At 63.3% G+C, this 183777-nt stretch carries 156 protein-coding genes, 2 pseudogenes and 1 riboswitch; of the genes and pseudogenes, 62 read left to right on the top strand and 96 right to left on the bottom strand.

Annotated features, from left to right (window positions below):
• The first annotated feature begins 1771 nt into the window (after positions 1-1771).
• From AB0323_RS09025 to AB0323_RS09015, 3 genes are all read left to right on the top strand, one after another.
• Positions 1772-2347 (top strand): hypothetical protein, encoded by a 576-nt coding sequence (locus AB0323_RS09025; protein WP_366177015.1) that lies wholly within the window; start codon positions 1772-1774, stop codon positions 2345-2347.
• Positions 2348-3169: 822 nt separating this feature from the next.
• On the top strand, positions 3170-4363 hold the full coding sequence (locus tag AB0323_RS09020; protein WP_366177022.1) for an FAD-dependent oxidoreductase: 1194 nt from the start codon (positions 3170-3172) through the stop codon (positions 4361-4363).
• A 443-nt stretch (positions 4364-4806) separates the two neighbouring features.
• A complete protein-coding gene (locus tag AB0323_RS09015; RefSeq protein ID WP_366177014.1) occupies positions 4807-5640 on the top strand; it encodes a sulfurtransferase in 834 nt (277 codons plus the stop codon).
• A gap of 150 nt (positions 5641-5790) precedes the next feature.
• Here AB0323_RS09015 and AB0323_RS09010 read toward each other — a convergent pair whose 3' ends face one another.
• Positions 5791-6054, bottom strand: a complete 264-nt coding sequence (locus AB0323_RS09010) for a hypothetical protein (protein WP_366177013.1) — start codon at positions 6052-6054, stop codon at positions 5791-5793.
• A gap of 17 nt (positions 6055-6071) precedes the next feature.
• On the opposite strand from AB0323_RS09010, the gene AB0323_RS09005 reads away from it, so the two are divergent.
• Positions 6072-6362 carry an antibiotic biosynthesis monooxygenase gene (locus AB0323_RS09005; RefSeq protein WP_366177012.1) on the top strand — a complete coding sequence of 97 codons (291 nt, stop codon included), beginning with the start codon at positions 6072-6074 and terminating at the stop codon, positions 6360-6362.
• Positions 6363-6419: 57 nt separating this feature from the next.
• Positions 6420-6887: a MepB family protein gene (locus AB0323_RS09000; RefSeq protein WP_366177011.1), complete on the top strand. Its 468-nt coding sequence runs from the start codon at positions 6420-6422 to the stop codon at positions 6885-6887.
• 5 nt (positions 6888-6892) lie between these two features.
• Here the strand turns inward: AB0323_RS09000 and AB0323_RS08995 are convergent, their stop codons facing one another.
• Both AB0323_RS08995 and AB0323_RS08990 read right to left on the bottom strand, forming a co-directional pair.
• A complete protein-coding gene (locus AB0323_RS08995) occupies positions 6893-7165 on the bottom strand; it encodes a DNA gyrase subunit A (protein WP_366177010.1) in 273 nt (90 codons plus the stop codon).
• A 91-nt stretch (positions 7166-7256) separates the two neighbouring features.
• The gene (locus AB0323_RS08990; RefSeq protein ID WP_366177009.1) at positions 7257-8009 is read right to left on the bottom strand and encodes a GAF and ANTAR domain-containing protein; all 753 of its coding nucleotides are present in this window, start codon (positions 8007-8009) and stop codon (positions 7257-7259) included.
• A gap of 122 nt (positions 8010-8131) precedes the next feature.
• Between AB0323_RS08990 and AB0323_RS08985 the strand changes: the two genes are divergently transcribed.
• Positions 8132-8497: a TfoX/Sxy family protein gene (locus tag AB0323_RS08985; protein ID WP_364538488.1), complete on the top strand. Its 366-nt coding sequence runs from the start codon at positions 8132-8134 to the stop codon at positions 8495-8497.
• A 53-nt stretch (positions 8498-8550) separates the two neighbouring features.
• Here the strand turns inward: AB0323_RS08985 and AB0323_RS08980 are convergent, their stop codons facing one another.
• Positions 8551-9537: an NAD(P)-dependent oxidoreductase gene (locus AB0323_RS08980; RefSeq protein WP_366177008.1), complete on the bottom strand. Its 987-nt coding sequence runs from the start codon at positions 9535-9537 to the stop codon at positions 8551-8553.
• On the bottom strand, positions 9534-10487 hold the full coding sequence (locus AB0323_RS08975; protein ID WP_366177007.1) for a helix-turn-helix transcriptional regulator: 954 nt from the start codon (positions 10485-10487) through the stop codon (positions 9534-9536). Before AB0323_RS08975 ends, AB0323_RS08980 begins: the two co-directional genes overlap by 4 nt.
• 193 nt (positions 10488-10680) lie before the next feature.
• On the opposite strand from AB0323_RS08975, the gene AB0323_RS08970 reads away from it, so the two are divergent.
• The gene (locus AB0323_RS08970) at positions 10681-11958 is read left to right on the top strand and encodes an MFS transporter (RefSeq protein WP_366177006.1); all 1278 of its coding nucleotides are present in this window, start codon (positions 10681-10683) and stop codon (positions 11956-11958) included.
• Between the two features lie 12 nt (positions 11959-11970).
• Here AB0323_RS08970 and AB0323_RS08965 read toward each other — a convergent pair whose 3' ends face one another.
• Complete coding sequence (locus AB0323_RS08965; RefSeq protein WP_366177005.1) at positions 11971-12159, bottom strand: hypothetical protein; 189 nt, start codon at positions 12157-12159, stop codon at positions 11971-11973.
• Positions 12160-13050: 891 nt separating this feature from the next.
• Between AB0323_RS08965 and AB0323_RS08960 the strand changes: the two genes are divergently transcribed.
• From AB0323_RS08960 to AB0323_RS08950, 3 genes are all read left to right on the top strand, one after another.
• On the top strand, positions 13051-13227 hold the full coding sequence (locus tag AB0323_RS08960) for a hypothetical protein (RefSeq protein ID WP_366177004.1): 177 nt from the start codon (positions 13051-13053) through the stop codon (positions 13225-13227).
• 275 nt (positions 13228-13502) lie between these two features.
• Positions 13503-13952: a hypothetical protein gene (locus AB0323_RS08955; RefSeq protein WP_366177003.1), complete on the top strand. Its 450-nt coding sequence runs from the start codon at positions 13503-13505 to the stop codon at positions 13950-13952.
• Between the two features lie 33 nt (positions 13953-13985).
• Positions 13986-14216, top strand: a complete 231-nt coding sequence (locus AB0323_RS08950; RefSeq protein ID WP_366177002.1) for a hypothetical protein — start codon at positions 13986-13988, stop codon at positions 14214-14216.
• A 315-nt stretch (positions 14217-14531) separates the two neighbouring features.
• Here the strand turns inward: AB0323_RS08950 and AB0323_RS08945 are convergent, their stop codons facing one another.
• Positions 14532-14747 carry a hypothetical protein gene (locus AB0323_RS08945; RefSeq protein WP_366177001.1) on the bottom strand — a complete coding sequence of 72 codons (216 nt, stop codon included), beginning with the start codon at positions 14745-14747 and terminating at the stop codon, positions 14532-14534.
• A gap of 145 nt (positions 14748-14892) precedes the next feature.
• Here AB0323_RS08945 and AB0323_RS08940 point away from each other — a divergent pair, with 145 nt between their 5' ends.
• A complete protein-coding gene (locus AB0323_RS08940; RefSeq protein WP_366177000.1) occupies positions 14893-15288 on the top strand; it encodes a hypothetical protein in 396 nt (131 codons plus the stop codon).
• A gap of 796 nt (positions 15289-16084) precedes the next feature.
• On the opposite strand, the gene AB0323_RS08935 is transcribed toward AB0323_RS08940, so the two are convergent.
• Complete coding sequence (locus tag AB0323_RS08935; protein ID WP_366176999.1) at positions 16085-16513, bottom strand: hypothetical protein; 429 nt, start codon at positions 16511-16513, stop codon at positions 16085-16087.
• An 850-nt stretch (positions 16514-17363) separates the two neighbouring features.
• Complete coding sequence (locus tag AB0323_RS08930; RefSeq protein ID WP_366176998.1) at positions 17364-17954, bottom strand: Ltp family lipoprotein; 591 nt, start codon at positions 17952-17954, stop codon at positions 17364-17366.
• A gap of 554 nt (positions 17955-18508) precedes the next feature.
• Between AB0323_RS08930 and AB0323_RS08925 the strand changes: the two genes are divergently transcribed.
• Both AB0323_RS08925 and AB0323_RS08920 read left to right on the top strand, forming a co-directional pair.
• On the top strand, positions 18509-22114 hold the full coding sequence (locus tag AB0323_RS08925) for a galactose oxidase-like domain-containing protein (RefSeq protein WP_366176997.1): 3606 nt from the start codon (positions 18509-18511) through the stop codon (positions 22112-22114).
• A gap of 263 nt (positions 22115-22377) precedes the next feature.
• A complete protein-coding gene (locus tag AB0323_RS08920) occupies positions 22378-23160 on the top strand; it encodes a GntR family transcriptional regulator (protein ID WP_366176996.1) in 783 nt (260 codons plus the stop codon).
• 36 nt (positions 23161-23196) lie between these two features.
• Here the strand turns inward: AB0323_RS08920 and AB0323_RS08915 are convergent, their stop codons facing one another.
• Positions 23197-24198, bottom strand: coding sequence for a nucleoside hydrolase (locus AB0323_RS08915; RefSeq protein WP_366176995.1), 1002 nt, complete (start codon positions 24196-24198; stop codon positions 23197-23199).
• A 27-nt stretch (positions 24199-24225) separates the two neighbouring features.
• Complete coding sequence (locus tag AB0323_RS08910; RefSeq protein WP_366176994.1) at positions 24226-25656, bottom strand: MFS transporter; 1431 nt, start codon at positions 25654-25656, stop codon at positions 24226-24228.
• A 128-nt stretch (positions 25657-25784) separates the two neighbouring features.
• Between AB0323_RS08910 and AB0323_RS08905 the strand changes: the two genes are divergently transcribed.
• The 3 genes from AB0323_RS08905 to AB0323_RS08895 all read left to right on the top strand — a co-directional run bounded on the left by AB0323_RS08905 (position 25785) and on the right by AB0323_RS08895 (position 28456).
• Positions 25785-26657, top strand: a complete 873-nt coding sequence (locus tag AB0323_RS08905; RefSeq protein WP_366176993.1) for a ribokinase — start codon at positions 25785-25787, stop codon at positions 26655-26657.
• Between the two features lie 747 nt (positions 26658-27404).
• Positions 27405-27920 (top strand): hypothetical protein, encoded by a 516-nt coding sequence (locus AB0323_RS08900; RefSeq protein WP_366176992.1) that lies wholly within the window; start codon positions 27405-27407, stop codon positions 27918-27920.
• A gap of 5 nt (positions 27921-27925) precedes the next feature.
• The gene (locus AB0323_RS08895; protein ID WP_366177021.1) at positions 27926-28456 is read left to right on the top strand and encodes a hypothetical protein; all 531 of its coding nucleotides are present in this window, start codon (positions 27926-27928) and stop codon (positions 28454-28456) included.
• Here the strand turns inward: AB0323_RS08895 and AB0323_RS08890 are convergent.
• The 3 genes from AB0323_RS08890 to AB0323_RS08880 form a co-directional block, all read right to left on the bottom strand.
• A complete protein-coding gene (locus tag AB0323_RS08890; RefSeq protein ID WP_366176991.1) occupies positions 28425-29003 on the bottom strand; it encodes a sce7726 family protein in 579 nt (192 codons plus the stop codon). The genes AB0323_RS08895 and AB0323_RS08890 overlap by 32 nt on opposite strands.
• A gap of 445 nt (positions 29004-29448) precedes the next feature.
• Entirely contained in the window at positions 29449-32568 is a 3120-nt protein-coding gene (locus tag AB0323_RS08885; RefSeq protein ID WP_366177020.1) for a DUF3427 domain-containing protein, read from the bottom strand.
• Between the two features lie 197 nt (positions 32569-32765).
• Positions 32766-33449, bottom strand: coding sequence for a hypothetical protein (locus AB0323_RS08880; protein WP_366176990.1), 684 nt, complete (start codon positions 33447-33449; stop codon positions 32766-32768).
• Positions 33450-34495: 1046 nt separating this feature from the next.
• Here AB0323_RS08880 and AB0323_RS08875 point away from each other — a divergent pair.
• The 4 genes from AB0323_RS08875 (at position 34496) to AB0323_RS08860 (ending at position 37734) form a co-directional block, all read left to right on the top strand.
• Positions 34496-34747: a hypothetical protein gene (locus AB0323_RS08875; RefSeq protein ID WP_366176989.1), complete on the top strand. Its 252-nt coding sequence runs from the start codon at positions 34496-34498 to the stop codon at positions 34745-34747.
• Between the two features lie 13 nt (positions 34748-34760).
• The gene (locus AB0323_RS08870; RefSeq protein WP_366176988.1) at positions 34761-35222 is read left to right on the top strand and encodes a hypothetical protein; all 462 of its coding nucleotides are present in this window, start codon (positions 34761-34763) and stop codon (positions 35220-35222) included.
• 404 nt (positions 35223-35626) lie between these two features.
• Positions 35627-35935 carry a hypothetical protein gene (locus AB0323_RS08865; protein WP_366176987.1) on the top strand — a complete coding sequence of 103 codons (309 nt, stop codon included), beginning with the start codon at positions 35627-35629 and terminating at the stop codon, positions 35933-35935.
• Positions 35936-36498: 563 nt separating this feature from the next.
• Positions 36499-37734: an MFS transporter gene (locus tag AB0323_RS08860; protein ID WP_366176986.1), complete on the top strand. Its 1236-nt coding sequence runs from the start codon at positions 36499-36501 to the stop codon at positions 37732-37734.
• A 53-nt stretch (positions 37735-37787) separates the two neighbouring features.
• Here AB0323_RS08860 and AB0323_RS08855 read toward each other — a convergent pair whose 3' ends face one another.
• Complete coding sequence (locus AB0323_RS08855) at positions 37788-38723, bottom strand: 2-hydroxyacid dehydrogenase (protein ID WP_366176985.1); 936 nt, start codon at positions 38721-38723, stop codon at positions 37788-37790.
• Between the two features lie 260 nt (positions 38724-38983).
• On the opposite strand from AB0323_RS08855, the gene AB0323_RS08850 reads away from it, so the two are divergent.
• The 3 genes from AB0323_RS08850 (at position 38984) to AB0323_RS08840 (ending at position 43685) form a co-directional block, all read left to right on the top strand.
• Positions 38984-39958 (top strand): aldo/keto reductase, encoded by a 975-nt coding sequence (locus tag AB0323_RS08850; protein ID WP_366176984.1) that lies wholly within the window; start codon positions 38984-38986, stop codon positions 39956-39958.
• A 722-nt stretch (positions 39959-40680) separates the two neighbouring features.
• Positions 40681-41577 carry a DUF1837 domain-containing protein gene (locus AB0323_RS08845; protein ID WP_366176983.1) on the top strand — a complete coding sequence of 299 codons (897 nt, stop codon included), beginning with the start codon at positions 40681-40683 and terminating at the stop codon, positions 41575-41577.
• Positions 41553-43685 (top strand): DEAD/DEAH box helicase, encoded by a 2133-nt coding sequence (locus AB0323_RS08840; protein WP_366176982.1) that lies wholly within the window; start codon positions 41553-41555, stop codon positions 43683-43685. The genes AB0323_RS08845 and AB0323_RS08840 overlap by 25 nt, the downstream gene beginning before the upstream one ends.
• Positions 43686-45159: 1474 nt before the next feature.
• Here AB0323_RS08840 and AB0323_RS08835 read toward each other — a convergent pair.
• The 3 genes from AB0323_RS08835 to AB0323_RS08825 all read right to left on the bottom strand — a co-directional run bounded on the left by AB0323_RS08835 (position 45160) and on the right by AB0323_RS08825 (position 48065).
• The gene (locus tag AB0323_RS08835; protein WP_364538534.1) at positions 45160-46266 is read right to left on the bottom strand and encodes an ABC transporter substrate-binding protein; all 1107 of its coding nucleotides are present in this window, start codon (positions 46264-46266) and stop codon (positions 45160-45162) included.
• Positions 46267-46332: 66 nt separating this feature from the next.
• Positions 46333-47181, bottom strand: coding sequence for an ABC transporter permease (locus AB0323_RS08830; RefSeq protein WP_366176981.1), 849 nt, complete (start codon positions 47179-47181; stop codon positions 46333-46335).
• A 26-nt stretch (positions 47182-47207) separates the two neighbouring features.
• On the bottom strand, positions 47208-48065 hold the full coding sequence (locus tag AB0323_RS08825; RefSeq protein WP_366176980.1) for an ABC transporter ATP-binding protein: 858 nt from the start codon (positions 48063-48065) through the stop codon (positions 47208-47210).
• A gap of 261 nt (positions 48066-48326) precedes the next feature.
• Here AB0323_RS08825 and AB0323_RS08820 point away from each other — a divergent pair, with 261 nt between their 5' ends.
• Positions 48327-48995, top strand: a complete 669-nt coding sequence (locus AB0323_RS08820; RefSeq protein ID WP_366176979.1) for a response regulator — start codon at positions 48327-48329, stop codon at positions 48993-48995.
• Positions 48996-49022: 27 nt separating this feature from the next.
• Here AB0323_RS08820 and AB0323_RS08815 read toward each other — a convergent pair whose 3' ends face one another.
• The 3 genes from AB0323_RS08815 to AB0323_RS08805 form a co-directional block, all read right to left on the bottom strand.
• Complete coding sequence (locus AB0323_RS08815) at positions 49023-49583, bottom strand: YceI family protein (RefSeq protein WP_364538542.1); 561 nt, start codon at positions 49581-49583, stop codon at positions 49023-49025.
• 93 nt (positions 49584-49676) lie between these two features.
• On the bottom strand, positions 49677-50582 hold the full coding sequence (locus tag AB0323_RS08810; RefSeq protein ID WP_366176978.1) for an EamA family transporter: 906 nt from the start codon (positions 50580-50582) through the stop codon (positions 49677-49679).
• Positions 50575-51168, bottom strand: a complete 594-nt coding sequence (locus tag AB0323_RS08805) for an XRE family transcriptional regulator (RefSeq protein WP_366176977.1) — start codon at positions 51166-51168, stop codon at positions 50575-50577. Before AB0323_RS08805 ends, AB0323_RS08810 begins: the two co-directional genes overlap by 8 nt.
• A 129-nt stretch (positions 51169-51297) precedes the next feature.
• Here AB0323_RS08805 and AB0323_RS08800 point away from each other — a divergent pair, with 129 nt between their 5' ends.
• Entirely contained in the window at positions 51298-52704 is a 1407-nt protein-coding gene (locus AB0323_RS08800; protein WP_366176976.1) for a DUF2254 domain-containing protein, read from the top strand.
• A 12-nt stretch (positions 52705-52716) separates the two neighbouring features.
• On the opposite strand, the gene AB0323_RS08795 is transcribed toward AB0323_RS08800, so the two are convergent.
• The 7 genes from AB0323_RS08795 to AB0323_RS08765 form a co-directional block, all read right to left on the bottom strand.
• Complete coding sequence (locus AB0323_RS08795) at positions 52717-54114, bottom strand: hypothetical protein (protein WP_366176975.1); 1398 nt, start codon at positions 54112-54114, stop codon at positions 52717-52719.
• 103 nt (positions 54115-54217) lie between these two features.
• Positions 54218-54634 (bottom strand): ester cyclase, encoded by a 417-nt coding sequence (locus AB0323_RS08790; RefSeq protein WP_366176974.1) that lies wholly within the window; start codon positions 54632-54634, stop codon positions 54218-54220.
• 44 nt (positions 54635-54678) lie between these two features.
• Positions 54679-55428, bottom strand: coding sequence for a DUF2182 domain-containing protein (locus AB0323_RS08785; protein WP_366176973.1), 750 nt, complete (start codon positions 55426-55428; stop codon positions 54679-54681).
• A 77-nt stretch (positions 55429-55505) separates the two neighbouring features.
• Positions 55506-56111: a DUF1326 domain-containing protein gene (locus AB0323_RS08780; protein ID WP_366177019.1), complete on the bottom strand. Its 606-nt coding sequence runs from the start codon at positions 56109-56111 to the stop codon at positions 55506-55508.
• Between the two features lie 236 nt (positions 56112-56347).
• On the bottom strand, positions 56348-56671 hold the full coding sequence (locus tag AB0323_RS08775) for a hypothetical protein (protein WP_366176972.1): 324 nt from the start codon (positions 56669-56671) through the stop codon (positions 56348-56350).
• Positions 56672-56894: 223 nt separating this feature from the next.
• Positions 56895-58097, bottom strand: a complete 1203-nt coding sequence (locus AB0323_RS08770) for a glycosyltransferase 87 family protein (RefSeq protein WP_366176971.1) — start codon at positions 58095-58097, stop codon at positions 56895-56897.
• A gap of 38 nt (positions 58098-58135) precedes the next feature.
• Positions 58136-58507, bottom strand: coding sequence for a hypothetical protein (locus AB0323_RS08765; RefSeq protein ID WP_366176970.1), 372 nt, complete (start codon positions 58505-58507; stop codon positions 58136-58138).
• A 12-nt stretch (positions 58508-58519) separates the two neighbouring features.
• Between AB0323_RS08765 and AB0323_RS08760 the strand changes: the two genes are divergently transcribed.
• Entirely contained in the window at positions 58520-58663 is a 144-nt protein-coding gene (locus AB0323_RS08760) for a hypothetical protein (RefSeq protein WP_366176969.1), read from the top strand.
• Positions 58664-59265: 602 nt separating this feature from the next.
• Here AB0323_RS08760 and AB0323_RS08755 read toward each other — a convergent pair.
• From AB0323_RS08755 to AB0323_RS08735, 5 genes are all read right to left on the bottom strand, one after another.
• Complete coding sequence (locus AB0323_RS08755) at positions 59266-61827, bottom strand: LuxR C-terminal-related transcriptional regulator (protein ID WP_366176968.1); 2562 nt, start codon at positions 61825-61827, stop codon at positions 59266-59268.
• Between the two features lie 252 nt (positions 61828-62079).
• Positions 62080-63447, bottom strand: a complete 1368-nt coding sequence (locus AB0323_RS08750) for an MFS transporter (RefSeq protein ID WP_366176967.1) — start codon at positions 63445-63447, stop codon at positions 62080-62082.
• Positions 63448-63493: 46 nt separating this feature from the next.
• Positions 63494-63841, bottom strand: coding sequence for a hypothetical protein (locus AB0323_RS08745; RefSeq protein WP_366176966.1), 348 nt, complete (start codon positions 63839-63841; stop codon positions 63494-63496).
• Positions 63842-64044: 203 nt separating this feature from the next.
• The gene (locus AB0323_RS08740) at positions 64045-64971 is read right to left on the bottom strand and encodes a hypothetical protein (RefSeq protein ID WP_366176965.1); all 927 of its coding nucleotides are present in this window, start codon (positions 64969-64971) and stop codon (positions 64045-64047) included.
• Between the two features lie 435 nt (positions 64972-65406).
• Positions 65407-65955 (bottom strand): TetR/AcrR family transcriptional regulator, encoded by a 549-nt coding sequence (locus AB0323_RS08735; RefSeq protein ID WP_364538583.1) that lies wholly within the window; start codon positions 65953-65955, stop codon positions 65407-65409.
• 115 nt (positions 65956-66070) lie between these two features.
• Here AB0323_RS08735 and AB0323_RS08730 point away from each other — a divergent pair, with 115 nt between their 5' ends.
• On the top strand, positions 66071-67492 hold the full coding sequence (locus AB0323_RS08730; RefSeq protein WP_366176964.1) for an MFS transporter: 1422 nt from the start codon (positions 66071-66073) through the stop codon (positions 67490-67492).
• 9 nt (positions 67493-67501) lie between these two features.
• On the opposite strand, the pseudogene AB0323_RS08725 reads toward AB0323_RS08730, so the two are convergent.
• Together AB0323_RS08725 and AB0323_RS08720 are read right to left on the bottom strand one after the other, a co-directional pair.
• Positions 67502-68006: pseudogene (locus AB0323_RS08725) on the bottom strand (DUF664 domain-containing protein).
• Between the two features lie 9 nt (positions 68007-68015).
• Entirely contained in the window at positions 68016-68354 is a 339-nt protein-coding gene (locus AB0323_RS08720) for a hypothetical protein (protein WP_366176963.1), read from the bottom strand.
• Between the two features lie 133 nt (positions 68355-68487).
• On the opposite strand from AB0323_RS08720, the gene AB0323_RS08715 reads away from it, so the two are divergent.
• The 3 genes from AB0323_RS08715 to AB0323_RS08705 all read left to right on the top strand — a co-directional run bounded on the left by AB0323_RS08715 (position 68488) and on the right by AB0323_RS08705 (position 71497).
• Positions 68488-68808, top strand: coding sequence for a hypothetical protein (locus AB0323_RS08715; protein WP_366176962.1), 321 nt, complete (start codon positions 68488-68490; stop codon positions 68806-68808).
• A 93-nt stretch (positions 68809-68901) separates the two neighbouring features.
• On the top strand, positions 68902-70716 hold the full coding sequence (locus AB0323_RS08710) for a DUF222 domain-containing protein (RefSeq protein ID WP_366176961.1): 1815 nt from the start codon (positions 68902-68904) through the stop codon (positions 70714-70716).
• Between the two features lie 25 nt (positions 70717-70741).
• Positions 70742-71497, top strand: a complete 756-nt coding sequence (locus AB0323_RS08705; protein ID WP_366176960.1) for a metalloregulator ArsR/SmtB family transcription factor — start codon at positions 70742-70744, stop codon at positions 71495-71497.
• A 28-nt stretch (positions 71498-71525) separates the two neighbouring features.
• Here the strand turns inward: AB0323_RS08705 and AB0323_RS08700 are convergent, their stop codons facing one another.
• The 3 genes from AB0323_RS08700 to AB0323_RS08690 form a co-directional block, all read right to left on the bottom strand.
• The gene (locus AB0323_RS08700) at positions 71526-71879 is read right to left on the bottom strand and encodes a GNAT family N-acetyltransferase (protein ID WP_366176959.1); all 354 of its coding nucleotides are present in this window, start codon (positions 71877-71879) and stop codon (positions 71526-71528) included.
• Positions 71880-71994: 115 nt separating this feature from the next.
• Positions 71995-72801: a glycosidase gene (locus tag AB0323_RS08695; protein WP_366176958.1), complete on the bottom strand. Its 807-nt coding sequence runs from the start codon at positions 72799-72801 to the stop codon at positions 71995-71997.
• Between the two features lie 181 nt (positions 72802-72982).
• Positions 72983-74008, bottom strand: a complete 1026-nt coding sequence (locus tag AB0323_RS08690) for an adenosine deaminase (protein ID WP_366176957.1) — start codon at positions 74006-74008, stop codon at positions 72983-72985.
• A 141-nt stretch (positions 74009-74149) separates the two neighbouring features.
• Between AB0323_RS08690 and AB0323_RS08685 the strand changes: the two genes are divergently transcribed.
• Positions 74150-75055 carry an MSMEG_6728 family protein gene (locus AB0323_RS08685; RefSeq protein ID WP_364542899.1) on the top strand — a complete coding sequence of 302 codons (906 nt, stop codon included), beginning with the start codon at positions 74150-74152 and terminating at the stop codon, positions 75053-75055.
• Positions 75056-75061: 6 nt separating this feature from the next.
• Positions 75062-75460, top strand: a complete 399-nt coding sequence (locus tag AB0323_RS08680; protein ID WP_366176956.1) for a DUF1622 domain-containing protein — start codon at positions 75062-75064, stop codon at positions 75458-75460.
• An 85-nt stretch (positions 75461-75545) separates the two neighbouring features.
• On the opposite strand, the gene AB0323_RS08675 is transcribed toward AB0323_RS08680, so the two are convergent.
• Together AB0323_RS08675 and AB0323_RS08670 are read right to left on the bottom strand one after the other, a co-directional pair.
• On the bottom strand, positions 75546-75728 hold the full coding sequence (locus AB0323_RS08675; RefSeq protein WP_366176955.1) for a hypothetical protein: 183 nt from the start codon (positions 75726-75728) through the stop codon (positions 75546-75548).
• Positions 75729-75887: 159 nt separating this feature from the next.
• Entirely contained in the window at positions 75888-78317 is a 2430-nt protein-coding gene (locus tag AB0323_RS08670) for a Tex family protein (protein ID WP_366176954.1), read from the bottom strand.
• Between the two features lie 98 nt (positions 78318-78415).
• Between AB0323_RS08670 and AB0323_RS08665 the strand changes: the two genes are divergently transcribed.
• Positions 78416-78712 carry a hypothetical protein gene (locus tag AB0323_RS08665; protein WP_364539705.1) on the top strand — a complete coding sequence of 99 codons (297 nt, stop codon included), beginning with the start codon at positions 78416-78418 and terminating at the stop codon, positions 78710-78712.
• Positions 78713-78792: 80 nt separating this feature from the next.
• Here AB0323_RS08665 and AB0323_RS08660 read toward each other — a convergent pair whose 3' ends face one another.
• Positions 78793-79230, bottom strand: a complete 438-nt coding sequence (locus tag AB0323_RS08660) for a CBS domain-containing protein (RefSeq protein ID WP_364539708.1) — start codon at positions 79228-79230, stop codon at positions 78793-78795.
• A gap of 132 nt (positions 79231-79362) precedes the next feature.
• Entirely contained in the window at positions 79363-79821 is a 459-nt protein-coding gene (locus AB0323_RS08655; protein WP_366176953.1) for a nucleoside deaminase, read from the bottom strand.
• A 148-nt stretch (positions 79822-79969) separates the two neighbouring features.
• Between AB0323_RS08655 and AB0323_RS08650 the strand changes: the two genes are divergently transcribed.
• Entirely contained in the window at positions 79970-83632 is a 3663-nt protein-coding gene (locus AB0323_RS08650) for a TM0106 family RecB-like putative nuclease (protein ID WP_366176952.1), read from the top strand.
• A gap of 38 nt (positions 83633-83670) precedes the next feature.
• Here the strand turns inward: AB0323_RS08650 and AB0323_RS08645 are convergent, their stop codons facing one another.
• The 11 genes from AB0323_RS08645 to AB0323_RS08595 all read right to left on the bottom strand — a co-directional run bounded on the left by AB0323_RS08645 (position 83671) and on the right by AB0323_RS08595 (position 96439).
• Positions 83671-84468: a triose-phosphate isomerase family protein gene (locus AB0323_RS08645; RefSeq protein WP_366176951.1), complete on the bottom strand. Its 798-nt coding sequence runs from the start codon at positions 84466-84468 to the stop codon at positions 83671-83673.
• Positions 84419-85768 carry an MFS transporter gene (locus AB0323_RS08640; RefSeq protein ID WP_366176950.1) on the bottom strand — a complete coding sequence of 450 codons (1350 nt, stop codon included), beginning with the start codon at positions 85766-85768 and terminating at the stop codon, positions 84419-84421. The genes AB0323_RS08645 and AB0323_RS08640 overlap by 50 nt, the downstream gene beginning before the upstream one ends.
• Positions 85769-85887: 119 nt before the next feature.
• Entirely contained in the window at positions 85888-86655 is a 768-nt protein-coding gene (locus tag AB0323_RS08635) for an SDR family oxidoreductase (protein ID WP_366176949.1), read from the bottom strand.
• A gap of 25 nt (positions 86656-86680) precedes the next feature.
• The gene (locus tag AB0323_RS08630; RefSeq protein ID WP_366176948.1) at positions 86681-87667 is read right to left on the bottom strand and encodes a 3-hydroxyacyl-CoA dehydrogenase family protein; all 987 of its coding nucleotides are present in this window, start codon (positions 87665-87667) and stop codon (positions 86681-86683) included.
• Between the two features lies 1 nt (position 87668).
• The gene (locus tag AB0323_RS08625) at positions 87669-88151 is read right to left on the bottom strand and encodes a ribose-5-phosphate isomerase (protein ID WP_366176947.1); all 483 of its coding nucleotides are present in this window, start codon (positions 88149-88151) and stop codon (positions 87669-87671) included.
• A complete protein-coding gene (gene dhaL / locus AB0323_RS08620; RefSeq protein WP_366176946.1) occupies positions 88148-89902 on the bottom strand; it encodes a dihydroxyacetone kinase subunit DhaL in 1755 nt (584 codons plus the stop codon). The genes AB0323_RS08625 and dhaL overlap by 4 nt, the downstream gene beginning before the upstream one ends.
• 4 nt (positions 89903-89906) lie before the next feature.
• Complete coding sequence (locus AB0323_RS08615) at positions 89907-90944, bottom strand: sugar phosphate isomerase/epimerase family protein (RefSeq protein WP_366176945.1); 1038 nt, start codon at positions 90942-90944, stop codon at positions 89907-89909.
• A 418-nt stretch (positions 90945-91362) separates the two neighbouring features.
• Complete coding sequence (locus AB0323_RS08610) at positions 91363-92061, bottom strand: GntR family transcriptional regulator (protein WP_366176944.1); 699 nt, start codon at positions 92059-92061, stop codon at positions 91363-91365.
• A 279-nt stretch (positions 92062-92340) separates the two neighbouring features.
• Complete coding sequence (locus tag AB0323_RS08605; protein ID WP_366176943.1) at positions 92341-93411, bottom strand: alkene reductase; 1071 nt, start codon at positions 93409-93411, stop codon at positions 92341-92343.
• Between the two features lie 168 nt (positions 93412-93579).
• Positions 93580-94635 (bottom strand): 2,3-butanediol dehydrogenase, encoded by a 1056-nt coding sequence (locus AB0323_RS08600; protein ID WP_366176942.1) that lies wholly within the window; start codon positions 94633-94635, stop codon positions 93580-93582.
• A gap of 13 nt (positions 94636-94648) precedes the next feature.
• On the bottom strand, positions 94649-96439 hold the full coding sequence (locus AB0323_RS08595; protein WP_366176941.1) for an NAD(P)/FAD-dependent oxidoreductase: 1791 nt from the start codon (positions 96437-96439) through the stop codon (positions 94649-94651).
• A gap of 187 nt (positions 96440-96626) precedes the next feature.
• Between AB0323_RS08595 and AB0323_RS08590 the strand changes: the two genes are divergently transcribed.
• On the top strand, positions 96627-97943 hold the full coding sequence (locus AB0323_RS08590) for a transcriptional regulator (RefSeq protein ID WP_366176940.1): 1317 nt from the start codon (positions 96627-96629) through the stop codon (positions 97941-97943).
• A 23-nt stretch (positions 97944-97966) separates the two neighbouring features.
• Here the strand turns inward: AB0323_RS08590 and AB0323_RS08585 are convergent, their stop codons facing one another.
• From AB0323_RS08585 to AB0323_RS08575, 3 genes are all read right to left on the bottom strand, one after another.
• Positions 97967-98902, bottom strand: a complete 936-nt coding sequence (locus AB0323_RS08585) for a hypothetical protein (protein WP_366176939.1) — start codon at positions 98900-98902, stop codon at positions 97967-97969.
• 6 nt (positions 98903-98908) lie between these two features.
• A complete protein-coding gene (locus AB0323_RS08580; protein WP_366176938.1) occupies positions 98909-99544 on the bottom strand; it encodes a DUF6318 family protein in 636 nt (211 codons plus the stop codon).
• 232 nt (positions 99545-99776) lie between these two features.
• Positions 99777-101528 carry a hypothetical protein gene (locus AB0323_RS08575; RefSeq protein ID WP_366176937.1) on the bottom strand — a complete coding sequence of 584 codons (1752 nt, stop codon included), beginning with the start codon at positions 101526-101528 and terminating at the stop codon, positions 99777-99779.
• Between the two features lie 217 nt (positions 101529-101745).
• Here AB0323_RS08575 and bioB point away from each other — a divergent pair, with 217 nt between their 5' ends.
• Positions 101746-102774 carry a biotin synthase BioB gene (bioB, locus tag AB0323_RS08570; protein WP_366176936.1) on the top strand — a complete coding sequence of 343 codons (1029 nt, stop codon included), beginning with the start codon at positions 101746-101748 and terminating at the stop codon, positions 102772-102774.
• Positions 102775-103066: 292 nt separating this feature from the next.
• Entirely contained in the window at positions 103067-103261 is a 195-nt protein-coding gene (locus tag AB0323_RS08565; protein WP_366176935.1) for a hypothetical protein, read from the top strand.
• A gap of 52 nt (positions 103262-103313) precedes the next feature.
• Here the strand turns inward: AB0323_RS08565 and AB0323_RS08560 are convergent, their stop codons facing one another.
• Positions 103314-104054, bottom strand: a complete 741-nt coding sequence (locus tag AB0323_RS08560) for a response regulator transcription factor (RefSeq protein ID WP_366176934.1) — start codon at positions 104052-104054, stop codon at positions 103314-103316.
• A 141-nt stretch (positions 104055-104195) separates the two neighbouring features.
• Between AB0323_RS08560 and AB0323_RS08555 the strand changes: the two genes are divergently transcribed.
• Positions 104196-105821: a PAS domain-containing sensor histidine kinase gene (locus AB0323_RS08555; RefSeq protein ID WP_366176933.1), complete on the top strand. Its 1626-nt coding sequence runs from the start codon at positions 104196-104198 to the stop codon at positions 105819-105821.
• Positions 105822-106016: 195 nt separating this feature from the next.
• Positions 106017-106484: a very short patch repair endonuclease gene (locus tag AB0323_RS08550; protein ID WP_366176932.1), complete on the top strand. Its 468-nt coding sequence runs from the start codon at positions 106017-106019 to the stop codon at positions 106482-106484.
• On the opposite strand, the gene AB0323_RS08545 is transcribed toward AB0323_RS08550, so the two are convergent.
• From AB0323_RS08545 to AB0323_RS08485, 13 genes are all read right to left on the bottom strand, one after another.
• Complete coding sequence (locus AB0323_RS08545; RefSeq protein WP_366176931.1) at positions 106426-106662, bottom strand: PLDc N-terminal domain-containing protein; 237 nt, start codon at positions 106660-106662, stop codon at positions 106426-106428. The genes AB0323_RS08550 and AB0323_RS08545 overlap by 59 nt on opposite strands.
• A gap of 72 nt (positions 106663-106734) precedes the next feature.
• Positions 106735-107925 carry a restriction endonuclease gene (locus tag AB0323_RS08540; RefSeq protein WP_366177018.1) on the bottom strand — a complete coding sequence of 397 codons (1191 nt, stop codon included), beginning with the start codon at positions 107923-107925 and terminating at the stop codon, positions 106735-106737.
• 91 nt (positions 107926-108016) lie between these two features.
• Entirely contained in the window at positions 108017-110251 is a 2235-nt protein-coding gene (locus AB0323_RS08535) for an AAA family ATPase (RefSeq protein WP_366176930.1), read from the bottom strand.
• A gap of 142 nt (positions 110252-110393) precedes the next feature.
• Positions 110394-112325 carry a DUF5107 domain-containing protein gene (locus tag AB0323_RS08530; RefSeq protein WP_366176929.1) on the bottom strand — a complete coding sequence of 644 codons (1932 nt, stop codon included), beginning with the start codon at positions 112323-112325 and terminating at the stop codon, positions 110394-110396.
• A 151-nt stretch (positions 112326-112476) separates the two neighbouring features.
• A complete protein-coding gene (locus AB0323_RS08525) occupies positions 112477-113217 on the bottom strand; it encodes a copper homeostasis protein CutC (protein ID WP_366176928.1) in 741 nt (246 codons plus the stop codon).
• 51 nt (positions 113218-113268) lie between these two features.
• Entirely contained in the window at positions 113269-113685 is a 417-nt protein-coding gene (locus AB0323_RS08520) for a thioesterase family protein (RefSeq protein WP_366176927.1), read from the bottom strand.
• Positions 113686-113711: 26 nt separating this feature from the next.
• On the bottom strand, positions 113712-115727 hold the full coding sequence (locus AB0323_RS08515) for an ABC transporter ATP-binding protein (protein WP_366176926.1): 2016 nt from the start codon (positions 115725-115727) through the stop codon (positions 113712-113714).
• Positions 115724-117457, bottom strand: coding sequence for an ABC transporter ATP-binding protein (locus AB0323_RS08510; RefSeq protein ID WP_366176925.1), 1734 nt, complete (start codon positions 117455-117457; stop codon positions 115724-115726). Before AB0323_RS08510 ends, AB0323_RS08515 begins: the two co-directional genes overlap by 4 nt.
• Positions 117458-117636: 179 nt before the next feature.
• The gene (locus AB0323_RS08505; RefSeq protein ID WP_366176924.1) at positions 117637-119676 is read right to left on the bottom strand and encodes an MFS transporter; all 2040 of its coding nucleotides are present in this window, start codon (positions 119674-119676) and stop codon (positions 117637-117639) included.
• A gap of 11 nt (positions 119677-119687) precedes the next feature.
• Complete coding sequence (locus AB0323_RS08500; protein WP_366176923.1) at positions 119688-120170, bottom strand: MarR family transcriptional regulator; 483 nt, start codon at positions 120168-120170, stop codon at positions 119688-119690.
• 179 nt (positions 120171-120349) lie between these two features.
• Positions 120350-122080, bottom strand: a complete 1731-nt coding sequence (locus tag AB0323_RS08495) for a thiamine pyrophosphate-binding protein (protein WP_366176922.1) — start codon at positions 122078-122080, stop codon at positions 120350-120352.
• Positions 122077-123150, bottom strand: a complete 1074-nt coding sequence (gene speB, locus AB0323_RS08490; RefSeq protein WP_366176921.1) for an agmatinase — start codon at positions 123148-123150, stop codon at positions 122077-122079. The genes AB0323_RS08495 and speB overlap by 4 nt, the downstream gene beginning before the upstream one ends.
• A 183-nt stretch (positions 123151-123333) precedes the next feature.
• Positions 123334-125994 carry an exo-alpha-sialidase gene (locus tag AB0323_RS08485; protein WP_366176920.1) on the bottom strand — a complete coding sequence of 887 codons (2661 nt, stop codon included), beginning with the start codon at positions 125992-125994 and terminating at the stop codon, positions 123334-123336.
• Between the two features lie 281 nt (positions 125995-126275).
• On the opposite strand from AB0323_RS08485, the gene AB0323_RS08480 reads away from it, so the two are divergent.
• Entirely contained in the window at positions 126276-128264 is a 1989-nt protein-coding gene (locus AB0323_RS08480; protein WP_366176919.1) for an amino acid transporter, read from the top strand.
• An 85-nt stretch (positions 128265-128349) separates the two neighbouring features.
• On the opposite strand, the gene AB0323_RS08475 is transcribed toward AB0323_RS08480, so the two are convergent.
• The 3 genes from AB0323_RS08475 to AB0323_RS08465 form a co-directional block, all read right to left on the bottom strand.
• Positions 128350-128691, bottom strand: coding sequence for a P-II family nitrogen regulator (locus AB0323_RS08475; protein WP_364539807.1), 342 nt, complete (start codon positions 128689-128691; stop codon positions 128350-128352).
• Entirely contained in the window at positions 128688-130103 is a 1416-nt protein-coding gene (locus AB0323_RS08470) for an ammonium transporter (RefSeq protein WP_366176918.1), read from the bottom strand. The genes AB0323_RS08475 and AB0323_RS08470 overlap by 4 nt, the downstream gene beginning before the upstream one ends.
• Before the next feature lie 299 nt (positions 130104-130402).
• Positions 130403-130978, bottom strand: coding sequence for a cupin domain-containing protein (locus AB0323_RS08465; RefSeq protein ID WP_059388136.1), 576 nt, complete (start codon positions 130976-130978; stop codon positions 130403-130405).
• A 302-nt stretch (positions 130979-131280) separates the two neighbouring features.
• On the opposite strand from AB0323_RS08465, the gene AB0323_RS08460 reads away from it, so the two are divergent.
• Both AB0323_RS08460 and AB0323_RS08455 read left to right on the top strand, forming a co-directional pair.
• Entirely contained in the window at positions 131281-132813 is a 1533-nt protein-coding gene (locus tag AB0323_RS08460) for a sodium:solute symporter (RefSeq protein WP_366176917.1), read from the top strand.
• 83 nt (positions 132814-132896) lie between these two features.
• Positions 132897-133016, top strand: a riboswitch (SAM riboswitch).
• Positions 133017-133030: 14 nt separating this feature from the next.
• Positions 133031-133351 carry a hypothetical protein gene (locus AB0323_RS08455; RefSeq protein WP_366176916.1) on the top strand — a complete coding sequence of 107 codons (321 nt, stop codon included), beginning with the start codon at positions 133031-133033 and terminating at the stop codon, positions 133349-133351.
• Positions 133352-133388: 37 nt separating this feature from the next.
• Here AB0323_RS08455 and AB0323_RS08450 read toward each other — a convergent pair whose 3' ends face one another.
• The gene (locus AB0323_RS08450; RefSeq protein WP_366176915.1) at positions 133389-133577 is read right to left on the bottom strand and encodes a hypothetical protein; all 189 of its coding nucleotides are present in this window, start codon (positions 133575-133577) and stop codon (positions 133389-133391) included.
• Positions 133578-133844: 267 nt separating this feature from the next.
• Here AB0323_RS08450 and AB0323_RS08445 point away from each other — a divergent pair, with 267 nt between their 5' ends.
• Together AB0323_RS08445 and AB0323_RS08440 are read left to right on the top strand one after the other, a co-directional pair.
• Complete coding sequence (locus tag AB0323_RS08445) at positions 133845-135008, top strand: VIT1/CCC1 transporter family protein (protein ID WP_366176914.1); 1164 nt, start codon at positions 133845-133847, stop codon at positions 135006-135008.
• A 123-nt stretch (positions 135009-135131) separates the two neighbouring features.
• Positions 135132-135974 (top strand): matrixin family metalloprotease, encoded by an 843-nt coding sequence (locus AB0323_RS08440; protein WP_366177017.1) that lies wholly within the window; start codon positions 135132-135134, stop codon positions 135972-135974.
• Positions 135975-136179: 205 nt separating this feature from the next.
• Here the strand turns inward: AB0323_RS08440 and AB0323_RS08435 are convergent, their stop codons facing one another.
• Positions 136180-137241, bottom strand: a complete 1062-nt coding sequence (locus AB0323_RS08435) for a polysaccharide deacetylase (RefSeq protein ID WP_366176913.1) — start codon at positions 137239-137241, stop codon at positions 136180-136182.
• A gap of 11 nt (positions 137242-137252) precedes the next feature.
• On the bottom strand, positions 137253-138779 hold the full coding sequence (locus tag AB0323_RS08430; RefSeq protein WP_366176912.1) for a cytosine permease: 1527 nt from the start codon (positions 138777-138779) through the stop codon (positions 137253-137255).
• A gap of 108 nt (positions 138780-138887) precedes the next feature.
• On the opposite strand from AB0323_RS08430, the gene AB0323_RS08425 reads away from it, so the two are divergent.
• The gene (locus AB0323_RS08425; protein ID WP_366176911.1) at positions 138888-140369 is read left to right on the top strand and encodes a PucR family transcriptional regulator ligand-binding domain-containing protein; all 1482 of its coding nucleotides are present in this window, start codon (positions 138888-138890) and stop codon (positions 140367-140369) included.
• Between the two features lie 11 nt (positions 140370-140380).
• On the opposite strand, the gene AB0323_RS08420 is transcribed toward AB0323_RS08425, so the two are convergent.
• From AB0323_RS08420 to glyA, 8 genes are all read right to left on the bottom strand, one after another.
• Positions 140381-141874, bottom strand: a complete 1494-nt coding sequence (locus tag AB0323_RS08420; protein WP_366176910.1) for an S-layer homology domain-containing protein — start codon at positions 141872-141874, stop codon at positions 140381-140383.
• A gap of 118 nt (positions 141875-141992) precedes the next feature.
• Positions 141993-142892: a formyltetrahydrofolate deformylase gene (gene purU, locus AB0323_RS08415; RefSeq protein WP_366176909.1), complete on the bottom strand. Its 900-nt coding sequence runs from the start codon at positions 142890-142892 to the stop codon at positions 141993-141995.
• A gap of 2 nt (positions 142893-142894) precedes the next feature.
• Positions 142895-144286, bottom strand: coding sequence for an L-serine ammonia-lyase (locus tag AB0323_RS08410; RefSeq protein WP_366176908.1), 1392 nt, complete (start codon positions 144284-144286; stop codon positions 142895-142897).
• Positions 144286-144921, bottom strand: a complete 636-nt coding sequence (locus AB0323_RS08405; RefSeq protein WP_366176907.1) for a sarcosine oxidase subunit gamma family protein — start codon at positions 144919-144921, stop codon at positions 144286-144288. The genes AB0323_RS08410 and AB0323_RS08405 overlap by 1 nt, the downstream gene beginning before the upstream one ends.
• Positions 144914-147886: an FAD-dependent oxidoreductase gene (locus AB0323_RS08400; RefSeq protein ID WP_366176906.1), complete on the bottom strand. Its 2973-nt coding sequence runs from the start codon at positions 147884-147886 to the stop codon at positions 144914-144916. The genes AB0323_RS08405 and AB0323_RS08400 overlap by 8 nt, the downstream gene beginning before the upstream one ends.
• Positions 147883-148212: a sarcosine oxidase subunit delta gene (locus AB0323_RS08395; protein WP_366176905.1), complete on the bottom strand. Its 330-nt coding sequence runs from the start codon at positions 148210-148212 to the stop codon at positions 147883-147885. Before AB0323_RS08395 ends, AB0323_RS08400 begins: the two co-directional genes overlap by 4 nt.
• A gap of 24 nt (positions 148213-148236) precedes the next feature.
• Complete coding sequence (locus AB0323_RS08390) at positions 148237-149457, bottom strand: sarcosine oxidase subunit beta family protein (RefSeq protein WP_366176904.1); 1221 nt, start codon at positions 149455-149457, stop codon at positions 148237-148239.
• A complete protein-coding gene (gene glyA / locus AB0323_RS08385; protein ID WP_366177016.1) occupies positions 149454-150809 on the bottom strand; it encodes a serine hydroxymethyltransferase in 1356 nt (451 codons plus the stop codon). Before glyA ends, AB0323_RS08390 begins: the two co-directional genes overlap by 4 nt.
• Positions 150810-150963: 154 nt before the next feature.
• Here glyA and AB0323_RS08380 point away from each other — a divergent pair, with 154 nt between their 5' ends.
• Positions 150964-151635 (top strand): GntR family transcriptional regulator, encoded by a 672-nt coding sequence (locus AB0323_RS08380; protein WP_366176903.1) that lies wholly within the window; start codon positions 150964-150966, stop codon positions 151633-151635.
• Between the two features lie 1069 nt (positions 151636-152704).
• Here AB0323_RS08380 and AB0323_RS08375 read toward each other — a convergent pair.
• Positions 152705-153442 carry a VOC family protein gene (locus AB0323_RS08375; RefSeq protein ID WP_366176902.1) on the bottom strand — a complete coding sequence of 246 codons (738 nt, stop codon included), beginning with the start codon at positions 153440-153442 and terminating at the stop codon, positions 152705-152707.
• Between the two features lie 103 nt (positions 153443-153545).
• Here AB0323_RS08375 and AB0323_RS08370 point away from each other — a divergent pair, with 103 nt between their 5' ends.
• Entirely contained in the window at positions 153546-154370 is an 825-nt protein-coding gene (locus tag AB0323_RS08370) for an IclR family transcriptional regulator (protein ID WP_366176901.1), read from the top strand.
• Between the two features lie 30 nt (positions 154371-154400).
• Here the strand turns inward: AB0323_RS08370 and AB0323_RS08365 are convergent, their stop codons facing one another.
• From AB0323_RS08365 to AB0323_RS08350, 4 genes are read right to left on the bottom strand one after another with little or no spacing between them, the layout of a single operon-like run.
• Positions 154401-155009: an MBL fold metallo-hydrolase gene (locus tag AB0323_RS08365; RefSeq protein ID WP_366176900.1), complete on the bottom strand. Its 609-nt coding sequence runs from the start codon at positions 155007-155009 to the stop codon at positions 154401-154403.
• Positions 155006-156094 carry an S-(hydroxymethyl)mycothiol dehydrogenase gene (locus AB0323_RS08360; protein ID WP_366176899.1) on the bottom strand — a complete coding sequence of 363 codons (1089 nt, stop codon included), beginning with the start codon at positions 156092-156094 and terminating at the stop codon, positions 155006-155008. Before AB0323_RS08360 ends, AB0323_RS08365 begins: the two co-directional genes overlap by 4 nt.
• A 60-nt stretch (positions 156095-156154) precedes the next feature.
• Entirely contained in the window at positions 156155-157291 is a 1137-nt protein-coding gene (locus AB0323_RS08355) for an aromatic ring-hydroxylating dioxygenase subunit alpha (protein ID WP_366176898.1), read from the bottom strand.
• A gap of 45 nt (positions 157292-157336) precedes the next feature.
• Positions 157337-158575: an FAD-dependent oxidoreductase gene (locus AB0323_RS08350; protein ID WP_366176897.1), complete on the bottom strand. Its 1239-nt coding sequence runs from the start codon at positions 158573-158575 to the stop codon at positions 157337-157339.
• Positions 158576-158765: 190 nt separating this feature from the next.
• Between AB0323_RS08350 and AB0323_RS08345 the strand changes: the two genes are divergently transcribed.
• The 10 genes from AB0323_RS08345 to AB0323_RS08300 all read left to right on the top strand — a co-directional run bounded on the left by AB0323_RS08345 (position 158766) and on the right by AB0323_RS08300 (position 173009).
• Entirely contained in the window at positions 158766-159116 is a 351-nt protein-coding gene (locus AB0323_RS08345) for a bifunctional 3-phenylpropionate/cinnamic acid dioxygenase ferredoxin subunit (protein ID WP_184738179.1), read from the top strand.
• 50 nt (positions 159117-159166) lie between these two features.
• Positions 159167-161674, top strand: a complete 2508-nt coding sequence (locus AB0323_RS08340; RefSeq protein WP_366176896.1) for an FAD-dependent oxidoreductase — start codon at positions 159167-159169, stop codon at positions 161672-161674.
• Between the two features lie 54 nt (positions 161675-161728).
• On the top strand, positions 161729-163462 hold the full coding sequence (gene betA / locus AB0323_RS08335; protein ID WP_366176895.1) for a choline dehydrogenase: 1734 nt from the start codon (positions 161729-161731) through the stop codon (positions 163460-163462).
• A gap of 8 nt (positions 163463-163470) precedes the next feature.
• On the top strand, positions 163471-164991 hold the full coding sequence (locus AB0323_RS08330; RefSeq protein WP_366176894.1) for an aldehyde dehydrogenase family protein: 1521 nt from the start codon (positions 163471-163473) through the stop codon (positions 164989-164991).
• A complete protein-coding gene (locus AB0323_RS08325) occupies positions 164988-166022 on the top strand; it encodes a glycine betaine/L-proline ABC transporter ATP-binding protein (RefSeq protein ID WP_366176893.1) in 1035 nt (344 codons plus the stop codon). Before AB0323_RS08330 ends, AB0323_RS08325 begins: the two co-directional genes overlap by 4 nt.
• Positions 166022-168055: an ABC transporter permease subunit gene (locus AB0323_RS08320; RefSeq protein ID WP_366176892.1), complete on the top strand. Its 2034-nt coding sequence runs from the start codon at positions 166022-166024 to the stop codon at positions 168053-168055. Before AB0323_RS08325 ends, AB0323_RS08320 begins: the two co-directional genes overlap by 1 nt.
• A 44-nt stretch (positions 168056-168099) precedes the next feature.
• Positions 168100-169074, top strand: coding sequence for an ABC transporter substrate-binding protein (locus AB0323_RS08315; RefSeq protein ID WP_364539890.1), 975 nt, complete (start codon positions 168100-168102; stop codon positions 169072-169074).
• A gap of 303 nt (positions 169075-169377) precedes the next feature.
• Positions 169378-170784, top strand: coding sequence for an MFS transporter (locus AB0323_RS08310; protein WP_366176891.1), 1407 nt, complete (start codon positions 169378-169380; stop codon positions 170782-170784).
• Positions 170785-170815: 31 nt separating this feature from the next.
• Positions 170816-172072 (top strand): aminopeptidase P family protein, encoded by a 1257-nt coding sequence (locus AB0323_RS08305; protein ID WP_366176890.1) that lies wholly within the window; start codon positions 170816-170818, stop codon positions 172070-172072.
• Between the two features lie 121 nt (positions 172073-172193).
• Positions 172194-173009 carry an IclR family transcriptional regulator gene (locus tag AB0323_RS08300; protein WP_364539898.1) on the top strand — a complete coding sequence of 272 codons (816 nt, stop codon included), beginning with the start codon at positions 172194-172196 and terminating at the stop codon, positions 173007-173009.
• 219 nt (positions 173010-173228) lie between these two features.
• Here the strand turns inward: AB0323_RS08300 and AB0323_RS08295 are convergent, their stop codons facing one another.
• On the bottom strand, positions 173229-174362 hold the full coding sequence (locus AB0323_RS08295; protein WP_366176889.1) for a Rossmann fold nucleotide-binding protein: 1134 nt from the start codon (positions 174360-174362) through the stop codon (positions 173229-173231).
• A gap of 63 nt (positions 174363-174425) precedes the next feature.
• Between AB0323_RS08295 and AB0323_RS08290 the strand changes: the two genes are divergently transcribed.
• From AB0323_RS08290 to iolB, 5 genes are all read left to right on the top strand, one after another.
• Positions 174426-175205 carry a type 1 glutamine amidotransferase gene (locus AB0323_RS08290; protein WP_366176888.1) on the top strand — a complete coding sequence of 260 codons (780 nt, stop codon included), beginning with the start codon at positions 174426-174428 and terminating at the stop codon, positions 175203-175205.
• Positions 175206-175329: 124 nt separating this feature from the next.
• Entirely contained in the window at positions 175330-175728 is a 399-nt protein-coding gene (locus AB0323_RS08285; RefSeq protein WP_366176887.1) for a cupredoxin domain-containing protein, read from the top strand.
• A 24-nt stretch (positions 175729-175752) separates the two neighbouring features.
• Positions 175753-176205 (top strand): hypothetical protein, encoded by a 453-nt coding sequence (locus tag AB0323_RS08280; protein ID WP_366176886.1) that lies wholly within the window; start codon positions 175753-175755, stop codon positions 176203-176205.
• Between the two features lie 256 nt (positions 176206-176461).
• Entirely contained in the window at positions 176462-177202 is a 741-nt protein-coding gene (locus AB0323_RS08275; protein ID WP_366176885.1) for a GntR family transcriptional regulator, read from the top strand.
• Between the two features lie 17 nt (positions 177203-177219).
• Positions 177220-178113, top strand: coding sequence for a 5-deoxy-glucuronate isomerase (gene iolB / locus AB0323_RS08270; protein ID WP_366176884.1), 894 nt, complete (start codon positions 177220-177222; stop codon positions 178111-178113).
• Between the two features lie 157 nt (positions 178114-178270).
• Here iolB and AB0323_RS08265 read toward each other — a convergent pair whose 3' ends face one another.
• The 6 genes and pseudogenes from AB0323_RS08265 to AB0323_RS08240 all read right to left on the bottom strand — a co-directional run.
• Positions 178271-179302, bottom strand: coding sequence for a Gfo/Idh/MocA family oxidoreductase (locus tag AB0323_RS08265; RefSeq protein WP_366176883.1), 1032 nt, complete (start codon positions 179300-179302; stop codon positions 178271-178273).
• Positions 179299-180117: a TIM barrel protein gene (locus tag AB0323_RS08260; RefSeq protein WP_366176882.1), complete on the bottom strand. Its 819-nt coding sequence runs from the start codon at positions 180115-180117 to the stop codon at positions 179299-179301. Before AB0323_RS08260 ends, AB0323_RS08265 begins: the two co-directional genes overlap by 4 nt.
• Positions 180117-181238, bottom strand: a complete 1122-nt coding sequence (locus tag AB0323_RS08255; protein ID WP_366176881.1) for a Gfo/Idh/MocA family oxidoreductase — start codon at positions 181236-181238, stop codon at positions 180117-180119. Before AB0323_RS08255 ends, AB0323_RS08260 begins: the two co-directional genes overlap by 1 nt.
• A 35-nt stretch (positions 181239-181273) precedes the next feature.
• Complete coding sequence (locus AB0323_RS08250; RefSeq protein WP_366176880.1) at positions 181274-182347, bottom strand: Gfo/Idh/MocA family oxidoreductase; 1074 nt, start codon at positions 182345-182347, stop codon at positions 181274-181276.
• Entirely contained in the window at positions 182347-183342 is a 996-nt protein-coding gene (locus AB0323_RS08245) for a Gfo/Idh/MocA family oxidoreductase (RefSeq protein ID WP_366176879.1), read from the bottom strand. The genes AB0323_RS08250 and AB0323_RS08245 overlap by 1 nt, the downstream gene beginning before the upstream one ends.
• 111 nt (positions 183343-183453) lie before the next feature.
• Positions 183454-183777: pseudogene (locus tag AB0323_RS08240) on the bottom strand (hypothetical protein); the annotation flags it as partial.

The raw sequence follows: 183777 nt of genomic DNA, 5'->3' as shown, positions 1-183777 counted from the left end.
CGGAACTCCGCCCCATAAGCTGTGGGCATGGTCAACATCCTTCCACGAGCACAAGCTCGCTAGGTCAAGGAGTCAACAAAACCGGGGGCAGTCCCGTCCTTACCGTTAGGGACACAGCCGAGCAGCTGCGGGGTATGGAGCTGCCGGGCATACTGTTCTGTGCGCTGCTCTTGTTTGCAGGCGTGTTTTTGATCGTTCTCCACACGATGCTCGGGTAGACCGTCGAGGCGTCCGGTGAAGGATCCTTGGGTTCTTGCGGTGAATGTGCGCCCTACTCGGATGGAGGCTCGACGGGCCTACTTTTCGGCGAAACCTGCGAACGCTCCTGCCAAGATTCTGACCGCTGCCTACGCAGGGATCTCGTCAGAACGGTGATCATGCAGACCAGTGTGAGGCTCGCTACACCGAGTAAAATCCAGTCCCACGGTTCGGATCCTTGAAAGATCAATTTGTTCAGCCACTGTGCGATAAGACCGATGCCCATAAACGACAGCGCCCAGCGAGATTCCTTCTTATTCACTATGCCCCCTCGCGCGTGTTGTCTGCCTACGAAGTACAGTCACTCACAGGTGACCTGCAACTGGAAGATGTTCGGTACTTCTTGCGGGTGATTCTCTCCGCTCAGTAGCTTGCCAACGTTCGCTGAGGGATCCTTTGCGGGCAATAGAATGTCCGGTGAGCCGCCGGCTTACGGACAAGCGCCTCTAACCAATTCTTGGAACAGTTCGACCAGTCACAAGAACCCGGGATACGCACACCCGTCAAAAGACCTCGAGGGTGAACAGCCGAAAGAAGTGCGGCGAATTTATTCATGGGTCTCACTTCCGGCGGTCCCCTGCTGTAGGCTGCGGGCATGTCCGACTTAGAGGGGCAAAAGCGTCTCCAACCAAGAATGACGCGCAGCAGCTGGCGTCTTTCAATCTGGTCGTCGGGACTCGCCATCCTCAGCTTCACACCCCTGATGTTTAGCAAGATCAATGCCAGGACCGGTTGGGATGTAGCAGTACTAGCTATCCTTGCTTTGGTCGTTCTGGCCAATGCGGTCAGGATCCTATATCTACTCCGAGTCCGGCGCCGTTACACCTCATTCTGGGAAGAGGAAGAAGCTAGAAGAGCCGAGTGGGACCGCCGGGGAAGGGCACTGTAACTCGGCTCGGCGAGGTAGCCTTTTGAACTGCCCGAGTGCGAGAGCGTTCGTTCAAGGGTCCCTCACCGTGCACATAGCGGAAGCCCAGGGGCGGCGCTCCCTTCGGCCACGGATGGAACCGTTGATCAACTGTCACGAATCCGATCTGTCCCCGGGCAAAAGTACGTCAACTGCTGCCTTCCTTTAGATCAGCGAGCCCCACGTAGACTCAGCTTGAATGACATCGGCTTGGGGGACAAATGGTTTTCGGCAAGAAGCGAAAGTGCGGGATGTGCGAGGAGACTCTGGCGGCGCATGAAGGGGATGTCCGGTTCCGTCTCCCGGGCCCTGTACTTAACAGTCCTGAGCAGCATCGCGCTGAAGGCAGCTGGCTGAGCGACCCGGACCCGACTACGGCCACGCGTTAAGGGATCCTTTAGCGTGTATTGACTTGGTTGGTTTACGTTCACGCGGTGCTGATCCGTCGCGCGCAAACCTGAACGGGCAGACCCCCGCGGGACTGGCCACATTGATCGGCGGCTACGACGTGGCAAAGTACTTTGAGGATCTTTAGTGGGCGTCCCCCCGAGTAAGCATGGCCATAGTCGGGAAGTTTATGTTTGCACCCTACGGCGCCGGGGAACATTGCCCGACGGCGTCCGGCTGCACGCAGACCCACTGCCCGGGGCGGAGCCGCCGCGCTGGAAAAAGAGCCGGATTCGCCGTCGTCTGGTGGCGCTGGTGGTGTTATCGGGTGTCTTATTCGCGGGAGTAGTCGTCACGGCCGCGGTCGCCTTTTCCTGGGCCATGATTCCTATCTGGGGCAGTCATGTTCAGGTACCGGCCGCCGTCACCAGCCAGCATGGGTATTACAAGAGAGACATTTATGCCGTCGATGGCTACCACTGCATCATCGGCCTCCAGTATGTCCTCGACGACAGACCACGAACTGCTTCCTCCGATACGCACACGACGTGTGAACGTTCCCCGTCGTCGAGGTCGACGGTCACGATCAGCGTCTATCAAGCGAACACGATCGCCCCGATCATCAACGGCTATTACACCTTCCAGAGCTCTCTGCCAGGGAAGGTCGGTCTCCTCGGTCTCGGCGGCGTTTTCGGCTTTGGTTACCTTTTCGGCCTCGCCGCGGTGTCCTGTTGGCGCGCACGTCAGGTAGCGGTCAGCGGATACGCATGGCGGCGATTGACGGCGACCGTATAGAAAGTCGAGAGAGACAGATCCTGGACCACCGTGACTCTCGAAGCAGAGGAAACGGCCGCTGCCACACGCGTTTTCGATTCGATACAGCTTTAGTGCCCCCGGGCTCGAATCCCTCGATCCCCACGGCACGGTCAACCTGACAACGCTGAGTAACGGCGGCAGTACCGTTCTCCTTGGGACCCCGGGTTCCAGTAACGTCAAGATCGGCTACCTTTCCGTCCCCAACCCATTCGAGCTGCGGGTGCTTGGACTCTAGCGTTCCCAGTCAGGAATCGACATTGGGTAGCGTCATCATGCTGGGCCGCCGGTAGTAGGTTCGCGGGCCAAAGCGAGTTGGTCGGAGACCGCGTATCCGTGGTGCGGTGCGGCCGCTGCGCTCAACCAGACGGCACCTGTACTGGCTTGAACCGCACCGGACCACCGCATTCGGGGCCATCAGGATGCTCACCGGTCGGCTCTGTTTCTAGCGGCAGCACGCGCGCAACACGGACACCCGAAGAGTCCACCGCGTCCACAAAGACAGAGGTTACCCTGACCGGCGGCAGCAGGTAAGGCGCAGACTGCGGTACCAGCCATCTGCCCTCAGGGTTCCCGGTTACCGGGGCCGGAGTGCAGCCATCCCCGAAGCATGCCGAAACCGACGTTGGCTCGTGTGCAAACACCAACTCCACATCGCCTGTGTAGGCATGCCCGACCGAGGGGCAAATGGTGCTGACACCCCCACGGATAAACACAGCCAGGGCCAGGACAACGCCCAGCACCCCAAGCACGATCAGAAGTAGCCCCCGGAGCTTCATTCCGCGAGCCTAACCCGGAAGCCGGATCCAGACAGGCCAGCGACGCGGACTTACCTCTGACGTTGAGTGCTTGAATGAGGGGATGGTGGATCGAAGCGTACTGGTCTCCGGGGGCGGCATTGCTGGCTTGACCGCCGCGTACTGGCTGGCGAAGGCCGGGTGGTCGGTCACGATTGTGGAACGAGCGGCCGACACACGATCTAGTGGTAACCCTATCGACGTGCGCGGAGGAGCAGCCGCTATTGCACGGCAAATGGGCATCTGGTCGCGCCTGGAGGAGGCTGCCACCGGTGTCGAACGCCTGATCTTCGTCGATGCCGACGGGCGGCCGCAGGCCACTATCGGCACCCGCCAACGCACCGACCGCGACGGGGAGGTCGAGGTCGCACGCACTGACCTCGTCGGCCTGTTGCTTGAGAAGGCCCAAGAGACAAGCAGCATCATCCGGGACGACTCGATCACCGCCTTGCACCAGGACGGCGGCGGAATCGACGTCGAGTTTCAGCGGACCCCTTCCCGTCGCTTCGAGCTAGTTGTCGGGGCCGACGGACTCCACTCCACCGTTCGGCGCTTGGTATTCGGCCCCGAAGAACGTTTTTCCCGCCCATTCGGCATGTTCGTGGGCACCGTGCGCGCCCCTGCACCTATCCAGGATCTGCGCACCGTGCTGATGTACAACGAACCGGGAACCTCGTTGACCATCCACCCGGCGGGTGGGAAACCCGGGTTCGCATTCATCTTCCGGGGGCAGCACGACTTCGACTACCGCGACGCGGACGAAGGCAGACGCCTCGTCGAGTCCACCTACGCCGACGGCGGATGGCTCACCCCGCTCGCGCTCGAGGAATGGGGCGCGTCCGACGAAAGGTACTTCGACGCCGTCACCCGTCTGGACGTACCGCAGTGGGCTTTAGGCCGCGTGGTGCTACTCGGTGACGCGGCGAGTTGCATCTCGCTGTTCGGTGAAGGATCCAGCAGCGCGATCGTTGGAGCCAAGACCCTCGCCGACGCGATTGCCGCCCACCCGGATGACCACACTGCCGCTTTCGCCGGGTATGAACACAGGCACCGCAAACACATCCGCCCACTACAACGGGGCGCCGGCATCGCATCGCGTCTCCTCGTACCCAAGACCCGATCGGGCATCACAATCCGCAATGCCGTATTGAACGCGCTCCCTTTTCGCAACAAGGGACAAACCCCAGATTCGCGGCGATAAGTGGCGGACTTTTCGCAGCGCTAGATGTCACCCGGTGACCGTTAGCCGATCGGCTAACGAACACTTCGTCGTGCCGTCGGGCGCCCCTGTTCCTACGTATTCCGGCTGCGTAGAGTATCGCCAGAGGTTTGGGGGTCTCATGGACAGGAAACAAGAAATCCGCTTACAAGCCGCAATGATCGGCTCAGCTCCTGGCCTCGCGCTGTTACTCGCGGGGTGCGATGGAGCACCAATAGACGGCACCGCAGAAGAGCCGCCTAGAACGACCACACCAGCAACCCGCGCTACCGTAGCCTTCCATCCCGGCGACAGCATTGCGGTCGGATGCGATGCGGCCAGGTCCACGAGCCCGACCCCCAGTGGCGCGTCGCATCCTTTGCAGGATGTCCGTATAGTGGGACATTTTTGCTCAAACTATGGACACTTCATCTAGCCTGCACTGTATGGACGACAGCCGGATAACCGAAGAAGATCTTCCACCCTTTGTTGATGCCACGTGGCTGAAGGCGCACCGAAATAATGTTGTCACCGCTGATGTTCGCTGGTACCTCGACGGTGCGTCGGGCCGTGCATCGTACGACGGCGGGCATCTTCCAGATGCGGTGTTCGTGGACCTGGACGCATGTTTGTCGGGCAGTTCTGGACCACGCGGTCTGAACCCGCTTCCCGCCCCTGAAGTGTTCGCACATGGAATGTCATCCCTGGGAATCGGCGACGACACGACCGTCGTCGCCTACGACGACGCGGGGGGAGTCATCGCCGCGCGGCTCGTGTGGATGCTGCGTGCGCTCGGGCACAGGGCGGCATTGCTCGACGGCGGGCTCGCCGCATGGACGGGACCGCTGGAGACGACGCCCGTGAAGCCGACGCCAGCGACCTTCACGCCGTCTCCGTGGCCCGAGGCCCGTCTCGCCCAGCTTGAGGACATTATGGCAGGGGCTGCCGGGATCATCGTCGACGCCCGCAGTGCCGAACGCTTCGACGGAAGCCTCCAGCTGCCCACGGATCCCCAAGCCGGACACATCCCTGGCGCGGTGAACGTCCCCTGCCGTGGGAACCTCGCCCCCGATGGACGCCTGCGCCCGATCGCAGAGGTCCGACGAGCGTTTGCGAAGGTTGGGATCGAAGACGCTACTGCCGTCATCTCCTACTGTGGCTCAGGCGTCACAGCCTGCCACAACCTTCTCGCTCTCGAGCATGCAGGACTCGGTCAGGGCCGTCTCTACCCAGGCGGGTGGTCAGAGTACGGAGCCGAGCGCCGAGCCGAGCTCGGCTGACAACCGACCTACGATGCCCACTCGAGTCGAGGACCACGACCTCCACGACCTCCATCCTGAAGAGTGAAGACCGTCTCAGACTGGCCCGGTAGAGGATCCGCGCGCGAGACGCCTCGACACAACCGCCTAACCCATCTTGACCATGGTGAGTCACGCCGGCGAGAAAGCCTCGGGCATTTCGACGAGCCGCACCCGAAATGCTGATTCCAAGGCAGCGTTCGATGGGAGAAGGCTCTTGTGTCTTTCGTGGACTGACCATTCGAGCTGCTCTGCCCGCTCGTCGTCGTCTAGCGCGCCGGCATCGATTTCGGTTCGCACGTCTGCGATGATCTTGGCCGCCGATTCAAGGCCCAGCCAGACAAACGCGGACTGAGCCGCCTGAAGCAACTCTGTTGTTCGGCGTTCCAGGAGCACCGTGAGAAGCTGAGGGAATGATTCTGGAGCACGCAATCCTCCCCGTCCGTCCCGGCAGCGAGTCCGATTTCGAAGAGGCATTCCGGATGGCGCGACCTCTGATCAGCCGGCAGCAGGGCTTCCGGAGTCTTTCGATTTCACGCTCGATCGAGTCCCCAAACCTGTATCTTCTACTCGTCGAGTGGGATTCGCTTGAAGCCCATTCCGACGGTTTCCGTGGGTCCGCCGACTACGAGCGGTGGAAGGAGCTGCTGCACCATTTCTACGACCCATTCCCGGTGGTTGAGCACTTCACAACGGTGCGGTAGCCAGTCCGTCGCCCCGCATGTGGATACAGTTTGCCCGCATGTGGATACAGTTTGAGAGTGAATTTCCACGCGTTCCTGCGTTTCTTCGATCTCGCGCCTGCTTTTGCCGACGATCAGCACGTCATCGAGGTTGAAGAAGAACAGAACAGCGACTACGAATCCGGGGTCGCCCGCATCGGGAATGAGCAATGGCGAATCCGCACCGCCAGGATCACACCGACGAAACCCGGCGCCTTCGTTGCGGTCTGGAAGCGCGGCGAAGGCGGATCGACCCGGCCCTTCACGGCAGACGAGTCGATGTCTGGACTGCTCGTCTTCGTAGAGGCGCAGGAACGGTTCGGGGTCTTCCAATTCACCAAAACGCACCTGGCCTCGCTCGGATACGTCAGCTCCGACCTTCACCCCGGCAAGCGCGGTTTCCGCGTCTACCCCGCATGGTGCACCGACCTGAATCCTCAAGCGTCACGCACTCAGCGAGCGCAGGAGGCTGCGTTCGTCGAGCTTCCTCCAAGTAGCGCGTCGTAACCAATTCAGCGCCCATCGGGCAACCTTGATCTAAGTTCTTCCGCATAGGAAGCGATGGCCTGACGCTGGTCGCGGGTGAGTCTTCTGACCTGCAGGTCGAGGACTGCACGGCTGCCCAGCTCTCCGAGGCCCAACAGCTGACCCACCCGACGGATTGCTTCGTCCACGTCCTGTGAATCCTCAACCACCCGGAAGACCTCGCCCCGCCGATCCATCGCCTGCTCGAGAGCCTCGAGGATCACCAATTGTTCCCTTGTCTGCCGCTCATCCTCGTCCATGCCGCGATTCTTGCACGAATGGTGTGTCAACTGATCGGCATCGCTGGCCCCCACCTCGTGACTCGCCGCGCCCACGCGCATGCGCCCGGTCCTACTCGTCGAAGTGGGTTTCGATGCTGCTGCCGGAGAGCTGTTCGATCAGTTCGGCGGCTACGTCCCGTAGTTTGCGGTTGCGGTTGCTGGAGACCCTGGTCAGGATTTCCATCGCTTCTGCCTGCGAGCATCTGTTTTGCGCCATGATGACACCGCAGGCCACGTCAATGGCGGTCCTGCTTTGCATGGCTGACTCCAGGTCCTTCGCCCGATTGTGGGCGGAATCGATGCGCACAGACAGGTGGAGTATGTCACGTGCGGCAGCGGCAAAGCCCACGGCCTGATTGAAGACATCCTGGGTGAACACGCCTGGCTTGGAGGCGAAAAAGTTCAGTGCGGCACTGGCCTCGTCACTGATTTCCATGGGAATCCCCAAGGAGCTATGAACGCCCATCTCGGCGAATTTTTTGGTGAGGTCCGGCCAACGCGCATCGGTCGAACCGTCGTCGATAATCACCGGGGACATCTCCCGAAGTGCCTTGATGCAGGGGCCGTCACCGATAGCCTGCTCAAGCCGGTCAAGCTCCACGGCGCGTTCACTGCTGCCGGCTGCAGTAAGGGGCCGGCGCCTGACTTTGACGGTGACTGCGCATTCGATCTCGTCGCCGGAAGCTTCAGAAATCGAGGCCGCAGCCAGCTTGGAGAGCCCGGTAAGGAATTCCGATCCGTTCTCTGCACGCACCAGGACAGATTGAAGGTCCAAAATGCCTTGAACCTGGTCTGCAGGTTCGTTTTCCAGTGAACTCGACATTGGCCCATCCTACTGCCCTCGTTTGACAAGGTGAACGGTGCCCGGACGCTGGCAGCCAGCATCCCGCCGTCGTATGCTTCAGGCAGTCCAAGGCTTTCGATCCCCTACCCCGGAGCAGGCACATGCAGATACCCAAACCGTCCGACGCCGACAAAGACCGCTTCCGCGCGGTGGTGCCGGAGAACCCCGATGTGGTCGTCAAGCCGATGTTCGGCAACCTGGGTGCCTTCGTGAACGGGAACATGTTCGCCGGGCTGTTCGGCCCGATGATCGGCGTCAGGCTTTCCGACGCCGACAAAGCGGCGCTGGAGGCCGAGCACCAAACGCTTCCGTTCGGCCCGGAAGGCCGCGCGATGGGAGGCTACGTCGGCCTGCCCGAATCCTGGAGCGGAGACGACGAGCAAACGGCGGAATGGGTCGAGAAGGCCTTCGAATACGTCGCAACTCTTCCTCCGAAAGCCGCGAAGCCGCGTTCGTCGAAGAAGTAATGCTCACGTCCGGCGACCGTCAGGCGCATCCGGCACCGGCTACGAAAAAATGATCAACTCGCCAGGACGCTCAGCGGAGTCGCGACGCGGAGCTGCCCGCGTTCGATCAACCAGGTGATGGATTCCAGCACAGCTTCTTCGGGCTCGTACCGGGGAGCGTAGCCCAGCAGCGACTTGGCCTTCTCGATCGTGAAGCAATGGCTGCGGTAGAGGTGGCCCCAGCTCGACTCGGCGTACTCCGGTGTGGTCGATTCGCGGAAGTGCTCCCACGTGACCGTCTCCACCGTCGCGGACTGGCCGAACCAGCCAGCGGCGATGTCGGCGTATCCGCGGACGGTCAGCGCAGTCGGGGCGACGATATTGAAGTCCTCACCGGCTGCCGCGTCGCGGTTCTGGATCGCTTTCTCGAACGCTTGGGCGACGTCGTCCGCGTGCACGTGGTGCATCAGTTCGGAGCCGCTTCCGGGGACTTGCAGCGGCTGGCCGGCAGAGAGGGTGTGCCAGACGTCGGGGTCGAGGTTCCCGAGCGGACCGATCGGGTGCCAACCGGGCCCGACGATATGGCCAGGGTGCACGGACGTGGTGACCAGCCCGCCGTCGTCGGTCTCCTCTTTCAGCATCCGCGCGATCCGTTCCTTCTGGATGCCGTACTCGCCGAACGGGGCTGCCGCCGATCCGGAACCCTCGGCGATCGGCAGCTTGAGGCTCTGGCCGTACCGCCACACCGAGCCGCAGTGCAGCAGGTGCCCTGTCTCCCCGCGGAGCCGGTTGACGAGCAAGCTCGCCGATTCGAACGTGAAACAGACCAGATCGACGACGACGTCGGCCTGCAGTGCCGCGACCTTGTCACCGAACGTGCCGTCCCGGTCTTCTTGCTGCCGGTCGGCGATGACCTGGCGCACCTGCTGCCACTCGGGCGCCTCGCCATAGCTTTTGTGGGTGCCACGGCTGATGTTGATGACTTCATGACCGGCGCGCACCAGCCGGGGGACGAGGAAGGATCCGATGTGACCGCTGCCGCCGATGACGATGACCTTCATTGCTCTCCCGTGCTTCGTGATGATTTAGCTGTGAGTGTTTGGTTCGGGCTGAGTGTTTGGTTCTGGGCGGGATGAGCCGACGACGGCGGCGCGAGCCTTTGCGCGGCGAGCTGGTCGTTGGTGGCGGCCCAGCTGGCGAGGAGTGCGAACTTCTCCGCGGATTCGCTACCCTCCTCGACGCTATAGATTCCGATCCATAGCCCCTTCTCCCCCGGCATCTCAAATACGTCGTACGTAACGTCAACAACCCCCACCACCGGATGCTTGAACAGCTTCCGGCCGGTGCGGTGCTCGTGCACGTCTCGCTCAGCCCAGTTCGAACGGAACTCCGGGCTGCGGGTTGAGAGCTCCCCGATCAGGGCGGTCAGCTCGGCGTTTAGCGGATCGCGTCCTGCTTCCATGCGGAGCATTGCTGCTGTCATCTGCCTGGCCAGCGGCCAGTCCACGTAATAGTCCTTCGCCCGGGGATCCAGGAAGATAAAACTCGCGAGGTTGGGACTGTCGGATTCGAACTGCGGCGAGTACAGTGCCCGTCCCATGAGGTTCGAGGCGACGAGGTCATGTTGACGGTTCCACACCACGGCCGGAACGCTCATGCTGTCCAAAACCCGTTGCACCGATTCGCGCACTACCGGCTTCTTCTGCTTAGTCCGGGCGGCGCTTGGCGCCGAGGCGGTCCGGGCGAGTCCGTAAAGGTATTCCCGTTCGAGCTCGTTGAGTTGCAGGGCATTCGCGAGGGCGTTCAGTACATGCTCTGACACCCCGCGGAGGTTCCCCCGCTCAAGGCGGGTGTAGTAGTCGAGGCTAACCCCTGCAAGCATGGCCACTTCTGAGCGTCGGAGGCCGGGTACGCGGCGTTGCCCGCCGAAGGTCTGCAGATCGGTCTGGGACGGCGTGATGTTGGCGCGCCGGGACATCAGAAACGCCCGCACTTCATCTTTCGAACTCATACCTTCCACGGTAGGGGTTGGACCGGCAACAGTGGGAGGCCCTGCCAGGGCCCCTTTTGAGCCTGGGTGAGGGGTACCAAGGGGGCCTCTCAGTGTGCGGTTGGATACCAATACCGTGAATTCGACCCCTCCCCCACCCCCGGCACGCCTCAGGCGCTGCCTCCGGTGTTCCCCAGAAAGTGGTGCCTCAAGCATGTCATCAACGGATCTCAAAGCGGCCGGGTTGCAAAGCGCCGTGCGTTCACGCGGCGGACTTCCTCCGGTGGTGTTCGTTCTCACCGCCGGAACATTCCTGATGCAGACAACCGAGTTCTTCATCGCCGGTCTGCTGCCCGAACTCGCCAGCGACCTCCGGGTCAGTGTTCCGCACGCGGGCCTCCTCATCACCATCTTCGCCGTCGGGATGATCATCGGATCCCCGGCGATGATCATGTTGACCCTGCGCCTCCAGCGTCGGCTCACCCTGATGCTCTCGCTCCTGCTGTTCGCGGTCGGTCATGTCCTGGTCGCCGTCAGTCCGAGCTTCGAAGTCATCTTCGCGGCCCGTTTTGTCACAGCCTGTGCCACTGGCGCCTTCTGGTCCGTCGCCGTCGTGGTGGCGACCCGCGCGGCAGGCCCCGCGGCCGGATCGCGCGCGCTCGGCGTCGTCATGGGTGGAGGAAGCCTGGCGACAGTGGTTGGCGTCCCGCTCGGGGCGTTCGCGGGGCAGATCGCCGGCTGGCGGGCTCCTTTCTGGGCCTTGGCGATCCTCGCGGCCGCCGCCGCGGTGTTTATCGTCCGCTTCGTCCCGCATGAAGAGCCCGCCGGGGCGACGCCGTCCCTGCGTTCGGAGTTCGCGGCGCTCCGGTCCGGTCGATTGTGGCCGGCGTTGGCCTCCTGCGCCTTGATCATGGGAGGCGTCCTGGCAACGTACAGCTATATCGCGCCCTTGTTGACGGACCGTGCCGGCGTCCCGGCCGCGATGCTGCCGTGGGTGCTCTGCTGCTTCGGCGTCGGCGCGCTCCTCGGCAATTACACGGGAGGCAGGCTCGGAGACCGCCGGCCGTACGCCACGACGATTACAGCTGCCGTCGCGGCCACGGTTTTCCTGCTCGCATTGTGCGTGTTTTCGGAGCAGGCCCTGCCGGTCGTTATCCTGATCACCTTGGCAGGCTTTGCGGGGTTCGTGGTGAATCCCGTGGCGTTCGCGCTTGCAGTCAAGTTCGCGGGGAAGGCCCCGACGCTTGCGTCCGCGCTGACCACAGCCTCGTTCAACTTCGGCATTGCCGCCGGCTCATGGGCGGCAGGCATGGCCCTCAGCTCCCCGGCAGCGGAGACCGGACCACCGGCAGTCGGAGCGGCGATCGCAGCCCTGACTATCGTCTCGCTCGGGGTGCTGGCGGCCGGCCAGCGCCGAGCATCGCGAACGAGCGCGGATCCTGAGGAGGAGCCATCCGGGGAATCCCGGGAGTGCGTTGGCTCGTCGCTGTAAACTTGGAACCGTTCAGAATGTGGATGTGTGGACCTCGATGAGGCCGCTCGCTGCAATTTCCCGGAGTTTGTAGATCCCACGGACGACGGCGTCCTTGTCGTGGAAGGGGCCGGACACCGCGAGCTCCGTGCCGAACTCGTCAACCAGCCTGACCCTGCAGCTGCCTACGTTGTCAGTGAACACTTCAAAGTGTCCGGCCATCAGAGCGAACCTCCCCGATGGTGTGCGGAAAGACGTTGGGGCAGTCCGCGAACTCCGGGACCCGGGCTATGGCTGAGTGGTTGATGTTTTTCCGGTTCGCGGCGCCGCTCCAGTTCGGCCGTTACGAGAGCCAGCAGCGCCTGGGCGCATTCGGACAAGTGGTGGGTTGCGGCGGGATTGCCTAGTTCATCGCAGTGCAGAAGCACTTGGCGGATACGTTCCAATTCGCGGGAAGGCACACGCGGCCATCTCCGAAACAGTTGTTGGACTGCACTTTGCCTGGAGAGGGAACCACCCGGACCATGAAGGTGGGTGTGTGTGGGTCGGATCGGTGCCATGGCTGACTCCTCGGACGACATCGGGAAAGCCAGCTGCTTGACTAAATCCAGCATATATAAAGTGAGATGCATCACGTCAATGAATTCCGCTAGATGACGGATGCGGACTCCCCTGGAAGGAACCCGGACCCGGCTTCACGGGCACTGCGGGAGCCTGAGGAGAAGGCGGCGGGTTCGGTCTTCGGGGTTGAGGTGTACGACGGCGAGCGGCACCTGGGCGGTTGCGTTCACTTCCCGTGTGGTTCCGTCCCGACCACAACGGCCGGGTGCGTGGCACGTAGATACACGCAGCCCCAAACACGTAGACGCCGCCTCTCCTCCACTGAATTTCGCGAATTTCACACGGAGATTCGCCCAAAACGCACGGAGATTCGACCGAATCCACACTGAGACGGACTTTCGCGGGTTTATCTTTCTCTCAGGATGGGGCCGTCAGCAACTCAACAACTGAGCACTCTTTCCTAACCAAGACGTCGACCTGACCTTTGGGGGATCATGAACTGGCACCAACTCATCGGCCCGTCGCTTGCCATGGGATGTGGATGACTGCGTCATGAAACTTCTGACCATCTCCGCGGCCGTCATGCTCTTGATCGTTGCGACCATCGCATTCTTTAGCAATCAGATCATCATGGGCATCCTGTCCCTGGCTGGCGCCGGGGCAAATCTCGCGACGTGGCTTGTCTTCAAGAAGCAAGCAAAGCAGGCCGGTCGTGTTGAACCCAACTGATCCGGTCAACCCAGCCGTCGGCGACGCCTGGGCTACGCCTGTTTTGGGCATCGCCTATTTGGTGTTGGTAGTCGTCGCGCTTGCATCGCTTAAGGCATCAAAATGGTTTCCCGCTCCAGCCAAAGTAGCGATTGCCGTCGCGATCATTGTGTCGCCGTTTGCTGGCTCAATTGCTTGGATTATCTACGCCCAAGCGCGGCAGCGGGGGTCCGAAAGGCCGTCCAGAAGATCGTAGAGACGCAGGTCGAAAGTGCGCCTCGAGAGTGGGAGAAGACGTGCTGATATCAGAGGCCCGGCTGGCAGGTAGTTCCAGAGGCTTGATCTGGGGAATTGTCGGCGCCTCAGTCATTACCCTGGTCGCGTCATCTCTGGTCTCGGGAACCCCGGTGCCCGGCCTCCTCTTGGCAGCCGGTATCCTCCCGTTGACCTGGACGATTGTTCGAATGACCGTCTCCATCGCCATGGCTGACAAGAAAATCGTCCTGCGCTGCGGGCCGTTCTATTCAAGCGAAATTTCAATCTCGGACGTTTTAGCCATTGCCACGGCCCCGGAGACATCCCTCGCTGACGGATACGGCTTCCGGATGTTGGGCAACGGCACCCGAGGTTTGCTCGTTGGAGGGCCCGCGGTCGCTTTGGAAACGAACAACCGCCGATGGATCATCTCAACCACCCATCCCGAGGAGGTCACGTCAGCAATTCGAGGTCAAATGAAAACAAGGTGAAAACTGCACCATCCAAAGAACAGGAACCGCGAAATGATCACCGCAGAACAAGCCCGCCATGTGATGCTTCACGGCTGGAGCGGCTTGCTAACCCTCGCAATAGCATTCTTGGGCGTGGCCATGATTTTCATTAGCAACCTTCGCGAGTCGCTTGGGCCGCTGTGGACCGGATACCCGGCGATAGTGTTTGGTTACATCTTTCTTGGTGTCCCTGCGATTCACCGTCACCGCTCAAGAAAAGCCGGTCAGGGCCGCTCTCATTAGCGCTATCGACTGGCAAAGAGGCAAGACCGCCGTCGCCCTGAGCGCCACCACGAACCGACACGGGTTGTGGCGGACGACGGTGCCGCGACATCCACCTCCCTATGCTCGGTCGCCAGGCATCCGGTTTCACGGGCACTGGAAGAGGCTGACGACGGAGAGCTCACCTTCACATACGACCTCCCCGAACGCCTGGCAACAGTCAAGCCCGGGTTCGGCCAGCGCATGAGGCGCGAGCTCGACGCCTGCTTTGCCGCCGTCGCGATCGAAAGCCGCGAACCCGCGCTCGTCGATGAAATGATCGAGTGGCTGCTACGCCTAAGGTGCCCGTCTTCTGAGCACAATGAGCCAAATAATGGATCCGGCAACCACCAGGATGCTCCCCAGCCAGAGGGCCTCCTGCAGTGGTGGGGTGGCCTCTGTCAGATTGGCAGCGTCGATCTCAAATGTCCGCACTGTCCACATCACGGATACGACGGAAAAGACTACAAGACCAAGCGCACCAATGATGATGGGGGCTGTTCGGTTACTCATTTCGTCCTTGCTTCCGCCCAGTTCGCCGTAAAAAGGCTATGGCTGGATTTGCCATCTAAGTGGTGAGACAACGAAAATACGTGCAAAAACGGCCAATCTACGTGTAATAAAGGCGCCATCTACGTGTCACAAAAGGAGCGTCTACGTGTTCAAGACCGAAACACGTAGACGGCTGCCCGTCCCGCTGCAGCCAGCATCGTCACCGCTCGAATGGCGCGTTCCTGTCGCTGCCGATCGAAAGCTACGCCCGCACCCCGCAGGTATCGTCGTTGTTGAATTCGCGCTGTTGGGTGTCCATCTTTCGTGCGTTTGGGGCCAGTGGGCAGAGCGCGCAGTAGAATTTCGCATCGATCCCAAGCCCAACGGCGAGAGGGCCTGTACGTCAACGCTGCCCTCGTCATTGACCGAGGCAAAGTACTCAACGCCGGGAACAGTCCGCCGCGCGCGGACAGTGGTATCAATTTGCCAGCAATATGTGCATGGGATTTTGGCGGACGAATTCATCATCATGCAATTGGCCGCCCTGTACCCACCCGACTAACTGAGGACCTGTCGTTGGGGAGTCTAACGAGACTCCCCCACGACAGTTTTCGTCCGAGGCCACGCCAATCCGCCAATAACAGCTGCTGCACCCGCCGAAACAAGGTCCGTCCACCACGGCCACCTTGAATCCGATGCCGAAGCCAAGGCCATAAGGATCAGCAAAGTCGAAACCCCGGCTATGCCGGCGGCCGCGGCCTTTTCATGGTCACGTCGAATTCTGGTCAGGCGACACACCCAAAAGGTCAATACGGCAATGACGCAACCCGAGACGGCACCCACCATCGCGCCGCCGAGCCCGCTGAGTATCGCCACCCCGGGGCCGCCGAGCCCGCTGAGTATCGCCACCCCGGGGCCGCCAGGCCCGCTCAAGAGGAGAACAACCAGCACATAGGCACATCCGAACCCTGCCCCGAACAATAATCCCCTGGTTACTGATCTGTTCCACGTTTCCTCCGTCGCTGGCGAGCGTTCAGAACACCCCGGTCTATTGCTTCGACAATTCGGTTCCCGAAGCCGATGCCAGCAGTGGGCCCTGATCGAGTTCGGTCGAAACCTTGGGCCTGTAACTACGCCGCAGGTTTCCGTGGGGGTGGCAGGTAAACAGTGACCTTGCGCCTGCGGAGGCCCCGGGTCTGGGCCCGGGGGTCTTGCTATCTCCCGGAAGATCCCCACTAAACGTTGGCCACGGAGGATGTGGGCCTGATCGGCGGCGCAACGGGGCCCCTGGTCTGCCAAGGGCCCTGTTGGATCGCTTCCGTCAGGAGCCACTTGGCATATGTACGGCAGGCGGACCGTTACTGCCCAGGCTTCGTTACATGCGCGACGATTGTCTTAGACAATGGGACGCTTTCCCCGGCTTTCTCCAAGCTCGTCACTGTCCAGTTAGACAACAGGAACACGGAGTTGCCGGTGTCTGAATTCCAGACAACATGCTTAAACCCGAGCGCTTGGAGTTCGTCACTGAGAGCCTGCGCGTTTTGGCCCGCAGCATCGGCGGGCAGGACCGCCGTGGCCACGGCAGGAGCCGCAGGTGCAGGTGCAGGCGCAGCAACAGGCGCCACCGTTTGGGTGACCGTAACCGTCGGCGCGGGAGCCGTGACAGTCTGAGTGGCAGTGATCGTTTGGGTGATGGTCACCGTCGGAGCCGCCTGTGGACTTCCGCCACAGCCGGCGAGCGCGAGGGCCAATCCAGCAATTCCCAGTGGCAGGACATATTCTTTCAAGCTGATTCCCCTATTTACATAACGAGTGATTTGTAGTGCGTGCAGGGACAGGAGTCCGATGCCGGGGCTAGTTTCTCACTTTCTTGGTGAAAACCTGCTTAGGCTGAGACCGGGCCTACTAAGTGGCGTAATCGCGAGACCAGTGCGATGGGGGTCCTGATGACCAGCAGGTCTACCGGATGGCCTCGATGCCAAATCTGATGCTCAGAACCGGGAAGACGGCTAGATATGTCGTCACCGGGGCGACACACCTTGCGCCTCTTTCTGATGGCGGCTACGTCGTCACCGCAACCAGGTCGAACACAATCATCGTTCCGCAGGCCAATGGGCACCCTGCCGGGTTGTTCTTCACTAACGGCATCTTCAGCAGGACGCCAAATAACTGACTGAAAGAGTCCCACATATCCTGGCTCTCCGGCAGGCGGCAGGCTAATCTGCAGCCTGATTTTGCACCACCACCGCCAGAGCGGTCCAGCGACGGGGGCCGCTCCGTGCGGGCTCCGCGGCCCGCACCAGGGACGTTGTGGGATGGGCCTTCACCGCGTAGCGTCCCAACCCAAACCCACAACGCCAAACCCATAAAGGGTGCTACATTTTGTCGACTGTCTCCAGGAGAACAATGCCCCGCGGTTGCGGCGCGGTGCAACAAGACCGCAAAACTTTCTAACCCCGTTCAACTACTGAAGCGCTATGACGACCGAGGGTCGACGTTATGGGCCGGCGGGTTACCCCATCCTTTCCCGCCTTTGCTTCATGGCGGTCGCGCACATTTTCCGGGAGCGATCCGACAGTTACATTGCGACACGGCAAAGGGGCCCCCAAAAGGGAGCCCCTTCCACTTGGAGGGCTTCTAGCCCAGGTTATCGACCGCGTACTGCGCTTCCGCCGGTGTGAACTTCTCACCGTACGCGCTGACGAGCTGGTCGTAGATTCCCGCCGGGGACATGGACATGTTCGTCTGGTAGCTCTTGGCCTTCGCCAGGGCATTGGCGTTGTAGTCCGCCTTGAGGTTATCGACCGCATACTGCGCTGCCTCGGCCGAGAACTTTTCGCCGTACTGCGAGGTGAGCTGGTCGTAGATGCCGGCCTTGCTCATGTGCATCGTCTTGGAGTACGACCCCGCTTTGCTCAGTGCGGACTGGTATTCGACAGGGACCTTCGGTGCCGGTGGGGCCGGAGGCGGTGTCGGGGTGGGCGTCTTGGTCGGCGTCGGGACCGGTGCCGGTGTGACGACGGCTGCTACCGTAGGCGCCGCCGCTGCGGTGGACGTCGGGGTGGATGCCGCAACCGGTACCGGTGTGGAGTCCTTGTGGGACGTGCTTGAGATGATGATGATCAGGGCGATGATGCCGACGAGCCACCACCGCTTCTTTTTGAACCACGGACGGGACGCTTTGGCATCCTTGCGGTTGGTCTCCTGTGGCGGTACGGCGTTCGACATAATGTCCCCTATTTATGAGTTGGAATTTCCTCCCCAATGCTAGAGGATTTATTGAACCTTCCACGGTTTCTCCACGCGGTGCTTTTCCTGATCCTGGCAAGCCTGTCGTGGCAAGCAAGACCGGCTTCCACGTCTCGCAAGCCATGCGAATTAAGACACTTCGGTTGCAAGACACATATCACCCCTACAGCAGCCAAGAATGTGTCTCGCTTGAATGTCTGGCGAGTGCCTGTTGATTTTGGTACAGCTAAACACCGTTGTGAGACACATGGAGAGCAAGGCATCGGAAAGCTAAGTGCTTGACGAAATGGCCTGAATAGTTAGTCAAGGACCCGACTCATGCTACTGGCCGACGGGGAGTGCTTAGGAGTGCGTCAGAAGCCCTAACAGGTGGTCACCACTCGTGATGTCGCGACTTCGGACCGGCTACGCTCGGTCTCCTGTGGGGTGATTCCGACCGAGCTTTCCAGGCCGCGCACCTAAGTTACGCGGCGGTCAGGGTTCCGTGCCGAATGTTCACTGCGAGAAAATCAGGGGAAATCATGCGGCGGAACGTGTTTGCGCGCCTAGTCTCTATCGCCACAGTTGCCGCTCTCGGTTTCGTGCCTCTGATCTCTTTGCCAGCCAGCGCCGCCGGCGGTTTGGCGACAGACAAAGTGGTCAGCACGCACCAGTCGTCCCCTTCTACGACCGTCGTTTCACCAACCTTCACCACCAGCCAATCAGGGGAACTACTGCTTGCATTCGTCACCACGGATGGCCCCGCAGCCACCGGGTCCCAACAGTTCACCTCGGTCACCGGTGGCGGGCTCACCTGGCGCCTGCGTAAGCGGACCAACGTTCAGTACGGCACGGCAGAAGTCTGGCAGGCCGCGGCGAGCGGCATCCTCACCAACGCGGCAGTGACAGCCACGCACACCGGTTCGTACCAGGCTTCGATAACAGTCGCCACTTTCACTGGCGCGGACACCACCACCGACGGAGCGGTCGCAGGGGCCAGCGGAGCCACCGGGGCTCCCGCTGCCACACTCACGACAACCCGAACCGGCTCCTGGGTCTGGGGTGTCGGCAATGACTGGAGCACGGCCACGACCCGCACAGTCGGGACCGGCCAAACCAAGGTCGATGAGTTTCTTGCCAGCAGCGGTGATACATTCTGGACACAACGCCAGTCCGCGCCCGGCACGTCCACAGCGCCGCAGTCCGTAACGATCAACGACACCGCTCCCACCACCGACATGTGGAATCTGTCGACAATCGAGATCCTGCCCGCGGGAACGTCGGACACGACGCCTCCCACCGTCAGTCTCACGAGCCCGGCCAATGGTTCCACCGTCACGGGGACGATAGCCGTCACTGCGAACGCCAGCGACAATCAGGGTGTTTTCGGAGTCCAGTTCACGCTCGACGGCGTCAATCTATCGGCAGAGGCCACGGCGTCGCCCTACTCGGTTCAGTGGGACACCACCGCCGTCGCCAACGGTAGCCATACACTCTCGGCCGTCGCCCGGGACGCTGCCGGCAACACCGCGACTGCCAGTCCGGTGTCTGTTACCGTGAGCAACTCCGGCGGTGACCCCTCGGTGGTTGGTTCCTGGGGACCCGTCCAAGCTTGGCCCGAGGTTTCCATCCATGCGGCCCTGACCAATACCGGCAAGGTCCTGACGTTCCAAGGTGACTTCACGCAGGGGGGCCAGCAGTATCTCCTGGACCCGACCACAGGCAACTACATCCAGGTGCCGAACGCCGTCGCCGACTTGTTCTGCGCGGGGCAGGCGGTACTTCCCGACGGCCGGATCCTGGTTGTCGGCGGAACAGCTACCAGCGGTGGGCTGGGTATTCGTAATGTCGACGCTTTCAACCCGGGCACCGAGGCTTGGCAGGTGCTCGCGCCCATGCACTACCCCCGGTGGTACCCCACGGGAACCACCCTGGGCGATGGCCGGGTACTGGTGACCTCCGGGGCGAATACCAGTTCCACCGACCTCGTCCAGATTCCTGAGATCTATGACTCACAGCAGAATGCCTGGAGCGACCTGGCCGCGGCCACCAAAAACATTCCGTATTACCCCTTCATGTACCAGCTCCCCGACGGGCGGGTCCTTCAGGCTGGAGCCTCTGAGCAAGCGACGTCCACTCTCGCCCTCAACGTGGCCACCCAACAGTGGAGCACCGTTGACAGCCGTGTGATTGATGGCGCGTCCATCACCAACTACGCCCCCGGCAAATTCATGAAGGCCGGGTCATCCTCGGATGGCGGATTCTCAGGCTTGTCATCAAACACTGCGTTCACTCTTGACATGAACCTCCCCAATCCGGCGTGGCAGCCGACCGCGTCAATGCAGTACCCCCGCAGCTTCGTGAACCTGACCAACCTGCCCGATGGTACGGTCCTGGCCACGGGAGGCGCCACCGACAGGTCCGGACAAGACGACACCAAAGCCGTCAAGCCGGCCGAAATCTGGAATCCTGCCGCGGGCACGTGGACCACGGTGGCAGCATTGACGGCACCACGCCTCTACCACTCCACGGCACTGCTTCTGCCCGACGGCCGGGTGTTCGTCTCGGGCAGCGGCGGTGACACGGGCGTGACAGACCAAAAGAGCTATCAGATCTACTCGCCCGCGTACCTCTTCAAAGGTGCCCGACCGACGATGAGTTCAGTTCCGGCCACCGTCCAGTACAACGCCAGTACCTTCGTCCAGACCCCGAACGCAACAGATATACGGTCTGTTTCCCTTATTCGCACGGGTTCGGTGACCCACTCCTTCGATCAAAACACCCGCGCGTTATCGCTGCCCTTCTCCCAAGCTTCCGGCGGACTGAACGTTCAGATGCCGTCAAACGGCAATTACGCCCCGCCGGGCTATTACCTGCTTTCCATCATCGACGGTAATGGTGTCCCCTCGGTGGCATCTATGGTCCGTTTCCCCGCCCCGTTCGAGGACACAATCGCCCCCACGGCCCCCTCAAACCTTTCGGCCGTTGGCGGCGTCGGTCAGGTGGACCTGAGCTGGACCGCATCGACGGACAACGTCGGCGTCGCCAAATATGACATCTATCGCTCGGCCACGCAGGGCTTCACGCCTGGGCCGGCCAACCAAATCACGCAGGTAAGCGGATCAACCACCACTTACCACGACTCGGGCGTAGCTGTCGGAACCTACTATTACCGGGTGAAAGCGGAAGACGCCGCATCGAACCTGAGCCCACCCTCGAATGAATCCCAAGCCGTGGTGTCAGCCGATACGACCGCCCCGACCGCCCCCACAAACCTCACAGCCGTTGCCGGTTCCGGCCAAATCTCCTTGGCCTGGAACGCCAGCACCGACAACGTCGGCGTCACCCGCTACAACATTTCCCGCAACGGGGCGCCCATTGGCACCGCCACCAGCACCTCGTTCGTCGACGGAACGGTAATCGCAGGAACCACCTACAGCTACACCGTCACGGCGCAGGATGCGGCCGGAAATGTCAGTCCTCCCTCGAACACCGCCACGGCTACAGCCTCCGGCGCACGGACCATCACCGTCGACAAGCTCGTGACCGCTCATCAGGGCACTAACGCCGCCACAGTCAGCGTTTCCGGTCTCACGACCACAGGAAGCAACCAGCTGATACTTGCCTTCATCAGCTCTGACGGTCCCAGCAGCGGAGGGACCGCATCCATACGATCAGTCAGCGGCGCCGGCCTGTCCTGGACGCTCCGCCAGCGCACCAATGCCCAGGCCGGCACAGCCGAAATATGGCAGGCAGTGGCACCTAGCCCGCTTACCAATGCCACCATTACGGCAACTCAAAACTCGGGCTCGTGGCAATCAGCCATGACCGTGGTGGCGTTAAACAACGCCGACACCGCCCAAGGTGCCACAGCCGGAGGCAGCGCCGCCACCGGAGCGCCGAGCGCCAGCCTCACGACGACCCGCGCCGGCTCGTGGGTTTGGGGAGTTGGAACTGACTGGAACGCTCCGCTGGCCCGAACCGTCGGGCCAGCCCAGACCCTGGTCGACCAATACTTCCCCCCGGCCGGCGATACCTATTGGCTGCAGCGCCAGACCGGCCCAACAACCAGCAGCGGCACCGTGGTAACCATCAACGACACCTCCCCCACCACGGATCGCTGGGATGTAGCGCTGATCGAGATCTTGGCGGCCCCATAGGGGCTCGAGACTTGTCCAATGACGGCTTGAGTATTTCCGTTCGAGAAACCTCGTCTCGGTGGGCAAACAGGCAGTTGACTGGAAACGACGCCCTGTTCTCGTAGCCGCCGTTACATCGGAAATTCGGCCGGGAGCGGGTTCGCGGCGCCGCGTCCGGCGCCGCGCTTCTTCCGTGCCCTTGGCTTGCGGGTGCCACTTGTCCAACAAGCCCGTACCACTTGCTAACCTGAGAATCCCCGAACAATACGCAAGCGAGGCATAACGTGCACGACGACGCCGTCCGGTTCCTGTCCCAGCCGGTAGAGGTCCAGCCTGGCTCGCCGCTCCGCGTTGTCGTTTACTCGCGGATCGCCGAAGCCATCCGCAACAACCTCCTGCACCCCGGCTCCATGCTCCCGACTGAAACCGAGCTCGGCACGGACATGAAGGTCAGCCGCACTGTGGTCCGCGAAGCACTGATGCTTCTCGAGGAAGATGGCCTCATCAGAGCCCGCCGCGGCGTCGGGCGGTTCGTCGCCGATACCCTTCCCCGCATCGGCATCGAACGCATCCGCCCATTCGAGGAAGTCCTCGGCGGCCCCGGCAAACACGTCGAAATCAAGCGCACCCAAGTAGTGAAGCAACCCGCGTCCGAGTTCGCAGCTCCCGGCGTCGGGATCAACCCAGGCGACGACTGCTGGCTCTGGGAGTCCGTCCTGATGCGGGACGGCGAGCCCATCGCCCAGCTCCAGGAAAACATCTCCGCCCTCCCGGTCAGCTTCGCCGGCGGTGCCGCCGCGCCTTTGGAAATAGACGACGACGGCGGCACCACCTTGCTTGCCGCGCTCAACAAAGCGGCGGGCAACAGGTTGGGGCCGGGTGAGTGCCAAATCGGGCTCAGCCAGGTCGGCCCGAGCCGCGCTAAATTGCTCGACCTCCGAGCCTCGGACCCGGTCCTGGTTTTGACACAGTACGTCCGGCACGCGAACCGGCCGTTCTACTTGGCCAAGTGCCTCATCGCAGACCGCGCGGGCCACCTCTCGGTGATGCAAACACTGCAGTCCTAAGCCGCGTCCAGCCCAGTTCGCGCCGGGCCAACTGACTCAGTTGGGCTGGCTCAGCAAGACTGGGGCCGCGGGGATGGCCTCGGAGACTCCAAACGCAAGCAGCGTCTCCACCAGGTGCGGCGCGAAGTCGTCCTCGAGCGATAGCACCACCCGGCAGCGGGCGCCGAGCTGCTCCGGGTAGTCCATGTACAGGCCCCGCAGCTCGCAGATGGTCTGTCCGCGGCCCGGCCCGGAGGTGGTGTCGACCTCGACATGCACCACCGGCGCAACCGCAGCGGTAACCGCGCCGACCGCGAGCGCGGCGGCAAGAGGATCGTGCATCGCGGAACATGCGCGGCCGTAAATGCCCTCGTAGAACCGGAAATAGTAGCCGAGCATCTCCCCCAACGCCTTCGGAACAGGCAAAGAAGAGGCGAGCAGCTCCTGCCGGTGGCTCTCCTCGAGCACGTTGGCCATGGTCACGTCGAGCGGCACCAGGGTCACGTTCCAGTCCGCGGCCAGCACAAGAGCGGCAGCCTCGGGGTCGTTGGCGATGTTGGCTTCAGCCACTCGGGTGATGTTTCCGGGGGCGAGGGCCGCGCCGCCCATGATGGTGATCTCCTCGACCAGCCCTGGCAGCTCGGGGTCCAGGCGGAGGGCCTCGGCGATGTTGGTCAGCGGGCCGATGGCAAGGACGCGCAGCGTACCCGGGTACTCGTGGGCGAGCCGGACCAGCATCTCCGGCGCGGTTTCGGACGCAAGGTGGGCCTCCGCCGTCGTAAGCGTAACCTCTCCGATCCCGTTGCTGCCGTGCACGTGCGGCGCTCCCCCGCCGAACGAACCGGAGAGGGGGTCGTGCGCGCCGAGGGCGACCGGGATGTGTGCGTGCCCGGCGAGCTCGAGGAGGTCCAGGGTGTTGCGGGCGCCGACGGCGGCGCTGACGTTGCCGCTGACGGCGCCGATCCCCCGCACGTCCGCCTGCGGGGACGCAAGGAGGTAAGCGAGGGCGAGGGCGTCGTCGATGCCGGTATCGCAGTCGAGGTAGAACGGGCTGGTCATGTTGTTTCTCGATTCAGTTAGAAGGAATTAGAGGGTTTCGCCCTTGGGAGCGGAGACGAAGAGGCTGACGATGAACGCCACGGCGGTGATCCCCACCGAGATCCAGAGGGCGGTGGCATAGCCAACAGACGTGGCTTGGGCGGCGAACGGCGCAACGAGCACGACGCCGAGGCTCGCCCCGATGCCGAAGGACGCACCGTTGATTCCGGGCAACGCAGCCGGCGCTTCCTTGGGCGAGAGCAGGACAGAGAGTCCGTTGATCGCGGTCAGGAAGAGTCCGTTGTAGAAGATGCCGAGCGACGCGACGGCGATCAGCACCGCCATCTGGTTGCTGGAGAACGTGGCGGCGACAATAGCGCTTGCGAGGCTGAGTGCGGTGCCGGCGCGAAGGGTTTTGATCCAGCCGCGGCGGTCGGCCAGCCAGCCGGCGAGCGGCGCGGCGAAGACGCCGATGAGCGCGGCCGGGGTGAGGAACAGCAGGGCGGAGAGCGAGGCGCTGAGCCCGAAGCCGGCGTGCATGTCCTGGCTCAGCAGCACCACGGTGAAGTTGATGATGGCGAAGATGCCGGCCAGGGTGAGGACCGTCGTTGCGATGACGGGCCAGACCTGGCGGGAACGCAGGTGGTGGACGGCGATGAGCGGGTTGCGGCGGCGCTTCTCGATCATCCAGAAGGCGACGAAGGACGCGATGGTGCCGGCCAGCAGGCCCAGGGTGCTCGGCGCGGTCCAACCGGCGGCCGAGCCGTCGGACACAAAGTAGGTGATGAACACCAGGAACACCGAGAGCGAGCCCGCTCCCCACCAGTCCATGGCGCCGCGGATGCCCTGCGGCCGTCCCTTGGGAACGGTCTTGAGGATGCAGGCCGCGGCGATGGCGGTAAGAATCAGCACGACTACGAAGATGGAGCGGAAGCCAAGGGTTTCGGACATCAGGCCGCCGAAGTAGCCGTCGACGCCGCCGATCCCGCCGTTGATGGCGGCGATGATGCCCACGGAGGTGCCGAAGACGCGGGCATTCAGGTTTTCGCTGAGCACGATGTAGGCGAGGGCGAAGACCGCGCTGGACACGCCTTGCAGGAAGCGCCCGGCGATGAGGATCGGCAGGGTGGGCGCTGCGATGCAGAGAATAGTTCCGGCGCCCATGATGGCCAGCACCAGCAGGAGCGCGAAACGACGTCCAATGAAGTCGCTCCACCTGCCGATCACCGGGCCGGCGATAGCACCGGCGAGGAAGAACATGGACTGCACCGGGGCCGCACTATCGGCGGACAGGCCGAAGCTTGCGGCGATGTGCGGCAGCGCCGGGGTGACCATGCTGGCGTTGAGCTGGAAGGACAGCACGCCAAGCAGCAGTGCGGAAATGAGCATGGCCGCTCGGCGGCCGCCGAGCTTGCTCGTGTCAGTTTCGAGTACGACGGCGGGTGGCGGCGAAGTGGTGGCGGGGGCTGGGGTGTTCACATCAAACTCCTTTGTCTGCAGGCGGGTCTGCCATTGGGATGTGAGTTGTTATACAACCATGTATGACGTGCAAGTACAACCATCCCTTACACTATTTCTTCATCGGCCCTTTCCCGTTAGGACTTCCCATGAACACTCGACTTCCTGCCGTCACCGTTGTCGGCAGCATGAACCTGGACATCATCGCGACCACAGACCGGCTACCCACCGCGGGGGAAACCATCGGTTCCGGGGTTCTGAGCCAGCAGCCTGGCGGCAAAGGAGCCAACCAGGCCGTGGCTGCGGCTCGACTTGGCGGGAATGCGCGGATAATCGGGGCCGTTGGTGGCGATGGTCAGGGGCAGGTGATGCTTTCTTCTCTGTCTTCTGTGGGCGTTGACGTTTCGGATGTCGCGGTGCTCGACGGTTTCGCGACGGGGACCGCGCTGATTGTGGTGGACCGCGACGGCGAGAACCAGATTGTCGTGTGCCCGGGCGCGAACTCGGGGTTCTCCTTGGAGAGCGTTTCTTTCTCTGCCGGGGAAGCGGTGCTGTGCCAGCTCGAGGTCGGCCTGCCGGTGGTCCTGGACGCCGCGCGTCGCGCTTCCGGGTTTTTCGTGCTGAACGCTGCGCCGGCGATGGACCTTCCGGCGGACCTACTGGAGCGGTGCGACCTGGTGATTGTCAACGAGACGGAGTACGAACTGATCCCTGCCCTTGCTGACGCGAAGCTCGTGGCGGTGACGTACGGGGCGGATGGCTCGGCGATGTTCGAGCGTGGTGTGCGCGTGGCTTCGGCGCCTGCTGCTGCCGTGACGGTGGCCAACACGATCGGGGCCGGCGATGCGTTCTGCGCCGCGCTGGTGCTGGCGCTACGGTCTGGGCTTTCTTATGAGTCTGCGCTGGCGGTGGCGAATGCTGTTGGGGCGGATGCGGTTGGCGATCCTTCGTCGCAGCCGGAGTTGGGGCGGCTGGAGGAGTATGTTGCGCGGGTCGCGGAGGCTGGGGTCGCTGCGATGTGAGTCCGGTTTCCGTCGGACTGAGACCGCGGACTATTCGGAGGTCCGACGGAGCATGCTGGAGGCGTACCCCATGCCGGACATTTCACCGCCGGCCACCCTGACATGAGTGTGCTGGAGAACGTGGAGCACCGGGCGGAGCAAGCCGAGGTGTGGGTGGTCGAGGCGTCGGATGCGGTAGTTGCAGCTGTGACTTTGACTTTCGTGGGTCAGTCGTACAGCGAGATTGTGATGGAAGTCTGCTCCACCGATCCGCGCCTTGTTCGGAGCCGCACCGAGCATTTGCGGCTATGTGTGGTGGGTTGACCGGCTAGGGGACGGCGTGGTGGCTCGAATGGGTGGAATGGTGATTACGTTGCCGCTCGTAGCAATGCGGCGAACGGCCGCAAAATACGACCTTCGCGAATCTTGGCCCCGGCGGCCGTGAAAGGGTTCTCCCTTTCCTATGGCAAGGATGACGAATACTTGCACATTGATGGCTTCGATGAGTCGGGCAGCTTGGAGCAAGTTAAGGATCCTGACAGACTGTCTTCGGGGACTCGGAAAGTCTGGCCATTATGGAGGTCGCCCCGACCACCTCGGACTGTCACCGGGCAGCGCGAGGGCCGAAGAGCGGTTGCTTGACTAGCACCAGTGAATTGAAAGACTCCCATAGATTAGCCCTGGCATTCGAGTTACATTTGGCGGGTTAGCATTTCATCGATTTGGGGGACTAAATTGCCTACATCCGAAATTCATTACAGACCCGTTTTGCTGGCAAGAACTGGGGAGCGTCTTGGGCTACAGGACCTCACCGATCACGACCATGAACGATTTACGCCCATATTTGTAGCCCCGCCGCGTGCGTGGAACTTTCAGACGGAAACCGTAGACAAAACGCTGGCCCAGCACCTGGAGAAGTTGCCGGCAGAATTCGGCAAGGCCCGTGGGGGACGTGATGCCTATATAGACCTGTGTTTTCTATCGGAAGACCTTAGCCCGGTCGATGAGTTGCATCCACTCCGATGGCTATATGAGCACTCGTTGGAGGAGGGAGTGAACCTCATTCCCGTCGTTGCCGCCGACAGCCCGCGGGACCTGATCGCCACGGCTAGGGATTTGCATTCGACCGGGGATATGGGTGTCTGCCTTCGCTTGCTGCCCGAGGACTGGCCGTCCGCCGATCCGAGAGCGTTCAAAGAGTTGCTTGACGAGCTTGAAGTCGGGCCATCTGATGTTGATCTCGTTTTGGATCTTGGCGAAGACACCGCCACACACCTAACCTAAGAGCGCTGGAGCCCGAGATTGCGTGGGCGCGTGCCAATGGCTCATGGCGGTCACTCACTGTGGCAGGAGCAGGCATGCCCGCCCCGAAAGACCTGCCCGGAAAAGGCGTCAACGTGATAGAACGCACCGATTGGTTGACATACCGTCAGGTGGGTTCATGGTCGGCGTCCAATGGGGTTGAAGTGCCCGACTACTCCGACTATGGAGTCGCCAATTACGATCCAGTGCTCGAAGTTGACCCGCGCATGATGAACATCAGCGCAACGTTTCGCTATACAACAAACGAGGTGTGGCTTTTCGGCCGCGGCGACCTCTTCAAAGGCAATGGCGGTCGAGGGCTGGGCGGCGCCGCCGTAGCCCCCATGCTCTCAAAGCTAAGAGCACACCCCCTGTACTCCGAAACGACGCGCGATCTTGCCAACGACTGGATTGACTCCGTTGTAGACCAAGGGGTCTCAGGCGGGCAACCAACCGTTTGGCGACGGTGGGCAACCTATCATCACATCAAGACCGTGTTGGATCAGCTCTCCAGGTAGTTCGGTCTTTCAAACGCCGTCGGACGATCGACCGAACGTCATCCAAAGGAATTGAATCCGAGAATCTCTCCCAAAGTACCCGTCTGGGTTTCGACCGAACACCCTTGTCGAGGCCCAGACGAGTCAATTCCGCAAGAATCTCATCACGCCACAGAAGCCGGGCCAGATAGCTGGCGTCGACTTGGGGGTTGAATTCCGCAGGCCGCACTTCCTCTAAGGAAATACGCTCTTCAACCGCCAGAGCCATGGTGACACCCCACCACTCCGGAATAATTTTGATCGCTTCCCCGTGATGATTTTCCGCAACAACTAGGACGGCGTAGTCCAACATCTTTGAGTACAACTCAACCTGTTTCGGGAGCCTCCGCAAGGTGTCCTTCGCGCTCTTAAGCTCATATCCCGAGAGGCTACCGTTAATTACAGCAACGTCAACACGGACCTCGCCGCAGAGGTCCAGTTCGTCCACAAAGCGAGTGTTAGCCAAGTCGTGCTTATGCTGGCCAAGGAGATCCCTATGGAGGGCCCGCCTGACATCAATATCTCGCACTCCGTCAGCCTAACACCGAAATTTGAAGCGTCCGGGATGGCCAGCTCACCCAGATTGTATGCTGGCTCCTGGCCGCTAACTTGATCTGTCCGGGCTTTTTGGTGCTGAGCCGCCACGGCTTCCTGTTCGAGACTCGTGTATTACAGGTCCAACACCCGCCCGCCCAGAGGACAAGGGCCATCATGCATTCACGTTCATGAGTGGCGCCGTGTGCCCGCGCTGGCGGCTCCGGGTCCTCGGCGCTCACGTACCGTGCCCAGCTCCTATCGGGTCATCTCAAGGTGATGACAAAACAAACGATGTTGAGTAAGTCGCTCGCGCCCAGTCCGATTTCCCAGCGCCGGCAGCCACTGTCTTGTGTCGTCGATGAGTTTGCCTTGAGTGAGCTGGCCATCTTAGCCGGAGCCTATCCGAGTCACGGATCCGACCCGATCGTGGAAGATGTTCATTGCGCCACAGCCGCCGCAGCTGCAAATACTTCCGCAGGCATCGGACGATGCAGCTTCCATGTGATCGCGATTGGCTTCTCACCCGCATGCTGGACGTAGTCCACTTGCCCGAGGCAGGTGTAAGGAACTGTCAGTCCCGTTTCGTCCTCTGCGGTGTCCCGGGTGAAAAGTAGGATGTGCGATTCGTGCTCCAACCGGTCGAGGTATCGCCGTCCCGTCGGGCTGCTGGACGATGTTGCATTCTGCGACTCCCAGTGGAACAGCTCGGGGCTGATGGCGTAGTCCTTGTACATCGTGGTGGCCGAGTGGTTTTTATCATCTTTGGTCAAAGTGACGAAGAACGCGTCCGTTCCCGTGGCGGGGCACCAGGCAACACCTTCCCGGTGCTGCACGTTCTTGCCCAGCTCCAGCGAACCGTACTGCAGTGCAGCAAGAACTTCTTCCCGTCGGTAGGTGGCGTGCGTGAGCAGAGGGATGTTCTGCAACCCCAGGCCGAGTCCCTTTGTGGCGTGCTTGGATGCGGTCACTCCGAGAGTGACGAGCTGGCGGATCTCACTGCAAACAAACTGGTAGCCCCGAAGGTGGTCGAGCCCGTCGTCGTACGTTTGAAAACCACCGCCGTCGTCCCAAAGGGTGTAGAACAGCATCCGGGCGAATGTCTGCTCACGTGGTCCGAGGTCTGCGTAGCGGGGCGCACCTGGACTGACGAGCCTCGAGTATGCCTCAGCCCGCTCGGCATCATCCACGTGGAGGAAGCGCACCATGCGGCTGAGTAGCTTCCGCTCACCATCGTTCGACAGTTCTTGAAGCCTGGCACTCAGCACCGATTCGAGCGGCGAAAAGCCCTCGATCAGTTGCGCCTGCCGCAGGTACCCCGTCCACGAATCCTTGGTCGAGCGGTACACGGACTTCAGTTCATTTCCGGACTTTTCAAGATAGGCCCCTAGCTCGAGTTCGCCATAGGAGGCAATGTCCTTCACTAATTGAACGCGGTTGAACCTCAGCTGTGCCTTGATGTTGTCCAGGACAACCGACTGCGCCACCCGATCGAGCACGATCTGCGAGCCGGAGGGCAAGAAGGGGAATTCATCCTCCACAGCCTTCTCCAGCTCTTTGCGGCCGTAACCAGTCAGCGCGCGATACCGAAGATCAAAACGAAACTCACGCCGTTGTTGGCCAATGAAGTCGAGCACAGTCAGAACTGCTTTATCGTCCGCGCGCCTTAGGCCACGGCCGAGTTGCTGGAGGAAGATTGTGGCGCTTTGGGTAGGCCGAAGCAGAAGGATCGTGTCGACTTCGGGCAAATCCAGCCCCTCGTTGAACAAGTCGACCGCGAAGATGCAGTTGATCTCGCGATCTTTCAGTTGCCGGAGTGCGTTGGCACGTTCGCCGTCGTCCGTTTGTCCTGAGACCGCAACAGAGGCGATGCCTGCCCGGTTGAAGACCTCCGCCATATACCTCGCGTGCTGAACCGAGACACAGAAGCCGATGGCCCGCATGTGCTTTGTGCTCGTAACCTTGTCCCGTAGCTCACGAATCACTTTGCCGGCGCGCGCCTCATTGCCCGTGTACAGCTCATCCAACTGCGCAACGTCGTAACTGCCGCGTTTCCACTCGAGGCGGCTGAGGTCGACGTCGTCCGATACGCCAAAGTAGTGGAATGGGACTAATAGATCGGCATCCAGAGCGTCCCAGAGCCGGAGTTCGCTAGCCCTCCGGCCGTCGAAAAACTGCTTGGCCACGTCCACACCGTCGCCGCGCTCTGGGGTCGCCGTCAGACCGAGGAGCTCCCGAGGCTTGAGGCGTTCGATGAGCGTGCGATAGGTCGGTGCGTGAGCGTGGTGGAACTCGTCAATGACGACGACGTCGAAATCGTCTGGCTGAACCTTGTCGACGCCGAGGGCGGCAAGGGACTGAACGCTGGCGAATACATGTTTCCAGCCACTGGGCTTGTGGTCGCCAACGAACAGTTCGCCGAAGGAGCCCTTCTGCATCACGTTTCGGTACGTGCGCATGGATTGTTTGAGGATTTCTTGCCTGTGAGCGACGAAGAGCAGCGTGAGGTCCCTGCCCGCTGCGTTGCAAAGCCTCTTGTAGTCCAGGGCTGCGATAACTGTCTTGCCGGTACCCGTGGCTGCAACAAGCAGATTCCTGTGATGCCCTTTGTCACGTTCGGCTTCGAGGTCCTCGAGCATCTCGATCTGGTGGAGGAAAGGTTGAACCTCAAGCCCGGTTTCAGAATCCGGGGCCGCGGTGAGCTTGCCGCCGTTTCGAGCCAGGGCGGCATCCAACTGCTCTGCGTCGCGTTCGGGATCGTAACTCTGGAAAGCGCGTTGTTCCCAATAGCTGTCGAAAGTGATCTCGAACTTTTTGAGGAGTGCCGGCGTCCCGACTGCGCTAAGACGTACGTTCCACTCAAGTCCGTCCAGGAGCGCGGCGCTACTCAAGTTGGAACTACCGACGTACGCCGTGTGGAAACCCGAATTCCGGCGGAGAAGCCAAGCCTTAGCATGCAGGCGGGTGGAATGCGTTTCGTAGCTTATCTTCACCTCGGCGCCGTAGCGCGTGACGAGTTCGTCGATTGCGCGGCGCTCGGTGGCCCCCATGTAGGTTGTGGTGATGACGCGGAGTTTCACTCCCCGGTCGCGCAGCTGTTCGAGTGCGGGTTCAAGAAGCCGCAGGCCCGTCCAACGGATGAAGGCACACAGCAGATCGACGGTGTCTGCGGATTCAATCTCGGCACGAAGTTCCGCGGCGAGGTTGGGATCGTCTTTGCTGTTGGTGAGGAGGGCCGAGTCGCTCAGCTTGGTGGTGGGACGGCGAAGGTTTCGGCGTTTGAGAGTGTCCAAGCGGTGGAGCGACTGGAGCTGGGTCGGACCGTCCGTGATCTTGTCCGGGTGGCTCAGTTCGCCGAGAAGGCGATTCGCGAGGGCAACTCGCTCGTGGGGCCTGGCGGCGTTGAGAGCGTCGCGGACAACGTCGGCGACGTGGCGGGAAAGGATTTCTGGAGAATCGTCTGCATCAACCTCGCTGAAGGCTGGATGGAACTCTGACACCTCTTCAAGCCGGGCCTCAAGGCCTTCAGTCGTGATCAGTTCGTACAGTCCTTCGGGCAGTTGCTCTGCTGCCACTCCCCCATCGAATGTGTTCACTGCGCCAGGGTATTTGGTGGCAACGACAATAGCGAACGACACTCGGTGTATGAGGTAGAGCATTCCGTCTGGTGCGATGGGCACCACGTGTCCTGACAACAGTCACCCATTGGCCACCGCGTGCGCCCGCCACTCGACGAGAGCGGCCACGCTCGGCCAGGCTACTGGCCGTGCTGCAAGTCCAGTATTTGCGTCACCCGCGCCAAGTAACGACGTGCGTGCCCACGCCACGATTCTTCGTAAGTCGACAACCGTTCGGAGCTTATACGGCCTTCGAGAGCGACACCCACTTGGAGAAGGCATCCCGTCGCCGTCGGCTCGAGTTGAAAAGTCGCCCTTATATCGACCTCCGACGGTGTAACCACCCTTGTCGTCGACCAACGCTCACTTTCTTCGGCAACAACCTCGACTATCGACACCGAGCCGTCTCCAGCGATGAAACACTGCTGTTCGCCGACGCCGGTCGGCGTTCCGGGTACAGTGAAGGCGCGACGTGCGTCCCCCAACAACGTTGCGCTTTCCGCGGGCCGGATGAGCGCCCATACGGTCCCGACGTCGTGCTCGTATGATTCCGACTCCTGGGCCCTGAACACCTGAGGAGGCGATTTCTTCGAAAGTTTAGCTACGCTTTCTCGCCGTGCTAGGACAAGCTTGTGCTTCTGTCCAACAACGACTAACCCAATCCCCAACGCCCCTGCCATTGCGGCGGCTGCTATCTCGATGGTCAGGCCCAATTCACGGTTGCCGCCATTGTCGATCATGGACGCGACCACCGTGATCGATAGAAAACCGGCTGCGAACAGAATTATGTGAAGAGCTCTTAGGAATCTCACCAATATCGTCACACGATCATTGTGCCGTTAAAACCCTGGAACATAAGTCTCAATGGGCTTCCCTCACCTCGTACCCGCAGCAGCCGGGGGCTGCGGCCAGGGGGAACTAGCGCTTACGTCAGCTTCCAACTGGTCAAGCCTGCCATCGCTCCACGAACCCAGAATCTCCCGTCGCTGTCCATGAACTCGATAGCCGGCATGTAATCAGAGTTACCAGGAACGGGCTCCAAGATCCGTTGACTATCAACATAAACGGGCCACCTTTTGAGATCGCTGAAAAAGTAACGTCCCGGCGGCAGGATTTTGGCCGCGGCCCGAATCTCGGGAATCGGAGTAGCCTTACGACTTTCACCGGGGCCACGCTCGACCGAGAGACTGAAAACGGGCGCATCACTTGAATTGATCAGCTCGATCCCCCTTGGTATTTTCCTTCAACTTCGCCCCTGACGGGCCAGCACACGACCCGCTGCGCTTGATGACGCTCTGCGGCAACGATGGCCCGCTCGTCCCGTTCTGTCTCTAACCGCCGCATCCGCTGCGACTCCTCCACCGTCTGCTTAGAATGGCGAGTAGCCCTCGCCACGAAAAACAGTGGCAGTGCCGTCGCCAAGGCACTGACGATTTGCGCGACGTCCACCCCACCGCCCATTTCCAGCCCTTCCTTAGAGGTAGGGCACACAATAAACACCGACGGAAATCATTCGCGTGTCACACAAGGCGTCGCAGCGACTGACAACACCGAGCCGCGCCCGTGCAGCAATTTCAAATTAAGGCCAATAAGCGCGTGAAAGGAAAGGCTCAGTACCAAATTTGACCAAGCGAACCACTCAATTTCGGAGTTCTGACCACTCATCACAGAAATCGCGGCATAGCCTTCTCGCACGCTGGGTCGTTCTTCCGGGCAGCCCGGCGCTCAATCCAATCGGTTTGGCGCCGATGTGCACAGACTCGATCCCGAACGAGAAGGGCAGACGATGTTTCATAGAACCAACGCTTCAGCCAGCGCCAGGACAAGCATTTCAGTTGATGGAAAACGCGATGATCTCCACAAAGGAGGAATGACGAGAACACGGGTCGTGGCCATTATGTCCACAGCCACCATGCTCTTCTTATCCGGTCTTTCGCCGGCGGGCGCTGTCACGCACCAGTCACCGGACCGAGGTGTCGCCGTCGACGGCGTCCTGGATTCAGCTTTCTGGAGCAGAACCACGCCTCCAACTTCGGAGCAAGCAGCCAACCGCAAGGCATTGTCGATCGAAGTCAAAGAAGCGGCTCGCAAGGGTTGCTCAGAAGAAGGTCCTGAGTCCTGACGCTTCTGCCGCCTTGGACAAAGCTGGTCTGAGTGAGCTGGATCCGACCAACACAACATGGAAGTTCTCCGAAGTAGAAACGACGGCCGCGCCCGTCAGTAAGTCGGCGGTACTGACGGCGATGATGAACCTTACTTCCACTCGATGCTGGATTACGCGCGCCGAAGTACAGAAATGGAGCTTTGCCACCCAGTCCTTTGGTTGGAAGCGGCAAGTTGATTGGTGTGCTGACGGCTTTCGCGTCACCAGCCGGCACAGGGACTTCCCGTCTGTCGGATATGTCGATTTCACCTATCACTACCGCGGAGCCGACTCGATCCATGCAAACGACGTTGGAGGTTGGCAGGTCCGCAGCTATCAGTCAGCCACCTTCGAACAGTGTCCAACTCATCTTGGATGCACGAACTCGTATCGGCCGTGGATCGAATTCCAGTTGCATGGAAACAACACCGCGACACACGCTAAGGGCATCTAGCCCGTCTTGCGGGACTGAAGATCAGAAAGGTCAACTTCGAAATGGCGGGACGAACAGCTTTCCTAGCTTTAGCGACCACCGCAACTCTCATCTTTGTTGTCCCTTACGGCATGGGCGCGTTCAACATGGCACCCAACGGCACCGAGACATTGATAGCGGTTGCCTTGTTGTGGACCGTTGTTTGGACGGTCAGCAAGATACGTTCCAACGGCGATGCGTAGCGTGCAGGGCACCTCGTCGCCGCCGAGGAGCAGAGGGGATTGCAACCGTATGTTGCGTTTGTCTGACTACACTATCGTTGAGCCAACTTCTGCATACTACTACCTTCGGGAAACTCGCAAAGAAGTCTGGCGTTCTCACAGGGAACTCATACTTGCATCTATTCCGAATTAGGGGAGTTTGGAATGAAATACAGAGTAGTTCTTGAGGATGTCGGGGACTATCCGTCCGGGAAGTCTCCCGATCCGAGCAACACGGGAATAATCAGTCTGGAGTTCGCGCTCGAACATCATGGAGGGTATTCCTTTAACATGGAACTGCCGGACGGTAGCTTCGTGCCGGTCTCCCTTGAAGAATTTCGCGGCAAAAATCCCAGAACCACGTTCATCGTCCTCGGAGTTGAATTAATCGACGATGGCCCCGAGGACCGAGCACGTTGGGAAGCAAGGGTGGTTGCCAAGCGCGGGCCCATTCGGAAAACACCGCTAAAGTAGTCAATGGTTGTCCTACGGATCGCATTAACGGGGTACTTGGCAGCGAACTACTGTTCCCTGCCATCCGAAAGTTCCGGGGGCGGCGAAGGCTGTCGTCATATTATGCGGAGCCATTAAATAGGAAGGAGCCTCGGACCCGCTCTCGCTTGGACCCTCATAGCAATCTAGCGTCCTGGGCTACGGAAAGCGACCAGCTCAGCTCGCCTTCGAGTCAAAGTGCGTTCCCGCTCGTGGTCCCTCCGCTGCTGTCGGTTCGTCGCGGACGTGCATATCGTGGCGAACAACGCACCCCTCCCTGAGCATCGTTATGCCGTCCAGCACGTTCTGCCAAATTTAGGGAGAGAACTCCAACCCAGGGCACGCCTCCGCACGCCACCCACAATGCCGCACCCAACCGCCGTCGCACTCTACATCCCCGCCCCCAGGCCTCCTCGATCGGCGAGCACCGCCCAACCTAGCCCTAACAGACCCTCCCTCACGCAGAACAAAACGGGTAGCTTCGACGAAGGACTCTGGCATAGGCGCCGTCCTCCCTCCCACCCCTTTGAATGGATCTGCTCCCCATGTCTTCCGCCCTGCCCTCGCCTGCGCCCAAACGCTTCCCGATCGCCGCGATGCTGGTCCTTGCCACCATCGCCTTCACCGCGATATCCACCGAGCTTTTGACGTCGGGTCTGCTCCCCCAGATCAGCGTCGGCCTGGACGTGTCGGAGCCCGTGGCAGGGTACCTCGCGGCCGCCTATGCCGCCGTCATCGTGGTCACGGTGATCCCGGCCGCGCGGCTGTTGGCCAGGGTCCCGCGGAAGACCTTGCTCGTCTCACTCGTCCTCACCTTCGCGTTGAGCAACGTGCTCGTCGGCCTCGCACCCAACTTCGCCGCGGCCATGGGCGGCCGGCTCGTTGGCGGCTTGGCGCACGGCCTGCTCTGGACCACCATGGCACCGTTCGTCTCACGCGTGGTCCCGTCCGACAAGGTAGGCAAGGCCCTAGCCATCGTCTTCAGCGGCAACAGCTTGGGCATGGCCATCGGAGCTCCCGTCGGCACGGCCCTCGGTACAGTTCTCGGCTGGCGCGCGGCCTTCCTCTTCCTGGCCGGTTTCGGCCTGTTGCTGACCGGCCTGGCGCTCTGGCTGCTCCCCCAGGTCCGCCGGACCTCCGACGCCGCCCGACCCTCCATGCGGATCGCCATCGCCCAGCCCGGCGTGAAATCGGTGGCGATCGCTTGGCCATTATTGGTGCTCGCCCATTTCGCGCTTTTCACCTACATCGCGCCGTTCATCCGCGAAGCCGGCCTGCCCGACTACGCCATCAGTCTCTCCCTCACCGTCCTCGGCGCGTCCGGCCTGGTCGGCATCTGGGTCGCGGGCATCACCGTGGACTCCCGGCCACGCCGTTCACTGCTGATTACGACGGCGGCAATCGCCATCGCGATGCTCCTCCTACCGCTCGGGGGCGGAACCATGCCCGGCGCCATTGTGCTCATGGCAGTCTGGGGTGCGGGCCTTGGCGCGGTCGGCATCTACAACCAGGCCGCCATCCTCCGCGCGGGGGGCGAATACCGGGATGCCGCCAACGGACTCACCGTGCTCACCATCCAGCTCGGCATCACCATCGGAGCGCTCTACGGCTCCGCCGCGCTGGTTCTGGCCGGCCCGCTCATGGTGCCCGTGGCCGCGGCGCTGCCAGTCGTCGTCGCACTCGTCATCACGCTGACGGGCAAGCGGCATGCCTACCCGCCCGGGCGGAAAGAGGCCGGCTGGTCGGAACCGAAACTCAAGGAAATGGCGGACCAGCACTAATCCTGCAAGTGGGCTTCCAGGCTCAGCCTCCGGCGCCTCAACACCTCCGTCCGCTACCCAGCCACCGCTTCCTTCCCCAGCACCACGTTCACCGGTGCCTCCCCGGCGAGCAGCAAGGAAATCTGCTTCTGGATCAGCCGGACCATCCGGGGGAACATCGCCGAGCTCGCCCCGCCCACGTGGGGCGTGATTAGCACGCCAGGGGCCGTCCACAAAGGATGGTCGGCGGGCAACGGCTCGGGGTCCGTCACATCCAAAGCAGCGCGTAACCGCCCAGAAGACGTCTCCCGAAGTAAGGCGTTAGTGTCCACCACAGGACCCCGCGCCACGTTCACCAACAACGCTCCCTCCGGCATGGCCGCGAGAAACCGAGCATCCACCAGCCCACGGGTTTGCTCGGACAACGGCACGCTGATAACCACGATCTCGTGCAGCGGCAACTGTTCATGCAGGGCATTGATGCCGTAGATCCGGCCATGTTCATCGTCCCGTTCGCGGCTTGCCATCCGCGTCACCTGGGTTTCAAACGGCAACAGCCTGGCTTCAATGGCCTTCCCCACTCCCCCGTAGCCAACTAGGAGAACCCTGCGGTCCGCCAAGCTGGGACGCTGGCCGTTCGCCCACGTTCCGGACTCCTGGTTACGCACAAACTCCGGAATCCCACGCTGGCTGGCGATCATCATTCCTAAGGCGAGTTCCGCCGTCGACGTCTCATGGACGCCCGCCGCGTTTGCGAAAACGCAACCCGCCGGCAAGACATCAGCGACGCCGTCGTACCCGATCGACTGGCTCTGCACCAGCCGGACCGCAACGCCATCCAGCGCCGCAAGCGCGTCTGGCCGGCCCATGTACGGAGGCACCAGCAGGTCGAAACCGTCCGCCGGGGCGGGACCAGTCAGGTCCCACACCTCGAACTCGACGTCGGCGGAAGGTTCCATGGCGTCCAGGAGTTTCTGATCGGGCAGACACACCCGCAGTCGGGCCGTCATTGCGCCACCATCAGATCGACGTTCGCAGCACGCAGCGCGGTTTCGCTCATTTCCCTTTTCCTGATTCCCTTGGCGGTCGATTTAGCCGGACGGCAAGTCGTGTTCCAACACCAATTTACTTTCCGCCGCGGTCCGGCGGCTCGTTCCCGCCCTCACGTTGTCCCTCCTCCGCCAACGTGCCTATAGTGGCCCTACCCGCACCCCTCTCTGAGCACCGTCCTGCCGTCCAGCACGTTCTGCCACCTATAGGAGAGAACCCCATGGAAAACCGCACGCTTGGTTCACTGACCGTTTCTGCCCTCGGCCTCGGCTGCATGGGCATGAGTGAGTTCTACGGGGAAGGAGACGAAAGCGAATCCATTGCCACCATCCATGCCTTCCTCGACGCCGGCGGCAGCCTGTTGGATACCGCCGACATGTATGGGCCCTTCACCAACGAAAAGCTCGTGGGCAAGGCCATCGCCGGCCGTCGTGACGACGTCGTACTGGCCACGAAGTTCGGAAACGAACGGCGCGACGACGGCTCCTTCGTGGGCGTCAATGGACGGCCCGAATACGTCCGCTCCGCCTGCGACGCCAGTCTGCAACGCCTCGGCGTGGACCACATCGACCTGTACTACCAGCACCGGGTGGACAAGACCGTCCCCATCGAGGACACCGTGGGCGCCATGGCCGAACTGGTCCAGGCCGGAAAGGTCCGGCATCTGGGACTCTCCGAGGCCGCACCGGACACCATTCGCCGCGCCCACGCGGTACATCCCATCACCGCATTGCAGACCGAGTACTCCCTCTGGGAACGGGAGCCGGAAACGAAAGTCTTTCCCGTCCTGGCAGAGCTGGGCATCGGGTTCGTTCCCTACAGCCCGCTCGGCCGCGGTTTCCTGACCGGGCAGATCCGCAGCGAGGCCGACTTCGCGGAGAACGACTTCCGCCGCCACTCCCCTCGCTTCCAAGGCGAGAACTTCAAGCGCAACCTGGAACTCGTGGACCGGGTGAAAGAACTCGCCGACCAGAAGCAATGCACCCCTGGGCAGCTTGCCCTCGCCTGGTTACTGGCACAGGGCGAGCACATCGTCCCGATCCCCGGCACCAAGAAGCGCGAACGCCTGGCCGAGAACCTAGGGGCCACCGCCGTCGTACTCTCTGAAGATGATCTGAAGCGCCTCGACGAACTGGCCCCGGCAGGGTCCACAGCCGGAGCGCGCTACCCCAACATGGCCAGCATCGACACCTAAGGCCAAGCGACCTGGACGAGAAATCATTGAAGTCGAGTTCAAGGATTACTGTGTGCGTTCCTGTGGACACGATCGGTCATGCCAACCCAATGCTCGAATCACCGGCACGTTTACAGACTTTCCGAACGGTGCTGATCAACGTGGCTGAACACCGGATACTTTCGCTTGCAAGCATCTTCCTTGCCCGGGACGAAAATGAGGGCTGCGGCCGTGGGACATCGACAACCTCGCGGGCTTCCTGTGCCGTGACCGTCGGGAAGCGCCACAATCGTGGAACGGAAAGTGGTGCGTGGACCCGCAATGCTTGCGGTGCTGTACTTCGTGGCCCCGAGACGATCGGATACAGGGAACGTACGAACGATGGGTTGGATTGAGGCATAGCGACAGGAGAACCGAACCGCGTGATTCTCGGGTGCCCAGATCCTTTTAAGGAGACAGTTCCTCGCCGGGGAAGCGACTGCCCGCGAACGTCGTGCGGATAGAGGTGTTTCAGTCTGGCATCCAAATGCAGGATAGGAACATGTTCGGTCTCGCTCGAGTCGGAATTCGCTGAGATGTCGGATTGATAACCTTTGCCCGACTTTTGCGCGGCAGGAGAAAGCCCGGCCGGTCTACGATGTATTTTGTGCGTTAGCTAGCACTTGAAATGTCAATTCGATCCGTATGGGAACTGCACGGCAGCTTGTGACGTCGGGGTGGTTCTCTTAGCGTCAGGGGGCCAAGTGGAGAAGTCTGACGACAGACCCGAAACGGTCTTAAGCGTTCTTGTCCACAACGTCGAGAACGATGTTTCCCTACTCGGAGTCTGCGCAGGGCACGAGGACAAGAAATGGAGGTACGACGCACTCTCGCGTGACCTGATGGAGTGGGCCGCCGATTGGGTTCTCACCCACGAAGAGAAGTCCAGATTCACAGCGGCAAACGCGATGGCCTTGATCTCCAAGGCGCTGTCACGCATCTACACCAGTACCAAGAAGGAGAGCCGCGGCGAGATCGGCGAACTCCTGCTTCACATAATCCTACGCAAGCACCTAAAAAGTGAGCAGGCAATCAGCCGAATCTATTTCAAAGATGCCCCAAATATGACGGTCAATGGGTTCGATGCCGTTCATATCGTTGAAATCCCGGCCGCCGATGGAGATGGAACGGATCTCGAGTTGTGGCTGGGCGAATCCAAATTCTACGTCGACAGTTACAGCGCAGTGACTGCCGTTCTTGCGGAACTCGAGGATCATCTGGGTTCCGACTACCTCCGGACCGAGTTTGCCGCGATATCCGACAAGATCTCTGACTCCTGGGCGCCTGCTGCGCGAGTCCGGGCCCTCCTCTCACGGACAGCCTCACTGGACACAACCTTCAAACGAGTCGTCATCCCCGTTTTCATTACTTTCAACAGCGACATCACCGCGAATCACGAATCATCCTCGGGACAATATGTTTCGGAAATTTCCGCTCATCTAGAAAGTGAATGGCAGTCCCTCAAGAAGAGAGTCGGGAAGAAATCGCTGCCACGCGAGGTCCGTATCTGCCTTCTTTTGCTTCCCATGGCGACCAAGGAAAGACTTGTCGGCGCCTTTGACGAGAGGTTAAAAGCGTGGCAAACAGCATCGAGGCCGTGAAAACAGCACTGGCATCGTCTAGCTTTGAGCGACAGCAATTCTCACTTCTGGCTGCCATCGCCTCACTGAAGTCAGTCCACGGTAATACGCCAGAAATCCAGGATCTCGTCATCCGCGCGCTGAGCAGGCACCAGGATTTCCAAGCGGAAATGCCGCTACTAATGTCCCTGGCTCGCGATCAGGGACTATTTCCGTATGTTGAGGACATTCACCCCGATCTGCTCTCCCTACCGGATCTTATTGCCTTGGAGATGCACCGTCCCGAAGGCTTGGACGGTGTGGTGTTTCACCGCGTACAAGCCGACATCTATCGGAAACTGATGAACGGGGACAACGTCGTCCTTTCTGCCCCTACCAGTTTTGGCAAGTCCCTCATAATTGATGCACTAATTGCGTCTGGCAAATACAACAACGTCGTAACCATCGTTCCCACGATCGCGCTTATAGACGAAGTGCGCCGCCGCCTGACCCAAAAGTTCCCGGAATTCAAGGTCATCACCCACCCTGGCCAAGCCTATGAGGAGCGAAATCTGTTCGTTCTCACTCAGGAACGGTTTCTGGCGCTTCAGGACATGCCGACCCCTGACCTGTTCTTTATTGACGAGTTCTACAAACTAAATGACACGTCGACCCGGGCAGATCTGCTGAACCAAGCCATTTACCGTCTGATGAAAACTGGTGCCCAGTACTATCTCGCGGCGCCGAGCATACAAGAACTTTCAGGGTTCCTGCCTACTGAACTGCGGGCGAATCTCTTTGTCACCGACTACGCAACAGTGGCGGCAGATACGTATAGGATCAGTCCGAAGTCCAATGAACAGCGCCGAACAGAGATCCAGCGGATCCTAAGGGAGGTGGGCGGACCAACACTCATCTACTGCAAAAGCCCTCATCGTGCCAGAGAAGTGTCAGAGTGGCTCCGGGAAGATGCTCCACGGGGCGGATATGCCCGAGGGATGCCTGCCGCCGCCGATTGGCTGGTAGAGAACTTCAGCGACCAATGGAGCCTTCCTGAATCCCTACGGATGGGGGTCGGCTCCCACCATGGGAAACTCCCCAGATGGATTGGGCCTCTCTTGGTCAAAGGCTTTGAAGCCGGAGAACTTGGCGTCCTTGTATGCACAAGCACTCTGATCGAGGGAGTCAACACCCAGGCTAAGGGAATCATCATCCTGGATAAGAACATCGCCAAGAAGGCCTACGACTACTTCACCTTTGCCAACATCAGAGGGCGCGGCGGAAGGATGCTCAAACATTTCATCGGCAAGATCTATCTCTTCAACGCACCTCCGATTTTTGAGCTACCCAGCATAGACATGCCCGGTCTAAGCCAAAGTGAATCGGCGTCCGAGGGCCTTTTGCTCTCCATCGATGAGGAAGACCGGACGCGCGAAACGAGGGAACGTCTACGGGAAATAACGGAACAATCCGATCTGAGCCAGGAAACGATGAGACTAAACCAGGGGGTCGATCCACGGGCGCAAATCAACCTGGCCAGGCATCTTGCCACTGCACCATCGAGCAGCCTGAAAGACCTGCTCTGGGAGACTCCTGCACCCAAGTACCCCGAATTGCTTGCTGTTGTGAATCTCATTTGGGATTTCATCCCTCCCTGGGGACTGCAATCGCACGGAGCAACCTCGGCAAAGCAACTGGCCCTGTTCACTCAATGGATTGCCGGAGCCAACGGTGTGACCAAAGACATCATCGCCCGGTTCACTGGCACTGAAGAGACCCAAAGAGAGTCTGACAGAAAGATTGAAGAAGCCTTCGACTTCATCCGCTTCTGGATTGACCACAATCTGCCGGCTCTGATTCGAGCCGTCGACAGGATCGTCAAGGAAGTATTCCCTCAAAGGGGGATCATCCCGGGGAACTACGAAGCTTACGTATCCCGCATGGAACAGGGTTTCCAAACACCCCTGCATCTGACAGCAGAGGAATACGGCATCCCGTCCCAGATCACAAGAAAACTGATGACAGGAATGACCGTTCCCAAAGACCTTGACGAACTACTCAACCGGCTGAGAAACCTCAATTCTCGCCAAGAGAACAGGCTGAACGACTTTGAACGGCAACTACTCGACGAAGCCCTGTCTACTATTTGAGCCCGATGGAAGCGGTCTCAGGCTAGGCCGTTGATTGATGGTTCACCGGTCCGCAGGAACGACCTAGGTCGACCCGGAACCCTTTAATGACTAAGCCATATGGGCTCAACCTCCCAATTTCCCGCGGTACCCAGTTTCGCCATCGCCGCATGGTGCGGCTGCTGGCAGATTGCGAGCACTTCGTCCCTATCTGGCACCAAGAAGCGCGAACGCCTCGCAAAGAACCTGGGGCCACCGCCGTCGTCGGACTCTCCGAACAGGACCTGAAGCGCTTGGACGAACTGGCCAAGGCAGGATCGACCGCCGGCGCCCGCTACGGAACATGTTCACAACCGACACCGTGGTCGTTAGGCGTCTGGGGCTACCGGGAATCACTTACTCGAGCAGGAACCTCAAGGAGTCGCGCGGACACGTCGCTATCCGAGGGTTGACTCTCAGAACGCATTGGCCTAACTTAAACCAACCGTTCATCCGGTTTTAAATCATGGCACCTTATCGATGGGGAGTAATCATGCAACTCGTAAGGAAAGTGGTTCTGGTCCTAGCAGTAGTGCTGGCCTTGTTTGCCGTAGCACCGCCATCTCAAGCGTCTACTTCTACGACAAGTCCCGCACCATCACTCAACCAACAGCCAAGTCCCGAGGGCGACGAGGTGACACCGGACGGCCTGTGGTGGCCAGAGGTGAAGGTGTACGTTGGCTGCGCCGGCGGGCCATTTACATATAGTGGCGCAGCATGGGACCTCCAGGCAGGCGCGTGGTATGAGATCTGGTGGACAGTGAGTTTTCCGAATGGCTCAGGCTCGTTCGACACCAGTCCTCGTCAGAGGCTTCAGGCAAGCAGCGGCGGATTTCTAACGACGTCGACCTTCTATGCATCAAACCACGGCTCTGGTCGCTATTCTGCCACGATGTACCTTAATAAGGACGGGAAAACGGTTGGGCAGCACACAAGCGCATGCTACAAGTGAGGCACGGATCCTATGACAAGCCACGAAAGCAGAGCCGGGGACACGACCACCTTCGGGCCGCTTCAATTAAAGAGCATCTGGCATGAGCATGAGCTAAGGAACTTTGACCTTATGGTCATAATGCAAGCTTCCGGGTGTGAGCACATTGCGGAGCGAGTGATCAAGGGCGAATCGGTGTCCGCTGAGGATCAGTCGGTACTCGTAATAGCGAACGAATTGGCGAAACAAAAAGGCTACCTTCCCCTATTTGACCTAACCGATGACGACGCACGTATCTCGGAGAACGCAGGATCGGAGCTGGAAAAGTTCTTCAGGTCCGAGGAATGGCAAACGAGAGATCGAAGCAGCACGCGGCAGCTCTGACGCCCCGGACGTAGCTCGACGGCTGCGCCACCGCCGTCGAACTTTTCAAAGCATCCCTAAAGCAACCACAAACTAAACAATCGGCCTGCGTGGATTACCACGCAGGCCGATTGTCAGGGGGCTAGCTATACAGAGATGAGATTAGCCGTCGTTGCCGGCAGGGGTGCTGGTGGCGGTGTAGCCCTCGAGCTTGAGAGCAGCCTGGGCGTACTTCTGGGTGAACGTGTCGGCGATGTTGACCTTGGAGGTGTCAACGCCGATGGTCTTCTCCTCGTCGAAGATCGTCTTGGGGCCACCCGCAGGCATGATGCCGTCCGGGAGGAACTGACCCTTGTCCTGGTTCAGCGCGGCGACGTACTGATCCTTGGAGATGGTGCTGTTCTGGACGTAGGACTGGGGCAGCTTGTCCGCGATGTCCTGGGCGGAGTGGGTGCTGATCCAGTGCATCGTGTCCACAAGGGCGTTGACGACCTTCTGGGCTGCGTCCTCGTGGGTCTTGACCCAGTCCGCCTGGGCGAGAAGGCCGGCCGACGGCAGGGTGCCGCCAAGTGCTGCCTTGGCACCGTCAGAGGTGGCGAGGTCGATCGCGGAAACAGCGAGGTTCTTGTTCTCAAGGGCGCCCACGGTCGGCTGGGTGGTCATGACGCAGTCAGCGGACCCGCGCTGGATCGCCGCGATGGCGGTTGCTCCGGCGCCGACGGCGATCGTGTGGTAGTCGCTCTTCGCGAGGCCGGCCTTGGCAGCGATGAACTGGGTGAGCTCATCGGTTCCCGAGCCGAGGTCGGTGACGCCGACTGTCTTGCCCTTGAGGTCTGCGCCTGTTTTCACGTTTGCCTTGGGGTTGCACATGATGCGTTCGCCCGGAGCACTCGAGAGCTGCACGAGGTTGATGACGTTCTTGCCCTTCGACTGGAAATCGACGGTGTGGACGTACCACGCACCGGCCATGTCCACCTGCCCTGATGCCATCGCGTCTTCGGCGCCGACGCCACCCTGGGACTCGGTGGAAAGCTCCATCTTGACGCCGTACTTCTTGTAGTAGCCGAGCTGCTCTGCGAGCTGGTACGGCAGGTAGATCTGCTTGTCGATGCCGCCAACCATCATCTTCACGGTGGGCATCGAGGCGGCGTCTGCAGAAGCACCGCCGCTTGCTGTGCTGTTGCTGCTTGCGGAGCTGGTGCCGCAAGCCGCGAGGCTCAGTGCGATCACTCCGGCAGCGCCGACGGCGTAGATCTTGTTCTTCATCATGGTTGTGCTTTTCCTTCTATTGTGAGGATTCGAGCGTTGGGTAAGTGGTATGGGAGACGGCGGGCGTCAGATCGCCTGCGCTTCCGAACGGTTTGGTGGCCGCCATTTGAGAAGCGTGTGCTCTAGCAGGGCGATGAGGTATTCCGCGCCGAGCGTGATGACTGCGATGATCACCATGCAGGCGAAGACCGTGTTGGGATCGAAGGTTCCCTGTGCCTGGCTGATGATGAGGCCGATTCCTTGCTGGGCGCCGAGCACTTCAGCAACGAGTGCTCCGATGATCGCGAAGCCGAACGCCGTGTGCAAGCTCGCGATGATCCAGGTCATTGCCGAGGGAATGGTCACGTGGATCGCTACCTGAAGCGGCGATGCACCCAAGACCCGCACGTTTCCGACCAGGTTCTGATCGACCTCGCGGACGCCCTGGAAGGCGTTGAAGAAGACGACGAAGAAGACCAGGACCGCTGCGAGCAGCACCTTCGGGAAGACTCCGAGGCCGAACGCCACGATGAAGATCGAGCCGAGCACGATTCTGGGGATCGAGTTCACGATCCGGATGTACGGGCCGACAACTTCGGACAGGTACTTGTTCGAGCCCAAGAGGATTCCGAGCACGACGCCGACGAGCGTTCCGAGCGCGAAGCCGTAGATGGCCTCCTGCATGGTGACCCAGAGGTTCTCCCAGATGGTGCCGAATGCCGTGCCCTTGGTGAAGAGATCCACCAGGCTGTTCCAGATTTCGGACGGCTGGCCGAAGAAGAACTTGTCCACCCAGCCCTCCGTGGTGAACCACTGCCAGCCACCGATCACGATGACCGCGAGGATGGCACGGCCGGCCCAAACCCACATGGTGCGGCGGTTTAGGGCACGCCGGGCGGAAACCTTAAGCTCACTCGCTTGTGCTTGTTCTTGCACGGGAGCACCTTTACTGATTGTGGTTGTCATGCTGCTGCACCCGCCGATTGCTTGTACGCACGGGTGACTTCGTCCTTCAAGGACTCCCAGATCTGGCCCTGCAGCTCCAGGAATCGCTCCTCGTGCCGGATCTTCTGGACATCTCCACGCGGCCTGGGCAGATCGATGTCGAAGACATCCTTGATCGTGCCCGGGCTGCTCGTCATGATGACTACCTTGTCGGCGAGCGCCACTGCCTCGTCGAGGTCGTGCGTGATGAACAGGACAGAGGGGCGCAGTTCCTCCCAGAGCTGCAACAGCTCGTTCTGCATGATGGCTTTGGTCTGCACGTCAAGGGCGCCGAACGGCTCATCCATCAAGAGGATCCGCGGGTTGTTGATCAGCGCCGCCGCCATGGCGACGCGCTTGCGCATGCCGCCGGACAACTGGTGCGGGTACCGGTCCTCGAAGCCGGCCAGGCCCACGCGGCGCAGCCAGTCCCTTGCCAGCAAGGTGGCTTCCTTCTTGGGGGTTCCGAGGAGGACCGGGCCGATCAAGACGTTCCCGAGAACGGTCTTCCACGGGAAGAGCGCGTCCGCCTGGAACATGTAGCTGACGCCGTTGGTGATGCCGTCAACGATCTGGTCGTGGACCCTCACCGAACCGGCGCTTGGCCGCTCGAGTCCGGAAACCTGAGCCAGCGTGGTGGACTTGCCGCAGCCCGTCGGTCCGACGATCGCGCAGAACTCGCCGGGTTCGACCCTGAGCGTCACATCGCGGATGGCAGTGAATGTCTCGTGCTTGGGCGTGAGGTAACGCTTGGTCAACCCGACGATGTCGATGCCCGCGGCGACCTCTTCCCTCTCAGGGGCCCCGGGCGGCCGGTTGGGGTGGTTAGCATTCATAACGCTAAGACCTCTCTGTCTTTCGTTCGTTTTTCCAGCTGCAGCTTGCGCTGTCACCCGGATCCCTTCATTGGGAGTCCGGCGAATTCGTGATGTGGATCACTGGAACTGTGTAAAGCTTAGGAAGGGACCATCCGGGCCAGAAGTCTTCAGTAAGTTGTGCGCCTTAGCCGCAAAAGTGCACGTTTTGTGCGTTTTCTGCCGTCGCTTCAACTACCCGGAAAAGCCCGCACCATCGCGGAAAGGACAGGAGCGCAGACGTTGATTAGGACATTGGTGGTTGACGACGATTTCCGGGTCGCCGGAATCCACGCTGCCCGCGTGGCCAGGGTTGACGGTTTCGAATGCGTCGGTCAGGTGTACAGCGCGGCAGCCGCCCGGGAGGCAGTTGAGCGCCTCAACCCGGACCTGCTCTTGCTGGATGTACACCTTCCGGACGAGGACGGGATCTCGATGCTGCGGTCCCTGCAGGCTTCCGGAACCGACGTTGATTGCATCATCATCACCGCTGCCCAGGACCTGGCCACCGTCAAGTCAGCAATGACTAGCGGCGCGGTCCATTACCTCGTCAAGCCCTTCGGCTTTGACCGGCTCCGCACGCAGTTGGAGGCGTACCGGAACTGGCGGCAGGAGCTGGATTCCGCTTCAACTGCCGACCAAGCCACTATTGACGGCCTCTACAACGCGCGCTCGGCGGGGGTCAGGACCACCGCCCCGGCGCCGCGCCTGCAGCCCACCATGCAGAAAGCGCTCGACGCCGTCCGCGCCGCCGGGGGTCCCGTCAGTGCTGCTCAGATCGCCGAGCAGCTCGGTGTGAGCCGCCCGACGGCCCAGCGTTACCTCAGCGTCCTGGAACGCAAGGGCCTTCTGGCACTGGATCTCACGTACGGAAGCACCGGCCGCCCGCTCAACTCCTACACGGTGAGTTGAGTCGGGAGCGGCCGGGCTTCGTCTTGACTACTCGGCTGCGGGCTCGCCCTGCTTCACGAGGGCAGCCTCGAGGTTGATCTTCACTTTGTCGCTCACCAGGAAACCGCCGGTCTCCAAAGCTGCGTTCCACGTCAGTCCGAAGTCCTTCCGGCTGATCTCGGTTTCGGCGGAGAACCCGGCGCGGGTCGCGCCGAAAGGGTCAACCGCGACGCCGGTGAACTCAACTTCCAGCTCCACCGGCTTGGTGATCCCCCGGATGGTGAGGTCGCCCGTCAGAGTGTAATCCTCGCCGTCGCCCTCTACGCTCGTGGCCCGGAAGGTCATCTCCGGGTACTTCTCGACGTCGAAGAACTCGGCACCGCGGACGTGCGCGTCGCGGTTGGCATCGCCGGAGTCGAAGCTCGCGGTCTTGACGGTTGCGTGGAGCGACGCGTCGGCGAGGGACTCGCGGATGCGGGCCTCGGCGCTCGCGTCAGTGAACCGTCCGCGGACCTTGCTGATGCCGGCGTGCCGGACGCTGAAGCCAATTTCGCTGTGGGACATGTCCAGCAACCAGGTGCCGGGGGTCAGACCTTTGGGAAGAGTCATTGTGGATCTCCTGTTTCGAAAGAACTTCGCTTGGATCGATCCCTTCCACCCTTGTTGAGCCCGAACTTGAAGTCAAGGACTCGAGCTCCCTATCTAGCCGACAAGGTCAAGGTCCGGGCTGGTGCCCGCCTGATCAGTGGTGACCGGGTGGCGTCGACCACCGCGTTGCGCTGCGGCGCCGGCGAGGACCACCAGCGTGATGCCAACAAACTGGATGAGCGAGGGCTGCTGGTGGAGCACGAGCAGCCCGAGGAGGACGCCGAAGGCGGGTTCGAGCGCCATCAGGGTGCCGAAGGCGGCTGAAGTCATCCGGCGCAACGCGAGCAACTCCAAGATGAAGGGCAACACGGGCATCAGGACAGCCACTGCGACTGCGCTAGCGAGGACACCGAAGGTGAGCTGTCCAGCGGCTTGCGGGATACCTACCACCGCTGCCGTGAGGGCAGCCACGGGAACCGTGAGCGAAAGCGTTCCGATGCCAGTGAAGCGATCGCCTACGCGTTGGGTGAGCAGAATGTAGGCAGCCCACCCGACGGCGGCGAGGCAGGCGAACCCGATACCCGCAAGGTCGACTTGCCCTTGCCAGGGGTCGGTGAGCAGGACGACTCCCACCAGCGCGAGCGCAGGCCAGAGAAGGGCCCTCCCGTTGTGGCTGCGCAGGGAGGCGACGGTCAATGGGCCGAGGAACTCGATCGCGACGGCGGTGCCGAGCGGGATGCGCTCGATGGCGGCGAGGAAGGCAATGGTCATCAGTCCGGTGGCGACACCTAGTGCGAGGAGCACCGGCACATCGCGACGGCGAACCGCACGCAGCGGAGGCCGGGCCACGGCCAGGAAGATGAGGGCTCCCACGCTGAGTCTCAGCCAAGCGGTGCCGGCCGCACCCACCACGGGGATCAGGTCCACCGAAAGGGCGGACCCCAACTGGACCGACAACATCGCGGCAACGGCCAGCCCCCATGGTGGCACTGCGGCACCGCCGATTGCGCGTTTACTCATGCCTGTGTCCGGACCCTACGCCGGGTTCGAAAACGGCCAGGGAAAACCTCGCCGGCTCCGTGCCCGGATTGGCATAGGAATGCGCCACGTTGCCCGGGAAGCTGACAGCGTCACCGGTATCGAGGGTGATCGCTTGCCCTGCGACCTCGACCACCACGGTGCCTACCTGAACCTGCAAAAGTTCCTTGGTACCCGGGGTGTGGGCCTCGCTTACGTGATTGTCACCAGGGCTCAAAGTCCAATCCCACAGTTCAACCACGTCCGGCGATTCTGTGCCGGCAACCAGCACCCCTTGGCCACCGGAAGCACTGCTCCACAATGCCGCTCCTTCACCGCGGCGGGTGACCTTTACCGGTTTGGGCTGGGGCGATTCGACCAAGGCCGGCAGCCCGACTCCGAGCGCGTCGCTGATCCTCAGCAAGGTTCCCACGCTTGGATTCGCAGCGCCCTGCTCGACGTTGACCACCATTCGGCGGCTCACGCCGGCAGCATCCGCCAATTGATCAAGGGTCCAGCCCCGCGACTGCCGCTCCTGCCTGACCCGGGCACCGATTGCGGATGCCAGGGCAGTTGTACTCTCATCCATAAGTGCATCATACTGCACTTATAGTGCACTGCGAATTGTCCGATTCTTACCGGTGGAGCGGCCGTCCGATATTCAGTTTTCACAAGCCTCCCCTTGACTGGCGGGCACCCTCAGTCGAGAGTGACACTTGTGAGGCGTGAGGCCGTTCGGGAGTATCTGGCGAGTGCCCTGTGGGCGATGCCGACCTGCGCCGTCATCATCGCGATCATCGCGGGCGCCAGCCTTTCCGCGGTGCAGCTCGACCCTACGTCACCCTTCGCTGTCCTCCTCTTCCAAGGGACATCCGACGACGCGCGGAACCTGCTCATCGGGATCGCGAGCACCATGGTGACTGTCATCGCCGTCGTCCTCGGACTGAGCGTCGTGGCACTGCAGCTAGCGTCGACGCAGTTCAGCCCGCGGCTGCTGCGGAACTTCCTGCGCGACATTCCCAACCAGGTAACGCTCAGCGCCTTCGTGGCCACGTTCGCATACAGCACGGCGGGCCTCTACACCGTCGGCATCGCCGCCGGACAGCGCACCCAGGACTACCCACGCCTCGCGGTGAGCGGCGCACTCCTGCTGCTGTTCGTGAGCATGGTCATGCTCGTCTTCTTCGCCCACCACCTGTCCCATTCGATCCAGGTGGACCAAGTCATGAAGGGCGTCGAGAAGGCCACCCTCAAGGTGATCGAGCGGTCCTTCGTCCCTGGTGATCCCGGAATCCGCATGCCGAACCCGCCGCCCGGCGCCACCGCTTTGCTGGTGCCGCAGTCAGGATATGTCCAAGCCTTCCATGTCGACGCGTTCGTCAGGGTGCTCGCGAGCCGGGGCCTGACTGGCCGGATGGTGCCCATGATCGGCCGGCACGTCGTCGCGGGGTCCCCGCTCGCGTGGGTGTGGGAGACCACCGGCGACAGCGCGCGTCCTCTTGCCCCCGACGGCGGCACTGAGCTCCGCCGGGCGCTCGCCGAGAGCGTGCGGATCGGTTACGAGCGGACCCTTGAGCAGGACGTCGCCTTCGGGATCCGGCAACTCGCCGACGTCGCGTCCAAAGCGCTCTCGCCCGCCATCAACGACCCCTACACTGCGAACCAAGCGGTGGACCATCTCGCCTCGATCCTCGCGGCCCTCTCACTCCGCCAGCATGGGCCGCAGGCCGTGGCGGACGCGCAAGGCACCGTGAGACTTTACGTACCGGCCCGCGATTTCGCCTATCTCGTGGATCTGGCCCTCGGGCAGGTGCGACGCTACGGTGCGAACGAGCCTCGCGTCGTCAGGGCCCTGTTGCGCGCGTGCCGTGAGCTTGTGTGGTTCGGCGACGCAGCCCACCACGCTGTCGTGCGGCATTACGTCGGGACCCTCATGAGCGACGTGGCCCGGCTCGTGGCCCAGCCAGCCGATCGCGAACCCCTCCTCGCGGAGGGCGCGGCGCTGCTCGAAGCCTTCGACGATGCCGAGGGCGCGAGCGACGCCGAGGGCGCGAGCGACGCCGAGGGCGCGAGCGACGCCGAGGGCGCGAGCGACGCCGCAGGCGCGAGCGACGCCGCCAACTAAGGTCCGCGTGCGTCATTCGATTTCTGCTTCGGCGGCCACATTGCGGATGCCGCGGGGGCGTCCTGCTTTGGTCCAGGCCCGGTAAAGGAGGCCTGCGACGGCGACGGCGGCGACGAGGCTGACGACGGGGAACCCGCGGGAGAGATTGGCAACGAGGGTGAAGGCCACGACGAGGGCTCCGACAGTATTGAGGATGAAGACTCCCGGCTGGCGTTCCTTGCGGGCCAAGAGCGCCATGGAGACCAGACCGCCGAGGAAACTGAGGAAGACCGCGACTGCGTAGAACAGGACAAGCTCCTGGTCGTTGCCGCCGGCGACTGCTGTCACGGCACCGGCCATGACGATGAAGACCACCACACCCCAATAGGGCGTGTGGTGGTGGTTGGTATGGCCCAGGGAGAGGGGAAGGACGCCGACGGTCTCACCGTTGGGGTTGATGTGGCGCGCGAGGGCTTTGAGTAGGCCCGGCCCAGCTTGGAAGCCCGAGGAAGCCGCCGAGAGCAGCAGCAGGGCAGTGACGAGCTGGAACGCGGCGAACACGGGCGCCGGCGCAGCCAGGCGGGCGAGCTCGGCGATCTGCGTGCTGTCTTTTGGAGGGATGCCGACGTGCAGCTGCGCGGCCTCGAGGGCGAGACCCAGCGTGATAGCGCCGACGATGGCGAGAGTCAGCCAGAGGGTGAGCTGCCCGAAACGGCGCTTCCCGTCATTGCCGAGCTGACCGAGCTGGGCGACCGCCGACGTCGCGGCTTCCACACCGGTGGCCATGGCCATGGCGACGGGGAACGCAAGCACCACGGCAAGAACTGGTGGATGCCCGGGAACGGGAGCGCCGACGATCGTGCCAAGCGGTTTAGGTACTGCGCCCAGACCGTAGGCAAGGACGACAACGGAAATGACGATAAAGGCCATCGTCATCGCGGCGAAAACCAGCCTGCCAAGGTGACCGAACCAGGTCGCGGCACCGACAAGGACCACCAAGCCCAGCGCGAGCAGCAAACGCCAGGGAGCGAGAGCGGGAAAATAGGCGATAACCGCCGAGGATCCCGCAGAGACACTGATCGCGATAGTGAGCAGGAAATCCACCACCAGCGCACCAATCGGGATGAAGGACCAGCCATCTCCGAAGGCCTCACCCACCGCGGCCGGTGCCCCGCCGCCTCTCGGGTAGCGCGCGACGAGCTGCCGGTAGTTCACGATGACCAAGGCGACGATGGCCACTACTAAGACCATCGTCGGGACCAGCAATGCCAAATCCCCGTTCAGGGCGCGCAAAGCCGCTTCGATCGCGTACGCGACGGAGGAGACAGGGTCGGCCATGACCGCGAAGGCAAACGCCAGCAACAGAGCGGTGCGGGAGCGCAGCCCTCTTGCCAGTCCACCTCCGGTGGACGCTCCGCTCGGAATTTTCACGGGGATCTCCGGTTCCAGGCCAGACGTTTCGACCTGCCGACCAGACTTCCCGGCTCACCTCCGATTGCCTCCCGCCCGCAGCTAGGAGCGCGGGCGGGAGACGCTATTGCGGAATCGCACCGATCTGCTGCATGAGGCTAAGGGTGTCAGTTGATCCCCAGTGCTCAGCAACTTTGCCGTCCTCGACGCGGATGATGTCGGTCCCGCCGAACTCGACGCTGTTGCCCGACGCCGGAATGCCCGCCATGTCTCCGCGGTGCGTACCCGTCATAACCACGTGGCACGCCTCCAGGTTTCCGTCAGTCAGCCACGGCTCCAGCGTCTTGACCTTGATGTCCGGGAACGCTGCACGGATGGCGGTGACGAAGAACCGAACGCCTTCCTTCCCAGGCGGTTGCCCGGGGAGAGCCTCTTCATGATCGACCATGTTATCCGTTGCCAGTTCATCAATCAGATCGAGATTTCCACCCTCAATGATCTCTTTGTAAAAACGCCCGATCAGTCCAGTGCCATCAGTCATTTCCGACTCCTTAGTGAATGAGACCGTCCCATTTTTCCCAGCATTTACATCCCGACTCCCGGTGCCATCCCGGGTGCAAGGGCGACGCCGGCAGCGATCAGTACCAGCGCGACCGCCACCGATCGGTTAGCGAGGCGCCTCCACGGGAGCATCTTCTCCAAGGCGATGAACGCCCCCACCACAGCCATCCAGCCGACGCTCATCACGCCGAGCGCGAAGAGCGCCACCATCAGCGCCCAGCAGCAAGCAACGCACCATGCGCCGTGCTCGAGTCCAAGACGCAGCGCACCAAAGGTCCCGTAGTGGATGCGGCGCAAAATGAAGTCCATGGGCGTCCGGCACTTCATCAGGGAGACGTTCTTGGCCGGCGTGAGTTGGTAGACGGCCGCGACAAAGATCACTCCAGCTGCCAGGTAGCGACCACCCGGATCGGAGGCAAACAAGCCGGGGATGAGGGATGCGACTATTGCGTAGAGCGCATAGGCAGCGAGACCGAAGATCGTCCAGGAGATCAGGTAGCCGGCAACGAATACGGCCGTGGAACCCGACGGAGCGTAGCGGCCGGTCTCCCGGCGGTGGTGGGTGATCCGGGCGTAAGCGACAACCATGGGCGCCACCGACGGAAACATCATCGCCGCAAGCATCACCACCCAGGTGGTGAGGAAGAAACCGAGCGGCCCGGGATCCGTCCAACGCCCCATGTCCATCCCGGACGTTTGTGCGGCAGAAACGATCCAGCTGACTGCCGCGAGGACGAGCAGAACTGCGACCAAGCCGGCCTCGCGCACGTCCATCCTGAAAGCTGTGGCGCGCGGAGTACCGCCCGCCACAGCTCCACGAATTAACTTTCTACGAGGCAGGTGCCCGGCAGTCATGCCCTGCCCTTGGGAGCGCCTTCAGCCATTTCGCTTGCGTAGGCGAACTCCCCGCTTTCCCCATAGATCCCGTCGAATTCCAGACCGAAGAGATCCGAGTGACCCGGGGCTTTCCCGATCATGTAGTCAGCCGCGAAGGCGTACATCGCGTTCTTGACAGTGGTGACGCCGCCACCGGGTCCGGGCAGCGTTTCCAGCGTGTAGTTCACACTGTCTCCCACCGCGCCGGAGGGGTTATCGCCATCCGAGAACGTGACCCGTGCCCTCTGAACACCCAACCATTCGCCGTACAGGGCCGCTAGATCCCCGAACGGTCCGCCGACCTCGCCGTGCAGGATGCTTTCAAGGGCGGTCGTCTGGCCGTCCGAGGCGCCTTCATCGACGACGACGCCGATCTTCCAACCGCCCGCTGTGAGGTTTGACGGGAAGAAATTGACGAAGGCGAAGTCGACACCGGAAAGGTCGGTGTCATCGAGCTTCCCGTCCGCAACATGGAACACGGCCACACCGCGGCACTCGCCGTTCGCACTGTTAGGCCTGCCGTCCACCGGGCACGGACAGATCAAGGCACAACTGCAATTGGCAACATATTTTCCGGACATTTCCCAAGACATTGAGGACTCTCCTCGCTAGGTCATTCGACTAGCGGAGCTCCCCCAGAGGCAGCGCCGAAACACTCAGATTCGAGACCACGATCCCCGTAAGGCCGAGATTATTCCCACCCCATGTGGGTGTCAACAAGCTCTGCAAACCCAAAGGATCAGCGTGCCGAAGAAGCCCTTCAAGGCGTCCGGGTGCCCGATAAAGCCGCAGGTCAGGGCCGGGAGTTCCCCGGTCGTCATTTCCCCGTGGCCGGAACCACGCCCCCCGTTTCGAGGCGGACCGGGCAACCGAGCTGCGCTTCGTAGGCCGCGGCAAGGGCACTGTTGTCTGCGCCCTCCGAAACCGTGACCACCACATGGGATCCGTCCTTGGACATCTCAACGACCCGGACTCTTGCATCTTCTGTCAACAGGATTCCCGCTCTGCTCATGACAGTCTGGACCGAATCCGTGGCTTGCATCGGGCCGACGGGATGGTGGACGTTTCCGTCGCAGGCAGTCAATGCGGCTCCCGGGATCAGAAGCGCAAAGACCACGTCGACAGTGCTTCTCCAACGCACGGCAACCCCCAAAGCTACATCGCCCTCACGAACGATCGAACAAGGAGATCGTCGGGGCTGAACTTCTCTGCCCACAATGGGAAGCTCTCGTTGATCGCGAGCATGTACATCTTGGCGCGGAAGGTGGCAGCTGGCGTCTGCTTGGTGCACCATTTCTAGCCATAGGATGTACTGACCTTTCAGCGGAATTGCCCGGCCCCGGTATCGAGGGAGGGCTGCATTTCTAGATTCTGGCCGGGCGTCCTTCCAAGCCCCCTTGGGAGAGAGCTGCCGCCGCGAGAGGCCACGTGCGGCTCCTCAGCGCGAAGAAGGTCCCTATCGTTGCGATTGAAATAAGCAGCAACGACTCACGAAGGAGTATGCCCAGGGGTGCAAGCACGATAGTGCCGTTCTGCAGCATGTGTTCACCCAGATCCGTTCCATGGATCAGCAGAACGAGCGCGGCAGCGGCTACGAAGATCCGCGTGCGCGTCCGTCCCAGGAACCAGAGCACAATAAGGGCCGGGATCAGATATACCCAGTGGTGCACCCAACTCACAGGTGAGACAAGATTGGCAGTCATTCCGACAGTCAGAACCGCCGCCAGCATCTGTCCCGCACGGAAGATCTCCGCCGCAGCCAACAAGCCGAGAACGGCCACAACAATAACGATGACCTTGGAGGGCGAGACCGCCCAATGCCCGATCGCTCCCGCCGCCCCCTGTATGGAGTTGTTGCCCGCGCTGGCGAACTGGGTGCCGAGATCAACCTTTGAGCTGAGCTGCCACACGCTTGAGAACCAATAGGTGACAGACATGGCGGGAAACATGATCCCGCCAATAATGACCGTCCCGGCAAAACCGACAATGGCGGAGACCGCCATTTTCCATTGTCTTGTCATCAAGAGATATGGAATGAAGATGGCCGGGGTCAGCTTGATACCGGCAGCGACCCCGATCAACACCCCTTTCGGAACGAACCGGGACCACCTTCTATTGGCGTGACGAACGAAATCCGCGAGACAGAGTCCAGCGAGGAACAAGTTGATCTGACCCCACACCAAGTGCTGGGCGACGACGGTGGTACAACAGCCCAGCAAAAGAAGCGCGAGCCATATCGTCCGGCGCCTAGGCAAAGACTGCGGCAGGCAAACACCAATGATGAACGCCAAAATTGCGACGCAGCCCGTGGTCCACAGCATGAAGGACACATGGGGAGGAAACAAACTCGTGACAGACAGGAGCGCAGCTGCAAACGGCGTGTAAACGAAAGGCAGACCCTCGGACGGCAAAAGTTCCCCAAAAATGTTGCGGGAATAGATGTCTTCCCCGGGCCAAGACGCTACCGAAGCGTACCGATAAACCAAGAAGTCCACTGGAGGGTAGACGCCGAGATTGAGCAGATGCAGGCTGGCAAAGACGATCCCCAGTACCGGGACAATTGTCATTATTGGCCACATCCGCACAAGGCTGCTCAAGGTTTCGGCTAATTCGAAATAGCGCCCTTGTGGAAGCGCCCGTACCGGTGAAGGAACAGGTATATGCTTACGAACGTCACCAGGCCAAGAACGGGCCCGGCCCAAAAGGCAACGGGCGTACCGTGGATGAGAACCGCGGCGCCCCCGAAAACCGCAGCGACGACTCCAACTCCAGGATTGGCCGTAGCCAGTCTCCCCTGGATTTCGCGGCCCAGTTGGCGGTAGTGAATGGCTTGCAGGACAGCAAAGAGGATGAAGGCCGCGACCATGATCAAAGACCATGGCGGGTCTGTCATCGACACTACGCTGACAGTTACCCCGAACAAGGCTGACAGTGCGAGCCAGTAATTGCGGACGGTTGAATCGGTCCCGGAGTTCATCGGCATCCCCTGTTGAAGTCAATAACGGACCCGGCGATCGCCATAGCTGCCGAGCATCCCAATGCGGCCATGGGGCCGAAGAAGCCCATCGCGCCGCAGAAAGCCGCGTTTGTGCCCCACCAGGCCCATAGCGCAGCCCACGCCGACGGGCACTGAGGAAACATCGCCTTCATCCCCATTGACCCCTTGCCGCCACCGATCATCCTCGGCTCGGCCTTTATAAGCTTGGCAACCCTAGTGTTGTTCGGACCATCCGCCAATTCAAGGGTCAGGTACCCGGAATCCGTAAGCGAAACCAACGATTCCAGGACCTCCGTGGGCATGGACACCGCGAGGAACTGCTGCTGCAATCCGCTATCGAAACGGCTGTCTGAGGACAAATACCCAACAGCACCCACCCTCTTCGAAGTTCTTGACTTCGAATTCACACTGTCCTCCTGCGAGTGATGTTGGGTGGCGTCCGGCGAAGCAGATGCTTCACCACGAAAGTATGCAGGCCAGATAAAATAGTCAAGACATTTTAATAACAGGTCGGAGGACTTCAATCTTAAGGTCAATACCCGGAAATGATTGATGCATCCGTGCAGACGTCGATACTACTCAATTTCGACCTTTGAACCACTCAATTTGAGGTCTATACATACTCAATTTCGAGTATGTACCACTCAATATGCGCAAATAACCTGACACAGGCACATAGGGAATGCACTCATACTCCCAGCTGAATTGCAGTCGAGGATCTGCAGTCGCGCGTTCTGTTACCCGCCATCTGGTTGGGAGTTTCGAGCGTGCTCGTAAAGGGACTGGCGCGTGGTGGTTCCGGTCTTGGCAAGGGCTCTGGAGATGTGGTTTTCCACGGTCCGGGGGCTGATCCCCAGGAGGGCAGCGATTTCGGGGGTGCGTTGGCTGCCCGCCAGGATGGCGATTTCCCTCTCCCGAGGAGTCAGACCCTGGGAATGCCCTCCCGTGTTGAGGGTCAGTTGCGCCCCTTCTGGCGGGAAGCGGTCTTCGAAAGTCGAGATGATCTGATGAAAGGACTTGGCCAACCCCCGGTGGCGTTTGAGGAGGTGACCCTTCACCACGCCTTCCAGGAGCCTGGTGATCGCGGGAAGATCGGAATCGGCTTCGTATTGGTCCAAAAGGATTTTTAGCCGTTGGTGGTCGCGGTCACGAATGGCACCGGCGATGGCGAGGAACTGGGCATGGGTGCTCACGCCGTTTTCCTGCAGTAACCGTTGGGTGGTCTCCAGGATCTTGTGTCCGGGGTAGAGGGACAACATGAACAATGAGGCATACACGGCTTCGGTGATGTAACCGCGGTCCAGTTGTTGTTCCAGAAGGTCCGCGGCTTTTTCGTCAAAGTCGGATGGATCGGCGTATTTCCGGGTAACGAGCTCATAGACTGCTTTCCCGGTTCCAGGCAGGGGGCCGATGTCCGCGACGTTTTTGCGTGCCTGTATCCCGAGGGAGGCGGCATTCTTGCCCGGGCCGGCCAGCGTGCGAAGGCCGGCGATTCTGAGCATCGCGTCGTGGAGGAAGCTCACGAGGAAGCCGGGCCGGCCGAGCGCGAAGACGCCAGTCATTACACAGTCAGCTTCCTTGCTGAGTCCTTGTTGTGTCATGGCCAGTACCGCAACGTAGCTGCTCGCGACGAAGCCGAACTGATCAAGGCGCCGCCGAGCCGCGGCACGTTGACTGAGGGAGAAGATCACTGCTTCGTCGCCGTGGCCGGCAATATGGAGCGCGAGTCCGCGGACGAAGGGTTCCATGCCTGCGGCAAGGTCAAAGCCGCCTGCTGAATCAAGGGCCCGGAGGGCAGCCTGGGCGTCGAAGCGGTAAAGCTCCAGAATGCCCCGGATGACTGGCAGAACGCCGCTCTCGGGGTGGCGGCTGCGGAGCCTGTCCAGGGTTTCGTCGAGGTTCACAGGCATTCGGTCAAAGGACGCCTCGAGGTAGAGCGCGAACGCTTGGGCTTCTGCCTTCCAATCGGGGTGAGCTTGGCCGATCGCCTTGAGTATGCCCGTCGCGACAGATGTTTCCCCGCCGCTGACGATGGCCCACAGCGCCCGGGTCATGGCGAAGAAGAAGTGATCGGCAGAATCAGCTCCTACAGGCTCAGTTTCGCTGAAGACTTGTTCGATGCGTGAGGGATCGATCGGACCGCCCCAGTAGAACTTGAGGAACGCTGCTGCGTTGGACATGGTCTTTTCGGACTCCCAGGCGCTGAATTGTGATTCCTCCAGTTCCCGGAGCTGTTCTTGGAAATGCTGCGTCGCAGCCGTGCCGCCGCGGGCTTCGCTCCGCAGGTCCCTGATTAGTTCGGCCAGAAGTTCAGGCGAGGAACTCTTCATGGGCCGGTCATGGGAATCGATCTCCCGGCTCATCCGATCCGCCAGCCCCCTGAGGGAGGACCGCACCTGAGGGTCACGGAAATGGTCGACAACAATGTGGGGACTGACGCTTACCCACATGGCTCCATTGCTGTCTTCGGTGAGCGCAACCAGCCCGCGCATTTCGAGCCTGTCCAGGACGCCTGCCTCAACTATTTGCCTTAGGGACTCCAGCGGCCGGGCTCCCACCACAGACAGGGTGTGCAGTCCCTTCCATTCGTCGGCGCTTAGTCCGTGAAGGAGCGCCTGGACGGTGCTCTGGATGTATTCGTTCCAGAGCGTGTGCCCACTCATGCTCCACTGTCCCTCATGGAGGACAAGCTGCTTGCTCAGCTCCGCGCTTTGGGCGATTCTGACCGCGAGTCGCGGGTTGCCTCCAGATTTCATGAGCACGGCGGTGGTCAAATCCACGTCCGGCGGCGACCCGAGCGTCTGGGCCAGGAGTTTATTGACTTGATCGTAGTGAAGCGGACTGAGTCGTAGCGTTATCTCCGGCCATCGGGCAGGCGTGAACACAGAGCCCCCTGAGTACAGTGGGGGATCGTCCATCGTCACCACCAGCGGCCGTTGGGTCCGGCCCTGAACAATATCGATGACTGCCGCTGATTCCCTGTCGAGCTCATCGATATCATCAACAACTATTACCCGGGCGCCTCGCTGCGCCAACTGTTCGGCGAGCACGTTCGCGACTCCTAGCGGCCCATCCTCTTGTCCGCGCCCTTCCAGTCCGAGTGCGCCAATCCCTGCGAACGGCGTCTCATTCAGGAGCCGCGAACCCGAGAGGCTGTAGACCGTGAACCCGGCCTTTTCGAGGCCAGCAGCGATCGACTGCAGGACCGTTGATTTTCCGCTTCCGGGGCCGCCGACGATCCGAACACTGACACCGCGAGCCACGTAGTCAAGTGCCCGTAGGACTTCCTCTTCGAACACTTCCCAACTCCTAAGGCAGACACCCCAGCTTTGAATGTGAGCCTAGTGGCCTTCCAAATCTGAGAGCGCCCCAGAGCCCTTAGCCTGACAATCTATCCAACGCTACGGTCCAAAATGAGCACTGAGTGTGCATTGCACAGAAATTGAGTGGGCATCCCGCTGAAAATGAGTGCTTGAGGTGCCTCGGAGTAGGTGGAGTAGGTATAGGGGTTTGTCGACCCGCAGCGGGGTTTCGGAGCCGCGCGAATGGACCTATCCCACGGCCCCCGGCTTCCGCCAAGCCAGGGCCAACACGAACACCACCGCGCTCAGCCCCAGCATCACCAACACCATGAGCCCCCAGTTCGTCTGGTTGACTCCGGGCCCGTACAGCACACCAATGAGAACTGTCGCCGTGATGGCCCCTAGGTATCTGCACGTCTGGAAGATACCGGCGGCCACTCCCCTGTCCTCAGGCCGTGCGGACACATACAAACCTTGGTTCGACGCGGTGCTGACCACGCCATACGGAATACCCATCAACGCCGTGAGTATGAGCACCAGCGGCGGCCAGAAGGACAGCGTCAGCACCCCGAGCGCACCGGAAGCCAGCGCCAAAAGCACGACGCCTGCGATCATCACGGACCGTACGCCGAACCGCTCAATGAACCGCACCGTCACCGGCGTCATGAAAACCGACATGGCAGCAAGGGGCAGCATCAGCAGGCCGACCACGCCGGCGTCGTACTTTCCCGCCTGCTGCAGCAACTGCGGAAGCCCGAAGAAGGCAAAATAGTAGACCGCGCTGAACACCGCGAATCCTAGGTACAACAGCAGCAGCGGCCGGTTCCGGCCGAGCAGCCGCAAGTCCAGGAACGGCGGACTGAACCGGAACTCGCGCCATGCGAACAGCCCCGCCAGGACAACAGCGACGGCGATGAACCACCAACGGTAGGCCGGCATCACGTTGAGCAGCGCCATCATCGCCAGCGTCAGCGATGCGATGAACGCCAGGATGCCCGGAATGTCGGAATCGCGGAGGAGGGCCGAGAGCTTGCCGCTTTCGCGGCCGACGTCGGGCGGTGCCACTTGCCGCACCACGATCAGGGCCAGGAGCGAGATCGGCACGTTGATCGCGAACAGCGCCTGCCAGCCGACCAGGCTCACCAGAAGGCCGCCGACGACGGGTCCCACCGCGGCCGCCGAGGTGTTCGCCATCTGGATCCGCCCCAGGGGGCGGGTGGAGCTGATTTTCGCCTGCCGGCTGAGCGTCGAGACCATCACGACGGCGCACGGGTACGCCGTCGCGGTCCCCACCGCCATGAGCGCGCGAGCCACGCAGACCAATGCGAAGTTCGGCGAGAACGGCGCCAAAAGGCAGGAAATGGCGACCACCGCCATGCCGAAGGTGAACAACCTCCGCGGACCGAACCGGTCCGCCAGCCGGCCCATGAGCGGCTGACCGGCGGCCGAGGCGAGATAGAAGGACGTGATCACCCAGGTGACTGTCGCGACGTCGAGCGCAAAGTCGTGGCGCAGAACCACGAGCGCGACCGCGATCATCGATGAGTTCAGCGGATTCAGCGCCGTCCCGAGACTAAGTGCAGCGATCGCTAGGCCGGGGCGGGGTTTGTTGGTCACGTCCCTAAGTCTGGTCCATCGTTGCCTGAGGTCACGAAACGACGCGTCACGAAGCCCGGCTGGGAGCCGTCAGAGCCGCCGCGTTAATGGCCCCGCCAAACGCCGCCGGAAGGACGATGAGAAGGAAGATTAGAAGCCCCAACGCGGAAGTGATCGTGTCGAACCACCCAAGGACTTTCCCCAAGGTTGCCGAATGGTGCAGAGCTTCAGCCTTCTTTGCATTGGCGATCGCCAGTGGGCCGAAGACGATGCCCAGGAAAAAGAAACCGATGACGCCATAGATTGTCGACTTTTCCTTGAATTTGCTCCCGTGGAAGTGCTCGAGGGAGTTGTTCTGCTGGACATTCGGGTAGTTCGGGTACTGATACGGCTGGTTATAGTTCGGCTGGGACATTTTGAGACCTTTCGACGGCTTTGTCGCTGTGAATAGCAATTTCGGGAGTCGCCCGTCTACCGCGTTTAACGGCCCCGTCGTTCGTCCCCCGGATCGAAGCTACTTAGCTACCGCCGCCGACGGTGCAAACTAGGTCAATCTTGGGGAAATCCTGCCGCGATGCTGCGCTACAGGACCTCACAAGTCCCCGTCAACGGGAGCCGTCAGTTCTGCGGTATCGACTGCACCGCCTTGCGCTTCCCGCTGACATCTTCAGTCAGCGTCGGGACCGGGGGTTTCGGCGGGGCCACTACCGGAGCAGGTGCAGGAGCAGGTGCCGGTGGCGGCGGCGGTGCGGGCGGAAGGCAAGAGTAGTTGTAGTCGAAGTCCGTGGTGAATTGGGTGAGTACAACCACACCGCCTGCTGTCAGCGGCGGCGCCGAGCAGAGTTCCACTGCGCTCTCTGGTGACGTTGCTCCGGCTAGCCAGCTCTTGAGCCCGTTCAGATTGCTGTCGGGATGAAGCCGACCGGCGATAAGTCCGAACTGGTACGAGGAGGAGTAGATGCCCACCGCCGCGCCGATGCTTTGCAGAAACGCAGCCATGCCTTCAATATCGGCGGCGTTGGCCACGGTGTCCGAAGACCACGCATTTCCGGTCTCCACGTCCAGCCACCACAGGCGCTTGGCGGGATCGGGCACCCCGTACCGGGTGACGGCGTCGAAAGCCATTCCGTAACCGTAGAGGTAGGCGCAGGCCGCCGAAGCTGACCCGTCGCAACTGCCATATGGGTTGGGAGCGCGCAGGCCCACCTCCGCGTCGGATCCGGGCCACCAACCGCCATACCCTGCGGGATTGGCGGTATTCACATACACGGCGGCTGCGGGTTGGCTTGTCCCGCCCGCCGAGCCGCTGGCCCAGCCCAGCTGCTCGGCGAAACAGGGATTCGCAGTGCCCGGACGGCCGCCGTTCACGCCGACGATCGCGAACGCCTGGCCGGAAGGAAGTCCGCCACCACATTGGGGCCAGGAGATATCGCTGCCTAGGACAACGCCCGGAGCCTCCATGGGCGCGGCCTTCGCGGCCGATAATGGTGTGGTTGTCGAAGCAAGCAAAAGGCAAGCGACGGCCATGATTTTTGCAGTTTTCATGATGTGCGTCCTTGGCATGGTTCAGGGCCCTGCCGGGGTTGGTACTGCCGCACATTGCATCCCAAAAGCAATGGCAGTGAGCCATCTTCGGCTCACTACGGATCCTACGGACGGGCTCCTGGGCAGCCTTGAGTGATCCCTACTGGACTTGGTTAACGACTTTGCGAGTAAGTGGCGTTGTGCACTTGGAGTACAGCTCGGATGCTGGAGTACTCAGGCCGCGCCGGTCCCGATAGTGTCCCACCTCATGGTCGGATCTGGAAGGAGTCTGCGCCTAGAGGCCGACGGTCAGCTCGCGTATGTGAGCTAGCGAGCGCGAAAAATGCCCCATATCTGAGCGAGCGTCGCCCAAACAGCGAAGCCCTCCACGAGTGCAGGAGCGGCGGGAGGGTCGGGAGGGTCGGGGACCGCCGTCGCGCGGTCCTCTAAACCACGTCAGGAAGCGATAAGTCCGTCGGCGACCACCGCGAGCATCGATGCTGCCGCATCGGAGGGAAGTTCGCTGCTATCCACAACCACGGCCACGCCGCCGACGAGCCGGCTGATCTGCATTGCATCGACTCCAGGGCGCAAGGCCGAGTCCAGTGCTTCGATCACGCGCTGATTGGCCCCCAGGTAGGTCTGGCACTTTGCTGCAAAGGGGGAACCGGGGTCGCCGAGCGCGGCGGTAATCCGTGCAGCGGCGCCCTTGTGCTCTGTCAGCATCGACGCATAGTCGGTCAGCCAACTCAACAACCGCTCCCGGGCGGGGGCGTCGAGGGTAAGTGCGTGGCTGACGGCGGTGTTGACCTTCTCTGCCCACGCCTCGAGGACCGCGTCGTACAGCGACTCTTTGGTCGGGAAATGCCGGTAGAGCGTGCCGGGTCCAACCTCGGCCGCTTTGGCGACTTCGTCCATCGAAACGGCTTCGTAGCCTTTGACCCGGAAGAGTGCACGCGCAACCTCCACGATCCGGTCGCGGTTGCGTTGAGCGTCAGCGCGCACAGAAACACCTTTCGATACATCATTGCAAAACGGAGAGTGTCTCCGTATAGTTCTAAGCGGAGCAACTCTCCTCTTAGTGTACGTTAGCCCCTTCGGCTAGAACAGGACACCTCCCATGACACCCACAATCGCCACACGCGCACCCGCCGGGATCACCCGGATAAGCGGAAATCCGCGCGGCCGCGCCGGCAGCATCGGCCTCTGGCTGGTCATGCTCGCCCAACTCATGCTTGTCCTCGACGCGACCGTCGTGAACGTCGCGCTCCCCCACATCGCCACCGACCTCCACTTCGACCGGGCCGAGCTCAGCTGGGTCTTGAACGGCTACGCGCTCGCCTTCGGCGGCCTCCTGCTGCTCGGCGGACGGATCGGTGACGTCCTCGGCCGTCGTCGCACCTTCCTGGTGGGCGTCGCAGCCTTCACGCTCTTCTCACTGCTTGGCGGCCTGGCCACCTCTCCCCTCCTCCTCGTCATCGCACGCGCACTCCAAGGCCTTGGCGCGGCATTCGCTGCCCCGAGCGTTCTCGCACTGATCACCACCAGCGCAAAGGACGACGGCGCGCGGAACCGCGCGCTCGCCCTGTTCTCCGCCATTGCCTCAATGGGCGGCGCGCTCGGGCTCATCCTCGGCGGACTGCTGACCGACACCACCAGCTGGCGGTGGACCCTCTTCATCAACGTGCCGATCGGCGTCGTGGTCCTCATTGCGGTGCCGCGCCTTGTCGCCGAAACTCCCCGGCGCCCCGGCCGCTTCGACATCCTCGGAGCGGTCACCGCGACGGGCGGCGCCGTCGCGATCGTGTGGGGTCTCATTCAAGCGGGCGACGTCGGCTGGTCCAGTCCGCGCACGATCGGCGGCTTGGTTGCCGGGGCAGCACTGATCGCAGTGCTCGCCGTCACCGAACGGAGGGTGGCCCACCCGCTCCTGCGTCCGCAACTGCTGCGCAGCCCGAGCCGCGTGGCTTCGCTGGCCGCGATGGCGGCCACCTACGGCGGGATGCTGGCGATGTTCTTCCTCATGGTCCAGTACCTCGAAGACGATCTGCACCTCACGCCAATGGTGACCGGGCTGGCGTTCCTGCCGATGCCGCTGAGCATCTTCGCGATGTCGCGGATCGTCCCGCGGCTACTCGAACGCTTCGGGGCCGTCCGGCTGGTCATCTTCGGCACCGCCCTTCGCGTCGTCGCCTTCTTGCCGCTGACGCAACTGAATACGGACACCCCGTTCGCCCTCGTTTTGCTTGCACTTCTGGGCACTGGAATCTCCGCCGGCATGACGTTCATGCCGCTCACGACGCTCGCGCTACGCAACGTCGAACCCGAGCATGCAGGGTCCGCCTCCGGGCTTTTCCAGACAATGCAGCAGCTGGGCGGCGCGGTCGGGCTGGCGATTGTGGCTTCGATTTACGCGGCCTTCGCTATCCCCGGCGACTTCCTCACCGGCGGCCGGGCCGGGTTCTGGTCGGCCACCATCCTCTCCGCGCTCGCGCTGGCAGCCGTCCTAGGGTTGGTCTTCAAGCCCCGGAACGCGGCATGAGGAGTACCCTCACAGGCCGCCTAAGCCCTTGGCATAGGCGGCCTGCCCCACGTGTTGAAGGCAATCGGCAATAGTGCTGACCAACCGCACGCCCAGAGTGACGGGCGGATCCCAGCGGGTGTCGACAATACGGTCAAGGTCTTCGTCGCCGAGGGTTTCCAGGAACGCAACCGTCTGCCGGTGTACGGCATCGTAATATTCAAGCAGCAGCTCCGGCGGGGCCTGAACCGCGTCGACTTTATCGCTCGAGTGGCCGTAGCCGGTGTCTCGTTCAGGCAGCGGAAGGTTGAAGCGGCCCGCAAAGTCCTGCGAAGTCCACACCTGCTCGACGCCGGCGACGGAAGCGAGCTGCACGTCTTCCACCCGGCTGAGGTGCCAGATCAACCACGCAATCGAGTTTCCGTTTCCCTTCGGGCCGACGGACCAGGGACTCGTCGTCGAGCTCTTCAAGGGTGGCAGCCACGGTGTCATGGATCCGGCCAAAGGCATCCTGCAGCAGTTCGTTGGATTTCATCGCGTCCCTTCACTGAGTTCCTCGCCGTGACCTCACGAAGTCCCAGGCCTCATGTGCCAGGGCCAGCCATGACTCTTCATCGTCGGCAATGACGGTGAGCCACTCCCTCATGGCACGGCCCTTTCCGGCGTCAAACGGTGCACCAACTCCCGTTCCGATCAACGTCTCGACCCGTTGGCGCGGCAGCTTCACAACAAGCCTTCCTCCGGAAATCATCGCAAAAATCGAGCCGTCGACCTTCAGTGCGTTCGAACCGAATCCGCGCTGCCCGGGCTCCCCCGGCACGCTCACGCCCGGGCTGGCCCTGAATTCATCGACCAGTGCGTTGAAACGCTCCTCCGGCAGCATGGGAACATCTTCCCGCCCGGGGTGTCGGGGAACAACCGGTAACCGTCAGCGAAGTCGGCGGCAGCCAAACATCATGCGGATCGGCAGGCATAAACTACAAGCAGAACGTCTCTTCCGACGCCGGGGAGCTCAAATGGACACTGAATTCGCTGATGTCATCGGTCATGATGTCACCACGATCACTTGTCTCTGCGGAAACACCGTCAGCAAAGAGGGATTGATCCAGGCCAACTCACAGGGCGTCCCTGTCTACGCCGGAGCAGACACGCCGGTCCCCGCCGGGCTGGCTCCGTGGCCCGACGACGAGGACCTCTACACCTTGTGTCCGTCATGCGGTCGCGTTTACCACGACACCGTCATTGAAGAGACAGGGACCGCACCCGTTGCCTTCCAGATCGACATCACCGGCCCCATCGCTGAGGCGATCCGGGTTCATTGGGACCTCAACACCTGATTTTTGAGACGTGTTTTCCTTGTTTCGCTTTTCGCGGGGTCGATTGGCAGCGCGGGGCCCTTAATTGTCAGACCCCCGTGACAGGGTTTATTCATGGAAGGCATCGGTCAACTCGCGGCACCTCGGGCAGCCCCGCCCGAGCTCGGGATTGCGGCGTTGGGACGTCTGTCCCGCCGCCTGAAGCCCGTTCCTGCCTGGCATGCCGGGCAGCAAAGCCCGGCATCCGTGCCGCCGCCGGCCGCGCTGCCGCCGGCAACAGCCCTTGATCAGGCACTGGCGGCGATGGATGCGCTGCGCTCAACGGCCGTCTCCGAGGCCCGCGTCTTCGGTTTCCGTGACGCCGCTGATTTCGCCGGCACGGTCGAGGAGATCTCCCGCGCGGTCGAGTTTTTGCAGCTCGTCGCAGCCCAGGCCGTGGAGCGGACCCGGAACGAAGCCCAGACGGCACGGCAGCAAGCCTCGGTGCCGGGGTGGCGGACCGGCTGGACGGAGCCCACGGCCGCGGAAACCGATACTGCAACCGCAGCCGCGGCGGACGCAGGAACTGAAGCCGACGCGGCAGCATCCGGCCTCACGGCAGCAGGCTGCGTTGCGGAGGCGGCTGACGCAGTCGGCCTCTCGGCAGCATCCGGCCTCACGGCCGCAGCCGGCGTTGCGGCAGCCGCGGCCGCGGTCGATGACGGGTACCGGAACGCGGCCGAATTCCTGCGCGCCAGGCTGCGGATCGGCATCGGCGAAGCCAGGCGCCGGCTCGCACTGGCCGCCGTCGTGCTCCCGCAGACCGGGATCGCCGGGCAGGACCTCCCCGCCCGGCACGAGGTGCTCGCCGCGGCCCTGTCCTGGGCAGCCGTCCCGTCCCGCTCGGCCACCGTGATCAGCACGGCCCTGGACCAGGTACGGCACCTCGCCGACGCCGAAACCGCCCGGCAGATGGAACACTCCCTGACCAGCACCGCGGCCCAAAGCGACCCCGATTTCGTCTCCCGGATGGCCAGACGCTGGGTCGATGCCATCGACCAGGACGGAACCGAACCCGGCGAGGACGAACTGCGCAACCGCCAGGGAGCGTTCATCCGCAAACCCCGCCGCGGCCTGCACCACCTGGAAATCTTCGCCACCGCCGAACAATTCGAAACCCTCGCCACCGCCATGAACACCGCCGCCAACCCGCGCCTCCAACCCGACACCACAGGACCCGATACCGCCGGCACCGGCCCCGGCCCCGGCGCCGAGCTGGACCGCCGCTCCCGGGCCCAGAAACTCCTGGACGGACTCACCGGCGCCTGCGCCCTGGCCCTGGCCACCGGCGAACTGCCCGCGAACGGCGGCCTCCGGCCCCAGGTGATGGTGACCATCGACTACCAAGACCTCCTCAAGCGCCTCGAACGCGGGCGCGTCGAACGCGTCGACGGCGAAACGCCCGCCAACCCGCGCCTCAGCAGCGGCGCCTCCACGTTCCAGGGCCCGATCCACCCCTCGGTCATCCGCAAGATCGCCTGCGACGCGGACATCATCCCCGTCCTGCTCGGCAGCGAGGGCCGCGTCCTGGACATCGGCCGCACCACCAGGGTGTTCCCGCCCCACATCCGCAAAGCCATCATCGCCCGCGACCAAGGCTGCGCCTTCCCCGACTGCACCATCCCCGCACCCTGGTGCGAAGCCCACCACATCACCTACTGGTCCGGCGGCGGCACCACCAGCACCGACAACGGCACCCTCCTGTGCAGCCACCACCACCACGTCATCCACAAAGAACACTGGACCATCACCACCAAATCCGGCATGCCGTGGTTCACACCCCCACCCCACGTCGACCCCCGCCAAACACCCCCGACGCAACCACCACTTCAGACCCACCCGGACATAAACCCACCCAGGGCGAAGACCGTCCAATCCGTTGACATGTGACCAAAAGGTCACCTATTCTGAATCCATGGACGCCGTCTTCAAGGCACTCTCCGACCCCACCCGCAGGGAACTGCTCGACGAGCTCTTCCGCGAGGACGGGCAGACGCTGGGCGCGCTTGAAGCTCGGTTCGACATGACCCGTTTCGGGATCATGAAGCACCTCAAGATCCTTGAGGAAGCCGGGCTGGTTGTGACCCGCCGTCGTGGTCGCGAAAAGCTCCATTACCTGAATCCGGTACCCATCAGGCTCGTCCACGACCGCTGGGTGAGCAAATATGCAGAACCATGGGCCGCTGCGTTGAGCGACCTCAAAACCAGATTGGAAAGTCCCGTGGAAAAGATCTTCGAAATCTACATCAAGACCACGCCGGAGCGGCTTTGGGAAGCCATCACGGACAGCGACACCCGCAGCAAGTACCAGTTCGGCAACACCCACATTGCCGACTGGACACCGGGCGGGCACTACGAGATGCACAATCCCAAGGCCAACGGAATGGTCCTCGGCGAAGGCGAAAACGTGGAGGTCGATCCCCCGCGCAGGCTCGTTCAGACCATGCGCGCGCTATGGGGCGAGGACGTCAAAGCCGAGGGCACATCACGTGTCACCTGGGAGATCGAACCCGTCGGCGACTCCTGCCACCTGACCGTCACCCACAGCGACCTTCGCGAAGGTGGCAATGAACAGATCTACGGCGGTTGGCCGATGATCCTCTCCGGCCTCAAGACCTGGCTGGAGACTGGCGAGGTTCTCACGACCCCGGGTTCATTGATGTATTCATGAGGCTCGACGGCGGTGCCGCCCGCCGCTTTCAGGCCCTGGCAGCCGGGGCGAGAGCCGCGTTGAGGTACTCCAAATGCGCCAGCGTCGGGGCAGTCACGTTCGCCGCGAATTCAGGGTGCTTGGTGAGGAACTTCTTGATGAAGGGGCACACCGGCACGATTCCGAGTCCCTCTCCCACTGTCTCCTTGAGGGCCACCTCGGCGAGCCTGCCCGCAAGCCCTTGTCCGCCGTATTCCTCGTTGATCACGGTGTGGTAGAAAATCCGCTGAGGGGACCCGCCGTCGTCGTACGCTTTGTACGCGGCCTTCCCGATCACGTGTCCATCAGCGAGCACCTCGTAGCGCTCGCGGTCAACGTTGTGGCGGAAGGTGGCATCGGTCATCGCTAGCTCCTCGATCAGGTCCTGTTGACTTACCCTAACCTCGGAGCCGGTGCGCTTTGTTCCCCGGTTTTCTCCAAGTCGAAATTCGGACTTGGAGAAAACCCTGGAACTACGGCTAGGCCGTGACGATATCGTGCGTGGCGTGGTCGTACGTGAAGGTGATCTTGCCGCCGTCGTGGTGTAGCTCGTGGTTGGCACCGTCGCGCACGCCGAACGCGCCGTAGTTCTCGTCCCACGAGCGGTTGAGCGCGATCTTGTAGGTGTAGAAACCGGCAGGCAGCGTGGCGGCGAGGGTCCACACCTTACGACGGGAATTGAACTTCATCTGCACTTCTTCGTACTGTGGAGCCCAGTCCTCCGGCGCGCCGAGAATCGTGTTGAAGTCACCAGCGATCGCGACGGCGGCTGGCTGCTCGAGCTTCTCGACGGCGGCAGCCGCTTTGGGTGCGGCAGCTTTCTTAGGCGCTGCTTTGGCGGCTGCCTTCGCTACAGGTGCCTTTTCCGCAACGGGAGCCTTCTTTGCTGCCGGCTTCCTCGCGGCGGCCTTCTTGACGGGGGCCGTGGGAAGTGGAGTGTCTGCAGGGACGGGGGTGCCTTCGGCCAGCGCCGTGACGAACTCATCCGGCTTGGCGAACGCGACCGTGGCACGAAGCCCGTCGTCGGTGATGGTCCAGCCCGAACGGCCTTTGACCAGCCAGCCGGCCTTGACCAGCTTCGCGGTCTCGGTGGTCAGGCTCTTGTGGCCGCGTGGAATGCCTCCACTGAGCAGCTCACTTTCGTACTCATCCAGCGGGACACGGACAATCGCCTCTGCCAGGATCTCGCCGGCATTCAACGACTTCTCGGACCACGTTCCCTCAGCCAAGACGTCCAGGACGGTCTTGAGGCGGGCACTGCTTTTTTCGACGGTGGACTTGGCCACTGGGTCTCCTTCAACGGCGAACATTCCTTCAGCAGTCTGCCAATATTCTGTAAATTCTGGCGACTGTTCCAGGTAAACAGCGTGTGTCGTGACCCACTATTACGCCCAAACGACTCGCAAGTGATGGGGTGCTCTCGGGTACCGGTCAGTAGCTCGCGGTTGGAGTACTCTCGTATCTCCCCTACTGCCTTGAAGCCTTCTCCCATTCCGAAACCTCGGCCAACAGTTCGGCCTTCCGTACCTCGTCCGCGAACGATGAACGCACGGAGTTCGCGGCCAGGCGCGCCCGGTCCCCGACAGAGAACCCGTGCACGGCGACAAGCTGCTCGAAATTGTCGTCCACGTAGCCGCCGAAGTACGCCGGATCGTCCGAGTTCACGCTGACATTCAGCCCGGCGGCCAACATCGCGGGCAAAGGGTGATCAGCCAGGGTGTCCACGGCACGCAGCCTGACGTTCGATAGCGGACACACGGTCAACGGAACCTGTTCGGCCACTAGCCGCTCGACAAGTGCCGTATCTTCCATGCAGCGGATGCCGTGATCGATCCTTTCGGCGCCGAGCAGATCGAGGGCCTCGTACACATAGGAAGCCGGCCCTTCCTCTCCCGCGTGCGCGATCCGTCGCAGTCCGGCCTCCGCGGCACGGCGGTACAGCCGCTCGAACTTCGACGGCGGATTGCCCACCTCGGCCGAATCGAGGCCGATCCCGGCAATCGGGGCCTTCATCGCAAGAAGCTGTTCCAGAACCTCCAGTGCGGATTCCTCGGACAGGTCCCTCAGGAACGCGGCAATCAGGAGCGTCGAGACGCCGAACTCCTCCACCGACGTCGCGAGTGCGGACGCCACACCGTTCACGCACGTCTCCAACGCCACCCCGCGCGAAATGTGCGCCTGCGGATCCATCATGACCTCGACGTGCCGCACTCCACCGGCTGCGGCGCGTGCCAAATAAGCCCTGGTCATGTCCGCAAAATCCTGCTCGGTGCGCAACACGGCCATGTTGGCGTAGTACAGATCCAGGAATGACTGCAGGTCCGTGAACTCGTACCGCGCGCGCAGCTCGTCCAAATCCGCGTACGGAAGCTCAATCCCGTTCCGTTCCGCGAGCGCGAAAATCAGCTCGGGCTGAAGTGTCCCCTCGATATGTAGGTGCAGTTCGGCAACCGGGGGTGCCGCCGTCGTCGTCGATTCGCCAAAAGTTTCCACCCGACAAGAGTAGGACGAATACTGAACGCGCCCCATTTGCACGCCCGGCAAAGCGGTGTTCCGGGCCCCGATAGCACAAGCGAGGGGAAGACCACACCGCCTCAACTTGGATCTACGCCGTTGGCCCCCCAAACTGAAAGGATGCAGACCTTCCTCCCGTTCCCCGATTTCAAGCAAAGTGCTGCCGTCTTGGACACCGCAAGGCTTGGCAAGCAGCGTGTCGAAGCACTGCAGATCCTCCGCGCACTCGTGATCCCCGAGTTCGGCCGGCCCTCCCACCCCGCTATCCGCATGTGGATGGGCTACGTTCCCGCGCTCACTCTCTACGGCCTGGCCATGGTGGACGAATGGGTCGCCCGAGGCAATCCGGACAACACCCGCGCCAGCATCACCGAGTTCGCTCCGCAGGCAGCCCACCCGGACTATGCCTCCAAGATCCCGATGCCGCCGTGGCTGGGCGACGCCGATTTCCACCTGAGCCACCGCTCCAAGCTGCTCCAGAAAGAGCCACGCTTCTACGCCGAGCTCTTCCCGGACACTCCGAAGGACCTCGAGTACCTGTGGCCCGAGCCCCGGCACGAATTCATTCCCGAAGACCCCTACGACGACTTCATCTGGGTGCTTCGCGCCCCGGTGAGCGACGTTGACCCCGAAAAGATCGACAAAGTGGGGATGCCGGTAGCAGGCAAGGCCAAAGCCGCCAACAGCGACGGCGACGGTTACCAATTCGTGTACGCCTCGGAAACGTCCCGCCGCCCGGGCAAGACCGCCCGCAAGGCCCCGAAGCAGCTGGTGAAGAAGCCTACCCGCAACCGCCAGCGCCAGGACGAGGCCTTCCGGACGCTCCCCGGCAACACGCCTGTCCTCGTCCCCGTCGAGGGCGGTGCCAAGTTTGCCCTGGGCAAGGTCCTCGGTCGGCCGATCACCCTGGAAGACGGCCGTTTCGGTCGCAACTTCGAGGTCACCAAGATCATCGACCGCACGGACTTCGACTACCCGGCCTTGTTGCAGGATCCGCGGGCGTTCTTCCCGATCCCGGCCCCGTAGCCCGGCATGGATTTCCAGCAAATCATCGAAGCGGTCGGCCGATACATGGACTTTGCGGGAGTCGCCGTGATGGTTGTGGGCGCCATCGCGTCGGTCCCTCTTGCCCTGCGCGGTTACAAGCCCAAACGCCTGCCGGCAAGCTCGGCGCCGCTTTCGGCGTACCGCTCCTACAGGCAGCTTCTGGGACGATCCATCCTGCTTGGCCTCGAATTTCTGGTGGCCGCGGACATCATTCGTACCGTCGCCGTCACCCCCACCTTTGAGAGCGTGGGGGTGCTGGCGGTCATCGTGCTGATCCGGACGTTCTTGAGCTTCTCCATCGAGCTTGAGATCACCGGGCGTTGGCCGTGGCAGAAGGCTCCCGCCCCAGGCTCGGAAGCCCACCCGGCATTACCGACTTCGTGACGCACGAGTAGCTCGCTCGCCCCCAGAGCCGCTCGGGTTCCCGAGGTAAGGCGCCCGGGCCCCGCCGTCGTTTTCGTCGTTGCGGCTACCTATTCTGCCGACGGACGAGCGCCCGGATAACCAAGATCTCATAGGCCACCAAGGCGACAACCCAAATGTAGTCATACCAGCGGGCGTCGAATCGAACAAGCAACGCCAGGAGCCCAAGCGCCGCAACCAACTGGGTCGTGACGATGGCCAACCAAGGCGTGGTTTTCACCTTATCCACAGGAAATGATCACCCCTCCTGCCGAGAAAAGGACACCCGCACCGTAGGCGGCCCAACCTTCCCAGTACCGGCGCAGTCGAAATCGTGCGTGCGGGCCGGCGGCTGCGTTCCGGAACGCAGCTGTCGGCCCGCACCCACGAAGTGGCTAAGAGAGCGCGGCTACTTCCCCAACCCGGCGCGGCGCAGCGCTTCCGCCATGGCCGTGTTGACCGGCGCCTGGGGAGCTGCCTTCGCGGGAACCCCCTTCGAGCCCTGTCCAGCCTGCGGCGTTGGGCGCTTCTGCCCACGATCCCCTCGCTCGCCCCCATTGCGCCGCTCGCCGCGCTCAGGCTCGGCGCCGCGCGAGCCACGGTCACGCCCGCTGCTTCGCGAACCGGACCCGCCCGCGGTGCCGGGTTCGTCGTCGAGCCTGAGGGTGAGTGAAATCCGCTTCCGCTCGGGATCGGCCTCCAGGACCTTCACGCGCACGACTTGTCCGGATTTCACGATCTCGCGGGGATCGGACACGAACTTATTGGACAGCGCCGACACGTGGACCAGGCCGTCCTGATGCACTCCGACATCCACGAAAGCCCCGAACGCCGCCACATTGGTGACAGTGCCCTCCAGGATCATGCCGGGCTTGAGGTCGGAGATCTTCTCGATGCCCTCGGAGAACGTCGCCGCGGCGAACGCTGGGCGCGGGTCGCGGCCCGGCTTTTCGAGCTCGGACATGATGTCGCGCACGGTGGGCAGGCCGAACGTCCCGTCCACGAAGGCCTGAGGATCCAGCGAGGACACGGCAGCGCCGCGGGCTGCGGCGACGATCTTACGAGCCACCGAATACGCTTCCGGGTGGACGCTGGACGCATCGAGCGGTTCCGCTCCCCCGGTGATGCGCAGGAAGCCCGCGCACTGCTCAAACGCCTTCGCACCCAGCCGCGGCACCTTCTTGAGGTCGGCCCGCTTGGCGAACGGCCCGTTCTCGTTGCGGTACGCCACAATGTTCTCGCTCAAGAGCGGCCCGACGCCGGCCACCCGCGCCAGGAGCGCGGGCGACGCCGTGTTCACGTCCACGCCCACCGCATTCACGCAGTCCTCGACGACGGCGTCCAGCGCACGGTCCAGCTTCGCCGCCGTGACGTCGTGCTGGTACTGTCCCACTCCGATCGACTTCGGTTCGATCTTCACCAATTCGGCCAGCGGATCCTGCAAGCGTCGGGCGATGGAAACGGCTCCGCGCAAGGACACGTCCATGCCCGGCAGTTCCGCGGCCGCGAGCGCGGATGCCGAGTACACGGAGGCGCCGGCCTCGGACACCACGAGTTTCTGCAACGTTGGACCGCCGGATGCTGCCAGCGACTTGATGAGCTGAACGGCTAGCTTGTCCGTCTCGCGCGACGCCGTGCCGTTGCCGATCGCGACGAGTTCGACGCCGTGCTGCCGCGCCAAACGCTCCAGCGTCGCCAAGGCCTCGTCCCACTTCTTTGCCGGGGCATGCGGATAGACGGTATCGGTGGCCACGACTTTGCCGGTGCCATCGACGACGGCCACCTTCACGCCCGTCCGCAGTCCCGGGTCCAGGCCCAGCGTGGCGCGGTTTCCGGCCGGGGCGGCGAGGAGCACGTCGCGGAGGTTGGCGGCGAAGACTCGGACGGCTTCGTCCTCGGCCTGCGCGAACATGCGGCCGCGCAGATCATTGCTCAGCCGGTCCAGGATGCGCGAGCGCCACGCGATCTGTGCCGTCTGGACAAGCCACGAATCGGCGGGCCGGCCACGCTCGGCAACCCCGAGGCACTTGGCCACGGCGTTCTCGTACCGGCCGCGCGCGGCGGCCAGGGCGTCGTCGTCGGCCGGTTCTGCCTCGGCGAGATCAAGCTCCAGGACGCCGTCGTTCTCGCCTCGCAAGAGCGCGAGCACGCGGTGGCCGGGCATCCCGGAAGGCACTTGGGAGAACTCGAAGTAGTCCTTGAACTTCTGCCCCTCGAGTTCCTTGCCCTTTTTCACACGCGAAACCATCCGACCCTGCGTCCACAACCGCTCGCGCAGCGTCTCGGCGAGATCGGGGTCCTGGGAGACCCGCTCCACGAGGATCGAGCGGGCGCCGGCGAGCGCCGCGGCGGCATCATCAATGGAGTGCTCGGCGTTGAGGTACTTGGCGGCCTCACGCTCAGGCTCCAACTGCGGGTTCGCGAGCAGCGCATCGGCGAGCGGTTCGAGGCCGGCCTCGCCGGCGATCTGCGCTTTGGTGCGGCGCTTGGACTTGAAGGGCAGATAGATGTCTTCGAGCCGGGACTTGGTATCGGCCCCGACGACGGCGGCCTCCAGTTCCGGAGTCAGCTTGCCTTGCGCGGCAATCGCCTCAAGGACCGTTCGACGGCGGTCTTCGAGGTCCCGCAGGTACCGGAGGCGTTCCTCGAGTTCGCGCAACTGGGTGTCATCGAGCGTCCCGGTGACTTCCTTGCGGTACCGGGCGATAAACGGAACGGTGGATCCGGCGTCGAGCAAGTCAACCGCGGCCTTGACCTGCCAGGACTTCACGCCGAGTTCTTCGGCGATCAGGGCGTGGATGGCGGCGTCTGCTGACTGGTGCTGGGGAAGATGAGTCACTCTGACATTTTGCCCTACCTAAAGACGGCACGGAGTGCTGTAGTGGAAAGAGCCGCCGTTGATCCGGTCAGGAATGCTACTCAAGGAAGAGGCGCATCATGCAAGAACTGCTCATCATCCTGCAGGACGGCTTTGATGCAGATGACGTAGAAGTCACCGTCAACCACAAAGAGGCCCACCACGAGCGCGACGTATCGACCAGGGAGATCCTGGGGATGGCGGCGGAGATCTCGGTGGAGTTGCCCGCGAAGGGATCCACCGTAGGCGTCGAGGTCACCAGCCGGCAGTTGAGCGCAAGCAAGAAACTGCATGGAAAGGCAAAGAGCCTGCTGGTATCCATCGAGGACGGGGAACTGGTGATGCGTGAAGGCACCGGGCGGGAAGCGTTTCTCTAGCTTCTGGGACTTCTTAACCACCACATACGGAAGCGCCACGGCCGGAGGGCCGTGGCACTTGATGGATGCGAAAGTTGCGGTTAGCCCTGTTGCGCCATGGGGGTCTTGGCGGAGATGTGCTCCACCAATTCGCCTACGCGCTCCTCGGTGTAGTTGCGGGCGATATCGCCCTGGCTGATGATGCCCACCAACTTGTGGTCGGTGATGACCGGAAGGCGCCGGATCTGGTGCTTTTCCATCAGGTCGATGGCGGCATCGACGCTGGCATCCGCATCGATCCAGATCGGCGTGCCCTGGGCCAGATCTGCCGCGGTCAGCCGGTCAGCATCCAGTCCCTCAGCAACGCACCTGACCACAATGTCGCGGTCAGTGATGAATCCCTTGAGTCTTCCATCGTTGCCGCAGATCGGCAGCGAACCGACGTCCAGGTCGCGCATCAGGACAGCCGCGTCACGCAGCGACTGCTCTTCTTTGACGCACTGGGCATTGGTGGTCATGAATTCGCGCACAACACTCATGAGTCCTCCTTGATCGATTGGGTATCGACGCGGACCCCCGGCACCGACGCCGATGCTGTCAGCCTACGCTTGGGCTTTGGCTGTGGCCAGATGCTGTTTGCTCTGCCGGATTACTTGTTGCTCCCGCCGGATTTACTCGGCGATGTCCTCGGCCCACAGTTCCGGATTCTCTTCCTGGAAGGTGCGCATCATGTCCACGCACCGCTGGTCATCGAGGACCACAACCTCTACGCCCCGGGACCGCAACAACTCGAATTCGCCGCCGAACGTGCGGGACTCCCCCACCACCACGCGCGGGATCTTGAACTGGATGATGGTGCCCGTGCACATGGCGCACGGCGCGAGGGTCGTGTAAAGGGTGGTGTCCCGGTAGCTTTTCTGCCGGCCGGCTGCGCGAAGAGCCGACATTTCCCCGTGCGCGATGGGGTCGCCGTTCTGGACGCGCTCGTTGTGCCCGCTCGCGATCACCACGCCACCGCGTGCGAGCGCCGCGCCGATGGGAATGCCGCCTTCGTGAAGGCTCTTTTGGGCGGCCCGGTACGCGGCTTCGAAGGCGGGGTCGTGGGAGGTTGAGGCGTCAGACTGGGTCATTCGGAGCCTGCTTTCCGGGAAATGGGGATCGGTTGGGGCGGCGGTGCTGTGTCCCTTTTGCGTTTGGACCAGCGTAGCGCCGGGGCTCTCCTTCTTGTCGGACCGCACTGATAGCTTGGCTTCATCAGCTCAACGGTATGGGGGCACGGTGTTTTTTCTCGATTCAGAAGTTGCAGGGCACCAGCAGGATTTGGTGTTTTCCGCCAGCGACCTCGTCACGGCCTCCACGTGCGAGTACCAGTTGCTGCGCAAGTTGGATGAGAAGCTGGGCCTCTCACAGAAGGCGGCGTTCGACGTCGACGAAATGCTGGAACGGACCGCCGCGCTGGGCGACGTTCACGAGCACAGGGTGCTGGACCGTTTCGTGGCCGAGTTCGGCGCTTGGGATCCGCTTGCGCACACGGGCGTGTTCGACGTCGTTCCCGCCGAATTCATGGACCGCGCCACCCTGCAGGCCAAGCATGCGGAATCCATCGAGGCGTTGCGGTCCGGTGCGGATGTGGTCTTCCAGGCGGCATTCTTCGACGGTCAGTTTCACGGACGGTCCGATTTCCTCGTCAAGCAGCCGGACGGCAGCTACGCGGTGTACGACACCAAGCTCGCCCGCCACGCCAAGGTCACTGCGCTGTTGCAGCTGGCGGCCTATGGTGAGCAGCTGCTCAAGGCGGGAATCACTCCGGCCCCGGATCTGACCCTTGTCCTCGGGGCCACCATCCAGCGCGACGCTGGGGTGCCGGACGGCCGGGCCGGCTTCGACTATGTGCACAGCAACCACCGGCTCGCCGATGTCCTGCCGGTATACCGCGAACGCCGGGACCGCTTCCTTGCATTGACGGGCGCACACCGATCGCGGCTGGAGCCTATCCAATGGGGCGAGCCCGGGGTCACCGCATGCGGTCGCTGCGACTACTGCAAGGAGCAAGTGCGGGTCCACCGGGATCTGCTCATGGTGGCGGGCATGAGAATCACCCGGCGCAAGAAGCTTATGGAAAACGGCATTTTCACCATTGACGCCCTTGCCGAGATGCCCGACGCCGCGGATTCCGCCACACGGCGCCTGCAGGAACAGGCCCGACTGCAAACCGGGATAGCCACGCCCGATGGCACCGTCAATTACACCGACAAGACGGGCACCGCGAAGAGCATCAGCTATTCCGTTCTGGAGCCCAATTCCCTGGCCCGGCTCCCCCGGCCAGACGCGGGGGACATCTTCTTCGACTTCGAGGGAGACCCCTTGTGGCAAGACCCGGTAACCGGCCGCTGGGGACTGGAGTACTTGTTCGGGGTCATCGAAAATCCGACCGAGCCGGGCGGAACTCCGGTGTTCAAGCCGTTCTGGGCACATTCCCGGGCTGAGGAACGGCAAGCGTTCATCGAGTTCCTCGACTACGTGGAAGAACGCCGCATGAAGTATCCGGACATGCGGATCTACCACTACGCGGCCTACGAGAAGACCGCGCTGCGGAACCTGTCGGTCATCCACACTGTGGGCGAGGCCGCGGTGGACAACCTTCTCCGCGAAGGCGTGCTGGTGGACCTCTACGACACCGTTCGGCACAGCATCCGCATCTCCGAAGACTCCTACAGCATCAAGAAACTCGAGCCTCTGTATATGGGAGAACATCTGCGCTCGGGTGACGTGACCGACGCCGGAGCCTCCGTGGTTGCCTACGCCAATTACTGCACGGCCCGGGACGCGAACCGCGAAGATGAGGCGGCAACGATCCTCGCGGGTATTTCCGACTACAACGAATACGACTGCCTCTCCACCCTGGAACTGCGGAATTGGCTGTTGGGCCTGGCAGCGGAACGCTCCATTGAGCCCGGTTTTCCGGCCGCTTCGGGACCCGAACTGCCCGCGGAGACCGCGCCGGACAAGTACGAGGCCGCGCCCGAGGAAACAGCCCTCCTCGACTACCTCGCGGACTTGCCGGACGATTCCCTCCGCTCCGACGACAACCGGGCGGTGGCCATAGTGGCGGCCGCGGTTGGCTTTCACCGGCGGGAGGACAAGCAATTCTGGTGGGGACACTTCGACCGCCTGGACCGGCCGGTCTCCGAATGGGAAGACACGAGGGACTGCTTCATCGTGGAAGGCGGCGAAGTGGTGCGTGATTGGGCCGTACTGCCTGGAAAGCGGAACCCCTCAAGGGATGTGCTGCTCTTCGGCCGCGCAGCCGAAGGATCAGGCTTCGGATCCGGTAAGACGTACTTCCGGATGTACGGTCCACCGGTGCCGGAGGCGTTCGACGGCAAGGCGTTTAGTGCCCAGGGCAGGTCAGGTGCAGGGGGTACCGAAATCCTGGAGGTCGGCGGTTACGGCCCTGCTGACGGAGCCGGAGAGGACCAAGCCGGCAAGGAAACCGGCGACACGGTTCTGGTCCGGGAGATCCTGCCCAGCAAAACCTCCCCTTTCCAGCAGCTGCCCATGGCGCTCGCGCCGGATGCTCCCGTCAACACAAAAGGTCAGCGCGCGGCCCTCTCGGAACTGGCCATCGAGGTACGCTCCAACCTGCCGTCATGGCCGAAGGACCCGGCTTTGGACCTGCTGCGCCGCATCCCGCCCCGGCTGAAAAGCCTTGGGGCCCTGCCCGTGGTCGAACCCGGAGACGAGGGGTATGTCAATGCCGTGACAGCCGCAGTCAACGACCTCGACCATTCCTACGTCGCAGTCCAAGGCCCTCCCGGCACGGGGAAGACCTATGTCGGCGCACGCGTCGTGGCCCGGTTGGTGGTGAAAGGTTGGAAGGTCGGGGTAGTGGGCCAATCGAACGCCATGATTGAGAACATGCTCTGCACGGCAATTGGGGCCGGGGTGAATCCCGACGTTGTCGCCAAGGATATGAAGCACGATGGCGACGTGCCGTGGAGCCGGCGCAAGGATAAGGACGTCGCCCGCCTCCTCGCCGCACCAGGCGGTTGCCTCATCGGCGGCACCGCCTGGGTTATGACGGGAAGCTCCGTGCCCGCCCGTTCCCTGGACTTGCTGGTGATCGACGAGGCCGGTCAGTTCTCGCTCGCCAACACGCTCGCCGTGAGCCGGGCAACGAAGCGGCTGCTGCTCCTTGGCGACCCGCAGCAACTTCCCCAAGTCACCCAGGGCAAGCACCCGGAACCCGTGGATGAGTCTGCCCTCGGCTGGCTGGCCCACGGCCTGCACACGCTGCCCGCGGAGCTCGGCTACTTCCTCGCGACGTCGTGGCGCATGCACCCGGATCTGTGCGCTGCGGTGTCGGAGCTGTCCTACGATGGTCGGCTGCATTCGGCACCGGCTGCTTCCGGGCGGCGGCTCTCCGGAGTCCGGGCCGGCGTCGAGTGTGTCTACGTCCCGCACAGCGGCAATTCCACGCAGTCTCCCGAAGAGGCTGCGGAGGTAGTCCGCCAAGTCAGGGCGCACCTGGGACTGGCTTGGCTGGACCCGCGCGAATCAGCCGAAGAGCGGCCGCTGCTCGAAAAGGACATCCTCGTGGTGGCTGCCTATAACGCCCAAGTGCAGCTCATCCAGCACGAACTGAGGGCGGCTGGACTCCGCGGTGTGCGGGTGGGGACCGTGGACAAGTTCCAAGGCCAGGAAGCCCCCGTGGTGATCGTGTCCATGGCTGCGTCGGCTGCCGCCGAGGTTCCGCGCGGCATGGACTTCCTGCTCTCGCGCAACCGGATCAATGTGGCGGTGTCGCGCGGTCAGTGGCGCGCCGTCGTCGTGCGCTCACCGGAACTGACCAACTACCTGCCGACACAGCCGGAAGGGCTGGAGCACCTGGGCGGTTTTGTCGGACTGTGCCAGCGTGGCGGCCCAACTGACTCGCATTAGTTGTCGTTATGACGGCTGAAAACGACAACAACTGCGAGTCAGTTGGGTAGGCGTAGCGCCTCGTCCAAGACCGCCCCGAAGTTCGCGGCGTCGTGGGCGAAGCGGCCTAGGAACAGCCCGGACACACCCCGCAGCTCGGGCAGGAGGCCCGGTTTGGCCGAGCCACCGTAAATGATCGGCAGCCCGGCGAGGCCACGCTCGGCGAGCAAGACTCGCAAGTGAGCGACGACGTCGGACACGTAAGCTGCGCCGGCCGGTTCGGCAGCGCCGATCGCCCACACCGGTTCGTACGCAATAACCAGTCGGGCCGCTTTCTCCCAGTCCTCCCGCACCGCTGCCGAGATCTGCTGGAACACGAACGACGCCGACACCGCCGGCTCGGCGACGGCCTCCTCGCCGACACACAGCAAGGGAGTCAATCCTGCATCCACCGCGGCCCGGACCTTCAATGCGACCACGGAGTCGTCCTCGGCGAAGTGCCGGCGTCGTTCAGCGTGTCCGATCTCCACGAGCCGCACACCCAGCTCCGCGAGCAACGGCGGTGACACTTCACCCGTCCACGGCCCCTCGGCCCAGCCACAGTTCTGCGCACCCAGAAGGAGCGGAGAGCCCTCCAGTATCCGGGCCGCGTCGGGCAACACGGGAAACGACGGGATCACAAACGGGACCACCCGCCCGGCCGCCAGGGCCGGACGGGCGTCCACTTCACTTCGCACTTGCTCCAGCCAGGACATGCTGTGCCGGTAGCCCATGTACATCTTGGTGCTGACCCCGATGTACAACGGTCTACTTGCCCAGAAGGTCGTCGGCCTTGTTCTTGAATGCCCGGGTGCCATACATCATGGCGGCCGCCAGGAAGGGCAGGATTCCGAGCGCGTAGACCCCGGCGGATCCGGTGGGGTCTGCCGTGGCGCTGTTGACCGCGGTACGCAGAATCGGAGCCACGAAACCGCCCAGGTTGCCCAGCGAGTTGATCAGGCCAATGCCGGCCGCGGCTGCGGAACCGGCAAGGAATGCCGTGGGGTACGCCCAGACAACCGGCCCGACAGCGAGGAAGCTGCACACTGCGAGGGTGATGAAGATCAGCCCGAGCACCGGCTGGTGGTTGGTCCCGGCCCAGGCCGAACCGAGGATGCACAGCCCCGTCGAGACGAACAGCACCGTGCCGAACGTGCGGCGCTTTGCGACCGTGTTGGCTGCCCGGCCGATCAGGTAGCAGGAGAAGATCCCGAAGAACCACGGAACCGCGATCAGGAGGCCGACGGCGAGGCCCACCTTCTGGCCTGTCAGCGAGGAAACCTGCTGCGGGAGGAAGAAGGTGACGCCGTAGACGGCGATCTGCAGGCAGAAGTAGATGAGCGTGAAGTACCAGACGCGGCCGTTGCGCATCGCCGCAAAGACGCCCCGCGGCCCGCTTTCATCCTTGACAGTGTCCTCCTGGGTCATGATCTCCTTGAGCGCGAACTTCTCGTCGACGTTGAGGAACTTGGCCTTTTCCGGGCCGTTGATCAGGAAGAAGAACGCCGCAACGCCAGCGAGCACGGCCAGGATGCCCTCGATGAAGAACATGACCTGCCACCCACGGACGCCCGGAAGCTGGTCGCCGATGTTGATGAGCCAGCCCGAGAGCGGGTTGCCGATCATCTGCGAGAACGGCTGGGCGAGGTAGAAGATCGCGAACATCTGCACGCGCACCTTGTTCGGGAACCACTCGGCCAGGTACATGATGACGCCCGGGAACAGGCCGGCCTCGGTCACGCCGAGCAGGAACCGCAGGATCACGAAGGACGTCTCACCCTGCACGAACGCGAAGCAGGCCGAGACGATGCCCCACGTGATCGCGATACGGGCGAGCCAGACCTTCGCACCCACCTTCTTGAGGAGCAGGTTGCTGGGGATTTCGAAGATCGCGTAACCGATGAAGAAAATACCGGCACCGAGCGCGAACGCCCCGGCCGAGACGCCTTTGTCGGCGCCGAGTGCAGCTTCGGCGAAACCGACATTGGTGCGGTCAAGGAAGGAAACCACATAGAGGATGACCAGCATCGGCATGAGCCGGGTGGCAGCCTTGCGGATCGCCGATTTCAGGATCGGCGAATCCAGCATCTCCTTCGTGGATGAAGTGGCAAGGGACATCGAAACTCCTCGTTGAGTAAGGACAGATGAGTAATCAGTGTTGAGTAGTCAGGTTTCAAGCATTCGGGATCAGTGCAGGTACGGGATTAGTGCAGGTACGGGATTAGTGCAGGTACGGATTAGTGCATGTACAAGCCGCCGTCGACGTTCAGCGTCTGGCCCGAGATGTAACCGGAGTCCTCGCTGATGAGGAAGGCGATGGCGGCGGCGATGTCCCGCGTGGAGCCCACGCGGTTCACCACGAGGTCCTTGGTGAGTTCGTCCTTGCGTTCCTGGCTGAGGGTGCCGCCCATGATGTCGGTGTCGATCGGGCCGGGAGAAATGGCGTTGACCGTGATGTCGTACTCCCCCAGTTCCCGGGCGGTGGCACGGGTCAGGCCGATGACGCCGGCCTTGGCTACCGAGTACGGGGTCTTGGAGAACGTCCCGCCGCCGCGCTGTGCGGAGACCGAGGAGATGTTCACGATGCGGCCGATGCGGTTCTTGACCATGGATTCGGCCACGCGGCGGGTGGCGAAGTGGACGCCGTTGAGGTTGATGTCCAGGACACGGTTCCATTCGGCTGGCTCGAGTTCCAGGTACGGAATCGGCGAGCTGACGCCGGCGACGTTGGCGAGGGCCACGATCTGCGGCAACTCGGCTTCGAGGGTGTCGATCGCGGAGCGTACGGATGCTTCGTCGGCCACGTTGGCGCCCACGCCGTAGGCCTGCACGCCGTATTCGGCGGCGATTTCCTTGGCGGTGGACTTGCAGAGTGCGTCGTCGAGGTCGATGATGCCGATGTTCCAGCCCTGTGCTGCAAGGTAGTTGGCGGTAGCCCGGCCGATGCCGCGCTCGGAAACGGCGCCGGTGACAATCGCGGTTCGTTCCGCGGGGAAGATGCTCATGAGTATTCTCCTGTGAATGTCGGGACTAGTTGATGGGTGCCGGGCCGAGCTCGTCGAGGAGCTTCTGCATGGCCACGTAGGCCTTGTTCCGGTAAGCGATGAGTTCCGGGATGCGTTCCGCAGGGACGTTGAGGAAACCTGCCCCGGTCTTGGTCCCGAGCTTTCCTGCCTCCACGAGGTCGCTCAGGATCTTCGGGGTGGCGAAGCGCTCCGGGAATCCGGTCTGCAGGGATTTGTAGCAGAAGTCGTAGACGTCCAGTCCGGCCATGTCGGCGATCGCGAACGGACCAAAGAACGGCAAACGGAAGCCGAACGTCGTACGCACCAGGGTGTCGACGTCGTCGGCTGTTGCGATCCCCTGCTCCACCAGCTGCGCAGCCTCGTGGAAAAGAGCGTATTGCAGCCGGTTGAGCACGAAGCCCGTGACGTCCTTCACCACAGCGGTTTGCTTGCCGGCCGCGTGGACCAGTTCCCGGGAAGCCGCCACGGTCTCCGGCGTGGTGCCGGCGTGGGGAATGATCTCGACGCCGGGAATGAACGGAGAGGGGTTGGAGAAGTGGACGCCCAGGAACCGCTCCGGACGTGCCACGGCTTCGGCGAGATCGGCGATGGAGATCGTGGAGGTGTTGGAGCCGATCAAGGCGTCAGGACGGGAGGCGGCGCTGATGCGGGCCAGGGTCTTGTGCTTGATGTCGAGGACCTCCGGGACGGCTTCTTCGATGAAGTCGGCATCCGCCACGGCCTCTTCGATGTCCTTGGCCGCCCACAGATTGGCCTTCAGGATTGCCGTGGACCCTTCCGGAAAGAGGCCCGCGGCCACGAATTCATCCGACTCCACGAGCAGGCGGTCGTAGTTCTTCTGCGCGATTTCCGCGGACACATCCGCCAACGCCACGCGTGCCCCGCCGAGGGCCAGGACCTGCGCGATCCCGCCGCCCATGTAACCGGAGCCGACGACGGCGATCTTCCGGGCCGCCGTCGTGGCCGCCGGGGTTTTCTGGGTTTCAGTCATGTCACACTGCCTTTGTGTAATCGGGCTCGTAGGAGCAAATGGCGTCCACCTTGGCGGCGGAAGGTGATGTTTCGTCAAAGTGGTGGCCCAGCCATTCGTCCACCAGTTTCTTGGCCAGTTCCAAGCCGATCACCCGCTGTCCCATGGTCAGGACCTGGGCGTTGTTGCTCAGGACCGAGCGCTCAACGGAGTAGCTGTCGTGCGCGGTGACGGCCCGGATTCCGGGAACCTTGTTGGCCGCGATGGCCACACCAAGGCCCGTTCCGCAGATCAAGAGGGCACGGTCTGCTTCGCCCTCCGCAACTTTGCGCGCCGCATCCACGGCAACGTGCGGGTAGGCCGTGGAGTCGTTGGCGCCGACGCCAACGTCGGTTACGGACGCCACCCGGGGATCGGCCTCAAGCAGCGCCACGAGCGCCTGCTTGTATTCCACGCCGGCTTCGTCATTGCCGACGACAATCCGCCAGCCCTCTGATGTACTCATGCTTGAACTCCGTTTCCTGCCGGGAGCGCCGGCTGTGAACCGCCCAGTTGTGAATCGATATGTTGTGAGATCCTTGCCGTGATCAGCCCGAAGGAGACCGCGCCAGGATCAGGGTGGCCCAGGCTCTTCTCGGCGAGCGGACGCGCCCGGCCCTTGAGCGGACGCAAACGCGCTGTCTCAGCTGCCGCGGACTCGGCCGCCGCAGCAGCAGCCGCGAGGGCCCGGTCAACCGGGGCTCCGGCGTCGAACTCTGTGAGGAACGCGTCCCGGTACGGCAGCAGCGCGTCCACCATGGTCTTGTCGCCAGGTTCGGCTTTGCCGAGCTCCGTGATCGCGTCCACAAAGCCAGTGACGGCGGCCGCCGCGTCCTCGCCCGAGTAACCCGCCTTGTTGCCGAGCGCCTGCCCGGCCGCAATGATCGCCGAGCCCCACAGAGCGCCCGAGGTACCGCCGGCGCGTTCGCTCCAGGCCTCCCCTGCCGCCGTCAGGACCCGACCGACCGAGGCTCCGATTGCCGTCTCGGCTGCGGTGAAAGCGGCCTCCACGCCGCGTCGCATGCCGATGCCGTGGTCGCCGTCGCCGGCAATCGCGTCCAGCTTGCCGAGTTCTTCTTCATGCTCGACGACGACGTCCCGCACCTGGGCGAGCACCGCCACGGCCTGCCGCCCCAGTTCGGCAGCAGCTTCGGTGGGCTGCTCGACGTCGAACTCGTCCACGGCGGTGACGCTCGCTTGGTTGCGGGGCCGGCGGGCCGCGAGGTTGCCCTTGCGGAAGGCGGGGGTGTCCGCGGGTGCAGCCCAATACTGCTCAAGCTCCTCGTCCAACCACAGCAGCGTCAGCGAAAGACCGGACATGTCCAGGCTTGTCACGAGCTCCCCGCACTCGGGTTCCACTACCGTGAGTCCTGCTTTGCCGAGGAGCTTCTCGATCTTGCCGAAGAGCAGGAAGAGTTCGTCATACTTGACCGTGCCGAGGCCATTGACGATGGCCACCACGCGGTTTCCGGCGTCGTCGGGCTTGTCGTTGAGGAGCTTGGAGACGAGCAGTTCGGCGAGCTCGGACGCCGTCGGCATTTTGTGCTCGGAAATGCCCGGCTCGCCGTGGATGCCCAGACCGAGGGACATCTGGCCGGCCGGTACATGGAACAGCGGATCCGAGGCGCCCGGAAGGGTGCAACCGTCGAAGGCCACGCCCAGCGAGCGTGTGCGGTAGTTCGTCTTGATCGCCAAGCGCTCGACGGCGTCGAGGTCCAGTCCCGCTTCGGCCGCGGCGCCGGCGATCTTGAAGACCGTGAGATCGCCCGCGATTCCCCGCCGCTTTTCGATCTGGTCCAACGGAGCGCTGGCGATGTCGTCGGTGACAGTCACGGTACGGGTCTCGATGCCCTCCGCGTTGAGCCGCAACTGGGCCTGGCCGAAGTGCAGCACGTCTCCTGCGTAGTTGCCGTAGCTGAGCAGGACTCCGCCCCCGGCGTTGGCTGCTTTGGCCACCCGATATACCTGGCCCGCCGCCGGGGAAGCAAACATGTTGCCGCACGCCGAGGCGGTTGCCAGGCCTGGCCCGACCAGTCCCGCGAAAGCGGGGTAGTGCCCCGAGCCGCCGCCCACCACCAAGGCGACCTGCCCGGTAGGGACTTCGGTGGACCGGACCACTCCGCCGTCCACCCGGGCAACATAGCCGCGGTTGGCGGCTACGAATCCGTCCAGCGCATCGTCCGCAAAGTCTGCGGGGTTGTCGAAGATCCTTGTCATGGTCCTAGACTCCAGCCAGTTGGGAGGCTACTGGCTGGGTGGACCCGGACTCGGTTCGACCGGAAGGCTGCTGCCGGCCCTGGGCGACCTGGCTCTGGCCGAGGACGTAGTTTTCGGTTTTCGGGAGGACCTGTCGGCGGAGGTATTCCTGGTTGCTGGCCGTGACGCTGAGCCCGTCGCCGCCGTAGTGCTCGGTGCACAGGATGCCTTGGAAGCCCACCGAAAGCGCGAGCTTGAAGGCTTCGCGGTAGTTGATAAGGCCGCTCTCCATCGGTGCAGGCATAGTGATGTAGCTGTCGCGGGCCACGTCTTCGTCGCGGATGTAATTCTTCATGTGCCAGTAGTTGGAGTACGGCAGGGTCTTGGCCACCATCTCGCGCCAGTCCTCGATGGGACGGTGGAGGCGGATCAGGTTGCCGAGGTCCGGGTTGAGGCCTACGTTGGCGAGCCCGATGTCCTGGACCAACTGGACCGAGGAATCGGCAGTGCCGAGGTAGGTGTCCTCGTACATTTCGAGGGACAAGAGGATGCCGGCTTCCGCGGCGTGCTCACCGAGTTCCCGCAAGCGTGTGACCGCGTTGCCCCAGGCTTCCTTGTCCCCGACCGGATCCTTGTAGCCCTCCACCGTCCAGAACCACAGCTGCTTTTGCTGCTCGGCGGTGATGGCCTGGTGGAGTCCGAAGGAAACAACCTCGCACCCTAGTTCGGCTGCGGCGTCGATGGTCCGGTGGCTGTACGCCAGGTTCTCGGCCCAGTCGCGGGTGTGGATGACGCTGCGGCGGATGGCCGAGATGACCGGGATGCCAATGCCAACGTGCTCTGCGGTCTGTTTGAACTCGGCGAGGCGTTCCTTGCTGAGGTCCCCCGGACGGACCCAGCTGTCCGTGAGGTCTGCGTTGGCAAATCCTGCGTCCTTGACTTCCTGCAGGACCTCGGCCCAAGCGGAAGCATCGGCGTCGTTGATGTGCTGTCCCGTGGCGTCTGTGCCGGGGAACTGGAGCAGGGCCGCGGTGATGGGCCAGGTTTCGGCGGTGTAAGCCATAGTTTTCACTCCTTCGTGGAATCCTGTTTCCTATAGGATTTACTATCTAGGCAAGACTGTCAACATATTTATTTGGTCTTCTACTTGCTGGCCCCGACCTTCACACGAGGGTTCCGCGCATCATCGAAGATCCTATATGTCTTACATATGTTTGTGAAGTGTGTCACCGGTTCGCTGCGCGTTTGAGCGGGAAATCAGGCTCGAGAAGAAGGAGCGGCCCGTCAGGAAGGCCGCGTCCTCGGTCGGAAGGGCGCTCAGCACTTTCGGTCCGAGGAGCGTCTGTACGGGGTTGTAGCCCAACAAGGAGGAGAACTGCACCGCCACCGGGGGGCAATTGGGCGGTCTTTGCAGCGTCCGCGGCAGCCACCCCATGTCCGCTCAGCCCTGAGGTCAGTGCCTGCGGCAGCGTCCTGGCAGCTTAGTCAGCGGGTGCGTCGGCAATAGCCCGGGCCCGGACCTTGTGCACATGGTCGGCCATCGCGGCTTCGGCCCGTTCCGGGTCGCCGCTCGCCAGCGCTTCGAGCACGGCTTGGTGTTCCGCAATGGCTTGGTCTGCGTCGGTGATACCTACTCCCCCGAACAGCCGGAACCGCTGGACTTGGCCGCCCAGCGCGGAGTACGCGGCGAGCATGAATTGGTTGCCGGACTGCTCGGCGATCAGTTTATGGAAGCGCTCATCGGCCTCGAGATAGTCCCGGAATTCCACGAAAGAAGGGCCCCGGGGAGCCGTCTCCAAGTCCTGCACGGCCCCTCGCAAGTCCGCCAAACCCTCGGGAGTGATCCGGCTGCATGCCAGCCGGGCATTCACTGGCTCAATCGCGAGCCGGGCCTCCATGAGCTCCGCAAAATCTTCGCGCGTGAAAACCGGGGCCACCCTGTAACCCTTGAGCGCAACTCGGCGGACCATGCCTGTATGCTCCAGCCTCGCCAACGCCTCACGCACGGGTGTCGGGGAAACGTCCAATTCCCGGGCTGTGCCGTCAATGCTGACCGCGGCTCCCGGTTCGAGTCGGCCGTCCATGAGCCAGGCCAGAAGTTCTTCGTAGACGTGGTCGGCGAGAACCTGGCGGCTGACGGGTCGGCCGGGGGCACGGTCCCGTGAGGAAGCGAGTTTCATAGACAAATCCTATAGGAATGGTCCCCCCGTGGCGGCTTAGGACGTGCCTTACTGGCCCTGAAGCCTCTCCCGCACGATCGCGCGTCGGATTCTGCTGGATCACTCCCCGCGAACGAGGAAAATTCCCCGTGATTTCGGGGTCTCCAGAGTGTGCCACCTCGAGTGATCCAGCAGAATGTCTCGCCATGGCACGGAAATCGGGATGGCGAGAGCGGCAAAGGCCTTAAAACCGCGACGGCGGCACCGTTCGCAGGTGCCGCCGTCGGAGTTTCGGGGGTTCTAGTTGGCGTAGAACGGGTAGTCGGTGTACCCCTTGGCGCCTTCGCCGTAGAACGTGGACGGATCCGGCTCGTTGAGCGGGAGGCCCTCACGCCACCTGCGTGCGAGGTCCGGGTTGGCGATGGCGGGGCGGCCGACCACGACCGCGTCGGCGTGACCGTCGGCCACAAGTGCCACGGCTTCATCCAGTGTGGTCACTTCACCGAAGCCGGTGTTCACCAGGAACGTGCCGTTGAAACGCTCGCGCAGGTCCTGGACAAGCTCACCCTTGGGATCGTGGTGGAGGATGCTGAGGTAGGCCAGGTTGAGCGAGGCGATGGTGTCCACCAGGACTTCATAGGTGGCGCGGACATCGGCGGGGTCGGTCTCGGCGATCCCCTGGACCGAGTGCTCTGGGGAAATCCGGATTCCGACCCGGTTGGCGCCCAAGGCTTCAACCACCGCGTTGACGGTCTCGATCACGAAGCGTGCACGGTTTTCCGGGGAGCCACCGTAGCTGTCAGTGCGGACGTTGGTGTTGGGTGCCAGGAATTCGTGCAGCAGGTAGCCATTCGCAGAGTGCAGCTCCACGCCGTCGAATCCGGCCTCGACGGCATTCCGGGATGCCGTGACGATTTCCTGGATTACCGAGGGAAGTTCATCGGTGCTCAGTTCGCGGGGCACCGGGTACGGCTTCTTGCCGTTCGGCGTGCGGACTTCGCCGTCGATGGGCACGGCACTGGGTGCCACGATCTCGTGACCACCGGTGATGTCCGGGTGGGAAACGCGGCCACCGTGCATAACCTGGGCGAAAATGCGGCCGCCCTCGGCATGAACAGCGTCGGTCACCTTCTTCCAGCCTGCGAGCTGTTCCTCCGTGACGAGGCCGGGCTGCCCGGGGTAGGACTGGCCTGCAGGAGTGGGGTAGGTGCCCTCGCTAACGATCAGACCAAGGGAAGCACGCTGCCGGTAGTGTTCCACAACCAGCGGGCCGGGAACACCCTCGACACCTGAACGGAGGCGGGTCAGCGGCGCCATGACCAAGCGGTTGGGAAGTTCAATCTCGCCGAGAGTCAAAGGGGAAAACAACATGGGCAGTGCCTTTCAAACGGGAACAGGTCCACTGGCGGCAACTGCCACGCGCCTGCAACTATTCCTGTTGAGACGGGGATCACACGACGACGACGGCGGCACTCCGCCTCCTGCCGAAAGGCCGAGTGCGGCCGTCGCTGGGTGTTTTGCCGCAGAAGGAAGCGGAAACTAAGGATGCACGATGATCTTCACAGCGGTGTCGTTGTGGTTGATCAGGGCGTCGAAGCCCTTGTCCACCAGGTCTTCCAGCGCGATGCGACCCGTGATGAACGGTTTGAGATCCACTTTGCCTTCCTGCACAAGTTGGATCGCGGCGGCATGATCTCCGCGATACGCAATGGTTCCCCTGAGGTCGATCTCCTTGAGCACGATCTTCTGCATATCCACAGTGGCGGGCCTGCCCCAGATGGACACGTTGACCACCACCCCGGCAGGCCTCACGACATCCAGCATCGTGTCCAGGACGGCGTTCACGCCCGCACATTCGAAGGCAGCGTCCACACCGGCCCCGTTAGTCAATTCCAGTACCCGTGCTTTGACGTCCTCTTCGCTCGGATCAACGAGGTAGTCCGCAACGCCCGTGGACAGCGCTCTGTCCTTCCGGGCTGCCGAGAGCTCCGTGACGATCGTGGTGACGCCGAGTCCTTTCAGCACCGCCGCGGTCAGCAACCCGATCGGCCCGGCACCCCCGACGACGGCGACCGCACCCGCCGTCAGCTCGGCCCGCGAGACGGCGTGATAGGCCACCGACAGAGGTTCAATGAGTGCGGCTTCGTCCAGCGGGACATCGCCCACTGGGTGGACCCAGCGCGCGTCCACGACGATCTTCTCGCTGAGACCACCGCCTCCTCCTGCGAGGCCGATGAATCCCATACGGGTGCACAGGTTGTAGTTCCCGGCTTTGCACGGGTCACACTCATCGCACACGAAGTAGGGCTCCACCACCACACCGTCCCCCACCGCGAGGCCAACAACACCGTCGCCCAACTCCTCGACCGTGCCGGAGAACTCGTGCCCCATGGTCACGGGCAAGTCCTCTCCTGCGAGCGGGTGGGGGTGGCCTGCGTGCGGAATGAAGATGGGGCCTTCCAGGAATTCGTGCAGGTCTGTTCCGCAGATACCGCACCAGGCAATGCCGATCTTGACCGCGCCAGGCCTGAGGGGCGGTTCGGGAATGTCTTCCACCCGCAGGTCCTTTTGACCATGGAATCGTGCAGCTTTCATGGAATACCGCCTTTCAGCGCGTGTGGTGCGATGGCTGGAGTTCGTACACCGGGGTCGGCAGACCTTCTGCCCGGGCCTTGAGCTGCAGCGCCAGGTAGGTGGAGTAGTGCCGGCTTTGGTGCAGGTTTCCGCCGTGGATCCAGAGGTTCTGCACGTTGGTGGGCTTCCACATATTGCGCAGTTCCCCTTCCCAGGGACCGGGGTCCTTCGGGGTGTCGGAACCGAATCCCCAGCATTTCCCGACCGCGTCCGCCACCTCGGGCGAGACGAGGTCGGCGAGCCAGCCGTTCATGGAGCCGTAGCCGGTGGCATAGATGATGACGTCGGCTTCGAGCTCGGTGCCGTCGGCCATCACGACCGCGTTGCCCGTGATCTTGCTGACCTGGCCGTTCGCGAGTTTCACGCGTCCGTCGATGATCAGCTGGGAGGCGCCGACGTCGATGTAGTAGCCGGATCCGCGTCGCAAGTACTTGAGGAACAGGCCCGAGCCGTCCACTCCAAAGTCGAGGTCGAAACCGGCCGCCTCAAGCTGGGAGTAAAACTCTGCGTCACGCGCCGCCATCTGCTGGTACACCGGGATCTGGGCCTCTGGCAAGATCCGGTATGGCAAGGAGGCGAAGAGAAGGTCTGCTTTTTCGGTGGTCACTCCGTTGGAGAGTGCCTTTTCTGAGTAGAGATCGCCGAGCGCCAGGTCCATCAGGGACTCACTTCGAGCGATGTGCGTGGAAGAGCGCTGGACCATGGTGACGTCGGCGCCGTGTTCCCAGAGGTCCGCGCAGATATCGTGGGCCGAGTTGTTCGAGCCGATCACTACGGCCTTCTTGCCCGTCCAGTCTCCGCCGCCGGGGTGTTTGGAGGAATGGTATTGCTGCCCGAGGAAGCTCTCGGCGCCGTCAAACACGGGGACGTTCGGGTAGCCGGAGACGCCCAAGGCGAACACCAGCTGCTTCGGACGCAAGGTGACTGGTTCGCCGTCGCGCATAACGCTCACTTCCCACTCGCCCCGATCCGCGTCCCAACGGGCGTTGGTGCACTCGGTCTTGGACCAGTAGTTCAGTTCCATGATCCGGGTGTAGTGCTCCAGCCAATCGCCGATTTTGTCCTTAGCGGCGAAGACGGGCCAGTCGTCCGGGAACTTCATGTAGGGCAGATGGTCGTACCAGACAGGGTCGTGCAGGTGCAGCGACTTGTAGCGGTTGCGCCAAGAGTCGCCCGGTCGCTCGTTCTTCTCGACGATGATGGTGGACACTCCGAGCCTCCGCAGCCGCGCTCCGAGGCCGATCCCGCCCTGGCCGCCCCCGATGATGACAGTGTTGGGTTGCTCCTCGTAGCCCAGCTTGGCTTCCTGCTCTTCCTTGAGTTCGAGCCAGGATTTGCGGCCTTTGCTGATGTGGTGGGCCACCCCTTGCTCCCGGTTGGGGCCCTTCTTTTCCTCGAAACCCTTGAGTTCCTGCATCGTGGTGAGCAGGGTCCAGCATTTGCCATTGCGCAGCCGAAGATGCGCATGGCCACGAGCCTGCGCAGTCTCAAAGTCCACCCAGGCTTCGACGTTGGCCGCATCGCCGGTAGCATCTTCGGCGAGCTTCCAGTTGCTTGGCTGCACGTCCGGGAGCGTGGCGTCCAGCATGCGCTTGATCTCGGGCTTGCCCTCGAGGGTCTTCAAATTCCAGGTGAAGGAGACGAAGTCGCGCCAATACGATTCGTCCTCGAACAATTCCAATGCGGCCTCGGTGTTGTTGCTGTGCAGCGCCTCTTCGAACTGCGCCAGCCAAGCCTCGGCTACGCCGTTTGCGGTCTCAGGCATTTCTCCTCTTTCCATCGCTGACGATGAGCCAATTTCCCCGTTCCATGGCAGCTGTCCGGTGAGTGACTCGCATCACAAGTAGATGTCTCAGGGGGTTACAATCGGGTGACACGAACTCCCTCCCCTGTTTCCACGCAGGTTTGGGCCGTTCGATCCAGCGATTCAATGGCGAGTTGGGAGTTTGCGCATGCGTCACGGCCCGAGCGCGCTGATCCCGGATCCGGGACTGCGCTTCTCCTCGCCGCTGGAGTACGCAAAGACGCTCCGAACCGCCCACGAAGCTGCGTTGTCCGGCGCCCCGCACCCCCTTCTGTCCGCGTCCCTCGTGGAGTCTTGGCAGCGGTCCATCGCACTGGGCATCAACCCCGACCGGCACAGCCCGGCCCACCGCCACGACGTTGCCGAAGCCCGTTCGCTCGGCGCAGGACACCGCCTGGCGAGCGTGGTTCCGGCGCTCTCGCAACTCCTTGCCGATGAGTCCGCCACGGGCCGGCACCTGCTGATCGTCACTGACCACTCTGGCGAGGTGCTCTGGAGAATAGGCAGCGGTTCCGCGCTGCGGCAGGCCGATTCCCTCGAATTCGTGGAGGGTGCCGATTGGTCCGAGGGGGGAGTCGGCACCAACGCCATCAGCGAGGCCCTCATCTCCGGGAACGCCGCCCAACTCTTCTCTGCCGAGCACCTCGTCCGGACCCACCATGATTGGGCATGCACCGCGGCGCCCATTCGGGACCCCTTCACCGGAGACATCGTCGGGATCCTGGATGTTTCGGGGCCGATCCATTCGGTGACGCCGGACAGCCTGCGGATGGTGCGTTGCGGCGTCCGGCTCGCGGAGGAACTATTGCGTTCGGAAGGCGCGGCGGCGGACCATAGCCGGCGCACCACCGTCACGCATTCCCGTCCCGGTTCCGCTTCAACACTGTTCCTGCGGCTCCTCGGCGACAAGCCGACGGCAGAGCTCGACGGCGGCGGCGCGCTTCCCGTGACGCTGCGCCGAGCGGAGATCCTGGCGTTGCTCGCGTCCAGGACGCGCGGATGGAGCGCAGACGAGCTCGCGTATGAGCTGCATGGCGAAGATGGCGCCGCCACAGCCATCCGGACGGAGATGCACCGGATCCGTGCGTTGCTCGGCAATGTGGTGGAGGCGAATCCGTACCGTTTTGCCGCTGGCGTCACAGTTGTGACCGACGCCATGCTGGTCGCTCAGAATTTGCGGTCCGGGCGGGTGCACGATGCCGTCGCCGCCTACTCCGGGCGCATCTTGAACCGTTCAGCGACCATGGCCATAGAACTGATGCGCGACGAGTTGGATCAGGCTGTCGCCGCGTCGGTTCGGTCAAGCGGCGACGCGGAGCTCATCAGCCATTGGTGTTCCACGGATATGGGCTCCGACGATTCCGAGGCCGCGATAACCCTGGCGAGGCTCATGGCTCCCGGCGATTCACGGTTTCAGCTGGTGCAGGCACGACTGGACCGGATCGACAGGGAACTTCGGACGTAGTCGCTTCGCTTGTCCTCGTCGTTCTAGGGGACGCCCGGGCAGCCCTCGCCACGCGGATTCACGATGCAGTTGTCGGCGTAATTGCGCGTGATCGACCTCCAGACGCTGACCTTCTGTGAGGGCGACGCGAACTGACCTGTGCCGGGAATCGGCATGTTCGGGCCACCGTTCACGGAGTAGGTGCCGCGGAAGGTGGTGGTCACGGACAACTGAAAGTCACCGGTCTGTTGATACACGTGGCTTGTTCTCGTCTTTTGGCCCCATTCCGCTTCCGGAAGTGGCCCGCCCGCAAAGGGTGTTGGCCCCCGAGTGCTGCCGTCCCCATAGCTATATACGTACTCCACGGGGGTTGCGACTATGTGGACTCTCTGGCCGAGGAGCGTCACATCGAATTGCTGCTCAACGGCGTCGGCGAAGATGTTGGTTTCAGCGCCCTTGAGCGTGTGCGGGCTTGGCTGGGCGGTCAGGTTTGCGGGCCTGATCGGAAGGTTGCGGAAGTCGCTCTCAATTCTCGCCGCAATTCTGGGCAGGACGTCCTCTGGCTTTTGGTCGTAGAGGCAGGACGGACCGTTGTTGCCCGATTTCCAGTCAATCCACGTGGGATTTGAAATCGCCTTAGGCGCGACTTTCCAGATGACTGGCGTTCCAGATTTCCCACCAGGTTCGCGTGGCGGACATTGCACCTGCCCGGGTAGGCACTTCTTATCCAAGGCATTGTCCTCGACCTGGCATTGGAGCTCTGCCTTGTATTGGTTGGGGTCGTCGCTGACGTGGTTTAGAGGGGCGGGGACGATTTCACCGGTTTGGGGGTCACGAATCCACCTGGCCGAGACGTCGATTCCACCTTTTTGAATTCCCGCCGACACTCGGTCATCGTCAAGGGCTGAGGCGAGTGTGGCTGGAGCGACAAACACCGCGGCCAGAACAATTGTCCCTATGGTCGACTTTCGCAAATTCATGGCGCACTACTGAATCAATCCGAGGTCTTTGACCTTCCAAGACCCTGATTCGAAAGCGCCAATCATGACTATCGCCGAGTTCGATGGAGGCGTTGAAGGCTGCCCCACGCTTCCATCCGCATCGTAGTAGTCGATCTGGCTTTGGATCGTCTGAATCGTCACTTGCTGAGAAAGCGCCTCGGATTTGAAGTTTGCTTCAACCGACGGAGTTGTCATCTTGCCACCAACAACCCATCGTCCTTTTACATATGCGGACTCGAGACCCTGCTTGATTCGATTACAGAAGACGCATTCCGCAGATGTCATGGCTGACCAAACAGCCATGTCCCCAGTCTCATAAGCGTAGGAAAGCGCCTGGAACCAGTACCTGGCAAACGCCTCCACGCCTTCCTTGCTGTTCGCCTTCGCGGCCTCCGGCAGCACCGGGATGGGCACGTTCTCGGCTTTCCCGTTAGCGTCGGCGGGCTTGTAAGCAAGGGTCGGAGAGGGCGTAGCCGTGGCAGTTGCAGAAACCGTAGGCGTGGCGGATTGTCCGGTCTGGGGCTCGGTGCTGTTCACGCACGCGGTCAGCGTCAACGCCGCTGCGAGGCCGACAATGATGAATAGGCGGTTGCGAGCAGAAACCGAGGTGCGTGGAGTCATGGTTTGCTATCCCCAAATAGTTTTCAAGACTAAACGTTCCCAAAATGGTAGCTCACTTCCTTATCTTTGCGGGAAAGTTATCCACAGGCTCCGGTTCACTACCCCGCTTCGCTTCACCAGCGAGGCGCGGGACATCAAAACACTACAAAGACAGACCAAAGGCCTCGACGACGGGACCGCGGCCAGGCCGCCCATCCGTCGTCGAGGCCCATGGGGCCTTTTGAACTCCCCCCTACTTTTGAGCCGGCAGGACCAACTCCCCCGACTTGTCCGTCGACAAAGCGAGCGAAGAGATGAACTGCGGCTCGCCGTCGGGCCCGTCCTGGGCGGACCGGACCATGTCCGGACGCTCGAACTCCAGGCCCGTCACGTGGCACAAAAGCTTGGAGTCGCTCGGGTTGCCGTCGGCGTCGAACATAGGCAGCTCGATTCCGTCGTCCGCGCGGCGGAGATAGTACTTCCCTCGGGTCAACACGGCCAATGCCGGCGGCAGCACAAGCGCCAGCCCGACGGCGAAAATCGGCGAGTATGGCTGGACAGCCGAACCGAAAGCACCGAAGAACACGGCAATCGACACAGTGGCCGACACCAGCATCGAGATAAAGCCGACCGGGTTGACTGCGTAAAGCATGCCGCGGCGGAACTCGGGAACCTGCGGCGAAATCTTGAGCAAGTATTTGTTGATCGCAATATCGGACGCCACCGTAACCACCCACGCCATGGCGCAATTCGCGTAGAAACCAAGGATCGTATTGAGGAATTCGAACATGTTGGCTTCCATCAGCACGAGCGCGATCACCAGGTTGACCACCACAAACACCATCCGCCCCGGGTAGCTCTTGGTGATACGCGTGAAGCTGTTGGTCCACGCGAGCGAGCCGGAGTAGGCGTTGGTCACGTTGATCTTGATTTGCGAAATGACCACGAGCACCACGGCCAAGGTCATGGCCAGCCACGCCGGCATCATTTCCTGGTAGACGCCAAGGAATTGGTGCACCGGCTCGTTCGCATGGACGGAACCGGCCGGATCCAGGGTGGCGATCAGGTAAATGGCAATGAACATGCCCACGATCTGCTTGATCGCGCCGAAGATCACCCAGCCAGGACCGGCCAGGATCACGGCTCGCCACCAGGCACCGCGGTTCTCGGCGGTCTTGGGCGGCATGAAGCGCAAGTAGTCAATCTGTTCCGCGATCTGCGCCATGAGTGACAGACAGACACCTGCGGCGAGCATCACGGACGCCAAGTTGGTTCCTTCGGCCCCGGATTTGCCTGTGAACGCGAAGAACTCCCCGATGCTGTCCGGGTGCGAAATCACCAAATATCCTACGGGAACCACCATGAGCAGGAGCCACAACGGGGTGGTCCACACCTGCAATTTGGACAAGGCTTTCATCCCGTAAATCACCAAGGGAATGACAATAAGCGTGGACGCCGCATAGCCGAGCCACTGCGGGATGCCCAGCCCAAGCTCGAGGCCTTGCGCCATGATGGAACCCTCGAGCGCGAAGAAGATGAACGTGAAGGTCGCGAAAATAACGTTGGTGACCACCGAGCCGTAATAGCCGAATCCGGATCCCCGTGTGATGAGGTCAAGGTCGATGTTGTAGCGCGCCGCGTAATAGGCCAAGGGGAAACCGGTGGCGAAAATGACGATCGCCGCCACCACAATTCCGAAAATAGCATTCACAGTGCCATAAGAAATACCGATATTCGCGCCGATCGAGAAATCAGCCAAATAGGCAATTCCACCGAGCGCACTCGTCGCGACCACGCCAGCACCCCACTTGCGGTAGGACCGTGGCGCGAACCTGAGGGTGTAGTCCTCCAGGCTCTCCTTCGCTGCACTCATCGCATCGGCGTTGCCCGTCGTGCGGCTCCCGGCGCCTAGCGTCTCGGAAGGTTCGACGGCGGCGACCCCCTTCGGGGAGCGGCCCGCCGTCGGGAGTTCAAGTACTTGCGTTGTCTTCGAATCGTCAGTCATCCCCGCAACTTTCCTCGTCTGGACATGCGCTTGACGCTATCGGCGGGATGAAACCACCGAGTCTCCACGATGTTTCAGCGCTGTAACTTATCCAGCGAGTCGGCCGCCAAGATTGCAGCTCCGGGTTTGTGGACGTCCAACAAAATCGCGAGCCCACAGGCGCACTACCGTCATGAAGGAACGCACCATCCCCTGCAAGTAGCGGCCGAGGAGCACCATGACTACCCAGCCAAACCCAAGGCGTACGTCCACTTATCCGATTCTGGAAACAGCCCGCGAGCAAGTCCTTGCCAAAGGCGAGGGCCTTAGCGAATCCCAGCTGCTCGAGATCCTGGAACTTCCGGACGAGGCCATCCCGGAAGCCCTGCAGCTTGCCCACGAAGTCCGCATAGAGCACTGCGGCGAGGACGTGGAAGTAGAGGGAATCATCTCCATCAAGACCGGAGGATGCCCCGAGGACTGCCACTTCTGCAGCCAATCGGGCCTGTTTGACAGTCCGGTCCGGGGCGTGTGGCTCGACATTCCCGAGCTCGTTAAGGCCGCAAAGGAAACCGCGGCCACCGGGGCCACCGAGTTTTGCATCGTTGCTGCCGTCCGCGGCCCGGACATCAAGCTCATGAACCAGATCAAGTTCGCCATCGACCGCATCAACGCGGAGGTGGACATCAACATCGCCTGTTCCTTGGGCATGCTCACCCAGCGCCAAGTGGACCAACTCGCCGAGTGGGGCGTCCACCGCTACAACCACAACCTCGAAACGGCGCGCAGCTACTTCCCCGAAGTCGTCACCACCCACAGCTACGAGGAACGCCTCGACACCTGCAACATGGTCAAGGCGGCCGGCATGGAACTTTGCTGCGGCGCCCTGATCGGCATGGGCGAAACCACCGCCCAGCGGGCCGAACTCGCCAGCCAGCTCGCAGCCCTCGAACCCCACGAAGTCCCGCTGAACTTCCTCAATCCGCGCCCCGGGACTCCCCTCGAAAACCAAGGAATCATGGACGGCCAAGACGCCCTCCGCGCGATCGCGGCGTTCCGCCTCGCCATGCCCCGGACCGTGCTGCGTTACGCCGGCGGGCGCGAACTCACCCTGGGCGACCTCGGCACCCGCGAAGGCCTCATGGGCGGCATCAACGCGGTCATCGTCGGCAACTACCTCACCACGCTGGGCCGTCCCGCCGACGCGGACCTCAACCTCCTCGTGGAGCTGAACATGCCCATCAAGGAACTCCAGAAGTCGCTGTGAGCACGACCGTTCCAAACACCGAGACGGCAAGCTTCTGCGGGCACTGCGGCGAGGCCGCCGCGCAAGGCGACCCGGCAACCCAAGGCGGACCCGCGCAGCAAAGCGGAGCCGCCGCGCAAGGCGATCCGGCAACCCAAGGCGGGCGCCCGACGTCGGATGCTCACCAAAGCTGCCGGCAGCGCCTCGCGATGGAACCCCCACGCTATTGCACCCAATGCCGGCGCCGCATGAAAGTCCAGGTCACGCCGCTCGGCTGGACCGCTGAATGCTCGCGCCACGGCCGGATCGCGCCATGAGTATTATCCAGCGTGACCGTGCAAGCCTCTGGCATCCGTACGCTCCGGCGTCGGGGACGCTGCCGTTGTGGGAAGTTGAAGCCGCCGACGGCGTGACACTGCGGCTCGTCGACGAAACGGGCAGCCGCCATGAGGTGCTCGATGCCATGTCCTCCTGGTGGGCAAATTCCCCAACGCCCGCTCACATCTGACGCCAAATTCCCAAACGCCCGCTCACATCTGACGCCAAATTCCCCAACGCGTTCATGGTCTTGCGGGCGCGAGCCGATAGCCAACGCCGCGGACTGTTTGCAGCCAGCGCGGGTTCTGCGCGTCGTCCCCAAGCTTGCGGCGAAGGTTGCCGATGTGGACTTCGACGGACCGTTCGTCGGCGTCACTCAAGTAGTTCCCGACGTCGTAAGGTTCGTTCCGGAGGCGGCGCACCAGGTCCGCTTTGCTCAAAACGGTGCGGCCTGCCTCTAGCAATGAGTGCAGGAGGTCGAACTCCGTGGGGGTCAACCGTACGTCCTGGCCGTCGATGGAAACGGTCCGCGTCGCGTAACTGAATACCAGCCCGTTGTGCTGGAAAGTCCGCTGGGAAGGCGCCTCTCCGGAACGATTTGGCGTGGCTCCGGAGCGCGGGCGGCGCATCATTGCTGCTACCCTGGCACGAAGTTCGCGGGGCCGGAAAGGCTTGGTCAAATAGTCGTCAGCGCCGGATTCCAAGCCCAGGAGCGTATCAAGCTCGTCGGTCCTGGCCGTCAACATGACGATATATGCATCAGAAAAGTTCCGGACCTGGCGTGCCACCTCGAAGCCATCAATATCCGGCAAGCCCAAGTCCAGGGTGATGACGTGCGGCCTTAGATCACGCGCTGCCCGGATTCCGGCTGCCCCGCTCGTCGCCAGGTGAACCTCGAAGCCAGCCTGGCTGAGGACGACGCGGACCAATTCCCGGATGTCGTGATCGTCTTCTATGACAAGCCCAACCCGTAATTCAGTCATTTGCAGCCCTCCCAGCCCGCTACGAATGGAAGTATATAGGGCTGCCGGTATCCTTTCTGGCATGCGACGGGACCTAGAACAAATGCGAATTCCGGCCTCATGAAACGTCCGTTTGAATGGGATGCACATAGCGGCCGGGTGATGTTCTTTCAGCACGCCTTCCATGAGTACTCACTCAAGGATCGCGTTGCACTCAGCCAATTGCCGCTGACTGTGACAGTGTGCCTCGTCGCGGTACTAGTGGCCCTCTATTTCCCCGCGACCCCCGGCAATCCCCTTTTCGTCATCTTTCTGGCTACCCAGGCTGCTGTCTGGCTCCTCTGCCACGCCGTTCCCTGGGACAGACTCCCTTCTCCGACGTTCCTAGCCATCCCGCTCCTGGACATAGTGTCCATCGGGTTGGGCCGTGAGGGAGGACAAGACAGCCCTATCGGAATCAGCCTCCTGACCGTCTTTCCCGTCATTTGGCTCTGCGCCTCGGGGCTGTATCGACGCTCTGCCCTGATTGTTTCCTTCCTGGGGCCGCTCGCCATGATCTGGGCGCCGCAATTCATCCATGGAACGCACACGCCGCAGGATCTGCTGCGTGGATTGCTGTTCCCCATCATGATGCTCGGCATCGGCGTGTCCATCAGCGTCATGACCCAGAGCATGGTCATGCAGCAAAAGCGCCTTGAGGAAAGGGACGCCGCGCTGCACCGGGCCCTGGACGACAGCCAGCAGAAGGAACGATTGCTCAAGACCGTTCTTGAAACCGTCCACCTTGGCGTCGTAGTTATTGACGCCGACGGGCGTGAACTGATGGCGAACCGCAAGCAGCGGGAGAACCAAGTGCTCGAGGCTTCCGGAGACACCGATCGCCACGGCAAGCCACAGCTTTTGGTTTTCGACGCGGACCGAGTGACCCCGACCGAGGCTGATCGCCGGCCGATGCGCCGTGCTGCTTTGAGGCAAGAGTTCACGGACTACCTCGTCTGGGTCGGGACGGGCAGGGAGCAGCGCGCTTTCACCACCAGCGCGCGGTCCATGAAGGACTGCAACGGGAACTACCTGGGTTCAGTGCTCGTTTTCGGTGACGTCACAGCCCTGGTGGACGCGCTCGCCGCGAAAGACGATTTCGTCTCGAACGTCTCCCATGAGTTCCGCACCCCGCTGACGTCCATCGCTGGGTACGTGGACCTTGTGCTGGAAGAGGCCGAAAACCTCCCCACGTGGGTGGTGCAGCAACTTGAGATTGTGCAACGAAACGCGGACCGGCTCCTCTCCCTCGTCTCCGACCTCTTGGCAGTCCGTTCGGGCCACATGATCGTCCAGCCACACGCGGTAGACGTTTCCGAACTCGTCAAGTCGAGCGTCGCCTCGGCCGAGCCGAAAGCGAACGACGGCGGAGTGCGGCTTCACATCGACGCCCCGGAACGCCTGGAGGCACACGTGGATGCCAACCGTATCTCACAAGTGCTGGACAACCTCATCTCCAACGCCATCAAATACTCTCCCGACGGCGGCGACGTCCACGTCACGCTGCGGCAAGAGGAAAACGCGCTGGTGTGCCACGTCAAGGACACCGGCATGGGCATGGACAAGCAGGACCAAGCCGATGCCTTCACCCGGTATTTCAGGGCCGGAAACGTCCGCAACACAGCCATTCAAGGCGTAGGTCTGGGGCTCTCCATCTGCAAGGCAATCGTCGATGCCCATGGCGGGACCATTGGCCTCGAGAGCGTCCCGGGCGAAGGAACAACCTTCACGTTCCGCGTCCCGGCCTGACCCTCCTGCGACCCCCGCTCACAAACAAGCCACCCCCGACCAACCCCCGCTCACATCATGTGATCGAGGGTTTTGGTTTTGGGCCACATACGTGAGCGAGCGTCGCAGGGAAAGCCCACATACGTGAGCGAGCGTTGCGGGAAAAGCCCACATACGTGAGCGAGCGTCACACGGGGCGCTGCGTAGACTGAGGATATGGGCGAGAGCCGCGACCTGCTGACGCCTGCGCAACGCAGCCTGAACATGTCCAAGATCCGGGGCAAGAACACCAAGCCCGAGCTTTTGGTCCGCCAACTCTTGCATGCCAAGGGGTACCGGTATCGGCTCCATGGCCGGGCCGCGGGCGGGAAGTTGCCCGGGAGCCCGGATCTCGTGTTTGCAGGCCGGCGCAAGGTGATCTTCGTGAACGGATGCTTCTGGCACTTCCACGATTGCAAGGCAGGCCAACACGCACCTACCGGCAACGCGGATTTCTGGGCAGCCAAGCGCAACCGGACCCGGGAGCGCGACGCCGGACAGCGCGAACTGCTGAGGGCCTCAGGATGGGAGGTTCTCACCGTGTGGGAATGCGAACTGCGCGACCGTTCGGCTTTGGAGAATCAGCTCACGCAGTTCCTCGACGGCGGCCGAACAGGAAATAGCTCAGCGGCCCAAAGAAATTGATGAAGCTTGCAGCCCGCCAAATAGCCTTGTTTCCCCTGATCTGGGCCGCCGGGGTCTTGGAAATGCTACGTTGCGCCGCGATAAGCAACGCCATCTGGCCTGCACCCGTCACGAGCACGCCCATCCGTTGCCCGGGGGTCATGTCCTTCCAGGTCTTCTTCTTTTTCTTGCCGTGCATGATGCCTCCATCTGCGGTGACTTGCTCTTTCAGGCTAGTCTCCCTGCCGCCCGGACGGAACACGCAGGCCCGTCACAGGCGCGCCTGGCGCACCACTTCTCCCCAGGACTGCTGGGCCAGGTCCGTGACGGCGGCAAGAATCTCCGCCGGTGGCCGCGACAAGTCCAGTGGGTACTCCACAATGTCGATGTCCGTGTTGAGGATCCGACGCAACTTCATCTCTCCCTTACCCGCATAGACCAGCCACGCCGTGGGCACTTGCAAGGCGGTGCAGTAGGCCAGGAGTTGGTAATGGTCCGCGTTCAACGATGCCCCGGAATCCGTGGCTGCGGCGTATTTGGAGTCGTACACCACAACGGGCCGGCCACCCAGGAAATGGACGGCGTCAGGGCGAACTGTGAGCCGGTCCGAATCCCGGACGGCCTCGTTGAGGGTGGCGCCGTATTGGAGTCGCATTTCACCCGGATGCGCCCGCATGGCCGCCCGCAAAGCCACACCTACGAATTCCTCAAACACAGTGGACATGTCCACGACAAACGAGGCGGCCTGCTGCTTCCCTTCGCCCGCTTCGGCAGAGGCATTCCGCAGGATGAGCTCGGCCAAGCGGAGGACGGGATGGTAGCGGAGATTCATCCGATTTGCCTGCCACCGCGGGAGGGGCGCCCCCGACTGCAGGCGCGTGACGGCGTCGAGCTTTCCCTTGAGCTGCCGCAAGCGGCTCAGGACGTTCTGCCGTACGCCGGGAACCTTGCCCATCCGCTCGAGCGCGGCGCGCAGGATGCGGTTTTCGGCAATGTCCTCGGTGAATTCGTCATAGGAGACTTCCAGCGGAACCAGCATCCCGGGGCGGCGTGAGATCTGGTCCGAGATCCGGATGCGGCCCTTGACCGTCCGGAGGGACTCGTCCACGGTGAGATAGCCCTGCAGCGGACCGCGGCTGAGGGCCCGCTCCGCCAGTTGGGCGAGAGACTCGGCCAGGGCGCTCCACAAGTCCTTGTGCTCGACGGCGGCCACGGAGTCCTCGCGGAAGCCCTGGTCCCCGGCGTAGCTGAGGAGGAACAGCAGCCGGTTCAAGCCCAGGCGGTCCTTGGGCCGGACCTCGAACTGGACGGTCGGAGTCCGCACAGACCCGACCTTGCCCACCGGCTCGACGCGGTAGAGGCCCATCCCCATGGGTGAGGCCTTCGCGAGCCCGCTCGAGTTGAGGAGGGCCGCGGCGTCCGGATCAAGCTTTTCCACGATGCCACCGGAGAGCTCGTCCATGACGATGTGCCGCACAGCCGGAGCCTTCGTGGAAGCGCGGGCCGCAGGTTTTCCGATGCCCGGGGCGCGGGCCGGACGCGGTGGCGCGGTCTTAGCGGACCGCAAGTCGACCCAACAACTGGTCCAGACCGAAGCGCTCCTCCAGCTGGGCCCGGTTCAACTGACCGTGGTAGTGCTCCTCCAGGAGCGGCATGAGTTCGTACTTCCAGATCCGGCGCAGCCCGGCGGGGTTCTGGGCCGCGTTCTTCATGAAGTACGAGGGGCCGATCATCAGGTCCCGGTCCCAGTCGTCGATGGAGTCGTTCAGGGCGTCAAGCAGGTCCGCGTTGAGGGTGTCCAGGCCGCCGGCAGTGAGGAAGCGCCGGAGCGAACCGCGGATCGGTTCCACTTTCGGGTGCAATTCCACGAACGCGAAGCGACGGCGGATGGCCGCATCCATCATGGCGATAGAGCGGTCCGCCGTGTTCATGGTGCCGATGATGTAGAGGTTGTCCGGCAGGCTGAACGGTTCGTTGGGGCTGTACTGGAGGTAGATGCGGTCGTCGCGGTATTCCAGCAGGAAGTACAGCTCACCGAACACTTTCGCCAGGTTGGCCCGGTTCATCTCGTCGATGATGAGGAAGTACGGCTTGTTGGAGTTTCCGGGCTTCGCAGCTTCTTCCGCGAGGCGCCGCAGCGGTCCGGCCACGAGCTTGAACGAGACCTGGCCGTCGTCGGTCTTGTCCGGCCGGTATCCCTCGAAGAAGTCCTCGTAGGCGTAGGACGGGTGGAACTGCACCAGCTTCACGCGCTCATCGGTGCTGTCTCCAGCGAGCTCGGCGGCCAAGTGCTTGGCGAGGTAGGTCTTTCCCGTTCCCGGAGGGCCGTAGAGCACCAGTTGGCGGTTCTCCTCCAGGAGCTCGGCAATCTCGGTGAGGGGCTCGAGCTCCATATGGAGGGACGCCGCGAACTCTTCAGTAAGGGGCCGGAACCCTTCAATCACGGGCTCGACGACGGCGTCCGGGGCGGCGGCGTCCTCGCCGTCGGATTCGGCTTCGGCGGGCAGGAGGGCCTGCAGCGACTGGATGACCCTCGTGACATCCACGACGATTCCCGAGGTGGAGAGCTGGCGCTGGACATGCCGCGGAGCCTCGGCAATGGGGTGGGTCTCATCGAACCAACGCACTTTGCGGCGGAGCCGGCGGTTGTCCTCGTTGTGTTCCGGCTCGCCCAGGACCACGCCGATCCTGATGGCCCCGGAGTTCTGGAACAGGGCAAGGTCGCCGGGCTTCATCACGGTCAGGAACGCGAAAACAGCGGTTTTTGTATCCTCACGCTCCACGTAGCCGAGGTGCTTGTAGTCCTCGTCCACGGCATGCTGGACCAGGCCTGCCGTCACGCCCGGGGAGAGTTCGCGGAGGTGTTCGACGTCGAGCGTTGCCTTTTCCTCGTCCCGCCAAGCGGCGAGAAGCTCCGCGGAGTCCTGGTGCGTGCGCAGCAGCCAGGCACGGCGGCCGGGATCTCCCACTTTGCGCCACTGGCTGACAAGCTGGCGGTCGTACCAATCGATGCGTTGGCCGGCCTGTTCGTCCAGGTAAAGCCGGATGCGGTGGACGTCCGCCGTGATGTCGGTTTCCGTTTCGCCATGGGCGCCGCCAACGAGCGACGCGAAAGCGTCCCGGATTTCACGCCGTTCAACGTCGGCGACCACGGGCTCGAAGTAGCTGGGCCACGCCAAGTATTCGATGCTGCGGCGGATGGCAGGCTGGTCCTCGGGGGTTGCCGCCGCGAGTTCGTGGAATTTCAGCGGGTCCTTGAGGGCCTTGTTGATGCTCGCGTTGGACTGGCCGTCGACGTGCGCCACGAACCGGCACAGCCAGGTGAGGTGGTCCCAGATGGTCCAGTTGAATTCCGCTGTCCGGTCACGGATGACGCCGTGATCGGTCATCCCCTGGTACAGCTCCTTGGGGAGTTCGAGCTCCCGATCGAGCCAGGACGCGGCTTCGGCAACGCGGGCGCGCTTCACCTTGAGGGATTTGACCTCATGCGCCAAAGGCAGGGACTGCAGGAAGAGAAGTTCGACGGCGAGCAACTTGGCCTCGCGCGAAGCCCCTTCCAGGTTTTGGCGCAGGTTGGTCATCATGGGTGCCTTGGCGTCTCCGACACCGCGTTCCAAGCGCTCCAGGAGCTCGCCGGCGGCGTCCACCGTCCAAGTGCGGGTACTGGCGTCGAGCGCCGAAGCCTTGCCTTGCAGCCCCGGGCCCAGCACGAACCACGCCGCATCTTCGATCTCCTTGGAGATACCGGGGGCACGGGTCAGTGGGGTTTTGGTGGAGGGAGTCACCATGCCAACTTACATGGTTTGGCTTGGTGCTGGCATCAGCAAAGCCAGCACCCGCGCCACATGCGTCCCGCTTCACACGTTCTGCCACATGCGTCCCACATCGTGCCTCCTGCCGCATGCGTCCCGCGCCGGTCCACCCCGGAACTTAGTGCATTCCGAAGCGGTAGCTGGCAGGCACCGGCTCCGCGGGGCACACTTCCTCCCACAGGGCAGCAATCCCGTCTTCTCCTTCCCGGATGTCCGGTATTTCGACGCCGGCCCGCAAAATCCCTGCCCCCTCCTCGCCTTTGCCGACGCGCGCGAGGGCGAGCGCCCTCAGGAAGCGGACGCGCCCGACGTCGGACATCCCGGCAGGTGCCTCGCTCACCAAGGCGAGTGCTTGGGCGGGGTTTCCGTGCCGGATGCTGAGGTTCATGGCTTCACTGAGCAACGGGAGGTTGGAGAGCTCCAGCCGGCTCGCCGTGGCAAGTTCAGCCAAGCCTTCGTCAGTTGCGTCGGTGGCCAAGAGCGCGAGTGCGCGGCCCCGGTGGGCGAGGACCGTGGAACGTGGCGAGAGGGCGTCGGCCATCAGGGCGGCATCGTATCCGGCGATCGCCCCGGGGAGGTCCTGCCGGGCATGCTTCATCGTGGCCAGGTGGAACTGCGCTTCCGCTCCGCCATCCTTGGCCAGCAGTTCTTCCCAATCGGCTCCAGCCACGAAACTCGCGGCGCCCAGGAAACTCGCTCCATCCAACAGGCTGTGCCAAGGACCTGTTTCCTCGATGGCCTCAGGGGTTGCCTCATCGGCGAAGGGAGTGCCGATTTCGTCCAGCCACCCGCGGCCTGAGTGCCGCCGTCGGGCAGCCTCCAAAGCACCCCAAGCGCTGCCGCGCACCAGCATCTCGTTCGGGGGCAGCGCATAGTTCCGTGCGGCTTCGGCGCGGGCGACTTCGAGCTCCGCGTCCGGGACGAGATCTTCCAGCCGGGCACTGGCGTGGGTCACGGCTGCATCCCAATCCCGGCCGTGGGAGGTTGCGGGGTCCAGCTTCGCGTTGCCGTAGGCCTCTACCCAGCTCCACTCGGCCCCGGCAGGCATGGCCAGATGCTCGAACTGGGTTTGCGCCAGACCAGCTTGGATTTCCGCGTAGGGCCCGGCCCCGGGACTGAGCCATTCCTGCCAGCGCTTCCCGCCGTCCCCCTGGCCCCACACGAACAGCTTCTTCCCGCGCAGGAGGCTGGTGGACAGCATGGCCAGGCCGTCGCCGTCGTGGTCTACAGCGGCGATCCAATGACGATGCCCGGGCTGGATGTCGAAGAAGAAATCCGCGGCGTGCGGGCTGTTGACCAGCCAGGTGGCATCCGTGCCTTGGTGTTCCGTGGGCCGGACGCGGGCGATGTCTGTGGTGTAATCGCTGCCGAAAGCCTCCGTCGCGGGCGCGATCACGCGCGTTTCAGCCGTCTCGGGAACAGCGGCGTTGCTCCACCAGTACATGGGGACCTCATGGTCATGCGGGTTCCTGATCCGGACCGCCGTGAGGAGGACGTCCGAGTCCTCAGGAAGCCACATGTCCACTTGGAAAACCACCTCGCGGAGGCGTTCGAACTCCCACATGCGCAGGACGTCGTGTCCTTCGGGAGTCTTGACGATGGCGGTGTGCAGCGGATCGCAGGTGGTGGGCGAGTGACCGCGGGTGCCGATGTTCCATTCGAGCCCGCCGGCGAACCAGGCCTTGCGCAACGCAATGTTGGCGAATTGCAGGGTCCCGTGGGTGTGGAGGAGCTGCTTTCCCGACGCCTTGTCGAAGAGCTCCCACAGCCGGCCGCCCAAGGTGGGGAGGACAACTGCACGCAGTTTGCTGTTTTCAAGCACGACGGCGGGCACGTCGTGGGCCGTCCGTTCGCGGGAGTAGCCGTCCTGCATCAAGTACGGGAACATGTTCGGAACTTGCCCATACCGGGCCGCAGCCTGGAGTTCCTCCGGGATGCCGTCGCCGATTCTGTATGGCTGGTCCAGTTCAGCCATGACCACGGGCAACGGGCTATCGGGGCCCAACTCCGCCATGTTCAGGGTGATAGTGGAGAAGCTCAGGTTTTGCATCTTTATGACTCCTGGAGGCTATTTTCGATCGCAATGCTTCACCCATCTTTGACCCAAGTCGCCACTGTGTAAAGGGAACCACCCAACTGACTCGCATTTGTTGTCGTTTACAGCGCCCAAAACGACAACAAATGCGAGTCAGTTGGGTATGTCACCGGGAGGCGGTTCGGGCGGCCCTGACAAGATCCCGGTTGGTGACCATGTACGCCGTCGGGTCTGAAGTTGCCGCAGTATCGGGAGCGCCAGCCGGGTTCTTCCACGTGGAAACCGTGGTCTTGGCTGACAAGTGGACCGCGCTCAATCCTGCCGCCTGCAGGACTGGGATATCGGCCAGGGCGAGTCCGCCGCCCGCCATGACTTCCAGCCGCCCCGCTGCCCGGTGGACCATACGCTCAAGGGTCGCGATCCCCTCCCCCACTGTCGCGGCGCCGCCGGAGCTGAGGACCCGCGTGAATCCAAGTTCCACGAGCTGTTCGACGGCGGCAGCCGGGTCCGGGGTTTGGTCGATGGCCCGGTGGAATGTCAGTTGGGCCTCGGAGTTGGTCTCCAAGGCCGTGTCGGCGAGCTTTCGAGTGGCCGGGACGTCGATATCACCGGCGGCCGTGAGCACCCCGATCACCACCCCATGAGCTCCTTGGCTGAGCAGGAAACGGATCTCGCGGGCCATGGTGTCCACATCGGCGCCGGAGTACAGGAAATCTCCCGGCCGGCTGCGGATCAGCGGGTGGATCTCCAGCCGTCCGTCGGCTGCTTCCTGCGCGGCATCCATGAGGCCTTGACTCGGGGTCAGTCCACCGAGCTCCAACGCGGTGCAAAGTTCAATCCGGTCTGCGCCTTCTTCGGCGGCAACGGCAGCGCCCTGGGCACCGACGGCGACGATCTCGAGCTTCATGGGGAAACTCTACGGCCACCGGGATGCACAGGGCGCTGCTGCCATGCTTCGCTAGGCCCGATACGGCTCCAACTGCTGCTTCTGCTCGGGAGTGAGCCTGCGGACACGGCCCGTGGACTCGTCGACGAACGCCAGATGGGTACTGGCGTTGACGCAGTCCTGGCCGGTCACGGGATCCTTGATGACGTAATGGAGGTCAAAGCTGGCCCCCTTCACGGCGCCGACCCAGATCTCAACAACCGCAGGAATGTTCCGGTACTCCAAGGTCCGGACATACCGGACCTTGTGCTCCACCACAAGGGTCATGACCCCGTCCTCAACAGAGTCGAAAACTGAGACCGGCGCTTCCACTCCGGGGAGTCCGGCACCGCGCGGCGGACCGAAGGCCGCGATGCGGGCCTCTTCGAGCATGCGCACGATCTGGACGTTGTTGATGTGCCCGTACGCGTCCATGTCTCCCCAACGCATCGGCACTTGTACGGTAATTCGCTGGCTCAGCTGTGCACCGCCGTCGAGTCATTCACAACGGTTTCCTCGGCATCCTCACCGGCAAACTGCGACATGTACAGGCGGTAGTACGCGCCCTGCAACGCCAGCAGTTGGTTGTGGTTGCCCTGCTCCACGATGCTGCCGTTTTCCATCACCAGGATGGTGTCGGCGTCGCGGATTGTGGACAAACGGTGGGCGATGACGAAGCTGGTGCGATCCGTGCGGAGGGCAGCCATGGCCTTTTGCAACAGCAGCTCGGTACGGGTGTCAACGGAGCTCGTGGCCTCGTCCAGGATCAACAGCGAAGGATCGGAAACGAAGGCCCGCGCAATGGTGATGAGCTGCTTCTCACCGGCGCTGACGTTGTTGCCTTCCTCGTCGATGATGGTCTGGTAGCCATCCGGCAGGGCGCGCACGAACCGGTCCACGTAGGTGGCTTTGGCCGCCTCCATGATCTGTTCCTCGGTGGCGTCGAGGTTGCCGTACTTGATGTTGTCGTAAATGGTCCCGCCGAACAGCCAGGCGTCCTGGAGCACCATTCCCACCTTGGAGCGAAGCTCGGAACGGCTCAGCTCCTTGATGTCCACGCCGTCCAGTGTGATACGCCCCGAATTGAGCTCGTAGAACCGCATGACGAGGTTGACCAGGGTGGTCTTGCCCGCACCGGTCGGTCCGACAATCGCCACGGTGTGTCCGGGCTCCGCGCTGAGGGAAAGGTTCTCGATGAGCGGCTTGTCGGCAACGTAGCTGAAGGACACGTTCTCGAACTCGACGTGGCCGTCCGTGCGCGGGGGCAAGTGGCGGGCCGCGTTCTCCGGCATTTCCTCATCGGCATCCAGGAACTCGAAAACGCGCTCAGCCGAAGCGACACCTGACTGGAGCATGTTGGCCATGCCTGCGATCTGGCCGAGCGGCTGGGTGAATTCACGCGAGTACTGGATGAAGGCCGTGGCATCGCCAAGGCTCATGGAACCGGAGGCCACGCGCAAACCACCGACGACGGCGATGCCCACGTAGCTGAGGTACGAGACGAAGTTCATGGCCGGGAAAATGATGCCCGAAACAAACTGTGCCCCGAACGAGGCCTTGTACAAGGCTTCGTTGCGTTCGTCGAAACGCTCCAGCATGTCCGCGTCGCGCCCGAAGACCTTGACGAGCTCGTGACCCGAGAACGATTCCTCGATCTGGCCGTTGAGCGAGCCGGTGTTCTTCCATTGGGCGGCGAAGAGCTTCTGGCTGCGCGAGCCGATCACGCCGGCAAGGACACCGGAGAGCGGCAACGCAACAAGCGCGATCAGGGCGAGCTGCCAGGAAACGATGAACATCATGATGGTGATGCCGAAGACCGTCAGCACCGAACTGACCAGCTGCGCGAACGCCTGCTGCAGCCCTTGCTGGACGTTGTCGACGTCGTTGGTCACCCGGGAGAGGATGTCGCCGCGCTGGCGGGTGTCGAAGTAGTTCAGGGGCAAGCGGTTGAGCTTGGCCTGGACGTCGTTGCGGAGCCGGTTGATGACCTTCATGACGATCTTGTTCAGGATGTAGCCCTGGGCCCACAGGAAGATGTTGGCCACGAAGTACATCAAAAGCACGATCGAGATCAGGAACGTGAGCTTGGAGAAGTTGATCCCATTGGTGAGCTCCATTTTGGAGACCATGTCCGCGAAGTTGTTCTGGCCGGCCTGGCGGAGTCCTTCGGCGAACGCCGCTTGGCTCACGCCGGGAGGCAATTGCTTGCCCATGACGCCGCCGAAGATGACGTCCATGGCGCTGCCAAGGATCTTCGGGGCGATGACGTTCAGGACGACGGAGACCACCACGAGGCCGATGACGAAGACGACCCCTGCAGCCTCCGGCTTGAGCAGCCCGAGAAGCCGCTTGGCCGACGGTCCGAAAGCCTTGGCCTTCTTCGCCGGCAGGTTGCCGAACATGCCGCCGTCGGCTTCGCCCGGGGTGTATTCGGTTTCCTCAATGTCCTCGTCGTCCGCTACCGCGGCGTTCTGCTGATTCTGTTCGCTCATGCCACTTCCTCCGCGCTCAGCTGGGATTCGACGATCTCCTGGTACGTGGGTGACGTTTCCAAGAGTTCTTCATGGGTGCCGCGGTCAACGATTCTGCCGTTGTCCAGGACCAGGATCTGGTCCGCGTCCGCAATGGTCGAGACGCGCTGGGCCACGATGATGACCGTGGCATCCTGCGTCTTTTCCTTCAGCGCCCTGCGAAGGCGGGCGTCCGTGGCCAAATCCAGGGCCGAGAAAGAATCATCGAAGAGGTAGACCTTGGGCTGCGTCACCAGGGCCCGGGCGATGCAGAGGCGCTGCCTCTGGCCACCGGAGACGTTGGTGCCGCCCTGCGCCACCCGACGGTTGAGGCCGGAAGACTTTTCCATGACGAAGTCCTTGGCCTGGGCGGTCTCCAGGGCATCCCAGAGTTCCTGGTCCGTGGCGTCGGTCTTGCCGAAGCGCAGGTTGTGTTCGATGGTTCCGGAGAACAAGTACGGCTTCTGCGGCACGGTGGCCACCCGGCTGGTGATTTCGTCGCGGTCCAGGCTGGTGACCGGGACGCCGTCGAGCAATACGTCCCCGGACGCTACGTCGTACAGGCGCGGCAGCAGCGACACCAAGGTGGTCTTGCCTGCGCCGGTGGAACCGATGATCGCGAGGGTCTGCCCCGGCTCCGCGGTGAAGGAAATGTTGCTCAACACGGGAGCTTCAGCGCCGGGGTATTTGAAAGTGACGTCGCGGAATTCGACGCGCCCCTTCTTTTCGGCGGGCGCCACTGGCGCCTTCGGATCGTGGATGGAGGGTTCGACGTCGAGCACCTCGCCGATGCGGTCCGCGCACACGGAGGCGCGCGGGATCATCATGGCCATGAAGGTACCCATCATGACGGCCATGAGGATCTGCAGGAGGTACTGCAGGAAGGCAGTCAGGGAGCCTACCTGCATGTTGCCGGCGTCCACCCTTTGGCCGCCGAACCACAGCACCGCCGCCGTGGAAAGGTGCAGGATCATTCCAATGGCCGGGAACATCAAGACAAACAGGTTGCCGATCTTGACTGAAACCAGGGTGAGGTCCTTGTTGGCGTCGCCGAAGCGCTTGGCCTCGTACGGTTCACGGACGAAGGCCCGGACCACGCGGATGCCGATGATCTGTTCGCGCAGGACGCCGTTGATGGCGTCGATCTTCTTCTGCATGGAGCGGAAGAGCGGCATGAGCCTGGCCACGAGGTAACCAACCACGGCCACGAGGACAGGCACCGAAACCCAGACGAGCCAGGAGAGGCTAAGGTCCTCGCGCAAGGCCATGATGATGCCGCCAACACACATGATGGGCGTGGACACCATGAAGTTCAGGCCCATCAGCATGAGCATCTGGACTTGCTGGACGTCATTGGTGCCGCGGGTGATCAACGTGGGTGCGCCGAAGCTGTTGACGTCCTTGGCCGAGAAGCTGCTGACCTTGCGGAAGACGTCCCTGCGCAAGTCGCGGCCCATGGCCATGGCCACGCGGGAGCCGAAATAGACTCCCGCGATGGCCGCAATGACCTGGCCGAGCGCGACCGCGAGCATCAGGGCTCCGGTTTGCCAGATGTAGTTGGTATCCCCCCGGGATACCCCTTCGTCGATGATTTTTGCGTTGAGGCTTGGAAGGTAAAGGGTGGCAATGGTAGACGCCAACTGGAAGATGATAACGGCCAGTATCTGCGGCACATACGGCTTGGAGTAGCGCCGTATCAGGGTGACAAGCATGCCCACGGATCCTTAATGAGAGTGCGCGAATGAATGAGTGCGAATGACTAAATACTGCGAATGACTAAATGCATTGATAGCAGCAGGCGCTGACAGTATTAGTCCCTCAACTCTACGAAATCCGTTGCCTCAGCGAAATATCGATAGCCGAAGATCATCCTTGCGGCGTAGCCGGGTCCTTAGCCCGCGTGCCGCCCGGTTTCCCCTGCCCTCGAGGCGTCGCCGGCGAGGAGCAGTAGCGCAGCCCTTTCCTGGCGGCGGCGCTCGCGCTTGAGTTCCTTGCGCAGCGCGGCCAACTCCTCAGCGATCCGCGACTGCTCGACGGCGGTGGCCTGCTGTTCGTGCATGCGTACTTGGAGCTCGCGCTGGGCCCTGCTCAGCTGAAGCTGTTGCTCGGCCAGCAGCCGTTGGGTGCGGGCAAGCTGGTCCTGGACTTCGCGCAGGCCAGCGGCAGGGTCCGGCCGTTCCTGCGTCAGGATCCGGGCAAACTCAAGGTCCAGCTCATCGTGCTCTTTCTCGGCCGCCGCACGGGCGCGGCTGGCACCCAAGGGGGTACCGCCGTCGTCGGCTGCTTGGGCAAACTCAGCGGATTCGATAACCGGAAGCGCGGAGGTGTCCAGTGTCATGGCGGCCTCCCCGGTAGCGTTCGCCAGCAGTTCCTTCTCCGGCGTTGCGTCTACGGTCTTGCGCAGCGGAACTTCCTTGATGAACAGCACGGCGATGAACGCGACGAGGGCAATGACAGCGGAGATCATGAAGATCTGGGCTGTCGCATCGCCGTAGGCGGCACGCATGATGTCGCGGATCGGGGCGGGCAGGTCCGTCAGGTCCATGCTCGCATTGCTGGAGCCGCCGCTGACCGGGATGTGCGCCGCGGCGAGGCCCTGGGTGGCTAGGTCCTTGACGTGCGTTGCCATGATGGCGCCAAGCACCGAAACACCGATCGCGCCGCCAACGGAGCGGAAAAATGCGACGGAGGCGCTGGCCGTGCCGATGTCCTGGGCGCGGACCGTGTTCTGGACCGCGAGGACCAGGTTCTGCATCAACAGGCCAAGGCCCAGGCCGAAGATGGCGGTGTAGAAGCAGGTGATCCACAGTTCCGTGGTGTGGTCGATGGTGCCGGTGAAGGCAAGGCCGCCGGCCAGCAGCACAGTACCCGCCAAGAGGTAGCGCTTCCACTTGCCGAAGCGGCTGATGAGCTGGCCGGAAGCCACCGAACCCAAAAGGTTGCCGGCGATCATGGGCAGCGTCAGGAGGCCTGCCTCGGTGGGCGTGGCGCCGCGGGCAACCTGGAAGTACTGGCCAAGGAACGTCGAGGAGCTGAACATCGCGATACCCACGGCCACGGAGGCCAGGATCGCCAAGGCGGTGGTGCGCTGGGAGATGATCTTCAGCGGGATGATGGGCTGGGCCACCTTGGATTCGACCAGTACCAACAGGGCCAGCAGAAGGACGCCGCCGCCCACCATGAGGGCGGACTGCCAGGAGATCCAGTCGTAGTAGTCCGGGTTGCCGGCGAAGGAAACCCAGATCAGGAGCAGGCTCACGCCCGAGGTCAGCAGGATGGAGCCGAGCCAGTCGATCTTGGCCGGGCGCTTGATGTGCTGGATCTTGAGGGTCATCTGGAGCAGGATGAGCGCGACCACGGCGAGCGGCACGCAGACGAAGAACGTCCAGCGCCAGCCGAGCGGGCTGTCAACGATGAACCCGCCCAACAGCGGGCCGCCGGCAGTACCGACTGCCATGACGGCGCCCATGTAGCCCGAGTACTTGCCCCGGTCCCGCGGCGGAATCATGGTGCCGATGATGGCCTGGGCCAAGGCGGTGAGGCCGCCCAAGGCGATGCCCTGGATGACGCGGGCGGTCAGCAGGAAGGGAATGCTCTGGGAGAAGCCGGCCATGACCGAGCCGGCTACGAAGACCACGATGCTCAGCTGGACCAGGAGCTTCTTGTCGAAGAGGTCGGCGAGCTTGCCCCAGATGGGCGTGGTGGCGGCGTTCGCCAGCAGCGCGGCCGTGATGACCCACGCGAAGTCCGTCTGCGTGCCGTGGAGGTCGGACATGATGGTCGGCAGGGCGTTGGCCACGATGGTGCTGCTCAGGATAGCGGTGAAGAATGCCGCGAGGAGGCCCGTCAAGGCTTCCATGATCTGGCGGTGCGTCATGGGCGCGGATGACGCCGGCACCGCCGTCGAACGTTCTTGTATTCGGGTTGCCATTGCTGCTGCTCCTAAGCTGTGTGGTTCGAGTGGTGGGAGCCGGCCGCCGTTGCCCGGACTGAGTGGTTGAGTGAGGTGGTCAATTTCTCCAGGACCTGCCCTGCCTCCAGGGCGTCTTCCTCGCTCCATTCCGCGAGGTAGGCCCGTAAATTGAGGCTGCGCTGTTCTTCGAATTCCCGGACCTTTTCGATCCCGGTTTCCGACAAGGCCACCAGTTGGGCCCGCCCGTCCGCGGGATCGGGGCGCCGGACCACCAAACCGAGTTCCTCCAGTTCGGCGATGTGCCTGCTAAGGACCGGGGGGCTGACCCCGAGCCGGGAAGCAAGCTTCGTAGCCCGGGACTCCCCCTCGCCGATGAAGCGCATGACGCCCTGCAGGGCGAAGCCGACGTCGGCATCCTTCGCGATGTTCGCGGTTACGATGCAACGCAGCACCCGCTGCAGATCGAAAATCTGATGGACGAGCTCGGTTGCCGTGCTGGATGCGACAGCCATGGAAGACACCTCACTTTTGTTTGCCTAAAGCAACTATACGCCTAAATGATTGCTTTGGGAAACTAACGAAGTGTGAGATGCGTTAAACGCCAAGCGCGAGCTGGCAGCTAATGCCCACATCTTTCGAAAAAGGGGTCACTATCTGCCAGCTCGCGCTGGGGGGTGAAGCGTCTGGAGGGTCAGTCGCCCAAGTGCGTGGGGCCGAACATCTTCAGGAGGGTTTCAACCACGACGACGTTGGGGCCGTCCGCGGCGAAGCCTTCCCGGAGCGCGTCCCCGACGTCGCCCGGGGCCACCCTGCGGGCCGGGACACCGAAGGCCTCGGCGAGCTTGACGAAGTCCGGGCGTGCAAGCTCGGTGGCCGTGGCCTTGCCGAAGGCACCCACCATGTATTCGCGCAGGATGCCGTAGCCACCGTCGTCCACGATCAGCCACGTGACCGGGACGTTGTGCTGCTTTGCGGTGGCGAGCTCGGAGATCGAGTACATGGCGGAGCCATCGCCCGAGACGGCGAGCACGCGGCCGGGTTTGCCAACGGTTTCCAGCCCCACGGCACCGCCGATGGCCGCCGGAAAGCCGTAGCCGAGGCCGCCGGCACCCTGGGCCGAGTGGAACTGGCCTTCACGGGCGTCCCAGCAGCTCCATGCCCAGTACGCGGAGATCGTCATGTCCCAGAAGGTCTGCATGTCCGCCGGGACGGCTTCGCGGATGTCGGCCATGAACTTCAGTTCCTTGCCGAGTTCCTGCGCTTCAAGGCGCGCCCTGACCTTGGCCAGGGACTCCTTGACGAGGTCCTCGGGGGTGGTGCCGTGCCAGTCAGGTGCCGCCGCCGTCGCAGACAGTGCCTCATCCAAGGCGGAATCGAGGGCGGCAAGGGCCTGTCCGGCGTCGGCGCGAATGCCCAGGCCGGGTCGGTTGGACTCGAGGACGCGGGGTTCGGCGTCGATCTGGATGATGCGCCCGCGCGGCTCGAAGGTGAAGTAGTTGGACGTCACCTCGCCCAGGGAGGAGCCGATGACGATCAGCACGTCGGCGTCCTCCAGGACATCGGTCATGTGGCGGTCCTCGATCCAGGACTGCAGGGACAGCTCGTGGGTCCACGGGAATGCCCCGTTGCCGCCGGGAGTGCAGATCACCGGGGCGCGGAGTTTCTCGGCGATCGACAGGAGCGATTTCTCGGCCCGGCCGCGGCGCGTGCCGCCGCCGGCGATGATCGCCGGACGCTCCGCCGCCGAGAGCCATTTGACGGCTTCGCGGATCAGCTCCACGCGCGGCGGGTTGTCGGCCGCTTCGGCGAGGGCGTCCTCCACCGGCGGGACCAAGATTGGATCCAGGAGCACGTTCTGTGGAATTTCGATCCACACCGGGCCCTGGGGTGAGGAAATCGCCTCGGTCCAGGCATCCTGGATGGCCGAGGGAATCCCGGACGCGTGCTGGATGAGGCGCTGGCTCTTGGTGACGTTCGCGGCCGAAGCCTTCTGGTCATCGAGCTGGTGCAGCATGCCCTTCCGGCGCGCTCCCAAACCCTCCAAGGGGATCTGGCTCGCCACGACCACCATCGGCACGCCCGTGGCATACGCTTCCTGGAGGCCGGCCAGGGACGTCAACGCGCCCGGACCAGTGGACAGGAACAGCACCCCGACCTCGCCCGTGGCACGGGAATAGCCGTCCGCGGCGAAAGCCGAATTGTTCTCCACGCGGGAGGACACGAAGTGCAGATTGCCGCGGCCCATGGCGTCGAACAGGCCCAGGGCATGCTGGCCCGGGATCCCGAAGACCGTTTTCGCGCCGAGCGCCTCAAGGGTCTCGACGACGAGGTCCCCGCCGTTGCGCTGGGGTCCGGCAGGGGCCTCCGGCCGCGAGGGGCCCCCGGCCGAGCTTGCGAGGGTGGGGAGCAGCTGGGGATTCATCGCTGCGCTCCGACAGAGTTGGAGGCGAAACCGGCCGGACGCCGGGATTCCTGGCCGAGGGCCTGGGCTGCGTAGCCGTTCGGGGCGCCGTGGCGGTTGCCTTCGACGGCGTTGTCGGCCATGAGGGTGACGAGCTCGTAGGCAACGTGGCTGCCCGCGACGCCCGTGATCTCAGCGTGGTCATAGGCCGGGGCGACCTCGACGATGTCTGCGCCCACGAGGTTCATGCCTCGGAAACCGCGGATGATTTCGAGGAGCTCGCGGCTGGTGATGCCGCCGGCTTCAGGCGTGCCGGTACCCGGAGCGTGGGCCGGATCCAGGACGTCGATGTCCACGGAAATGTACAGCGGGCGGTTGCCGATGCGGTCCCGGATCTTGGCCACGGTTTCCAGGACGCCCTGGTAGTAGACGTCCGCCGAGGTGACGATGCCGAAGCCGAAGCGGTGGTCGTCGTCGAGGTCCTTCTTGCCGTAAAGCGGCCCGCGGGTACCGACGTGACTGATGGCCTCGGTATCCAGGATGCCCTCTTCGACGGCGCGGCGGAACGGGGTGCCGTGCGTGTATTCGGCGCCGAAGTAGGTGTCCCAGGTGTCCAGGTGGGCGTCGAAGTGCAGCATGGCAACGGGCCCGCCAGCGCGTTCGGCGGCGGCGCGGAGCAGCGGCAGGGCGATGGTGTGGTCGCCACCGAGGGTCACCAGCTTGCTTCCGTTGGCGGTGAGGTCCAGCGCGTTCTGCTGGATGGTCTCGATCGCATCGTTGATGTTGAACGGGTTCACGGCCATGTCGCCGGCGTCGGCAACCTGGATGTTCTCAAACGGGCTGACGTCCCAGGCCGGGTTGTACGGGCGCAGCAAGCGGCTGGCCTCACGCACGTGGTTGGCACCGAAACGGGCGCCGGGGCGGTAGGAAACTCCGGAGTCGAAGGGGACACCGACCACCGTGACATCGGCCTTGGACACCTGGTCCAGGCGGGGCAAGCGGGCATAGGTGGCAGCACCGGCATAGCGCGGGATTCGGGCCGAATCAATAGGGCCAAGGTTGCCGTTGGCCTCAATACGAAGCTCTTCCAAAATGCGCCACTCCTTTGTGAATAGGTGGATCGGACAGTGACTGTGACACCAATCATACACTCAAAGTTGCCTTATATGCATCACTTGTTTACGCCAGCAAAAGGCGTGCAAGTCCGCCACGACAAGACCGGGCCGGGCTCCCCAGCGCCCGGCCCAGCCTGTCACCTCATGCCCCCTCCCGGCCTATTTGCTCCCGGAGGGCGTCACCTGGAAGTCTCCGAATGACACTTGATGGCCTTGCGCATCCAGCACAACGAGGCTGTCCATGCCGTTTTTCACGTCGTTGGGCAGCACGAAGGAAACCGTGTTTTGCCGGCTCGGGAAGAACCAGCCCAAACGGTAGTTGCGCTTGTTCAGGTAGACGTAGTACCACTGGCCGTACTCCACGTTGTGGACTGTCACGGCCTGTCCGCTGCGGTACTTATCCGTCCCGAGCCCCAAGTCCAGCGGCGGGTTCGTCCCGATCAGCTCCTGGGAAGCCAAGGAGGGGTCCCAGCTTGGCTTTGCGGGCTTCACCTTCAGGGCAACCGCCTGCCTGTCCAACTGAAGCGACGCAATCCTCGCGCCGTTGTTCGCGGTGACCGGGATGGACGTCGCGGGGAACTCCTCGGCCGCGATGTCGCCGTCGCCCAGCGTGTAAGTGGAGGTGAGGTTGACCGACTCGCCCGCGGCGAGGGTTGGCTTGGACAATCCAATGGCCGCAGCCGTAAGGTCCGTCAACACCACATTGCCCGTGTTGGTCACCGTGTAGGCGAAGGTCACCGTATCGCCGGGTCCGGCAAAGCCATCCCCGTCAACGTCATTGAAGGTCGAGACCACCGAGCCGTTCACCTGGGGATTGCGGACCAGCAGGTCTACCTCGTCCCCCGTGACGGTGTAGTTCTGCGTGGCAGCCCCACTTCCCGTTACCTGCCAGACGGTGCTGGGAACAAAGAATCCCTGCGCCGCTTCGTCCGCCGTCACCGTGTGCTGCGGCGTTCCGCAGAGGTAGTTGCCCCACACGCCAAGGGTGCTGAACCGGCAGTTGCCCGAGCCCGGCGGCAGGAACGGCTGGAAGTTGCCGGACTGCGGGACTACGGATTCCGTGATGTTGCCCGTGCTGTACACCCGGAATTTGTAGGGCACCGTGCTGCCTGCGGCGTACGGGTGGGTTGCCAGGTCCCTGCCGGAGTCATTGCGGGCGCCGAAAATGTAGGCGCCCACCACGTTGCCGGCGAACCCGCCCGTGACCGTCACAGACACCGGTGCGGTGATCGATGACGTCCCGACGCTCAACCTGGCGGTCAGGGGCACCGCACCTGCCTTGGCGTACGACGGCGCCGTGACAGTCAGCTGCACAGTCGCCGTGGCGCCCGGAGCGAGGGAGGCGAGCTGCGCCGTCGTCGACGTCCAATCCTGCAAGGCGTCGAGGCCGACGGTCGAGGCGGGAAGCGGCGAGCTGTCGTTGTTGGTGACGGTCACGCTGAGCTGCGCGCTGCCGCCGTTCGTGACGGTGGCGGCGCCGGGGACAACGACGGCGGCAACCGGGCTAAGCCAGGCCGTGTCGAATTTCCCGAAGGTGATGGTGTTGTTGTCGCCTTCGTACAGGACGCCGAAAGCACCGTCCGACAGTGCGCTCACAGTGGAGTAGGACATGCTTCCGGGCTTGAAAACGCGCGAGGAGCCCCACGTCTTGCCGTCGTCGGCAGAGTAGCGGATGGTGCCGTCCACCCGCGCGCCGCCGGCGGTTGGGGTGGGCGAGTTGGAGAAGAGCAGCTTCTTGGCATCCGCCGATCCCGCGGCCGCGTCCGGATACATCCGCGTGATGGAACCGTTGTTCCGCGGATCCGGAAGCTGCGTGTCGGCAACCGGCGTGCTGTAGGTGGCGCCGCCGTCGGAGGAGTACGCGACTTTGCGGTAGTGCGGATTGGCGCCGGTGCTGTCCCTTGAGTTCAACATCACCCGGCCGTCGGAGAGTTCCACTGTCTTGTTCTCATCCATGCCTGTTCCGGTAGGCGTACCCATGTTCCACGTCTTGCCGTGGTCATCGGAGTAGACGCTGTAGGCCTGGATCTGGCGGCTCCCGTCGGGCTGGACAATGGTTCCGGCAAACTGCTGGATGAGCCTTCCGGCATGCGCTCCATACTTGAGCTGGGTGCCCTCGCCGGAGGAAGCGAACATGCTGACCACGCCGCCAACATTTGGGACGCCGTTGATGGTGCTGCCATTCGGCTTGACTGTACTGGTGACCAGCGGACCCGCAAAGCCTGCGTACGCGGAACCCGCCGGATAGCTGGACGAAACGGGCAGGCTCGGCTGGTTGGCCGGATCCGTGGACCAGGTGAGTCCGCGATCGGTGGAGACGGACACTTGCGAACTGATCACATTGGCGTCGGAATCGTCATTGCCGAGCACGCTGCCCGCGAATCCTTGATTCTTGGAGTAGACGTGGAAGTTGAACACCGTTCCGGTGACTTTGTCGACGACGTAGCTAGGGTCGCTGAACCCGTACTTCTGCACGCCCGCTGAGCCCAACTGTCCCCGCGCGATGAAGGTGGGACTCCCCCACGTCTTTCCACCGTCGGTGCTGCGCCGCTGGACGATGGAGTTGGCCGAGGGAGAATCGCCCCCGTCCGGACGGCCATCGTAGGAAGCCAGGAGGACTCCGTCGCCCAGATCCGCGAGCGCGACGATCCTGTAGTACTTGCCCAGGACGGGGTCGATGGCGTTGTCACCGTTGGACGCCAGGACCTGCTCGGCATAGTTTCCCGGCGGGTCGGAGGGAACGTTGGGACTCGGGAACGGATCCAACGCGGCATAGGCGGGCAAAACGGTTGACGTCACGAGAACTGCGGCGGCTGCCATGGAGACCGCCATTCTTCGCTGACTCCATCGCGACCGCCTCCTGACCCTGTCACTGAGTAGCGGGTTATTCATGCGTAGTCCTTTCGTATTGTGCTCACATCCAACATAGGACGTTCTATATGCTACGTGATGCCGCTCACATGCCAAATGCCTTGAATGTGTCCTTGAGGAAGTGACCCCCCTCACAGTGGGCGTAAAGATTCCATAAAGACGGGCATCCCGTCCCCTGCCCGCCCGTACGCTCCATCAGGAGCAGCTTCCAGGCTGCGCGAAAGGACCATGTGACAACGCTGACCAGGCCGCCGGCCGAACCCTCCGACCGGCGCAAACCCGCGGGCGAAATCAACCAGGGGCAATTCAAACGCTGGTTGCTTGATGGAATGCCTGAGACATCGGGAAAGCGCCAAGGTCCGCACGGCAGACCGGACGGGGACCACACGCCCCAGGCCTGGTGGAAGGTCATGTGCCTCACGGGGGTCGACTACTTCTCCACCCTCGGCTACCAGCCCGCCATTGCGGCGCTCGCGGCCGGTATCGTCTCACCGCTGGCCACGATCGTCCTGGTCGCCGTCACCTTGCTCGGTGCCCTGCCGGTCTACCGCCGGGTCGCCGCCGAAAGCGCTCGCGGTGAAGGCTCCATCGCGATGCTCGAGCGGCTCCTCCCCCGCTGGGGCGGCAAACTCTTCGTGCTCGCCTTGCTGGGATTCGCCGCCACGGACTTCATGATCACCATGACCCTCTCCGCCGCCGACGCGAGCGCCCACGCTATCGAAAACCCCTTTGCCCCCGAATGGCTCCACGGGCAGGAAATCACCATCACCCTGGCGCTCATCGCCGGGCTTGGCGTGGTGTTCCTCAGGGGCTTCAAGGAGGCCATCAACGTCGCGGTCGTGCTCGTGGGCGTCTACCTGGTGCTGAACGCCGTCGTCGTCGCCGTCGGGCTGGCGCACGTGGTGACCGAGGCACATGTCGTGACCGACTGGTGGGCCGCACTGAACCAGCAGCACGGAAACCCGTTGATCATGGTGGGCATTGCCCTCCTGGTCTTCCCGAAGCTTGCCCTGGGCCTCTCAGGATTCGAGACCGGCGTCGCGGTCATGCCACAGATTAAGGGCAGCCCCAGCGACACGGACGAAAATCCCGCGGGCCGCATCCGCGGCACCCACAAACTGCTCACGACGGCGGCCCTCATCATGAGTGCCTTCCTGGTGGCCTCGAGCTTCATCACGACATTCCTCATTCCGGCCGCTGAATTCCAGCCGGGAGGGAAAGCCGACGGACGAGCGCTCGCATTCCTCGCGCACCAATTCCTGGGCGACGGCTTCGGCACGGTCTATGACCTCAGCACCATCGCCATCCTGTGGTTTGCCGGCGCCTCCGCCATGGCGGGCTTGCTGAACCTCGTGCCGCGCTACTTGCCGCGCTTCGGCATGGCGCCGGCGTGGACCAAAGCCGTCCGCCCGCTGGTCCTGGTCTTCACCGCCGTCGGCTTCATCATCACGTTGGTCTTCGAGGCGAACGTCGAAGCCCAAGGCGGCGCCTACGCCACCGGCGTCCTGGTCCTCATGACCTCGGCCTCGATCGCCGTCACCCTGTCCGCACGCCGGAAGAAGCAGAAGGCCAAGACCATCGCCTTCGGTGCGGTGGCGGTCGTGTTCGCCTACACCACTGTGGCCAACGTGGTGGAACGCCCGGACGGCATCAGGATCGCGGCGCTGTTCATCCTCGGCATTGTCCTGGTGAGCTTCGCGTCGCGCGTACGCCGGTCCTTCGAACTGCGGGCTACGCACATCAAAATGGACCAGATGGCCCTCGAGTTCACGGCCTCCAACGAGGAAGGACCCATCCGGATCATCGCGCACGAGCCCAAGCGGCTCAGTGCCGACCGGTACCAGTTGAAGCTCCAGCATGCCCAGCAAGCCAACCACTTGCCGGTAGACAGCGACGCGATCTTCATCGAGATCATCGTGGATGACAGCTCCGACTTCGAGCAGGAACTCCTTGTGGAAGGCAAGGTCCGGCACGGCTTCAAGATCCTGGAGATCCACAGCAACAACGTGCCCAACACGCTCGCCGCGGTGCTCCTCCATATCCGGGACGTCACGGGGCTCATGCCGCACATCTATTTCCGCTGGACCGAAGGCAACCCCATCGCCAACCTGAGCAAGTTCCTCTTCTTCGGCGAGGGCGAGATCGCCCCGGTAACGCGCGAAGTGCTCCGTGAAGCCGAACCGGACATCACGCGCAGGCCGTGGGTGCACGTGGGCTGAACATGGCAGTGTTGGTGCCGCTTCCCGCGAAGCGGCACCAACACAGTGAAGCGGCACCAACACAGTCTGTTCCAGCGGATCCCTTCTAACTGATCGCGGAAGCGCCACGTTCCCCGGTCCGGACCCGCACCGCCTGGGAAACTTCAACGGTCCAGATCTTGCCGTCTCCGAATTGGCCGGTACTGGCTCCGGAGATGATGGCGTCCACTATTCCGTCCACCAGCTCGTCCGTGGCCAAGACTTCCACCCGGATTTTGGGAAGGAGATCGGAGGCGTATTCCGCTCCCCGGTACACCTCTACGTAGCCCCTTTGTTGGCCATAGCCGTTCGCTTGGCTCACGGTCATCCCGTTGACTCCAAAGCGTTCCAGGGCGTCCCGGACCTCGTCGATCCGCTCCGGCCTCACGATGGCCGTCACCAGTTTCACGTCGACGCCTTGCTACGCATCCGATCTGTTTTCCCGCTGGAGCTGGCTTCCGGTTCGCCGCTGGAACTCGACGGGGTTTTGCCGCTCTGTGGTTCTCCAGGGTTGAAGGACCCGCCAACCATGGCCAGCTCGTAGGCGGTTTCCGCGTGCTCAGTGATGTCGATGCCCGCCAGTTCTTCGTGCTCCTTGACGCGCATGCCCACTGTCTTGTGGATGGCCAGCCCGATGAGCGTGGTCATGATCGCCGTCCACACGGTGACCACCAGGGCAGTCAATATTTGGGGCCAGAATTGGCTCAGGCCGCCGCCGTAGAAAAGGCCGCCTTCAGTCTTTGCCGAGGGTACCGCGAAGAATCCGAGGGACAGGGTCCCCCACAGGCCGCCGACAAAGTGGACGGCAACAACGTCCAAGGAATCGTCCAAGCCGATCTTGAACTTCAGCCCGATCGCCAGTGCGCAGACGGCACCCGCGATGACGCCGATGACGATCGCGCCAATGGGATCCACGAATCCACACGCCGGGGTGACTGCCACCAAGCCCGCGACGGCGCCGGATGCGGCACCGAGGGACGTCGCGTGGCCGTCGCGGAGCCTTTCGACAAGGAGCCAGCCGAGGAGCGCTGCGCTTGTGGCCAGGAGGGTGTTCGTCCAGGCCAGTGCGGCGATTCCATCAGCGGCCAGTTCCGAACCGGCGTTGAAGCCGAACCACCCGAACCACAGCAGGCCCGCACCGAGCATCACGAAGGGGAGGTTGTGCGGCCGGATGTTGGGGTCTTTCATGAATCCGAGCCGTTTGCCGAGCACTACGGCGAGCATCAGCCCGGCCATGCCCGCGTTCATGTGGACGACGGTGCCACCGGCAAAGTCGAGGGCTGAGATCTTGCTGCCGATGATCCCGGTGGATCCGAAGAGGCCGCCACCCCAGACCCAGTGGGCAATTGGCGCGTAGACGATGGTGACCCAGAGGCCGGCAAACAGCAGCCATGGGCCAAACCTGACACGTTCGGCCACCGCGCCGCTGATCAGTGCGACCGTGATGATGGCGAAAGTGGCTTGGAATCCTATGAAGACCATGTCCGGCAACCCCGGGGCTTTACCACCGATGACGCTGGCGAGCCCGCTGAGTCCGAAGTTGGCGAAGGGATCTCCGATGAAGCCGCCCAGGGTATCCGGGCCGAACGCGAGTCCGTAGCCCCACAGGGCCCAGACCACCGCGACCACGCCAATGGCGCCAAAGCTCATCATCATGATGTTGAGGACGGACTTCATCCTGACAAGGCCGCCGTAGAAGAACGCCAAACCTGGCGTCATAAGAAGGACGAGGGCGGAAGCTGCAAGCATCCAGGCCGTTGCGCCGGGATCAAGGGTCTGCGGGTTCACATCGAGCCCTACGCTGAAGATTACTGGGTTCATTTCGGGAGCCTTCCTGCATTTACGGCGCTCCATGGCGCCCGCACGGCGAGACCATTTTTAAAACGAACAGGTCCTGGGATCCCACGGGATACCGACCTTGACGAGTTGCCTTGACTCGAAGGTACAGTCGCCCTGTTTCAGCATTCGGCACCATTCATTTCATGCACGTAACACCGCAGGCCCCAGGGTTAAATCAAGAAGTCGGTCATGTTTCGGGCGTGTTACGCCGCATGTCGACGTTTGTCGACGTCGTCGACGTTTGTCGACGTTTGTCCGCCGGGGTGTACAGAGTGCCGGCGTCAGCGGCTGGCTGCCGGCACCAGGATCCAGAGAACCTCAACGGGCTCGTCCGTCGGGTTGACCCAAGTGTGGGGTTCGCGTCCCGGGAAGGACAGCGTATCTCCCTCTTCGAGCTCGTACTCCTCGTTGGTGAGGATCAATTTGATGCGGCCCTTGACGACGTGCAGGACGTCGACGTCGCAATCGACGGCGTAAAGCTCGGCTTCTCCCCTGCCGCGGGGCTCGATGGAGGCTTGCAGGATCTGCAGCCGCCGCTCCGATCGGGCGGTCAGGAGCCTCTCAACGATTCCCTGGCCGCCGAGCGAAATCCGCGGGCCATCGTCACGCCGGGTCAGATGAGTCTCCGGCGCGGCGAACAGGTCCCCGATGGACACCGAAAGAACTTGGCAAAGCGTCACAAGGGAAGCGACCGACGGCGATGTCAGGTCGCGCTCCACACGGCTCAGGAACCCTTTGGTCAGGCCGGTGGCGTCGGCAACCTGCTCAATGGTGAGCCGCTGCGACTGGCGGGCGGCGCGGATTCTGGAACCGATGGCAACGGGGACGTTGCTCGGTTCAACGGGGAGAGCCTTCATTCACGAACCTTTCAGGCCGTTATGCGGCCCTGTCATTGCAGCAATAGTAGCCGGATCGCCCGCATGGCAGGGCCTTTGGCTAGCCGGACGAGCGCCGATGAGTCCACTGGGCAAGGCCGCGCCTTGACTGTTACTCGCATCACTACGTATCCTCATAGGCAACAAGAGTTGTTTGTGAGGCACACGTCACAGAATACTCTCCCCAATCACCAGCGCAGAGACCTTCCGCGACCCGCAACGAACCCCAGCGGACCGGCGTCGGAATCCCCAAGAACTCTGCGCGTCACTTTCAGGAGCCAACCGTGGACTCTTCGTTCATCAATATTGCGATCGTGGTGGTGTATTTGCTCGCCATGCTGGCCTTCGGCTGGTGGGGCAAGTCGCGCACCAAGAACAACAGCGACTTCCTGGTGGCAGGGCGCCGCCTCGGCCCGATGCTCTACACCGGCACCATGGCCGCCGTCGTCCTCGGCGGCGCATCGACGGTTGGCGGCGTCGGCCTCGGCTACAAGTTCGGCATCTCCGGCATGTGGCTCGTGGTCGCGATCGGTTCGGGCGTCCTCCTCCTGAGCCTGCTTTTCGCCGGCACCATCCAGAGGCTGAAGATCTACACCGTCTCCCAGATGCTGAGCCTGCGTTACGGCCAGCGCGCCACGCAGACCTCCGGCATCGTCATGCTCGCCTACACCCTCATGCTGTGTGCCACGTCCACGGGCGCCTACGCCACCATCTTCGTTGTCCTTTTCGGCTGGGAGCGCTGGCTCGCCATCGCCGTCGGCGGCGCCATCGTCCTGGTCTACTCCACCATCGGCGGCATGTGGTCCATCACCCTCGCCGACCAGGTGCAGTTCATCATCAAGACGGTGGGCATCTTCTTCCTCATGCTCCCGTTCGTCCTCAACGCCGCCGGCGGCCTCGACGGCATTCGTGCCCGTGTTGACGCCAGCTTCTTCCAGCTGGACGGCATCGGAGCGCAGACCATCATCACGTATTTCGTGGTCTACACCCTGGGCCTGCTGATCGGCCAGGACATCTGGCAGCGCGTCTTCACCGCCAAGACCCCCAAGGTGGCCCGTTGGGGCGGCGCCACTGCCGGCATCTACTGCGTCCTTTATGGCGTGGCCGGCGCCTTGATCGGCCTGGCCGCCCGTGTGGCCCTGCCCAACATCGACGTCAAGGCCCTCGGCAAGGACGTTGTCTACGCCGAGGTTGCCACCCACATCCTGCCGATCGGGATCGGCGGCCTCGTCATGGCCGCAGCAGTCGCGGCCATGATGTCCACCGCTTCCGGAGCCCTCATCGCCGCAGCCACCGTTGCCCGCGCCGACGTGGTCCCGTTCGTAGCGAGCTGGTTCGGCAAGACGATCAACACCAACGACACCGAGAACCCCGAGCACGACGTCAAGGCCAACCGCTACTGGGTCCTTGGCCTGGGCATCGTGGCCGTGCTGATCTCCATGGCGGCGCAAGACGTCGTGGTGGCCCTGACCATCGCCTACGACATCCTGGTGGGTGGCCTCCTGGTTGCCATCCTGGGCGGCCTGGTCTGGAAGCGTGGCACGGGCGTCGCCGCAGCGTGGTCCATGGCAGTGGGCTCGGTCCTGACTTTGGCCCTGCTGATCGCCTACGCCACCGGGATCATTCCCAGCGAAGACGGCGTCTACGCCAACGATCCCATCTACTGGGGCCTCGGCGCTTCGCTGGTCATCTACATCGTGGTTTCCCTTTTGACGCCGCCCACGGAGCCCGGGGTCCGGGCAGCCTGGGACCGCCGCGTTGCCGGCGCGGTCACCGAGGAACTCCCCTTGGAAGTCCTCCCGGTGGCCAGCCACTAAGCTTCACCAAGTAAAGTACGACGGCGGCGCCGCACCTTCTCCTCGAGGGTGCGGCGCCGCGCCTGCATGTACAGTAGGAACAGCTTCAAGAGATGTGGCGCCAAGCTCCGACTTGCCACACGCCAACCCCATGTTCACGGGTGGTTCGGATGAAGAAGCGGCCCGGCTCGGACCAGAGACAACCGAACGGGCAAGAGCAACTCCCCAGGAGAAGGCCATGCCTTTCGAAAACGGCACCAACGCCACAGCCGCCCGGGCCACCGGGTCCGGCCCCCTATCGCTGCCCCGCCACCGCCCGGTGGACGAGTTCGTCCGGGTGATTCCCGGCGTCGACCTCTCCCAAGGCTCCATCACGTTCGTGGTGGACGGAAACCTCGAGCGCTATTGGCATCATGAGCCTCGGCTCATCACCGAAGCGCTCTCAAAAGCCGTCCAGCCCGCCCGATGGTTCCCCGCGACACGGAAACTCACCCTGACGGTGGCCGCAACCGGGCACCGGGCAGGCGTGCAGCGGCACTTCATCCTGAGCGCGTTCTAGCTGCCAGGGCTTAGCACCTCGGGTTCAGCGGGCCGGACTATTCGATCTCTTCGGCCTCACGGTGTTCGTCGGCATCGAGCGGAACTACCCGTTCGTCATCGTCAAGAACCTCGGGCTGGTCTTCCCAGTCCTCGTCCACCGCCAGGTCCTCGCTGTAGTCATAGGCGGGATCGGCCTCGACCGTGGGACGTTCGGGGTGGCGGGTGTGGGTCTCGGTGCTGTCCATGGTGCAACCTCCGTTCGACGTGCCGCTGAGCCCATCGCACAGGCACATGAGGCAGCCGGTCATCACGCTACCCCGCCAATTCGTGGACCCTGTCCATCCATCCCAGCACTGCCCCCGGCTGCGGTCAAGGCTTCCCATGAGCCTCCCGTTTTTGAGGCGCGCCTAAAAGGTCCAGTGAGGATTACCGGCCGAAAAACAGCGGAAATTGGCGATAAGGTGGAGCTGCAATGAGGCGATGAAGCCCGCCCCAGCAACCCAGGAGTCCCGGTGCAACCGCACACAGAACCCTCGCATTCAGCCAATCCTTCGGACTCAAGCAGTCCGCCGCAAGACGCAGCAGCCACCAAGACTCCCCCGTCGTCGTCGGACATCAAGCGCTGGCGTCAGTACTTGGCGGACGAGCGGGCCGAGGCCGCCGTGTACCGCCAACTGGCGCAGCGCCGCGACGGCGAGGAACGCGAAATCCTCTTGGCCCTCGCAGAGGCCGAGGGCCGCCATGAGGCACACTGGCTCAGGCTCCTCGGCGAACATGCCGGTATGCCGAAGGCGGCCTCTGTCCGAAGCCGAATGCTCGGCTTCCTGGCCCGGAACTTCGGATCAGTGTTCGTCCTCGCCCTCGCCCAACGGGCTGAAGGCCGCTCGCCTTACGCGAAGGATCCGGCAGCGACCCGCGCCATGGCGGCCGACGAACAGATCCATGAAGAAGTAGTCCGCGGCCTGGCGACGCGCGGCCGCAACAGGTTGTCCGGCACCTTCCGCGCGGCCGTATTCGGCGCCAACGATGGCCTGGTCAGCAACCTTTCCCTCGTGATGGGCATGGCTGCCACCGGCGTTCCCGCCACGGTGGTCCTGTTCAGCGGCATCGCCGGCCTGCTCGCGGGCGCGCTCTCCATGGGTGCCGGCGAGTATGTCTCGGTCCGCTCCCAGCTCGAGCTCCTCAAGGCCACGCGCCCCACCCAGGCAACGCTGACCGCCGCACCGGCCCTGGACATCGAGCACAATGAGCTGGTCCTCGTGTATCTGGCCCGGGGCATGTCCCGCGAAGCCGCCGAACACCGGGCCGCGGAGCGCATGGGCCTCTACGCCTGCGATTGCGATCCCAGCCTCTCGCTCCACCCCGAAGTAGAAGAAACCGTCAACGAGCACGAGGCCGTGGGCTCCGCCTGGGGGGCCGCGATCTCGAGCTTCTGCTTCTTCGCTTCGGGCGCCATCGTGCCCATCCTGCCGTTCATCTTCGGCATGACGGGCTTCGCGGCGCTTGCCGTGGCCGGTACGCTGGTGGGCATCGCGCTTCTGTCGACTGGCGCCGTCGTCGGATTGCTGTCCGGAACCTCGCCGCTGACCCGCGGCCTCCGGCAACTCGCCATCGGTCTCGGTGCCGCCGCGGCCACGTATGGGCTCGGACTCGTCTTCGGCGCTGTCATCGGTTAGTAACGCCGGCGCAACGGGGCGCAGGTGAGGGACTTGGGGGAAGACTTGCATTCAAATTACGGGTACGACGGCGGCCCGCCGCCCAAGCGCGCCAATACCGTTCTCGCCCTGGTCCGAAACCTGATGGTGGTGGCGGCGGTCGCTGCCGTAGCCGTGCTTGTCAGTGGATTCCTCCGGGGCGACCCCGGCATCACCGGCTTGCTTCCGAACCTGGCCCCGTCCGCCCATGCCACGGCAAGCAGCCCCGGGCAGGACGCGGCTTCCGGGCAAGGTCCACGAAAGGCGGCCCGTGCGCCGGATACCCCGCCGCCTGGCCTGGAAGAAGCCGGGCACCCGCTCGGCTCCCCCGCCAAGCCTGCCGTGGCCAGCAACTCCTACAAGTTCCTGGCCACCAACGCCGACGGCACGCCGGTGGGCTATTCTCCATGCCGGCCATTGCACTACGTGGTCAACGCTGCCCTAGCCCCGGCCGGATCCGAAGGGCTCATCGCCGACGCCATCGCCAAGATCGCCGACGCCACAGGCCTCAAATTCGTCGACGACGGCACCACCACGGAAAACCCCTCCGAGAAGCGCAAGCCCTACCAGCCCGCGCTCTACGGAGATCGATGGGCACCCCTCCTGATTTCCTGGACCACTCCCGAAGCGGCTCCGGCCTTGACCGGAACCGTCATCGGCACCGGCGGCAGCACCATGTACAGCTTCGGCACCGGACCCAAGAGTTACGTCTCGGGAAGCCTGGACCTGGACGCCCCGCAAACCACGGAGCTGCTGGGCGTCTCCGGCGGCGCCCATTACGTCTCCGCGGTGATTCAACACGAACTTGGCCACGTGGTGGGCCTTGACCACGTAGAAGATCCAATCCAGCTCATGTACCCGGAGATCGGTGCCCCCGATGGTTTGGCGGCCGGAGACCTGAACGGACTCTTCAAACTCCACACCGCCCCGTGCCGGAGCGACCTGTAGCCCAGTTCAGGCCCTCCCCTCGCTCTGGCCCACGCTTAACCCTGCCCACCCACCACTGGACATGCCCACCCTTGACCCTCCCCACCCCCACGGGACATGCCCACCCCCACGGGACATGCTCACCCTTCAGCCCCAGCAGTGGACATATGAGTGCTATGTCCACTGCTCCTGGCCAAGGCTGAGCATGCTCAACGGGCTATGAGCGCTATGTCCACTGCTCCTGGCCAAGGCTGGGCATGCTCAAAGGGAATGGGCGCGGAGCGCTGGACATGTCCCTACCTTGGAGTGTTTCCAGCAGACGGGCGGGCCTGAAACTGGCTCCTGCGCCCGGGTAGGACGGGACGTCGATCCGGGCGTGGCTGTGGATTTCGTTGACGGTGGCCTTGGTGTGTTCGGCGATCCGTTCCAAGGTGGTCACCCACATTCCGTCCATGGCTTTGACGCGTTCGATCAGCTGCTCCAAGGCGACGGCCTTGGATGGACGGCCGGAGACGAACGGGTGGTTGGTCAAGACTAAGCAACTGCCTTGGGCGTGATGGGCCTCGGCTTCCAAGGTCCACATCTCCAAGACCTTGGAAGGACTCTCGATAACGCCGCTTCCTGTTACTCCCGGGTAGAACGCGTATTGTTCCCAATCGTCCAGGGCCCAATCCACGGGGATCTCCACGATGTCCCGGGAATCAATGTCCCGTGAATCAATGGCCCGTGAATCGATCTCCAGTGAATCGTCCGGGGCAACCGCCATGCGGTAGGGGGCATCGCCGTCGAGCAGGCTTGAATCGTAAAGGAAACCACGGTCCGCGAGCAGCGCTGGCGAATGCCAGTTCAACTCCCACCACGGCGCCCTGTAGCCGACCGGCCTGACCCCGGCTACCTTCGCGAGGGCTTCGAGCCCGCGGTCCAGGTAGCTGGCCTCGGTGGCGGCGTCGATTCCCTGCATGGGTTCGTGGAGGTAGCCGTGGTGGGCGACTTCGTGGCCGCCGTCGACGATCCGCCGCACCACGTCAGGGTAGCTTTCCGCTGTGAAACCCGGGATAAAGAAGGTCCCCTGGATCTCTTGGCGCTCGAGGATCTTCAGGAGCCGCGGAACAGCGACCCTTGGGCCGTAGGACTGGTGGCTCATAAGGGACATGCGTCTGGTGCTGGTGGGATCGTGGGCGATGGTGCAGGATTCGGCGTCGACGTCGAACGTGAAGGATGCCGCGGCCTTGAAATTTTCCGGCCACGTGACCGAGTGTGCCTCATCAGGAAAAGCGTTGGTGGTCATCGGGGTTCCTCTCAGTCGTTGACCAGATTGGCGGCGTCTTCCGCAAGGGGCTGCGCCGACCCATCGGCGGAAGGCACTGCGTCGGCGGACGGCAGCGGAAGGTATCGGGCATGAACCCGCGGGCCCAGTGCGCCGTAAACTGCCGCGGCAACAAGTCCGCCTGCCAGCCAGGACAAATCGATCCCGCCCATGGCCGTGGCTATGGGGCCTTGCATGATCGGCAGGACGCCGTACATGAACAGCCAGGTGGCAAAGATGCCCACAAGGAGCGCGGTGATCCCGGCCCAGTTGAAGGCCGGTAGCCGACGGGTGCCCACGGGGTCGAAGAGCCGGTCCACTGCCGCGGGGCTACGCTTGTCCACCCAGAAGTAATGCACCAGCATGATGCCACCCCACGCGGCGACCCACGCCACGAGCCCGCCGAGCCAAGTGCTCAGGGTCGAGGCGAAGTCCGACTGCAGGATGAAGAACACGACGCCGACCAGTGCCAGGATCCCGACGAAGAGGTTCAAGGAACGGCGCTTGGCTTTGATGTCCAAGGCCTGGGCAGCCACCGAGAAGGTGTAGATGTTCAGGATGTTCGTCGCGATGGGACCGTGCAGGACCAGGAAGAGCACCGGGACCGCAAGGACGCCGAAGTTGTCGACAATGAGGTGGCCGGGGTCGGCCGTGCCGCTCTTCGTGGCAAGGCTGGCGCCGAGGATGCCGAGCCACACCACCGGGAGGAACTGGCCGAAAACCGAGGCGAGGTAAACCTTATGCTTGGGGACGGACTTGCTGACGAAGCGTGAATAGTCCGCCGCGTAAGTGAACCAGGTGATTCCCCAGCCGATCCCGATGACCGTCATCACGGTGGTCATGGCAGCGATTCGGTCGCCGCCTTCAAGGACAGCACCGGGAGGGCCCGCGTAGCCCCAATCGATGTTCATGCCGAACCAGGCTACGGCGGACATGGCGATCAGCACCACGATGGTGGGCGGGACGGTCCACTTCTCGAAAGCCGCGATGGCCTTGTAGCCGAACCAGGCGATGGTGACCTGGGTGGACATGATCAGGAAGGCCACCAGGATCTTGGGGCCTACATTGGGCTGCTCCGGATCGACCATGCCGAGCTTGCCGAGGAGTGCCATCACCAGGTCCAGGATGATCCAGGTGTTGACGGCGCACCAACCGATTCCGAGGAGTGCCTGGATGGCGCTCGGGAGATAGTTGCCGCGGCGGCCGAAGACAGCCCGGGCAAGGACCATGCCGGTGGCTCCGGTCCGTTGCCCCAGGAGGACAAACAGTCCAAAGAGTGCCATGCCGATGAGGTTTCCTACCACCAGGACGGTGACGGTGTCGGCAAAGCCCAGTCCAAGCTGGACGCCGAGGGCACCGAGGACCCAGTTGATGGGGGCAAGGTTTGCGCCTGCCCAGATCCAGAATTGGCCCGCTACGCTGCGGGTACGCGCCGATTCTGGAATGGACTGCAGGTTCTGTTCGACGTCGGTCTGCGCCGTTGCAGCCCCAGGCGTCGCAGTGGATAAGTTCTCGTGCATTGGGGGATCCTCCGTGTAGGAAAGGGACTCCTTCAATGTATGTGCCCCAGATCACAGCAACAAGACACGATGTGTACAATAGATCCCAGAAATTAGTTACGGAGTGTCATGTCGCTGCTTCTTGCCGACGCTTTCGAACACGAAAGCCTGAAGGCCGCTGAACCAGTCCTGCGGACCGATGTGCCCGAGGCCCTCTCACGGCAGCTCCGCTGGGTCCACTCGAGCGAAGTGCTGGACATCGCGCCGCTGCTGCGGGGCGGCGAGCTGCTTCTAAGCGGCGGTCAGGCTCTCGCTACTGCTTCGGACGAGCGGCGCGTTGATTACGTCCGCCAACTCGCGGCCCGCGGCATCACAGCTCTGGCCATCGAAACGGGCCCCGAGCTGCCCGCGATACCGGAGTCCATGCTCGACGCCGGCCAAGCGGCCGGGCTGCCCATCATCGAGTTGTGCAAAGTGGCCCCCTTCGTCGGCATCATGCAGGCGATCAACTCGCTGCTGGTCAGCGAATCGGTGGCGCAATTGCAGTTCGGCGACGAAACGAGCCATGCCATGGCGGCGGAGCTCGCGCACGGAGGCGGACTGGATCAGCTCCTCGCCGTTCTGGCCAGCCGGACGGGTGCCGACGCAAGGCTCGTCTCGCCGTCGGGCATCACTTTGGGAAGCGCAACGGCCGCCGGCCAGCCAGGTCCCAGCACCGCCACAACAGTCGATGTGCCCGTCCGCGGCGTGCTGGCAGCCCGCCTGGAGTTGGAAGTGCCCGACGACGGCGACGCAAACCTTGCGCGGGTGGCCGGCGAGCGGTGCGTCGATATCCTCGGCTTGGCGTTGCTGCAACGCATGCCACCCGGCCTGAAGGAACTTGCCGGCATCGAGCTCATGCGGGCCGTCAGTTCGGGCACCCAGTCATGGCGACTCCAGCAATTGGGACCAGCCTCGGGGTTCCTGGTCAGCGGTCCGGTAGCCGCCGTCGTGGTGCGTTCCCCAGCGGCGGGACAGCTCCGGACACAACTCGACGGCATCCTGCATGACGAGGTTCCACAAAGCGCGAGTTATGCGGACAACGCCGAATTGATCGCTTTGGCCGCGCTCCCCCACCCCACGGCAGTGGCTTCGCGCATCGCGCTCATCCAAGCACTTGAGGCTTTGGAGGTCCCCGACGGATCGGTCATGGCCGTGGGTCCGCTGGCGCAGGGAATCGGCGAGGCGCCCTGGTCGCTGGCAGAGGCGCGCCGGACGCTTGAGCTCATGCCTGGTACGGGAACCGGCCCGGGTGTTGTCGACGCCGAGGACTTCGCGGTCGAGCGTTTGGCGGAAGGAAGCCTCGACGCGGCAACCCGCGAGGGATTCGTGCGGCGGCAGCTCGGCGCCGTCGTCGAGCACGACGAGCAGCGGCGCTCGGAACTGATGCGGACCTTGGCGGTATGGCTGGATACGGGGTGCAACACTGCGCAAGCGGCGCGGGATCTGCACCTGGAAAGGCAGTCGATGCACCACCGGCTCCAGCGGATTTTCGAGCTGTGCGGCGGCGACCCGCGGGGAACGGGCCGGCTGGCCGCGCTTCACTTGGCAACCCGCCTGGCCCGGCTCTAGTCCGCTTACTTCTACTGGGTGCCCAGGTACCACGCTGTCTGCCAGCGGTAAAGGAACGCGGCCATGGCGTCACGGTTGACCGCACTCAAGGGCCGGAACGTCCCGTCGCCGTAACCCGTGCTGACCTTGGCCGCGGCGAGCCAGGTGATCTCGTTGTAGAAAGGCGAGTTCGGGGTGATGTCGTTGAACGGTGACGCTCCCGGGGCGGTCCAACTGGGTGATCCGCTGAAGCGGTAGAGGAAGGCTGCCATGGCATCCCGGTTGATGTTGTCACCCGGGCGGAAGCTTCGGTGCCCGTTGTTGGGGTCCACCCAGCCCGTGGTGATGCCGTAGTACGCCAGCCACGTGACTTCCTTGTAGAACGCGGAATTGGGCGCCATGTCCACGAATGGTGAGTTTGCGGGCGGCGTCCAGGCGGGCGAGCCGGCCTGGCGATAGAGGAAGGCGGCCATGGCGTCCCGGTGCACGGCGAGAGTCGCCCCGTAGCTTCCGTCCGGATAGCCAGTGGTGATGCCCTGGTTCGCGAGCCACTGGATCTCGCGGTAGAACGCGCTGTTCGTGGGGACGTCGGAGAAACGCTGAGTACACTGCGGGGATCCGAGAGCGACCTTGGCGAGGGCATATCGCGCCGCGTCGATCGCGCCATCTGCGACACCCATGACGAAATATTCCGGGTGCGTGGAACACACCTGCGGGATGGAGCCAGTAGGCACCGTCGCGATCGCCTTGCTTCCGTCGGCGCTGTAGTTCACCTGGGCATTAATACTGGTTCCGGGAGAGCCTGACTTCCAGAAGTAACCGTAGGGGAAGGCGTTCGTCCAGGTCTTGTCCGGGCCGGAGGTGAAATACCCCGGTACGCTGCGGAAGATCAGCTTGTCCGTGTAGGAAGCCAGCGAGGTGGTGGAGTCCTTCTGGATGAAGAAGGTCAGCGGCAGGGCCTGCGGAAGGCCAAGGTCCATCGAAACGGTCGATGACCCGGCCGGCCCTCCCGCCGTCAACCCGCTCTGGACGAAGATCCCGCCGTTTCCCGGCGCGATGGGCGTCCCCAGGACCGCTACGACAAACCCGGAATAGGCCTGGGCCGGGACGGAGGTGCTGGCACAGTTCCCCGTGGCGTCATGACAATACTGCATGGACCCCGGGGTCAGGCCCGCCAAGCCCTGCGGGATCGGGATAGACACGTGGAGGGTTGAGGAATCGGCCACGGCGGTGCCGGAAAGAAGCGGCGTTGCCGTGTTGTCCTCAGTGTTGTACACCCGGTACTGGAGCGTGCTGTCCACGCTCTTGCCGAGCACAGCGGAAGCGTCCGACGGGAGTTTCACGTCAAGGCTCGTCGCCGACGACGGAATCTGCACCGGCGGGTTATTGGCATAGATCTGCGCCCACGCAGGCGTTGGATCGATGGTAATGACTGGATCAACGGCATGGGCAGGGACAGCTACTCCTGCGACTGCTGTGACGGCAAAAAAGCAAGCGGCTATTATGCCGCCTTGTCGACGGACCACGAATGTACGCGCCTTTCAAAATGGCGAGTACCTCGCCCCCCAATGTTTTGCCGGCTGACCGGCAAATGCAACCATATGCGAGGACGGCCCGGCCCGCAATGGGTCGGGCCGCCACGCCTTACTTCAGCACCACCGTCCTGCTGCCTTGCAGGATCACGCGCCCTTCGCAGTGCCAGCGGACGGCGTTGCTGAGTGCTTTGCACTCGGTATCGCGCCCGGCCGCCACCAGGTCGTCCGGACCGAAGGTGTGGTCCACTTCCACCACTTGCTGGGCGATGATCGGCCCCTCGTCCAACTCGCCGTTGACGTAGTGCGCAGTGGCACCCACGGTCTTGACGCCCCGCGCGTAGGCCTGGTGGTACGGCTTGGCACCTTTGAAGCTGGGGAGGAACGAGTGGTGGATGTTGATTGCCCGGCCATCGAGCTTGCGGGCAAGATCGTCGCTGAGGACCTGCATGTAGCGGGCCAGGACCACGAGCTCGACGTCCAGGCGATCGATGAGATCGAGAAGCTGTCCTTCAGCCGCCGCCTTCGTGTCCGGTGTGACGGGCACGTGGAAGAACGGAATGCCGTGCCATTCGACCGTCCGCCTGTGGTCAGGGTGGTTGGAGACGACCCCCACAATGTCGATGGGCAGTTCCCCGATGCGGGCCCGGAACAGGAGGTCGTTGAGGCAGTGCTCGAACTTGGAGACCATGATCAGGACCCTCCGCTTGGCACCGTGGCGCTGGAGCTGCCAGCGCATGCCGAACTTTTCGGCAACGGGCGCGAAGGATTCCCGCAGCGAGTCGATGGTCGACTGATCCCCATCCGATGCGAAGTGGATCCGCATGAAGAAATGGTGATCCAGTTGGGAGTCGAATTGCTTGTTGTCGATGATGTCGCAGCCGTGTTCCAGGAGGAATCCGGAGACGGCGTGCACAATCCCCCGCGTTTCCGGGCAATCGAGCGTCAGGACATGCTCAACGGTGGTAGCCGGCACGGCCGACTCGGCGGTTTCATTTTGTGTGACAGTCATGGCTAGCACTCCACTACGTTGACGGCGAGGCCTCCGCGGGAGGTCTCCTTGTACTTGCTTTTCATGTCCGCTCCTGTCTCTCGCATGGTTTTGATGGCTTTATCAAGGGACACTTTGTGGCTGCCGTCGCCGTGCAGTGCAAGGCGGGCGGCGTTGATGGCCTTCACGCTGGCGATGGCGTTGCGTTCGATGCACGGAATCTGCACCAGCCCGCCTACGGGATCGCACGTGAGGCCCAGATTGTGCTCGATACCCACTTCTGCGGCATTTTCCACTTGCTCGGGAGTGCCGCCGAGGACCTCGCACAGACCGGCGGCGGCCATCGAACACGCGGAGCCCACCTCACCCTGGCAGCCGACTTCGGCACCGGAAATGGACGCGTTGATCTTGAACAGGATCCCGACGGCGGCCGCCGCGAGCAGGAAGCGGACCACGCCGTCGTCGTCTGCTCCCTGCACGAATTTCGTGTAGTAGTGCAGCACCGCGGGCACAATGCCGGCCGCACCGTTGGTGGGTGCCGTGACGATGCGGCCGCCCGCGGCGTTTTCCTCGTTCACGGCGAGCGCGAACAGGTTCACCCATTCCATGGCGAGCAGCGGGTCTGCCGAGCTTGAACCCTGCAGACCGGCGTCGGTGGCGGCGAGGGTCTTGAACAACGACGGCGCCCGTCGCCTCACCTTCAAGCCTCCCGGCAGGATTCCTTCCGCAGCGCAGCCGTTGTCCACGCATTCGCGCATGACCGCCCAGATCTGCAGGAGCCGCTCGCGAAGTTCGGCCTCGCTGCGCCACACAAGCTCGTTGGCGAGCATGACATCGGAGATGGACATGTCCTCCCGTGCGCAGATCGCCAGGAGCTCGTCCGCGGTGCTGAAGGGATAAGGCAGAACGGTGTCGTCAGCAACGACTTTGTCGCTGCCGGACGCATCACCGTCCACCACGAAACCGCCGCCTATCGAGTAGTAGCTGCGCTCCCGCAGCACTCTCCCGGCGTGGTCGAGGGCCCGGAAGGTCATGCCGTTAGGGTGGGCAGGCAGGGATTTGCGCCGGTGCAGGACCACGTCTTCGTCCCAGTTGAAGTCCACGCGGTGGTGTCCGGCTATCCGCAATTCAGCGTCCAGGGCAGCCGCGGCGACCTGGTCGTCGGCGGTGGAAGTGTCCACCGTTTCCGGCGATTGGCCTTGGAGTCCCAGCACCACGGCTTTGTCCGAGCCGTGGCCGCGGCCGGTGGCGCCCAGCGAGCCGAAAAGCTCGGCCTGGACGCGCACCGTTGCCGCGAGTTGCCCGGAGGATTCCAGGCCGTCGGTGAACTGTTTTGCCGCCCGCATCGGGCCGACCGTGTGCGAGGACGACGGCCCGATGCCAATGGAAAACAGGTCAAGCACGCTCAGTGCCATCAGGGCACCTCAGGAGAGGCGTATTCCCTCATGCCGTCAAGCAGCCAGCGGCCCAGGAAGTCGGCGAACGAAGCCCGTGGGAAGATCCGGAAGCTGTCCTCGCCGGTCTTCAACAGCAACGCCGGGATGTTGCCGATTTCCGTGGCCAGGGCGGTTCCCGTGCGGAAGGCGCGTGGGTGCAGGTCCAGGGAGCAGCCCTTTTCCAGGACGTCGCGGGCACGGATGCCGGACAGCTCGAAGGTGGTTCGGTTGGCGGACAAGTCCACCACCTGGCCAGGGTCCTCGCCCAGGGCCTCCACCAGTGCGCGGACCAGGTCTCCGCCCAGGGAATCGTGCGCCTCTTCGGGTGCGACCACCAGGAATTCGTCCGGGCCCAACCACAAGGTGGTGGCCCTTTCACTCCCGGTGATCTCACCGCATGCGGCCGGCAGGCCGCCGGTCACGGACGCGAGGCGGGCTCCGGCGTCGGACGCCCGGTCAACCCGGATCCCCACCATGGTCTGGAACGGGATTTCCTTCAACGCGGCGGTTCCGGCCACGGAACCGGACTCGAAGGACGGTGCCAGGTGCGAAGCCGGGCTGCGGCGTGCCGCACGCAGCGTCTCGGGGTTTGCGGGGGTTGCTGTTTCAGCCATCTTTACGGGTCCCTTCAGCGTCGAAAAGTACGGTTTCTCCCACAACGACGTCCAGCAACTGGTCGCCGACGGAGGCCACCAGGGTCTCGCCGATCCGGTTGCGGCCGTTCGTGATCAGTGCCAGGCCGAAGGACCGGCCCAAGGCGGCACTGTGGTAGCTCGAGGTCACGAAGCCCTGCATCGGCACGGGGCCGTAGGCCGGGTTGACCGGGATCCCCTTTTCCACGAGCTGGGTGCCTTCCGGAAGGCGGAACGAACCGTCAGCCGGGAGGACGCTGACCAAGTGCTTGCGGTCCGTGCGGACCGCGTCCTCGCGGCTGTAAGAACGTTTGCCGATGAAGTCCTTTGCCTTGGAAACGATCCATTCCATCCCGGCGTCCTGCGGGGTGACGGTGCCGTCCGTGTCCTGCCCGACGATCGGGTAGCCCTTCTCGGCACGCAGCACGTGCATGGTCTCGGTGCCGTACGGAGTGATGTTGAACTCGGCCCCTGCCGCAGCAACGGCTTCCCAGGTGTTGAGCCCGTACCAGGACGGAACGTTGATTTCGTAGGCAAGCTCACCCGAGAACGAAATCCGGCAAACCCGTGCCTGGACTCCGGAGGCCAGCGTGGTCTCGCGGAACGTCATGAACGGGAAAGCTTTGGCGTCCAGCCCGCCGTCGGCCGCCAGTTGCGGAGCAACTTTGGCGATCACCGCACGGGATTTGGGCCCGACGACGGCAATCGTCGTCCACTGTTCAGTCACCGACGTGCACACCACGTCGAGTTCCGGCCACTCGGTCTGGTGCCACTCCTCGAGCCAGTCAAGGACCTTGGCAGCGCCGCCGGTGGTGGTGGTCATGAAGTAGCGGCCCTCGTCGAGGCGCAGGGTCACGCCGTCGTCGAAGATCATGCCGTCCGGGGTGCACATGACCCCGTAGCGGGCCGAGCCGGGGGCGAGCTTCTTGAAAGCGTTGGTGTAGATGCGGTTCAGGAATTCACCGGCGTCCTTGCCACGGATCTCGATCTTGCCGAGGGTGGTAGCGTCCATGAAGCCCACCGATTCGCGGACTGCGGCACACTCGCGGAGCACGGCGGCGGCCATGTCTTCGCCCGCTTGCGGGTAGTACCACGGGCGCTTCCACTGGCCGACGTCCTCAAAGAGCGCTCCCTGGGCAACATGCCAAGGGTGGATGGAGGTGACGCGGGCAGGATCGAACAGCTCGCCGCGCTTGCGTCCCGCCAAGGCCGCGAAGGCGACCGGCGTGAACGGCGCCCGGTAGGTCGTGGTTCCGATGTCACCGATGCCGCAACTGCCTACGGCGCCCGCCTCGCCGGCGGGTGCCTCGCCGGCCTGCTTGAGGGCCGCGGCGATCACGCCGATGGCGTTGACGCCGGACGTCTTGCCCTGGTCGTTGGCGGTGCTGATGGAGGTGTACCGCTTGATGTGTTCCACCGAGCGCATGCCGGCCCCGGTGGAACGGAGCACGTCGGCCACCGACTGGTCGCGCTGGAAGTCAACGAAATGGTGGTGCCACTCCCCCGCGTTTCCGCTCTGCCCGGGCACGAGCCACAACTGGCGGGTGGGGGCGGAGGCTACCGGCGCCTTGATCTCGGCAGGCACCGTCTCGGAGCTGAACCCGGCGGCGATCGCAGCCGCGGCACCGGCGGATACGCCTTCTCCCAGGCAGTCCGCGAGCCCGTAGCTTCCGCGTCCGGCGCCGACCACGTGCTGGTCCTTGACGACGGAGCTCGGCACAAAGCCGGCCAGGTCATCGTCCCAACGCAACTTACCTTGGCGCTGGCTGTGGAGGTGGACCACGGGACTCCAGCCACCGGACACCGCCAGCAGATCGCAAGCGAGCCGTTCGACGCCCGAGGTGACTTCGCCGTCGTCGTTAAGGCTGCGGATGGTGACGCCGTCGATCCGGCCGTTCTCCCCCGCGCCGGAGGTATCGGCGACGGCGCTGCCGACGAGGACGCGGACGCCGCTTTCGACGGCGGCTGCCGCTGTGTCGCTGAGCTTCGGGCGGGCATCGACGACGGCGGCGACCTTGACACCCGCGGCCAGCAGATCCGCGGCCAGCAGGTAGGCCGAATCGTTCGTGGTGCCGATGACTACCCGGCGCCCGGCAGCGACAGCGTACCGGTTGAGGTAGCTCCGGACAGCGGAGGCCAGCATGATGCCGGGCCGGTCGTTGTTCTCGAAGACGAGCGGACGCTCATGGGCGCCGGGCGCCAGGACCACCTGCCTGGCACGGATGTGCCAAATACGCTGGCGGGAGACGCCGTCCGCCGCCGGGCTGCCGAGGTGGTCCGTACGGTTCTGTGCCGCGATCACATAGTTCGCGTCGTAGGAGCCGAACGCCGTAGTGCGGTTGAGGACAGTACATTCGGCGGCGGAAACGAGTTCGGCCTCCACGTCGGCGATCCATTCCTGTGCCGGCTTGCCTTCGATGACTTCGGCGAGATCCGGTGCAGTGGAACCGGAAAGCAGCGAGCCGCCGAGCTCGGGCTGGTCATCGATCAGGATGACCCGGGCGCCGGTGCGGACCGCCTCACGGGCTGCCGCGAGGCCGGAAACGCCGCCGCCAACCACCAGGACATCGGTGTGGACGTATTTCTTGTCGTACTCGGCGCGGTCCTCGTTGGAGTCCAGCTTGCCCAGGCCGTTCAGGAACTCGACGCTGAGCCCGTCCACAAGGGACACGGTGGTCGCGGGAAGCATCGACTCGGCAACGTGGCCCGGGAAACGGGCGGCCACCTTGACCAGGGCGTTGGATTCTTCCACTCCGGCGGACATGATTCCGCGGGCCCGATCCTCATAGAGCGAGTTGCCGACGTTGATGCGCCCGTTGGCCAGCAGTGCTGAGGCTACCGTGTCTCCGGGGTGCCCGGTGTATTCCTGGCCGTCCACGGTGAACCGCCAGGAGATGCTGCGGTCGATGCGGCCGCCGGTGGCGAGGCGGGCGTTGTGCGGGGTCACTTCGTGGCTCCTTCCGGAGTGGTGGCTGCTGAGGTGTTCACATCAGGGCGTTCCATGTCAGGGCGCGGTTCGCCCATCTTGTAGATGGCCTGGATGTCGTAGCTGAAGGTGTCGCGGAGCATGTTGAACCATTGGCGGCAACCGGTGCTGTGGACCCAGCGTTCGGCGAAGGCGCCTTTGGTGTTGTCGCGGTAGAACAAGTACTCGGCCCACTGCCGGTCCGTCAGCGCGTCCGGGTTTTCCGGATAGGGCACGTGGGCCTGGCCGCCGTAGTGGAATTCTGTTTCGTCTCGTGGCCCGCAGTTGGGGCAGCTGATGAGCAGCATGGTTGGTCTCCTAAAGGGCTACGGCTAGTGGGCGACGGCGGCGGCGCCGTGTTCGTCGATCAGGGCACCGGTCTCGAAGCGTTCCAGCGAAAAAGGCTTGTTGAGCTCGTGCGGCGTACCCGTGGCGATGGTGTGGGCGAAGGTCAGGCCTGCAGCGGGCGTGCCCTTGAAGCCACCCGTTCCCCAACCACAGTTGACGAACATGTTCTCCACCGGGGTGGTGCCGATGATCGGCGAGGCATCCATGGTGGTGTCCACGATTCCGCCCCAGGTCCGGAGCACGTGGGCCCGGGCAAAGATCGGGAAGAGTTCGACGGCGGCGGCCATCTGGTGTTCGATCACGTGGAACGAGCCGCGCTGGCCATAGCCGTTGTAGGAGTCGACCCCGGCGCCCATGACCAGTTCGCCCTTGTGGGCCTGGGAAACGTAGACGTGCACGTGGTTGGACATGACCACCGTGGGGTGGACGGGCTCATGCAGCTCGGACACCAACGCCTGGAGGGGGTGGGACTGGATCGGGAGGCGGAAGCCGGCCATTTCGGCGAGGACGGAGCTGTGGCCGGCCGCGGCGAGCCCGACCTTTTCGGTGCGGATGGTTCCTTGGTTGGTCTTGACGCCCACCACGCGGTTGCCGTCCTTGAGGAAGCCCGTCACTTCGCAGTTCTGGATGATGTCCACGCCGAGTTCATCGCACTTCCGGGCGAAGGCCCAGGCGACGTGGTCGTGCTTCGCGATACCGGCCCGGGGCTGGTACGTGGCGCCCATGACCGGGTAGCGGATGTTGTCGCTGATGTTCAGGATGGGGCAGAGTTCCTTGACTTGCTGCGGGTCCAGCCATTCGGCGTCGACCCCGTTGAGCTTGTTCGCCCCGACGCGGCGGACGCTTTCGCGGACGTCGCCCAGCGTGTGGGCGAGGTTCATGACGCCGCGCTGGCTGAAGAGGAAATCGTATTCGAGTTCCTCGGGCAGGATCTCCCAGAGCTTGAGGGCGTGCTCGTAGATGGCAGCGCTCTCGTCCCAAAGGTAGTTGGAGCGAATGATCGTGGTGTTCCTGGCCATGTTGCCGCCGGCCAGCCAGCCCTTCTCCAGCACGGCGATGTTGGTCATTCCGTGGTTCTTGGCCAGGAAGTATGCGGTGGCCAGGCCGTGGCCGCCACCGCCCACGATCACTGCGTCGTAGGAAGCTTTGGGCTCCGGGTTGCGCCACAGGAAGTCCGGGTGTTCGGGGAGTTGGTCTGCGCTCACTGGGCTGCTCCAATCATTTCTGCTTCTAGTTCGGTGGCCGCGGCGTCGTTGCCGCTGGCGGCCTGGGAAAGATGCGGGTAAAGCGGGAATTGTTCGGCGAGCGCGGTAACCCTGTCACGGAGTTCGACGGCGGCGTGGTCACCCAGGGTGCCGCTGCTTGCCGCGGCGATGAGCGCCGTCGCGATGATGTCCGCGACCTCCGCGAATTCCTTGGCGCCGAAGCCGCGGGCGGCAAGTGCCGGGGTGCCGATCCGGAGGCCTGAGGAAACCATCGGCGGCCGGGGGTCGAACGGGACGGCGTTGCGGTTCACGGTGATGCCGATGCGGTGCAGGGTGTCTTCGGCCTGCTGTCCGTCGAGGTCCGAGTGGCGCAGGTCGACGAGGACCAGGTGGACGTCGGTGCCACCGTTGACCACCGAGATCCCTGCTGCGGCCACGTCTTCCTTCAGGAGCCGTTCGGCAAGGAGCTTGGCCCCTTCCAGCACCCGCATTTGGCGTTCCTGGAATTCGGGCTCTGCCGCCATTTTGAACGCCACGGCCTTGGCGGCTATCACGTGCTCCAACGGTCCGCCTTGCTGGCCGGGGAACACCGCGCTGTTGATCTTGCGGGCGTATTGTTCCTTCGAGAGGATCACCCCGCCGCGCGGCCCGCCGAGGGTCTTGTGGGTGGTGGTGGTCACGACGTCGGCATACGGCACGGGGTTGGGGTGCAGTCCCGCGGCGACGAGGCCGGCGAAGTGGGCCATGTCCACCATGAGGTAGGCTCCCACAAGGTCGGCGATGCGGCGGAATTCGGCGAAATCCAAGTGGCGCGAGTACGCCGACCAGCCGGCAACGATCAGCTTCGGGCGGTGTTCCAGGGCCAGGGCTTCGACTTCCGCCATGTCCACGCGGAGATCGGATTCGCTGACGTGGTACGGGATGACGTTGTACAGCTTGCCGGAGAAGTTGATGCGCATGCCGTGGGTCAAGTGGCCACCGTGTGCGAGGTCGAGGCCCATGATGCTGTCCCCCGGCTCGAGGAGCGCGAACATGGCTGCCGCGTTGGCCTGTGCGCCGGAGTGCGGCTGGACATTCGCGGCTTCGGCGCCGAAGAGAGCCTTGACTCGGTCGATGGCCAGCTGCTCGATGACGTCCACGTGCTCGCAGCCGCCGTAGTAGCGCTTGCCCGGGTAGCCTTCCGCGTACTTGTTGGTCAGGACCGAGCCCTGTGCCTGCATGACGGCTGCAGGGGCGAAGTTTTCGGAGGCGATCATTTCCAGCGTGGACTGCTGGCGGATGAGTTCCTGGGCGATCGCCCGTTCAACCTCCGGGTCCGCCTGGGCGAGCGGGCGGATCAGCGGTTCAACCATCATGTTCTCCTTTTGAGATACTTATATTTACTGACTAATCAGCAACTGATATATTAGAACTGTTGCCATAGTATGTTGGAGATCACACAACCGTCAACAGCCCGGCAGCAACTGATCCGCCAGACTTGGAATTGTGGCAAACGGGAGAGGGCACATGAGCACTGCATTGGAAGCACTGGACACGGGCACGCAGGGAACCTCCTTGGCGGAAAACGCCTACCTGCTCCTGCGCGACCGGCTCATCATGCTGGACATCAAACCCGGAGACCCCATCAACGACGGGCAGATTGCCACGGAACTCGGCATCGGCCGGACTCCCGTGCGCGAGGCCATCAAGCGGCTCGAAAGCGACCACCTCGTCGTGTCGTATCCCCGCCGCGGAACCTTCGCCACCGGCGTCGACATCACCCAACTGGCGGACGTCTCCGAAATCCGGGAGCTGCTTGAGCCCTTGGCGTCACGGCGGGCTGCCCGCATGGCCAGCCCCAAGCTCCGGGAAGAACTCCGCGAGGTGGCCGCAGCCATCAGCGGCCTGGAAGCACACGACGCCGGCCAACAGGAACTCATGCGGTACGACATCCAGGTGCACCGGCTCATCTACAAGGCCGCGGCCAATCCGCACCTTGAGGACGTACTGATCCGCTACGACAACCTGGCAACCCGCATCTGGTGCCACATGCTGGACAAGATGCCTTCCGTGACAGGCCACGTCGCAGAGCACGCTGAACTGCTCACCGCGATCGCCGACGGCGATGAGGACCGCGCGGCGGCGCTCGCCCTGCACCACGTGGTGAGTTTCGAAGAGACGATCCGCAAGGTGCTCTAGGTTCGGCGCATGCTCGGGTCTCGCGGGATACCGCTGCCCTCAGCCGTTTCTCTTCCAGTGCTTCGGCCACTTCACGTTCAACAGCAGCAGTCCCAACAGAAGTCCGTCAACCGTCATTACTCCGGCCATGAAGTAAGCCCAACCGATGATCATGGTTCGCTCACTACCAGTCGGCAGCCCGAGCTGTGGGGGTGCATCAGAACACACATACCAATCTCCTGACCCGGATCCCCCCAGTCACTCGATAGTCCATCAAGTGTGGCACGACGGCGCCCAAGAAGGAACGGCTTAGGCGATCGACGGCGGGAGCTACACTTTCGAGACCTCGCCACTGTGGGGGCCAACGGTTCCTGTCTGCAGGCTCAGGAGCGTCACCAGGATGACCATTCCGAGCAGCGCAACGGCTGTGACCAAGGTGAGGGTGCGGTTCCGACTCGGGGCTTCCCTGGCTGCAAGAAAGAGGGCAGATCCAGACAGGACAGCAGAGATAGCTGTGAATGGATAGAGCGGCAAATCAACAAGATGGCCCCTCCCAGCAGGAAAAACCTGGAGAGCTCGACGCGTGAGCGCTTTCTTACCAAGGGCTGCATGATTGGTCGTCTCCTTTTCCAGATGTTAACAAGGGAAAACTGCACTGAGTGGTCTTCCGAATCAAAATGAGTAGCGAATCGCCCATATTTGAGTGCTAGCGACGAGAAGCACATAGAACCCTGAGCGTGCCTTGACCCCGATATGGAGTCTGTGATGGCCCGCGTGGTTGACCTGGTTGCTGCCCCATGGTTCATTGCGAAGGCAGTCAGCGCGGGGACGATGCTTTCTGCACAGTCGCATCAGGCTATAAGGGACGAGTGTCAGCTACTTTCGATCGAGGGGTTTGCGGATGCCGAGAATGAAGCGGCGAGTTCCTGTTTTGCTGGTTGGCGGCGCCCTTTCGTTGATTCTGGTCCTCTTGGTCCTTCGCTGGATGACGCATGGACCCGGGAACATAACGGACAATGATTTCAGGCCTCCGCCTTTCGTTCCCAGCTCCCCTGCTGGTTCGGCGAGCCGTTAACCCCGAGGCTCTGCGTCAGCCCGGGGTGAGGACGCAGAACTCGTTGCCCTCCGTGTCGGCGAGGCATACCCATGGCACCTCGCCTTGGCCGACGTCGGCGTCCGTGGCACCCAGCGCCTGCAGCCGGGCCACCTCTGCCGCTTGATCATCGCCGGGGTATGGCCGCAGGTCGAGATGGACACGGCCGGACACGGCGTTCGGGACGGGTGTGCGGACGAATTCCAGATACGGCCCCACGCCCTTGGCCGAGCGCAGCCTCGCAAGATCGTCGGTCACCTCGTGCAGGGTCCAGTCCATCGCCCCGCTCCAGAACCGGGCCATGGCCCGCGGATCCGCACAATTGACCACCACCGCGGCGATCGGCCCGGTGTCCCGGTAGATCGGCCGAGGCTCCAGCACGCAGAACAGGTTGCCCTCCGGGTCGGCCAGGACCGTCCACGGCACATCGCCCTGGCCGATGTCGGCAGGCGTCGCGCCGAGCTTCACCGCGCGCGCCACAAGCTCCGCTTGATGGGCCGCAGAGGTGGTGGCGAGATCGAGATGGGCGCGGTACCTGACCGTCTCGGGGTCCGGGACCGTGACGACATCGACGCACACGACGGCAGGGTCCGGCCCGGTGAAGCCCACGGGTTCGACATTGGTCACACCTGGTCCTTCGCTGGAAACACCCCACCCGAGCACTTCCGCCCAAAACCGGCCGAGAGCCGAGTCATCCCGGGCCTTGAAATTCACTTGAACGAGTCGCAGTGCCATACCGCCCGATCCTATCTCCGCCAAGAACGGCCGGCCGGCAGCATCCCAGGACACGGAGCCCAGAGAGGCTGCGCATTTGACCGGGTTTGAGACGATGAACCACATGGACGCTGATGCAAGCCTTGCCAACGACGCCGATACCGATCCCGCCGGCGCGCACCACGCCGGGGTGCAGTCCGTGGACCGGGCCATCACTGTGCTCGAAATCATCGCCCGCAACGGGGATGCCGGCGTGAGTGAGATCGCGGAGGAAATGGGCGTCCACAAGTCCACGGCGTCGCGGCTGCTGAGCGCCTTGGACGCCCGTGGCATGGTGCAGCAGAATCACGAGCGCGGAAAATACCAACTCGGGTTCAACATCCTGCGCTTGGCCAGTGCCATTCCGGCCCGTCTCAGCTTGGTCAGGGAGGCCCGGGAAGATCTCGAAGCCTTGGCCGAGAAGTTCGCTGAGACTGCCAACCTGGCCGTGCTGCGGTCAAATTTCGCGGTCAACGTGGACCAGGCCATCGGCCCCAACACGCTTGGCACGCAGGACTGGATCGGTGGGCTCACTCCGCTCCACGCCACGTCCAGCGGAAAGGTCATGCTTGCCGCCCTGGCGCCTGAGACCCGTGACCGCGTTCTCAGGGAAGCCGGCCAAGCGCGCTACACCCCACAGACCATCACCGACCGCGACGAGCTGGAGCGGCAAATGCCGGTCATTGCGGAGGCCGGGTACGCCGCCACGTATGAAGAACTCGAACGCGGACTCAACGCCATCGCCGTTCCGATCCGCAACCACAGCGGCACGGTGATCGGAGCCATCAGCCTTTCCGGCCCTGCCTTCCGTTTCGAGCCGGAAAAAATACCCGGCCTGCTCGATGCGCTCAAGCAGGCCGGGTATTCAATCAGCGTCAAGATGGGGTACACCGCTGCCAGCGGCGCCTAGGGTCCGTCAAACCTCGCGATCGCGCGCTGCCTAAGCGATGTTTTCCTTTTCGGCTTTGATTGTGGTGTCCCCGCCATGGCCGGTCCGGACCACGGTTTCCGGCGGAAGCGGCAGAAGGCGTTCGCGGATCGAGGCCAGGATGGTCGGGTGGTCGCTGAACGATCGGCCCGTTGCGCCCGGACCGCCGTTGAAAAGCGTGTCGCCCGTGAAGACCGTTCCTTCGCTTTCCAGGTAGAAGCACGTGGAACCCGGTGAGTGGCCCGGCGTGTGGATGGCCTGCAGGGCCGTGCCCGCCACGTCGAAGATGTCGCCGTCTGCAATGTGACGGTCCGGCCGGGCATCCGGATACACCTGCTCCCACAGAACCATGTCCGCGGAGTGCAGATGGATCGGCGCGTTCACGGCCTTCGCCACGTCGAGCGCTGCCCCGATGTGGTCGTTGTGCGCATGGGTGAGCAGGATGGCGCGCACCTTCCGCCCGCGGACCTGCTCGATGATCGCCGCTGCATCGTGCGGCGAATCGATGATCACGCACTCGTCGTCGTTGCCGACAATCCAGACGTTGTTGTCCACGTCCCATGTGCCGCCGTCGAGCGAAAACGTGCCCGAGGTGACCAGGTTTTCGATGGTGACGCTCATGCGATTTCCACTACCGAACGGAGCACTTTGCCTTCGTGCATCTTCGCGAACGCCTCTTCCACTTGGTCGATGGTGATCCGTTCGGACACGAACGCGTCCAGGTCAAGGTTGCCTTGCTTGTAGTGTGCCACCAGCATCGGGAAGTCGCGGGAGGGCAGGCAGTCCCCGTACCAGGAGGACTTCAGGGAACCGCCACGGCCGAAGACGTCCAGCAGGGGCAGTTCGAGCAGCATGCCCGGCGTCGGTACGCCGACCAGTACCACGCGGCCGGCGAGGTCGCGCGCGTAGAAGGCCTGCTTGTAGGTCTCCGGGCGTCCGACGGCGTCGATCACCACATCGGCACCGTTGCCGCCGGTCAGCGCCCGGATGGCCTCGATGGGGTCTTCCTTGCTGGAGTTGACACCGTGCGTGGCGCCTAGGGACATGGCCATCTCTATTTTGTTGGCGTCGATGTCCACGGCGATGATCGTCGTGGCGCCGGCGAGCTTTGACCCGGCGATGGCGGCGATGCCGACGCCGCCGCAGCCAATGACGGCCACGGACTCGCCCCGCTTGACCTCGCCGGTGTTGATGGCGGCGCCGATTCCTGCCATCACGCCGCAGCCGAGCAGCCCGACGGCGGCGGGATCGACGTCGTCGTCCACTTTGGTGCACTGCCCGGCGGCCACGAGGGTCTTCTCGGCGAAGGCGCCGATCCCCAGGGCCGGTGCAAGTTCCGTGCCGTCCTCCAGGGTCATCTTCTGCGTGGCATTGTGCGTGTTGAAACAGTACTGCGGCTGGCCCTTGGCGCATGCCCGGCATTCCCCGCACACGGCACGCCAGTTCAGGATCACACGGTCCCCTGGCGCCACTTCGGTAACGTCCGGCCCTACGGCACTGACCACACCTGTGGCCTCGTGGCCGAGCAGTATGGGGAAATCATCGGTGATGCCGCCCTGCTTGTAGTGCAGGTCGGTGTGGCAGACGCCGCAGGTGAGGATGTCCACCAGCGCCTCGCCCGGACCGGGGTCCGGCACCAGGATGGTCTCCACCGAGACCGGAGCGTTCTTTTCCTTGGCGATGACCGCCCTTACTTTGTAAACCATTGGCTGGGTTCCTTTTCCTGAGTTCCCGGTTGCTCGTTACATCGACGGACGTTCCTCAGGCTAGCTGTCGGAGGGAACGTCAGCGATCTTGCTGGTGACCCAGCTGTGGAACGCCTCGATGTGGTGCTCGCTCGGTACCAGCACGCCGCCCTTGGCATAGATCTTGGAACCCATGGCTGGCTGGCAGCGTTCGCAGGCGTCGAAGTCCTGCTCGTTGACCCGGTGAAAGAGCTCCACCGAAGCGCTCACGTCCTTGCCGGATTCCACCACGCTGGGCAGGTACAGCCAATCGCATTCAACGATCGTGTGGTCCGCCGCCAGCGGGAACATGCGGTGGATGATGACATGGTCCGGAACCAGGTTGACGAAGACATTCGGCTTGATGGTCACCGCGTAGTACCGGCGGTCCTGGTCATCGCCCACTCCCGGAATTCGATCGAGGCCCTCGGAACCGTCGATCGTGAAGCCCTTGATGTCCTCGCCGAACTCGGCGCCGTGGCCCACAAAATACTGCGCCGCCAGGCCGTCTGCGAACTCGGGCAGGACTTCGGTGAGTTCGGGGTGGATCGTGGCGCAGTGGTAGCACTCCATGAAGTTTTCGATGATGAGCTTCCAGTTGGCCTTGACGTCGTACTTGATGCGCCGGCCAAGGCTCAGGTTCGCGATGTCGTAGTCGTCAACCGCCCGCAGGTCCCCGAGTCGCTCCTCGATCGCACCCATGACGTCTTCCTCGAACGACGGTGGCTCATCGGCGAGGCAGACCCACACGTAGCCCATGTATTCGCGGACGTGGACCTTGACCAGTCCGTATTCGTTGCGGTCGATATCCGGCATCTTGGTGAGGTTGGGGGCCGCGATGAGCTTTCCCTCGAGGTCGTAGGTCCAGGCGTGGTACGGGCACTGGAACGAGCGGTTGGCTTCGCCGGACTCCTCCATGCACAGCTTCACGCCGCGGTGCCGGCAGATGTTGTAGAACGCGCGGATTTCCCCTTTGCGGGTGCGGTTGATGAGCACGCTCTCGCGGCCGATCTGCACCGTCTTGAACGAACCGGCCTTTTCCAGGTCCGCGGTCCGCACTGCGCAGAACCACATTTGTTCAAAGATGTGCTCTTGCTCGGCGCGGAAGATGTCTTCACTGACATACGTGTGGCCGGGGAGCGTGGGGATCAGGCTGGGGGAAACAACTTCAGTGGTCATGCTGACTCCTATTCAGTGATGAACGTGGTTGAGGCTTGGGAATGTTCACGGGGTTGCCAGGACGGGCGGGGCATTGCGGGCATTGAGTTGCCGGCGCCAACGGGTGAACAGGCGCGGCTGGTTCACACCCAGAACGCCCACCGGTTCCTCGCCCCGGTAGTACACGGCCAGGAAGCTGTGGTTCTCGAGCTGTCCTGCCTCGATCTCGACGCGCTCCGCGTCCCGCGCATGGCCCGCGAACTGGAGCGTCACTCCGTACTGGTCGGACCAGAAGTACGGCAAGTTGAGGGGTTGGGGTGCGGCGGAGTGATCCAAGAGTCCGGCCACGGCGAGGGCGGCACGTTCCTGGGCGCCGCTCCAATGCTCCACGCGATGGTGCCGCCCGCTGCGTGCGTCGAACCAGGCTGCACAGTCCCCCACGGCAACCACGCCGGGAACGTTGGTCCGTCCCATCGCATCGCACATGACGCCATCGTCGAGTTCGACGCCCGAACCGGCCAGCCACCCGACATTGGGGACAGCACCGATTCCGAGGAGTACGACGTCGGCGGAACGGTACTGTCCGTCGCTGAGCCGGACGCCGGTCACATTTCCTTCGTAGCTGTAATACGAGTCGATTCCCGTGTCACAAATCAGCTCCACTCCATTGAGCCCATGGAGCGTGGCCATGACGGCAGCCATCTGTGGACCGAGCGGAGCGCTAAGCGGCACTTCGCTCTTGCAGATGATGGTTACATCCATTCCCAAGCCCTTGGCCGTTGATGCGACTTCCGCGCCGATAAAGCCGGCGCCCACAACCAGCAGGCGGCCACCCGCAACGAGCTCCGGCGCCAGATCCTGGGCATCCTGGAGAGTCCGCAAGGTAAAGACATTGGCTAGGCCTGCAAGTTCGGGCAGGGTGCGGGCTGAGGCTCCCGTGGCAATTACGACGCCGTCAGCCACCACAGCGCTCCCGTCGCCTAGCGTGATGGTCCTGGTGGCGGCATGAAAGCTTCGTGCCGGGGAGCCAAGCAGCCATTCGGCCTGGAGCGGGTCATCTGAATCCGCCTCCTCAGCTTCCAACATGACGTGCTTGATACCGATCTTTCCTGCCAGGAACTCCTTGGACAGGGGCGGGCGGTCATAGGGCCGCTCGTGCTCATCGCCAATGATGAGCAGCCGGCCGGAAAAGCCCTGCGCCCTGGCAGCGCGGGCGGCGGAAAGACCCGCCAATGATGCACCCACGATCGCCAATGTCTCCATGGCTTCCTCCTCGCCGAGCCGTTCGAAAGCGTATTGCGCCATACGCAACAAACTTCATTATGCGAAACAGCGTGACCGACTTCACATCGCGTGTCAAGGAATCTGCGAAGGAAATTCAACCCCTTGACAAGGCGCTGTGAGGTCCATCACTCTGTTGCGTATTGTGATCAGCGTTGATCATGAGACAACCGCCCCACAGGTTCGACCAGCCCGGTGAAAGAAGGTTCGTGAGATGCACAGTGCTTGCCCGCTTAGCTCGTTGGCTCCGGGGGACGCGATTCGACTTGAGACGTCTCCGCCCATTGCCGTATTTCACACCGAAGAGGGCGAACTTTTCGCCCTCGACGACACCTGTACCCACCAGGACGCCTCACTCGCCGACGGCTGGGTTGAGGACTGCTGGGTAGAGTGCCCGCTCCATGCTTCAAAATTCAACCTCCGCACCGGAGCCGCCGACGCGCCTCCCGCAAAATTGCCCGTCAGGGTCCACGAAGTCCTGGTGGTGGATGGCCAGATCATGGTCAAAGAATCCGAGGACGCCCCCAACCTTCCCCCTGGGTTGACCGTCGACGGCCACGTCTAGGGTCCGGCAGGCCACAAACTCCCACACCACTTACTCCAGGAGCAACACGCATGTCCACATCACCCCGCGTTGTCATCATCGGAGCCGGTATCGTCGGCGCCAATCTTGCGGATGAGCTGTCCACCCGCGGCTGGACCAACATCACCGTGGTCGAGCAGGGCCCGTTGACGTTGGCGGGCGGCTCAACCTCGCACGCCCCCGGCCTCGTGTTCCAGACCAATGCCTCCAAGACCATGACCCAATTCGCGTCCTACACCGTGGACAAGCTGCTCTCGCTCAGCGATTCCGGCGTCTCCTGCTTCAACCAGGTGGGCGGCCTCGAAGTGGCCACCACTCCGGAGCGCCTGGAGGACCTCAAGCGCAAGCTGGGCTACGCGGCGTCGTGGGGCGTGGAAGGCCGGCTCATCGATCCGGACGAGTGCGCCAAGCACTACCCGCTGCTCGACCAGGAAAAGGTGCTTGGCGGACTGTACGTCCCCTCCGACGGTTTGGCTTCCGCAGCCCGCGCCGTCGGCCTGCTCATCGCCAAGGCGAGCGCCGCAGGGGTCACGTTCCGCGGTTCCACTCCCGTCACCGGCATTGAACAGGCCGGAGGCAAGGTCACCGGCGTCGAAACGCCCGACGGCGTGATCGCGGCCGACATCGTGGTTTCCTGCGCCGGGTTCTGGGGACCCAGGATCGGCGCCATGGTGGGCATGTCCGTGCCGCTCCTCCCCCTGGCCCACCAATACGTCAAGACCACCTCCGTGCCCGAGCTCGTGGGCCGGAACGACGCCTCACGGCTGCTTGACCCCGGCAACGGCGCCTGGATGCCCATCCTCCGCCACCAGGACAAGGACCTCTACTTCCGCGAGCACGGGGACCGGATGGGCATCGGCTCCTACGCCCACAAGCCCATGCCCGTGGACCTCCGGGAGCTGCCCGAAGTTGCCGCCGCTGACATGTCCGAGCACCGGATGCCCTCCCGCCTGCCGTTCACGGAAGAAGACTTCCTGCCGTGCTGGGAAGACTCCAAAGAACTCCTCCCGGCACTCGCCGGCGCCCGGATTGCCGATGGCTTCAACGGGATCTTCTCGTTCACCCCCGACGGCGGTCCCCTCGTCGGCGAGTCCAAGGACGTTGACGGCTTCTTCGTGGCCGAGGCCGTCTGGGTGACGCACTCCGCCGGAGTGGCCCGCGCCCTGGCGGAGCGCCTCATCGAGGGCCAGTCCCGGATTCCGCTCCACGAATGCGAGGTCTCCCGCTTCGAAGAAATCCAGACCGCGGAGAGCTACGTCAGCGAAACCTCGCAGCAGAACTTCGTGGAGATCTACGACGTCCTGCACCCCCTGCAGCCAAGGGTCTCCCCCCGTGAGCTGCGCGTCAGCCCGTTCAACGCCCGGCAGAAGGAGCTCGGGGCGTTTTTCCTCGAAGCCCACGGTTGGGAACGCCCGCACTGGTTCGAAGCCAACCGCGGTTTGCTCGACGAACTCCCCGAAGAATGGCGTGCACCGGAGCGCGAGCCATGGGCCGCCATGTTCCACTCCCCCATTTCCGCCGCCGAAGCGTGGAAGACGCGCACCGCCGTCGCGCTCTATGACATGACGCCGCTCAAGCGGCTGGAGGTTTCCGGGCCGGGCGCCGTAACCCTCTTGCAGCGCCTCAGCGCCGGGAAAGTCGACAAGAAGCCGGGTGCGGTGACGTACTGCCTGCTCCTCAACGACGACGGCGGCATCCGCAGCGACATCACGGTGGCCCGGCTGGATGAGACCACGTTCCAGGTGGGCGCGAACGGCAACATCGACTTCGACTACTTCACCACCGAAGCACGCAAGCAGACCGCCGGGGATGTCAGCCAGTGGGTGCAGGTCCGCGACATCACCGGTTCCACGTGTTGCGTGGGGCTCTGGGGGCCCCTGGCCCGCGAAGTTATCGCCAAGGTGAGCGACGACGATTTCAGCAACGAAGGATTGAAGTACTTCCGCACCAAGAAGGTCCGGATCGGCGGGATCCCCGTCACCGCGATGCGGCTGTCCTACGTCGGCGAGTTGGGCTGGGAGCTGTACACGACGGCGGAAAACGGGCAAAGGCTCTGGGACCTGCTGTTCGAGGCCGGCCAGGAGCAGGGAATCATTGCGGCCGGCCGGGGTGCGTTCAACAGCCTGCGCATCGAGAAGGGCTACCGGCTGTGGGGTACCGACATGACCCCGGAGCACGAGCCCTTCCAGGCCGGTCTTGGCTTCTCCGTCGGCAAGGACAAGGAAGGATACATCGGCGCGGAGGCCCTCAAAGCCCGCCGCGAGCTGCCCGTCAACCACCGCCTGCGTTGCCTGACGGTCGACGACGGAACATCCGTGGTGTTGGGCAAGGAACCCGTCTATTTCCGGGGAGAGCCTTCCGGCTACGTCACGAGCGCCGCCTACGGCTACACCGTCCGGAAGCCCATCGCCTACGCTTGGCTGCCCGCCGAGGCGGGCGAGGGTGACGCCGTCGAGATCGAATACTTCGGAAAGCGGATCCCGGCTACCATCTCCGCCGATCCCCTCGTGGATCCAAACATGGAAAAGCTGCGGGGCTGACGCCCCCTGGCTTCCGGACACAGCAATGGGGATCACTTCAAAGGAGTTCAACTAATGGCCAACGAAAAGTTTGACTACGTCATTGTGGGTGGGGGCAGCGCCGGATCGGTGCTGGCGGACAGGCTGAGCGCAGACCGCACCAAGACCGTCCTGGTCCTGGAGGCCGGCCGGAGCGACTACCCCTGGGATCTGTTCATCCAGATGCCCGCGGCGCTCACGTTCCCCAGCGGGAACAGGTTCTACGACTGGCGCTACCAATCGGACCCCGAGCCGCACATGCACGGACGGCGGATCGCGCACACCCGCGGCAAGGTCCTGGGAGGCTCCAGTTCCATCAACGGCATGATCTTCCAGCGCGGCAACCCTTTGGACTACGAACGCTGGGGAGCCGACGCCGGGATGGAGACCTGGGACTTCGCGCACTGCCTCCCGTACTTCAACCGCATGGAGACCGCCCTCGCCGCGGATCCCGGCGACGAGCTGCGGGGACACGACGGACCGCTGGTCCTTGAACGCGGTCCGGCGCGCAATCCCCTCTTCCAAGCCTTCTTCCGCGCCGCCCAACAAGCCGGATTCGCGCGGACCAACGATGTCAACGGGTACCGGCAGGAGGGCTTCGGTCCCTTCGACCGCAACGTGCACAAGGGCCAGCGGCTCTCCGCCTCCCGCGCCTACTTGCGGCCGCACCTCGACAGGCCCAACCTCACCGTGCGGACCCGGGCACTCGTATCCAAGATCAACTTCGACGAAACCGGCACTTCCGGCGTCAGGGCCACGGGCGTCAGCTACCGACGCAACGGCAAGCAGCACAGCGTGGACGCCCAGGAAGTCATCCTGTGCGGAGGAGCCATCAACACCCCGCAGCTCCTGCAGTTGTCCGGCGTCGGGGACTCCACCCACCTCAAGTCCCTGGGCATCAAACCCGTAGTTGACCTCCCCGGCGTCGGCGAAAACCTGCAGGACCATCTGGAGGTCTACATCCAGCACGCCTGCACCCAGCCGGTGTCCATGCAGCCCAGCCTGAGTCTATGGCGCTATCCGTGGATCGGCCTGCAGTGGCTGTTCGGACGCAAGGGGCCCGCAGCCACCAACCACTTCGAAGGCGGCGGTTTTGTGCGCTCCAACGAGGACGTTGCCTACCCCAACCTGATGTTCCATTTCCTGCCGGTGGCCGTCCGCTACGACGGCCAGAAGGCCGATGCCAAGCATGGCTACCAAGTGCACATCGGGCCCATGTATTCCGACGCCCGTGGCAGCCTGAAGATCACCTCCACGGATCCAACCGTGCACCCGTCCATGAAGTTCAACTACCTTTCCACGGACCAGGACCGGCGCGAGTGGGTCGAAGCCATCCGGATTTCCCGGAACATCCTGGAACAGCCTGCCATGGCCCCTTTCAATGGCGGTGAGCTTTCCCCCGGTCCAGCCGTCCAGACAGACGAGGAAATCCTCGACTGGGTAGCCCGCGACGCCGAAACCGCCCTGCACCCTTCCTGCACAGCCAAGATGGGCCCGGCCACGGATCCGATGGCCGTGGTGGACCCGCTCAGCATGAGGGTCCACGGCACCTCGGGCCTGCGGGTGGCTGACGCTTCGGCAATGCCCTACGTGACCAACGGCAACATCTACGCCCCGGTCATGATGCTGGCCGAGAAGGCCGCGGATCTGATCCAGGGCCGCGAACCCCTCGCGCCGATCGCCGCCGAGTTCTACCGGCACGGCACGCTTCCGGAAGCAGACGGGCCGGTTCCGGACAGCCTGCCCGAGGCCACTTCGGCAAGGAACTAAGGAGCGGCATGAACAGCCCACAACTTTCACAGATCCACACGGTGCGCGGCAGCTACGTCGACGGCGGATGGCAGCAGTCCAGCGGAGGCACCCGGAGCATCAGCTGCCCGGCGGACGGCACGCACGTTGCCGACGTCGCGGAGTGCACCCAGGCCGACGCCGAGGCCGCCGTGGCGAGTGCGCGGAAGGCGTTCGACGACGGCCGCTGGCCGGGCACGCCCGAGCTGGAACGCGGCGCCGTCCTGCTCCGCGTGGCCGGGCTGCTGCAGCGGGACAAGTCCGCATACGCCGCAGCAGAAGCCCTCGACACCGGCAAGCGCCTGGTCGAAGCCGAATACGACATCGACGACGTCATAGCCTGCTTCCACTACTACGGCAGCGTGGCAGGCACGGACGCCGGACGCGTGATCGATACCGGCCGGCCCGGCGCCATCAGCCGGGTCGTCCATGCACCCGTAGGCGTCTGCGGGCTCATCACGCCGTGGAACTACCCCCTCCTGCAAGCTTCGTGGAAGGTCGCACCTGCACTCTTGGCCGGCAACACTTTCGTCCTCAAGCCCAGTGAGCTGACCCCCTCCACGTCGATCCTGCTCATGGACACCCTGCGGGAAGCAGGGGTGCCCGACGGCGTCGCGAACCTCGTGACCGGTACGGGACCGGAAGTGGGGGCGGTACTTAGCTCGGATCCCCGGGTCGATCTGGTTTCCTTCACGGGCGGGCTGGAAACGGGCAAGCGGATCATGGTGGCCGCGGCGCAGACGGTCAAGCGAGTGGCCCTCGAGCTCGGCGGCAAGAACCCGAACGTCGTGTTCGCCGACGCAGACCGGGAAGCCGCCATCGACAACGCCTTGACGGCCGTCTTCCTTAATTCCGGCCAGGTTTGCTCGGCCGGGGCCCGGCTCATCGTCGAAGAGTCCATTCACGAGGAGTTCGTGGCCGAAGTGGTGCGCCGTGCACGCCAGATCCGGCTGGGCGGGCCCTTCGACCAGGAAGCACAGACAGGTCCGCTGATCTCCACGGCCCACCGGGACAAGGTCCACGCCTACGTGCAGGCCGGGGTCGCGGAAGGAGCCCGGCTGCTGTGCGGCGGCTTCATTCCGGACAGCCCGGAACTGGCCGGTGGCAGTTTCTACCCGCCCACCGTGCTGGACGGTTGCACCACCTCGATGCGCGTGGTGCAGGAGGAATCCTTCGGTCCCGTCATGACGGTGGAAACGTTCACCACCGAAGAGGAGGCCATCCGGATTGCCAACGACACCGTCTACGGACTGGCCGGGGCTGTGTGGACGGCAGACGCCTCGAAGGCCCAGCGGGTCTCCGAAGCCCTGCGCCACGGGACGGTCTGGATCAACGACTACCACCCGTACGTTCCGCAAGCCGAATGGGGCGGCTTCGGACAGTCCGGCAATGGCCGCGAATTGGGGCTCGCAGGCTTGGCCGAATACCGAGAAACAAAACACATCTGGCAAAACATCAGCCCCGGGCCCAGCCACTGGTTCGAGCCGCCACAGGCAGGAGTACAGCAATGAACAGTCCTGACATATCAGTGCGCAACCTCTGGAAAGTCTTCGGACCCGGAGGTGAAAAGATCCCCAAGGATCCCGAACTCTCGGCTTTGAGTTCCGCCGAATTGCTTGAACGCACCGGGTGCAATGCCGCAGTGCGCGACATGAACTTCGACGTCGCGAAGGGCGAGGTGTTCGTCGTCATGGGCCTGTCCGGATCAGGAAAGTCCACCCTGATCCGGTGCCTCACCCGGCTGATCGAACCGACGTCGGGGAGCGTCCTGGTGGACGGCAAGGACGTGATGCAGGCAGGAACCGGCGAGCTCCGGGAGCTGCGTCGGCGGAAAATGTCCATGGTCTTCCAGCATTTCGGCCTCCTGCCGCACCGCACCGTCCTGGACAACGTGTCCTACGGGCTGCAGATCCGTGGCGCCGCCAAGAACGAGCGCTACGCCAGGTCCCGCGAAATCATCGAGCTCGTAGGCCTCAAAGGTTACGAACAGCATTTCCCCGATCAGCTCTCCGGCGGAATGCAACAGCGCGTCGGACTGGGCCGCGCCTTGGCAGGCGATCCGGACACCATCCTTTTCGACGAACCGTTCTCCGCCCTGGACCCGCTCATCCGGCGCGATATGCAGGCGGAAGTCATCCGGCTGCACAAAGAAATGGGCAAGACGATGGTTTTCGTCACCCACGACCTTTCCGAAGCCCTCAAACTCGGGGACCGCATCCTGATCATGCGGAACGGAGAGACGGTCCAATGCGGCACCGGCGATGACCTTGTGGGATCGCCCGCGGACAAGTACATTGCCGACTTCGTCTCCGAAGTGCCCCGCGCCGATGTCCTGACGCTCAAGTGGATCACCGATCCCGTAGCACTGGGCACACCCGGAGATGCTCCCGTCCTCAGCGCAGGAACGATCATCCGCGACGCCATTCCCACCGTCATGAACTCATTGTGTCCTGTGCTGGTGGAAGACTCCGGCAAGATCACCGGCCAGATCGACCGCGACAGCATCCTGTCGGTCATCCGCAGCACGGAAGTTGCGGCGTGATGTCCACGCTCGTCCGCGATCGCGCCCCGGTTCAGACCGGCCTCGTTTCCGTCCGCGCACCGCGCAAACGGCTCAGCCGCCGCGCCCTGCTTCTGGGCGGGGCCGCCGTCGTCTGGCTCGTCGGATTCCTGTTCCTTCACGGCACATCCACCCTGACGCTGCCTGCGTCAGAGCTGACTGACCTCCACCGCTCACTCAACCAATTCAATGCCTGGGTGGCAGCGAACCGTGCGGACAATCCCGTCTTCCAGTACGTTTTCACACCCCTCCGGGCCGCCGTCGACGCGGTCGCAAACCTATTCATCGGTATTTTCGCCGCCAGCTCCACCGGGCTTCGCCTGCCGGAAATCGGCTGGCTGGGAACCGTCGGGCTGCTCAGCTGGATCGCCTTCGCCGTGGGCAACGCCCGGGTGGCTCTGCTGACAGCAGCCGTCTTCGTGTTCTTCGGCCTTCAGGGGCTCTTCACGGAAGCGGCCTACACCTTCGCCCTCGTCATCACTGCCGTGCTGTTCACCCTGCTGATCGGCATCCCCCTCGGAGTCGTGGCCGGAGTCTATGGCCGGGTTGCCAAGGTGATCACTCCGGTCCTGGACTTCATGCAGACCCTGCCCACCTTCGTTTACCTGGCACCGCTGGCCCTCATCTTCCTGATCGGCCCCGCCTCCGCCGTGATCGCCACCGTGATCTATGCGGCACCTCCGGTCATCCGACTGACGGCGCACGGGATCCGATGCATCCCGGAAAACACCCGGGAAGCCTCCGACTCCTTGGGAACCACCGGCTGGCAGCGGCTCGTCACCCTGCAACTACCCCTCGCTCGGCGCACCATCGTGATGGGGATCAACCAAAGCACGATGGCTGCCCTGTCCATGGTCACCATCGCGGCGCTGATCGCAGCGCCCGGGCTCGGACAAGTGGTCATCCGCGCCCTGCAGTCGCTCGACGTCGGCACGGCGGTCAACGCCGGACTGTCGATCGTCCTTCTGGCCATTGTGCTGGACCGCGTGACCACGGCCGCAAGCCGCCGGGCCGAACCCGGAGCAAACCGCAAACGCCGGATATCGCGGCGAATGCGGTACATTTTGCTGGCCATCAGTTTGCTCGTGGCGCTCGCCATGGTCCAGCTGTCCCGCACGATGCTCTGGGCCGCTGCCTTCCCGAAGGATCTCAACATTGGCCCGGCCATCGTCAGCGGAGTGAGCTCCGCGAGCGAATGGCTGCAGACCAACCTCTTCCTCTTCACGGTGTCTTTCCGCGAGGCAGTCACCAACGGAATCCTCAACCCGTTCCAGTCACTCCTGACAGAGACGCCTTTCTATCTCCTCGTCGCCGCCATCGTCGTGGCGGCTTTTGCCCTCGGCGGCTGGAAGCTGGCGGCCGTCACGGCATCGTGCTTGGCTGTCATCATCTATTTGGGCCTGTGGAGCGATGCCATGGTCACCCTGGCAGGCACCCTCGTTGCCACGGCAGTGGTCATGGTCCTGGGCGTCATCTTCGGCGTCGCCATGGGCAGGTCCAACAAAGTGGACCAGCTCATGCGGCCCATGCTTGACGCGGGACAGACCATGCCTGCTTTCGTCTACCTGGTTCCGTTCCTGGGCCTCTTCGGCGCTACACGGTTCACCGCCATCATCGCTGGCATCATCTATGCGGCGCCCGTGGCCATCAAGATCACCGCCGACGGCATCGCCGCAATTTCCCCCACCGTCATGGAAGCCGCCGTATCCAGCGGCTCGACTCCCTGGCAGGTCATCACCAAGGTCCAACTGCCCATGGCCAGGCAGTCCCTGGCCCTCGCCGCCAATCAAGGCCTCATCTACGTCCTCGCCATGGTGGTAGTCGGAGCACTGGTCGGAGCAGGCGGCCTCGGGTACGACGTCGTCGCCGGCTTTGTCCAAAGTTCACTGTTCGGCAAGGGCCTCGCCGCAGGCCTCGCCATCGTTTTCCTCGGCATCCTGCTCGACCGCATGACGCAGGCTGCCGCAGCGAACCCCGTCCGAAAAGTCCCTTCGGCAAAATCACCCGCCCACTAACGGCCCTGACACTCACGCTATGCACCCAACAAGGAGACCCCACTATGAGTAAAGCTGGACTGCTGTTGAAACGAACAATACCCACGCTCGCCGGAACCGTGGCTGCCGCCCTGTTGCTCGCCGGCTGCGGCGGCGCAACAGTAAATCAGGCGGCCGCGGCCGGTGCTTCGAGCACCCCCTGCGGAACCGTCAACGTGGCCCTGAACGCATGGGTAGGCTACACGGCAAATGCTGCTGTTTACAGCTACGTAGCCCAAAACAAGCTCGGTTGCACCGTAGTCCAGAAGGACCTGTCGGAACAGATCTCCTGGCAGGGCTTCGGTTCGGGCGAAGTCGACGTCATTCTTGAGAACTGGGGTCACGCCGACCTCGCCAAGCAGTACATCACCGACCAGAAGGTAGCGGTGGACGCCGGTCCCACGGGGAATGAAGGGCACATCGGCTGGTATGTACCACCATGGATGGTCCAGAAGTACCCGGACATCCTGGACAGCAAGAACCTGAACAAATACGCGTCCATCCTTGCCACGTCCGAATCGGGCGGCAAGGGCCAGGTCCTGGACGGCGACCCGGCGTTCGTGACCAACGATGAAGCCCTCGTCAAGAACCTGGGCCTCGACTACAAGGTGGTCTTCTCCGGTTCGGAAGCCGCATTGATCCAATCGTTCCGTTCGGCCGAGAAGAACAAGACGCCGCTCCTGGGGTACTTCTACGAACCGCAGTGGTTCCTTTCCGAGGTCCCACTCAAGAAGGTCAGCCTGCCCGCCTACACCCCGGGCTGCGATGCCGACGCCGAGAAGGTCGCCTGCGACTACCCCGATTACAAACTGAACAAAGTGATGGCCAAGAAGTTTGCGGACAGCGGTTCTCCCGCCGCGAAACTGCTCAAGGCCTTCTCGTGGACCAACGCGGACCAGAACTCCGTCGCAACGGACATCCAGGGCGGCATGAAGCCCGATGCCGCTGCCAAGAAATGGGTGGATGCCCACCCCGACGTGGTGGCTGCCTGGCTCAAATAGTCCCCTAACGCTTGCTTTGAAGCTCCCCGGATCCTTGGATCCGGGGAGCTTCTTTTTTGCATTCCGGGACTCGGCTCTACCCGTTCAATGCAACCGTGTTGCAGCGAGCGCGCCGCAACACGGCCGCACCGCAACCGCCCCTCCCCAACTAGCTCGCATTAGTTGTCGTTTAGAGCGCCGAATACGACATCTAATGCGAGTCAGTTGGGCGGCAGCGGCGGACCCTTGACGGTGATGCACAACACATCTATTCTGGTGCAACAGCGTTGCGTTGAATGCAACCCCAAATTTCTTGGTGGATTCATGAAAAACGAAACATCCCCCGTGGCAGCAATCCCGGGAAGCGCTCACGCCGGATCCAAAGGCGGATCCGGCGAGCTTCCCGAAGCAACAGCCACCCCGGGCGGCCCGTCAAAGCCCGCCAACAACCACGCGGTCAGCAAGGACACCCGCCGCCGCGTCATCACTGCAAGCTTCATCGGCAACTTCGTCGAATGGTTCGACTACGCCGTCTACGGCTACCTTGCCGGGATCATCTCGACCGTCTTCTTCCCCGCATCGGACCGGCAGACCGCCTTGCTCGCCACGTTCGGCGTCTTTGCCGTTTCCTTCTTCGTCCGTCCCCTGGGCGGATTCATCTGGGGCCACATCGGTGACCGGCTCGGACGCAAACAGGCGCTCTCCCTGTCGATCGTGCTCATGTCCGTGGCAACGTTCTGCATCGCCCTGATCCCCGGCTACAACACGATCGGCGTCATGGCACCGGTCCTCCTGCTGCTCGTCCGCGTTGTCCAGGGCTTCTCGGCAGCAGGCGAATACGCAGGGGCCTCAGCCTTCCTGGTGGAATACGCGCCGGCCAATCGGCGCGGACTCTATGCCGCCGTCGTACCTGCCAGTACAGCGGCGGGCCTGCTGCTCGGTTCCCTGCTGGCGGCACTGCTCAGCTCGGTGCTGAGCGCCGAGCAGCTCGGCGAATGGGGCTGGCGACTGCCCTTCCTCCTGGCCGCCCCGATGGGCCTGATCGGCCGCTACATCCGCACGAAGCTCGAGGACACCCCGGCATTCCGCGAAATGGCCGCGAAAGACACCGCGGTCAAGGCTCCGGCGTTAGCGATGTTCAAGACCTACCGCAAGCAGTTGATCATCGCGACGGGCGCCGTGCTGCTCAACGCCGTCGGCTTCTACGTGATCCTCAGCTACATGCCGACGTACCTCTCCGAGGAGCTTCACTTCGGTGCGGCCGAATCGTTCCTGGCCACGACCATTGCCCTCCTCAGCTACATCGGATTCATCTTCCTGACCGGGATCGCGTCGGATAGGTTCGGCCGCAAGCGCATGCTCATCACGGCTTCCGTGCTGTTCGTGGCGCTGACCGTTCCGGCGTTCATGCTCCTCGACACCGGCAACTTCCTGGTCATTGTCCTGGTCCAGATCCTGCTGGGCGGCATGCTCACGCTCAACGACGGCACCCTGCCCAGCTTCCTTGCCGAGCTCTTCCCCACGAGGGTCCGCTACAGCGGCTTCGCCGTCAGCTTCAATCTTTCGAACGCCTTGTTCGGCGGCACTGCCCCGTTCGTGGCAACCCTCCTCATCGGCCTGACCCACAACCAGCTGGCTCCCGGCTGGTACCTCGTGGCGGCCGCCGTCATCTCCCTCATCGCGGTCCTCTTCGCTGTGGAGACTTCCAAGAAGCCCCTGCAGCAGGACTGAAAACAACCACCCATTGAAAGGAACACCACGCATGACCATCACCGAGAATGAAGCCGTAAGCGACGTCACCAAGCTCGAGCGCCTCAAGGTCCTCAACAACGGAGAGAAGGTTTCCCTGACGTTCTCCGACGCAGAGTTTGAGCGGCGCCTTGCCGGTCTTCGCCGGATCATGGCCGAGAAGGACCTGGACGCCGTTGTCCTGACCAGCTACCACTCCATCAAGTACTACTCCGACTTCCTGTTCACCTACTTCGGCCGTTCCTACGCCATGGTGGTCACCGCCGACGACACCGTCACGGTCACCGCCAACATCGACGCCGGAATGCCTTGGCGCCGCAGCTATGGAGAGAACCTGGTCTACACGGACTGGCGCCGGGACAACTACATCTTCGGCATCCAGGAAGTACTGCGCACCCGCGGGATCAACGTCCGGCGCCTGGGTGTGGAGGACGATTCCCTTCCACTGGACAACCGCAACAAGATCCAGGCCGCCTTCTCCGGCGCGACGCTTGTGGACGTTGCCCAGGCCGCGATGCGCCAGCGCATGATCAAGTCCGCCGAGGAGATCGAGGTCATCAAGCACGGCGCCCGGATCGGCGACCTGGGCGGCGAGGCGATCCGCAACGCCATCACGGCCGGAATCACCGAGTACGAGGTGGCCCTCATCGGCACCGAAGCCATGGTCCACGAGATCGCCCGGACGTTTCCCGACTCCGAGATCCGCGATACCTGGGTGTGGTTCCAGTCCGGCATCAACACCGATGGCGCCCACAACTGGGCAACCACCCGCAAGATCCAGGAACACGACATCCTGTCGCTGAACTGCTTCCCCATGACCTCGGGCTACTACACAGCCCTGGAGCGCACCCTGTTCTACGGCGAACCCGATGCACGCTCCCTTGAACTGTGGAACATCAACGTGGACGTGCACAAGCGCGGGCTGGAACTCATCAAGCCCGGGGCCGTCTGCAAGGACATCGCCGCGGAACTCAACGAGATCTACGTTTCGCATGGACTGCTCGCCAACCGAACCTTCGGCTACGGACACTCCTTCGGGGTCCTCTCGCACTACTACGGCCGCGAAGCCGGACTGGAGCTGCGCGAAGACATCGATACGGTCCTGGAGCCGGGCATGGTGGTTTCCATGGAACCGATGATCACGGTCCTCGACGGCCAGCCGGGTGCCGGCGGATACAGGGAACACGACATCCTGGTGGTCGGTGAAGACGGTGCCGAGAACATCACTAAGTTCCCGTTCGGCCCGGAGTACAACATCATCGGCGCCTAACACCCACCCCCAATGGACATGCCCAACCTTGCGCCCGAGCAGTGGACATATGACTCATATGCTCATTGCCCTAGGCCAAGGCTGGGCATGTCCCAATAAAAAGAGCCATATAGTGACCATCATGACCCCAGCAGAACCGCGTGCAATCACGAGTGACACCCCGGCCAACGGCGATTCCAAAGGCGCTTCGGTACTCGAGAACGCCATTGCCGTGCTCCGCAGCTTTACCGCCGAGGAACCTCTTCTGGGTGTCACCGAGATCGCCGGCAGGATCGGCTTGCACAAAAGCACTGTGTCCCGGATCCTGGCAACCTTCGAACAGGAACACTTGGTGGAGCGCGACCCTGAGTCCCGACGCTTCCGGCTGGGGCTGGGGATGATCGCCCTTGCCGGCCCGCTCCTTGCCGAACTGGAAGAGCGTCGGGTGGCCTACCCCGTGCTGCGCGAACTCAGCGAGCGGACCGGCGAGACGAGCGCGCTCATGGTGTGGAACGGGAACGAATCCATGTGCGTGGAACAAATCGCCAGCCGCCACCAGGTCAAGCACCTCGCTCCCCTGGGTGCCCGCTACAACGAGGCCCTCAGCTCTTCGGTACAGGTCTTCCTTGCCGCCGAAGACGCCGACCGCGTGCGCAAACTCCTGCGGAGCGGCTCCATCACTTTGCCCGGGCTCGACGAGGAAGCACTCGAAGCCTACCTGCTCCGGCTCGAGGAATCCGTGAAGCGTGGCTGGGCCTTCAATTTCGGCGAAACGTCTATTGAAGAAGTCGGCGTCTCTTCGCCGGTCTTCGACCACCGCGGAGACATCGTGGCCTCCGTCCTGATCCCCGCGCCCAAGTTCCGGGTCTCGCAGGACACCCTCGCCAGCCTCGGCGAGGCATGCCAAGACGCAGCCCGCAAAATCACCACGCGCTTGGGCGGCCGCGCCCCGCACTAGCCCGACATCACCCTTCGCCACACAGGACATGTCCATCTCTGGACTCCAGGAAGGGACATGCCCACTCGTCGTCCACGGGACATGCCCAGCCCCAAGCCCCAGAAGCGGACATAACCCTCTCAATCCAAGGGACATGTCCAGCCTTGGAGTCCGGAAATGGGCATATTTGCAATATGTCCAGTGCTCAGAGCCAAGGCTGGGCATGTCCTCCGCGAAACCTTAGTCCGCGACGACGGCGAGCGCTTCCTCGACGCTGTCCACAAGGAAGATCCGCCGCTCCATCACTTTCCCGGCGGCGAGACTCTGCAACATGGGCCACGCGGGATACTTGTTCTCCCAATGGTCGCGCCCTACGAGCACCATGGGCGTGACGGTTTCCGGGGCGCCGTAGAAGTTCTCGCACGCGTCCATGAAGATTTCCTGCACGGTGCCGGCGGAGCCCGGTAGGAACACGATCCCGCCGTTGCATAGCTCCAGCAAGATCGCTTCGCGCATGGAATTGGCGAAATACTTGGCGATGTGGGTGGCGAAGAGGTTGGGTGGCTCGTGCCCGTAAAACCAGGTGGGAATGCCCAGCGACGTCGTCCCGCTCGGATAGTGCCCGACGACGGCGGCCGCCGCCCGCGCCCAGGCCGTCACCGAGGGACGGAAACCCGGCACCGACGCGAGCGATTGCAGCGCGACGGCGAAGTCGGCGTCGCGCAGGCCGCTTAGGTAGGCACCCAAATTGGCGGCTTCCATGGCACCCGGTCCTCCCCCGGTGGCCACCGTGAAGCCGGAGTGGGCCAGGAGCCGCCCCAGGCGCGCCGCGTCGTCGAAGTCCGTCGTTCCGCGTTGCGCGGCGTGCCCGCCCATGACGCCTACGATCGTGTTCCCCGCGAAGTCCCCGTTGCCCAGGAGCTCGTCCAGGGCGGCCCCGATGGCGTGGTCGTGCAGCGCGGCGGCAAGGGTGGCGTCCAGGCTGGTCCGCTGCCCCGGCATGATGCTCCATTGGTAGACCTGGGCGTCGAGCGTGGCTTCGTATTCCGTGGAGTCAATGTCCTCGTACAGTTCGGCGGCGCTGTAGAGCCTGCCCCGGTACGGGTTGAACGGCACGCCGCGCAGCTTGGGAAAGATGAGTGCGCCCCGGCTGCGCAGCGAGTCCTCCACGCCGTCGTCGAAGGTACAGCCCAGGAAGATGGCGCCTTGGGGATCCAACCTCTGCAGGTCCGCGCGTCGGCCTCGCAGGTCCAGCGACTGGGCGTGCCATCCGTGCATCGTTGCGGCACCGGAGCTCAGAAGCCGGTCGAAATGGGCCACGCTCTCAATGTCGAGCGTGCGGGGACTGGGAGTCAGTGCGCGGGACGGATTCATGGCATCAGCGTAAGCCCGCGGTTCCCGTTGCGCAGGAGCCGACCGGCCAGTGCATCATGGAGCATGCAGACTTCCGAACAGCAAAGCAGCTTAAGGCCCCGGATCGGCATTCCTGTCCGCCTCAGCAGCTCCGAAAGCGCGGATCCTCGCGTGGGAGAAGCGAACGAACTCTTCGACTTCATTGTCGAACTAGTGCGCGACGCCGGTGCGGAGCCTGTACTGCTGGACGCCTCCTTCACCGACGAAGCCGGTCCGCTGGCCGCCGAGCTCCGCTCCCTCAACGGGGTTCTGCTGCCCGGCGGCGGAGACCTGGATCCGCGACTCTACGGTGAAGAAGCGACTGAAGCATGCTACGACGTCAACCCTGACCAGGATCGCTTGGACCTGGCGGTCGCCCGTGGATCGCTCGACGCCGGTTTGCCCACCCTCGGCATCTGCCGCGGTCACCAACTCCTCAACGTGGTCTACGGCGGAACGCTCATCCAGGACATGCATCCAACGTTGGTGGAGCACAGCGGCCTGACCCCGACGGAAGGTGAGCTCAGCGCCTGGGCGTGGCACGACGTCGAACTTTCACCGGATTCCAAAGTTGCCGGGCTCTATGGCTCACGGACCTCGGTGCGGATTGCTTCGGGACATCACCAGGCCGTGGCCAGGGTAGGCGATGGCTTAGTGGTGACGGCGGTCGCGGAAGACGGGACCGTGGAAGCCCTCGAGGATCCACAAAGATGGGTCGCATCTGTGCAGTGGCACCCCGAGGCCTCCCAGCTGCCCGACGAAGAACGGCTCGCCCCGTTCAAGGCTTTCGTGGAGGTCTGCAGGGCGCTGCGTCCCGTGTGGTGATCGGGCGGCCTTTATCGGGACGCCGGCGGCAATTTCCCGCGTCGGTGAACCCGACCGGCTTGGAATTCGTCTCATCATTGTGGCGGGCACATTGCGGCCAACGGATACGAGAAGCGGGGAACCAATGATGAAGAAGAGCCCCAAGACCCTGATGGTCATCGTTGCGGCGGCGGCCCTGGTCGCCGTGAGCGGTTGCGGCTCGTCCGGAACCGGCGGCTACGGCGCATCATCGAGCCCACCTTCGGCCACATCCTCCGGCGCTCCGCAATCCCCATCGCTCACTATCACCATCAAGGACTTCGGCTATCAAGGACCCGTCTCGGTCAGCCCGGGCGCCAAAATCACCGTGAAGAACGAGGACGCCCAGGCCCACACGGTCACCTCGGACGACGGCAAGGCCTTCGACGCCGCCGTCGACGGCGGGGGCGGAACAACCCAGTTCACGGCGCCCACCACGCCGGGCAGCTACCCCTACCACTGCACCTACCACTCCAACATGCACGGAACCCTGGTCGTGAAATGAGCCCGGTGAAATGAGCACAGTGAAATGAGCACCCGTGAAGCGGCCCGCCGCAAGCCGATGAACCGCAGGCCCAAGGACATCCTGCTGCGACTGCTTGTGGCGGCAGCCCTCGTCATCGATGCGGTGGTGCATTTCGATCTTGCCGCCGGCTACCAGTTGGGTGCCCCTGGCGGAATCGGGGAAGGCAACTTGTTCCGTCTTGAGGCCGCGGCCGCAATCCTCGTCGGCCTGTATGTCCTGGTACGAGGCAGTCGGCCGGCCTACGCCGCAGCGGTGGTGATCGCTGGAAGCGCCTTCATTGCGGTCCTCCTCTACCGATATGTGGACATACCTGCCATAGGTCCGATCCCTTCCATGTACGAGCCCGCATGGTTTTTCGAGAAGTCCCTCAGCGCAGTCGCCGAGGGGCTCGGCGCTGTCCTTGCGGCTGTCGGCTACGTCCGGCAACGCGGCGGCGCCCGCCGACGCGGCCGCTGAAGGCGCGCCGACGGCGCCCTGAACGCTCCCGACACCGAAAGCCGGGACCGCCGCCGACGCACATGGTTCTGATGTCTGGACATGTCCCTAAAGTTCCGAACAGACAGCCTGAAACGGCAAATTAAACACGCCTCCGGCACCCTTGACCCGCACAAAGCTCCTGCTATCATCAGTAAAGCAGTATGTCCTATCAAGCGAACATGAGCGGACATGCGTGCAACTTCCGGGACAGTCCCGGAATGCGAGGGAGCATGCAATGGCGAATCAACTTGGCCTCACAATCGACCGTTCTTCCCCTGTGCCTTTGTACCACCAGGTGGTCCAGGGCATCGAGGCCGCCATCCACAGCGGAGTGCTGGAGCCCGGCAGCCGTTTGGACAACGAAATCGATCTCGCCGCCCAGCTCAACCTGTCCCGGCCCACCATGCGCAAGGCCATGGACGAACTCGTCCGATCGGGCCTGCTGGTCCGGAAGCGCGGCGTCGGCACACAGGTAGTGTCGAGTCAGGTCCGCCGGCCCCTGGAGCTCTCCAGCCTCTATGACGACCTGAGCAACAACGGCAAGAAGCCCACGACGCAGGTCCTCAGCTTCTCGCACATGGAAGCCGACGCAGCCACGCTGACCGCCCTCCAGCTTCCGGCCGGTTCAAAGGTCTATCACTTCACACGCCTGCGCAAAGTAGGCGGTAAGCCGCTGGCGCTCATGGAGAACTGGGTCCGCGACGACATCACCACCATGGACGAGGCCATGCTCCAGGCGGAGGGCCTCTACGCCATCCTCCGCCGCGGCGGAGTCAACTTCCGCCTCGCCTCGCAGCGGATCGGCGCCATGATCGCCAACGACTACCAGGCACCGCTCTTGGAGGCGGAGGTCGGCTCGGCTTTGGTCACCATGGAGCGCACCGCCGTCGACGACACCGGACGCATGGTCGAGACCGGCCACCACGTGTACCGGGCCGATTCCTACAGCTTTGAAATGACACTCGTACAGCGCTAACGCAAGGACATAACTTCATGGCCAACTGGGTCTATCCATTGGGAACCGCCAACGACGGCGATTGGGACATCTCGCTCGGAACCTCCGATTCCGCGTTGACTGTGGACGGTTGGGCGCACACGGGCCTCAAGGTCGCCACGCTCGCCGCGGGCGCCGCCGTCGAGCTCCCCGCCGCAGCTGAAGAGCGGATCATTGTGCCGCTCAACGGCGCCTTTACGGTGACGGTCGACGACGTCGAGTATCCCCTTGCGGGGCGCGCGTCGGTTTTCCATGGCCCCAGCGATGTCCTGTATTCCGGCACGAATGCTGCGGTCACCATCAGTTCGCCCGACGGCGGCCGCGTCGCCGTTGCCACTGCCCCGGCCAACGCGTCGTACCCCACCAGGCTGGTGACTGCCGCCGAAACCCCGGTAGAGCTGCGCGGAGCGGGCAATTGCTCGCGCCAGGTCCACAACTTCGGCACTCCTGCCGCCCTCGAGGCGGACCGTTTCATCGTCTGCGAAGTGCTCACCCCCGCGGGCAACTGGTCTTCCTATCCCCCGCACAAGCATGACGAGGAAAAGGACGGCGAAACGCAGCTCGAGGAGATTTACTACTTCGAGACCCGGGTGGCCGACGGCTCCGGCGCGCCTGCTGACGCCGATGCTATCGGCTACCAGCGCGTCTACGCTTCCGATGACCGTCCGATCGATGTGGCCGCGGAGGTTCGCACGGGCGACGTCGTCCTCGTTCCCTATGGCTGGCACGGCCCCGCCATGGCCGCTCCCGGCTACGACTTGTACTACCTGAACGTCATGGCCGGCCCGGGACCCGTGCGCGAATGGCTCATCAGCGACGACCCCCACCACGGGTGGGTGCGGCAGAGCTGGGACGGGCAGGACATCGACCCCCGCCTGCCGTTCGGCGCCTAAAAGAGTTCGTGCACCCAACTAATCCCCACCGCCACCCTCGCCTCGCAAGCTCGGCCAGGGAACCCTGGCGGCGTGGGCCCAAGCAGTTGTTGTCGTTCTGGGCCGTCAGAACGACAACAACTGCGAGCCAGTTGGGGCGTGTAATCGCCTGACCGGCCTACGCCGTAGCGAGGGCCACCTTGACCGGGACCCCGCTTGCCAGCGACTCCTGCGCGGCATCCGCCACGCGGGACGCCGCGACGGCGTCCTCCGGGGTGCACGGGTTCTCGCGTTGGCCCAGGACCAGCTCAACGAAGGCCGCCATTTCCGAGCGGTAAGCCTGGTCGAAGCGCTCGGCGAAGGTCTTGTGGGGTTCTCCGGACGGGAAGGCGATCCCGGCTTCGGCTGATTCCATGGCTGTCTTGTCGTCCAGGCCAACCATGAGGGAACGCTTCGAGCCCTGGATTTCGAGACGGACATCGTGCCCTGCACCGTTGTAACGGGTTGCCGACACTGTGCCGACCGTCCCGTCGTCGAAGGTGATCAACGCAAGCGCGGTGTCCACATCGCCCACTTCGCCAATGGCGGGATCTCCGTTGTTGGAACCCTTGGCGTAGACCTCCACGATCTCGCGGCCGGTCAGCCAGCGCAGGATGTCGAAATCGTGGACCGAGCAATCGCGGAACAGTCCGCCGGACGTTGCCAGGAACTCCACGGGCGGCGGCGCCATGTCGCAGGTCACGGCGCGCAGCGAGTGAATCCAGCCAAGCTCGCCGGCCTGGTAGGCGCGCTTGGCCTCGAGGTAGCCGGCATCGAAGCGGCGCTGGTGGCCGATCTGCACCACTCCGTCGTTGGCACGGATATGTTCCAGGACAGGCAGTGAATCGGCCACATTCATGGCCACCGGCTTCTCGCAGAACACCGGGATACCGGCGTCCACTCCCGCGCGGATCAATTCCGGGTGCGTGCCGGTTCCCGTCGCGATGACCAGCCCATCCACTCCGGAGGCGATCAAAGCCTCTACCGACGGCAGGAATTGAGCGCCAAGACCGGCTGCCACCCTGCGGGCGTGGTCTTCGGCGACGTCCGTGAGCCGCAACTCCACGTTGACGCCCTGCGCATTCAGTTCCCCGTTGATGGCTGCGATGTTATTTGCGTGCATCACGCCGATCCGCCCTACTCCAACCAGCCCGAGAACGACGTCCCTCATCGTGCTACCTCCGTTGAAAAAGCCGGGCTGTTCCGGGACTCTCCGGCCTCAAACGTGAACGCCTGGCGGAACGCCTCAAGCGCCTCCATGTCGTCTCCGCTGGCCCAGGCCTCCATGCCGACGGTCCCTTCATAGCCGGCAGCCGCGAGTGCCCGGGCCACAGCCGGGTAGTTGATCTCGCCGGTGCCGGGCTCGCAGCGACCGGGGACGTCCGCCACCTGGATCTCGCCGATGTGCGGCAACGCGGTGCGGACCAGCTCAATGAGGTTCCCCTCCCCCAATTGTGCGTGGTACAGGTCCAGCATCATCTTCACGTTGGGGTGTCCGGCCGCCTCCACCAGCGCCAGGGCGTCCTTGGCCCGCGCCAGCGGGATGCCCGGGTGGTCCAGCACGGTGTTGAGATTTTCCAGGCAGAACGTCACTCCGTGTTTTTCCCCGAGCGCGCCAAGGCGCTCCAAGGTCCGGGCACCCGTGATCCACATGCTGCCGTTGGACCGGTAGGCGGGACGGGCTGCTTTGCCGTCGATCAGCTCCGCCGAGTGAACCACCATGCGGCTCACGCCAAGTTCCAAAGCGGTCGGAATCAGTGTCTCAGCTGTCCTCACCACGTCATCGGCGGTGTCGGCGTCAACCAGGCTCCCGGAGGTGTACCCGGTCATGGAAGAAAAGACCGCGCCGCTCGCCTTGAGTGCCGCAATGTCCTTGCTCCTTGAGTCCCAGAGCTCGACGTCGAATCCGGCCTCATGGATCCTACGTACACGTTCAGTGAACGGCAGCTCCGTGAAGACCATTTCGGCGCAAACGGCCAGCCGCATCAGACACCGGCCTTGCTGTTGCTCGAGACTGCGCCCTTGCTCGACACCGCGGGTACCGCCACCGGGGCGCCTTGCTGGACCGACTCGATGCAGGCCAAAGCCATCGCGAGGGCGCGGCGCGCGTCGGCGGCTCCCGGGGTCAGGGTGAAAGCGCCCGACGGCGGTTGCGTGCCGTCGCGGCGCGCGCGGACTACAGCCGCGAAGTCCACGAGTTCATCGGTGTAGGCATCGCGGAACAGTTCGACGTTGAGCCTGGGAGTTTCGGCGGAAAGGCCCTCTGCCGTGTACCTCAGGGCGGCCGTTTCCGTGGGCCGTCCGGCCTGAACCATGCCCTTGGAGCCGAAGACTTCGCCCCTGACGTCGTAGCCGTAAAGTGCGCTGAAGTTCGCTTCGGCCACCGCCAGGGCGCCATTGCTGTAACGGATGGTGACCACGGCGGTGTCCAGGAAACCTTGGTCACGCAGGCCCGGTTCCACCAAGGCGTCCGCGACGGCGTACACCTCGACCGGCTCGGCTCCTTCGTTGAACCAGTTCAGGGTATCGAAATCGTGGATGAGCGTTTCCAGGAAAATCGTCCAGGCCGGGATCCTGGCTGCATGCCCGATGCTCCCGGTGCCCGGGTCCCTCGTCAACGAGCGCAAGAGCTGCGGCTTTCCCACAATTCCTTCGGCCAGGTCCTTCTTGGCGGCCCGGAAGTCGCTGGCGTAGCGGCGGTTGAAGCCGATCTGGAAATGCACCCCTGCCGCTTCGACGGCGCCTAGGGCGGCGTCGAGCTCTTCGAGGCTCCGCGCGGCCGGCTTCTCGCAAAACACGTGCTTGCCGGCGGCCGCGGCCTGGGCGATCAGGGAAGCGTGGAAGCGTGCCGGGCTGGCAATGATCACGGCGTCGATGTCCGGATCGGCCATGATGTCCGTGGCGTCCGCGGTGACCTTGGCCGTGCCAAGCCGGGCAGCCACGGACGTTGCAGAGTCCACGTTGGGATCGGCGACCGCGGCAAGGACCGCACCGGGAACCCTGCGGGCTATGCTTTCGCCGTGGAACGCTCCCATCCAGCCGGAGCCTATGAGGCCAAGCCGCACAGGCGTGGGAAGTCCAGCTGAATGCTGTTCGATGTAGGCCATGGGGCCGTCCTTTCGATAGTCAGTACAACAATTGCTCAGGCGGGCGCATCGCCTTCGCCAGGGAATTCAATTCCCGCTTGGCGGCGGATCTCATCGGCAACTTCCATCGTCCGGATGGAGGAGGCCAGTGGCCTTTGTTGGGTTTCCGCCGAACCGGCGGCGATGGCGCGGGCCACCGCTGCGGCTTCGTAGTGCAAGCCTTCCAAATGCCCGCCGGCAGCCTCGTTGTGGCGAAGCCGCGTGCCGTCCGGGAACCGGATCTCGAAACCGCCGGGCATATTGAAGGGGCCGTCGATGGTCAACGTCGCCTCGGAGCCAACGATCGTTGCCGTGGTAGGAGTGAAATTATGCAAGTGCGTATTCATCACGGCTTGACTTCCTCCCGGGAATTCCATGATGGCGGAGAGCTGGGCGTTGACACCGGATTCGTGGGGCTGGCCGAAAGCGCACAGGCGTTCCGGTGCACCCAGGACTTCTGTGATGAGGGCCAGCGGATAGGTGCCAAGGTCCAGCAAAGGGCCACCAGCCAGAGCGGGGTCGAAGATGCGGTGGCTGCGTTCGAAGTGCTCGCCGTATTCCGCCAGGACCGTTGTCACAGTACCCAGCATCCCGGCGTCGAGCACTTGCCCGATCACGTCGAACTTCGGAAGGAAGAAGCTCCACATGGCCTCGGCGGCGAAGACGCCGGCTGCCTTGGCCCGATCGGCGATGTCCCGGGCCTGCGCCGCGTTCAGGCCGATCGGTTTCTCGATCAGGACGTGTTTGCCGGCGTCGATGGCGAGCACGGCAGCCCCGTGGTGGACGTTGTGTGGCGTGCACACGTACACGATGTCTATGTCCGGAGCCGTGGCCAGCTCTTCGTAGCTCCCGTAGGCGGTGGGCACGCCGAAAGCGTCCGCGAACGCCTTCGACCGGTCCAAGGAGCGGGAGCCGACGGCGGCTATCACTTGCGTTGAATAGGCCTGCACCGACTCGGTGAAGCGTTCGGCAATCCACCCCGGGCCCATGATCCCCCAACGCAACGCGGGAGCGTCGCGGGAATCCGGCACACGGGACACCGGAAGACCGGACACCGGAAGACCGGACTCCGGCAGGCCGGGTGAAACCATCAGTAGACCACCTTCGTGTAGGCCCCGTCGCTGTGGAGCGAACGGATCATGGCTTGTGCGAGCTGCGACGCGCGCAGCCCGTCCTCACCAGTGGCGAGCGGCGCAGGCTCGCCCTTTTCGAGGGCTGAAATCCAGGCCTGGAGTTGCAAGCGGTAAGCGTCGGCGAAGCGTGGACGCCAGTCGGCAGGGATTTCGGAACTGCGCCTCCCCTCCTGCCGGACGTCGAGGGCAGCCGGTTCCGGGAGTGCAGTGGTGCCGAACTCCGACACGACCTCGCACCGGGTGGTGTAGCCGTACTGCGCGTTGAGGAAGAGTTCCAGGGTGGCCAGGGTGCCGTTGGCCGCCCGGAGGAGCATGAAGGCTGGATCACGCAGGTCACCGGTACTGTGCCGGGAACGCCGCCCCGCTTGCCAGGACACCTCAGTGATGGGCGAATCCAGCAGCCAAGGGATGATGTCGAGCTCGTGGATGGCGGAATTGGTGATGGCGGATTCCGAGCTCGCGCCCGGTCCCGCGGATACGGTCCGGCTTGTGCAGTGGACCTGCAAAGGCTCGCCTTGCGTGCGTGCCCGGGTGGCTTGGCGCAGGGCGACATAGCCGGGATCGAAACGCCTCATGAAGCCCATCGACAGCAGCCGGGCCCCCGTTGCGGCCAGGAGGTCGGCTTCAGCCTCCACCACTTCGCGGCTTTCCAGGAGCGTGGGCGCCAGCGGCTTTTCGCACAGCACCGGCGTCATCGCTTCAAAGCATTCGAGCACCAGTCCGGCATGGGTGGAGTCATGTGAAGCAATGACGACGGCGTCGACATCGCTGGAGTTGATCAGCTCGGAAGGATCCGTGGTGAGCCGGGCGGACGGCGGCGCCGCGGCTGCCGCTCGTCCGGCGTCGAGGTCTGCCACGAAGGTGACTTCGGCCCCGCTGATGGTGGTGGAGAGGTTCCTGATGTGGTCTGCGCCCATAACACCGGCGCCGATAACGCCAACCCGGATCGGCATGCTGTCTTCCCGTCTACTACTTCGTGCACATTCCTGCGGTGGCATGGCGGGCGGGGGCCCATCCGGTTTTCCGGCGGACCCCCATCCCTGTCCGCGTTGTCTGCCGGCGCGCTAGGCGTGCCGCGGGCTGCTTTCCCTTGAATCGCCAGCAGCGCCAGCACCGTCAGCAACTTCAGCGACTTCGGATACCCCGGCGACTTCGGCTTGGACTTCCTTGAGGGCTTCGGTGTGTCCGCCGAGTTGTTCGAGTTCGTGGGCGAGTTCGGCCAGTTCCGCGCCGCCGGCCATCTGGGCGGTGAGTTCGTCCAGGGTGATGTCCTTCTTGTCGTAGTAGCCGATCGACTTGCCGCGCTTGAGCAGCAGGAACCGGTCCCCGACGGGGAAGGCGTGGTGCGGGTTGTGGGTGATGAAGATGACGCCCAGTCCGCGGTCGCG

It is taken from the genome of Arthrobacter sp. NPDC080031 (assembly GCF_040702485.1).
Taxonomy (GTDB): Bacteria; Actinomycetota; Actinomycetes; order Actinomycetales; family Micrococcaceae; genus Arthrobacter.
This window is presented reverse-complemented; position numbering and strand designations above follow the sequence as displayed.

Coding starts and splice junctions, on each gene's coding strand:
- AB0323_RS08310 (WP_366176891.1), top strand. CDS start 169,378: ATGAAAAACGAAACATCCCCCGTGGCAGCAATCCCGGGAAGCGCTCAC.
- AB0323_RS08610 (WP_366176944.1), bottom strand. CDS start 92,061: ATGAAACTCGCTTCCTCACGGGACCGTGCCCCCGGCCGACCCGTCAGC.
- AB0323_RS08530 (WP_366176929.1), bottom strand. CDS start 112,325: ATGCAAAACCTGAGCTTCTCCACTATCACCCTGAACATGGCGGAGTTG.
- AB0323_RS08985 (WP_364538488.1), top strand. CDS start 8,132: ATGCAGATACCCAAACCGTCCGACGCCGACAAAGACCGCTTCCGCGCG.
- AB0323_RS08665 (WP_364539705.1), top strand. CDS start 78,416: ATGCAAGAACTGCTCATCATCCTGCAGGACGGCTTTGATGCAGATGAC.
- AB0323_RS08395 (WP_366176905.1), bottom strand. CDS start 148,212: ATGCTGCTCATCAGCTGCCCCAACTGCGGGCCACGAGACGAAACAGAA.
- AB0323_RS08560 (WP_366176934.1), bottom strand. CDS start 104,054: ATGACTGAATTACGGGTTGGGCTTGTCATAGAAGACGATCACGACATC.
- AB0323_RS08520 (WP_366176927.1), bottom strand. CDS start 113,685: ATGCGTTGGGGAGACATGGACGCGTACGGGCACATCAACAACGTCCAG.
- AB0323_RS08485 (WP_366176920.1), bottom strand. CDS start 125,994: ATGGCAGCCGCCGCAGTTCTCGTGACGTCAACCGTTTTGCCCGCCTAT.
- AB0323_RS08965 (WP_366177005.1), bottom strand. CDS start 12,159: ATGGCCGGACACTTTGAAGTGTTCACTGACAACGTAGGCAGCTGCAGG.
- AB0323_RS08330 (WP_366176894.1), top strand. CDS start 163,471: ATGAACAGCCCACAACTTTCACAGATCCACACGGTGCGCGGCAGCTAC.
- AB0323_RS08855 (WP_366176985.1), bottom strand. CDS start 38,723: ATGACGGCCCGACTGCGGGTGTGTCTGCCCGATCAGAAACTCCTGGAC.
- AB0323_RS08495 (WP_366176922.1), bottom strand. CDS start 122,080: ATGAATCCCCAGCTGCTCCCCACCCTCGCAAGCTCGGCCGGGGGCCCC.
- AB0323_RS08305 (WP_366176890.1), top strand. CDS start 170,816: ATGACCATCACCGAGAATGAAGCCGTAAGCGACGTCACCAAGCTCGAG.
- AB0323_RS08745 (WP_366176966.1), bottom strand. CDS start 63,841: ATGTCCCAGCCGAACTATAACCAGCCGTATCAGTACCCGAACTACCCG.
- AB0323_RS08660 (WP_364539708.1), bottom strand. CDS start 79,230: ATGAGTGTTGTGCGCGAATTCATGACCACCAATGCCCAGTGCGTCAAA.
- AB0323_RS08970 (WP_366177006.1), top strand. CDS start 10,681: ATGTCATCAACGGATCTCAAAGCGGCCGGGTTGCAAAGCGCCGTGCGT.
- AB0323_RS08320 (WP_366176892.1), top strand. CDS start 166,022: ATGTCCACGCTCGTCCGCGATCGCGCCCCGGTTCAGACCGGCCTCGTT.
- AB0323_RS08960 (WP_366177004.1), top strand. CDS start 13,051: ATGAAACTTCTGACCATCTCCGCGGCCGTCATGCTCTTGATCGTTGCG.
- AB0323_RS08700 (WP_366176959.1), bottom strand. CDS start 71,879: ATGACCGATGCCACCTTCCGCCACAACGTTGACCGCGAGCGCTACGAG.
- AB0323_RS08975 (WP_366177007.1), bottom strand. CDS start 10,487: ATGAGTTCGAAAGATGAAGTGCGGGCGTTTCTGATGTCCCGGCGCGCC.
- AB0323_RS08405 (WP_366176907.1), bottom strand. CDS start 144,921: ATGGCTGAAACAGCAACCCCCGCAAACCCCGAGACGCTGCGTGCGGCA.
- AB0323_RS08435 (WP_366176913.1), bottom strand. CDS start 137,241: ATGACCACCAACGCTTTTCCTGATGAGGCACACTCGGTCACGTGGCCG.
- AB0323_RS08525 (WP_366176928.1), bottom strand. CDS start 113,217: ATGAAGCTCGAGATCGTCGCCGTCGGTGCCCAGGGCGCTGCCGTTGCC.
- AB0323_RS08555 (WP_366176933.1), top strand. CDS start 104,196: ATGTTCTTTCAGCACGCCTTCCATGAGTACTCACTCAAGGATCGCGTT.
- bioB (WP_366176936.1), top strand. CDS start 101,746: ATGACTACCCAGCCAAACCCAAGGCGTACGTCCACTTATCCGATTCTG.
- AB0323_RS08455 (WP_366176916.1), top strand. CDS start 133,031: ATGCCTTTCGAAAACGGCACCAACGCCACAGCCGCCCGGGCCACCGGG.
- AB0323_RS08575 (WP_366176937.1), bottom strand. CDS start 101,528: ATGACTGACGATTCGAAGACAACGCAAGTACTTGAACTCCCGACGGCG.
- AB0323_RS08645 (WP_366176951.1), bottom strand. CDS start 84,468: ATGGCACCCGGGCATTCAAGAACAAGGCCGACGACCTTCTGGGCAAGT.
- purU (WP_366176909.1), bottom strand. CDS start 142,892: ATGACTGTCACACAAAATGAAACCGCCGAGTCGGCCGTGCCGGCTACC.
- AB0323_RS08600 (WP_366176942.1), bottom strand. CDS start 94,635: ATGAAAGCTGCACGATTCCATGGTCAAAAGGACCTGCGGGTGGAAGAC.
- AB0323_RS08630 (WP_366176948.1), bottom strand. CDS start 87,667: ATGACTGAAACCCAGAAAACCCCGGCGGCCACGACGGCGGCCCGGAAG.
- AB0323_RS08580 (WP_366176938.1), bottom strand. CDS start 99,544: ATGACTCCACGCACCTCGGTTTCTGCTCGCAACCGCCTATTCATCATT.
- AB0323_RS08785 (WP_366176973.1), bottom strand. CDS start 55,428: ATGGACGTGCGCGAGGCCGGCTTGGTCGCAGTTCTGCTCGTCCTCGCG.
- AB0323_RS08810 (WP_366176978.1), bottom strand. CDS start 50,582: ATGAGTAAACGCGCAATCGGCGGTGCCGCAGTGCCACCATGGGGGCTG.
- AB0323_RS08765 (WP_366176970.1), bottom strand. CDS start 58,507: ATGAACTCCGGGACCGATTCAACCGTCCGCAATTACTGGCTCGCACTG.
- AB0323_RS08325 (WP_366176893.1), top strand. CDS start 164,988: ATGAACAGTCCTGACATATCAGTGCGCAACCTCTGGAAAGTCTTCGGA.
- AB0323_RS08945 (WP_366177001.1), bottom strand. CDS start 14,747: ATGAGTAACCGAACAGCCCCCATCATCATTGGTGCGCTTGGTCTTGTA.
- AB0323_RS08635 (WP_366176949.1), bottom strand. CDS start 86,655: ATGAGCATCTTCCCCGCGGAACGAACCGCGATTGTCACCGGCGCCGTT.
- AB0323_RS08640 (WP_366176950.1), bottom strand. CDS start 85,768: ATGTCCCTTGCCACTTCATCCACGAAGGAGATGCTGGATTCGCCGATC.
- AB0323_RS08565 (WP_366176935.1), top strand. CDS start 103,067: ATGAGTATTATCCAGCGTGACCGTGCAAGCCTCTGGCATCCGTACGCT.
- AB0323_RS08360 (WP_366176899.1), bottom strand. CDS start 156,094: ATGGTTTACAAAGTAAGGGCGGTCATCGCCAAGGAAAAGAACGCTCCG.
- AB0323_RS08265 (WP_366176883.1), bottom strand. CDS start 179,302: ATGAGGGACGTCGTTCTCGGGCTGGTTGGAGTAGGGCGGATCGGCGTG.
- AB0323_RS08680 (WP_366176956.1), top strand. CDS start 75,062: ATGGATTTCCAGCAAATCATCGAAGCGGTCGGCCGATACATGGACTTT.
- AB0323_RS08300 (WP_364539898.1), top strand. CDS start 172,194: ATGACCCCAGCAGAACCGCGTGCAATCACGAGTGACACCCCGGCCAAC.
- AB0323_RS08720 (WP_366176963.1), bottom strand. CDS start 68,354: ATGCTGCCGGAGGAGCGTTTCAACGCACTGGTCGATGAATTCAGGGCC.
- AB0323_RS08375 (WP_366176902.1), bottom strand. CDS start 153,442: ATGGCACTGCGACTCGTTCAAGTGAATTTCAAGGCCCGGGATGACTCG.
- AB0323_RS08465 (WP_059388136.1), bottom strand. CDS start 130,978: ATGAAGGCTCTCCCCGTTGAACCGAGCAACGTCCCCGTTGCCATCGGT.
- AB0323_RS08315 (WP_364539890.1), top strand. CDS start 168,100: ATGAGTAAAGCTGGACTGCTGTTGAAACGAACAATACCCACGCTCGCC.
- AB0323_RS08710 (WP_366176961.1), top strand. CDS start 68,902: ATGGAAGGCATCGGTCAACTCGCGGCACCTCGGGCAGCCCCGCCCGAG.
- iolB (WP_366176884.1), top strand. CDS start 177,220: ATGGCCAACTGGGTCTATCCATTGGGAACCGCCAACGACGGCGATTGG.
- AB0323_RS08275 (WP_366176885.1), top strand. CDS start 176,462: ATGGCGAATCAACTTGGCCTCACAATCGACCGTTCTTCCCCTGTGCCT.
- AB0323_RS08730 (WP_366176964.1), top strand. CDS start 66,071: ATGACACCCACAATCGCCACACGCGCACCCGCCGGGATCACCCGGATA.
- AB0323_RS08915 (WP_366176995.1), bottom strand. CDS start 24,198: ATGACCAGCCCGTTCTACCTCGACTGCGATACCGGCATCGACGACGCC.
- AB0323_RS08500 (WP_366176923.1), bottom strand. CDS start 120,170: ATGGCTGTCGCATCCAGCACGGCAACCGAGCTCGTCCATCAGATTTTC.
- AB0323_RS08290 (WP_366176888.1), top strand. CDS start 174,426: ATGCAGACTTCCGAACAGCAAAGCAGCTTAAGGCCCCGGATCGGCATT.
- AB0323_RS08380 (WP_366176903.1), top strand. CDS start 150,964: ATGAGCACTGCATTGGAAGCACTGGACACGGGCACGCAGGGAACCTCC.
- glyA (WP_366177016.1), bottom strand. CDS start 150,809: ATGGTTGAACCGCTGATCCGCCCGCTCGCCCAGGCGGACCCGGAGGTT.
- AB0323_RS08250 (WP_366176880.1), bottom strand. CDS start 182,347: ATGGTTTCACCCGGCCTGCCGGAGTCCGGTCTTCCGGTGTCCGGTCTT.
- AB0323_RS08505 (WP_366176924.1), bottom strand. CDS start 119,676: ATGGCAACCCGAATACAAGAACGTTCGACGGCGGTGCCGGCGTCATCC.
- AB0323_RS08930 (WP_366176998.1), bottom strand. CDS start 17,954: ATGTCGAACGCCGTACCGCCACAGGAGACCAACCGCAAGGATGCCAAA.
- AB0323_RS08430 (WP_366176912.1), bottom strand. CDS start 138,779: ATGCACGAGAACTTATCCACTGCGACGCCTGGGGCTGCAACGGCGCAG.
- AB0323_RS08470 (WP_366176918.1), bottom strand. CDS start 130,103: ATGAACCCAGTAATCTTCAGCGTAGGGCTCGATGTGAACCCGCAGACC.
- AB0323_RS08450 (WP_366176915.1), bottom strand. CDS start 133,577: ATGGACAGCACCGAGACCCACACCCGCCACCCCGAACGTCCCACGGTC.
- AB0323_RS08545 (WP_366176931.1), bottom strand. CDS start 106,662: ATGCACGGCAAGAAAAAGAAGAAGACCTGGAAGGACATGACCCCCGGG.
- AB0323_RS08790 (WP_366176974.1), bottom strand. CDS start 54,634: ATGACTGATGGCACTGGACTGATCGGGCGTTTTTACAAAGAGATCATT.
- AB0323_RS08260 (WP_366176882.1), bottom strand. CDS start 180,117: ATGCGGCTGGCCGTTTGCGCCGAAATGGTCTTCACGGAGCTGCCGTTC.
- AB0323_RS08605 (WP_366176943.1), bottom strand. CDS start 93,411: ATGTTGTTTTCCCCTTTGACTCTCGGCGAGATTGAACTTCCCAACCGC.
- AB0323_RS08740 (WP_366176965.1), bottom strand. CDS start 64,971: ATGAAAACTGCAAAAATCATGGCCGTCGCTTGCCTTTTGCTTGCTTCG.
- AB0323_RS08905 (WP_366176993.1), top strand. CDS start 25,785: ATGAACACTCGACTTCCTGCCGTCACCGTTGTCGGCAGCATGAACCTG.
- AB0323_RS08685 (WP_364542899.1), top strand. CDS start 74,150: ATGCAGACCTTCCTCCCGTTCCCCGATTTCAAGCAAAGTGCTGCCGTC.
- AB0323_RS08615 (WP_366176945.1), bottom strand. CDS start 90,944: ATGGCTTACACCGCCGAAACCTGGCCCATCACCGCGGCCCTGCTCCAG.
- AB0323_RS08860 (WP_366176986.1), top strand. CDS start 36,499: ATGTCTTCCGCCCTGCCCTCGCCTGCGCCCAAACGCTTCCCGATCGCC.
- AB0323_RS08815 (WP_364538542.1), bottom strand. CDS start 49,583: ATGACTCTTCCCAAAGGTCTGACCCCCGGCACCTGGTTGCTGGACATG.
- AB0323_RS09005 (WP_366177012.1), top strand. CDS start 6,072: ATGATTCTGGAGCACGCAATCCTCCCCGTCCGTCCCGGCAGCGAGTCC.
- AB0323_RS08255 (WP_366176881.1), bottom strand. CDS start 181,238: ATGGCCTACATCGAACAGCATTCAGCTGGACTTCCCACGCCTGTGCGG.
- AB0323_RS08995 (WP_366177010.1), bottom strand. CDS start 7,165: ATGGACGAGGATGAGCGGCAGACAAGGGAACAATTGGTGATCCTCGAG.
- AB0323_RS08345 (WP_184738179.1), top strand. CDS start 158,766: ATGCACAGTGCTTGCCCGCTTAGCTCGTTGGCTCCGGGGGACGCGATT.
- AB0323_RS08625 (WP_366176947.1), bottom strand. CDS start 88,151: ATGAGTACATCAGAGGGCTGGCGGATTGTCGTCGGCAATGACGAAGCC.
- dhaL (WP_366176946.1), bottom strand. CDS start 89,902: ATGACAAGGATCTTCGACAACCCCGCAGACTTTGCGGACGATGCGCTG.
- AB0323_RS08515 (WP_366176926.1), bottom strand. CDS start 115,727: ATGAGCGAACAGAATCAGCAGAACGCCGCGGTAGCGGACGACGAGGAC.
- AB0323_RS08410 (WP_366176908.1), bottom strand. CDS start 144,286: ATGGCACTGAGCGTGCTTGACCTGTTTTCCATTGGCATCGGGCCGTCG.
- AB0323_RS08535 (WP_366176930.1), bottom strand. CDS start 110,251: ATGGTGACTCCCTCCACCAAAACCCCACTGACCCGTGCCCCCGGTATC.
- AB0323_RS08510 (WP_366176925.1), bottom strand. CDS start 117,457: ATGCTTGTCACCCTGATACGGCGCTACTCCAAGCCGTATGTGCCGCAG.
- AB0323_RS08715 (WP_366176962.1), top strand. CDS start 68,488: ATGGACACTGAATTCGCTGATGTCATCGGTCATGATGTCACCACGATC.
- AB0323_RS08595 (WP_366176941.1), bottom strand. CDS start 96,439: ATGCCTGAGACCGCAAACGGCGTAGCCGAGGCTTGGCTGGCGCAGTTC.
- AB0323_RS08780 (WP_366177019.1), bottom strand. CDS start 56,111: ATGTCCGGAAAATATGTTGCCAATTGCAGTTGTGCCTTGATCTGTCCG.
- AB0323_RS08365 (WP_366176900.1), bottom strand. CDS start 155,009: ATGAGCGTCACCATCGAAAACCTGGTCACCTCGGGCACGTTTTCGCTC.
- AB0323_RS08770 (WP_366176971.1), bottom strand. CDS start 58,097: ATGACAATTGTCCCGGTACTGGGGATCGTCTTTGCCAGCCTGCATCTG.
- AB0323_RS08440 (WP_366177017.1), top strand. CDS start 135,132: ATGGTGGTGGCGGCGGTCGCTGCCGTAGCCGTGCTTGTCAGTGGATTC.
- AB0323_RS08590 (WP_366176940.1), top strand. CDS start 96,627: ATGCGTCACGGCCCGAGCGCGCTGATCCCGGATCCGGGACTGCGCTTC.
- AB0323_RS08655 (WP_366176953.1), bottom strand. CDS start 79,821: ATGACCCAGTCTGACGCCTCAACCTCCCACGACCCCGCCTTCGAAGCC.
- AB0323_RS08295 (WP_366176889.1), bottom strand. CDS start 174,362: ATGAATCCGTCCCGCGCACTGACTCCCAGTCCCCGCACGCTCGACATT.
- AB0323_RS08370 (WP_366176901.1), top strand. CDS start 153,546: ATGGACGCTGATGCAAGCCTTGCCAACGACGCCGATACCGATCCCGCC.
- AB0323_RS08350 (WP_366176897.1), bottom strand. CDS start 158,575: ATGGCGCAATACGCTTTCGAACGGCTCGGCGAGGAGGAAGCCATGGAG.
- AB0323_RS09015 (WP_366177014.1), top strand. CDS start 4,807: ATGGACGACAGCCGGATAACCGAAGAAGATCTTCCACCCTTTGTTGAT.
- AB0323_RS08540 (WP_366177018.1), bottom strand. CDS start 107,925: ATGGACGAGCTCTCCGGTGGCATCGTGGAAAAGCTTGATCCGGACGCC.
- AB0323_RS08355 (WP_366176898.1), bottom strand. CDS start 157,291: ATGACCACTGAAGTTGTTTCCCCCAGCCTGATCCCCACGCTCCCCGGC.
- AB0323_RS08280 (WP_366176886.1), top strand. CDS start 175,753: ATGAGCACCCGTGAAGCGGCCCGCCGCAAGCCGATGAACCGCAGGCCC.
- AB0323_RS08425 (WP_366176911.1), top strand. CDS start 138,888: ATGTCGCTGCTTCTTGCCGACGCTTTCGAACACGAAAGCCTGAAGGCC.
- AB0323_RS08585 (WP_366176939.1), bottom strand. CDS start 98,902: ATGAATTTGCGAAAGTCGACCATAGGGACAATTGTTCTGGCCGCGGTG.
- AB0323_RS08875 (WP_366176989.1), top strand. CDS start 34,496: ATGACGAGAACACGGGTCGTGGCCATTATGTCCACAGCCACCATGCTC.
- AB0323_RS08705 (WP_366176960.1), top strand. CDS start 70,742: ATGGACGCCGTCTTCAAGGCACTCTCCGACCCCACCCGCAGGGAACTG.
- AB0323_RS08245 (WP_366176879.1), bottom strand. CDS start 183,342: ATGCCGATCCGGGTTGGCGTTATCGGCGCCGGTGTTATGGGCGCAGAC.
- AB0323_RS08285 (WP_366176887.1), top strand. CDS start 175,330: ATGATGAAGAAGAGCCCCAAGACCCTGATGGTCATCGTTGCGGCGGCG.
- AB0323_RS08980 (WP_366177008.1), bottom strand. CDS start 9,537: ATGAAGGTCATCGTCATCGGCGGCAGCGGTCACATCGGATCCTTCCTC.
- AB0323_RS08805 (WP_366176977.1), bottom strand. CDS start 51,168: ATGGATGAGAGTACAACTGCCCTGGCATCCGCAATCGGTGCCCGGGTC.
- AB0323_RS08340 (WP_366176896.1), top strand. CDS start 159,167: ATGTCCACATCACCCCGCGTTGTCATCATCGGAGCCGGTATCGTCGGC.
- AB0323_RS08550 (WP_366176932.1), top strand. CDS start 106,017: ATGGGCGAGAGCCGCGACCTGCTGACGCCTGCGCAACGCAGCCTGAAC.
- AB0323_RS08850 (WP_366176984.1), top strand. CDS start 38,984: ATGGAAAACCGCACGCTTGGTTCACTGACCGTTTCTGCCCTCGGCCTC.
- AB0323_RS08835 (WP_364538534.1), bottom strand. CDS start 46,266: ATGATGAAGAACAAGATCTACGCCGTCGGCGCTGCCGGAGTGATCGCA.
- AB0323_RS08990 (WP_366177009.1), bottom strand. CDS start 8,009: ATGTCGAGTTCACTGGAAAACGAACCTGCAGACCAGGTTCAAGGCATT.
- AB0323_RS08825 (WP_366176980.1), bottom strand. CDS start 48,065: ATGAATGCTAACCACCCCAACCGGCCGCCCGGGGCCCCTGAGAGGGAA.
- AB0323_RS08865 (WP_366176987.1), top strand. CDS start 35,627: ATGAAATACAGAGTAGTTCTTGAGGATGTCGGGGACTATCCGTCCGGG.
- AB0323_RS08950 (WP_366177002.1), top strand. CDS start 13,986: ATGATCACCGCAGAACAAGCCCGCCATGTGATGCTTCACGGCTGGAGC.
- betA (WP_366176895.1), top strand. CDS start 161,729: ATGGCCAACGAAAAGTTTGACTACGTCATTGTGGGTGGGGGCAGCGCC.